This is a genomic window from Streptomyces sp. Z423-1, assembly GCF_013009255.1.
Classification (GTDB): Bacteria; Actinomycetota; Actinomycetes; order Streptomycetales; family Streptomycetaceae; genus Streptomyces; species Streptomyces gossypiisoli.
The window spans coordinates 4,987,501-5,212,440 of sequence record NZ_CP053109.1 but is presented as its reverse complement, the minus strand read 5'-3'; the positions used below and the strand labels follow the sequence as shown (position 1 = coordinate 5,212,440).

General features: G+C 70.6%; 218 protein-coding genes, 1 tRNA gene, 2 rRNA genes, 6 pseudogenes and 1 riboswitch (2 of these 228 cut by a window edge). Of the genes and pseudogenes, 119 read left to right on the top strand and 108 right to left on the bottom strand.

The features are described from left to right. Positions 1-863 carry the 3' portion of a phosphoserine transaminase gene (serC, locus tag HJD23_RS23380; protein WP_171114749.1) on the top strand. It extends 256 nt beyond the left edge of the window, so the window shows 863 of its 1,119 coding nt (coding positions 257-1,119); the start codon falls outside the window, past its left edge; it ends in the stop codon at positions 861-863. A 101-nt stretch (positions 864-964) separates the two neighbouring features. Here serC and HJD23_RS23375 read toward each other — a convergent pair whose 3' ends face one another. Beyond that, the gene (locus HJD23_RS23375) at positions 965-1,660 is read right to left on the bottom strand and encodes a hypothetical protein (RefSeq protein ID WP_171114751.1); all 696 of its coding nucleotides are present in this window, start codon (positions 1,658-1,660) and stop codon (positions 965-967) included. A 198-nt stretch (positions 1,661-1,858) separates the two neighbouring features. Here HJD23_RS23375 and HJD23_RS23370 point away from each other — a divergent pair, with 198 nt between their 5' ends. Further along, positions 1,859-2,371: a DUF2269 domain-containing protein gene (locus HJD23_RS23370; protein WP_171118861.1), complete on the top strand. Its 513-nt coding sequence runs from the start codon at positions 1,859-1,861 to the stop codon at positions 2,369-2,371. A gap of 51 nt (positions 2,372-2,422) precedes the next feature. Here HJD23_RS23370 and HJD23_RS23365 read toward each other — a convergent pair whose 3' ends face one another. Beyond that, positions 2,423-3,235: an ABC transporter permease gene (locus HJD23_RS23365; protein ID WP_171114753.1), complete on the bottom strand. Its 813-nt coding sequence runs from the start codon at positions 3,233-3,235 to the stop codon at positions 2,423-2,425. Then, a complete protein-coding gene (locus HJD23_RS23360) occupies positions 3,232-4,194 on the bottom strand; it encodes an ATP-binding cassette domain-containing protein (protein WP_171114755.1) in 963 nt (320 codons plus the stop codon). The genes HJD23_RS23365 and HJD23_RS23360 overlap by 4 nt, the downstream gene beginning before the upstream one ends. A gap of 91 nt (positions 4,195-4,285) precedes the next feature. Here HJD23_RS23360 and HJD23_RS23355 point away from each other — a divergent pair, with 91 nt between their 5' ends. Further along, complete coding sequence (locus HJD23_RS23355) at positions 4,286-5,059, top strand: TetR/AcrR family transcriptional regulator (protein ID WP_171114758.1); 774 nt, start codon at positions 4,286-4,288, stop codon at positions 5,057-5,059. Positions 5,060-5,077: 18 nt separating this feature from the next. Here HJD23_RS23355 and HJD23_RS23350 read toward each other — a convergent pair whose 3' ends face one another. Next, positions 5,078-6,082 (bottom strand): WD40 repeat domain-containing protein, encoded by a 1,005-nt coding sequence (locus HJD23_RS23350; RefSeq protein ID WP_171114760.1) that lies wholly within the window; start codon positions 6,080-6,082, stop codon positions 5,078-5,080. Positions 6,083-6,171: 89 nt separating this feature from the next. On the opposite strand from HJD23_RS23350, the gene HJD23_RS23345 reads away from it, so the two are divergent. From HJD23_RS23345 to HJD23_RS23330, 4 genes are all read left to right on the top strand, one after another. Next, positions 6,172-6,846 (top strand): SGNH/GDSL hydrolase family protein, encoded by a 675-nt coding sequence (locus tag HJD23_RS23345; RefSeq protein WP_171114762.1) that lies wholly within the window; start codon positions 6,172-6,174, stop codon positions 6,844-6,846. Positions 6,847-7,221: 375 nt separating this feature from the next. Next, entirely contained in the window at positions 7,222-7,950 is a 729-nt protein-coding gene (locus HJD23_RS23340; protein WP_171114764.1) for a DUF6193 family natural product biosynthesis protein, read from the top strand. Positions 7,951-8,136: 186 nt separating this feature from the next. Beyond that, on the top strand, positions 8,137-12,186 hold the full coding sequence (locus tag HJD23_RS23335; RefSeq protein ID WP_171134073.1) for a polymorphic toxin-type HINT domain-containing protein: 4,050 nt from the start codon (positions 8,137-8,139) through the stop codon (positions 12,184-12,186). Between the two features lie 98 nt (positions 12,187-12,284). Beyond that, complete coding sequence (locus tag HJD23_RS23330) at positions 12,285-13,280, top strand: aldo/keto reductase (RefSeq protein ID WP_171114767.1); 996 nt, start codon at positions 12,285-12,287, stop codon at positions 13,278-13,280. 390 nt (positions 13,281-13,670) lie between these two features. On the opposite strand, the gene thpR is transcribed toward HJD23_RS23330, so the two are convergent. Next, on the bottom strand, positions 13,671-14,243 hold the full coding sequence (thpR, locus tag HJD23_RS23325) for an RNA 2',3'-cyclic phosphodiesterase (RefSeq protein ID WP_171114769.1): 573 nt from the start codon (positions 14,241-14,243) through the stop codon (positions 13,671-13,673). Between the two features lie 112 nt (positions 14,244-14,355). Here thpR and HJD23_RS23320 point away from each other — a divergent pair, with 112 nt between their 5' ends. Next, a complete protein-coding gene (locus tag HJD23_RS23320) occupies positions 14,356-14,943 on the top strand; it encodes a Uma2 family endonuclease (RefSeq protein WP_171114771.1) in 588 nt (195 codons plus the stop codon). Between the two features lie 9 nt (positions 14,944-14,952). On the opposite strand, the gene HJD23_RS23315 is transcribed toward HJD23_RS23320, so the two are convergent. Together HJD23_RS23315 and HJD23_RS23310 are read right to left on the bottom strand one after the other, a co-directional pair. Further along, the gene (locus HJD23_RS23315; protein ID WP_171114773.1) at positions 14,953-16,311 is read right to left on the bottom strand and encodes an MFS transporter; all 1,359 of its coding nucleotides are present in this window, start codon (positions 16,309-16,311) and stop codon (positions 14,953-14,955) included. 27 nt (positions 16,312-16,338) lie between these two features. Next, the gene (locus HJD23_RS23310; RefSeq protein WP_171114776.1) at positions 16,339-16,776 is read right to left on the bottom strand and encodes a MarR family transcriptional regulator; all 438 of its coding nucleotides are present in this window, start codon (positions 16,774-16,776) and stop codon (positions 16,339-16,341) included. Positions 16,777-16,930: 154 nt separating this feature from the next. Here HJD23_RS23310 and HJD23_RS23305 point away from each other — a divergent pair, with 154 nt between their 5' ends. After that, the gene (locus HJD23_RS23305; RefSeq protein ID WP_171114778.1) at positions 16,931-17,116 is read left to right on the top strand and encodes a CopG family antitoxin; all 186 of its coding nucleotides are present in this window, start codon (positions 16,931-16,933) and stop codon (positions 17,114-17,116) included. Between the two features lie 25 nt (positions 17,117-17,141). On the opposite strand, the gene HJD23_RS23300 is transcribed toward HJD23_RS23305, so the two are convergent. Then, entirely contained in the window at positions 17,142-18,593 is a 1,452-nt protein-coding gene (locus tag HJD23_RS23300) for an NCS2 family permease (RefSeq protein ID WP_171114780.1), read from the bottom strand. A gap of 133 nt (positions 18,594-18,726) precedes the next feature. Between HJD23_RS23300 and HJD23_RS23295 the strand changes: the two genes are divergently transcribed. Next, positions 18,727-18,999, top strand: coding sequence for a DUF2530 domain-containing protein (locus HJD23_RS23295; RefSeq protein ID WP_171114782.1), 273 nt, complete (start codon positions 18,727-18,729; stop codon positions 18,997-18,999). A gap of 132 nt (positions 19,000-19,131) precedes the next feature. Further along, positions 19,132-21,525, top strand: coding sequence for a cation-translocating P-type ATPase (locus HJD23_RS23290; protein ID WP_171114785.1), 2,394 nt, complete (start codon positions 19,132-19,134; stop codon positions 21,523-21,525). 23 nt (positions 21,526-21,548) lie between these two features. Here HJD23_RS23290 and HJD23_RS23285 read toward each other — a convergent pair whose 3' ends face one another. Both HJD23_RS23285 and HJD23_RS44040 read right to left on the bottom strand, forming a co-directional pair. Further along, a complete protein-coding gene (locus HJD23_RS23285; protein WP_171114787.1) occupies positions 21,549-22,232 on the bottom strand; it encodes a hypothetical protein in 684 nt (227 codons plus the stop codon). Between the two features lie 47 nt (positions 22,233-22,279). Further along, positions 22,280-22,750 (bottom strand): hypothetical protein, encoded by a 471-nt coding sequence (locus HJD23_RS44040; RefSeq protein WP_232107703.1) that lies wholly within the window; start codon positions 22,748-22,750, stop codon positions 22,280-22,282. Between the two features lie 472 nt (positions 22,751-23,222). Here HJD23_RS44040 and HJD23_RS23275 point away from each other — a divergent pair, with 472 nt between their 5' ends. Together HJD23_RS23275 and HJD23_RS23270 are read left to right on the top strand one after the other, a co-directional pair. After that, positions 23,223-26,696, top strand: coding sequence for a colicin E3/pyocin S6 family cytotoxin (locus HJD23_RS23275; RefSeq protein WP_171134072.1), 3,474 nt, complete (start codon positions 23,223-23,225; stop codon positions 26,694-26,696). Then, positions 26,693-26,923 carry a hypothetical protein gene (locus tag HJD23_RS23270; protein ID WP_171110786.1) on the top strand — a complete coding sequence of 77 codons (231 nt, stop codon included), beginning with the start codon at positions 26,693-26,695 and terminating at the stop codon, positions 26,921-26,923. Before HJD23_RS23275 ends, HJD23_RS23270 begins: the two co-directional genes overlap by 4 nt. Before the next feature lie 40 nt (positions 26,924-26,963). Here HJD23_RS23270 and HJD23_RS23265 read toward each other — a convergent pair whose 3' ends face one another. After that, entirely contained in the window at positions 26,964-30,077 is a 3,114-nt protein-coding gene (locus HJD23_RS23265) for a molecular chaperone Hsp90 (RefSeq protein WP_171110785.1), read from the bottom strand. 197 nt (positions 30,078-30,274) lie between these two features. On the opposite strand from HJD23_RS23265, the gene HJD23_RS23260 reads away from it, so the two are divergent. From HJD23_RS23260 to HJD23_RS23250, 3 genes are all read left to right on the top strand, one after another. Further along, a complete protein-coding gene (locus HJD23_RS23260) occupies positions 30,275-30,574 on the top strand; it encodes a hypothetical protein (protein ID WP_269475757.1) in 300 nt (99 codons plus the stop codon). A 200-nt stretch (positions 30,575-30,774) separates the two neighbouring features. After that, a complete protein-coding gene (locus tag HJD23_RS23255; RefSeq protein ID WP_171110781.1) occupies positions 30,775-31,677 on the top strand; it encodes a hypothetical protein in 903 nt (300 codons plus the stop codon). Positions 31,678-31,760: 83 nt separating this feature from the next. Beyond that, complete coding sequence (locus tag HJD23_RS23250; RefSeq protein WP_240980792.1) at positions 31,761-31,994, top strand: hypothetical protein; 234 nt, start codon at positions 31,761-31,763, stop codon at positions 31,992-31,994. A 55-nt stretch (positions 31,995-32,049) separates the two neighbouring features. On the opposite strand, the gene HJD23_RS23245 is transcribed toward HJD23_RS23250, so the two are convergent. After that, the gene (locus HJD23_RS23245) at positions 32,050-32,976 is read right to left on the bottom strand and encodes a DUF3027 domain-containing protein (RefSeq protein WP_171110776.1); all 927 of its coding nucleotides are present in this window, start codon (positions 32,974-32,976) and stop codon (positions 32,050-32,052) included. A 301-nt stretch (positions 32,977-33,277) separates the two neighbouring features. On the opposite strand from HJD23_RS23245, the gene HJD23_RS23240 reads away from it, so the two are divergent. From HJD23_RS23240 to HJD23_RS23225, 4 genes are all read left to right on the top strand, one after another. Beyond that, positions 33,278-34,702: an MFS transporter gene (locus HJD23_RS23240; RefSeq protein WP_171110774.1), complete on the top strand. Its 1,425-nt coding sequence runs from the start codon at positions 33,278-33,280 to the stop codon at positions 34,700-34,702. Between the two features lie 204 nt (positions 34,703-34,906). Then, positions 34,907-35,377, top strand: a complete 471-nt coding sequence (locus HJD23_RS23235; protein ID WP_171110772.1) for a DUF2771 domain-containing protein — start codon at positions 34,907-34,909, stop codon at positions 35,375-35,377. Continuing rightward, positions 35,347-36,102, top strand: coding sequence for a futalosine hydrolase (locus HJD23_RS23230; protein ID WP_171134071.1), 756 nt, complete (start codon positions 35,347-35,349; stop codon positions 36,100-36,102). The genes HJD23_RS23235 and HJD23_RS23230 overlap by 31 nt, the downstream gene beginning before the upstream one ends. Further along, positions 36,086-36,940: a 1,4-dihydroxy-6-naphthoate synthase gene (locus HJD23_RS23225; protein WP_171110770.1), complete on the top strand. Its 855-nt coding sequence runs from the start codon at positions 36,086-36,088 to the stop codon at positions 36,938-36,940. The genes HJD23_RS23230 and HJD23_RS23225 overlap by 17 nt, the downstream gene beginning before the upstream one ends. A 46-nt stretch (positions 36,941-36,986) precedes the next feature. Here the strand turns inward: HJD23_RS23225 and HJD23_RS44760 are convergent, their stop codons facing one another. Then, positions 36,987-37,370: a cold-shock protein gene (locus HJD23_RS44760; protein WP_129798464.1), complete on the bottom strand. Its 384-nt coding sequence runs from the start codon at positions 37,368-37,370 to the stop codon at positions 36,987-36,989. Positions 37,371-37,534: 164 nt separating this feature from the next. Here HJD23_RS44760 and HJD23_RS44030 point away from each other — a divergent pair, with 164 nt between their 5' ends. After that, positions 37,535-37,786, top strand: coding sequence for a hypothetical protein (locus HJD23_RS44030; RefSeq protein WP_221750300.1), 252 nt, complete (start codon positions 37,535-37,537; stop codon positions 37,784-37,786). Here the strand turns inward: HJD23_RS44030 and HJD23_RS23215 are convergent. Together HJD23_RS23215 and HJD23_RS23210 are read right to left on the bottom strand one after the other, a co-directional pair. Beyond that, entirely contained in the window at positions 37,762-38,388 is a 627-nt protein-coding gene (locus tag HJD23_RS23215; RefSeq protein WP_232107690.1) for a haloacid dehalogenase-like hydrolase, read from the bottom strand. The genes HJD23_RS44030 and HJD23_RS23215 overlap by 25 nt on opposite strands. Positions 38,389-38,503: 115 nt before the next feature. Further along, positions 38,504-39,475: a hypothetical protein gene (locus HJD23_RS23210; RefSeq protein ID WP_171110766.1), complete on the bottom strand. Its 972-nt coding sequence runs from the start codon at positions 39,473-39,475 to the stop codon at positions 38,504-38,506. A gap of 158 nt (positions 39,476-39,633) precedes the next feature. Between HJD23_RS23210 and HJD23_RS23205 the strand changes: the two genes are divergently transcribed. The 3 genes from HJD23_RS23205 to HJD23_RS23200 all read left to right on the top strand — a co-directional run bounded on the left by HJD23_RS23205 (position 39,634) and on the right by HJD23_RS23200 (position 42,831). Beyond that, complete coding sequence (locus HJD23_RS23205) at positions 39,634-42,189, top strand: helicase C-terminal domain-containing protein (protein ID WP_171110764.1); 2,556 nt, start codon at positions 39,634-39,636, stop codon at positions 42,187-42,189. A 194-nt stretch (positions 42,190-42,383) separates the two neighbouring features. Beyond that, a complete protein-coding gene (locus HJD23_RS44755) occupies positions 42,384-42,506 on the top strand; it encodes a hypothetical protein (protein ID WP_260462746.1) in 123 nt (40 codons plus the stop codon). Positions 42,507-42,603: 97 nt separating this feature from the next. Beyond that, positions 42,604-42,831 carry a hypothetical protein gene (locus HJD23_RS23200; RefSeq protein WP_171110762.1) on the top strand — a complete coding sequence of 76 codons (228 nt, stop codon included), beginning with the start codon at positions 42,604-42,606 and terminating at the stop codon, positions 42,829-42,831. On the opposite strand, the gene istB is transcribed toward HJD23_RS23200, so the two are convergent. After that, a complete protein-coding gene (gene istB, locus HJD23_RS23195) occupies positions 42,809-44,050 on the bottom strand; it encodes an IS21-like element helper ATPase IstB (RefSeq protein ID WP_171110761.1) in 1,242 nt (413 codons plus the stop codon). The two genes, HJD23_RS23200 and istB, sit on opposite strands and share 23 nt — an antisense overlap. 132 nt (positions 44,051-44,182) lie before the next feature. Between istB and HJD23_RS23190 the strand changes: the two genes are divergently transcribed. Continuing rightward, positions 44,183-45,826, top strand: a complete 1,644-nt coding sequence (locus HJD23_RS23190; protein ID WP_171110759.1) for a DNA repair helicase XPB — start codon at positions 44,183-44,185, stop codon at positions 45,824-45,826. 20 nt (positions 45,827-45,846) lie between these two features. Here HJD23_RS23190 and HJD23_RS23185 read toward each other — a convergent pair. Next, positions 45,847-46,938 (bottom strand): annotated as a pseudogene (locus HJD23_RS23185) (glycosyltransferase 87 family protein); the annotation flags it as partial. A gap of 17 nt (positions 46,939-46,955) precedes the next feature. Next, entirely contained in the window at positions 46,956-47,141 is a 186-nt protein-coding gene (locus HJD23_RS23180) for a hypothetical protein (protein WP_171111818.1), read from the bottom strand. 639 nt (positions 47,142-47,780) lie between these two features. Between HJD23_RS23180 and HJD23_RS23175 the strand changes: the two genes are divergently transcribed. From HJD23_RS23175 to HJD23_RS23165, 3 genes are all read left to right on the top strand, one after another. Beyond that, positions 47,781-49,844, top strand: coding sequence for an ATP-binding domain-containing protein (locus tag HJD23_RS23175; RefSeq protein ID WP_171107108.1), 2,064 nt, complete (start codon positions 47,781-47,783; stop codon positions 49,842-49,844). Between the two features lie 146 nt (positions 49,845-49,990). Further along, entirely contained in the window at positions 49,991-50,362 is a 372-nt protein-coding gene (locus tag HJD23_RS23170; RefSeq protein WP_171107110.1) for a hypothetical protein, read from the top strand. Beyond that, on the top strand, positions 50,359-54,186 hold the full coding sequence (locus HJD23_RS23165) for a WD40 repeat domain-containing protein (protein WP_171107112.1): 3,828 nt from the start codon (positions 50,359-50,361) through the stop codon (positions 54,184-54,186). The genes HJD23_RS23170 and HJD23_RS23165 overlap by 4 nt, the downstream gene beginning before the upstream one ends. Positions 54,187-54,204: 18 nt before the next feature. Here HJD23_RS23165 and HJD23_RS23160 read toward each other — a convergent pair whose 3' ends face one another. Both HJD23_RS23160 and HJD23_RS23155 read right to left on the bottom strand, forming a co-directional pair. Next, entirely contained in the window at positions 54,205-54,897 is a 693-nt protein-coding gene (locus HJD23_RS23160) for a copper homeostasis protein CutC (RefSeq protein ID WP_171107113.1), read from the bottom strand. Between the two features lie 176 nt (positions 54,898-55,073). Further along, a complete protein-coding gene (locus HJD23_RS23155; protein ID WP_171107114.1) occupies positions 55,074-55,751 on the bottom strand; it encodes a maleylpyruvate isomerase family mycothiol-dependent enzyme in 678 nt (225 codons plus the stop codon). A 29-nt stretch (positions 55,752-55,780) separates the two neighbouring features. Between HJD23_RS23155 and HJD23_RS23150 the strand changes: the two genes are divergently transcribed. From HJD23_RS23150 to HJD23_RS23135, 4 genes and pseudogenes are all read left to right on the top strand, one after another. Then, on the top strand, positions 55,781-56,443 hold the full coding sequence (locus HJD23_RS23150) for a hypothetical protein (RefSeq protein WP_171107115.1): 663 nt from the start codon (positions 55,781-55,783) through the stop codon (positions 56,441-56,443). A gap of 56 nt (positions 56,444-56,499) precedes the next feature. Then, positions 56,500-56,796 carry a hypothetical protein gene (locus HJD23_RS23145; protein ID WP_171107116.1) on the top strand — a complete coding sequence of 99 codons (297 nt, stop codon included), beginning with the start codon at positions 56,500-56,502 and terminating at the stop codon, positions 56,794-56,796. Beyond that, entirely contained in the window at positions 56,793-57,092 is a 300-nt protein-coding gene (locus HJD23_RS23140) for a hypothetical protein (protein WP_171107117.1), read from the top strand. Before HJD23_RS23145 ends, HJD23_RS23140 begins: the two co-directional genes overlap by 4 nt. 34 nt (positions 57,093-57,126) lie before the next feature. Continuing rightward, positions 57,127-57,627, top strand: a pseudogene (locus tag HJD23_RS23135) (GNAT family N-acetyltransferase); the annotation flags it as partial. Here the strand turns inward: HJD23_RS23135 and HJD23_RS23130 are convergent. Both HJD23_RS23130 and HJD23_RS23125 read right to left on the bottom strand, forming a co-directional pair. After that, the gene (locus tag HJD23_RS23130) at positions 57,613-57,888 is read right to left on the bottom strand and encodes a DUF4031 domain-containing protein (protein WP_171107118.1); all 276 of its coding nucleotides are present in this window, start codon (positions 57,886-57,888) and stop codon (positions 57,613-57,615) included. The pseudogene HJD23_RS23135 and the gene HJD23_RS23130 sit on opposite strands and share 15 nt — an antisense overlap. After that, complete coding sequence (locus tag HJD23_RS23125) at positions 57,885-58,268, bottom strand: hypothetical protein (RefSeq protein WP_171107120.1); 384 nt, start codon at positions 58,266-58,268, stop codon at positions 57,885-57,887. The genes HJD23_RS23130 and HJD23_RS23125 overlap by 4 nt, the downstream gene beginning before the upstream one ends. 127 nt (positions 58,269-58,395) lie before the next feature. Between HJD23_RS23125 and HJD23_RS23120 the strand changes: the two genes are divergently transcribed. The 3 genes from HJD23_RS23120 to HJD23_RS23110 all read left to right on the top strand — a co-directional run bounded on the left by HJD23_RS23120 (position 58,396) and on the right by HJD23_RS23110 (position 60,958). Beyond that, positions 58,396-59,280 carry a MurR/RpiR family transcriptional regulator gene (locus tag HJD23_RS23120; protein ID WP_171111299.1) on the top strand — a complete coding sequence of 295 codons (885 nt, stop codon included), beginning with the start codon at positions 58,396-58,398 and terminating at the stop codon, positions 59,278-59,280. 91 nt (positions 59,281-59,371) lie between these two features. Continuing rightward, a complete protein-coding gene (gene murQ, locus HJD23_RS23115) occupies positions 59,372-60,307 on the top strand; it encodes an N-acetylmuramic acid 6-phosphate etherase (protein ID WP_171107122.1) in 936 nt (311 codons plus the stop codon). 120 nt (positions 60,308-60,427) lie between these two features. Further along, positions 60,428-60,958: a putative immunity protein gene (locus HJD23_RS23110; RefSeq protein ID WP_171107124.1), complete on the top strand. Its 531-nt coding sequence runs from the start codon at positions 60,428-60,430 to the stop codon at positions 60,956-60,958. Positions 60,959-61,136: 178 nt separating this feature from the next. On the opposite strand, the gene HJD23_RS23105 is transcribed toward HJD23_RS23110, so the two are convergent. After that, entirely contained in the window at positions 61,137-61,592 is a 456-nt protein-coding gene (locus HJD23_RS23105) for a PP2C family protein-serine/threonine phosphatase (protein WP_232107691.1), read from the bottom strand. A 92-nt stretch (positions 61,593-61,684) separates the two neighbouring features. On the opposite strand from HJD23_RS23105, the gene HJD23_RS23100 reads away from it, so the two are divergent. Further along, positions 61,685-61,954, top strand: a complete 270-nt coding sequence (locus HJD23_RS23100; RefSeq protein ID WP_171107126.1) for a hypothetical protein — start codon at positions 61,685-61,687, stop codon at positions 61,952-61,954. A 2-nt stretch (positions 61,955-61,956) separates the two neighbouring features. On the opposite strand, the gene HJD23_RS23095 is transcribed toward HJD23_RS23100, so the two are convergent. The 3 genes from HJD23_RS23095 to HJD23_RS23085 form a co-directional block, all read right to left on the bottom strand. Further along, positions 61,957-62,613: a class I SAM-dependent methyltransferase gene (locus tag HJD23_RS23095; RefSeq protein ID WP_171107128.1), complete on the bottom strand. Its 657-nt coding sequence runs from the start codon at positions 62,611-62,613 to the stop codon at positions 61,957-61,959. Between the two features lie 95 nt (positions 62,614-62,708). Continuing rightward, entirely contained in the window at positions 62,709-63,209 is a 501-nt protein-coding gene (locus HJD23_RS23090) for a hypothetical protein (RefSeq protein WP_171107130.1), read from the bottom strand. Positions 63,210-63,580: 371 nt separating this feature from the next. Next, positions 63,581-64,114 carry a hypothetical protein gene (locus HJD23_RS23085; RefSeq protein WP_197972534.1) on the bottom strand — a complete coding sequence of 178 codons (534 nt, stop codon included), beginning with the start codon at positions 64,112-64,114 and terminating at the stop codon, positions 63,581-63,583. A gap of 200 nt (positions 64,115-64,314) precedes the next feature. Here HJD23_RS23085 and HJD23_RS23080 point away from each other — a divergent pair, with 200 nt between their 5' ends. The 3 genes from HJD23_RS23080 to HJD23_RS23070 all read left to right on the top strand — a co-directional run bounded on the left by HJD23_RS23080 (position 64,315) and on the right by HJD23_RS23070 (position 66,840). Further along, positions 64,315-65,775 carry a helix-turn-helix domain-containing protein gene (locus HJD23_RS23080; RefSeq protein WP_171107131.1) on the top strand — a complete coding sequence of 487 codons (1,461 nt, stop codon included), beginning with the start codon at positions 64,315-64,317 and terminating at the stop codon, positions 65,773-65,775. A 9-nt stretch (positions 65,776-65,784) separates the two neighbouring features. Beyond that, entirely contained in the window at positions 65,785-66,273 is a 489-nt protein-coding gene (locus HJD23_RS23075; RefSeq protein WP_171107134.1) for a hypothetical protein, read from the top strand. Between the two features lie 330 nt (positions 66,274-66,603). Then, positions 66,604-66,840: a helix-turn-helix domain-containing protein gene (locus tag HJD23_RS23070; RefSeq protein ID WP_171107136.1), complete on the top strand. Its 237-nt coding sequence runs from the start codon at positions 66,604-66,606 to the stop codon at positions 66,838-66,840. 9 nt (positions 66,841-66,849) lie between these two features. On the opposite strand, the gene HJD23_RS23065 is transcribed toward HJD23_RS23070, so the two are convergent. Next, complete coding sequence (locus tag HJD23_RS23065) at positions 66,850-67,515, bottom strand: class I SAM-dependent methyltransferase (protein WP_171107137.1); 666 nt, start codon at positions 67,513-67,515, stop codon at positions 66,850-66,852. A 55-nt stretch (positions 67,516-67,570) separates the two neighbouring features. Between HJD23_RS23065 and HJD23_RS23060 the strand changes: the two genes are divergently transcribed. Beyond that, positions 67,571-68,140: a hypothetical protein gene (locus HJD23_RS23060; protein WP_171107138.1), complete on the top strand. Its 570-nt coding sequence runs from the start codon at positions 67,571-67,573 to the stop codon at positions 68,138-68,140. A gap of 117 nt (positions 68,141-68,257) precedes the next feature. Here the strand turns inward: HJD23_RS23060 and HJD23_RS23055 are convergent, their stop codons facing one another. The 5 genes from HJD23_RS23055 to thrC form a co-directional block, all read right to left on the bottom strand. Further along, the gene (locus tag HJD23_RS23055) at positions 68,258-69,385 is read right to left on the bottom strand and encodes an NADH:flavin oxidoreductase (protein WP_171107139.1); all 1,128 of its coding nucleotides are present in this window, start codon (positions 69,383-69,385) and stop codon (positions 68,258-68,260) included. Positions 69,386-69,605: 220 nt separating this feature from the next. Continuing rightward, positions 69,606-71,228, bottom strand: a complete 1,623-nt coding sequence (gene groL / locus HJD23_RS23050) for a chaperonin GroEL (RefSeq protein WP_171107140.1) — start codon at positions 71,226-71,228, stop codon at positions 69,606-69,608. Positions 71,229-71,589: 361 nt separating this feature from the next. After that, positions 71,590-71,796, bottom strand: coding sequence for a cold-shock protein (locus HJD23_RS23045; protein ID WP_019057200.1), 207 nt, complete (start codon positions 71,794-71,796; stop codon positions 71,590-71,592). Between the two features lie 439 nt (positions 71,797-72,235). Further along, positions 72,236-72,511, bottom strand: a complete 276-nt coding sequence (locus HJD23_RS23040) for a ubiquitin-like small modifier protein 1 (RefSeq protein ID WP_141312348.1) — start codon at positions 72,509-72,511, stop codon at positions 72,236-72,238. 72 nt (positions 72,512-72,583) lie between these two features. Next, the gene (gene thrC / locus HJD23_RS23035) at positions 72,584-73,873 is read right to left on the bottom strand and encodes a threonine synthase (protein ID WP_171107142.1); all 1,290 of its coding nucleotides are present in this window, start codon (positions 73,871-73,873) and stop codon (positions 72,584-72,586) included. Between the two features lie 18 nt (positions 73,874-73,891). Further along, positions 73,892-74,033, bottom strand: a riboswitch (SAM riboswitch). A 171-nt stretch (positions 74,034-74,204) separates the two neighbouring features. Here thrC and HJD23_RS23030 point away from each other — a divergent pair. Together HJD23_RS23030 and HJD23_RS23025 are read left to right on the top strand one after the other, a co-directional pair. Next, a complete protein-coding gene (locus tag HJD23_RS23030; RefSeq protein ID WP_171107144.1) occupies positions 74,205-75,149 on the top strand; it encodes a glucosyl-3-phosphoglycerate synthase in 945 nt (314 codons plus the stop codon). Between the two features lie 94 nt (positions 75,150-75,243). Then, positions 75,244-76,644, top strand: a complete 1,401-nt coding sequence (locus HJD23_RS23025) for a trehalose-6-phosphate synthase (protein WP_171107146.1) — start codon at positions 75,244-75,246, stop codon at positions 76,642-76,644. Positions 76,645-76,879: 235 nt separating this feature from the next. On the opposite strand, the gene otsB is transcribed toward HJD23_RS23025, so the two are convergent. The 3 genes from otsB to HJD23_RS23010 form a co-directional block, all read right to left on the bottom strand. Then, positions 76,880-77,740: a trehalose-phosphatase gene (otsB, locus tag HJD23_RS23020; RefSeq protein ID WP_171107148.1), complete on the bottom strand. Its 861-nt coding sequence runs from the start codon at positions 77,738-77,740 to the stop codon at positions 76,880-76,882. A 77-nt stretch (positions 77,741-77,817) separates the two neighbouring features. Then, positions 77,818-78,045, bottom strand: coding sequence for a DUF3263 domain-containing protein (locus tag HJD23_RS23015; RefSeq protein ID WP_171107149.1), 228 nt, complete (start codon positions 78,043-78,045; stop codon positions 77,818-77,820). Between the two features lie 36 nt (positions 78,046-78,081). Continuing rightward, complete coding sequence (locus HJD23_RS23010; RefSeq protein ID WP_171107152.1) at positions 78,082-79,320, bottom strand: extracellular solute-binding protein; 1,239 nt, start codon at positions 79,318-79,320, stop codon at positions 78,082-78,084. A gap of 160 nt (positions 79,321-79,480) precedes the next feature. On the opposite strand from HJD23_RS23010, the gene HJD23_RS23005 reads away from it, so the two are divergent. The 3 genes from HJD23_RS23005 to HJD23_RS22995 all read left to right on the top strand — a co-directional run bounded on the left by HJD23_RS23005 (position 79,481) and on the right by HJD23_RS22995 (position 82,717). Continuing rightward, positions 79,481-80,425 carry an ROK family protein gene (locus HJD23_RS23005; RefSeq protein ID WP_240980791.1) on the top strand — a complete coding sequence of 315 codons (945 nt, stop codon included), beginning with the start codon at positions 79,481-79,483 and terminating at the stop codon, positions 80,423-80,425. Between the two features lie 128 nt (positions 80,426-80,553). Beyond that, positions 80,554-81,660 (top strand): N-acetylglucosamine-6-phosphate deacetylase, encoded by a 1,107-nt coding sequence (nagA, locus tag HJD23_RS23000; protein WP_240980993.1) that lies wholly within the window; start codon positions 80,554-80,556, stop codon positions 81,658-81,660. 127 nt (positions 81,661-81,787) lie between these two features. After that, positions 81,788-82,717: a 1-phosphofructokinase family hexose kinase gene (locus HJD23_RS22995; protein ID WP_171107158.1), complete on the top strand. Its 930-nt coding sequence runs from the start codon at positions 81,788-81,790 to the stop codon at positions 82,715-82,717. Positions 82,718-82,720: 3 nt separating this feature from the next. Here HJD23_RS22995 and HJD23_RS22990 read toward each other — a convergent pair whose 3' ends face one another. Together HJD23_RS22990 and cdgB are read right to left on the bottom strand one after the other, a co-directional pair. After that, complete coding sequence (locus tag HJD23_RS22990; protein WP_171107160.1) at positions 82,721-83,671, bottom strand: carbohydrate-binding protein; 951 nt, start codon at positions 83,669-83,671, stop codon at positions 82,721-82,723. Between the two features lie 121 nt (positions 83,672-83,792). Then, positions 83,793-85,457, bottom strand: a complete 1,665-nt coding sequence (cdgB, locus tag HJD23_RS22985; protein ID WP_171107162.1) for a diguanylate cyclase CdgB — start codon at positions 85,455-85,457, stop codon at positions 83,793-83,795. 300 nt (positions 85,458-85,757) lie between these two features. Here cdgB and HJD23_RS22980 point away from each other — a divergent pair, with 300 nt between their 5' ends. Beyond that, positions 85,758-86,360 carry a flavin reductase family protein gene (locus tag HJD23_RS22980; RefSeq protein WP_171134070.1) on the top strand — a complete coding sequence of 201 codons (603 nt, stop codon included), beginning with the start codon at positions 85,758-85,760 and terminating at the stop codon, positions 86,358-86,360. Between the two features lie 15 nt (positions 86,361-86,375). On the opposite strand, the gene HJD23_RS22975 is transcribed toward HJD23_RS22980, so the two are convergent. Continuing rightward, positions 86,376-87,227, bottom strand: a complete 852-nt coding sequence (locus tag HJD23_RS22975; RefSeq protein WP_171107164.1) for a sigma-70 family RNA polymerase sigma factor — start codon at positions 87,225-87,227, stop codon at positions 86,376-86,378. Positions 87,228-87,352: 125 nt separating this feature from the next. Then, complete coding sequence (gene arfB / locus HJD23_RS22970) at positions 87,353-87,793, bottom strand: alternative ribosome rescue aminoacyl-tRNA hydrolase ArfB (protein WP_171107166.1); 441 nt, start codon at positions 87,791-87,793, stop codon at positions 87,353-87,355. Between the two features lie 171 nt (positions 87,794-87,964). Here arfB and HJD23_RS22965 point away from each other — a divergent pair, with 171 nt between their 5' ends. Then, on the top strand, positions 87,965-88,540 hold the full coding sequence (locus HJD23_RS22965) for a TerD family protein (RefSeq protein ID WP_171107168.1): 576 nt from the start codon (positions 87,965-87,967) through the stop codon (positions 88,538-88,540). 97 nt (positions 88,541-88,637) lie between these two features. Here HJD23_RS22965 and HJD23_RS22960 read toward each other — a convergent pair whose 3' ends face one another. Continuing rightward, entirely contained in the window at positions 88,638-90,047 is a 1,410-nt protein-coding gene (locus tag HJD23_RS22960; RefSeq protein ID WP_171107169.1) for a M1 family metallopeptidase, read from the bottom strand. A 38-nt stretch (positions 90,048-90,085) separates the two neighbouring features. Between HJD23_RS22960 and HJD23_RS22955 the strand changes: the two genes are divergently transcribed. Then, entirely contained in the window at positions 90,086-90,586 is a 501-nt protein-coding gene (locus HJD23_RS22955) for a hypothetical protein (protein ID WP_171107171.1), read from the top strand. 77 nt (positions 90,587-90,663) lie between these two features. Here HJD23_RS22955 and HJD23_RS22950 read toward each other — a convergent pair whose 3' ends face one another. Continuing rightward, a complete protein-coding gene (locus HJD23_RS22950) occupies positions 90,664-91,338 on the bottom strand; it encodes a pentapeptide repeat-containing protein (protein WP_171107174.1) in 675 nt (224 codons plus the stop codon). Positions 91,339-91,474: 136 nt separating this feature from the next. Between HJD23_RS22950 and HJD23_RS22945 the strand changes: the two genes are divergently transcribed. The 3 genes from HJD23_RS22945 to HJD23_RS22935 all read left to right on the top strand — a co-directional run bounded on the left by HJD23_RS22945 (position 91,475) and on the right by HJD23_RS22935 (position 95,247). Beyond that, positions 91,475-92,644, top strand: coding sequence for an FAD-dependent oxidoreductase (locus HJD23_RS22945; protein ID WP_171134069.1), 1,170 nt, complete (start codon positions 91,475-91,477; stop codon positions 92,642-92,644). A 56-nt stretch (positions 92,645-92,700) separates the two neighbouring features. Next, positions 92,701-93,672 carry a zinc-binding dehydrogenase gene (locus HJD23_RS22940; RefSeq protein WP_171107175.1) on the top strand — a complete coding sequence of 324 codons (972 nt, stop codon included), beginning with the start codon at positions 92,701-92,703 and terminating at the stop codon, positions 93,670-93,672. Positions 93,673-93,756: 84 nt separating this feature from the next. Next, on the top strand, positions 93,757-95,247 hold the full coding sequence (locus tag HJD23_RS22935; RefSeq protein ID WP_171107177.1) for an MFS transporter: 1,491 nt from the start codon (positions 93,757-93,759) through the stop codon (positions 95,245-95,247). A 122-nt stretch (positions 95,248-95,369) separates the two neighbouring features. On the opposite strand, the gene HJD23_RS22930 is transcribed toward HJD23_RS22935, so the two are convergent. Then, positions 95,370-96,260 carry an aminoglycoside phosphotransferase family protein gene (locus tag HJD23_RS22930; protein WP_240980790.1) on the bottom strand — a complete coding sequence of 297 codons (891 nt, stop codon included), beginning with the start codon at positions 96,258-96,260 and terminating at the stop codon, positions 95,370-95,372. Between the two features lie 65 nt (positions 96,261-96,325). Here HJD23_RS22930 and HJD23_RS22925 point away from each other — a divergent pair, with 65 nt between their 5' ends. After that, on the top strand, positions 96,326-97,732 hold the full coding sequence (locus HJD23_RS22925) for an FAD-dependent oxidoreductase (protein ID WP_171107179.1): 1,407 nt from the start codon (positions 96,326-96,328) through the stop codon (positions 97,730-97,732). A 27-nt stretch (positions 97,733-97,759) separates the two neighbouring features. Here the strand turns inward: HJD23_RS22925 and HJD23_RS22920 are convergent. Continuing rightward, a tRNA-Thr gene (locus HJD23_RS22920) sits at positions 97,760-97,833 on the bottom strand. Between the two features lie 217 nt (positions 97,834-98,050). Between HJD23_RS22920 and ugpC the strand changes: the two genes are divergently transcribed. The 3 genes from ugpC (at position 98,051) to HJD23_RS22905 (ending at position 100,703) form a co-directional block, all read left to right on the top strand. Continuing rightward, the gene (gene ugpC / locus HJD23_RS22915) at positions 98,051-99,139 is read left to right on the top strand and encodes a sn-glycerol-3-phosphate ABC transporter ATP-binding protein UgpC (RefSeq protein WP_171107181.1); all 1,089 of its coding nucleotides are present in this window, start codon (positions 98,051-98,053) and stop codon (positions 99,137-99,139) included. Between the two features lie 238 nt (positions 99,140-99,377). Continuing rightward, positions 99,378-99,833, top strand: coding sequence for a hypothetical protein (locus HJD23_RS22910; protein ID WP_171107183.1), 456 nt, complete (start codon positions 99,378-99,380; stop codon positions 99,831-99,833). Between the two features lie 138 nt (positions 99,834-99,971). Continuing rightward, the gene (locus HJD23_RS22905) at positions 99,972-100,703 is read left to right on the top strand and encodes a nucleotidyltransferase family protein (protein ID WP_171107185.1); all 732 of its coding nucleotides are present in this window, start codon (positions 99,972-99,974) and stop codon (positions 100,701-100,703) included. Between the two features lie 94 nt (positions 100,704-100,797). Here HJD23_RS22905 and HJD23_RS22900 read toward each other — a convergent pair whose 3' ends face one another. From HJD23_RS22900 to HJD23_RS22875, 6 genes are all read right to left on the bottom strand, one after another. Continuing rightward, a complete protein-coding gene (locus HJD23_RS22900; protein WP_171107187.1) occupies positions 100,798-102,525 on the bottom strand; it encodes a DoxX family protein in 1,728 nt (575 codons plus the stop codon). 117 nt (positions 102,526-102,642) lie between these two features. After that, the gene (rlmB, locus tag HJD23_RS22895; RefSeq protein ID WP_171107189.1) at positions 102,643-103,581 is read right to left on the bottom strand and encodes a 23S rRNA (guanosine(2251)-2'-O)-methyltransferase RlmB; all 939 of its coding nucleotides are present in this window, start codon (positions 103,579-103,581) and stop codon (positions 102,643-102,645) included. A gap of 105 nt (positions 103,582-103,686) precedes the next feature. Continuing rightward, complete coding sequence (gene cysS / locus HJD23_RS22890; protein WP_171107192.1) at positions 103,687-105,087, bottom strand: cysteine--tRNA ligase; 1,401 nt, start codon at positions 105,085-105,087, stop codon at positions 103,687-103,689. 109 nt (positions 105,088-105,196) lie between these two features. Further along, complete coding sequence (ispF, locus tag HJD23_RS22885) at positions 105,197-105,688, bottom strand: 2-C-methyl-D-erythritol 2,4-cyclodiphosphate synthase (RefSeq protein WP_171107194.1); 492 nt, start codon at positions 105,686-105,688, stop codon at positions 105,197-105,199. Beyond that, positions 105,678-106,430 (bottom strand): 2-C-methyl-D-erythritol 4-phosphate cytidylyltransferase, encoded by a 753-nt coding sequence (gene ispD, locus HJD23_RS22880; RefSeq protein WP_171107196.1) that lies wholly within the window; start codon positions 106,428-106,430, stop codon positions 105,678-105,680. Before ispD ends, ispF begins: the two co-directional genes overlap by 11 nt. Before the next feature lie 338 nt (positions 106,431-106,768). Further along, positions 106,769-107,251: a CarD family transcriptional regulator gene (locus tag HJD23_RS22875; RefSeq protein ID WP_003953493.1), complete on the bottom strand. Its 483-nt coding sequence runs from the start codon at positions 107,249-107,251 to the stop codon at positions 106,769-106,771. A gap of 583 nt (positions 107,252-107,834) precedes the next feature. Between HJD23_RS22875 and HJD23_RS22870 the strand changes: the two genes are divergently transcribed. After that, positions 107,835-108,557 (top strand): copper chaperone PCu(A)C, encoded by a 723-nt coding sequence (locus tag HJD23_RS22870; protein ID WP_171107198.1) that lies wholly within the window; start codon positions 107,835-107,837, stop codon positions 108,555-108,557. Between the two features lie 85 nt (positions 108,558-108,642). Here the strand turns inward: HJD23_RS22870 and HJD23_RS22865 are convergent, their stop codons facing one another. Continuing rightward, complete coding sequence (locus HJD23_RS22865) at positions 108,643-109,323, bottom strand: response regulator transcription factor (protein ID WP_043502011.1); 681 nt, start codon at positions 109,321-109,323, stop codon at positions 108,643-108,645. After that, positions 109,320-110,642 carry an ATP-binding protein gene (locus HJD23_RS22860; RefSeq protein ID WP_171107199.1) on the bottom strand — a complete coding sequence of 441 codons (1,323 nt, stop codon included), beginning with the start codon at positions 110,640-110,642 and terminating at the stop codon, positions 109,320-109,322. Before HJD23_RS22860 ends, HJD23_RS22865 begins: the two co-directional genes overlap by 4 nt. A 260-nt stretch (positions 110,643-110,902) precedes the next feature. On the opposite strand from HJD23_RS22860, the gene phoU reads away from it, so the two are divergent. The 3 genes from phoU to HJD23_RS22845 all read left to right on the top strand — a co-directional run bounded on the left by phoU (position 110,903) and on the right by HJD23_RS22845 (position 112,296). Continuing rightward, positions 110,903-111,586 (top strand): phosphate signaling complex protein PhoU, encoded by a 684-nt coding sequence (gene phoU, locus HJD23_RS22855; protein WP_171107201.1) that lies wholly within the window; start codon positions 110,903-110,905, stop codon positions 111,584-111,586. Between the two features lie 112 nt (positions 111,587-111,698). Further along, positions 111,699-111,866 (top strand): hypothetical protein, encoded by a 168-nt coding sequence (locus HJD23_RS22850; protein WP_171107204.1) that lies wholly within the window; start codon positions 111,699-111,701, stop codon positions 111,864-111,866. A gap of 181 nt (positions 111,867-112,047) precedes the next feature. Continuing rightward, complete coding sequence (locus tag HJD23_RS22845) at positions 112,048-112,296, top strand: SCO4226 family nickel-binding protein (protein ID WP_171107205.1); 249 nt, start codon at positions 112,048-112,050, stop codon at positions 112,294-112,296. A 1,919-nt stretch (positions 112,297-114,215) separates the two neighbouring features. Here the strand turns inward: HJD23_RS22845 and HJD23_RS22840 are convergent. Continuing rightward, positions 114,216-115,463 (bottom strand): XRE family transcriptional regulator, encoded by a 1,248-nt coding sequence (locus tag HJD23_RS22840; protein WP_171107207.1) that lies wholly within the window; start codon positions 115,461-115,463, stop codon positions 114,216-114,218. A gap of 159 nt (positions 115,464-115,622) precedes the next feature. Then, the gene (locus HJD23_RS22835; protein WP_206325982.1) at positions 115,623-115,958 is read right to left on the bottom strand and encodes a winged helix-turn-helix domain-containing protein; all 336 of its coding nucleotides are present in this window, start codon (positions 115,956-115,958) and stop codon (positions 115,623-115,625) included. Positions 115,959-116,169: 211 nt separating this feature from the next. On the opposite strand from HJD23_RS22835, the gene HJD23_RS22830 reads away from it, so the two are divergent. The 5 genes from HJD23_RS22830 to HJD23_RS22810 all read left to right on the top strand — a co-directional run bounded on the left by HJD23_RS22830 (position 116,170) and on the right by HJD23_RS22810 (position 119,689). Further along, positions 116,170-116,718 carry a hypothetical protein gene (locus HJD23_RS22830; RefSeq protein ID WP_240980789.1) on the top strand — a complete coding sequence of 183 codons (549 nt, stop codon included), beginning with the start codon at positions 116,170-116,172 and terminating at the stop codon, positions 116,716-116,718. Then, complete coding sequence (locus tag HJD23_RS22825) at positions 116,718-117,566, top strand: hypothetical protein (protein WP_240980788.1); 849 nt, start codon at positions 116,718-116,720, stop codon at positions 117,564-117,566. The genes HJD23_RS22830 and HJD23_RS22825 overlap by 1 nt, the downstream gene beginning before the upstream one ends. A gap of 2 nt (positions 117,567-117,568) precedes the next feature. Beyond that, positions 117,569-117,979, top strand: coding sequence for an HNH endonuclease signature motif containing protein (locus tag HJD23_RS22820; RefSeq protein ID WP_171107209.1), 411 nt, complete (start codon positions 117,569-117,571; stop codon positions 117,977-117,979). Continuing rightward, positions 117,976-118,218, top strand: coding sequence for a helix-turn-helix domain-containing protein (locus HJD23_RS22815; protein ID WP_171107212.1), 243 nt, complete (start codon positions 117,976-117,978; stop codon positions 118,216-118,218). The genes HJD23_RS22820 and HJD23_RS22815 overlap by 4 nt, the downstream gene beginning before the upstream one ends. A 235-nt stretch (positions 118,219-118,453) precedes the next feature. Further along, on the top strand, positions 118,454-119,689 hold the full coding sequence (locus tag HJD23_RS22810) for a site-specific integrase (protein ID WP_171107214.1): 1,236 nt from the start codon (positions 118,454-118,456) through the stop codon (positions 119,687-119,689). Positions 119,690-119,767: 78 nt separating this feature from the next. Here HJD23_RS22810 and HJD23_RS22805 read toward each other — a convergent pair whose 3' ends face one another. Next, positions 119,768-120,529 (bottom strand): phosphoglyceromutase, encoded by a 762-nt coding sequence (locus HJD23_RS22805; protein WP_171107216.1) that lies wholly within the window; start codon positions 120,527-120,529, stop codon positions 119,768-119,770. Positions 120,530-120,704: 175 nt separating this feature from the next. Between HJD23_RS22805 and HJD23_RS22800 the strand changes: the two genes are divergently transcribed. The 3 genes from HJD23_RS22800 to HJD23_RS22790 all read left to right on the top strand — a co-directional run bounded on the left by HJD23_RS22800 (position 120,705) and on the right by HJD23_RS22790 (position 125,569). Then, positions 120,705-122,456, top strand: a complete 1,752-nt coding sequence (locus HJD23_RS22800; RefSeq protein ID WP_171107217.1) for a stealth family protein — start codon at positions 120,705-120,707, stop codon at positions 122,454-122,456. Between the two features lie 13 nt (positions 122,457-122,469). After that, the gene (locus HJD23_RS22795; protein WP_171107219.1) at positions 122,470-124,239 is read left to right on the top strand and encodes a stealth family protein; all 1,770 of its coding nucleotides are present in this window, start codon (positions 122,470-122,472) and stop codon (positions 124,237-124,239) included. A 73-nt stretch (positions 124,240-124,312) separates the two neighbouring features. Continuing rightward, a complete protein-coding gene (locus HJD23_RS22790; RefSeq protein WP_171107221.1) occupies positions 124,313-125,569 on the top strand; it encodes an MFS transporter in 1,257 nt (418 codons plus the stop codon). Positions 125,570-125,577: 8 nt separating this feature from the next. Here the strand turns inward: HJD23_RS22790 and HJD23_RS22785 are convergent, their stop codons facing one another. Further along, a complete protein-coding gene (locus tag HJD23_RS22785; protein ID WP_171107223.1) occupies positions 125,578-126,024 on the bottom strand; it encodes a DUF2000 domain-containing protein in 447 nt (148 codons plus the stop codon). Between the two features lie 49 nt (positions 126,025-126,073). On the opposite strand from HJD23_RS22785, the gene HJD23_RS22780 reads away from it, so the two are divergent. Beyond that, positions 126,074-126,883, top strand: a complete 810-nt coding sequence (locus HJD23_RS22780; RefSeq protein WP_171107225.1) for an AraC family transcriptional regulator — start codon at positions 126,074-126,076, stop codon at positions 126,881-126,883. Here HJD23_RS22780 and HJD23_RS22775 read toward each other — a convergent pair. Together HJD23_RS22775 and mshA are read right to left on the bottom strand one after the other, a co-directional pair. Further along, positions 126,850-127,386, bottom strand: a complete 537-nt coding sequence (locus HJD23_RS22775) for a YbjN domain-containing protein (RefSeq protein ID WP_171107226.1) — start codon at positions 127,384-127,386, stop codon at positions 126,850-126,852. The genes HJD23_RS22780 and HJD23_RS22775 overlap by 34 nt on opposite strands. A gap of 14 nt (positions 127,387-127,400) precedes the next feature. After that, positions 127,401-128,741, bottom strand: a complete 1,341-nt coding sequence (gene mshA / locus HJD23_RS22770; protein ID WP_180685759.1) for a D-inositol-3-phosphate glycosyltransferase — start codon at positions 128,739-128,741, stop codon at positions 127,401-127,403. 212 nt (positions 128,742-128,953) lie between these two features. Here mshA and HJD23_RS22765 point away from each other — a divergent pair, with 212 nt between their 5' ends. The 3 genes from HJD23_RS22765 to HJD23_RS22755 all read left to right on the top strand — a co-directional run bounded on the left by HJD23_RS22765 (position 128,954) and on the right by HJD23_RS22755 (position 132,762). Beyond that, positions 128,954-129,772, top strand: coding sequence for a class I SAM-dependent methyltransferase (locus tag HJD23_RS22765; RefSeq protein ID WP_171107230.1), 819 nt, complete (start codon positions 128,954-128,956; stop codon positions 129,770-129,772). Between the two features lie 199 nt (positions 129,773-129,971). After that, positions 129,972-131,069: a C40 family peptidase gene (locus HJD23_RS22760; RefSeq protein ID WP_171107232.1), complete on the top strand. Its 1,098-nt coding sequence runs from the start codon at positions 129,972-129,974 to the stop codon at positions 131,067-131,069. A 331-nt stretch (positions 131,070-131,400) separates the two neighbouring features. After that, entirely contained in the window at positions 131,401-132,762 is a 1,362-nt protein-coding gene (locus tag HJD23_RS22755; RefSeq protein WP_171107234.1) for a fused response regulator/phosphatase, read from the top strand. Between the two features lie 167 nt (positions 132,763-132,929). Here HJD23_RS22755 and HJD23_RS22750 read toward each other — a convergent pair whose 3' ends face one another. The 3 genes from HJD23_RS22750 to HJD23_RS22740 form a co-directional block, all read right to left on the bottom strand. Next, positions 132,930-133,262: a DUF2516 family protein gene (locus tag HJD23_RS22750; RefSeq protein ID WP_171111313.1), complete on the bottom strand. Its 333-nt coding sequence runs from the start codon at positions 133,260-133,262 to the stop codon at positions 132,930-132,932. Positions 133,263-133,466: 204 nt separating this feature from the next. After that, on the bottom strand, positions 133,467-134,072 hold the full coding sequence (locus HJD23_RS22745) for a hypothetical protein (protein ID WP_171107236.1): 606 nt from the start codon (positions 134,070-134,072) through the stop codon (positions 133,467-133,469). 59 nt (positions 134,073-134,131) lie between these two features. Beyond that, positions 134,132-134,662 carry a helix-turn-helix transcriptional regulator gene (locus HJD23_RS22740; protein WP_171107238.1) on the bottom strand — a complete coding sequence of 177 codons (531 nt, stop codon included), beginning with the start codon at positions 134,660-134,662 and terminating at the stop codon, positions 134,132-134,134. A gap of 163 nt (positions 134,663-134,825) precedes the next feature. On the opposite strand from HJD23_RS22740, the gene HJD23_RS22735 reads away from it, so the two are divergent. From HJD23_RS22735 to HJD23_RS22715, 5 genes are all read left to right on the top strand, one after another. Then, positions 134,826-135,125 (top strand): transposase, encoded by a 300-nt coding sequence (locus HJD23_RS22735; protein WP_171134068.1) that lies wholly within the window; start codon positions 134,826-134,828, stop codon positions 135,123-135,125. Beyond that, complete coding sequence (locus tag HJD23_RS22730) at positions 135,122-135,568, top strand: IS3 family transposase (RefSeq protein ID WP_171134034.1); 447 nt, start codon at positions 135,122-135,124, stop codon at positions 135,566-135,568. Before HJD23_RS22735 ends, HJD23_RS22730 begins: the two co-directional genes overlap by 4 nt. 12 nt (positions 135,569-135,580) lie before the next feature. Then, positions 135,581-136,009, top strand: a complete 429-nt coding sequence (locus HJD23_RS22725) for a DDE-type integrase/transposase/recombinase (protein WP_346770340.1) — start codon at positions 135,581-135,583, stop codon at positions 136,007-136,009. 314 nt (positions 136,010-136,323) lie between these two features. After that, a complete protein-coding gene (locus HJD23_RS22720; RefSeq protein WP_171110545.1) occupies positions 136,324-137,220 on the top strand; it encodes a GNAT family N-acetyltransferase in 897 nt (298 codons plus the stop codon). Next, on the top strand, positions 137,217-137,810 hold the full coding sequence (locus HJD23_RS22715; protein ID WP_171110544.1) for a DinB family protein: 594 nt from the start codon (positions 137,217-137,219) through the stop codon (positions 137,808-137,810). Before HJD23_RS22720 ends, HJD23_RS22715 begins: the two co-directional genes overlap by 4 nt. A 52-nt stretch (positions 137,811-137,862) precedes the next feature. Here HJD23_RS22715 and HJD23_RS22710 read toward each other — a convergent pair whose 3' ends face one another. The 3 genes from HJD23_RS22710 to HJD23_RS22700 all read right to left on the bottom strand — a co-directional run bounded on the left by HJD23_RS22710 (position 137,863) and on the right by HJD23_RS22700 (position 139,863). Next, positions 137,863-138,432 carry a DinB family protein gene (locus tag HJD23_RS22710; protein WP_171111781.1) on the bottom strand — a complete coding sequence of 190 codons (570 nt, stop codon included), beginning with the start codon at positions 138,430-138,432 and terminating at the stop codon, positions 137,863-137,865. 116 nt (positions 138,433-138,548) lie between these two features. Continuing rightward, positions 138,549-139,418 carry a GNAT family N-acetyltransferase gene (locus HJD23_RS22705; protein ID WP_171110543.1) on the bottom strand — a complete coding sequence of 290 codons (870 nt, stop codon included), beginning with the start codon at positions 139,416-139,418 and terminating at the stop codon, positions 138,549-138,551. A 94-nt stretch (positions 139,419-139,512) separates the two neighbouring features. Continuing rightward, entirely contained in the window at positions 139,513-139,863 is a 351-nt protein-coding gene (locus HJD23_RS22700) for a helix-turn-helix domain-containing protein (RefSeq protein ID WP_171110542.1), read from the bottom strand. 81 nt (positions 139,864-139,944) lie between these two features. On the opposite strand from HJD23_RS22700, the gene HJD23_RS22695 reads away from it, so the two are divergent. Further along, the gene (locus tag HJD23_RS22695; RefSeq protein WP_171110541.1) at positions 139,945-140,838 is read left to right on the top strand and encodes an NAD(P)-binding domain-containing protein; all 894 of its coding nucleotides are present in this window, start codon (positions 139,945-139,947) and stop codon (positions 140,836-140,838) included. Here the strand turns inward: HJD23_RS22695 and HJD23_RS22690 are convergent. The 5 genes and pseudogenes from HJD23_RS22690 to HJD23_RS22675 form a co-directional block, all read right to left on the bottom strand. Beyond that, positions 140,807-141,310, bottom strand: coding sequence for an HAD domain-containing protein (locus HJD23_RS22690; RefSeq protein ID WP_171110540.1), 504 nt, complete (start codon positions 141,308-141,310; stop codon positions 140,807-140,809). The genes HJD23_RS22695 and HJD23_RS22690 overlap by 32 nt on opposite strands. Before the next feature lie 76 nt (positions 141,311-141,386). Then, a pseudogene (locus tag HJD23_RS22685) lies at positions 141,387-142,636 on the bottom strand (transposase). A gap of 100 nt (positions 142,637-142,736) precedes the next feature. Beyond that, positions 142,737-142,991, bottom strand: a pseudogene (locus tag HJD23_RS44025) (AAA family ATPase); the annotation flags it as partial. Between the two features lie 13 nt (positions 142,992-143,004). Continuing rightward, complete coding sequence (locus HJD23_RS22680) at positions 143,005-145,107, bottom strand: aminoglycoside phosphotransferase family protein (protein ID WP_171111779.1); 2,103 nt, start codon at positions 145,105-145,107, stop codon at positions 143,005-143,007. A gap of 305 nt (positions 145,108-145,412) precedes the next feature. After that, entirely contained in the window at positions 145,413-146,297 is an 885-nt protein-coding gene (locus tag HJD23_RS22675; RefSeq protein ID WP_240980787.1) for a winged helix-turn-helix domain-containing protein, read from the bottom strand. Positions 146,298-146,481: 184 nt separating this feature from the next. Here HJD23_RS22675 and HJD23_RS22670 point away from each other — a divergent pair, with 184 nt between their 5' ends. Continuing rightward, entirely contained in the window at positions 146,482-146,664 is a 183-nt protein-coding gene (locus tag HJD23_RS22670) for a hypothetical protein (protein WP_171110538.1), read from the top strand. On the opposite strand, the gene HJD23_RS22665 is transcribed toward HJD23_RS22670, so the two are convergent. Beyond that, positions 146,655-147,413: an HAD family hydrolase gene (locus HJD23_RS22665; RefSeq protein ID WP_240980786.1), complete on the bottom strand. Its 759-nt coding sequence runs from the start codon at positions 147,411-147,413 to the stop codon at positions 146,655-146,657. The two genes, HJD23_RS22670 and HJD23_RS22665, sit on opposite strands and share 10 nt — an antisense overlap. Further along, positions 147,413-148,291 (bottom strand): winged helix-turn-helix domain-containing protein, encoded by an 879-nt coding sequence (locus tag HJD23_RS22660; RefSeq protein WP_171110536.1) that lies wholly within the window; start codon positions 148,289-148,291, stop codon positions 147,413-147,415. Before HJD23_RS22660 ends, HJD23_RS22665 begins: the two co-directional genes overlap by 1 nt. 160 nt (positions 148,292-148,451) lie before the next feature. Here HJD23_RS22660 and HJD23_RS22655 point away from each other — a divergent pair, with 160 nt between their 5' ends. Then, positions 148,452-148,640, top strand: coding sequence for a hypothetical protein (locus HJD23_RS22655; RefSeq protein WP_171110535.1), 189 nt, complete (start codon positions 148,452-148,454; stop codon positions 148,638-148,640). Between the two features lie 22 nt (positions 148,641-148,662). Here HJD23_RS22655 and HJD23_RS22650 read toward each other — a convergent pair whose 3' ends face one another. The 3 genes from HJD23_RS22650 to HJD23_RS22640 form a co-directional block, all read right to left on the bottom strand. Continuing rightward, on the bottom strand, positions 148,663-149,571 hold the full coding sequence (locus HJD23_RS22650; protein WP_171110534.1) for a winged helix-turn-helix domain-containing protein: 909 nt from the start codon (positions 149,569-149,571) through the stop codon (positions 148,663-148,665). 341 nt (positions 149,572-149,912) lie between these two features. After that, positions 149,913-151,163, bottom strand: coding sequence for a GNAT family N-acetyltransferase (locus HJD23_RS22645; RefSeq protein ID WP_171110533.1), 1,251 nt, complete (start codon positions 151,161-151,163; stop codon positions 149,913-149,915). 132 nt (positions 151,164-151,295) lie between these two features. Then, entirely contained in the window at positions 151,296-151,919 is a 624-nt protein-coding gene (locus tag HJD23_RS22640) for an aerial mycelium formation protein (protein WP_171110532.1), read from the bottom strand. A 168-nt stretch (positions 151,920-152,087) separates the two neighbouring features. On the opposite strand from HJD23_RS22640, the gene dtd reads away from it, so the two are divergent. Then, positions 152,088-152,513, top strand: coding sequence for a D-aminoacyl-tRNA deacylase (dtd, locus tag HJD23_RS22635; protein WP_171110531.1), 426 nt, complete (start codon positions 152,088-152,090; stop codon positions 152,511-152,513). A gap of 99 nt (positions 152,514-152,612) precedes the next feature. Here dtd and HJD23_RS22630 read toward each other — a convergent pair whose 3' ends face one another. The 3 genes from HJD23_RS22630 to HJD23_RS22620 are packed head-to-tail and all read right to left on the bottom strand — an operon-like array spanning position 152,613 to position 154,686. Beyond that, on the bottom strand, positions 152,613-153,578 hold the full coding sequence (locus HJD23_RS22630; RefSeq protein ID WP_171110530.1) for a folate-binding protein YgfZ: 966 nt from the start codon (positions 153,576-153,578) through the stop codon (positions 152,613-152,615). 24 nt (positions 153,579-153,602) lie between these two features. Then, a complete protein-coding gene (locus HJD23_RS22625; RefSeq protein ID WP_171110529.1) occupies positions 153,603-154,094 on the bottom strand; it encodes a transcriptional repressor in 492 nt (163 codons plus the stop codon). A 16-nt stretch (positions 154,095-154,110) separates the two neighbouring features. Further along, on the bottom strand, positions 154,111-154,686 hold the full coding sequence (locus tag HJD23_RS22620) for an FABP family protein (RefSeq protein WP_171110528.1): 576 nt from the start codon (positions 154,684-154,686) through the stop codon (positions 154,111-154,113). Between the two features lie 294 nt (positions 154,687-154,980). Between HJD23_RS22620 and HJD23_RS22615 the strand changes: the two genes are divergently transcribed. Further along, the gene (locus HJD23_RS22615; RefSeq protein ID WP_171110527.1) at positions 154,981-155,343 is read left to right on the top strand and encodes a DsrE family protein; all 363 of its coding nucleotides are present in this window, start codon (positions 154,981-154,983) and stop codon (positions 155,341-155,343) included. 29 nt (positions 155,344-155,372) lie between these two features. On the opposite strand, the gene HJD23_RS22610 is transcribed toward HJD23_RS22615, so the two are convergent. The 8 genes from HJD23_RS22610 to HJD23_RS22575 all read right to left on the bottom strand — a co-directional run bounded on the left by HJD23_RS22610 (position 155,373) and on the right by HJD23_RS22575 (position 161,035). Next, positions 155,373-155,759, bottom strand: coding sequence for a VOC family protein (locus HJD23_RS22610; RefSeq protein ID WP_171110526.1), 387 nt, complete (start codon positions 155,757-155,759; stop codon positions 155,373-155,375). Between the two features lie 10 nt (positions 155,760-155,769). Then, positions 155,770-156,030 (bottom strand): DUF3099 domain-containing protein, encoded by a 261-nt coding sequence (locus tag HJD23_RS22605; protein WP_171110525.1) that lies wholly within the window; start codon positions 156,028-156,030, stop codon positions 155,770-155,772. Between the two features lie 95 nt (positions 156,031-156,125). Beyond that, positions 156,126-156,416, bottom strand: coding sequence for a DUF1416 domain-containing protein (locus tag HJD23_RS22600; protein ID WP_039654704.1), 291 nt, complete (start codon positions 156,414-156,416; stop codon positions 156,126-156,128). A gap of 62 nt (positions 156,417-156,478) precedes the next feature. Further along, positions 156,479-157,318: a sulfurtransferase gene (locus HJD23_RS22595; RefSeq protein ID WP_171110524.1), complete on the bottom strand. Its 840-nt coding sequence runs from the start codon at positions 157,316-157,318 to the stop codon at positions 156,479-156,481. Between the two features lie 492 nt (positions 157,319-157,810). Further along, positions 157,811-158,542 carry a DUF2993 domain-containing protein gene (locus HJD23_RS22590; RefSeq protein ID WP_171110523.1) on the bottom strand — a complete coding sequence of 244 codons (732 nt, stop codon included), beginning with the start codon at positions 158,540-158,542 and terminating at the stop codon, positions 157,811-157,813. A gap of 98 nt (positions 158,543-158,640) precedes the next feature. Next, complete coding sequence (locus HJD23_RS22585) at positions 158,641-159,834, bottom strand: hypothetical protein (RefSeq protein ID WP_171110522.1); 1,194 nt, start codon at positions 159,832-159,834, stop codon at positions 158,641-158,643. Positions 159,835-159,842: 8 nt separating this feature from the next. Then, positions 159,843-160,097: a MoaD/ThiS family protein gene (locus HJD23_RS22580; RefSeq protein ID WP_171110521.1), complete on the bottom strand. Its 255-nt coding sequence runs from the start codon at positions 160,095-160,097 to the stop codon at positions 159,843-159,845. Between the two features lie 86 nt (positions 160,098-160,183). Beyond that, the gene (locus HJD23_RS22575) at positions 160,184-161,035 is read right to left on the bottom strand and encodes an alpha/beta fold hydrolase (protein ID WP_171110520.1); all 852 of its coding nucleotides are present in this window, start codon (positions 161,033-161,035) and stop codon (positions 160,184-160,186) included. A gap of 180 nt (positions 161,036-161,215) precedes the next feature. Here HJD23_RS22575 and HJD23_RS22570 point away from each other — a divergent pair, with 180 nt between their 5' ends. The 8 genes from HJD23_RS22570 (at position 161,216) to HJD23_RS22535 (ending at position 170,145) form a co-directional block, all read left to right on the top strand. Continuing rightward, positions 161,216-161,995, top strand: a complete 780-nt coding sequence (locus tag HJD23_RS22570) for a response regulator transcription factor (RefSeq protein WP_141313909.1) — start codon at positions 161,216-161,218, stop codon at positions 161,993-161,995. Positions 161,996-162,099: 104 nt separating this feature from the next. After that, positions 162,100-163,122, top strand: coding sequence for a LacI family DNA-binding transcriptional regulator (locus HJD23_RS22565; protein ID WP_171110519.1), 1,023 nt, complete (start codon positions 162,100-162,102; stop codon positions 163,120-163,122). Between the two features lie 136 nt (positions 163,123-163,258). Then, positions 163,259-164,317 carry a trypsin-like peptidase domain-containing protein gene (locus HJD23_RS22560; RefSeq protein WP_171110518.1) on the top strand — a complete coding sequence of 353 codons (1,059 nt, stop codon included), beginning with the start codon at positions 163,259-163,261 and terminating at the stop codon, positions 164,315-164,317. A gap of 20 nt (positions 164,318-164,337) precedes the next feature. Further along, the gene (locus HJD23_RS22555; protein WP_171110517.1) at positions 164,338-164,517 is read left to right on the top strand and encodes a hypothetical protein; all 180 of its coding nucleotides are present in this window, start codon (positions 164,338-164,340) and stop codon (positions 164,515-164,517) included. A 94-nt stretch (positions 164,518-164,611) separates the two neighbouring features. Then, complete coding sequence (locus tag HJD23_RS22550) at positions 164,612-165,349, top strand: response regulator transcription factor (protein WP_141313912.1); 738 nt, start codon at positions 164,612-164,614, stop codon at positions 165,347-165,349. After that, positions 165,346-166,797, top strand: coding sequence for a HAMP domain-containing sensor histidine kinase (locus HJD23_RS22545; RefSeq protein WP_171110516.1), 1,452 nt, complete (start codon positions 165,346-165,348; stop codon positions 166,795-166,797). Before HJD23_RS22550 ends, HJD23_RS22545 begins: the two co-directional genes overlap by 4 nt. Before the next feature lie 306 nt (positions 166,798-167,103). Then, entirely contained in the window at positions 167,104-167,961 is an 858-nt protein-coding gene (locus HJD23_RS22540; protein ID WP_171110515.1) for a hypothetical protein, read from the top strand. Between the two features lie 102 nt (positions 167,962-168,063). After that, a complete protein-coding gene (locus tag HJD23_RS22535; RefSeq protein ID WP_171110514.1) occupies positions 168,064-170,145 on the top strand; it encodes a pectinesterase family protein in 2,082 nt (693 codons plus the stop codon). On the opposite strand, the gene HJD23_RS22530 is transcribed toward HJD23_RS22535, so the two are convergent. The 6 genes from HJD23_RS22530 to HJD23_RS22505 all read right to left on the bottom strand — a co-directional run bounded on the left by HJD23_RS22530 (position 170,132) and on the right by HJD23_RS22505 (position 176,413). Beyond that, positions 170,132-171,562 carry a DUF6177 family protein gene (locus tag HJD23_RS22530; protein ID WP_171110513.1) on the bottom strand — a complete coding sequence of 477 codons (1,431 nt, stop codon included), beginning with the start codon at positions 171,560-171,562 and terminating at the stop codon, positions 170,132-170,134. The two genes, HJD23_RS22535 and HJD23_RS22530, sit on opposite strands and share 14 nt — an antisense overlap. 25 nt (positions 171,563-171,587) lie before the next feature. Continuing rightward, positions 171,588-172,460 (bottom strand): immunity 49 family protein, encoded by an 873-nt coding sequence (locus tag HJD23_RS22525; protein ID WP_171110512.1) that lies wholly within the window; start codon positions 172,458-172,460, stop codon positions 171,588-171,590. 11 nt (positions 172,461-172,471) lie between these two features. Next, entirely contained in the window at positions 172,472-174,880 is a 2,409-nt protein-coding gene (locus HJD23_RS22520) for a hypothetical protein (protein WP_171110511.1), read from the bottom strand. Then, a complete protein-coding gene (locus HJD23_RS22515; RefSeq protein ID WP_232107943.1) occupies positions 174,877-175,269 on the bottom strand; it encodes a DUF6507 family protein in 393 nt (130 codons plus the stop codon). Before HJD23_RS22515 ends, HJD23_RS22520 begins: the two co-directional genes overlap by 4 nt. Positions 175,270-175,388: 119 nt before the next feature. Next, positions 175,389-175,589, bottom strand: a complete 201-nt coding sequence (locus HJD23_RS22510; RefSeq protein ID WP_171110510.1) for a DUF397 domain-containing protein — start codon at positions 175,587-175,589, stop codon at positions 175,389-175,391. Further along, positions 175,586-176,413: a helix-turn-helix transcriptional regulator gene (locus tag HJD23_RS22505; RefSeq protein ID WP_171110509.1), complete on the bottom strand. Its 828-nt coding sequence runs from the start codon at positions 176,411-176,413 to the stop codon at positions 175,586-175,588. Before HJD23_RS22505 ends, HJD23_RS22510 begins: the two co-directional genes overlap by 4 nt. A gap of 128 nt (positions 176,414-176,541) precedes the next feature. On the opposite strand from HJD23_RS22505, the gene HJD23_RS22500 reads away from it, so the two are divergent. From HJD23_RS22500 to HJD23_RS44015, 3 genes are all read left to right on the top strand, one after another. Continuing rightward, positions 176,542-176,856, top strand: coding sequence for a hypothetical protein (locus HJD23_RS22500; RefSeq protein ID WP_171110508.1), 315 nt, complete (start codon positions 176,542-176,544; stop codon positions 176,854-176,856). Continuing rightward, positions 176,853-176,996: a hypothetical protein gene (locus HJD23_RS44020; RefSeq protein ID WP_232107944.1), complete on the top strand. Its 144-nt coding sequence runs from the start codon at positions 176,853-176,855 to the stop codon at positions 176,994-176,996. Before HJD23_RS22500 ends, HJD23_RS44020 begins: the two co-directional genes overlap by 4 nt. 109 nt (positions 176,997-177,105) lie before the next feature. Beyond that, positions 177,106-177,270: a hypothetical protein gene (locus HJD23_RS44015; protein WP_240980785.1), complete on the top strand. Its 165-nt coding sequence runs from the start codon at positions 177,106-177,108 to the stop codon at positions 177,268-177,270. Positions 177,271-177,352: 82 nt separating this feature from the next. On the opposite strand, the gene HJD23_RS22490 is transcribed toward HJD23_RS44015, so the two are convergent. Continuing rightward, complete coding sequence (locus HJD23_RS22490; protein ID WP_171110507.1) at positions 177,353-179,158, bottom strand: bifunctional metallophosphatase/5'-nucleotidase; 1,806 nt, start codon at positions 179,156-179,158, stop codon at positions 177,353-177,355. A 190-nt stretch (positions 179,159-179,348) separates the two neighbouring features. Here HJD23_RS22490 and mshD point away from each other — a divergent pair, with 190 nt between their 5' ends. From mshD to HJD23_RS22445, 9 genes are all read left to right on the top strand, one after another. Then, entirely contained in the window at positions 179,349-180,281 is a 933-nt protein-coding gene (gene mshD / locus HJD23_RS22485; RefSeq protein WP_171110506.1) for a mycothiol synthase, read from the top strand. A 103-nt stretch (positions 180,282-180,384) separates the two neighbouring features. Beyond that, the gene (locus HJD23_RS22480) at positions 180,385-180,825 is read left to right on the top strand and encodes a GntR family transcriptional regulator (RefSeq protein WP_171110505.1); all 441 of its coding nucleotides are present in this window, start codon (positions 180,385-180,387) and stop codon (positions 180,823-180,825) included. Then, entirely contained in the window at positions 180,822-181,709 is an 888-nt protein-coding gene (locus tag HJD23_RS22475; protein ID WP_171110504.1) for an ABC transporter ATP-binding protein, read from the top strand. Before HJD23_RS22480 ends, HJD23_RS22475 begins: the two co-directional genes overlap by 4 nt. Further along, positions 181,706-182,668: an ABC transporter permease gene (locus HJD23_RS22470; protein WP_171110503.1), complete on the top strand. Its 963-nt coding sequence runs from the start codon at positions 181,706-181,708 to the stop codon at positions 182,666-182,668. The genes HJD23_RS22475 and HJD23_RS22470 overlap by 4 nt, the downstream gene beginning before the upstream one ends. Positions 182,669-182,917: 249 nt before the next feature. Beyond that, complete coding sequence (locus HJD23_RS22465) at positions 182,918-185,149, top strand: RNA degradosome polyphosphate kinase (protein ID WP_171110502.1); 2,232 nt, start codon at positions 182,918-182,920, stop codon at positions 185,147-185,149. Then, positions 185,130-186,245: a CHAD domain-containing protein gene (locus HJD23_RS22460; RefSeq protein WP_171110501.1), complete on the top strand. Its 1,116-nt coding sequence runs from the start codon at positions 185,130-185,132 to the stop codon at positions 186,243-186,245. The genes HJD23_RS22465 and HJD23_RS22460 overlap by 20 nt, the downstream gene beginning before the upstream one ends. A 26-nt stretch (positions 186,246-186,271) precedes the next feature. Next, on the top strand, positions 186,272-186,694 hold the full coding sequence (locus HJD23_RS22455; RefSeq protein ID WP_171110500.1) for an NUDIX hydrolase: 423 nt from the start codon (positions 186,272-186,274) through the stop codon (positions 186,692-186,694). A 436-nt stretch (positions 186,695-187,130) separates the two neighbouring features. Next, on the top strand, positions 187,131-187,967 hold the full coding sequence (locus tag HJD23_RS22450) for a hypothetical protein (RefSeq protein ID WP_171110499.1): 837 nt from the start codon (positions 187,131-187,133) through the stop codon (positions 187,965-187,967). An 85-nt stretch (positions 187,968-188,052) separates the two neighbouring features. Then, positions 188,053-188,235, top strand: coding sequence for a hypothetical protein (locus HJD23_RS22445; protein ID WP_171110498.1), 183 nt, complete (start codon positions 188,053-188,055; stop codon positions 188,233-188,235). Between the two features lie 9 nt (positions 188,236-188,244). Here HJD23_RS22445 and HJD23_RS22440 read toward each other — a convergent pair whose 3' ends face one another. Then, complete coding sequence (locus HJD23_RS22440) at positions 188,245-188,577, bottom strand: metal-sensitive transcriptional regulator (RefSeq protein ID WP_141313929.1); 333 nt, start codon at positions 188,575-188,577, stop codon at positions 188,245-188,247. Positions 188,578-188,791: 214 nt separating this feature from the next. Here HJD23_RS22440 and HJD23_RS22435 point away from each other — a divergent pair, with 214 nt between their 5' ends. Then, the gene (locus HJD23_RS22435) at positions 188,792-189,412 is read left to right on the top strand and encodes a DUF47 family protein (protein WP_171110497.1); all 621 of its coding nucleotides are present in this window, start codon (positions 188,792-188,794) and stop codon (positions 189,410-189,412) included. A gap of 7 nt (positions 189,413-189,419) precedes the next feature. Continuing rightward, the gene (locus HJD23_RS22430) at positions 189,420-190,418 is read left to right on the top strand and encodes an inorganic phosphate transporter (protein WP_171110496.1); all 999 of its coding nucleotides are present in this window, start codon (positions 189,420-189,422) and stop codon (positions 190,416-190,418) included. A 422-nt stretch (positions 190,419-190,840) separates the two neighbouring features. On the opposite strand, the gene pstB is transcribed toward HJD23_RS22430, so the two are convergent. From pstB to HJD23_RS22395, 7 genes are all read right to left on the bottom strand, one after another. Further along, complete coding sequence (pstB, locus tag HJD23_RS22425; RefSeq protein ID WP_141314808.1) at positions 190,841-191,617, bottom strand: phosphate ABC transporter ATP-binding protein PstB; 777 nt, start codon at positions 191,615-191,617, stop codon at positions 190,841-190,843. A 46-nt stretch (positions 191,618-191,663) separates the two neighbouring features. Next, a complete protein-coding gene (gene pstA / locus HJD23_RS22420; RefSeq protein ID WP_171110495.1) occupies positions 191,664-192,719 on the bottom strand; it encodes a phosphate ABC transporter permease PstA in 1,056 nt (351 codons plus the stop codon). Continuing rightward, a complete protein-coding gene (gene pstC, locus HJD23_RS22415; RefSeq protein ID WP_171110494.1) occupies positions 192,716-193,714 on the bottom strand; it encodes a phosphate ABC transporter permease subunit PstC in 999 nt (332 codons plus the stop codon). The genes pstA and pstC overlap by 4 nt, the downstream gene beginning before the upstream one ends. A 108-nt stretch (positions 193,715-193,822) precedes the next feature. Further along, entirely contained in the window at positions 193,823-194,956 is a 1,134-nt protein-coding gene (gene pstS / locus HJD23_RS22410; protein ID WP_171110493.1) for a phosphate ABC transporter substrate-binding protein PstS, read from the bottom strand. Between the two features lie 396 nt (positions 194,957-195,352). Next, positions 195,353-196,006 (bottom strand): dienelactone hydrolase family protein, encoded by a 654-nt coding sequence (locus HJD23_RS22405; protein ID WP_171110492.1) that lies wholly within the window; start codon positions 196,004-196,006, stop codon positions 195,353-195,355. Between the two features lie 184 nt (positions 196,007-196,190). Then, positions 196,191-197,789, bottom strand: coding sequence for a S8 family serine peptidase (locus HJD23_RS22400; protein WP_232107945.1), 1,599 nt, complete (start codon positions 197,787-197,789; stop codon positions 196,191-196,193). A 279-nt stretch (positions 197,790-198,068) separates the two neighbouring features. After that, positions 198,069-198,566, bottom strand: coding sequence for a hypothetical protein (locus tag HJD23_RS22395; protein ID WP_171110490.1), 498 nt, complete (start codon positions 198,564-198,566; stop codon positions 198,069-198,071). A gap of 241 nt (positions 198,567-198,807) precedes the next feature. Here HJD23_RS22395 and HJD23_RS22390 point away from each other — a divergent pair, with 241 nt between their 5' ends. Then, positions 198,808-200,376, top strand: a complete 1,569-nt coding sequence (locus tag HJD23_RS22390; RefSeq protein ID WP_171110489.1) for an FAD-binding oxidoreductase — start codon at positions 198,808-198,810, stop codon at positions 200,374-200,376. An 88-nt stretch (positions 200,377-200,464) separates the two neighbouring features. Here the strand turns inward: HJD23_RS22390 and HJD23_RS22385 are convergent, their stop codons facing one another. From HJD23_RS22385 to HJD23_RS22375, 3 genes are all read right to left on the bottom strand, one after another. Then, positions 200,465-201,190, bottom strand: a complete 726-nt coding sequence (locus tag HJD23_RS22385) for a phosphatase PAP2 family protein (protein ID WP_171110488.1) — start codon at positions 201,188-201,190, stop codon at positions 200,465-200,467. Between the two features lie 196 nt (positions 201,191-201,386). Further along, positions 201,387-202,415 (bottom strand): bifunctional lytic transglycosylase/C40 family peptidase, encoded by a 1,029-nt coding sequence (locus HJD23_RS22380; protein ID WP_197972947.1) that lies wholly within the window; start codon positions 202,413-202,415, stop codon positions 201,387-201,389. Between the two features lie 110 nt (positions 202,416-202,525). Next, positions 202,526-203,746 (bottom strand): RNA-guided endonuclease TnpB family protein, encoded by a 1,221-nt coding sequence (locus HJD23_RS22375; RefSeq protein WP_171134066.1) that lies wholly within the window; start codon positions 203,744-203,746, stop codon positions 202,526-202,528. Between the two features lie 80 nt (positions 203,747-203,826). Between HJD23_RS22375 and tnpA the strand changes: the two are divergent. Then, positions 203,827-204,132, top strand: a pseudogene (tnpA, locus tag HJD23_RS22370) (IS200/IS605 family transposase); the annotation flags it as partial. Between the two features lie 243 nt (positions 204,133-204,375). Here tnpA and HJD23_RS22365 read toward each other — a convergent pair. After that, complete coding sequence (locus HJD23_RS22365; RefSeq protein ID WP_171119204.1) at positions 204,376-204,969, bottom strand: Uma2 family endonuclease; 594 nt, start codon at positions 204,967-204,969, stop codon at positions 204,376-204,378. Positions 204,970-205,194: 225 nt separating this feature from the next. Then, positions 205,195-205,614 (bottom strand): ATP-binding protein, encoded by a 420-nt coding sequence (locus HJD23_RS22360; protein WP_171117965.1) that lies wholly within the window; start codon positions 205,612-205,614, stop codon positions 205,195-205,197. A gap of 202 nt (positions 205,615-205,816) precedes the next feature. Here HJD23_RS22360 and HJD23_RS22355 point away from each other — a divergent pair, with 202 nt between their 5' ends. The 6 genes from HJD23_RS22355 (at position 205,817) to HJD23_RS22330 (ending at position 212,310) form a co-directional block, all read left to right on the top strand. After that, a complete protein-coding gene (locus HJD23_RS22355) occupies positions 205,817-206,668 on the top strand; it encodes a helix-turn-helix transcriptional regulator (RefSeq protein WP_171117963.1) in 852 nt (283 codons plus the stop codon). 9 nt (positions 206,669-206,677) lie between these two features. After that, the gene (locus tag HJD23_RS22350; RefSeq protein WP_171117961.1) at positions 206,678-207,055 is read left to right on the top strand and encodes a DUF397 domain-containing protein; all 378 of its coding nucleotides are present in this window, start codon (positions 206,678-206,680) and stop codon (positions 207,053-207,055) included. 134 nt (positions 207,056-207,189) lie between these two features. Further along, positions 207,190-207,588 carry a DUF6507 family protein gene (locus HJD23_RS22345; protein WP_171117960.1) on the top strand — a complete coding sequence of 133 codons (399 nt, stop codon included), beginning with the start codon at positions 207,190-207,192 and terminating at the stop codon, positions 207,586-207,588. Between the two features lie 197 nt (positions 207,589-207,785). Beyond that, positions 207,786-209,873 carry a hypothetical protein gene (locus HJD23_RS22340; protein ID WP_171117958.1) on the top strand — a complete coding sequence of 696 codons (2,088 nt, stop codon included), beginning with the start codon at positions 207,786-207,788 and terminating at the stop codon, positions 209,871-209,873. Continuing rightward, positions 209,870-210,886, top strand: a complete 1,017-nt coding sequence (locus tag HJD23_RS22335) for a hypothetical protein (RefSeq protein WP_171117956.1) — start codon at positions 209,870-209,872, stop codon at positions 210,884-210,886. Before HJD23_RS22340 ends, HJD23_RS22335 begins: the two co-directional genes overlap by 4 nt. A 35-nt stretch (positions 210,887-210,921) precedes the next feature. Further along, a complete protein-coding gene (locus HJD23_RS22330) occupies positions 210,922-212,310 on the top strand; it encodes a DUF6177 family protein (protein ID WP_171117954.1) in 1,389 nt (462 codons plus the stop codon). Between the two features lie 82 nt (positions 212,311-212,392). On the opposite strand, the gene HJD23_RS22325 is transcribed toward HJD23_RS22330, so the two are convergent. Continuing rightward, the gene (locus tag HJD23_RS22325; RefSeq protein ID WP_171117953.1) at positions 212,393-213,325 is read right to left on the bottom strand and encodes an oxidoreductase; all 933 of its coding nucleotides are present in this window, start codon (positions 213,323-213,325) and stop codon (positions 212,393-212,395) included. A 90-nt stretch (positions 213,326-213,415) separates the two neighbouring features. Here HJD23_RS22325 and HJD23_RS22320 point away from each other — a divergent pair, with 90 nt between their 5' ends. The 7 genes from HJD23_RS22320 (at position 213,416) to HJD23_RS22290 (ending at position 221,465) form a co-directional block, all read left to right on the top strand. Continuing rightward, the gene (locus HJD23_RS22320; protein WP_171117951.1) at positions 213,416-214,018 is read left to right on the top strand and encodes a TetR/AcrR family transcriptional regulator; all 603 of its coding nucleotides are present in this window, start codon (positions 213,416-213,418) and stop codon (positions 214,016-214,018) included. 322 nt (positions 214,019-214,340) lie between these two features. Then, positions 214,341-214,649, top strand: coding sequence for a hypothetical protein (locus tag HJD23_RS22315; protein ID WP_006136301.1), 309 nt, complete (start codon positions 214,341-214,343; stop codon positions 214,647-214,649). Positions 214,650-214,856: 207 nt separating this feature from the next. Beyond that, entirely contained in the window at positions 214,857-215,675 is an 819-nt protein-coding gene (locus HJD23_RS22310) for a hypothetical protein (RefSeq protein WP_171117949.1), read from the top strand. Further along, positions 215,665-216,999: a hypothetical protein gene (locus HJD23_RS22305; protein WP_171117947.1), complete on the top strand. Its 1,335-nt coding sequence runs from the start codon at positions 215,665-215,667 to the stop codon at positions 216,997-216,999. Before HJD23_RS22310 ends, HJD23_RS22305 begins: the two co-directional genes overlap by 11 nt. Then, positions 216,996-218,552: an SCO6880 family protein gene (locus HJD23_RS22300; RefSeq protein WP_171117946.1), complete on the top strand. Its 1,557-nt coding sequence runs from the start codon at positions 216,996-216,998 to the stop codon at positions 218,550-218,552. The genes HJD23_RS22305 and HJD23_RS22300 overlap by 4 nt, the downstream gene beginning before the upstream one ends. 14 nt (positions 218,553-218,566) lie before the next feature. Continuing rightward, the gene (locus HJD23_RS22295) at positions 218,567-219,976 is read left to right on the top strand and encodes an ATP-binding protein (RefSeq protein WP_171117944.1); all 1,410 of its coding nucleotides are present in this window, start codon (positions 218,567-218,569) and stop codon (positions 219,974-219,976) included. A 22-nt stretch (positions 219,977-219,998) separates the two neighbouring features. Continuing rightward, entirely contained in the window at positions 219,999-221,465 is a 1,467-nt protein-coding gene (locus HJD23_RS22290) for a type VI secretion protein (protein ID WP_171117942.1), read from the top strand. A gap of 2 nt (positions 221,466-221,467) precedes the next feature. On the opposite strand, the gene HJD23_RS22285 is transcribed toward HJD23_RS22290, so the two are convergent. Beyond that, entirely contained in the window at positions 221,468-222,031 is a 564-nt protein-coding gene (locus tag HJD23_RS22285) for a GNAT family N-acetyltransferase (protein WP_171117939.1), read from the bottom strand. Positions 222,032-222,124: 93 nt separating this feature from the next. On the opposite strand from HJD23_RS22285, the pseudogene HJD23_RS44010 reads away from it, so the two are divergent. After that, positions 222,125-222,223: pseudogene (locus HJD23_RS44010) on the top strand (ABC transporter ATP-binding protein); the annotation flags it as partial. Between the two features lie 235 nt (positions 222,224-222,458). Here the strand turns inward: HJD23_RS44010 and rrf are convergent. Beyond that, positions 222,459-222,575: ribosomal RNA gene (gene rrf, locus HJD23_RS22280) — 5S ribosomal RNA — on the bottom strand. Positions 222,576-222,660: 85 nt separating this feature from the next. Next, positions 222,661-224,940, bottom strand: a 23S ribosomal RNA gene (locus tag HJD23_RS22275); it runs 819 nt beyond the window's last position.

Here is a 224,940-nt window from a genome sequence, read left to right as displayed (position 1 = left end):
CGACGCACGGCCTGATCGAGAACAAGTCGCAGCACCTCAGCTTCGGCGAGTTCAGCTCCAAGTTCGCCAAGGCCGCCAAGCTCGCCCCCTGGCTGGCCGAGCCCGACATCATCTCCGCCGACCCCGGCACGCACCCCGAGCCGGAGGCCGCGGCGGGCGTGGACGTCTACGCGTTCACCCACAACGAGACCTCGACCGGCGTCGCCATGCCCATCAAGCGGGTGGCCGGTGCCGACGAGGGCGCCTTGGTCCTCGTGGACGCGACGAGCGGCGCCGGCGGCCTGCCAGTCGACGTCGCCGAGACCGACGTCTACTACTTCGCCCCGCAGAAGTCCTTCGCCTCCGACGGCGGCCTGTGGATCGGCGTCTTCTCCCCCGCCGCGATCGAGCGCGCCGAGCGCGTCCACGCGTCCGGCCGCCACGTCCCGGAGTTCTTCTCGCTCCCCACGGCGATCGACAACTCCCGCAAGAACCAGACGTACAACACCCCGGCGCTCGCCACCCTCTTCCTGCTCAACCAGCAGCTGGAGTGGATCAACGGCCAGGGCGGCCTCGACTGGGCGGTGCGGCGTACGGCGACCTCCGCGCGCACCCTGTACGGCTGGGCCGAGGACATCAAGTACGCCAACCCGTTCGTCGCCGACCCGGCCAAGCGCTCGCAGGTCATCGGCACGATCGACTTCACCGACGAGGTGGACGCGGCCGCCGTCGCCAAGGTGCTGCGTGCCAACGGCATCGTCGACACCGAGCCGTACCGCAAGCTCGGCCGCAACCAGCTGCGCGTCGCGATGTTCCCGGCGATCGACCCGGCGGACATCGAGGCACTGACCAAGTGCGTGGACTACGTGATCGAGAAGCTCTGACGATCCGTGTACGTGAGTGGGGGCGCCCGGCGAGCACCGGGCGCCCTTTCTCGTGGAACAGGCCCGTCGGTCCTGCCCTGGAACAGGCCAGTCGGTCCGCGTCAGTTGCGGGTCACCATCGTCATGACGCCGTCCGCCCGCCCCGTGACGGTCAGCCGTATCCGGGTCCCGTCGCTCAGCCCGTCGCTGATCCGGGGGAACCTGGCCTCCAGAGCGGCGACGGGTGCGTCCTGTTCGGCCGGTGTGGTCGGATGGCGGAGCCCGCGCACAGCGTCCAGTACGGCGTCCACCACCGGCTGAATCCCGGCGGCCCGGCAGGCGAGCCCCAGCGAACGCGCATCGTTCGCGTGGGCCAGGTGCAGTTCGACCGCCTCGTTCCGATACGCGGCCGCGAGGAACTCCTGCACGTCGCCGTGCGCCAGCGTCAGCGGCGTCTCGAAGATCAGGTCGTACTCCGGCAGTTGCAGCACCGCCCGCACCATCCCGTACCGTCCGAGCCGGTGACCCTGGAGAAACAGGTCGGCGCCCTTGTCCCGGATCAGCTCGCCGAGGCCGTCGAGGTCCGCGCGCATCCGGCCGGACAGGCGCAGCAGAATGGCGGGCCTGCCGCTCACTCCGACGTAGAGCGGCGCGTCGTCCCTGTCCCGCAGCAGCTCGACGTAGGGGAAGACCCGAGTGGATGTCCAGTGCTCGTCCGCCGGCCGGTCCCGGCGTGCGTCCTGCGCGAACTGCTCCGTCTTGCTGGGCTGCTCGATCGGAGGCATCCGCGCCATCAGGTCCGAACCGGCGCCGGTCACGGGGCTTTTCCTGCGGAACCATGGCATGCACCGCACATTAGGGCGGGCGGCCCGGGACCCCTCCCGGCCCAGTCGGTACGACGCCCGAAGGCTCGTGGCGAGGCCTCGTACGCCGACGCCAGTACGCGCGGTTACTCCCGCCGTCAGACGCCCTCCCGACCCCCGCCCGGCACCGTTGTGCAGGTGAAAGCCAGCCGTCTGAAACTGAGCCGGCCCGCACGCCGGGCCACCCTCGTCGTCCATGTAGCCGCCTCCGCCGGCTGGCTCGGGCTCACGCTCGGGCTGCTCGCGCTCGGGATCACCGCGACCACCACCGGGTCCCCGGTGACGGTGGAGGCCTCCGTCCGGGCCATGAAGCTGTTCGCCGACTGGCTCCTGCTCCCCGTCGCGTTCCTCACGCTCCTCAGTGGGCTGCTGCTGTCCCTGGGCACCCCGTGGGGGCTGGCCAGGCACCGATGGGTCTGCACCAAGTTCTGGCTGACCCTGGCCACGACCACCGCCACGGCCTTCGCGCTGCGCCCCGGAGTGAACTCCGCGGTCACCGCCGTCACCGCGGGCGGACCGCTGCCCGACACCGGCGACGTCCTGTTCGGCCCGGTCGTCTCGCTGTCCGCCTACGTCTTCATGACGGTGATCTCGGTGCTCAAGCCCTGGGGGCCGACCCGGCGCGGCCGAAGGCTGCGTGCGCAGGAGGCCGGGGCACGTGCGTGAGGGCGCCCGGCGAGGACCGGGCGCCCCCCAGGGCCGGTAAGGACTACGGCGTCACCGGCTCAGCTTCTGGAACCGCCGTACCGCCAGCGGCAGGAAGATCACCGTCAGCACCACCGGCCACACCCCGGCCATCAGCAGCGCGTGCTGCTCGACCCAGGAGTCACTCCCGCCCACCGGCGTCCCGAACAGCTCGCGCGTGGCCGCCGCCGTGGACGAGATGGGGTTCCACGCGGCCACCCACCCCAGCCAGTCCGGCATCAGCTGCGGGGCGACGAAGATGCTGGAGATCATCGTCAGCGGGAAGGCCACCGCGAACAGCCCGCCCGCCGCCTCCGGGTTGGGCACGATCAGGCCGAGCCAGACGCCGATCCAGATCAGCGCGAACCGCAGCCACAGCAGCAGCCCGAACGCGGCGAGGAAGCCCCAGCCGCCGTCCGGCCGCCAGCCCATGGCCAGCGCGGTCAGCATCATGATCCCCAGCTCCGCGCAGGCGACGATCAGATCGGTCACCCCGCGCCCCGCGACCACGGCCGACGACGCCATGGGCATCGAGCGGAACCGGTCGATGACGCCCTTGGTGGAGTCGTACACCACCACGGTCGCGGTGTTGATGAAGCCGAAGGCCATCGTCATCACGAACATGCCCGGCATCAGGAAGTCCTTGTAGTCCCCGCCGCCGGGCACCTTCATGGCGCTGCCGAAGACATAGCCGTAGAGGAGGACGGAGAGGATCGGGAAGCCCAGCTGCCAGGCGATGTTGACGGGCTGGCGCTGGTAGTGGGTCAGGCCGCGGCGGACGATGTTCCAGCAGTCGGCGAGCAGCCAGTACGTGCGGCCGCGGGCCACGGGAGCCAGGGTGCTCATGCGGCGGTCTCCTTCTCCGTGCGGTGTCCGGTCAGGCGCAGGAAAACGTCGTCGAGGCTGGGCCTGCGCAGTCCGATGTCCTCGACCCGTACGCCCTCGTCCTGGAGGGTGCGGGCGACGTCCGTCAGCGCGGTCACCCGGTCGGCCACGGCCGCGTGCACCCGCAACTCGCCCTCGTCCGTCTCCGGTTCACCGTCGGAGACCCGGGCGACCACCTTCACCGCCCGCGCGATGTCCGCACGCTCGGCGACCACGACCTCGATCCGGTCGCCGCCGACCCGGTTCTTCAGCCCGTCGGGGGTGTCGTCGGCGATGGCCCGCCCCTGGTCGATGACGGTGATGTGGGAGGCGAGCTTGTCGGCCTCCTCCAGATACTGGGTGGTCAGCAGTACGGTCGTACCGCTCGCCACCAATTCCCGTACGGACTCCCAGACTTCGCCGCGGCTACGGGGGTCCAGTCCCGTCGTCGGCTCGTCGAGGAAGAGGACGGCCGGGGCCAGGATCATCGACGCGGCGAGGTCGAGGCGGCGCCGCATGCCGCCGCTGTAGCCGCCGACGCCCTTGTCGGCGGCGTCGGTCAGGTCGAACTGCGCCAGCAGCTCGGCGGCGCGCAGCTTCGCCCGCTTCCCGCCCAGATGGAACAACCGGCCGAACATCTCCAGGTTCTGCCGCCCGGTCAGCACCTCGTCCACCGCCGCGTACTGGCCGGTGAGCCCGATCCGGGCCCGCACCTCGCGCGACTGCCGGGCCACGTCCAGTCCGGCCACCGTGGCCCGTCCGCCGTCCAGCCGCACCAGCGTGGACAGGATGCGTACGGCGGTGGTCTTTCCCGCGCCGTTCGGCCCGAGCAGCCCGTGTACGGTGCCTTCGCGCACGGTGAGGTCGAAGCCGTCCAGGGCGCGCTTCTCGCCGTAGCGCTTCTGCAGACCCTCCGCCCGTACGGCGTATCCGTCGCTCATGGGTCCCCCCTTCTCTCCTTAACTGGGTACACCGTACCCGATTGCGCGTACGACGTACCCAGTTTTTCCGCGGGCACCTAGACTGAGCCGCATGACGAGCGGCAAGGGCGGCACCGAGACCAGCGGCAGCGGCGATATCCAGCGGACCCTCGAACTGCTGTGGGACACCGGCCGACGGCCCAGTCGCGGCCCCAAGCCGGGCCTGACACTCGACCGCATCGTGGAAGCCGCCGTCCGGGTCGCGGACGCCGAGGGCCTGGAGGCGGTGTCGATGCGACGCGTCGCCGCCGAGCTGGGCACCGGCGCGATGTCGCTGTACCGCTACGTCCCCGGCAAGGCCGAGCTGCTCGACCTGATGCTGGACCGCGTGCAGCGCCCGTCGGAGAACCCCGCCGACCTCGGCGACGGCACCTGGCGCTCGGCGCTGGAGGCCATGGGCCGCGCGACCCTCGCCCTCTACCGCCGCCACCCCTGGCTGCTCCGGGTCAACCAGTCCCGCCCGATCCTCGGCCCCAGCGCCATCGACGGCATGGAGAAGGTCCTCTCCCGCATCCGCCCGATGGGCCTGTCCGACCGCGAACTGGTCTCGGCGATCATCCTGGTCGACTCGTACGTCGTCGGCGCCGCGCGCACCCAGGTCCACCAGGAGGAGGCGGAGCGCCGGACGGGGCTGACGGACGCGGAGTTCTGGGAAGCCCAGGTCCCGGTCCTGGAGAAGGTCATGGCCAGCGGCCGCTACCCGATCATGGCTTCCCTGGACGAGAACACCTGGGGCCCGGACTTCGACCACTTCGAGTTCGGGCTGCAACGGATCCTGGACGGCCTGGAGGCCCTGGTGGCCCAGCGGCGGGAATCGGTCGGCTGATCCACGGCTGATCCACGGCTAATCCCGGCGCCGCAGCCGCCGCAGGCCGAGGAGGAGCGCGCAGGCGACGACCACGGCGACGGCTCCGGTTCCGGCCGAGAAGCCGCCGTCCTCCTTCTCCCCGGAGGCCGAACTGCCGTCGCCGGACGGCGACTTGGAGGATCCCTCGGACCCCCCGGACGCCCCGGACCCCCCGGACGCACCGGGCGCGTCCAGCGGCTCCACCGAACTCTGGGCGCCCTCGTTGCCGAACATGACCTTCGTCCCGTCGGCGGTGTACGTCACCGACTCACCCTGCCCCAGGGACGGCACGCCGAGCCGACCGGTGCGCTTGATCCGGCCGCCGTTCCAGTCGTAGACGAGCGAGCCGAAGTAACTGCGGATGACGAGCTGTTCGCCGTCCGGGGAGAACGCGGCGTCGGTGGCCTCCAGGTCGGCGACGGGGGCGATGGGCTTGAAGACGTTCGTGCCGGAGGCGGACAACTCCGCCGGGCCCTCGTACAGGTGCCCGCCCGCCTCGTTCTTGTCGATGATGTAGACGCGCCCGGTCTTCGGATGCACGACGAGCGACTCGGCGTCCCGCGCCCCGTCGGAGTACTGGACGACGTACTGCGTGGCCCGGACGGTCTCGTCCCTCAGCTCCTTGGGCTCGGGCAGCTGATAGATCCAGACGTGGTCCCAGGTGCCGCCGAGGTTGTCGCCGATGTCGCCGACGTAGATCTGGTTGCCGGGCCCGATGGAGATGGCCTCGACGTCGCGGGGGCGGCCGACGCCGGTGAGGGTGAGGGTGGCGACGGTCTCGCCGGTCGCGCTGTCCACGGCGTACAGGTAGGCACCGTCGTCGCTGTCGTTGTGGGTCCAGTAGACGCCGGGGTGCTGACGGGAGGCGGCGAGGCCGCTGGACTCGGTGATACGCGGATCCCTGATCGTGAACCCCTCGTCCCCGTCGGCGGCGGAGGCGGTCGGCACGGCGAGCGCGCCCGTGAGGAGGGCCGCGGCGAGGAATGCGAGAGGTCGGCGCATGCCGTCAAGACTGCCACCCCGCCCGGCGTTTCACCGAAGGTGGTGGGCCTCACACCCCGGCCTCCCCGCTGATCGTTCATGATGAGCGGATGCTCAGGTTCATGCCCGTAGGCGACTCCATGACCATCGGCAGCGCGGGCGAACACACATGGCGTTACCGGATGTGGCGGCACCTGTGCGAGACGTACGGCGGGCCCTTCGCGATCGTCGGCCCGCGCGAGACGCTGTACGACAAGACGGCGCAGGCGCCGGTGTCGTACGCCTACGCCGAACCGGACTTCCCGCGCGCCCACCTGGCCGGCTGGGGCGAGGGCTGGCTGCACATGGCTCCGCTGATCGGCGGGGCGGTACGCGACTGCCGCGCGGACGTGCTGCTGGTCTCCCTGGGCCTGATCGACCTCGGCTTCTACACGAACGCCGAGCAGACGGCGGAGAACGTCCGCGCCTTCATCGCCGGCGCGCGCGAGGGGAACCCGCGCATCCGCATGGCCGTACTCCCCGTGATACCGAACGTGCGCTGCATGTCCGACGCGCCCTTCGCCGAGCAGGTCGCCGCCTTCAACGAGCTCCTCGCGAAGACGGTCGCCGACCTGGACGAACCGCGCTCGCCGCTGCTGCTGGCGTCGCCGCCGGCGTCGTACGACATCCACACGGACACCTACGACGGCACCCACCCGAACGCGAACGGCGAGCACAGGATCGCGGAGGCGTTCGCGGCGGCGCTGTACCAGGGGTGGGGGCTGGGCGGGGACTACGAGGACTGATCGGCCACGGCGCGCACGAGGGCGTCGGCGCATGCACCGGAAGCCGTTCTCTCGTTCATAACGCCCTCGGTACCGATTGCCTCGCCCCGGCCGTTTGCCCTTCAGTTGACGGTGGACAAACATGCGATTATCGTATGGGAAATCCTTGGCGAAATTGTACTCAGGGGCAGACGCGGCTCTGAGCTCGAAATGCCGCACCCGGAAGGACGGTGCGGTAATGACTTTCCGCGCTCGCAGTCTTTTGTCGCCGCAGTCATCGGATTCCTGGGAACGGCGATAGGCGGAGCATCCACTGCACCGGCACCCACCGCTACGCCGGCATGCCCTACGGCCCGTCCGCCCACGGCACCCTGTACTCCCTGCCACACTGTCCAGGTGGATTCCGACTTCTATCCGGACGTGGTCGAAGCCGGCGGCTTGGCCGCCGCGCTGGAGCGGACGGCAGCCGACCTTCGTGTCCCTCTCGTTGTCGTTCCCAGCGGAGCAGGGACACCCGATTCGGTCGGTATCGCCTCCACGGCGCCCGGCCGGCTCCCGCTCGAGGTCATCGCGCGCCCCGACAGCCGGGCTTTCCAACTCGTCGGCCGGGCCGGGGACGTAGACATCGCCACCGGGGCGACACGGGAGCTCCGGGACGTCATCGCGGCGGGGGCGGCATGGGGGGCGGGCACGGCCGTGCCGCAGATGCGTGAGGCGCTGCCCTTCCTCTGGTTCGATCCGATCGCCGAGGCCCACGAACGCGGACCTGCCGCGGCGGTGGCGGCGCAGTGGGACCTGCTGCGGGAGAAGGCGGCCGGTACGCCGAGCTTCCCGGAGTTCGGCCTGCTGGTGGAGGCGGCGCACGCGGAAGCCCGGCTGCGGCGGCTCTTCCCGTTCACCAGCCACTGGACGGTCGCCTTCAGCTCCTGCACCGGGCGTCCCTACCGGGACGAGATCGCGATCAGGCCGCAGCCCGGCGGCGGGCAGTACATCGTCCTGCGGCATCCGAACACCGGAATGATCGGCGAAGCCGCCACCGCGAAGGAGGCGGTGGCGCTCGCCCTGGCGCACCTTCCGGAATCCGTCGGTCCGGTTGTCGCGGGGTTCACCGGCAGGCCCGACTGACCATTCCACCTTTTCCTCGCAATCCCATTTCCCGGGATGGCGGGGCGAGGGCCCGGCGCCCTATTTCCGTTCCTCTTCTCACGGCCGTCCGACTATTCTCCCGGGTGGCCATGTCCGGATTTCCCGAGGCCAAAAAGGGCGGGTGCCGGACGGAGCCGACCCGTCTCCGACGAACCGAGGACATTGATGAGAGGAATACGACCGGGGCGCCCCGGCCAACGAAGAGGCGCCCGCAGACGCACAGCCGGGGCCCTGGCCCTCGCCGTGCTGGCCGGCGTGCTCGCCGCGTATCCGGCCGCCGCGGACGAGACCGCCGACGACACCGTCGTACCGATATCCCGCACCGCCCGGCAGCAGGTGGTGGACCTCTGGGTGTCCGGAGGCACCGAGGTCCGCTCGGCCGCCGAGGCCGCCCTCGTCGGCACCGGCGACGACATCGTCACCTTCCTCATGACCTATGGGGACCAGCGGCTCCAGGACTTCCGGGTCGAGGCGGCCCAACTGGCCGACATGGGCGGAGAGAACACGCTCGAAGCCGTCCGCACCGCGCTGACCGGCAGCGAGGGCGACCTCGCCCGCTTCATGGAGTCGGGCTGGAAGGAACCCCTGGAGCAGGACCAGCGGGTGCTGGTTGCCCGGGCGATCGACGCGGGCGGCCCCGAGGTGCGGGAGCGCGGCCGGGCGGCGCTCGCCGGCACCGCCGAGGACGTCCAGACGTTCCTGGGCACGGGACTCGCGGCGGCCCAGGAGCAGGACGACCGGGTCCTGGTCGCCCAGATCATCGCCGCGGGCGGCACCAATGTGCGGGCCGCCGGGCGCCTCGCGCTGAGCGGCACCATCGACGACGTACGGGAGTTCCTGGACGTCGGACAGTTCGTCGCCCGCAGCCGCGACCAGGAGCACGCGACCATCGCGGAGCTGGCCGCACAGGCGGAGCGGGCGGGCAAGCTCGCCGCCGCGGAGACCGCGAAGGCCGAGGACGCCTCCGCCGCGGCCGTCGCGGCCGCCGCGCAGGCCAAGAAGGCCGCGCAGGAGGCGGCCGCGGAGGCCGAGGCCACGCAGGAGGACACCGAGGACGCGGCACGCGCCGCGAACCGGGCGGCGAGCGCGGCCTCGGGGGCCGCGAAGGCCGCCCAGCGGGCGATCTCCGCCGCCAACTCCGCCGAGCAGTCCGCCCGGGTGGCGGCGGCAGCGGCGGCCCAGGCGGCGGCAGCGGCGGTCGGCGCCGCCAACGCGGCCTCCAACGCGCGCAACGCGGCGGCCGCCGCCTCGACGGACGCCGCCAACGCGGACGCGGCGAGGAACGCCGCCACCAAAGCCAGTGACGCGGCCAAGGGCGCCGACCGGGCGGCGGACGCCGCCGACCAGGCGGTAAAGGCCGCCCATGCCGCCGGTGACGCCGCCAGGTCCGCCGCCAGCGCGGGCAGCAACGCCGCCGCGGCGGCCGACGCGGCGGTGCAGGCCAGTCAGTACGCCGGAGCGAGCAGCTCCGCGGCGGCGAACGCCCGTGCCGCGGCGGCCTCGGCGCACCGGCAGGCCGCAGAGGCCAATCGGGCCGCGGGTCAGGCCGAATCGCTCGCCCGCAAGGCGGCCACGGCCGCCGCGGACGCCCGGGACGCGGCACGCTCGGCCGCCCAGCACGCCAGGAACGCGGCGACTGCCGCGCGGCAGGCCGCGGACAGCGCGATCGACGCGGCCACCGCGGCCGCGAAGTCCACCGCCCACGCCCAGGCGGCCACCGAAGCGGCGAACGCCGCCTCCAAGGCCGCCCAGCAGGCCCAGACCGTCTACACGCTGGCCCGCGAGGTCGAGGCGGCGGAGTTGCTCGGCCGTACCAACGCCGGCATCGAGAACGCCCGCGACCTCAAGGCCCAGGAGGCAGCGGAGAAGGAGAAGCGCGCGCAAGAGGCCGCAGCGACCGCCGAACGGCAGCGCACCGCCGAGGAGTTGGCGCGGCAGGCCCAGAGCGGCACCGACGACGAGGAGATCGCCCGGCAGGGCCGGCAGCTCGCCCTGCTCGACATGAAGGACGGCAAGCCCTGGCTGCGCGCCGCCGCCCAGGAGGCGCTGGGCAGCGACACCGCCGGAGTCGTCGCGTATGTGCGCACCGGCCGGGCCGAGGCCCAGGCGCAGGACGACCGCTCGGACGTGGAACGCCTCGCCGAGGAGAGCTCCGTCAAGGAGGTCCGCGACGCGGCGGAGGCGGCGCTGGACGGCGACGCGGCCACAATCAGCGCGTTTCTGCGCGAGGGCCAGTACGAGGCCGGCCGGGAGTCGTTCCGGGTGGCCATCGCCCAGGCGGCCGACTCCGGGGGCCCCAACGTCCAGGACAAGGCGCGCCAGGCGCTCCAGACCGGCACCACCGAGGCCTACCGCACCTTCCTGACCAAGACTCTCGCCGAGGCCCAGGTCGAGGACGACCGGGTGACCGCCGCCCAGCTGGTCGACAGCGGTGCCCCGGAGGTCGCCTCCGCCGCGCGGATCGCCCTGGAGGGCCCCGCCGACCTGCTGCACCGGTTCGTGCAGGCCGGGCAGTACACCGCCCAGCGCAAGGACCTGCTGGCGGTGACCCACCAGTTGCAGGTCCAGCAGCTCGTGGCCGAGGCCGCCCAGGTGGCCGCGAAGGCACAGCACGACGCCGCCGACGCCCAGGCCCACGCGGCGACGGCCCGTAAGGCGTCGGCCGAGGCGCAGCAGTGGGCGACGAAGGCGCAGCAGTCCTCCGACCAGGCGGACCGGTACGCCACCCAGGCCGACCAGTACGCCAAGGATGCCGAGGCCTCCGCACAGCGGGCCGCGGAGTCGGCGCGGACGGCGCGTGCCGCGGCCGACCGGGCCGACACCGCCGCGCGCAACGCCGCCCGGTCGGCCAGCGACGCGACCGTGTCGGCGGAGCTCGCCCAGGCCTCCGCCGGTTCCGCGTGGGCCTCGGCCGCCCAGGCCCAGACCTCGGCGGAGCGGGCGGGCAAGAGCGCCGCCGAGGCGGCCCAGGCCGCGACCGAGGCATTCGTGGCCACGATTCAGAAGTACCGCGAGGAGGAGGAAACCCGCCGCCGCGCGGCCGTCGCCGCGAAGGAGGCGAAAGAGAAGGAGGGCGTCACGCCCGCCGAGCTCTACCGGTGCGGAATCCTGGGCTGCGAGGCGGTCGAGAACCCCGGAAGGTGGTGTCAGCACCACGAGGTCTACTGCGACGTGCTCTCCCAAGGGCCCGCCTTCGAGGCGAGCATGAAGCAGCTCAACGACGCCATCAACGCCGTCACCGGCCTCACCCAGCTGGAGAACTGCGCCCGCAAGGGCGATCTGGAAGCCTGCTGGGAGCTGAACCGCGACGTGGTCATGTCGGCGAAGTTCCGCATGCTGGGCGTCGCCTACAAGACGCTGCTGAACCTCCAACGCGGCTGCACCCAGTGCTTCCTGCCCGGCACCCGCGTCCTCATGGCGGACGGCGACACCGTACCCATCGAGAAGGTCCAGGCCGGCGACCTGGTCCGGGCAACCGACCCGGAGACCGGCGAGACCGCGGCCCGGCGGGTCGCACAGCGGATCGTCACCCCGGACGACGACAAGTACCTCGCCGCCCTCACCATCCGGGGACCGACCGGTGAGCGCGCCCACCTCTCGGCCACCCACGAGCACCCGTTCTGGAGCGGCAGCCTCCACGCCTGGGTGCCCGCGGAAGACCTGCGGCCCGGCGACAGCCTGCGCACCGACGACGGCACGACCGCCACGGTCCTCGCCAACCAGTCGTACCTCCGCAAGACAACGACCTACAGCCTCACCGTCGAGGGGCTGCACTCCTTCTACGTCCTGGCCGGAGACACCCCGGTCCTGGTCCACAACTCGGAGTGCAAGGTCCTGGTCCTCGGTGTGCGGGAGCATGTCGGGGAGGCGACCACGAACCTCAAGGGATACAACTTCATGGATCCCAAGTACGAGCGGGTGGAGGCCTACCTGCCCGGCGGCGTACCGTTCACCGGTTGGATGTCCGGTGTCACCAACGTGCTGCGGAGCAACGGCAAGATCGCGGTGAGCCTGAAGGGCTTCGACCCGCCCAGCGGCACCTACCAGCAGAAGTTCAACCAGGCCGTGGCGAACGGCCAGGGCAGCAACTGGCGCTCCACGGAATGGGAGATGGCCCAGATCGCGAAGTACCACGCCAGGGGCGACCTGGACTGGGACAACGTGACCTTCTACGACGACCTGGGCAACGTCGTGAAGATCGACCCGCCCAACTGACCCCGTGAGGGCAGCGCCCCGTCAGGGGTGCTGCCCTCACCGGCGCGGGCTCTCGACCGCTTGCCTTGAGCCCACTCCAAGCCGTTGGCTTGAGCACCATGAAGTACACGCAGCTCGGACGCACCGGACTCAAGGTCAGCCGCCTCGTCCTCGGCACGATGAACTTCGGCCCGCAGACCGAGGAGGCCGACAGTCACGCCATCATGGACGCGGCGCTGGACGCGGGCATCAACTTCTTCGACACCGCCAACGTGTACGGCTGGGGCGAGAACAAGGGCCGTACCGAACGCATCATCGGCAACTGGTTCGCCAAGGGCGGTGACCGGCGGGACAAGGTCGTCCTCGCCACCAAGGTGTACGGGTACATGGGCCTGGACGACATCGAGCCCTGGCCCAACCACAACAAGCTCTCCGCCCTCAACATCCGCCGCGCCGTCGACGCCAGCCTCAAGCGGCTGCAGACCGACTACATCGACGTCTACCAGTTCCACCACATCGACCGGGCCACACCCTTCGAGGAGATCTGGCAGGCGATCGACGTCCTGGTCCAGCAGGGCAAGATCCTCTACGTCGGTTCGTCCAACTTCCCCGGCTACAAGATCGCCCAGGCCAACGAGATCGCCGCCCGCCGGGGCGGCACCATCGGCCTCGTCAGCGAGCAGTGCCTCTACAACCTCTTCGAGCGCCGCGCCGAGATGGAGGTCATCCCGGCCGCGCAGGACTACGGCCTGGGGGTCATCCCCTGGTCGCCGCTGCACGGCGGACTGCTCGGCGGGGTCCTGAAGAAGGAGACCGAGGGCGGGCGCCGGGCCTCCGGTCGGGCCGCCGGCACCCTCGCGGAACCGGCTGCCCGTGCGCAGATCCAGGCGTACGAGGACCTGCTCGACAAGCACGGAGTGGAACCCGGCGAGGCCGCCCTCGCCTGGCTGCTCACCCGGCCCGGCGTGACCGGCCCGATCGTCGGTCCGCGCACCGCCGGGCAGCTGGAGTCCGCGCTGCGGGCGGTCGAGCTGGAGCTGTCGGAGGAGCTGCTGGCCGGGCTGGACGAGATCTTCCCGGGGCCGGGGCCGTCGCCGGAGGCGTTCGCCTGGTAGCACGCCTAGGGCCTGTCGTTTGGATCAGGTCGGCTGAGAGAGACCACGCCTTTCACCGACCCGAGCGGGGTCTGGTGCGTGCAGCTGCAAGGCGGAGGAGGGCGGCGACGCGATGGGGGTCCCCCCGCGCGAGCGCATTCGAGCGTGGGGGAGTCGGCAACCGACGACAACGCGGCTGGGGTCCCCCCACGCCTTTAAGGCAGTGGGGGAGCGCGTGCCAGGCCCCGCGACGCCGGCATGATCCAAACGACAGGCCCTAAGCGGATCGGGGTGGCGGGCGGCGGGCGGCGGCTAGTTTCCGAATGCCGCCGCCACCGCCACCACCACGAACATCAGCACAAGCGCACCGGCCATGATCCGGTTCCGGGTTTTCGGGTCCACGTATCGAGACTAACCCGCCCCGCCGAGCGGCCAGCGGGCGACCGCCTCATAACGGGGCTGCGCGCCCGGCACTCCGGACTTCGGCAGGTTGCTGCGCACCAGCGCCAGCTCGTCCACGATCCACGTGCGGCCCGTGAACCCGGCCAGCGCGTCGAGATACGGCCGTACGTTCCTGGCGTCCCGGCTGCGGGCCAGCGTCAGGTGGGCCTTGTACCGCCGGTGCTCCCCCATCGTCACGCCCGCCTTCCGCGCCGCCGCCTCCGCCCGCTCGGCCAGCAGCCGCATCGTCGCGAGGTCCCCCTCCGCCCCGGCCCACAACGCCCGCCCCTGCCCGAACTGCCCCCCGCCCCGCAGGGCCAGCTCGAACGCCCGCGTCCGGTGCGCGGCCCGCTCCAGCCGGACCGCCAGCTCGGGTGCGACGTCGTCGTCCACCTCCCCGTAGAACGCGAGCGTGAAGTGCCACCCGGGCAGCCCGGTCCAACGCAGCCCGTCCGCACCGGGCAGCTTCTTCAACTCGGCGATCTCGGTGGCGAGTTCGCGGGTGACGTCCTCGGGGGGCAGTACGGCGGCGAAGAGTCTCATGGGGCCAGTGTCCCTCTCGCGTCGCCGGGTCCGGGCGTGTCCTCGTCACCGTGCGTATCGTTGTACTGCGCGGCTGTGCGCGACCGAGCGGCAGCCGGGGAGGAGCGCCACGATGACCGTCCTTGAAGACAGGATCGACATGGCCGAGGAGTGCGGCGAGCTGACTCTGGACGTCTTGTTCGAGTGGCTCGAGAAGATGCCCATCCCCGAGGGAACGAAAGTCGAGATCGTCGGGGGGAACATCTTCATGTCACCGCAGCGGCAGAACCACTGGGAGATCATCTTCGGCATTGCGGAGCAGTTGCGCGCCAAGTACCCGCGCAAGCGGCTTGCATCGGACGTGCGGATCGACTTCCCCGGGCATCTGAACGGCTTCGCCTGCGACCTGGCGGCCATGGCCGAACGGTCAGTGAAGGACGGCAAGGGCCGCTGGCGCTATCAGGACGTCGAATTCGTGGCCGAGGTCATCTCCAAGGACACTTCGCTCAACGACTACGGCCCGAAGAAAGACGCCTACGCCGCGGCCGAAGTGCCGGTGTACCTGATCGTGGACCCGTACACCGGCGAGTGGCATCTGCACACCCTGCCGAAGGACGGCAAGTATCACAGTGACGTCAGCTTCTCCTTCGGCGAGGACATCGACCTGACCAGTACCCCGGTCGGCCTGGTACTCAAGACCGACGAGTTCCCCCGCGACTGACCCACCGGCTCACGCCGCCCTGGCCAGTTCCTCCCGCTCCTCCCGGGGAACGAACCGCACCCGCGGATGACCGGCGTTCCAGCCCACTGCCAGCCGCAGGCCCCCCACGCGGGCCAGGATCAGGCCGATGGTGAGGGCGGCCAGGGCCGCCACCGCGCCGCCGGTCGCGAGGCCGACGCGGGCGCCGTAGGTGTCCGTGATCCAGCCGACGATCGGGGCGCCGACCGGGGATCCGCCCAGGAAGACCATCATGTACAGGGCCATGACGCGGCCCCGCATCGCCGGGTCGGTGGCCATCTGGAGGCCGGTGTTGGCGGTGACGTTGACCGTCATGCCGAAGACGCCGAGCGGGATCATCAGCAGGGCGAAGAGCCACAGCGACGGGGTCACCGCGGCCACGATCTCCACCGCGCCGAACACCAGCGCCGCCGCGGCCAGCAGCCGCATCCGCGCCGTGCCCCGGCGGGCGGCGAGCAGCGCGCCCGTCACCGAGCCGACCGCCATCAGCGTGTTGAACAGGCTGTACGTGCCCGCGCCGACGTGGAAGACCTCGTCCGCGAAGGCCGAGAGGTAGACCGGGAAGTTGAACGCGAACGTGCCGATGAAGCCGACCAGCACGATCGGCCAGATCAGCTCCGGGCGCCCGGCGACGTACGACAGCCCCTCCCGCAGCTGCCCCTTGCCGCGCGGGGCGCGCTGGACGGGGTGCAGCTCACGCGCGCGCATCAGCAGCAGGCCCGCGATCGGGGCGACGTAGGACAGGCCGTTGAAGAGGAACGCCCAGCCGGTGCCCACGCCGGTGATCAGGAGGCCGGCGACGGCGGGGCCGATCATGCGGGCGGACTGGAAGTTCGCGGAGTTGAGGCTGACGGCGTTCTGGAGCTGGTCGGGGCCGACCATCTCGCTCACGAAGGACTGCCGGGCGGGGTTGTCGACGACCGTGGCGAGGCCGACCGCGAAGGCGGCGACGTACACGTGCCAGACCTCGACGCGGCCGGTCAGGGTGAGGGCGGCGAGGGCCAGTCCCGTGATCGCCATCGACGTCTGGGTGACCAGCAGCGTGGGGCGCTTGGGGAGGCGGTCGACCAGGACACCGCCGTAGAGGCCGAAGAGCAGCATCGGCAGGAACTGCAGCGCCGTCGTGACGCCGACGGCCGTGGCGGAGCCGGTGAGGCTGAGGACCAGCCAGTCCTGCGCGATGCGCTGCATCCAGGTGCCGGTGTTGGAGACGACCTGGCCGAGGAAGAACAGGCGGTAGTTGCGGACCTTCAGCGAGCGGAACATCGAGGACTTGCGCTCGATGCGGTCATCAGGGGTGTCGTGGGTGGTCGGTGCGGGGGCGGAGTCTGCTCCGGGTCCCGTACTCAAAGGGGTTCGCCTCCTCGGGTGGTGCGGTCACAGATGCGCGAGCTTCTCCAGCACGGGGGCGGCGGCGCGCAGTTTCGCCCACTCGTCCTCGTCGAGGTCCGCGGCCAGCGAGGCCAGGAACGCGTTCCGCTTGCGACGGCTCTCTTCGAGCATCGCCTCGGCCCGCTCCGTCTGCGTGACGACCTTCTGGCGCCGGTCCTCGGGGTGCGGCTCCAGCCGGACCAGCCCCTTGGCCTCCAGCAGCGCGACGATGCGGGTCATCGACGGCGGCTGTACGTGTTCCTTGCGGGCGAGTTCGCCCGGGGTGGCGGTGCCGCAGCGGGCCAGGGTGCCCAGGACCGACATCTCGGTCGGGCTCAGTGACTCGTCGACCCGCTGGTGCTTGAGCCGACGGGACAGCCGCATCACGGCCGATCGCAGAGAGTTCACGGCGGCAGCGTCGTCGCCATGGGTGAAGTCCGGCATGTTCTTTAGCTTATCTCATTACCCTCGCTAAAGAACACCCGCGACACGCCCGGATGCCCGTGAGACGTGCCACGAAAACTCACCTTCATCCATACGGGTGATCCGGTTGCAAAAGATGACCCGCCGCCCGCGAGCGCCCCCGACCCTCGTGTCCATGGGAACCACCAGCGTGCTCAGCCTGCGTATAGACGGTGACCTGCTCGAACGTCTGCGGCACCGAGCCGCGAAACGCGGCATGAGCGTCCAGGACTATGTCATCCAGACGCTCATGCGCGACGACTTCGACGAGCGATTCCAGGCCGCCGTCGAGGAGACGGAGCGGTTCTACGGGGTCACATGACCCTTCAGTCCGGGCTCGGCGTGGCTCAGGTCAGGCCCAGCGCCGGCATCAGGTAGTAGAAGGCGAACACCGCCGACACGGCGTACATCGCCGCCGGGACCTCCCGGCCCCGGCCCGCCGCCAGGCGCAGCACCACGAAGGTGATGAAGCCCATGCCGATGCCGTTGGTGATCGAGTAGGTGAACGGCATCATCAGCATGGTCACGAAGGCCGGGACGGCGATCGTGTAGTCCGCCCAGTCGATCTCCTTGATCGAACCGGCCAGAATCAGGAAGCCGACCGCGACCAGCGCGGGCGTGGCCGCCTGGGACGGGACCATCGTGGCGACGGGCGTGAGGAAGAGCGCCACGGCGAACAGCCCGCCCGTGACGACGTTCGCGAAGCCGGTACGGGCGCCCTCGCCGACGCCGGCCGTGGACTCCACGAAGGCGGTGGTGGCCGAGGAGGAGCTGGCGCCACCCGTGGCGACGGCGACGCCGTCGACGAACAGGACCTTGTTGATGCCCGGCATCTGACCCTGCGCGTCGGTCAGCTTGGCCTCTTCGCTGACGCCCATGATCGTGCCCATCGCGTCGAAGAAGGCCGACAGCAGGACCGTGAAGACGAACAGGACGCCGGTCAGCACACCGACCTTGGCGAAGCCGCCGAACAGGCTGACCTGGCCGATCAGGCCGAAGTCGGGGGTGGCGACGGGGTTGCCGGGCCACTTGGGGGTCGTCAGACCCCAGGACGGGATGTCGGCGACGGCGTTGACGATCACCGCGAGCACCGTCATCGTCACGATCGAGATCAGGATCGCGCCGGACACCTTCCGCACGATCAGCGCCAGCGTGAGCAGCGCGCCGAGAACGAAGATCAGCACCGGCCAGCCGGTGAGGTGCCCGGTGGTGCCGAGCTGGAGCGGCACGGTGGTCTGGGCGGCGTCCGGGATACGGGAGACGAAACCGGCGTCGACGAGACCGATCAGCATGATGAACAGGCCGATACCGATGGAGATGGCCTTGCGCAGGCCGTACGGCACGGCGTTCATCACGCGTTCGCGCAGACCGGTGGCGACCAGCACCATCACCACGAAACCGGCCAGCACCACCATGCCCATGGCGTCCGGCCAGGACATCCGCGGGGCGAGCTGGAGCGCGACGACCGAGTTGATCCCCAGACCGGCGGCCAGCGCGATCGGTACGTTGCCGATGACGCCCATCAGCAGGGTGGTGAACGCCGCGGTCAGCGCCGTCGCGGTGACCAGCTGACCGTTGTCGAGCTGGTGGCCGTACATGTCCTTGGCGCTGCCGAGGATGATCGGGTTCAGCACGATGATGTAGGCCATCGCGAAGAAGGTGGCGAAACCGCCTCGGACCTCACGGGCGAGCGTGCTGCCGCGTTCCGAGATCTTGAAGTAGCGGTCGAGGGCGCCGTACGCGGGCGCGCCGCCCGGCTGCTCGGGCGCGGGAGCCTTGGGGGAGGCCGAGGTGGGCATTTGGTCTTTCCTGCGAACAGAACCGGTCAAAGGCAAACTGTTTCAGTATGAACATATGAGGGAAGAAGTGCCATCTCCGCGCGTAGACCCATTCGGGGGACGGGCTCCCGGGCCCGCCTCGTAAGCTGTGCCCATGGCGAAGTGGACCCCCAAGCACGAGGCGCCGGAGCCCCTGGAGGGCCCCGTGGTCGGCACCATCATCGGCGGCACGATCGTCTGGTTCGTCCTCTTCCTGGTCCAGCTGCCCTTCTACGGCTGGTTCGACGAGCACGGCCACACCTGGTGGCTGTGGACCTGCCTGGCCGGCGGCGGCCTGGGCCTGATCGGCGTCTGGTACGTCCGCAGGCGCGACGCCGCCATCAAGCGCACGGCGGCGGCACGCGAGCAGACGACACCGGCGCCGTGACCCCCGTAGGACCAGGTGCGTACGGCCCACGGGAGCTCCCGTACACCCGAGGCACTACGGACGTCCTCCCGTAGTCGGATCTTCACCCCACTCGGGGGGTGAAGGCCCAAATCCGCCCGTACCGTCGAATGCATGACGCACATCGACGCGGGCGCCGGTCTCGATGCCGCGCACCCCTTGCGCGCGCCCTCTCCCACCACCGGGCTCACCGCAGCCGAGGTCGCCGAGCGGGTCGCGCGGGGCGAGGTCAACGACGTGCCGGTGCGCAGCAGCCGGTCGATGGCCGACATCATCCGCGCCAACGTCTTCACCCGGTTCAACGCGATCATCGGCGTGCTCTGGGCGATCATGCTGGTCGTCGCGCCGATCCAGGACAGCCTCTTCGGCTTCGTCATCCTCGCCAACACCGGCATCGGCATCCTCCAGGAGTGGCGGGCGAAGAAGACCCTGGACTCCCTGGCCCTGATCGGCGAGGTCCGGCCGACCGTGCGGCGGGACGGGGTGGCCGCCGAGGTCAGTACGGCGGAGATCGTGCTGGACGACCTGATCGAGATCGGGCCGGGTGACAAGGTCGTCGTCGACGGGGTGTGCGTCGAGGCCGACGGGCTGGAGATCGACGAGTCACTGCTCACCGGCGAGGCCGACCCGGTCGTCAAGCGGCCGGGGGACCAGGTCATGTCCGGCAGCTTCGTCGTCGCCGGGGTGGGGGCGTTCCAGGCCACCAAGGTGGGGCGGGAGGCGTACGCCGCACAGCTCGCCGAGGAGGCGTCGCGGTTCACGCTGGTCCACTCCGAGCTGCGCTCGGGCATCTCCACGATCCTCAAGTACGTGACGTGGATGATGATCCCGACCGCCATCGGCCTCATCATCAGCCAGCTGGTGGTGAAGCAGACCGACTTCAAGGGCTCCGTCGCCCGCACGGTCGGCGGCATCGTCCCCATGGTCCCCGAGGGCCTGGTGCTGCTCACCTCCGTCGCCTTCGCGATCGGCGTGATCCGGCTCGGCCGCAAGCAGTGCCTGGTCCAGGAGCTGCCCGCGATCGAGGGTCTGGCCCGCGTCGACACGGTCTGCCTGGACAAGACCGGCACCCTCACCGAGGGCGGCATGGACGTCACCGAGCTGCGCACGCTCAACGGCTACAACGAGGCGTACGTACGGCAGGTGCTGGGCGCCCTCGGCGAGTCCGACCCGCGCCCGAACTCCTCCCTCCAGGCGATCATCGACGCCTACCCCGACAACGACGACTGGCGCTGCGTCGAGGCGCTGCCCTTTTCCTCCGCCCGCAAGTACAGCGCCGCGTCCTTCAGCGAGGGCAACGGCGAGTCCAGCACGTGGCTCCTGGGCGCCCCCGACGTACTGCTCGACGAGGACGACCCGAACCTCGCCGAGACCGACCGGCTGAACGAGCAGGGCCTGCGCGTGCTGCTGCTCGCCCGCACCTCCGGCGACCTGGACTCCCCCGAGCTCGTCCGGGACGCCAAGCCCGCCGCACTCGTCGTACTCGAACAGCGGCTGCGTCCCGACGCCGCGGACACCCTGCGCTACTTCGCCGACCAGAACGTCGCCGCCAAGGTCATCTCCGGGGACAACGCGGTGTCGGTCGGCGCGGTGGCGAGCAAGCTGGGGCTGGCCGGTACGACGGTGGACGCGCGGCGGCTGCCCAGCGACCGGGACAGGATGGCCGAGGCCCTCAACGAGGGCACGGTGTTCGGGCGGGTCACCCCGCAGCAGAAGCGGGACATGGTGGGCGCGCTGCAGTCCCACGGGCACACGGTCGCGATGACCGGCGACGGCGTGAACGACGTGCTCGCCCTGAAGGACGCCGACATCGGGGTCGCGATGGGCTCGGGGTCGGAGGCGACGCGGGCGGTGGCGCAGATCGTGCTGCTGAACAACAGCTTCGCCACGCTGCCGTCGGTGGTGGCGGAGGGGCGCCGCGTCATCGGCAACATCACGCGCGTGGCGACCCTGTTCCTGGTCAAGACGGTGTACTCGGTGCTGCTGGCGATCCTGGTGGTGTGCTCGCAGGTCGAGTATCCGTTCCTGCCGCGCCATCTGACGCTGCTGTCCACGCTGACGATCGGCGTCCCGGCGTTCTTCCTCGCCCTGGCGCCCAACAAGGAACGGGCCAAGCCCCACTTCGTGCGGCGGGTGATGCGGTACTCGATCCCGGGTGGGGTGCTGGCCGCGGTGGCGACGTTCGCGACGTATCTGATCGCTCGGCAGTACTACACGGGGCCTGATGCGTTGGGCGCGGAGACGAGTGCGGCGACGCTGACGTTGTTCCTGATCGCGATGTGGGTGCTGGCGATCATTGCCCGGCCCTACACGTGGTGGCGGCTGGCGTTGGTGGCGGCGATGGGGGCGCTGTTCGTGGTGGTGCTGGTGGTGCCCTGGCTGCAGGACTTCTTCGCGCTGAAGCTGGTGGGGATGACGGTGCCGTGGATCGCGGTGGGGATCGCGGTAGGGGCGGCGGTCGTCCTGGAGGTTCTGTGGAAGTGGGTCGACCGCCGGTTCCCTGCGTAGCGCTCCCGTCGAGGGCGACGTACCTACCGCACGTCCACGAAGTCACCCGGCGCCGCGACCGCCGTGGCCGTCGTGCCCTTGTTGGTCTCGAGGGTCTTGACCTTGGTGTACGTCGTGGCGTTCTTCTTGCAGAACTGCAGCTCCACCGGCTGGGTCGAGTAACCGGCGTACGTGCCGGTCTCCCAGTCGGCGCGGGTCAGCCTGCCGGTGACGGTGAGGGTCTTGCCCTTCTTCACCGGCTCCGGCGAGGCGTTCACCGTCAGCTGCGCGGCACGCCGTACCAGCGTGGTGCCGAGGTCGCCCTTGTCGGCGTAGCCGACCTTGGTGATGTCGAACTCCTCGCCCGGGTAGATGTCGATCCTGCCGGTGCAGGTGGCGGTGGTCGCGGAGTTGACCGTGCAGGTGGCGGGCTTGAGGCCGGTGAGGGGGGCGCTGCTCGGGGTGGCGAGCGAGCCGCGGTGGAGCACGGGGTTGGTGACGAAGTCCTCGGCCTTGATGTCGACGTCCGCGCCGTGGGTCAGCTTGTACGTGACGGTGGTGGAGTAGTGACCGGTGGCGCCGACCTTGATCGCCTTGGTGGTCTTGAAGTGCGAGAAGGTGACGTTCAGGTCGTACGGCCGGCCGGGGGCGGCGTGCACGGCCGGTGCGGCGAGGGTGGAGAGGGCCAGGGCGCCGGTGACGGTGGCGACAGTGGCTCGTATGCGCATGCGTTCCACCGGCCCCGGACGGCTTCCGGGGCCGGCCGCTCGGCGAGTCAGCCGGTCACCCGGAGCTCGACGAGGACCGACGGCGCGCCCCCGGACCCCTCGCCGACGGACTCGAAGCCGCCCTTGGGGATGCTGATCGAGGTGGTCCTGCCGTTGCTGGTCAGGTCGGCGCGGATCGGGTGGTCCGCGCCTGCCTCCACCATGAAGACCTCGGGAAGCTCCAGAGTGAGGCGGCCGGTCTTCCCCATCGCCTTGAAGCAGTAGGTGCCGGCCCGGCCCACGGAGTCGTCCTTGCGGGTGAGCACCCGAATCTGCTGGGCGGCCGGGTCGCACTCGGCCAGCAGAATGCCGCCGTCGCCCTTCTTCAGCAGGATTCCCTTTTCGGCGAGTATCCGGTCGGCCCCGGGATAACCGTAGTCCTCGACCGCGAAAGGCGGAGCCGAATCGGCCGGGGATTGCGGCGGATCATCTGCTGAGGCAGCGGAAATACCGGCCAGCGTTGCACACGTGGCCGCCATTCCGAAAACGACCAGATTTCGGACACGGAAAGGCACCGAAGAGTCCCTTCCGGCGTGGATCCCCGCATCGAGAAACCCCCGCCAGGATGCGATGACAAAAGTAGAGATACGCGGGCCGCGACCGCCCTTGGCCACCAGATACGCCCAGACCAGCCGGTTGCGTACAGGCGCAACCGGTCCCCGTTTACCCCCTGCCGACAAGAAAAGTTCACGGTGTTCCCCGACTGGTCAGGCCGGTCACCGCAAAAGTAGAGCCGGGACACACCTTATGGACAGACCCACCCCGCGTCAACTCTCAGCCGCTCAACACCCATTCGAGCGCTCCCACCTATGCTTACCACCGACCATTCGGCGACTCGCATTCGGGGGTCGTCGCCGATTACCGAGACAGGTGCTCTCAGTGAATCGAAGAACCAACCAGTTCGATGCTGCTTGGAAAACGAAACACCTGATAGGCCGGGCGGCACTGACGGTGCTGCCCCTGACGATCGCCGCCGGACTGCTCGGCCCCGCTCCGGCCCTGGCCGCCGGTTCGCCCGCCGACGACACGGGTACCGCGAGCAGCGCGTACACGGACCGGGCCCGCGTCGTGGAGCTGTGGAAGGCGGGCGGGCCCGGGCTTCGGGCCGCCGCCGAGGTCGCCCTCACCGGCGGCGACAACGACGTACGGCACTTCCTCGACGACGTCGCGCCCGAGGCCGCCCACCAGGACGACCGCGTACAGACCGCGCAGCTCGCGAGCATCGGCGGGCGCGGTCTCCAGGAGGCCGCCCGCAAGGCGCTGACGGGGACCGAGGCCGACCTGAAGGCGTTCCTGAAGGACGGCTGGAAAGCGCCGCTGGAGCAGGACCAGCGCGTCCGCATCGCCCAGATCATCGACGCGGGCGGGCCTGGTGTGCAGAAGGCCGGCCGCGCCGCGCTCGCCGGCACGCCCGATGACATGGCCGCCTTCCTCAACGACGGCCAGTACACGCAGCGCGAGGAGGACGAGCGGGTCCAGCTCGTGCAGATCATGAGCACGGGCGGCCCCAACGTGCGGGCCTCGGGCCGTATCGCCCTGGACGGAACCGCCGCCGACGTCCGCGAGTTCCTGCAGGTCGGACAGTACGTCGCCCGGTCGCGCGACCAGGAACGCGCAACCGTCGCCCAGCTCGCCGCCCAGGCGAAGGCGGCCGGACGGCTGGCGGCGCAGGAGACGGAGGCGGCCAAGGACGCCTCGGCGCGGGCCATCGCGGCCTCCGCCCTGGCCAAGGAGGCCGCGCAGAAGGCCGCGACCGAGACGGAGGCGGCCCGCAAGGACTCGGTGCGCGCCGCGTCCGCCGCCTCCCGCGCGGCCACCGCCGCCAACCAGGCGGCCAGGGCGGCCCAGCAGGCCATCGACGCGGCCCGCGCCGCGAACAACTCGGCCCGCACCGCCGCCAACGCGGCCACCCAGGCGGCGTCCGCGGCCGCCGGCGCTGCCCAGGCCGCCAGCCGGGCCCGCGGGGCGGCCGCAGACGCGGCGGCGGACCACAGCAAGGCGACCGCGGCCCGCAAGGCCGCCGACGACGCCAACGCCGCGGCCAAGGGCGCCCGGCTCGCGGCCGACGCCGCCCACCAGGCCGGTATCGCCGCGACCGCGGCCGGGGACGCGGCCAGGGCCGCGGCGAGCGCCGGCAGCAACGCCAACGCGGCCGCCAGCGCCGCGACCGACGCCGGCCGTTACGCGGACCAGGCGGGCGCCAGCTCCGCCGAGGCCAGTGCCGCCGCCGCGGCAGCGCGCGCCCAGGCCGCGGAGGCCACCCGCGCCGCGAACGCCGCGGAGAGCCTGGCCCGGAAGGCGGCCACCGCCGCCAACGAGGCGCGCGACGCGGCCAACTCGGCTGCCACGCACGCCGAGAACGCGGCCAAGGCTGCCAAGGAGGCCGCCGACCACGCCACGGACGCCGCGAAGGCGGCGGCCCAGGCGACCGCTCACGCGAAGGCCGCCAAGGAGGCGGCCGACTCCGCGAGCACGGCCGTGACCAGGGCCCGGACGGTGCACACGCTGGCCCGGCAGATCGAGGCCGAGGAACTGACCGCCCGGACGAACGAGGCCGTCGCGCGGGCCAGGGAGCTCAAGGCGCAGGAGGAGCAGCGCGAGGCGGCGCAGGACCGAGTGGCGCAGGCCGCCGCGGATCTGGAGGCGGACGCCCTGCGGCTGAGCACGGCTGCCGCCGCGCCGGACGCCGATGTGCAGCGGGTGGCCGACGAGGGCCGTGACGTGGCGTTGCGCACGCTGAAGACCCGTGGCCCCTGGAGCCGCTCGGCGGCAGGGCAGGCGCTGTCCGGTGACGCCGACGACGTGGTGGCGTACGTCCGTTCGGGGCGGGCCGACGCCGCACGGCAGGACGAGCGGTCCCGCGTGGAGTCGCTGGCCCTGGACTCGCCGTCGGCCGGCATCCGCAGGGGGGCCGAGCAGGCCCTGGCCGGTGACTCGGCAGCGATCAGCACCTTCCTGAAGGACGGTCAGTACGAGACGGTGGCGCAGGACATGCGCCTCTATATCTCGCGGGTGATCGCGGACTCGGGTCCTGGCGTCAAGGAGGCGGGGCGCGCGGCGCTGAGCTCGAACTCCGTGGACCGGTTCCGCGCCTTCATCACCGACGGCCAGTACACGGCCCGTACCGAGGACGAGCGGGTGCGCGCGGCGCAGCTCATCGACAGCGGCGGCCCCGAGGTCAAGGCAGCGGCCCGGATCGCGCTGGAGGGCCCCGACCCGCTGCTGCACGCCTTCATCCAGCAGGGCCAGTACCAGGCGCAGCGCAAGGACCAGCTCGCGGCGAGCCATGTCGCCCTGGTGCAGCAGATGATCTCCGAGGCCGCCTCCGTGGCCGCCACCGCGCAGAAGAACGCGGCAGATGCGGGCAAGGTCGCCGCGACCGCGCGCAAGGCCGCCGCGGACGCCGCCGCGTACTCCAAGCAGGCGGACGCATCGGCGAAGGCCGCCAAGGGATACGCCGACGACGCCAGGAAGTCCGCCACCGAGGCGGAGACGTCCGCGGCGAACGCCGCCGCCTCCGCCCGCACGGCACGGGCCGCGGAGCGCGACGCCCACGCGGCGGCGGCCCGGGCCGTCACGTCGGCCACGCAGGCGCAGGCGTCCGCGAACTGGGCCCAGGGCTCCGCCGACGAGGCGTGGACCGCCGCCCGGGAGGCCCGCGCGTCGGCGACGGCCGCGGGCAAGGAGTCGGCCGCGGCCGACAAGGCCATGCTGGAGGCCTTCCGGACGGCGGTCGCCAAGCAGATCGAGGAGGAGGCCGAGTTCCGCAGGACCGAGGCAGCCTGGCGGCAGGCCCAGAGCGAGGAGGCCCCGGAGGAGGAGACCGACGACGGCTGGATCCCGGACTGGCTGGAGGACAAGGCGGACACCGTCCTCATCTACGGCGAGGCCATCCTCACCAACCCGGACGTCTGGGCCGGGCTCGCCGAGACGGGCACCGGTGTCCTGATGATGGGCGTGGGCGCGTCCGGTGACATCGCAGGCGGTGCGCTGTGCATCACCGGCATCGGCTGCCTCGCCGGCGCTCCGGCCATCGCCGCGAGCACGACCCTGGTCGTGGGCGGCGGGTTCACCGCCGCCGACGGTGTCGGCCGCTTCAGCGACGGCCTGGGCCAGGCGCTGCGCGAGGCGCAGAGCAAGAGCAGTGCCGTACAGAAGGCGCAGACCGGGCCGAAGCCCGCGCCGAAGGGCGGCCTGCCGGGGTTCCCCAACGCGGCGAAGGCCAAGCCGAAGACGCCGGTGCAGGGCGGCGGCGGTATGCGCAAGCGCTGGAAGGACCCCAAGTCCGGTGAGATCTACGAATGGGACTCGCAGCACGGCACGGTCGAGAAGTACAACAAGCGCGGCAAGCACCTCGGGGAGTTCGACCCGGACACTGGAGCCCGGACCAAGCCCGCAGACCCGACCCGGAAGGTAACACCGTGATCTTCCTTGTCACCCGTTATGCCAAGGACGAGGACTTCCCCGACTCGTCCACCGACGTCACCGCGGTCGGCGCGGAGGCCTTCGGCGAACTCCTGGGGATGCCGGCGGACCAGCTGGCCGACGTGTATCCCCTGAAGGAGGAGCACGCCGAGCGCTTCCAGCAGCTGACCGGTATCGCGCTCGACCTGGAGAAGTACGACTACTTCCTGGAGCCCGAGGCGGACTGACGAGACGAACAGGGGCCGTCCGAAGGACGGCCCCTGTGGCTCAGTCGAACCAGCGGTCGCGGGCCAGTTCCGCGGTCCTGGACGGGTCCTCCAGCAGCGCCGCCACCTCGAAGCGCCGCGGCCACTGCCCCGCCGCCCAGGCCAGCCCCGCCGCGACGCCCTCCAGGGTCGCGGCGTGCAGGACACCGTCGGAGGTGAGCCGCCAGTCGATCTCCACGCCGTCGACGACGAGTTCCTCGTGCTCGACGTACGCATCCGGCGTCCGCGCCCCCAGCAGCACCCGCACCGACTCCGGTACATCGTGCTCGGTGCCCTCGGAGTCGACCTCGCCGGTTACGGACTCGCTCAGCCGCCGCACCTGGAACAGCTCCGCCAGCTCGGCGGCGCGCGACGGCGGCACCGGCAGCAGCGGGACGCCCTCGGTGAACGGCAGCAGGTCGGGCGAGTCGACGACCACCGCGTCGGCCGCGTCCACGACCTCGACCCGCCCGTCGACCACGGCCCGCAGCTCGTCGGGCAGGGTCACCTGCTCGGGGTCCAGCTCGGCCAACGCACCGTAGAGGGCGTGCAGTTGGGCTCCGGTGACCGGCCGCTCGGGGTCGGCGAGCCGGTCCAGCAGCTCGGCCGCGCCGCCCGGCTCGTCGAGGAGGGCGGCCACCGAGGTGCGTACGCCGAGCGCCCAGAGCACCTGCTCGTCGTGGAAGCCGGTCGCGTCGGCCTCGTCGTACAGGCCGCGCAGCAACGGGTCGCCGCCGGAGGCGAGGAGACCGGCCGGGCGGCGGCCGTCCAGCACCGGGTGCCCCCGCAGCCACCAGGCCGTGTACGGCCGTACGACCTCATGGGTGCCGTCGGGCAGCAGGATCCGCACCGGCTGGGTGAGCGCGTCCCGCAGCGGCGGCCGGGCGAGCAGGGCCAGGGCCTGCGGCCACTTGTCGTCGTCCACGAGGTCCAGGTCCCGTACGGCGACCAGCTCGGTGGCGACCGGCGGCACCGGCGAGTCGGGGAAGCGGTCGAGGATGTCCTCGCACCAGACGTCCACCGCGTCCAGCAGACCGGGGTCGTCCGGCTCGGCGTAGTCGCCTTCGCGGGGCTCCAGTTCGTCGGGGTCGAGGACGACGTCGGTGGCGCGTACGAGGGCGAAGTTGGCCAGCACGCCGCAGGCGGCCAGCGACTGCTCGCCGAAGCGTTCGGCCAACTCGGCGTCGACAGCGACAAGTTCACTCTCACGCATGACCTGCGCGAAGGGACTGCCCGGGAGGACAAGCTCACCGGCGGGCGCCAGTTCTCCCTCCTCGTCGGGGAGGGCGAGGGCGCCGAGCCAGGGCTCGTCACCCGGTTCCAGACCGGCGTCGCGGACGAGGGAGAGGACCGTGTCCGCCAGTTCCTCGGCGTCCAGGGCGTCCTCCTCCCAGGACGGCCCGCCCTCCTCGTCGAGCGAGGCGGCGACGGCGGCGCGCACCTGCGGGGTGGTGAGGACCGCGCGGGGTGTCGCGGCCAGCGCGCCGAGCTTCTCCAGGAGCGGATGCGCGGCGTCCGGGTGGGCGACCTTCAGGCCGAGCCGGGCGAGGGTCTCGGGCTCGACACGGACGGCGTCGGGGGTGGGCAGCAGCACCTGCCGGGGCCCGATGGTGGTCCGGCCGTCGGCGAGCGGCACGGGCAGGCCGGTGAGCCGGTCGGGGTCGACGCCCGCCAGGCTGTCGTACAGCCGCCGCCACCAGCCGGGCTCCTTCTCCAGCCCGGCCAGCCGGTCGACGGCGTCGGTCAGCCGGACCCGGGCGACGCCCAGCGTCCGCAGCTCCACGCGCCGCTCCAGCCCGGCGGGCAGCAGGGTGGGCAGCACCTCGGCGAGCACGCGCACGGTCTCGGCGCCGGCCCCCTCCACCACCTCGGCGTCGCGCGGCCGCAGCGACTCGGGCAGGTCCTCGTCGGGCCCCGTACCGGCCGGGGGCAGGAAGGAGGTACGCGGCAACCGCTGCAGAATGGCCTGCCGCAGCGCCCCGTCCAGTTCGGCCTTGCCCAGCGGTCCGGGCACGAGGTCGATGATCCCCTCGGTCACCGGCCGCCACTCGGCGAGCAGTTCGGCGTACGCGTCGGCGGCCTTGCCGACCAGGAAGTCGGTCAGCGGGCCGGGCGCGGCGTGCCGCCGGGTGGTGTCCAGCGGGAAGGACGCGATGAGCAGGGCGGGCACGCCGAGGGGCTCGTCGCTGGGGGTGGGGGCGTGTACGACGGGGCTGGTGCGCGGGCGCGCGGGGGTGCCGTCGGCGTCCACGGGCACGGCCCAGGTGACCGACCAGTACGGGCGCAGCCGCTCCTCGACCGGCCGGTCGGCGAGCAGATCCGGGGTGAGCGGGCCGTGCGCGACGGCGGTACGCCACCGGGTGACGCCGTCCCGCGAGTCCTCGACGACGGTCAGGCCGCCCTCGCCCCGCCGCCGCAGCGTGCGAGGAGCATCGGCCCCGATCTCGACGACGACCTCCTCCAATCCCGGCAGGGTGAGCAGCAGGGCGTCGTCGACGGCGTGCAGGAGGCGCTCGGCGAGATCGGCGGCGGCCGCGTCGCGCAGGGGGAGGATGACGACGGTGTCGTACGGGTCGGGGGCGGTGCCCTCGGCGGCGAACGGGAGGCGGAGGAGAGGGACGTGCCCGTCCCGACGGCGGATCTCGTCCCCCAGGCCGGGGCTGTGCCGGGCGGTGCCGGCGGCCAGGTCGCGGGCCTCGGCGAGGGACCAGCGGACACCGCCGTGCCGGCCGACGACGGCGGGCTCGTCGGTGACGGAGAGGACGGCCGCGAAGCCGACGCCGAACCGGCCGATCGACGGGGTGTCCCGTTTGGCGGAGGCGCGCAGCGTGGCGAGCGACTCGACGCCGGCCGCGTCCAGCGGGGCGCCGGTGTTGGCGGCGAAGAGAACGCCGTCACGGAGGGTGAGCCGCAGCCGGCCGGGCACGCCGGCGCGGGCGGCCGCGTCGGCGGCGTTCTGGGCCAGCTCGACGACGAGCCGGTCCCGGTAGCCACCGAGGACGAGATCCTCCTCGGCGTTGGCGTCCTCCCGGAACCGGGCCGGACTGGTGGCCCACGCGTCCAGCACCCCGCGCCGCAGCCGGGCGGTCCCGAACGGATCGGCCCCCTCGGCCGCCGGCCGCACGAACTTGCTCACGTTCACTCTCCTCATCGGCGTGAGGAGAAGGTATCGCTCCCAGCCACCGGCGCGCCGCTTGCCCGGCCCCGTGGGTGCCAGGGAGGCGACCGGGACACTCGCACGATACCGAGCGCCCGAGTCGCTCGGTATCGGTGAGCGCCTTTGGCCAGAACTGCGTTGCGTGATCGTCGGCCTGGAGTCCTACCTGGCACGCCCTGCACATGGCGCTCACCGGCTGCGCGGACGACGCTCGTGAGCCACCCCTGGGTGACCCGGCGTGGGCCGCGGTTCTCGGCGGAGCGCGGATCACACCGGACGGTGGCCGCTCGTCCAGCGGATCGTTCGACGACCTCCTGCTGCTCACCACTCCCGAGGTGCGGGCCGTCGACCGATTTCTGCAGCGCATCGATTCCGACCTCGGCCTCGACCGTTATCCCGTGCCCCTCCGTCGTACCGCTGCCGGACAACCTCCGGACAGTCACCGCACGTACCCGCTGAGTCACTTCTCACAGTAGGCACGGATGACCACGCTGAGTGACGTGAACCAGAAATCCAACTCAGTTGAGTTCGACTCATGACCGCATTCACCCCCCGGGGTGAACATCGCCAACTTCGCTCTGCGCACCCGGAGTTGCAGCCATACGCTCGCGGCAGAACACACCGGCGCATATGCCACAGGCATATTGCTCGCCACTCCGCTCCCCCGAAGGAACCCATGGTCAGCTCGTCCCACGAGGCGATGCACCGCATCTTCCAGGACCACCCGGGACTCTTCTCCCGGGTCTCCGAGACGCTGGGCATCGACTTCGCACCGCCCACATCCGTCACCGTCCTGCCCAACGACCTCACCGAGATCAGTCCGGTCGAACGCCGTGTGGACACGCTGCTGCGGTTCGACACGGAGGACGACGAGTCGTTCCTCCTCGCGATCGAGTCCCAGAGCGCGAAGGACCCGAACAAGCCCGCCAGCTGGGCTTACTACGCGTCGTACCTGCTCACGAAGTACCGGCTGCAGCCGGTGCTGCTGGTCGTCTGCCAGGACCGCGCCACCGCGGAATGGGCCGCGCGCCCGGTCCGCTTCGGCCCCCGCCAGTGGCCCCTACTCACGCTGTGTCCGCTGGTCGCGGGACCGCACAACATGCCGGTGATCACCGACACGGCCGAGGTCCGCAAGGACCTCGCACTCGCCACGCTGTCCGCCATCACCCACGCCAAGGATCCGGACATCGGGGCCATACTGAAGGCAATGACGACCGTCCTGCGGGACACCCCCCACACCATCGCCGACCCGATCATCGAACTCATCGCCCGCGGCCTGGGCAAGCACCCGGCCGCAGAATTGTGGAGGAACCTGGTGGCCGTGGATCTCTCCTTCTACAAGTCATCCCTCTCGCAGGAACTCCGGGACGAGGGCCGGGCTGAGGGCCGAGCCGAAGGCGAAACGCGACGCGCCGCCGAAGACATCCTCGACGTCTTCGATGCCCGCGGCATCGACGTCCCCGACGCAGTGCGCACCCGCATCACCGACTGCACCGACCCCGAAACCCTGCGCCACTGGCTCCGGCGCGCCGTCACCGCACCCTCCGCCGACGCGATCTTCGCGGACGAGCAGCCCTGACATCCCCGCTGGCGCGCGCCCCGAGCCGACTCGGGGCGCCCCTGCGCAAACACCCAGCCGCAGAAATGTGGAGAACCTGGGCCGTGGATCTCTCCTTCTACAAGTCATCCCTCTCACAGGAACTCCGGGCCGAGGGCGAAACGCGCCGCGCCGCCGAAGACATCCTCGTCGTCTTCGATGCGCGCGGCATCGACGTCCCCGACGACGTTCGCGCACGCATCACCGACTGCACCGACCCCGAAACCCTCCGCCGCTGGCTCCGGCGCGCTGTCACCGCGCCCACCGCCGACGCGATCTTCGTCGATGAGCAGCCCTGACATCGGCCCGAGCCGGCCGCCTGAAGGAAACGCAGGCCGGGAAGCCCAAGAAGCCCTACGAGTGACCCAGCTCCGCCGTTTCCTCGTCGGAGACGTCCGGCACCGACCCCGAATCCCGCCCCGGCCGCAGCGGAAACGGGTCCACCCGTGTCTCGTCGATCACCGGCGGAGCCGGCTGCGGTGGCTTCGGCATGATCGCTGCCTCGGAGTGGCCCCCGCACCCGTACGCCAGTGACACCACCCGGCCGTCGGCCGGTGAGAACTCGTTCGCGCAGACGCCGAAGGCCTGCCCCAGGGACCCCCCGATCGGTACCAGGAAGCCGCACGTCACGCACGCCGCGGGGGCCGCCTGGGCCATCGGCGTCTTCGGGCCGTACGCCTCTTCCCAGCGGTCGGCGGCCACATGCAGCCCGTACCGGGAGAGCACCCGGGCGCGCCGCATGCCCAGTTCCTCCGCGACCGCCGCGATGGAGCCGCGCGTGGGCGCGGTCGGCAGCGCGGCCGGGGGCCCGGCGGTGACCTCGGCGTCCTCGGCCTCGACCAGTTCCGCCATGTCCGCGGAGACCGCGGAGTTCGGCGGCGGCTCCTCCTCGCCGGACCAGCCCGGCTCCAGCCGCAGATCCTCCGCGTCCGTGGGGAGGAGGTCGCCGGGGCCCATGTCGCCGGGCCGCAGACGCTCGCTCCACGGCACCCACTCCGGCGCCAGCAGCGCGTCCGGGCCGGGCAGCAGCACCACCTCGTCCAGCGTCACGATCTTCGCGCGCGACGCCCGCGCCACGGTCACGGCCCAGCGCCAGCCGCGGTACCCGAGTTCCTTGCACTCGAAGAAGTGCGTGACAACGCGGTCCCCCTCGGAGGCCAGACCGGCGTGCTCCCCGACGACGCCGGGCGCGGCGGCCTCCTCGGCCGCGGCGCGGGCTAGATCGACGGCCTCGGCGCACAGGCGGTCGGGGGTGCGGCTTCGCGTTGTCGCTGCGCTCACAGGTATCGCTTCTCTCCTACGCCGTCTCTCAGTGCGCCTGCCGGAAGGCGACGGGGCGGACGGAGCGGACCTGGGGACCGCGTCGACGTCCGCGCCCTGTCGCGCTCGGGCGCACCTGTGTCATCCATTCTGCGGGATGGCCGAGAGGCGCGCGGCCGAGAACGTTCGCCACGGCGCGCTACGCACGCTACCCCTTCACGGCCGCCGGGCCTACACCGACGGCTCATGATCGCCACGAAGCGCGCGTCCATACGCGCCGGAACCGCACTACCGAAGCCCATCTCAGGGCACTATGAACGTCGTGGCAACCGCAAGGTCGCCCCAGGGCACCTCCGGGACGGGTGGGGTCAAGGGGAACAACCGAGGCGGCGGAGAGGGCCGGACAGGCGGCCCGCTCCGCTCGATCGCCCGTGCCCTGCACTTCCCGGTGACCGGCACCGCCCGCGGCATCCGCAAGGCCACGCACGCGCACGGCGCCGGCGAGTCCGGTCTCGGCAAGCTGATCGAACTGCACGGCGTGAACGGCGCCGGCGACGTGATGATCACCATCGCCCTCGCCTCCACCGTCTTCTTCGCCGTCCCCACCGACGAGGCCCGCGGCCGCGTCGCCCTCTACCTCGCGATCACCATGGCGCCGTTCACCCTGCTCGCGCCCGTGATCGGCCCCCTCCTCGACCGCGTCCCGCACGGCCGCCGCGCGGCGATGGCGGGCGCGATGCTGGCCCGGGCGCTGCTCGCGCTGGTGCTGTCCGGCGCGGTGATCAACGGCAGCATCGAGATGTACCCGGCGGCGCTCGGCGTGCTGGTCGCGTCCAAGGCCTACGGGGTCGTACGCAGTGCCGTGGTGCCCCGGCTCCTGCCGCCCCGCTTCTCCCTGGTGAAGGCCAACTCCCGGGTCACCCTCGGCGGTCTGCTCGCCACCGGCGTGGCCGCGCCGATCGGTGCGGGGCTCCAGGCGCTCGGCCCGCGCTGGCCGCTGTACGGCGCCTTCGTGCTCTTCGTCGCCGGTACGTTTCTGTCGTTCTCCCTGCCGCACAAGGTCGACTCGGCCAAGGGCGAGGACACGGCGCTGCTCGCGGCGGACGAGGCGCATCTGCACGGCCCGCACCGCAAGCCGGTCAAGCGCCCGGGCCTGCGCACGGTCGGCATCGCGGTCACGCACGCCCTGGGCGTGAACGCGGCGATCCGCTGCCTGGCCGGGTTCCTGATCTTCTTCCTGGCGTTCCTGCTGCGTGAGCATCCGCTGACCGGGCAGAGCGCGGCGGTGTCGCTGGGCATGGTGGCGGTCGCGGCCGGGGTGGGCAACGCGCTCGGCACGGCGGTCGGGGCGTGGCTGAAGGCGCGGGCGCCGGAGCTGATCATCGTGACCGTCGTCGCGGTCGAGCTGGCGGTCGCGGTGACGGCGGCGCTGTTGTTCAGCGCGTTCCTGGTGGCGTGCCTGGCGGCGGTCGCCGGGTTCGCGCAGGCGCTGGCCAAGCTGTCGCTGGACGCGCTGATCCAGCGGGACGTACCGGAACTGGTGCGCACCTCGGCGTTCGCGCGCTCGGAGACGCTGCTGCAGATGTCCTGGGTGCTGGGCGGCGCGATCGGCATCGCCCTGCCGCTGAACGGCACCCTGGGCATGACGGTGGCCGCCGCCGTCCTGGCCGCCGGCTGGCTGACCACGGTCCGCGGCCTCCTCATCTCCGCCCGCCAGGGCGGCCGCGCCCACCCGCGAGTGGCCTGACCCAGGGCGGCCGCGCCCACCCGCGAGTGGCCTGACCCAGGGCGGCCGCGCCCACCCGCGAATGGCCTGACCCAGGGCGGGCCACACCCGCCCGCGCGCGGGCTGCCCCACGGCGGCCGCACCCGCCCACGAGTGGGCTGCCCCACGGCACGCCCCCGCACCCCACCTGGGCAGGCCACTGGACATGCCCGATAGCCTTCAACCATGACCATGCAATCCGCTGTGCGACGCCGCCGCGCCGTCGCCGCCGCCGGCGCCGTTTCCGCCGGACTGCTCGTCCTGTCGGCCTGCGACAAGCCGACGCCGATGTCGACGATCACCGTCGGCTCCAGCTCGGTCCACTCCGAGGCGACCTGCTACAGCCACGACGCCGCCCTGAAGACCGCTGAGCTGACCGAGTGCCTCAAGGACTCGGACATCAAGTCCATCTCGGTCGATCCCGAAGAAACCGTTCGCTTCGGCGTGGATCCGGGGATCGCGGACAAGGGCTGGACGATCCTGATGAACGGCCAGCCGCTCACCGACGCCAGCAACAAGACCTACCGCACCATCCCGGGCAGCGTGTTCTTCAACGCCCAGTACGGCGCCCAGGGCGACTCCACGCTGGTCTCCATCAGGGAGGGCGAGCAGGAGGTCACCGGTTTGTGGTCCTTCAAGCTGAAGAAGGACGCCTGACCACGTCCGCCGCACGGATCCTCGTAGCCACCGCGGTCCCCGCCGAGCGGGACGCGGTGGCACGGGCGTTCCCGGAGCCCGGCCGGGAGGTGTACGGGCCCGGTGTGGCTCTGCACCGCACCGGTGAGAGCTTCGACCTGCTCGCCGCCGGGGTCGGCCCGGCGGCCGCCGCCGCATCCGTCGCAGCCGCGCTGACCGCCGCCCGGCTCCAGGGGACGCCGTACGGCCTGGTCGTCTCGGCCGGGATCGGCGGCGGGTTCCTTCCCGAGGCCCCCCTCGGCTCGCTGGTCGTCTCCGACCGGATCACCGTCGCCGACCTGGGCGCGGAGACCCCCGACGGGTTCCTGCCGGTGACCGAGCTGGGCTTTGGCAGGGTCACCCACTTTCCGCCCAGGTCACTCGTACGGGGAGCCGCGGCCGCCACCGGGGCCCGCACCGGCACGGTCCTGACCGTCTCCACGGTCACCGGCACCGCCTCCCGGGGCGCCGTCCTGCGCGAGCGCCACCCTCGGGCCCTGGCGGAGGCCATGGAGGGCTTCGCGGTCGCCGAGGCGGCCGACGCGCACGGCGCGGCCTTCCTGGAGATCCGCGCCATCTCCAACCCGGTGGGCCCGCGTGACCGCGCCGCCTGGCGCATCGGCGACGCGCTGACCGCCCTGACGGAGGCCTTCGGGAAGCTCGCACCCGTCCTGGAGAGTTGGACCCCACATGACGACGACCGGTAAGACGCTGCACATCGCGTACTCCCCCTGCCCCAACGACACCTTCGTCTTCGACGCCCTCGCCCACGGCCGCGTCCCCGGCGCGCCCGCACTGGACGTGACGTTCGCGGACATCGACGTCACCAACGGCATGGCCGAGCGCGGCGAGCTGGATGTGCTGAAGGTGTCGTACGCCGTGCTGCCGTACGTCCTCGGCACCTACACCCTGCTGCCGTGCGGCGGCGCGCTGGGCCGGGGCTGCGGGCCGCTGGTGCTGACCCGGGAGCCGGGCACCGACCTGACCGGGCGCACCGTCGCGGTGCCGAGCGAGAGGTCGACGGCGTATCTGCTGTTCCGCCTGTGGGCCGCCGACACGCTGCCCGGCGGGGTCGGCGAGATCGTCGTGATGCCGTTCCACGAGATCATGCCCGCCGTGCGGGACGGGAAGGTCGACGCGGGCCTGGTCATCCACGAGGCGCGCTTCACATACCAGAACTACGGCCTGCACAAGCTCGCCGACATGGGCGAGCACTGGGAGCACACCACCGGACTGCCGATCCCGCTGGGCGCGATCGTCGCCAAGCGGACGCTGGGCGAGCAGACCCTGACGCGGCTCGCCGAGGCCATCCGCGCATCAGTCCACATGGCCTGGGAGGACCCCGAGGCCTCCCGCCCGTACGTCATGGCGCACGCCCAGGAGATGGACCCGGTCGTCGCCGACCAGCACATCGGGCTGTACGTCAACGAGTTCACCGCCGGCCTCGGCGAGGACGGCTACGCGGCCGTCCGCGGTCTGCTCACCCGTGCGGCGGCCGAGGGGCTGGTACCGCCCCTCGGCCCGGATGCGCTGGACTTCCCGTAGCGCACCAATAGCGCAGGTCCCGTAGCGCGGGTCCAGTAGCGCGGGTCTATACGTCGAGCTGGTCGGCGACCGCCCGGAGCAGACCGGCGATCTTCTTGCCGGAGGCCTTGTCGGGGTAGCGGCCCTTTTCGAGCATCGGGGTGATGTTCTCCAGAAGCGTGGTCAGGTCCTGGACGATGGAGGCCAGCTCGTCCGGCTTCTTGCGCTGGGCGGCCGCGACCGACGGGGTCGGGTCCAGGAGGGTGACGGAGAGGGCCTGGTCGCCGCGCTGCCCGGCGACGACCCCGAACTCCACGCGCTGTCCCGGCTTGAGCGTCTCGACTCCGGCGGGGAGAACCGAGGAATGGACGAAGACGTCACCGCCGTCGTCGCGGGAGAGAAAGCCGAAGCCCTTCTCGCTGTTGAACCACTTGACCTTGCCGGTAGGCACGTCTGTCCTCGTCCTCGTACTCGTCGGAAAACTGCTTCTGAAACGGCTCTTGATAGCACTGGGGCGGGTCGTCCGTGACCCGCCGGTACCAAGGCTAATGGTCTTCAGGCCGGTGACAAGACGTCACCCGGTTGTTCCTTCGCGCTGGGAACTACCCTGGTCCGGTGCGTGACAAAACCCAACCGAATTCCGCCGGGCCCGGTGATCGACTGATCCGTGCCGGTGCCGTCGTCTTCATCGTCGGGGCCGTGGCCACTCTGGTCACAGTGGCTCCGCTCTTCCTCGGTATGACGCCTTTTCCCACGTACATGTTCGGTTTGAGCATGCTCATGGGGGTCGGCTTCCTCATCGCCGGAGCGGGGCTGCTCCGGTCGATCGCGGCGGGGCGGCGTCAGGCGCGCGGCGCGTCGAGATAGGCCGAAAGCCACTCCGGGAACTCGCCCAGGCCGGTGAGTACGACGTCCGCGCCCGCCGCCTTCAGCTCCTCGGTGCCGAACGGGCCGGTCGCCACCGTCACCGACAGCGCCTCGGCCGCGCGGGCCCCGCGGATGTCGCCGGTGTGGTCGCCGACGTACACGGCCGCGCCGTGCTCGCGCAGCGCCGCCGCCTTCGCCTCCGCCCACAGGTCGCCGACCACCGCGTCCGGCTCGATGCCGAGGTGGGCGAGGTGCAGCTTGGCGTTGGGCTCGTACTTGGCGGTGACCACGAGCGTGCGCCCACCGGCCGCGCGCACCGCCGCTATCGCCTCGTGCGCGCCGGCCATGGCGGGCGTCGCGGCGATGGCGATCGTCGGGTACATCGCCCGGTAGGCGTCGGCCATCGCGGGGACCTCGTCCGCCGGGAACCAGTGCCGCAGCTCCTCCTCCAGCGGCGGCCCCAGCCGGGTGATCGCGAGATCGGCGTCGATGTACGTCCCCGTCCGCTCGGCCAGCGCCAGGTAGCAGGCGTGGATGCCGGGGCGGGAGTCGATGAGCGTCATGTCGAGATCGAAGCCGACGGTGAGCGGGCGCGAGGTCATGGGGGCCATTGTGCCGAGTGGGGGGAGGGTGCGAGGCGAACGGGTCCGGGGCCCGGACCCCGTGCCCCGGCAGGCAACGTTTGCCCCGTCGCGACGCCCGGCACGCACTGGGGCACTAGCTCTTCTTCTGGGAGCGCCACACCAGGAACAGCGCCGACGCCACGGCCGCGCCCCGCACCACCCAGGGCCAGGTCTCGGCGAGGGCGTCGTTCATGTGGCCGTCGGCGATGGGGGTGCCCCAGCGGCCGTCGAGCCTGCCCCACAGGAAGACGAAACCGGCGGCGACCGCGGCACCGGGCAGGATCAGCACCGCCAGCTTCGTCTCCCACCTGGTCAGACGGCGGGACGCGTACGCGATGAGCCAGCCGACGGCGAGCGGGAGCAGGTTGCCGAGCACGGCACCGGCGACGAGGAGGGCCGCGGCGAGCAGCAGGAGGGGGTTGGTCCAGGTGCCGGGGGACGGCAGGAGCCGGCGGCGCGGGGCGGGCTGGTCGGCACCGGGGTCCGGGGCGGGCTCCGGGGTCTTCTGAGCCGTCGGCTCGGGGTCGGCGTCCTTCTCCTCCTCCGGCGGCCTGAGCAGCTCCGGGATCTCCACGCCGCCGACGAACCCGGGCACGCTGTCGCCGACGCCGAAGGGGCTGCTGTCCACCCGCCACCAGTCGGGCTGGGTGGCGCTGTCCCCGAGTTCGTGCTCGCCCGCGCGGTGCGGCGGGGCGGGGGCGTCGGCGCGCGGGCGCGAGGTCTCCGGCTCGGCGGGCCGGGACAGCGGCACGACCCGGCGCACCCCCTTACCCCTCGGCCGAAGCTCCTTCTCCCGCTGTACGGGCACGGCGGCGGCCGGCGGCGCCACGCCACCGCCACCGTCCCCCGCCGCGGCGACCACCTCGTCCGGGCTGCCCATGCGGGCCAGGATGCGGCGGACGGCGGCGGGGCTGTCGACGACGGCCTTGGCGCGGCGCCGGTCGATCTCGTCGCGCAGCTGGGAGACCAGGCGCATGCGGGTGGCGGAGGGCAGCTGCCGCTGCTGAGCCACGTCACCGACGCGGCTCAGATACTCGTAGACGACCTTGTCGCTCTCGATCCCCACGCTGTCCCCTCCGGGGCGGGTGTGCCGGGTTCCCGTGCCACGACGTTAGCGCAGGGTGATCCGGCGGTTCGCCGTCCTGCCCAGCCTGTCGGCGCCGGGCCCCGCCCGGCATGTGGATGCTCCGCGCACCCCGGCGCCGACCCGCTACCGTTGACCGGATGAGCACCGAGGAGAAGCCGGCGGCCCCGCGGTCCCTCGCGGAGGCGCTTCGCGCGCGGGACGACGCCTCGCTGGCCGCGCTCCTGCGCAGCCGGCCCGATCTCATCACGCCCGTCCCCACCGACCTCACCCAGCTCGCGACCCGCGCCGGCACCCGCGCCTCGGTGGTCCGCGCCCTGGAGCGGCTGGACCGCTTCGCCCTGCAGACGGCCGAGGCACTGGCCGTGGCGGCCGATCCGGCGACGTACGAGGAACTGCTCGGGCTCATGGCCGGCGACGACGGCGACCCCCTCGTCGCCGCCGCTCTGCCGCGCGGCCTCGGCACGCTGCGCGAGCAGGCCCTCGTCTGGGGCGCCGACGACCGGCTGCGCCTGGTGCGCACCGCCCGTGAGCTGCTCGCCCCGACCCCGCAGCATCCGTCGCCGACCGGGCTGGGCCCGAGCGTCCAGGAGGCGACGGCGGGCATGTCGCCGGGCCGGATCCAGGAGCTCGTCACGGTCGTCGGGCTGCCCTCCACGCACGACTCCGTCTCCGCGACGGCCGCGCTCACCGCGCTGTTCACCGACCGCAAGCGGATGTCCGCGCTGCTCGACGAGGCCCCGGCCGAGTCGGTGGAGGTGCTGGAGCGGCTGGTGTGGGGGCCGCCGTACGGGCAGGTCACCGCCGACCCGGCGCCCCGGCTGCGCTGGCTGCTGGACCGCGGGCTGCTGCTGCCGACGGCGCCCGGCACGGTCGTACTCCCCCGCGAGGTGGCCCTGCACCTGCGCGGCGGCCGTGCGCACCGCACGCCGGAGCCGGTGCCGCCGCCCGTGGAGGCGGCGGCCGCGCACCGTCCACAGGTTGTGGACGCCACGGCGGCCGGGCAGGCGTACACCGCGCTGGCGACCGTCGAGGAGCTGCTGAAGGACTGGGACGAGGGCGGCCCGGCGGTGCTGCGGGCGGGTGGGCTGAGCGTCCGCGACCTGAAGCGGACCGCCGTCGCGCTCGACGTGTCCGAGCCGGTCGCCGCCTTCTGGGTCGAGCTGGCCTACGCGGCGGGCCTGGTCGCCTCCGACGGGGAGGCCGACGAGCGGTACGCGGCGACCCCGGCCTACGACGAGTGGCTGGAGCAGCCCGCCGCCCAGCGCTGGGCCCGGCTGGCGGAGGCATGGTTGACGGCGACCCGGACGGCCGGGCTGGTGGGCGGCCGGGACGCGAAGGACCGCGCGCTGGCCGCGCTGGGGCCGGGGCTCGACCGGTCGGCGGCTCCGGAGGTACGGCACCGGGTGCTGAGCCTGCTCGCGGAGTTGCCGGAGGGGGCGGCTGCGGCGGGTGAGTCGGTGCTGGCGCGGCTGCGCTGGGAGCGGCCGCTACGGCGGGACCCGCAGCGGGACATCCAGCGGGACACCGCCCCCGAGGCCGATCTGCGGGTCCGGCTCGCCCAGTGGGCGCTGTCCGAGGCCGAGTTGCTCGGGGTGACCGGGCGGGGGGCGCTCTCGGCGCACGGGCGGGCGCTACTGGGGGCGCACGCTCCGGCGCACGCGCCGGTGGAGGATCCCGAGGGCCCCGGAGACAAGCTCCCCGTGCACCATCGCCCCACCCCGCCCCTGGAACCCCTCACCCCCGCCGAGCAGTCCGTCGCCTCCGCCACGGCCGCCCGGCTGCTCGCCCCGCTGCTGCCCGAACCGCTGGACCACGTCCTGCTGCAGGCCGATCTGACGGCGGTGGCGCCGGGCCCGTTGCAGCGGCACCTCGCGGACCTGCTGGGCGTGCTCGCCGACGTGGAGTCCAAGGGCGGGGCGACCGTCTACCGCTTCACGCCCGCCTCCGTACGCCGCGCCCTGGACGCCGGCCGCAGCGCCTCCGACCTGCACGCCTTCCTCGCCAAGCACTCCCGTACGCCGGTTCCGCAGCCGCTGGCGTACCTGATCGACGACGTGGCCCGCAGGCACGGGCACCTCCGGGTGGGCGCGGCCTCGGCGTATGTGCGCTGCGACGACGACGCGCTGCTGAACGAGATCCTCGCCGACAAGCGGTCCGCCGGACTGCGGCTGCGCCGCCTCGCGCCGACGGTGCTGGCCGCGCAGGCCGACCCGGCGACCCTGCTGGAGGGGCTACGCACGATGGGCTTCGCGCCCGCCGCCGAGTCCGCCGAGGGCGACGTACTGATCACGCGGGCGCACGCCCACCGCAGCCCGCCGCGCACCCCGCCGGAGCCGGTGCCGGAGGGCCCGCCCGTGCCCGACGCCACGCTCCTCGGGGCCGCGATCCGCGCGATCCGGGCGGGCGACCTGGCCTCGACGGCGCCACGGAAGTCCGCCACGCCCACCGCGACCGGCGGCGGCCTGCCGCGCACCAGCTCCGCGGAGACCCTCGCCACCATGCAGGCCGCCGTCCTGACCGGCCAGGCCCTGTGGATCGGGTACGTCAACGCCGAGGGCGCCGCCAGTCAGCGGGTGATCGCGCCGGTACGGGTGGAGGGCGGCTTCGTGACGGCGTACGACCACACCGCGGACGAGGTCCGCACGTATCCGCTGCACCGGATCACGGGGGTGGCGGAGCTGGCGGACGAGTAGCCCCACCGGGGCCTCACCCGTGCGGGCGAACGCCGGGATTCATGCACGCCACGCCGGGGCCTTCCCACCCATGAGGGAGCTTGCGGCACATCCCGCATCGCTGCGCGGCGAGCCGGGCAGCCACCGGATGTCCTGATCAAGCCCGAGCCGACCTCCGGGGAGTTCGGGCGAGCACGTCCGAAAGGAAAACCCGCATGCGAGCTGCCCGTCGTGTCGCCGCCGTGCTGGCCGTCACCGCCGTGATGCTCGGCGCCCTCACCACCCAGGCCGCCGCCCTTGAGGTCGCCGGGATCATCATCGAGCTCCCGGCCGTCTGACGTCCCCCCGCACACCCGTCGGGCCGGTCCCTGCGTCCCGGGTCCGGCCCGCCCGACGAAACCCTGAGACGAACCACTGAAAGGCCCTGGCGTCCCCATGCGTTCCAAGCTCCCCCAGCGCGCCCACCGCGCCATCGCCGTCTCCGCCGCCGCGGTGGTGACCACGGCCGCCCTCGTCGTCGCGCTCGCGCCCGAGGCCTCGGCGGCGGCCACGCCGCTGCCGCTGCCGATCGCGGGTGCCGGAGGCGAGCCCCTCGTCAACGTCGACGGGCACATCTTCGCTCAGCCACTGGTCAACAACCTCACCCTGCCCACTCTGAAGTAGCCCGGCGCATCCGGTAGCTGTCCCCTTCGAGGCGGACGATCTCGGCGTGATGGGCCAGCCGGTCCACCATCGCCGGGGCGGCCGCACCGCCGAACACCTCGTCCCACCGCTCCAGCGGGCGGTCGCCGGTGACGATCAGCGAGCCGCGCTCGTAGCGGTGCGCGACCAGCCGGAAGAAGAGCTGCGAGGTGTCGGCGTCGAAGGGCAGATAGCCGACCTCGTCGACGATCAGCAGCGGGTAGGAGTCGAGGCGGTGCAGCTCCTCGCCGAGCCGGCCGTCGGCCTGCGCCTTCGCCAGCCGCGCCGCCCACTCACCGGCGGTCGCGAACAGCACCCGGTGACCGGCCTGGCAGGCGCGCACACCGAGGCCGACGGCGAGGTGCGTCTTGCCGGTGCCGGGCGGCCCCACGAACACGACGTTGCGCCGGGCGACCACGAAGTCCAGCTTGCCGAGCCGGGCCACGGCCTCCCGGTCGAAGGACCGCGGGTGCTCGGCGTCGAAGTCCTCCAGCAGCTTGCGGGCGGGGAACCCGGCCGCCCGCAGCCGCGTCTCGGCGCTCGGCGCCTCCTCCCGCTGGGCGGGGATCACGGCCCTCCCGGGCGGAGCGTCCTCGGCGGCGTGCGGCTGCTGGGGCTGGAGGGAGTACTGGTGGGGCTGATGGGTGGACTGGTGGGCCCGCTCGGCCTGCGCCGCCATCGGCCCCGACATGTACGCGAGGATCGCGGCCGAGACGATGAACGCCATGTGGATCACCGTGCCCCACAGCAGTGAGTGCCGTGAGGTGTGGTGCACATCCACGAACATCTGCAGCAGGTGGACGGACGAGATACCGACAATGGCGGTGGCCAGCTTGACCTTCAGCACGTTGGAGTTCACGTGCGACAGCCATTCCGGCTGGTCACGGTGGCCCTGGAGGCCGATGCGGGAGACGAACGTCTCGTAGCCGCCGACGATCACCATGATCAGCAGATTGGCGATCATGACGACGTCGACGAGTTTGAGCACGGCGAGCATGACGTAGTTCTCTGTCGCCTGCCCGGTGATGCAGCGGACGATTAACGACCAGAGTTCGTTGAAGAACTTGTAGACGTACACCCCCTGGGCTGCCACGAGACCGAAGTACAGCGGCGCCTGCAGCCAGCGCGTGGCGAACAGCGCGTAACCGAGGGTGGTGGTCGGCGGGGACGGGGCACGAGTGATGGCCTGCACGCCCTGCATTGTTCGCAGCCACCGCCGTCCAGGTGAAACCACGCCACTCACACGAATGAAAAGACATCCTGTAGGACTCCGAGAAGGATCAGGCACACTGGACGTTTGGCCCCCACCGAGCATCCGGAAAGGCAGCCACGCGTGAACGGACCACTGATCGTCCAGTCGGACAAGACCCTGCTCCTCGAAGTCGATCACGAGCAGGCCGACGAGTGCCGTCGGGCGATCGCGGCGTTCGCCGAGCTGGAGCGGGCGCCCGAGCACATCCACACCTACCGGGTGACGCCGCTCGGCCTGTGGAACGCGCGCGCGGCCGGGCACGACGCCGAGCAGGTCGTGGACGCGCTGGTGACGTACAGCCGCTATCCCGTGCCGCACGCGCTGCTCGTCGACATCGCCGACACGATGGACCGGTACGGCCGTCTGACCCTGAGCAAGCACCCGGCGCACGGGCTGGTGCTGACGACCACCGACCGGCCGGTGCTGGAGGAGGTGCTGCGCTCGAAGCGGATCGCGCCCCTCGTCGGTGCCCGGATCGACCCCGACACCGTCGCCGTGCATCCGTCCGAGCGGGGGCAGATCAAGCAGATGCTGCTGAAGCTGGGCTGGCCGGCCGAGGACCTCGCCGGGTACGTCGACGGCGAGGCGCACCCGATCGAGCTGAACGAGGACGGCTGGGCGCTGCGGCCGTACCAGAAGCAGGCCGTGGAGAACTTCTGGCACGGCGGGTCCGGAGTCGTCGTACTGCCCTGTGGGGCCGGTAAGACGCTGGTCGGTGCCGGGTCCATGGCCCAGGCGAAGTCGACGACCCTGATCCTCGTCACCAACACGGTCTCGGCGCGGCAGTGGAAGCACGAGCTGGTGAAGCGGACCTCGCTGACCGAGGACGAGATCGGCGAGTACAGCGGTACGAGGAAGGAGATCCGGCCGGTCACCATCGCGACGTACCAGGTGCTGACGACGAAGCGGAAGGGTGTCTACCCGCACCTGGAGCTGTTCGACTCCCGGGACTGGGGGCTGATCGTCTACGACGAGGTGCATCTGCTGCCCGCGCCGGTCTTCAAGTTCACCGCGGATCTTCAGGCGCGGCGGCGGCTGGGGCTGACGGCGACGCTGGTGCGGGAGGACGGCCGTGAGTCGGACGTGTTCTCGCTGATCGGGCCGAAGCGGTTCGACGCGCCGTGGAAGGAGATCGAGGCGCAGGGGTACATCGCGCCCGCCGACTGCGTGGAGGTCCGGGTGAACCTGACGGACTCCGAGCGGCTCGCGTACGCGACGGCGGAGCAGGAGGAGAAGTACCGCTTCTGCTCCACGACCGAGACCAAGCGGAAGGTGACGGAGGCGATCGTCCGGCGGTTCGCCGGGCAGCAGATCCTCGTCATCGGGCAGTACATCGACCAGCTCGACGAGCTGGGGGAGCATCTCGGGGCGCCGGTGATCAAGGGCGAGACGTCCAACGCCCAGCGCGAGAAGCTCTTCGACGCCTTCCGGGAGGGCGAGATCAGCGTCCTGGTCGTCTCCAAGGTCGCCAACTTCTCCATCGACCTGCCGGAGGCGACGGTCGCCGTCCAGGTGTCCGGGACCTTCGGCTCGCGTCAGGAGGAGGCGCAGCGGCTGGGGCGCGTGCTGCGCCCGAAGGCGGACGGCCACCAGGCGCACTTCTACTCGGTCGTCGCCCGCGACACGCTCGACCAGGACTTCGCGGCCCACCGCCAGCGGTTCCTGGCGGAGCAGGGGTACGCGTACCGGATCGTGGACGCGGACGAGTTGCTGGCGGGGAGCTGACGCCGTAACACCGTACGCAGGGCCCTCGACGCCAGCACCGCCAGGCCCACGAGGGGATAGGGCGAGGCCAGGGGCTGTTGCCACCACGGGAGGTGGAGGTCCAGGTCGGCCTGGTGGGGGACGAGCCACATGGTGCGGGCCGTGAAGAGGAACGTCACGGTGAGCGCGAGGTGGGTGCGGCCGTCTGCCAGGAGTACGGCGATCAGCGGGACGCACCAGACCCAGTGGTGGGACCAGCTGATCGGTGAGATCAGCAGCGCGGTGACCGCCGTCAGCAGCAGGGCGTGACGGTCGTCCGGCGTGCGGTGGATCAGCCACAGGGCGGTGGCCGCGATCAGGACGGCGGGCGCCACCCAGGCGAGGCCCGGCGCCGGGTCGCCCAGGGCGCGGGCGATCAGGCCCTGGAGCGACTGGTTGTCGATGATCCAGGGCTTGCCCACCCGGTCGGTCTCGTAGAGGCGGCGCAGCCAGAAGTCCGCGCTGGCGGCGGGGAGCGCCAGCGCGCCGAGGGCGACGGTCGCCGCGAAGGCGGTCGTGGCGGTGGCGGCCTCCCGGTGACGGCCGCGCAGCAGCAGGTACGCGATGAAGACGACCGGCGTGAGCTTGATGCCGGCCGCGATGCCGACGGCCACGCCCTTGCCGGGGGCGCCGGGCGGGCGCGTGAGGTCCCAGAGGACCAGGCAGGCGAGGGCGAGGTTGATCTGGCCGTAGAGGAGCGTCTGGAAGACCGGTTCCAGCCAGAGGACGAGGGCGGTGGCCGTGCAGAGGGCCGGGAGGCGCAGGGGGCGGCCGGCGAGTCGGGCCGAGAGGTGGACCAGGCAGGCGGTGAGCAGGGTGTTGGCCGCGAGGAAGCCGGCCTTCAGGACCGCTACGGGGATCCAGGCGGCGGGGGTGAAGACGAGCGCGGCGAAGGGGGGATAGGTGGCGGGGAGCCGCCACTCGGTGACGGTGAAGGCGTAGAGGTCACGGCCGTGCAGGACGGCTGCGCCCTCGGCCCGGTACACCAGGGCGTCGGCCATGGGCGGGTGTTGTACGACGCACAGGGCGGCGAAGGCCGCGACGGAGACGGCGAGGAGGGTCGCGGAAGCTGCCGAGCGTGATCGTCTCGTCACACCGTGACACTAGACGCTCACTTGCGGCGGACGCCCGCCTCCTCGCCGTACTCACCGAGGATGATCACATCGAACGCGGCGCCCGCGAACACCCGGACGGCACGCAGGGCTTCGCCGAGGCGGTGACGGTGGCTGCCGGTGAGGACTGAGGCGCCGGAGGGCCCGGCCGGGGCGGGGGCTGGGGTGAAGGTCGCTGCACTCATGTATCCATGGTGGATTTCGCACCGTAAAGGGGGCATCGGCCTGGGGGCCGAACCTGCCTGGCTCTTGGGTAGCCCTTCAGGGGGAGCCGTGGCCCTGAGGGAGGAGGACTGGGCCCCTAGGGGGTGTAGGGGGCGGGGCGTGGGGCGCGGGGGGGGGCGGGCGTGGGGAGCGCGGGGCGGGGCGAGGGGAGCGCGGGGCGGGGCGAGGGGAGCGCGGGGCGGAGGGAGAGGGCCTGAGGGGTGGGCCGCAGGGGGCCGTGGGGAGCGGGCCTGAGCGGCGAGCCGCGGGCGGCCGTGGGGAGCGGGGCCTGAGCGGCGGACCGCAGGCGGTCGTGGGGAGCGGGCCTGAGCGGCGGACCGCAGGCGGCCATGGCGACCAGCCTGAGGGCGGCGAGTTGGCGGTGGCCACGGGGGGCCGTAGGGCGGGCCTGAGGGGAGCCAGGCCGGTGGGCCGTGGGGGAGGCCAGTGAGGCGGGCCAAGGGGAGGTCGGTGTGGCCGGTGGGGAGATATTCGTTGGCCCGGTCTCTGCCGCTCACCTAGAATCTCCGCTCTTGCCCGCCTCCCTCGGGGAGTGCCGCCGCCCGGACGGAAACCGGGGGCATCCCTCACCGCACCCGTAGCTCTTCGGAGGCACCGCCTTGTCCACGCCCGCCGACGATCCGCTCGCCCGCGAGCGTTCCCACCTCACCGCGTCCCGCGCCGCCCTGCGGGCCATGCGGGCGGACGTCGAGTCGCTCGACATCAGCGACGTCACCGCCAACTGGGTCAACGCCCAGATCCTGGAACGCCAGATCGACGAGCGCATCAAGGCCCTCGCCGACCTCAGCGACACGCCGCTGTTCTTCGGCCGCCTCGACTACCTGCACGCACCCGGCGTCGAGCAGGCCGAGGGCGCGGAAGGCGAGTGCTTCTACATCGGGCGCCGACATGTGCACGACGCGGACGGCGACCCCATGGTCATCGACTGGCGTGCGCCGGTCTCGCAGCCGTTCTACCGGGCGTCCAAGAACGACCCGATGGACATCGCGCTGCGCCGCCGTTTCGGTTACATCGGCGGGGAGTTGACGGCGTACGAGGACGAGCATCTCTCCGACCCGGCCGAGGCGGCGCGGACCAGCAAGCTGCTCCAGCAGGAGATCGAGCGCCCGCGTGTCGGCCCGATGCGGGACATCGTCGCCACGATCCAGCCCGAGCAGGACGAGATCGTCCGCAGCGGGCTCGGCGGCACGGTGTGCGTGCAGGGCGGCCCCGGCACCGGAAAGACCGCGGTCGGCCTGCACCGCGTGGCCTACCTCCTCTACGCCCACCGCGACCGGCTGGCCCGCACGGGCACGCTGGTGATCGGCCCGAACCGCTCCTTCCTGCACTACATCGAACAAGTCCTCCCGGCACTGGGCGAGTTGACGGTCCGGCAGGCCACGGTCGACGACTTGGTGGCGCATGTTGAGGTGCGGGGCACGGACGACGCGGCGGCCGCGCTCGTCAAGGGGGACGCGAGGATGGCGGAGGTCGTCCGCCGGGCGCTGTACGCGCACGTGACCATGCCGACGGAGCCGGTCGTCGTGGTGCGCGGGTCGCGGCGGTGGCGGGTACCGGCGTACGAAGTCGAGGAGATCGTGCGGGAGTTGCTGGACCGGGGCATCCGGTACGGCGCCGCCCGCGAGGCGCTGCCGCAGCGGATCGCGCATGCCGTGCTGGTGCAGATGGAACGGTCGGGCGAGGCGCCGGACGACCGGGTGCAGGACGCGGTGGCACGCAACAGCGCCGTGAAGGCGGCCGTCAAGGCGATCTGGCCGGCCGTGGACCCGGCGAAGCTGGTGCTGCGGCTGCTGACGGACGCGGAGTTTCTCGCCGTACACGCGGAGGGCGTACTGAGCGAGGACGAGCAGAAGACGATCCTGTGGGCGAGACCGGCGCGGTCGGTGAAGTCGGCCAAGTGGTCGGCGGCGGACGCGGTGCTGATCGACGAGGCGCGGGACCTGATCGACCGCACGCCGTCCCTCGGCCATGTCGTCCTCGACGAGGCGCAGGACCTGTCGCCCATGCAGTACCGGGCGGTCGGCCGCCGCTGCACCACCGGCTCCGCAACGGTCCTCGGCGACCTGGCGCAGGGCACCACGCCGTGGGCGACGCGCAATTGGCAGGAGGCGCTCGCCCATCTGGGCAAGGACGACGCGGTGATCGAGGAACTGACGGCGGGTTTCCGCGTCCCGACGGACGTCATCACGTACGCCTCCCGGCTGCTGCCGCACATCGCGCCGGGCCTGACGCCGGTGGCGTCGGTGCGGGAGAACCCCGGTTCGTTCGAGGTACGGCAGGTCGCGGGCGACGCGGACGTGGTGGTGGCCTGCGCCGCATCGCTCACCCACGAGGGCTCGATCGGCCTGATCGCGGCGGACGCCCGGATCCCGGCGCTCGCGGAGGCGCTCACGTCGGCCGGGATCGGCTACCTGGCCCCCGGCGAGGAGACGTCGTACGACACCCGCCTGACGCTGGTCCCGGCCTCGCTGGCCAAGGGCCTGGAGTACGACTACGTGGTGCTGGACGAGCCGCAGGCGATCGTCGACGCCGAGCCGGACGAACAGACTGGCCTGCGGCGCCTATACGTGGGGCTGACCCGAGCTGTCTCGGGGCTGATCGTCACGCACATGGCGCCGCTGCCGCCACAACTCACCCAGGACGGCGGTCCCGGCCGCCCGTAGGGCGTGCTTTTTTCGGGATTCAACGAATTGCCGCAGACTACCCCAAAAGACCCCCACTGAGTACGTTGGTCACAGGGCACGACCGAGCGAGGTCGAGGACGATGGACGAACTCGCATCGTCGGCAGCCACGGCCTTGGTGGGGGCCATGACCACCGACGGATGGCAGCAGGTGAGGGCCACCCTCGTCGCTTGGTGGCGACGCGTACGTCCCCGCCAGGCGAACCGGGTGGACGCGGCCTTCGCCGAGTCCCGGGAACGTGTACTGACCGCCCGCCTGACGAACGACGAGGCCGAGGAGTCCCGGCTGGTGGCGGCCTGGGGCTCCCGGCTGACCGCGCTGCTGCGAGACGACCCCGCGCTGGGCGGCGAGCTGCGGCGGCTGATCAACGAGGAGATCGCCCCGCTGACGCGCCGCGACGACGGCCCCCGCACCGGATCACACGAGTTCCGGGCCGAGGCGTCCGGACATGGCCGGGTGTACCAGGCCGGGCGTGACCAGATCATCCACGAGTCATGAGTCCCGCCGGCGGACGGCCCGCGCACGGAGAGACCATCCGATGGGAGGCGCACGCCTCGGACCGGGCCAGGATCTATCAGGCGCGCCGGGATCTGTATCTCTCGGAGCGTGATCTGCACCTGCACTACGAGGACGGCGTGCGCACGGCCCGGCGCGTGCTCACCTCAGCGGAGTCCCAGGAGTGCCCGTATCCCGGTCTGGCCGCGTTCAGCGCGGAACAGGCGCAGTGGTTCTTCGGCAGGGACGCGCTGGTGGCCAAGCTGCTGGTCCAGCTGGACGCCTGCCTGGCGATGGGAGGGGCGCTGGTCGTCGTCGCGCCCTCCGGGGCCGGGAAGTCCTCGCTGCTCAGGGCGGGGCTCCTACCGGAGATCGCCCGGGGCGCCCTGCCGGGCTCGGCCCGCTGGCCCCGGCTGTGGCTGACGCCGACCGCGCATCCGATGGTGGCCCTGCGCACCTGCCTGTCGGAGGTGGTGAGCGCAGGAACGGGAGATTTGGATGACGAGCCGGTGTGGGCGCCTGCCGTCCTGCGGCGCGCACTCGCCGCGGGTGATGGCGAGGGCGGTGCGGAACGCCGTCTGGTGCTGGTCGTGGACCAGTTGGAGGAGCTGTTCACGCTGAGCGCCGACGAGCGGGAGCGACGGGACTTCCTGGACGCGGTGCTGCGCCTGGCGGAGCCGGGCCCCGGGGGCGAACCGGCTGTCGGCCTGGTCGTGTTCGGCCTGCGTTCGGACTTCTACACCCACTGCGCCGGTCATCCGGGCCTCCTCGAAGCCGTGGAACGCCACCAGGTGATCGTGGGCCCGCTGTCCCGGGACGGGGTGCGGGAGGCGATCCTGTATCCCGCCCGCGCGGTCGGGCTGGACGTCGAACCAGGCCTCGTGCAGGTTCTGTTGCGCGACCTCGGCGCGGCGGAGGCGGACCCGGCACGTCCGGGATCGGACGCGGAGGACGCCTACGAGATCGGGCGGCTTCCGCTGCTCGCCCACGCGTTGCGGGCCACCTGGCTGTGCCGGTCGGGCCATGTCCTGACCGTGGACAGCTACGAGTCGACGGGCGGCATCGCGCACAGCTTGACGGCCGCGGCGGACCACTGCTTCGAGCAGCTTGCCCCACCGGCGCGGCGGACGGCGCAGTCCGTGTTCCTGCGCCTGGTCAAGTTCGGCGACGGCACCCAGGACACCCGCCGCCCGGCGCGGTACGCCGAACTGCTGGACCGCTGCGGGCGCTCCCGTGAGACGGCCAAGGTCGTGGAGACGTTCACCCGGGGACGGCTGCTGACCCGGGAGCGGGACACCGTGACCATCACCCACGAGGTGCTGCTGCGGGCCTGGCCGCGCCTGCGGCAGTGGATCGAGGCCCACCGGGCCCGGTATGTCGTCCGCCAGCGGCTGGAGGAGGCTGCCGCGGCGTGGCAGGAGGCCGATCGCGACCCGGGGCTGCTGTATCGGGGCCACCGTCTGGAGGAAGCCCGCGCGTCGGCCGACGACGAGGGTACGGGCTGGCCCGGTCCGGTCGTGTCCGCGTTCCTGGCTGCCTCGCTCCGGCAGCGGCACCGCGCACGCCGGATCCGCCAAGGGGTCATCGCCGGGCTGACGGCGCTGGCCGTCCTCGCCGCGGTCTCCGCCGCACTCGCCTTCCACCAGCGCGACACCGCCCAGCAGGAACGGAACGCGGCGATCCTCGGGGAGATCAGGGCGCAGGCCGACCTGGTGCGCGCGACCGACACATCGCTGGCCGCCCAGCTGGATCTGGTCGCGCACCGGATGTCTCCGGCGGCTTCGACGAGGACCCGGCTGCTCAGCGTCCAGAACGTGCCGCTGGCCACCGTGCTGACCGGTCACTCGGACCGGGTGAACGCCGTGGGCTTCAGCCCGGACGGGGGCGTGCTGGCCAGCGCAGACGACGACGGCACGATCCGGTTGTGGAGTTCTGCCCGCGCGGGCGGCCCCGTGGCGCTGGGTGACCCGCTGACCGACCTCCGGGGGCCGGTGCGGGCGCTCGCGTTCAGCCCTCGGGGACAGCTGCTGGCCAGTGCGGGCGACGACGGCACGGTACGCCTTTGGAACCTCGCCGACCTCCGCCGCCCGAAAGTCCTGGGCTCCGCCGCCCGTGCAGGGACCGGGGCCCTGAAGGCGCTCGCCTTCAGCCCGGACGGGGAGGCCCTCGCTGCGGCTGGCGGCGACGGCCGCGTCCACCTGTGGGAGATCACCGACCCCGCGCGCCCGCGCGCCCTCTCCAAGCCCCTGCCTGCCTCCGCGGACGAAGTGAACGGGGTGGCCTTCAGTCCGGACGGTAAGCTGCTGGCGAGCGCCGGGAACGATGGGACGGTGCGGTTGTGGAAGGTGACGGACCATCGGAAGCCGACGCCCGTCGGGCGGACACCCGACATCGCCTTCCGGGCCGGGCTCCCGGGCTTCGCCCAGGCGGTCGCCTTCAGCCCGGACAGCCGCACGCTGGCCGCGGCAGGCAGCGACCAGGCGGCCCACCTGTGGGACGTCGGGAACCCCGCCAAGCCGGTCCCACGTGCTGCTCGGGAGAGCAACAACGTCGTCAACACCGTCGCCTTCTCCCGTAGGGGCCACCTCATGGCCTACGGCGGGGACGACAACACGATCTGGCTCGACAACGTGACGGATCCGGGCGACGTCAAGGATCTCACCCAGGCTCTGAACGGCCATTCCGGCCCTGTGCGGGCGCTGGCCTTCCACCCGAAGGGCACCATGCTGGCCAGCGCCGGCGCCGACCACGCCGTACGGCTGTGGACGATCCCGCGCACGATCCTGAGCGGACACACGAGTTACGTCGACACCGTGGACGTGAGTCCCGGCGGCCGGCTGCTCGCCTCGGGCTCCGAGGACAACACCGTCCGGCTCTGGGACATCGGCGACCCGACCGCCGCCCGCCCGGTCAGCGCGTCGATCCGCGGCAGCACACCGTTCGTCAACGCCGTCGCCTTCAGCCCGGATCGCAGGACCCTGGGCGTCGCGGCCGGCACGGACGTCCGACTGTGGGACGTCACCGAACCGGCCGCGCCCAGACCGCTCGGCAAGCCACTCCGCAACTCGCGGGGAAACTTTACGGACGTCCGGTTCACCCCCGACGGACGCACCATGGCAGGCAGCAACGGCGACGGCACGATCGCGCTGTGGGACGTATCAGATCCGTCCCGTCCGCTGCCCCTCGGACCACCGTTGAAGACCGCCGCAGGTGAGGTGTGGCGCGTGGCCGTCAGCCCGGACGGCCGCACGCTCGCCGCCGTGACCGAGGACGGCACCCTCCGCCTGTGGGACATCGCCGAGCCCGCACGCCCGGCTCCGCTGGGCGAACCTCTGCAGGCCAGTCCGGACCGAGTCGTGGGGCTCGCATTCAGCCCGGACGGCCGGACGCTCGCCACCTCCGGCAACGACGCCGCGATCCGCCTGTGGAACTTCGCCGACCGCACCCGCCCCGCACCGGCGGGCCCGCGCCTGACCGGCCACAAGGACACCGTCTACACCCTGGCCTTCAGCCCGGACGGGCGAACCCTGGTCAGCGGCAGTTTCGACAAGACGCTCCGGCTGTGGGACGTCGACAAGCAGGGTCACGCCCGGGCCCACGGTCTGCCGCTGACCGGTGTCACGGACTACGTCAACGACATCACGTTCTCCCCCGACGGCCGCTTCCTCTTCATCGGCGCCGGCGAGGCCACCGTGCACATCCTGCCACTGTCCGTCCGGAGCGCCACCGCCCATGTGTGCCGGGCCACCGGGAACCTGCTGACACCCGAGCTCTGGCAGCAGTACATCCCGCAACTGGACTACGACCCACCGTGCAATCACCGATGAGACGGACGGCCCCGCAGGTCAGGTCCCGCCGACCGCTCGCCGCCACTCCCCGACGGCCGACGCCGACACCGGCCCCGCCCAGCCGTCCGGCCGCGCCGCGCCGCCGATGTGAAACCCGTCGACGCCGGCGGCCCGCAGCGTCGGCACGTGGTCCAGCCGTAGCCCCCCGCCCACCAAGACGCACTGCTCGTACCCCGGCTCCCCGCACCGCGCCGCCTCCGCGAGCAGCGTGGGGAGCCCGTCGTCCACACCTGCCGCAGAGCCCGCCGTCAGATACGTGTCCAGCCCCGGCACCCCGTCCAGCGACTTCCGCAGCGCGTCCCGATCCGCCGCCCGGTCGATCGCGCGGTGGAACGTCCACCGGCACCCGTCCAGCACGCCGGCCACCCGCTCCACGGCATCCAGATCCACCCCGCCGTCGGCATCGAGGAACCCGAGCACGAACTCCTCGGCCCCGGCCTCCCGCATCCGCCCCGCCACCTCGACGAGCCGCGCCACGTCCCCCGCCGCGAACCCGTCCGCCAGCCGCAGCATCACGCGCAGCGGAATGTCGACGGCGGCCCGGATCGCGACGAAGGTCTCGACGGAGGGCGTCAGCCCGTCCGCCGCCATGTCGGTGACCAGTTCGAGGCGATCCGCGCCTCCGGCCTGGGCGGCGACCGCGTCCTCGGCGTCGAGGGCGATCACCTCCAGGACTGCACGCGTGCTCATGGCACCCCTTTCTTGGGCGTTCCCCTCTTGGGCATTCCCCGAAGCGGCTACAGGTCTAGTCCAATATCAGGGTACGCCCGCCGGGATCGAGCCCGCGAGACGGCGTCGTACCGGCACCGGGGCCGGAAGCGCATCGCTCAGCCGAAGATGTTCGGCGCACCTCGAAGAGCTTCAACTCACCCGAAGATGTTCAGCTCCCCCACCTGCACCCCCGCCAGCTCGAACCCCGCCGCGTCCACCGGCCGCCCCGCGTAGAGCCGTACGAGCGTCGGCGCGTCCCCGATGTACCGCCCCGGCGTCCGCTCCCCGCTCGCGTCCCCGAACCGCAGCGGCTCGTCGACGTCGTCGAGGTCGGCATGCAACGGCACATGCCCCCGCTCCCGCGTGATCCGGGCCAGCAGATCGAGCGCGTACGGCAGCCCCACCCCGGCGTACGCCCCCGGCGCCCCGAGCGCCTCGCGCACATCCCCCGCGTGCACCCACTCCCCCAGCGCCAGCCCGTCCAGCGCGCCGCCCGCCTTGGCGATCACCGGGCCGGCCTCGGTCATCCCCCGTTCCAGCTCGTCGACGACCTGCGCGTTCGTCCAGTCGGCGCGCTCGGCGATGTCCCGGTCGTTCGCCTCGGGCGAGAACACCCCCTCCTCGAACCGCCCTTCGACCGCCCGCATCAGCGCCGACGAACAGTGCGCCAGCACATCCCGCACCGTCCACCCCGGACACGCGTCCGTCGGCGTCGCGAAGTCCGCGTCCGTCCGCCCCCGCAACCAGGGGATCAGCTGATCCCGCTCCACCACCAGCAGCCGCCCCGGCAGCTCCGGGTCCCGTACCTCGCCGTGCACGTCAGCAGAAGTCATGCCCCCAAGCTAAGGCCAGAATTGACGACATGCCCGATCCCAACACCCTCAACGCCCTCAACGCCCTCCGCACCCGCTTCGTCCGGACGCTGGAAGCCGCCCGAGCCCCCGAGGGCGGCCCCGACCCGGCCCCGTACGCCGACAACCTGATCGCCCGCTGGCAGGAGCCGCAGCGGCACTACCACACGCTCGCCCACCTCACTGCGGTCCTCGACCACATCGACGTACTGGAGCAGTACGCCGACGACGCCGACCTCGTCCGCCTCGCCGCCTGGTTCCACGACGCGGTCTATCTCCCCGACCGCTCCGAGAACGAGGAACGCTCGGCCCGGCTCGCCGAACGCGCGCTCCCCGAGGCCGGGGTGTCCGCCACGAAGACCGCCGAGGTCGCCCGCCTCGTCCGGCTCACCGCGGGCCACGCCCCGGCCGACGACGACCGCAACGGCCAGGTCCTGTGCGACGCCGACCTCGCGATCCTCGCCTCGCCGCCGTCGAAGTACGCCGCCTACACGGCCGCCGTCCGCGAGGAATACGGCTTCGTCCCCAACGACGCCTTCCGCACGGGCCGCTCCACCGTCCTGCGCGACCTGCTCGCCCTGCCCCACCTGTTCCGCACCCCGTACGGCGCGGAGCACTGGGAGGCGACGGCCCGCTACAACATCACCTCCGAGCTGAACCTGCTGACGCAATGACCCCGGCCGGAGTAGCGTCATACGACGGCCGGGCCCCACAGGAAGGACCACGCTCCGTGAGTGAACAGACCCTCCAGGCGCAAGCGCCCGTCGAGCCACCGCCCATGCGGACGCTCGGCGAGGTACGGGCCGCCCTTGCCGCCGGACTGGGCTTCCCGGGCGACCTCGCCCGCCTCGAAGCCGAGCTGGCCGCCACGCTGAACCGCGTCGACTTCACGGACCTGCACGAGGTGTCCGAGCTGATCGCCACATACCGGGGGCACGTACTGACCCGCTGCGACCCCGACTTCGAGGCGTCCCTCCTCGAAGGCGTAGAACTGGCCCGGTCCCTCAAGCGGAAGGCCGGCAGTTGACCGAGCCCGTGGCCTTCGTGGAGATCACGCACACCGCCCGCAAACGACTGGACCTGCTCGGCCCTGCTGCCGCATCAGCCGTCGAGAGCCTGCGCGAAGAGCTGGAGCGGACGCCGGGCTTGGGGCGACGCGTCCGCGTCATGGGTCCGGGCGAGGAAGTCTGGGTGACACGCATCGAGGCCGGCGTCGACTGCCCGGCCCTGTCCGTGACCTACGTCTATGTGCCCCGCCCCGCACCGCCCACCGCCGCGATCGTGTCCGTCGTACCGGACGATGGCAGGAGCGAGAATGCCTAGGCCCCTCGTCAGCGACTCCGTGAACGCCCCTATTGTCCGCATACCCGCCGACCGCCTGACCCTGGAAGGCGTCACCCCCCGCGCGGCCGCCGACCTCGCGGCGGGCGGCGACGGCGGGTTCGTGTGGGTCGAGGGCGGCCCGTTCGAGGGCACCCGTGAGGCGGCGGGGATGGCGGTGAAGGCGTACGAGTCGGGCGTGCACCGCCCGGAGTTCGGCCTCTTCGTCCTGGTACGCCGGGAGGACGGCCGCGCGATCGGCGGTATGGGCTTCCACGGCGCCCCCGACGAGGACGGCCGCGCGGAGATCGGCTACGACCTCACCGAGCCGGCCCGCGGCCACGGCTACGCCACCGAGGCCCTGCGGGCGTTGGCGGACTGGGCCCTGGCCCGGGAGGACGTACGGTCCCTGTTCGCGACGGTGGAGCGGGACAACGTACCGTCGCAAAGGGTGGTGGAACGGGCCGGTTTCGTACGGGTGAGCGGGAACGACGACGGCGACGACGACCAGGTGGCCTACGAGCTACGGCGGTCCTGAGGCCCGCCCCTTCGGCCTGCGCAACCCCGCCCCCTGCAACAGCCGCACCACTTCCCGGCTGCTGACCTCCACCGCGCCGGCGGCGACCGCGTCGGCGTAGCGGTGGGACGGGATGTCGTAGTGGTCCCGTTCGAAGGCGCGGCGCGGGACGCCCAGCTCCTCGGCGAATGCGTGGAGTTCGTCGTACGAGGCATCGCTGACGAGATGCGACCACATGCGGCCGTGGCCGGGCCAGGTCGGCGGGTCGATGTAGATGGTCACGAGGAAGGCGGCCCGCCCGAGCACGTGCCCAGGGAGCCGACCGCCGCGACCTTCACGCCGGCCTTGTGGCACACCCAGTGCGGGTCGGAACCGAGTTCCGGTTCGACGTCCAGGGCATGCGGGTCGCCGGAGCCGCAGACGGGGCAGAGGGGCCAGCGGCCGTAGCGCTCCAGCAGGGCGTCCTGCACGTCCTGGGCGATCAGCCCGGCGACGTACTCCACGCCGTCCGGCCACTGTTCGACCCACCAGCGTCGCTGTACGACGGACTCCTCGACCAGCGAGACGACGTCCGCCTCGGCGACGCGGCCCGCGACGAGGTCGGCGAGCACGAGGGCGCGGGCCGCGTGCAGTGCCTGCTCCAGGGGGCTGATGGGGTCCATGCCCCTATTGTGCGCACTCTTGACCACACCGCCGAGCCGAAAATAGCTTTCACCTGTGACCGGTGACGTGAAGAAAACTTTCGGCAGTGTCTCGGGCAGGGCTTCGGGCAGTGCCGACGGGCCCCGCATCGCCCCGCCCGCGCCCGCCGCCCTCGCCGCCAAGGTGCGTACGCTCGCCCCGTCCATGACCCGCTCCATGCAGCGCGTCGCCGAGGCCGTGGCGCACGACCCGGCCGGCTGCGCGGCCCTCACGGTCACCGGCCTCGCCGAGCTCACCGGCACCAGCGAGGCGACCGTCGTCCGCACCGCCCGCCTCCTCGGCTACCCCGGCTACCGCGACCTGCGCCTCGCCCTCGCCGGCCTCGCCGCCCAGCAGCAGTCCGGGCGCGCCCCCGCCATCACGACGGACATCGCGGTCGACGACCCGATCGCCGACGTCGTCGCCAAGCTCGCCTACGACGAACAGCAGACCCTCGCCGACACTGCGGCCGGACTCGACACCGCGCAGCTCGGCGCGGCGGTCACGGCACTCGCCGCCGCCCGGCGCACCGACGTGTACGGCATCGGCGCGTCCGGTCTGGTCGCGCAGGATCTCACCCAGAAGCTGCTGCGCATAGGGCTCATAGCCCACGCGCACAGTGACCCCCACCTGGCCGTCACCAACGCCGTGCAACTGCGGGCGGGCGATGTCGCCGTCGCGATCACGCACTCGGGGTCGACGGGGGATGTCATCGAGCCGCTGCGAGTGGCCTTCGAGCACGGCGCCACGACCGTGGCGATCACCGGCCGCCCGGACGGGCCCGTCGCGCAGTACGCCGACCATGTGCTGACGACGTCCACGGCTCGGGAGAGCGAGCTGCGGCCCGCGGCGATGTCGTCGCGGACCAGTCAGTTGCTGGTGGTGGACTGTCTGTTCGTGGGGGTGGCGCAGCGGACGTACGAGACGGCGGCGCCCGCGCTGGCCGCTTCGTACGAGGCGTTGGCTCATCGGCATCGGAGTGGGCCCAGGTAGCGCGGGGCCGGATGCGCTGTACGTCCCTTCGGGCGCGATCCGACCCGCACAAAGAAGACGTTGAACAGACATCGAAAAGAGCCGCTTCTCCATGACCTCCACCTCCGACCCCCGTGAAGTGCAAGCCCAGTTGGAGTGCCTGACCACCGAGGCGTTCCGGCCCGAGCTGGCCGAGATCGACCGGCTGCCCACCCTGGAGATCGCGCAGCTGATGAACGGCGAGGACGCCCTCGTACCCGCCGCCGTCGCCCAGCGGCTGCCGCAGATCGCCGCGGCGATCGACGACATCGCCGCCCGGATGGCCCGCGGCGGCCGACTCGTCTACGCCGGCGCCGGTACCGCGGGCCGCCTGGGCGTGCTGGACGCCTCCGAGTGCCCGCCCACCTTCAACACCGACCCCACCCGGGTCGTGGGCCTGATCGCGGGCGGCCCGGAGGCCATGGTCACCTCGGTCGAGGGTGCCGAGGACTCGGGTGACCTCGCCCGGCAGGACCTCGACGCCCTGCGGCTGACCCCCGACGACACGGTGGTCGGCGTCTCCGCCTCCGGCCGCACCCCGTACGCCGTCGCCGCCGTCGAACACGCCCGCGCGCGCGGCGCCCTGACCGTCGGCCTGGCCTGCAACGCACACAGCGCCCTCGCGGCCGCCGCCGACCACGGCATCGAGATCGTCGTCGGCCCGGAGTTGCTCACCGGCTCCACCCGCCTGAAGGCGGGCACGGCTCAGAAGCTGGTCCTCAACATGCTCTCGACGATCACGATGATCCGGCTGGGCAAGACGTACGGGAACCTCATGGTCGACGTACGCGCCTCGAACGACAAGCTGCGCGCCCGGTCCCGCCGTATCGTCGCCCTGGCCACGGGCGCGTCCGACGAGGAGATCGAACGGGCCCTCGTCGCCACCGACGGCGAGGTCAAGGCGGCCATCCTGACGATCGTCGGCGGGGTGGACGGCGACACGGCCGCCCGCCTCCTGGAGGAGTCCGGCGGCCATCTGCGCGCGGCACTCGGGGCAGCGGCTCGCTGACCGGCAGCGTCGGGGCGTGCGCACGGACCCTGCTGATGAGCGGGTCATCACTGGGGGCTCGGCCCCATGGTGACGGAGCACGGAGCAACAACCGGTGTGTCCTGCGGCAGTATTGGGCCCATGCCCCCTGAGTCGGCCGAGATAGAGCTGAGCGAACACGAACTCCGACACATCGCGGGCTATGCCGCAGACTGCGCGCGCCGGGTGCTGTCGCTCTTTGAACGGAGTCACCCTGCGGACACGCGCCCTCGCGAGGCGATCGATGCCGCGGACGCGTTCGCAGGGGGCGGCCGACGCACGGCCGCCCTGCGGCAGCGCGCCTGGGCGGCGTACAAAGCGGCACAAGAGGCCACCGAACCCGCCGCGGTCGACGCGGCACGAGCGGCAAGTCATGCGGCCGCCGCTGCCTACCTCCATCCCAAGGCGAGCGCTCACCAGGTGAAACACCTTCTCGGCGCGGCGGCGCATGCGGCACGAGCGGAAGAGCTGTCCGGAGAGGACGAGCGCGTAGCCGCGGGGACCCTCGAATGGGCGGGTCAGCACGCACCGGCAGCGGTCACCGAGGTGCTCGGCCGCCTGCCCGCCGCACCTCCCGGAGGCGGGCGCGTGGGAGAGTTCGTCCGCGATCTCGACGCGGCTCTCCGTACCTGACCGAGGACGACGTACGGCCGCCACGGTGGGGTGGATCCGGAATCCTCAGCCCGGTCTTTGGGAGCGGTTGAGCGGCATAGGCGGTCACGTCGACGAGGATCTCGAAGACGTTGTCCCCTTCGCGGACCGCCGGCTGGACCAGCATGAGAGTCAGTGAGAATGACGCCGTGATCAGGTGTCATCTCGGCACGTGACGGGAACCGAACTCGGTGAGCAGCAGGGCGATGTCGTCGGCTCGGTACGGGGAGTCCTGGGCGTTGTGCAGCAGCCGGTCGGCGAGTTCGTCCAGTGAGTCCGCAAGGGCGTGGGCCAGGGATGCCCGCAGGCCGTCGATCCCCACGTCGATGTCAGCGCCGCGTTCTTCGACCAGTCCGTCGGTGTAGAGGGCGAGGACGGACCCTGGCGGGAGGTCGATCCGGGTTGCCGGATAGGCGCTTGCGCGATCCACACCGAGGAGCGGGCCGACGTCCAGTTCCAGGGTGTCGGTCGTCGCGTCGGGACGGCGGAGCAGGGGTGGGAGGTGGCCGGCGGTGACGGCGTAGGCGTGGTGGCCGTGGGGTTCGAGGTGGATGCAGCAGCAGCTGGCCAGCAGCCCGGGGTCGAGGTCGATGAGGGTCCGGTTGACGCCCGCCATCACATCGCCGGGCGTATGGCCTACTGCGGCGAAGGCCCGTACGGCGCTGCGCAGCCGTCGTACTGCGCGCCGGCGCTCGTGCCATCGCCGAGGTGGACTCCGACGGCGACGGCACCGAGCTGCCCCTCTACGAACTGCGCGCGATCAGCGTCAGAAACTCGCTGCGAGGCCCGGCACTACGGCTCGTCGGACCGAACAAGCAGCGCCTCACACTTCCCTTCGGACTGCTGGAGGCCAACCAGCAGTTGTGGGACCTGGTCTACAACGGCATACGTCACTCGGAGGCCGCCGGAGCCGAGATCGACGCCGACACTCGACAGGTACTTGGCCTTCCGTTACGTGCCCCCGAGACCAACCCGTAGTTCTAGTGGACCTCGGCCCGGACGATCAGCGTGCCAATGTGGTCCGGCTGCGGGGCGTCGAGGACCGTCGCGTGCGCTGAGGCGAATCCGGCGCGGATCAGGAGCCGTTCCCAGACGGCCGGGCGGTAGCTGTAGCGGTACGTGAACATGGCCTTGCCGGCGAATCCGCCCTTGTACATGCCCTGCGGGCCGTACGCACCGGGGATGGCCGGCGGGTGGGAGAAGACGAAGACGCCGCCGTCGTTCAGTCGCGCCCGCACGAGGGGGAAGAGGCGGTTCGGGTCGGTGAACCACGCCGCGCCGAAGATGGAGTAGATGGCGTCGAAGGAATCCGCACAGGCAGCGAGGTAGTCCAGGACCTCCCCGCGTACGAAGGCCGCGCCGGTGTCCGCCCACCGCTCGGTGCACTTCCCGACCATCACGGATGACAGATCCACACCCTGCGCCCGAATGCCCTGCCCGGCCAGGTACGCCAGGGCGCGCCCGGTGCCGCATCCGATCTCCAGCACGCTGCGCGGATCGCCGAGCAACTCGGGACCCGGGCCGTGTCCGGGGTACTGGGTCCAGCAGAAAGCGGGCTGAGCATCCTGCCGGAACGCGGATTCGGCGAAGGTGTCCCACAGTTCCGTCTCGGCGGCGATGTCGTGCGGTACTGGCACAGCGCGTTCCTTCTGGGTCGCGTCAGGATGCGGAGACTCCCGCCCTCCGGGGGAACTGAGGGCGGGAGCGAATGTAGCGGGGTGGCTGGGGTGGCTCAGTGGCTGTCGGGGACTTTGTTGTCGCACGGCGAGCAGTCGGCACCGTCGATTGCCCAGAGTTCCTCGTCGACGGCGAAGCCGATGGACTGCAGGAACTCGGCGGTGCGCAGGCACAGGCCGTCGCGGCGGCGCTCGATGAACGGGGCATGGTGCTTGTAGCGGCCGCCGTTGTAGAGGCGGCAGATACCGAACCAGACCGGTGTGTCGAGGATCAGTTGGTGGACACCGATATCAACGAGCTTCCCGACGCCCAAGTGCACTTCGGGATGCTCGATGCTGCCGATGGTGTACATGACTGCATTACCGAGGACACGCTCCGCCATGTCACGGACCATCGTGTGATCGCGCAGGAGCAGAGCGATCTCGCGGTCCCAGATGCTCATGCCGGCGTCGAAGACGTTCACGGTCAGCTCTGTGACGTGTGGAGCGACCGCGTTCAGGAGTTCCTTCGGGTCCCGCGTACGAGTACTCGCGGGTCGTTCGAGTGCAACCGTCATGAACCTTCCCTTCGGGGTTTCGTGCATACCGGTGATGCGCCCCAGGGCTCCATCTGTCCAGGTCGGGCCTTGGGGCGGGGGCTGGAATTCCGCCCGTCGGTGGCCGCGGGGCCGCCCGACGAAGCAGGCGTTCTGTGGGCGACTCTGACCCTGCGGTCGCCGATGCCCGTGTCGCTGGGAGCGGTATCAGACGTGGGGCGCGTTGTAGGCGTGACACGCGCAGCCGCAGCGGGGCTGGAGCAGGATGCCGGTGGCTCCGGGCAGCGGGATGTCCTCTGTCTGGCGGCAATGGCTGTGCAGCCCCTCGTATGCCGGGCGCTGCGCCAGCATGCATTCCGGTGACTTCGGCGGAGCGTCTGTCCTGGCCGCACTCACGACTCGTCGTCCTCAGACAGGCAGCCGCCCAGCATCACGAGGGTCACCACGTCGGCCGCCTGGCAGAGACGGCCCGGACGAGTCATGGGCACCAACCAGTACGCGCTGCGTGCCGAGTCGTCGAACTCAGTGCGGTCAGTGGACGGCACACCCAAGTACGTGCCGGCTCCCAGGCACTCAACGACCGGTGCTGGCCAGGCATCCGCAGTGCCCGGCGGCACAAGCGCGTAGTAGCGGCAGAAGCCGGGGTCGTGGATGACCGGGCCGCCGTGCAGGTACTGAGCGAGCCGACCGTGTACGACGTATGTGTCGTCGCTTTCTACGGCGGCGTGGACGATGCGGTACGGGAGGCGGACGGCCGCAAATGCGCTGCCGAGCGGGATCAACGCAAGTTTGGCGGCGCTTTCCCACTCGCGCCGCACCGCACTCGGCGACGGGTGTGCGGAGGCCAGCCACTCGGCAACCGCATCCCCGGCTGCCAGGTGAGACGGGGATGTGCGGGTCTCTCCGAGGGCCGTAATCTCTGCCATGTCGACGCTCCTTCCCAGTGTCGGCCATGCCCCGGGGCCGTTCGCGCGGTCGCCGGGGTTTGGTTTGCTCACTCATCGAGCGTCGCCGCCTGCTCACAACTGCGGTATGACCGACGGGGGTTACCGCAGCGGGAATACCCTCGTTACTGGTTCGGCACGGCGCGACGAAGTGCAGACGATCCTCTGGGAGTTGGTCCCCCATGGACTCCACCACCCCCGGTCCGCTCGCACCCGAGGTCCTCAGCAGAGACGACGTGAAGCGAGCTTTGGCAGAGCATGACTTCGCCGCAGCGTTCGCTCTGATCAAGAAGTGGGGAGGTCTGTCACAGAACCGGATCGCATCGGCCTGTCAGCTCACCCCCGGCAAGGTGAGCACGATCATCAGCGGGCAGCAGCAGGTGACCAGCTTCGACGTGATCTGCCGCATCGCGGACGGGCTGCGCATTCCTGGGCGTATGGTCGGGCTCGCCGACCGTCCCTGGGAAGGACAGCCCAACGCTCCAGACGCGGTGACGCCCCCGGCCGTACAGCCCTCAGCCGTACAGTCCTCAAGTGACGCGTCCTGGCGTCCCGAGACGACCGTGCACTTGACCGCAGAGCTGACCAGGAGCGACCTCGTGATGGACCGCCGTGCCGCTACGCGCGCCCTCGCCGGAGCCGCACTGTCCGGCGCTGCACTGCTCGACGACCTGGAGGGCTGGCTCCAGTCGGCTCCAGCGGTGGCACCGGCGCAACGCCGAGGCCGCATTGGTCATCGCGAGGTCCAGGAACTGGAGTCCACGGCACGCGCCTTCCGAGCATGGGACCATCGCTTCGGAGGGGGCCTGCGCCGCAAGGCGGTTGTCGGGCAGCTCAATGAGGTCGCCGAACACCTCGAAGAACACCAGGCACCAGAAGTCGAGCAAGGCTTGTTCCGGGTGATGGCGCAACTAGCGGGTACGGCCGCAACAATGGCCTGGGATTCGGGACTTCAGAAGCGGGCTCAGAGCTACTACATGCTCGCGCTACGAGCGGCCCACGCAGGCGGCGACGCGGCATTCGGCGCAAACGTACTCGCCGGCATGGCGCGGCAGATGCTGTACCGGGACCAGCCGCAAGACGCGCTTGAACTCGTCCATCTCGCGCAGAAAGGCGCGGGCAAGTCGTCGGGGCCACGGGTGCGGGCGATGCTCCACACTCGAGCGGCCTGGGCGTACGCGGCGATGGGCCGCTCAGCCGCGTTCCGGCGTGCCACTAATGAGGCAACCGAGGCCCTGGCGGAGGCCAAAGCAGATGAAGGACCGTACTGGATCGCGTACTTCGACGAAGCCGAGCTGGCTGGCGTCACGGGCGGCCGCCTGCTGGACATGGCTCGCCACGACCCACAGCAGCATGCCGACGCCGCCGCTGAACACATCCGGAGCGCACTCGCGACCCGCGGCGCAGAAGCCGGCCGCAGCTACGCACTGGACCTGATCGGGCTCGCCGAGTGCCACTTTCTGATGGGTGACGTGTCCGATGCGGTTGCCTACACACATCTCGCCGTCGATGCCGCTGCTCGTACCCAGTCCACGCGTGTACGGGCTCAGCTCAACCAGCTCTATCCCTACACCGTGGGCCGGTCGTCATCGCGTACGGTCGGCGAGGCGCGGAGTCGGATCCGCGAAGTCCTGTCGAGTTGAGGGAGCAACGTGACCACCATCGCCGTTACCGGGCACATGGATCTGACCGAGGCCAGCGTTGCGCTGGTGCGCGATGCCCTGCGTGAGACGCTCAAGCCGTACGCCGGTGGCGGGCTGACCGGTGTCTCTTGCCTCGCCAAGGGCTCGGACTCGTTGTTCGCCGAGGTTGTGCTGGAGCTTGGCGGGCGCCTCGTGGGCGTCATTCCCTCGCAGGACTATCGGCAGAACAAGGTCAAGCCCGATCACGCCGAGACGTTCGATCGGCTCGTCGAGGCCGCGGACGAGGTGCTGGTGCTTCCCCACGAGGCCGCGAACCGGGCGGCGTACGAGGACGCCAACCGCACGCTTCTCCGGCGCGCCGATCGTCTGGTCGCCGTCTGGAACGGCGAGCCGCCGAGCGGCAAGGGGGGTGGCACGGCGGACACCGTCATCGAAGCTCGGGACGCGGGGCTGCCGGTCGACGTGGTGTGGCCGGAGGGTGCGTCTCGGGTGGGGTGAGCGCAGGCTTCGGCGCGGTCGAGGTGCGTGGTCGAGACCCCTCATCTTCCAAGTGGCCGTGGGGCCGCCCGCTTCCTTGGCAGTGTCGTGCTTCCCCGGCCCGCCTCAAGGGCGCTTCGCTGTCGCTGCGCGTCGCCTGGCGGCGATCGGCCTGCGGCCGACCCTTGACCCGGGCCGCGGAAGCACGGGGAAGAAGCGAGCGGGCGGCCCGGAAACGCGGGTGGCCGACGGTGACGGCCGTACGGGTGGGCCGGGTGGTCGGCCGGGGCTGGGGGTGCGCGTCAGCGTCTCGCATGCACGCCGGGTGGGCTGAGCGGCTTGCGGTTGTGGATGGGGGCGCGGTTTCGGGTGAGGCGGGCCGGATTGGCGAGTGGCTGTTCTTCCCAGGCGCAGCTCGCCGAGCGGGCCGGGCTCACTCAGGCGAAGATCTCCCGCCTCGAAGGCGCCGACACCGTACCGACTCTGCCGCTGCTGCGGCGCCTGGCCCTGGCCATGGACTCGACCCTGAACATCGCCTTGGACGACGACCGCGAGGAAGTGGCGTTCGTCGCGCATACGGCCGCCTGAATCCAAGTCTCACTCCAGCGGCACCCGCTGTGTCACCCGCCACAGGCGGCGCGGCAGCTCGCCTTCCTCGAAAGCATGGACCTCGTCCAGTTCCCACCCCTCCGCGAGGGCGTTCACCAGTTCGCGTGAGAAGAAGTGGACCGCGAAGCCGCCGTGTTCCCAGATGTCGTCTCCGTGGGGGATTCCGGTGCCGTAGTGGGCGTCGCCGGTGTGGCGGACGGTGTAGACGAGGGTGCCGCCCGGGCGCAGGACCCGGTGGATCTCGGCGAGCAGGGTGTGGAGTTCCTGCGTGGTCAGCGCCATGCACAGCAGCATGTGGGCGAAGACCCCGTCCACCGAGGCGTCCGGCAGAGCCAACGGCTGTCGCACGTCCTGGACTTCGCAGGTCACCCGGTCCTGTATGCCCTGCTCGCCCGCGGCCTTCCGGAGCTGGTCAAGGGCCGTCGCGCTGAAGTCCGTCGCGTGGACCGTGAGGCCCTCGCGGGCGAAGTACAGGGCGTCGCGGCCGTGGCCCGCGCCCAGTTCGAGGACGTTCCGGGCTCCGGCGGTGCGGAAGACTGCCGCCGCGTGGAGTGCCGCCGTGGACGGTTGTTCGCCGTACATACCGGGGTGGGCTGTGTACACCTCCTGCCAGTGCGCACGCTGTTCGTCCCCCAGCTCGTGTTCGTCCACCATTGCTCCGTACGATCGCAGGCTGTCGTCAGTAAGGAAGGGCCATAGGCAACTCATCATGAATCATGCCCAGCTCACCGCCCTGGGGCGGGCCCTCCGGCTGCTCGGCGAGCACGGTGATGCCCTCACCGGCGACACCCCGGACGCCCGGCTGCACGAGGTCAAGGCCGATCTGCGGCGGGCGCTCGACCTGCTGGAGGAGAGCGTCACCACCGCCGCGCCCAGCACCCGCTGCGCCGAGCATCCGACGGGGCCCGTCGACGAGAGCGCGCCCGACCTGTGTCTGCTGTGCGAGACCCGGCGACGCGCCGCCCGGCGTGCCGAGTTCAACGGACCGGCCGCGCCCGGCCCGCCCACCGAGTCCGCGCCGTCCCGGTACGGCGTGCGCGGTGACCGGCCGCAGCCCCAGCAGCGGTGGCTGCCGGAGCTGTGGAACGGGCAGGAGTGGCAGTTGTGCGGCACCCCGCGCCGGGACCGGCGGGAGGCCGAGCTGTATCTGGCGGCCCAGCGGCGCGGTTCGCGGCCTGCGATGGCGTATCGGCTCGTGCACGAGTTCACCGACTACGAGGTGCTGCGGGTGTGGGGGACGCCGGTGCGGATCGACATCGAACCGATGGGGAATCTTTGATCGGCGGCCAGGCCGGCTGTGCCTGCTGCGCCTGCTGTTGCCTGCTGTTCCTTGTGCGCACCCGGGTCATCCGGATACCGCCCCTCGTACGACGCTCAGCTCAGCCGCGTACGACGCTCAGCTCAGCGACCCGAGCGACGCCGCGTCGTACGGCGCCAGCTCGTCGAACCGGCCCGCGAGCACCTTCGCCGCCCACTGCGGGTCCTGCAGCAGCGCCCGCCCCACGGCCACCAGGTCGAACTCGTCGCGCTCCAGCCGGTCGAGCAGGTCGTCGATGCTGCCCACCCCGGCGCCCTCGCCCTGGAACGCCTTGAGGAACTCCCCGTCCAGGCCCACGGACCCGACCGTGATGGCGGTCTTGCCGGTGAGCTTCTTGGTCCAGCCCGCGAGGTTGAGGTCCGAGCCCTCGAACTCCGGCAGCCAGTAGCGGCGCGTGGAGGCGTGGAAGGCGTCGACGCCGGCCGCCGCGAGCGGGGCGAGGATCGCCTCCAGCTCCTCCGGGGTCTCGGCGAGCTTCGCGTCGTAAGCCTCCTGCTTCCACTGCGAGTAGCGGAAGATCACGGGGAAGTCCGGCGAGACCGCCGCGCGTACGGCGGCCACGATCTCCGCCGCGAACTTGGCACGGGCGACCGGGTCACCGCCGTAGGCGTCCGTACGGCGGTTGGTGCCGGCCCACAGGAACTGGTCGATGAGGTAGCCGTGGGCGCCGTGCAGCTCGACCCCGTCGAAGCCGATCCGCTCGGCCGCGGCGGCCGCCTCGGCGAAGGCCGCGACGACATCGTCCAGGTCCTGCTGGGTCATCGCCCTGCCGGTGCCCTCGGTGCCGTCCAGCCGCAGCCCGGACGGACCGACCGCCGGGGCCTCGGGAACGGGCGGGGCGCCCTGCTTGCGCACCATGCCGATGTGCCACAGCTGGGGGACGATCTTCCCGCCGGCCGCGTGCACCTCCTCGGCGACCTTCGCCCACCCGGCCAGCTGCTCCTGGCCGTGGAAGCGCGGAACGGCGTCACTCTCCCCGGCGGACTCGTGGCCGATGTAGGTGCCCTCGGTGACGATCAGACCGACGCCCGCTCCGGCACGACGGGAGTAGTACGACGCCACATCCGCACCCGGGATGCCGCCCGGGGAGAACTTGCGGGTCATCGGCGCCATCACGATGCGGTTCGGGACGGTCAGACCGCCGACGGTGAAGGGGCGGGCGAGGACCTGGGTCGCTCGGGAGACGGAGGACGCGGTGACGGTCACGTGGGGGCTCCTCGGGATGGCCGACGATGGGCGGAACAGCCGATGATGGGGACAATGAATGCGTGTGCATACTTGCACAGCATTAACTGCCTCGTCGGGCCACCGCATTCCGCCCCCTCCCGGCCTCCTGTGTGATCCCGGACACGCCCGAGGGCGGCACCCCCTGTCTCCAGGGAGTGCCGCCCTCGGTACTGACGGACGGGTCCGATCCTCGGAAGGATCAGAAGTCCATGTCACCGCCCGGCATGCCGCCACCGGCAGGCGCGGCGGCCTTCTCCGGCTTGTCGGCGATGACGGCCTCGGTGGTGAGGAAGAGCGCGGCGATGGAGGCGGCGTTCTGCAGGGCGGAACGGGTCACCTTCGCCGGGTCGATGATCCCTTCCTTGACCAGGTCGACGTACTCGCCGGTCGCGGCGTTCAGGCCGTGGCCCGGGGTCAGGTTGCGCACCTTCTCCACCACGACGCCGCCCTCGAGGCCGGCGTTGACGGCGATCTGCTTCAGCGGGGCCTCCAGGGCGAGCTTCACGGCCTGGGCGCCGGTCGCCTCGTCACCCTCCAGCTCCAGCTTCTCGAACACCTGGGAGGCCTGGAGCAGGGCCACGCCACCACCGGCGACGATGCCCTCCTCGACGGCCGCCTTCGCGTTGCGAACGGCGTCCTCGATGCGGTGCTTGCGCTCCTTGAGCTCGACCTCGGTGGCGGCACCGGCCTTGATGACGGCCACGCCGCCGGCCAGCTTCGCCAGACGCTCCTGGAGCTTCTCGCGGTCGTAGTCCGAGTCGCTGTTCTCGATCTCGGCGCGGATCTGGTTGACCCGGCCGGCGACCTGGTCGGCGGAGCCGGCGCCGTCGACGATGGTGGTCTCGTCCTTGGTGATGACGACCTTGCGGGCGCGGCCCAGGAGGTCCAGGGTCGCGTTCTCCAGCTTGAGGCCGACCTCCTCGGAGATGACCTCGCCGCCCGTGAGGATGGCGATGTCGCCGAGCATGGCCTTGCGGCGGTCACCGAAGCCCGGGGCCTTGACGGCGACGGACTTGAAGGTGCCGCGGATCTTGTTGACGACCAGGGTCGACAGGGCCTCGCCCTCGACGTCCTCGGCGATGATCAGCAGCGGCTTGCCCGACTGCATGACCTTCTCCAGCAGCGGGAGCAGGTCCTTGACGTTGGAGACCTTGGAGTTGGCGATGAGGATGTACGGGTCCTCGAGGACCGCCTCCATGCGCTCCATGTCGGTGGCGAAGTACGCCGAGATGTAGCCCTTGTCGAAGCGCATACCCTCGGTGAGCTCCAGCTCCAGACCGAAGGTCTGGGACTCCTCGACGGTGATGACGCCTTCCTTGCCGACCTTGTCCATGGCCTCGGCGATCAGCTCGCCGATCTGGGTGTCGGCGGCGGAGATGGAGGCCGTGGAGGCGATCTGCTCCTTGGTCTCGACCTCCTTGGCCTGGTCGAGCAGCGCACCGGAGACGGCCTCGACGGCCTTCTCGATACCGCGCTTCAGGGCCATCGGGTTGGCACCGGCGGCTACGTTGCGCAGACCCTCCTTGACCAGGGCCTGGGCGAGGACGGTCGCGGTGGTCGTACCGTCACCGGCGACGTCGTCCGTCTTCTTGGCGACTTCCTTGACCAGCTCGGCGCCGATCTTCTCGTACGGGTCCTCCAGCTCGATCTCCTTGGCGATGGAGACACCGTCGTTGGTGATCGTGGGGGCGCCCCACTTCTTCTCAAGGACGACGTTGCGGCCCTTGGGGCCGAGGGTCACCTTGACGGCGTCCGCGAGCTGGTTCATGCCGCGCTCGAGGCCCCGCCGCGCCTCCTCGTCGAACGCGATGATCTTGGCCATGTGAAGTGGTCCTCCCGGACTGGGGTGGATTGCTCCGGACCGCGCTGGCGCCCGCGACGGACGGCTCGCACGCCTCGTGGTTCCTTGCCCCACCCGGCTTGCGGCCTCACCGACCCGGTCCTTCTTTGTCACTCTCACCTTCAGAGTGCTAACGCCAATGATTAGCACTCGGGCATGCTGAGTGCAAGGTGCGCCCGCGAAGCGGGCCCGTCGAGGGGTGGTGGTCGGGCGACGGGTGGGCGCAAGCGGGTCCTACGGACTGAGGCCGACCGACCTCCGGGCAGACCGAAGGGCTCGCACCCCGGGAGGTGCGAGCCCTTCGAAGATGAACAGAAGAACGTCGCTGCAGTCGGCGCGTGCTTCAGCTGGTCGCGAGCCGGACCATGTCCGCCTGCGGCCCCTTCTGGCCCTGCGAGATCTCGAAATCGACCCGCTGGCCCTCTTCCAGGGTGCGGTATCCGTCCATCTGGATCGCGCTGTAGTGGACGAAAACATCCGCACCACCGTCGACCGCGATGAAGCCGTACCCCTTCTCCGCGTTGAACCACTTGACGGTGCCCTGAGCCATGCCTAACTCCCCTATTACTGGCCCTTGCACAGATCCACACTTCGCGGATCCGGGTCAGACCTCACCCCCCATTGATTGGGGGCGTGCGCCGGAACGCGTCGACCGCGGCTGAATGTATCTGTCCAACTGCCGTCTGCAACAGGTCAATCGGACGAGAAATCTGGGCGCGGACGGTCGGGAATTTAGGGAGAATTCACCCGGATTCAGGGCAAGTCGGGCCCCACAAAAGGAATGAACGGCGCAAAACAGCCACACACTTTGGCTACTTCTCATCGCAGCGGAGCCGGTACTCATATGCGTCCGGCATGTCGATCCGCGACGCGTTCCCCAACTCTACCGCGCTCAACCACACTGAATTGCCCCCTCCGCTTCTCTCACGGAGGGGGCAATTCGATGCACATGGAGTAACCGACGTTACTCAAGGTAACGCACGAGCGTTTCAGCCGCCGGCCACGGCCGGAATGATCGACACGCCGGCACCGTCCGGGGTGGCCGTCTCCAGCCCCTGCTCGAAGCGGACGTCGTCGTCATTGACGTACACATTGACGAACCGCCGCAGCTTGCCCTGGTCGTCCAGGACCCGGGCGGCGATCCCGGTGTGGTTCTTCTCCAGATCGGCGATCACCTCACCGAGGGTCGCCCCCTCGGCGGAGACCTCGGCCTGGCCGCCGGTGTAGGTACGCAGGATGGTGGGGATGCGAACGGTGACGCTCATATGTCTGTGACCTCCGGTCAGGTTTGCAGCTTGCGGTGGGGCAGCGCCGCCAGGGGCGCGGGGCGGTGACGACTAGGCGAGGCCGGCTTCCCGGAACGAATCCAGGCTGGGACGAATGGTCGCAGTGAGCCCCGTACCCGCCACCGCATCCAGCGTCTTGAGACCATCCCCGGTGTTCAGCACCACGGTCGTCAGCGACGGATCCAGCACACCGTTCTCGATCAGCTTGCGCGCGACCCCCACGGTCACCCCGCCCGCGGTCTCCGCGAAGATGCCCTCGGTCCGGGCGAGAACCTTGATCGCGTCGACGACCTGCTCGTCCGTCACGTCCTCCACGAAGCCGCCCGTGCGGCGCGCGATGTCGAGCACGTACGGCCCGTCCGCCGGGTTGCCGATGGCCAGCGACTTGGCGATCGTGTTCGGCTTCTGCGGCCGCACCACGTCGTGCCCCGCCTTGAACGCGGTCGACACCGGCGAGCACCCCTCGGCCTGCGCCCCGAAGATCTTGTACGGCCTGTCCTCGACGAGCCCGAGCCTGATCAGCTCCTGCAGCCCCTTGTCGATCTTCGTCAGCTGGGAGCCGGACGCGATCGGCACCACGATCTGGTCGGGCAGCCGCCAGCCGAGCTGCTCGCAGATCTCGTACGCCAGGGTCTTGGACCCCTCCGCGTAGTACGGCCGCAGGTTGACGTTGACGAAGCCCCAGCCCTCACCCGCCGGGTCGCCGATCAGCTCGGAGCAGAAGCGGTTCACGTCGTCGTAGTTGCCCTCGATGCCGACGAGTTCACCGCCGTAGACCGCGGCCATGACGACCTTGCCCTGCTCCAGGTCGTGCGGGATGAACACGCAGGAGCGGAAGCCGGCCCGGGCGGCGGCGGCGCCGACGGCGCCGGCGAGGTTGCCGGTGGAGGAGCAGGAGAGCGTGGTGAAGCCGAAGGCCCGCGCGGCCTCCAGGGCCTGGGCGACCACACGGTCCTTGAAGGAGTGGGTCGGGTTGCCGGAGTCGTCCTTCACGAACAGCTTGCCGGGCTCGACGCCGAGTTCACGGGCGAGGTGGTCGGCCTTGACCAGCTTGGTCCAGCCGGGGTTCAGGTTCGGCTTGTCGGCCACGTCGGCGGGGACGGGCAGCAGGGGCGCGTAACGCCAGATGTTCGACGGGCCCGCCTCGATGCGCTGACGGAGCTCCTCGGCGTCGTACGCGGAGAAGTCGTACGCGATCTCCAGCGGGCCGAAACACTCCTCGCACGCGAAGACCGGGCCGAGCGGGACGCGGTGGCCGCACTCGCGACAGGACAGCGCCGCGGCGGGACCGAGGTCGACGGTGGGATTGCTGGTGCTGCTTTCGACAGTCTGCACAGCCATGTGAGGCGAGGCCCTTTCTCCTCATCTTCCTCACGACGCATCTCGCCGTGAGACGGAATTGGCACCTTCCCTGGCCGGGAGCCTCGCGTGAACGAGTCCGGAATCAGGGGGGTTGCCGGGGCTTCATCGGGCCGTGTCCCTCTGCCCCTCTGGATGAGCTGTATGCGGTTGTTGTGCGGTGGTGAACGCGGACGGCCCCCGACATGCGATGGTCATCAGCGTTGTTCAAGACTGTAACCGAAGGCCAGGACAGTTGAGATAGTCGTCCGAACCGCGAGATGGATCACAGACCTCGTCCGCTCGCCGAGAGAACGCGAAGGAGCAGCAGACTGTGCTGGAAGAAGTCGAGCGCTGGCTCAGCACCCGCTCCTGGTCGCTGACCGATCGCCCGCTGCACAAGATCCTGGCCGCGAAGCGCCACACGGGCCAGTCGGTCAGTGTCGTGCTGCCCGCGCTCAACGAGGAGGAGACCGTCGGCGACATCGTCGCCGTGATCCGGCAGGACCTCGTCGAGCAGGTCCCGCTGGTCGACGAGATCGTCGTGGTCGACTCCGGGTCCACCGACCGCACCTCCGAGGTGGCCGCCGCGGCGGGCGCCCGGGTGGTGCACCGCGACGAGATACTCCCGCGCATCCCGGCCGTCCCCGGCAAGGGCGAGGTGCTGTGGCGCTCGCTGCTCGTCACGCGCGGCGACATCGTCTGCTTCATCGACGCGGATCTGAAGGAGTTCTCCTCGGACTTCGTCACGGGCATCGTCGGCCCGCTGCTGACCGACCCGGGGGTCGACCTCGTCAAGGGCATGTACGACCGTCCCCTGGGCGGCGCGGCCGGGCAGGGCGGCCGGGTGACCGAGCTGATGGCCCGCCCGCTGCTGAACATGCACTGGCCGCAGCTGGCCGGTTTCGTCCAGCCGCTCGGCGGGGAGTACGCGGCCCGGCGCTCGCTGCTGGAGCAGCTGCCGTTCCCGGTCGGGTACGGCGTGGAGCTGGGCATGCTGGTGGATTCCCTGCATCTGGTCGGGCTCGACGCGCTCGCGCAGGTGGACATCGGGGTGCGCAAGCACCGGCACCAGGACGGGCAGGCGCTGGGCCGGATGGCGGCGGCGATCTACCGCACGGCCCAGCTGCGGCTGGCCCGGGGCCACCTCATCCGCCCCTGCCTCACCCAGTTCGAGCGGGTGGAGGACGGGTTCGAGGCACGGACGTTCTCCGTGGACACGGAGGAGCGACCGCCGATGGTGGAGATCGCGGAGTACGCGGCCCGGAAGGTGGCCTGACCGTTGTATACGGTCCCCTTCTCGGTCCTTTCCGGTCCCTTCAGGGCTCGAACCGTACGTTTGAGCGGTTCGGGAGAGGGCTAGGTTGAGGCGTATGGCTTCGACGTACGGTCCTGCGCAGGTACTGGTGGCCTCCAACCGTGGCCCGGTGTCGTACGAGGTGCGCGACGACGGCTCGCTGCACGCCAAACGCGGTGGTGGCGGGCTCGTCTCGGGCCTGTCCGCGATCGGTCCGGACGCCGGTGCGCTGTGGGTGTGCTCGGCGCTCGGTGACGGCGACCGCGAGGCGGTGCGGCGCGGGGCCGGCGAGGCCGGGGTGCGGATGCTGGACATTCCGGCCGACGTGCACGCGGACGCGTACAACGGGATCGCCAACTCGGTGCTGTGGTTTGTGCACCACATGCTGTACCAGACGCCGGTGGAGCCGGTCTTCGACGCGGAGTTCCGGCGGCAGTGGGCGTCGTACGAGGCGTACAACCGGGCGTTCGCCGAGGCGCTGGCCCAGGAGGCGGCCGAGGGGGCGGCGGTGCTGGTGCAGGACTACCACCTGACGCTGGTGCCGGGGATGCTGCGCGAGCTGCGGCCGGACGTGCGGATCAGTCACTTCTCGCACACGCCGTGGGCGCCGCCGGAGTACTTCCGGATGCTGCCCGACGATGTCGCCGGGCAGGTGCTGCGGGGGATGCTGGGCGCGGACCGGCTGGGGTTCCTCACGCATCGGTGGGCGGATGCCTTCACCGCGTGCTGCGAGGCGTTCGCCGACGGCCTCGGGGACACGCGGGTCGGCGTGCACGGGCTCGGTGCCGACGCCGACTTCCTGCGGAAGCGGTCGCGCGAGGCCGACGTCGAGGAGCGGATGGCCGCGCTGCGGGCGGAGATCGGCGAGGGGCGGAAGGCGATCGTCCGCGTCGACCGGACCGAGCTGTCCAAGAACATCGTGCGCGGGCTGCTGGCGTACCGGCAGCTCCTGGACGACCACCCCGACTGGCGGGAGCGGGTCGTGCACGTCGCCTTCGCGTACCCCTCGCGGCAGGACCTCGCCGTGTACCGCGACTACACGGCCGAGGTGCGGCGGGTGGCCCAGGAGATCAACGAGCGGTACGGGACGCTGGGCTGGGTGCCGGTCGTGCTGCATGTGAAGGACGACTTCGCCCGCTCCCTCGCCGCCTACCGGCTCGCGGACGTGGCGCTGGTGAACCCGATCCGGGACGGCATGAACCTGGTCGCCAAGGAGGTGCCGGTCGTGTCCGACGAGGGGTGCGCGCTGGTGCTGTCCCGGGAGGCGGGGGCGTACGAGGAGCTGCACGAGGACGCCATCGGGGTGAACCCGTACGACATCGGCGGCACCGCCGACGCGCTCTACGAGGCACTGACGATGCGGCCCGGTGAACGCGCCGAACGGACGAAGCGCCTGACGGCGTCCGCGACGACGCTGCCCCCGGCCCAGTGGTTCCTGGACCAGCTGAACGCGCTGCGCGATCAGCCCGCCGACTGACCGCACCGCGCGAGCAGACCACTGGCCGCTGGCCGAGCCGCGAGCCCCACGGCCAGCGAACCGAATGAGCCCCGAGCCCCACGCTCAGCCCACCAGCTGCACGGAGCCCCGCAGACACCCCAGCAGCCGACCGCACCCCGCGACCAGCCCACCAGCTGGGGCCGCACCCCACGACCAGCCCACCAGCCGAGCCGCGAGCCCCACGACCAGCCCACCAGCTGAACGCCTGGCGCGATCAGCTCTCCAGCCGGGCCGCGAGCCCCGCGAGCAGTGCTACGACCCCCTTCGGGCCGTCGACCACCACGTCCGCGCGTTGCCGTAGCTCGGTCACCTCGTCGCTGCCGCTGCATACCAGCAGGCCCGGCGTGCCGTCGGAGCGGAGTTGGTCGACCGCCGCGTACGCGGGGAGGTCGCCGAGGTCGTCGCCGGCGTAGAGGACGGACTCGGCGCCGAGTTCCCGGACGTATTCGAGGAGGGCGACGCCCTTGTCCATGCCGGGCGGGCGCAGCTCCAGGACCATGCGGCCCGGCTCGACGATCAGGCCGTGGCGGGTGGCGAGGTCCGAGAGGGGTTCGCGCAGGGCCTCGAACGCGGCCTGCGGGTCGGTGGCGCGGCGGGTGTGGACGGCGATCGCGCGGCTCTTGTCCTCGATCCACGTGCCCGCCCCGGCGCCGACCCGGTCGAGCAGTCCGGGCAGTTCCTCCCGGACGGCGGCGACGCCGGGGTGCGGGGCGGGGGCGCTGACCTCGCCGCTGACGGCGTCCCAGCGTTCGGCGCCGTAGTGGCCGAGGACGACGAGGTGCTCCAGGCCGTCGACGCCCGCGAAGCCGCCGTGGCGTACGGCGACGTCGGCCGGTCGGCCGGTGATCACCGCGACGGCGGCCACCTTCGGGGCGAGGGCGGCGAGCGCGGGTACGGCGTCCGGGTGGGCGCGGGCCTGCTCGGGGTCGGGCACGATCGGCGCGAGGGTCCCGTCGAAGTCGAGCGCGATCACCGCCTTGCCGGGCCGCGCGAGGATCGCGTCGAGCCCGGCCCGCCCGGCGGAGGTGGCGGGCGTCGGGAGGGTCTTGCCGGTTCCGGTCTCGTGGCTGCCCATACGGCGACCCTATCGACCCAGGCCCTGACCGTTCCTACCCTTCCTACCGTTCCACCGTTCCTGCCGTTCCACCGTTCCTACCGCTCCGCCCGCCGCCGCTCCCGTATCCGCCGCAGTCGATTCACCGTCACCGGGTCGTGCGCCAGCGCGCGCGGGTCGTCGAGCAGGGCGTTGAGCAGCTGGTAGTAGCGGACGGGGGCCAAGCCCAGCTCCTCGCGTATCGCACGCTCCTTGGCGCCGGGGCCCGAGAAGCCGCGGCGCTCCAGAGCGAGAATGTCCTGTTCCCGTCGGGCGAGCTGGTCCATGCTCCGCACGGTAGCCGCCACCACCGACAACGGCCCCTACCCGGCCGCCGAGCTCTCCGCCGTCGTGGCCGTCGACTGCAACTGGCTCAGGATCGCCTCCGGGCTGCCGCCCGGTGCCACGGCGGAGCCGATCCGCTTCTTGACCTCCGCGCTGACCGCCGCCCAGGACGTCTTGCCGACCGGGTACAGCTCGGAGAGCGCGAGTTCGTCCAGGAAGGGCTTCAGGTCCCGGTCGTCCGCCGCCGCGCTCATCACGTCGGAGGCGGGGCTGGTGACCGGCAGCAGGTCGTACTCGCGGGAGAAGTCGAGGACGTTCTCCTCGCTGTAGACGAAGTCGAGGAACTCGCCGACCTGCTCCTTGTGGCCGTTCTGCTTGAAGGCGAGCATCCAGTCGGCGACGCCCATGGTGGCCTTGGACTCGCCGTCCACGCCGGGCATCGGCACCATGCCGAACTTCACGCCCTGCTTCTGGGCCGTCTTCATCAGGGACGGATGCCCGTTCAGCATGCCGACCTCGCCCTTGGCGAACGCGGCGAAGGCGTCGGCCCGGTTGAGCTTGCCGGGGGCGACCGGCCCGGTGAGCTTCTTGCCGACCAGTTCGTCGCGCAGCCAGGTGAGGGTCTCGACGTTCTCCGCCGAGTCGATGGTGTACGTGCCGACCCCGTCGGTGTAGCCGCCGCCCCCGCTGAGCAGCCACTGCATGGTCTCGGCCTGCGCCTCCTCCGAGCCGAGCGGCAGCGCGTAGGGGTACGTCACGCCCTCCGCCTTCAGCGCCTCGGCGGCGTCGGCCAGTTCCTTCCAGGTGGTCGGCGGGGTGAGGTCGGCCTCCTCGAAGAGCTTCTTGTTGTAGAAGAGCAGCCGGGTGGAGGCGGCGAACGGCATGCCGTACTGCGCCCCGTTGACCTGCCCCGCCTGCGCGAGCGCGGAGGAGAAGCCGGCCTGGACGGGGATGGAGAGCAGGTCGTCGGCGGTGTAGAGCAGATCGTCGGCCGCGTAGTCGGCGTACGCCCCGATCTGCGCCATGTCGGGCGCCTTCCCGGCGTCGACCATCTCCTTGACCTCGCGGTCGACGTCGTTCCAGGAGTACACGGTGACCTCGACCTGGACGCCGGGGTGGTCGGCCTCGTACGCGTCGACGAGCTTCGCCCAGTACTTCTCGGAGCTGTTCGCCGCGCTGTCGCCGTAGTCCGCGGCGACCAGTCTGAGCGTCACGTCGTCGGAGTCTCCGGTGAGGCCGCAGCCACCGAGGACCGCTGTCATGCCCAGTGCGGACATCACCGCGATCATTCCTGTCCTGCCCCGCCGCTGCACGCTGTTGCCCACCCTGTCCATACGTCGATCACGTGGTCGTTCATGTAGTCCGAATACCGGATTAAGGTCTACACCACGCGAATGGACTAGACCTCTTCCGGGTCCACGGGCCACACTGTCCCCCGTGAGACACGTCATCGCCCTCGATGTGGGCGGCACCGGGATGAAGGCCGCCCTGGTCGGGGCGGACGGCGCCCTGCTGCACCAGGCCCGCCGCGCGACCGGCCGCGAGCGCGGGCCGGAGGCGGTGGTCGACGCCATCCTCGACTTCGCCGCCGAGCTTCGCACGTACGGCGACCAGCACCTCGGCACCCCCGCGAGCGCCGCCGGAGTCGCCGTCCCCGGCATCGTCGACGAGCAGCACGGCATCGCCGCCTACGCGGCCAACCTCGGCTGGCGGGACGTACCGCTGCGCACGCTGCTCACCGAGCGGCTCGGCGGCCTCCCGGTCGCCCTCGGCCACGATGTGCGCACCGGCGGCCTGGCCGAGGGCCGGATCGGCGCGGGCCGGGGAGCGGACCGCTTCCTGTTCGTGGCGCTGGGCACCGGCATAGCGGGCGCGATCGGCATCGACGGAAGGGTGGAGTCGGGCGCGCACGGCTTCGCGGGCGAGATCGGCCATGTCGTCGTACGCCCCGGCGGGACTCCCTGTCCCTGCGGCCAGCACGGCTGCCTGGAGCGGTTCGCGTCGGCGTCGGCGATCAGCGAGGCATGGGCGACGGCAACCGGCGACGCCCAGGCGGACGCGGCGGACTGCGCGAAGGCGGTCGAGTCCGGCGACCCGCGGGCCGTACGGGTCTGGCAGGAGGCCGTCGACGCCCTGGCCGACGGCCTGGTCACCGCGCTCACCCTGCTGGACCCGCGCACACTCGTCATCGGTGGCGGGCTGGCCGAGGCGGGGGAAACCTTGTTCACACCACTGCGGGACGCCGTCCAGCGGCGGGTCACCTTCCAAAAGCTGCCGTCGATCGTCCCGGCGGCCCTGGGCGACACGGCCGGCTGCCTCGGTGCGGGTCTGCTGGCCTGGGATCTCCTCGACCACACCGACCGCAAGGAGGAAACGCCCTGATGGCAACCCCCCCAGGGGCGCGGGACAGCGTCGACATGCGGCTCCGCCGCGGGGCGCGACCAGCCACACACCACCCGCAGCCCGCGACGGCCGGAACCCCCACGGTGCTCGCCGGCGCCAACGTCGTCATGCCCACAGGAACAGTCAAAGACGGCCAAGTGACCGTCGACGGCACCCGCATCGCCTCCACCGCCCCGGAGAACGCCCAGGTCATCGACCTCACCGGCCACTACGTGGTCCCCGGCTTCGTGGACATCCACAACCACGGCGGCGGCGGAGCCTCCTTCACCTCAGGCACCGTCGACGACGTCCTCAAGGGCATCCACACCCACCGCCTGCACGGCACGACCACCCTGGTCGCCTCCACGGTCACCGGCGACATGGACTCCCTCAGCCACCGCGCAGGCATGCTCTCCGAGCTGGCCGAGCAGGGCGAGATCGCCGGCATCCACTTCGAGGGCCCGTTCATCTCCCCGTGCCGCAAGGGCGCCCACGCGGAGGACCTGCTGCGCGACCCGGAACCGGCCCAGGTGCGCAAACTGATCGACGCGGCGCGCGGCCGGGCGAAGATGCTGACGCTGGCCACCGAACTGCCGGGCGGCATCGACTCCGTACGCCTGCTGGTGGAGCACGGCGTGATCGCGGCGGTGGGCCACACGGACGCCACCTACGAGCAGACGGTCGAGGCGATCGACGCGGGCGCGACGGTCGCCACGCACCTCTTCAACGCGATGCCCGCGCTCGGCCACCGCGCCCCCGGCCCGATCGCCGCCCTGCTTCAGGACGACCGCGTCACGGTCGAGCTGATCAACGACGGTACGCATCTGCATCCGGCCGCGCTGGAGCTGGCGTTCTGTCACGCGGGCGCGGACCGGGTCGCGTTCATCACGGACGCGATGGACGCGGCCGGTTTCGGCGACGGCCGCTACATGCTGGGCCCGCTGGAGGTCGAGGTCAGTGAGGGTGTGGCCCGGCTGGTGGAGGGCGGGTCGATCGCGGGCTCCACGCTCACCCTGGACCGCGCCTTCAAGCGGGCGGTGACCATCGACCGGCTCCCGGTCGAGGACGTCGTCAGGGCCCTGTCCGCCAACCCGGCGCGGCTGCTCGGGATGGACGACCGGATCGGCTCCCTGGAACCCGGCAAGGACGCCGACCTGGTGGTCCTGGACGCGGACTTCGACCTCAAGGGCGTGATGCGCCGGGGCGAATGGGTGGTCGATCCCCAACTGGACTGAAATATCCGCCAGTAGAGACCCTGTCGAGAGACGGTGGCCGACCCGGGGACTGGGCGGTCCGCCGTCTCTTTGGCATGATCGACCCTCCGGAATTCGAGAAACGCACCCTCGGGGGAGGTCGGCCCAGGTGATCCTCACGGTCACGCTGAACACCGCTCTCGACATCACGTACCGCGTACGGTCCCTGCGGCCCCACGCCACCCATCGGATCTCCGAGGTCACCGAACGCCCCGGCGGCAAGGGCATCAACGTGGCCCGGGTGCTGGCCGCGCTCGGCCACGAGGTGGCGGTCACCGGGTTCGCCGGCGGCGGCACCGGACGGATCGTCCAGGACCGGCTGACGGCCACGCCCGGCGTGGTCGACGCGCTGGTCCCGATCGGCGGCGCGACCCGGCGCACGATAGCCGTGGTCGACGAGCGCACCGGCGACACGACCCAGCTCAACGAACCCGGCCCGGCGATCGCGCCGCCCGAGTGGTCCGCCTTCCAGGAGGTCTACGAGGATCTGCTCGCGTCGGCCTCGGCGGTCGCCCTGTGCGGCAGCCTGCCGCCGGGGGTGCCGGTGGGCGCGTACGCGGGCCTGATACGCACCGCCCGCGCGGCCGGCGTACCGGTGCTGCTGGACACCAGCGGCGAGCCGCTGCGCCGCGGGGTCGCCGCGCGCCCCGACATCGTCAAGCCCAACAGCGACGAACTGGCCGAACTCACCGGCTCCCACGAGCCGTTGCGCGCCACCCACGCCGCCCGCCGCCGGGGCGCCCACGCGGTCGTCGCCTCGCTGGGCCCTGAGGGTCTGCTGGCGGCCACCCCGGAGGGCACCTGGCGCGCCGCCCCGCCCGGCCGTGTGCACGGCAACCCCACCGGCGCCGGCGACTCCGCGACGGCGGGCCTGCTGGCCGCGCTGGTGGAGCACCGGCCGTGGCCGGAGCGTCTGGCCCGCGCGGTCGCACTGGCGACCGCGACGGTGCACGCGCCGGTCGCGGGCGAGTTCGACCGGCGGACGTACGAGGAGTTGCTGGGGCGGGTCGCGGTGACCGGGGAGGTCAGCGCGGCCTGAGCATCAGCCGCCGGACTTGACCCAGCCCTTGACCAGCCACATCTGGTCGAGGTTGGCGTCACACTGGTTGCCCTGCTCGCAGGAGACCTTGATGGTGTTGGTGCCCTTGTTGAGCTGGATGTAGTTGTAGGTGCGCGTCCAGCCCTTGGCGTAGTCGCCCTCTGGGGCGTTGGCCCAGTTCTTCAGGTCAACGCCCGTGGTGGAGGGCGTGCCGTTGACCGTGAGGGTGGCGTTGGCGTCCTTGCCGGGCACGCCGTAGCCGACGTACAGGGTGTACTTGCCGGACTCGGGGATGCCGTTGACGGTCCAGGTGACCGAGGCGCCGACGGCGTTGAAGCCGGTCACGTAGACGCCGCCGTCCGCCTGGGCGCCCTGGATGTCGGACGCGGTGGTGGCGCCGCCGCCGAGCTGGAGGGCCTTGGCGTCGATCTTCGGCAGCTCCACCTCGCTCTCCGCGCTGCTCTCCCCCGACGGGGTCGACTCCGCGCTCTGCGAGACGGACGGGGTGGGGGAGGCCTGGTCGCCGCCCGCGTTCTTGTCGTCGTCGCCGCCCAGCATGGCCACGCTGATGCCGATGACGACCGCGGCGACCACCGCGATCGCGCCGATCAGCAGGCCCTTGGTGTTGGGCCCGCGGCCCCGGCCACCGCCCCCGCCGGAGGCGTGTCCGGGCATGGGCTGCTGGGTGGTCGGCGCGCTGCCCGGGAACGTCTCGGGGGCGGCGTAGGAGGCGTTCGGCCTGCCGTACGCGCCCTGCTGCTGCGGCACGCCCGGCTGGCCGTACGCCTGCTGACCGTACGGCCGCTCGCCGACCGCGCGCACCCTGCTGACCGAGTTCGGGTAGCCGTAGCCGCCGGACGGCGGCTGGGCGCCGTTGGCCTGACCGTCGGCGTACAGGTAGCCGAACGGGTCGTCGTCCTCGGGCGTGCTCGCGCCGTTGTTGCCGGGCGTCATCCCTTGGTACTCCTCAACAGGTGCGGAACGAATGCGGTACGTGTGATGAGAATGGCGAGCCTACCCGCTTCCGATGGCCCAAACGGGTGACCCCGGTCGCATCATCCCGCCGACCCGCGGATCATCCAGCCCGCCGGTGCTGTTTGGGACGGGACCGTTTCTCGACGTACATCCGTTCGTCAGCGGATTTCAGCACCTCGTCCGCCGTCATGCCGCAGTGCGCCCAGCCGATGCCGAAACTGGCCCCGACCCTGACGGCCCGGCCCTCGGCCCGGATCGGCTGGATGATCTCGTTGCGCAGCCGCACGGCGAGGTCCTGGGCGTCGGCCCGGCCGAGCCCGTCGGCGAGGATCACGAACTCGTCGCCGCCGAGCCGGGCGACCGTGTCGCCGTCGCGGACGCCGTTGCCGAGCCGCCGGGCGACCTCGATGAGCACGGCGTCGCCCGCGTTGTGCCCGAACCGGTCGTTGATCGACTTGAAGCCGTCGAGGTCGCAGAAGAGCACCGCGAGCCCCTTGGTGCCGTCGTCACGATCGCCCTCGGGGGCGACCGTGTGCACATGGTGGTCGTAGACGTCGTAGTTGTCCTGGCCGCCCGGCACGAAGTCGAAGCCGTGCCCGCCGGCGTCGTACACGGGGTGGCCGTAGGCCGCGTCGTGGGAGTCGTGGGCGCCGGGATGGCCGGTCTGCGGGCGCTGGCAGAGCCGGGCCGAGAGGCGGGAGCGCAGCTCGGCGGAGTTCGGCAGGCCGGTGAGGGAGTCGTGGGAGGCGCGGTGGGCGAGCTGGAGCTCGCGGCGCTTGCGTTCCTCGATGTCCTCGACGTGGGTGAGCAGGAAGCGGGGGCCGTCGGCGGCGTCGGCGACGACGGAGTTGCGCAGGCTGACCCAGACGTAGCTGCCGTCGCGGCGCCCGAGGCGCAGCTCGGCCCGGCCGCCCTCGGCGGAGGTGCGCAGGAGCGTGCCTATGTCCTCGGGGTGGACGAGGTCGGAGAAGGAGTAGCGGCGCATCGCGGAGGCGGGGCGGCCGAGCAGGCGGCACAGGGCGTCGTTGGTGCGGAGTATGCGGCCGTGCTGGTCGCCGCCCATCTCGGCGATGGCCATGCCGGAGGGGGCGTACTCGAACGCCTGCCGGAAGCTTTCCTCGCTGGCGCGCAGGGCCTGCTGCTCGCGCTCCAGGCGGACCAGTGCCCGCTGCATATTCGCGCGTAGACGTGCGTTGCTGATGGCGATGGCCGCCTGGAACGCGTACATCTGGAGCGCCTCGCGCCCCCACGCGCCCGGCCGCCGCCCGTTGCGCGGCCGGTCCACGGACAGGACGCCGATCAGCTCGCCGGAGGAGGCACCGCCCTGCGCTCCGGGGGCGTACATCGGCGCGAAGAGGCGGTCGGAGGGGTGCCACTCGTCCTCGAAGCGCGGCGCGGGCCCCTCGGTGTACCACTGCGGGACGTCGTCGTCGTCGAGGACCCAGCCCTCGGTGTGCGGGATGAAGACGAGACCGCCCCACTGCTCGCCCATGCTCAGGCGCCGCTCCCAGGACTCGCGGGAGCCGACCCGGCCGGTGATCAGCGCCTCGGCGGCGGGGTTGCCGGAGAAGGCGGCGACGACGAGGTCGCCGTCCGGGCGTACGAGGTTGACACACGCCAGCTCGTAGTTGAGGGCGGTGACGACCCCGTCCGCGACCGTCTGCAGTGTGTCCGCCAGGCTGCGGGCCGTGTTCATGTCGGCCATGACCTGGTGCAGCTGTCGCAGGGACGCAAGGCGGACATACGGCTCCGACTCGGTCTCCATGCTCGCCCTCCCCCCGAGACTTCGTAGCGAATCAAGTGCCCTTACGTATTGCCTTACACCTCCCCGCCACTGAATCACAGCGCGCTGCCCACTCGGTACACAGGGTCAACAATTAGTGCCCCTTGTGACTCAAGTCACAGCTAAACGTGAACAATTGAGTGGGGTTTCTGCGGTTTTCCCGTGCGGTTACCGAACGCAAGATTTGTGCGGATGCCCATCCGTGTCCATCGCAGGACCTAGGACCGTCTTCGGGCCGAGGTCCGATGCGGGCGCGCACGCACGGAGATTAGCGTTCCGTACGTGCCGAACACACACGCATCCGCACCGCCCGTCACCGTGCCCGCCCAGCCGTCCACGGCAGCGCCCTTTGGGCATGCTGTGGGGGTGACCAACGACGAGTTCCGTGCCGCGATGTCCCGGCTGGCCGCGGGGGTGGTCCTGGTGACCGCGCGCGAGCCGGCACTCGACCCGGACGACCCGCAGGCGCCGGCCGGCGAGGACGTCGGCATGACGGCGACGGCGTTCATGTCCGTCTCCCTCGACCCGCCGCTGGTCCTGGTCAGCCTGCGCGAGGGCGCCCGCATGGACGACCTGCTCGCCGAACAGCCCGTGTGGGCGGTCTCGGTGCTCTCCGAGAGCCAGCGGCACATCGCCGGCCGGTTCGCCATGAAGGGCCGCATCAGCGACCGCCTGCTCTTCGAGGACATTCCCTACGTCCGCGGCGAGGCGAGCGGCGCGCCGCTCGTGGGCGGCGCGCTCGCGACCCTGGAGTGCCGGACCGAGCAGCGGGTGACGGCCGGGGACCACACGCTGGTGATCGGGCGGGTGCTGACGGCTCGGGTGCCGAGCGCGGACGGGGGGCCGTTGCTGTACTTCAAGGGGCGGTACCGGCACCTGGCGTGAGGCCCCGCGCTGTTTCTACGACATCGTGACGTCCAGCCGGGACAGGTGTGCCGCGTCGGTGACGAACTCGATGACGGCGATGCGCTCCCGTACGACGGTGAACCGCATGGCCCGCAGCAGCCGCCGCCCGTCGGCGGAGAACGTCACCACCCCCGGAACCCCGTCGAGCAGGGCAGTCCGGGAGACCCGGGCAAGATGCGCGAAGCGCGCCGCGTTGGCGGCGACCGCGGCCGCGCCGGTGGTCACGCCGGCCTCCGACCGGGCGACGACATCCGGGTCGAGCACCTTCAGCAGCCCCTCGAAGTCACCGGCCCGCGCGGCGGCCAGGAAGGCGTCGACCACCGCCCGCTGCCGCGCGAGATCCGCGTCCGGCGCCGGAGCGCCCCGCACCCGCCGCCGCGCCCGGCTGGCCAGCTGCCGCGCCGCCGTCGGCGTCCGCCCGACGATGCCGGCGACCTCGTCGTAGGGCACCGCGAACATGTCGTGCAGCACGAAGGCGAGCCGTTCGGCGGGCGTGAGCGTGTCGAGTACGACGAGCAGGGCGACGCCGACGGAATCGGCGAGGAGGGCGTCGTGCTCGGGGTCGGGGCCGGGGCCTGTGGTGGCGGCGTCCAGGGACTGGTCCAGCGGCTCCTCGGCACGGGACTTGCGAGAGCGCAGCATGTCGAGGCAGACCCGCCCGACGACGGTGGTGAGCCACCCGGCGAGGTTGTCGACCTCGCGGGTGTCGCCGCGACTCAGCCGGAACCAGGCCTCCTGCACGGCGTCGTCGGCCTCGGCGAGGGAGCCGAGCATGCGGTAGGCGACGGCACGCAGGTGCGTGCGCTGCGCCTCGAAGCGCTCGGCAAGGAAGTCCTGGTCGCTCATGTGTCCCGTCACCAGCCCTCGTCGTGGGTACCCGTCGCGATGCCGTCAGGACTGTGACGAACGGGGGACGGCCGATGTGACAGGAGCCGCCGCGTTCGGGCGGGCCGCTACCGCCGGTCGCGCCGCTACCCCCAGTCGCGACCGGACCGCCCCCGCTTGGTCTGCGACCGCTGCTTCTTCTCCCGCAGCCGGCGTTCGTTGATGCCGCGTGGGATGCGGGTCGGCCTGCGGGGCTTGGGCGGCGGCGCGGTGGCCTCGGCGAGGAGCGCGGCGAGGCGTACGGCGGCGGCCTCGCGGTTGCGCCACTGGGAACGGTGCTCGGAGGAACGCACGGTGACGACGCCGTCGACGAGGCGGCCCGCCAGCCGCTCCAGGGCGCGCCGCTTCCACACCTCGGGCAGGGCCTCGGTGGCGGCGAGGTCGAACCGCAGCTCCACGCTGGTGTCGCTGGTGTTGACGTGCTGGCCGCCCGGCCCGGAGGAGCGGGAGAAACGCCACTGGAGCTCGGCCTCGGGGAGCGAGACGGAGCCGCGGATGACGTGCGGGTGACCGGACATGGCTGACATGTTCCCGCTTGGACGGGGTGGGAGTCACCCGAATATCGCCGGACCGGGCCGCTGAGTAAAGAAAGTAAAGCGCGGGGAACCCGTGGCACCGCCCTCGACGTTCATAGGGGTAGCTGTAGCTTCAGTACCGCACACGCATAGCGCACGCATCGAGGGAAGGAACTCCCGACCATGGCTGTAAGCCTGTCCAAGGGTGGCAACGTCTCGCTCACCAAGGAGGCTCCGGGCCTGACCGCCGTCACCGTGGGCCTCGGCTGGGACGTCCGCACCACCACCGGCACCGACTTCGACCTCGACGCGTCGGCGATCGCGGTCAACACGCAGGGCAAGGTCTACTCGGACGGCCACTTCGTCTTCTTCAACAACAAGCAGACGCCGGACAACACGATCGTCCACACCGGTGACAACCGCACGGGCGAGGGCGAGGGCGACGACGAGCAGATCAACGTCAACCTGGCCGGGCTCCCCGCCGACATCGACAAGATCGTCTTCCCGGTCTCGATCTACGACGCGGAGAACCGCTCGCAGAACTTCGGCCAGGTCCGCAACGCCTACATCCGCATCATCAACCAGGCCGGCGGCACCGAGATCGCCCGCTACGACCTGTCGGAGGACGCCGCCACCGAGACCGCGATGGTCTTCGGCGAGCTCTACCGCAACGGCGCCGAGTGGAAGTTCCGAGCCGTCGGCCAGGGCTACGCCTCGGGCCTGGTCGGCATCGCCCAGGACTTCGGCGTGAACGTCTGAGCGACATCGCGGACGGCCACTCCAGCGGCCTGACTCCGGGCCCCCAGCCCTCGCGGCTGGGGGCCCGGCGCTGCACCGGCCCACCCACTCCCCGTCGTCACCGCCGCTCGGGCCTGCCCTCCCCGTACAGCCACTCCTCCCAGACACCGTCGAAGTCCTTGTCCGGCGCTCGCTGTTCGACGTAGGTCGTGAAGTCCGCGGTGCTCGCGTTGGCGTGGCGGTATGTGGTGGACCAGCCGCGCAGGAGGGCGCGGAAGGCGGTGTCGTCGGCGAGGGTCTGGCGGATCTTGTGCAGGACCATCGCGCCGCGGTCGTAGACGGGGTCGCCGGAGAGGTGGGCGGCGTCCGGGGGATGCGCGGGCGGGAAGGACCAGACGGCCTTGTTGTCCTCGGGGACGGCGTAGTGGGTGCCGTCGTAGAGCTCGTCGAAGATGCGCTGGGCGGTGTCGCCGCCGTGGTCCTCCTGCCAGAGCCACTCCGCGTACGTCGCGAAGCCCTCGTTGAGCCACATGTCCCGCCAGGACTTGGGCGTGACCGAGTTGCCGTACCACTCGTGGGCGAGTTCGTGGACGAGGAGCTCGATGTCCGGGGCGCCGGGGAAGACGGGGCGGGTCTGGGTCTCCAGGGCGTAGGAGGCGTCACCGGGGCGGTCGACGATCGCGCCGGTGGAGGTGAAGGGGTACGGGCCGAAGAGGTCCTCCGCCCAGGCGAGGACCTCGGGGATACGGGCCAGCACCTTGCGACTGGCGGCGGCCTCGGTCGGGTCGACGGCGGTGTACACGGGCAGGCGGTCCGGGGTCACCGTGCGGCTGATCTCGTAGCGGCCGACGGCGAGGGTGGTGAGATAGCTCGCCATGGGTTGGGCGGTGTGCCAGGTGGTGGTGGTGCGGCCGCCGGTGGTTCTCTCGGTCCTCAACTCCCCGTTCGACACGGCCCGCAGGCCCTCCGGCACGGTGACCGTGAGGGCGTACGTCGCCTTGTCGGACGGGTGGTGGTTGCCGGGGTACCAGGCCATGGAGCCGACCGGCTGGCCCAGGGCGAGCGCGCCGTCGTCGGTGGGCAGCCAGCCCTCCTCGGAGCCGTCCGGGTCGGTGATGGTGGCCGGGGTGCCGGAGTAGCGGACCGTCACGCGGAAGGTGCGGTCCTCGGCGAGGTCGTCGCGGGGGCGGACGGTCAGTTCCTGGCCGGCGCGGTTCCAGCGGGCGGTGGTGCCGTCGACGGTGACCGTCTCGACGTTCAGTCCCTGGAGGTCGAGGTTGAAGGCGGAGAGGTCCTGGGTGGCGCGGGCGGTGATCGTCGTGCGGGCGGTGACGTGGCGGGTGTCGGGGGTGTAGGACAGGTTCAGGTCGTAGTGGGTGACGTCGTAGCCGCCGTTGCCCGCCTTCGGGAAGTACGGGTCGCGAAGGCCGGAGCCGCCCGGGGCGCGCTCGACGCCGGTGCTCGAACATGCGGTGAGGGCGAGGGCGAGCAGGGCGGCGATGGGGACAACCGGTGTGAAACGGGACACATCCAAGATCTTACGGGGGGCATGACACCATCGCCTACGTGCTCGACATCGGCTACGCCCTCTCCAACCGCTTCCCGGACCCGCCCCAGACCGACTACCGCCGCGCGGATGTGCACGCCCTGCGGCACGACCTGTTCTGCGGTGACGTCTATCTCGCCGACCCCGAGACGGACCGGGAGCTGTCCACAGCCTGGGGATGGGTGCCGGTGCTCGACTTCGCGTGGGCGCTGTGCGACATCGTCGAGCAGCTGGACCGCGACCCGGCGGGCTCCCGTGCCGCCCGTCCCCAGCACGCGGAGCTGGACTTCACCGAGTCCACCGACCGTCTGCTCTTCGAGCGCCGCTTCGGCTGGGTCGACATCGAGTCCGACTGGCAGCCGGCCGAGGAACCCCCGCTCACCTTCTCCCACACCGAACTCCGCCGCGAGGCCCGGGACTTCCTGCACGACCTGATCGCCGACCTGTGCGACCTGCACGAGGACCTGGCGGAGAACCCGGCGATCTGGTCGCTCCAGGCGCGGTTTCCGCGGGTGCCGTGACGCGGTGGGGATGCCGTGACGCTGTGACGGACGGTGACCAAGCAACCGGCGTGCGCTCCAAGGCCGGTTGAGACGAGTCACCCGCCTTCCACCCTGATCCCCAACGCCCCCGCCAACACCGGCGCCAGCTCCACCAACTGCCCCGCGCTGATCACCGCCCCCGCCAACCGGTCGACCCCCCGCGCGATCTCCAGTGGCACCGCCCCCCGCAGGTCCACGTCCGCCAGCGTCGCCCCGCTGAAGTCCGCCCCCTTCAGCGCGCAGTCCGTGAACTCGACGCGCTCCAGCGAGGCGCCCCCGAAGTCCGGTTCCACCAGGACGCAGCCGTCGAAGACCACGTCCTTCAGCCGGGCCCCCCGAAGGTTCAGGAAGTCGAGCTTGCCGCCCCGGATCAGGACGCGTTCCAGTGCGGCACCGTGCAGTTGCGTACCGCCCAGGCGGGCGTCGCGCAGCTCGACGTCGCGCAGGGTGGCCTCGGCCAGGTTCGTGCCGACGCCGCGCGGGGCGGTGAGGACCGAGTCCAGGAAACGCGCCCGGTGCAGTCGCGTCTCGTCCAGCGCGCACCCCGTCAACGCGCAGTCCATGAAGCGGGCGCCCCCGCCGTCCTGCCCACCCAGCTCCGCGTCCCTGAACTCCAGCCCGTCGTAGTCCCCGTCCGGCTCCAGATCACCCCCTCCGTACGCCTCCAACTCCGGCAGCCGCACCTCCGGTCGCCGTGCCGCCCTCACGCCGCCCGCCGCTCGCTTCACCATGCCCTCATCCTGCACCCCACCACTGACAATCCATCCGACCTGCGGAAACGCCCGTATCCACCCCCGGATGTCACATTCGGCGCGCGCAGCGAGTCGTACTCCCAGAAGGCGAACCCGAGCCAAGGGAGACCGACCCATGCCCCACCTCACCGTCATCGGCGGCGGCTTCGCCGGCCTCACCGCCGCCATCACCGCCGCCGAAGCGGGCGCCAAGGTCACCGTCCACGAAGCCCACCACACCCTCGGCGGCCGGGCGCGCACCGCCGAGGGCCCGTACCGGACGAACGAGGGCCCCCACGCCCTCTACAACGGCGGCCCGCACTGGACCTGGCTCAGGCAGCGCGACCTGATCGGCCCCCTCGCCCCCGTCCCGCCCCTGGAAGCCGCCCGGCTGCGGCTGCGCCACCAGGGCGTCCTGCGCCGCACCCCGCCCTTCGCCATGCTCAAGCTGCTGCGCCGCACCGCCCGGCAGGCCCCCGTCGACGCCGACTTCCTGACCTGGGCCACCGAACAGGCGGGCGAGCAGGGCGCACGGGCGGCAGCGCACTACTCCGCCGTGGCCCTCTTCCACCACGACCCCGGCGCCCTGTCCGCCGCGTTCGTGCAGGAACGGCTGCGCCGGGCCACCAAGGTGCCGCCCGAGGCGCACTATCCGCGCGGCGGCTGGGCGAGCGTCATCGACCGGATGGCCGCCCGCGCCTGGAATCTGGGCGTCCGTATCGAGACCGTGTCCCGCGTCGACACCCTCCCCACGGACACGCCCGTCATCGTCGCCACCTCCCTCGACGCCGCCCGGCGCCTCCTCGGCGACGACTCGCTGACCTGGCCGAGCGGTCGTACGGCCCTCATCGACCTGGCCGTACGCACCCGGCGCGGCGACCCCTTCATCGTCTCCGACCTGGACGCGCCCGGCTGGCTCGAACGCTTCACCGCGCAGGACCGCACCCTCGCCCCGGCCGGCGAGCAGCTCATCCAGGGCCAGATCCCCATCGCCCCGCACGAGTCCCGAGCCGACGGCATCGCCCGCGCGGAGCAACTGCTCGATCTCGGGTTCGACGGCTGGCGCGACCGCGTCACCTGGCGGCGCGAGGCGATCGCGGGCGGCCGTACCGGCGCCGTCGACCTGCCCGGCACCACCTGGCGCGACCGGCCCGCCGTGGACCGCGGCGACGGCGTGTACCTGGCCGGCGACCAGGTCGCCGCGCCCGGTGTCCTGTCGGAGGTGTCCTTCAACAGCGCGCTGACCGCCGTATCGCTGGCGCTCGGGCAGCACGGCCCGCACACGCTTGACCTCAAGCATGCTTGAGGTTGAAGAGTGGAGAAGTCAGTCAGACGGACAACCACCAGTCACGGGGGGACCTCATGCTCGCCATCCGCCTCCACGCCTTCGGCCCCGCCGAGAACCTCACCCCGGAGGAGGTCGACGACCCCGTACCCGCCCCGGGCCAGGTCCGTATCGCCGTCGCGGCCGCCGGCGTGCACCTGCTCGACGCGGCCATCCGCGCCGGTCACCAGGGCCCCGGCCCCGCGCCCACGCTGCCCACGATCCCCGGCCGCGAGGTCGCGGGAGTCGTCGAGTCGCTCGGCGAGGGGACCGACGAGACGTGGCTCGGCAAGCGGGTCGTCGCGCACCTCGGTTTCGTCCCCGGCGGCTACGCCGAACGCGCCGTCACCGACGCCGACCGTCTGCACGAGATCCCCGCGGGCCTCGACTTCGCCCAGGCCGTCGCCATGATCGGCACGGGGCGTACCGCGCTGGGGATCGTGCAGTTCGCCGAGCCGGGCCCGGGTGACGTGGTCCTGATCCCGGCCGCGGCCGGCGGTATCGGCACCCTCCTCGTGCAGTACGCCAAGAACGCGGGCGCCACCGTGATCGGCCTGGCCGGCGGCCCCCGGAAGACGGAGCGGGTCGCCGCGAACGGCGCCGACCTCGCCGTCGACTACCGGGACCCCGCCTGGCCGGAGCAGGTCCGGGCGTACGACGGCAAGGTCACGATCGTGTACGACGGGGTCGGCGGCGACACCGCCCGTACGGCCGTCGGCCTGCTCGCCCCCGCCGGCAGGCACGTCGTCTTCGGCTGGTCCGAGGAGGGCATCCAGGGCGGCGGGCCGCTGGTCGTCGAGGGCGTCACCGTGCAGGTGCTGGGCCCGGTGATGCTGGAGAAGGCGGGCGGCCCGAACCCCATCCGCACCCTGGAACTCCGCGCCCTCGCCGAGGCCGCCGCGGGCCGGCTGGCTCCGGCCGTCCACCGCTTCCCGCTCACCGAGGCCGCGGCCGCCCACCGCGCGCTGGAGAACCGCGGCACGACCGGCAAGGTGGTCCTGGAGCCCTGACCGGGGGAACCCGACCGCAAAGACCTGACCAGGTGGGGCGTGGCATCACGGGCAGTACGCCCTGATTCATGTTCTTCTGTCCCGATGAACGCGCCCAGGACTGGTGACCCCGCGGCTCCCGTGAACGCCGACCCCCACCGCTGGTGGGGGCTGGTGGTGATCGCCCTCGCCCAGCTGATGGTCGTCCTCGACTCGACGATCGTGAACGTCGCCCTCCCGTCCGCCCAGGAAGAACTGGGGATGACCGACGGCGACCGACCATGGGTGATCACCGCCTACACCCTCGCCTTCGGCGGTCTGCTGCTGCTCGGCGGCCGGATCGCCGACCTGGTGGGCCGTAAACGCACCTTCGTCATCGGGCTGATCGGCTTCGCCGCCGCCTCCGCGCTGGGCGGCGCCGCCGTCAGCCCGGGCATGCTGTTCGGCGCCCGCGCGCTCCAGGGCGCCTTCGCCGCCGTGCTCGCCCCGACCGCGCTGAGCCTGCTCGCCACCACGTTCACCGACCCCAGGGAGCGCGGCAAGGCCTTCGGCATCTTCGGCGCCCTCGCCGGGAGCGGCTCCGTCATGGGCTTCATCGTCGGCGGGCTGCTCACCGAATACCTCAACTGGCGCTGGTGCCTGTACGTCAACACCCCCATCGCGGTCCTCGCGCTGCTCGGCGCCTTCGCCGTCCTGCGCGACCGTCCCGGCCGGGCGCGCGCCCGCCTCGACGTGCCCGGCGTGCTGCTCGGCTGCAGCGGCCTGGTCGCGATCGTCTACGGCTTCAACGAGGCCGAGTCCCACGGCTGGACCGACGTGTTCGTCCTCGGACTGCTCGCGGGAGGTGTCGTGCTGCTGGCGGCCTTCGTGTGGTGGCAGGCCAGGGCGCCCCTGCCGCTGCTCCCGCTGCACATCGTCAAGGACCGCGACCGCGCGGGCTGCTTCCTGACGATGATGCTGGCCATCATGGGCATGTTCGGCCTGTTCCTCTTCATGACCTACTACTTCCAGGTCGTCCTGGGCTACTCGCCGGCGCGCACCGGCCTGGCCTTCGTCCCGATCACCCTCGCGACCGTCACCGTTTCCACCCAGTTCGCGGCCCGTCTGCTGCACCACGTCCCGCCGCGCGCCCTGATGGCCCCCGGCATGCTCCTGGGCGCGTGCGGAATGGCGGTCCTCACCCGGCTCGCCGCCGACTCCTCGTACGCCGCCGACATCCTGCCCGGCCTGCTGCTGGTGGGCGTCGGTATGGGCCTGACCTACATGCCGGTGTTCGCCACGGTGACGGCCGGCGTCGCCCCGCGGGACTCGGGCGTCACCTCGGCGACCCTCAACACCTCGCAGCAGGTGGGCGGTTCCATCGGTACGGCCCTGCTGAACACCCTCGCCACCACCAGCACCGCCGCCTACCTCACCCGCTCCGCCCAGCCCGCCGAGGTGACCCGCGAGGCCGTCGTCCACGGCTACACGGTCGCCCTCTGGTGCGCCGCCGGCCTCATGCTCCTGGCCGGCCTGGCCACGGCCCTGCTGGTCACGGCACGGGCCCCGAAACACGCGGCGCCGACGAAGGCACCGGTGACGGAGTCGGTCGCCTAGAGGCGCCTGGAGGCCGCGTGCGGCCACGGGCCGGTTCCAGTTCGGCACCGACCACTCCAGGCGCTCATAACGCGCTCCACACAGATCCGCGCCAGGGATGTCGTCGGGCGTGGCGGTACGGATCATGCCCGCAGGTTGGTCCGCAACCGCCGCGCCATCTCCAGCTGCTCGTCGTCCAGGGGTCGGCCGTCCTCGATGTCCCACAGGGCGTTCTGCAGCAGTCGCCCGAGCGTCCACGCCCGCGCCCGCTCCCGGTCCAGACCCATGACGTCGGTCATCGCGTCGAACCGCCACCGGACCTCCGCCGCGTCGAAGCGGTTGTCGAGGGCGGGCCACAGCTCGAACCCGGGGTCACCGGCGAGCGGCTTGGGGTCGATGGCGAGCCAGGGGGCGCGGTCGGCGGCGAGGACGTTCTCGAAGTGCAGGTCCCAGTGCAGGAGCCGGTCCCCCGGCTCGGCCACGACCTCCCGTACGGCGGCGGCGCAGTCGGCGAGCAGACGGCGGGCCTCGGGGTCCGCGACCCGCTCCAGCGCCCACGGCGCCCGCTGAAGCATCGCCCGCGCGATGTCACCGAGCCGGCGCAGGCCCGCAGGGGCCGGTACGGACGTCAGATGAGCCAGCAGACGGGCGATGACCAGCACGGCCTCGCGCGAGTCGGGCACGTGGGACAGCATCCGCGCGGGATCGAGGCGTTCGAGGAGCATCGTGCCGGTGTCCGGGTCGTGGTCCAGCAGCCGTACCGCCCCGTCGCCGTCCCACACGCGCAGGGCGACCGGCTCGCCCTCGCTCTCGTCGTCGAGCAGCTGCAGCTTCAGCACCGCGCGCGTGCCGTCCGCCCGGACGACCGGCAGGACCAGCGCGCACATGCCGAACATCGACGGCCCGTCGGTCCGCAGCCCCCAGCGGTCCAGGAAACCGTCCACCAGCCGCGGCAGTCCGGCGATGAAGGCGCGGCCCTGCTCGCCGTTGTACATCGCCTGGGACTCCGCCAGTTCCCTCGGAATCTCGATCACACAAGGGACCCTAACGACGAAATCCGAAGGAGACAGCCCCCGTGGCCACGGGTAACGTCCCGGCCATGAGCAGCTCGGCAAGCAGCGCCGTGAACGGCGGCGTCTCCTTCTGGTACGCCCAGGAAGGCTTCCCCGCCCCCAGGGAGCCCCTGCCGGGTGACGCGTCCGCGGACGTCGTGATCGTGGGCGGCGGCTACACGGGACTGTGGACGGCGTACTACCTGAAGAAGGCCGCGCCCTTCCTCCGCGTCACCGTCCTGGAGCAGAAGTTCTGCGGCTACGGCGCGTCCGGCCGCAACGGCGGCTGGCTGTACAACGGCATCGCGGGCCGCGACCGGTACGCGCGCGTGCACGGCCACGAGGCCGCCGTACGGCTCCAGCAGGCCATGAACGACACCGTCGACGAGGTCATCAGGGCCGCCCGGGAGGAGGGCATCGAGGCCGACGTCCACAAGGGTGGCGTCCTCGAAGTCGCCTGCACCCCGGCACAGCTGGCCCGCCTGAAGGCCTTCCACGAGCACGAGCTGTCGTACGGCGAGAAGGACCGCGAGCTGTACGGCGCCCGCGAGACCGCCGAGCGGATCAGGGTGGCCCACGCGGTCGGCTCCTCCTGGACCCCGCACGGAGCCCGGATCCACCCGGTGAAGCTGGTGACGGGCCTCGCGCGGGCCGTGGAGGCCCTGGGCGTGACCATCCACGAGTCGACGCCGGTGACGGAGATCCGCCCGAAGCACGCGGTCACCCCGTACGGCACGGTCCGCGCGCCCTACGTGCTGCGCTGCACCGAGGGCTTCACGGCGTCCCTGAAGGGCTTCAAGCGCACCTGGCTGCCCATGAACTCCTCCATGATCGCGACCGAGCCGCTCACCGAGGAGCAGTGGGAGTCGGTGGGCTGGGCGGGCCGCGAGACGCTCGGCGACATGGCCCACGCCTACATGTACGCCCAGCGCACCGCCGACGGCCGGATCGCGCTCGGCGGGCGCGGGGTGCCGTACCGCTTCGGCTCCCGCACCGACAACGACGGCCGCACCCAGCAGACGACGATCGAGGCGCTGCGGGAGATCCTGGAGCGTTTCTTCCCGTCCCTGACCGGCGTCCGCATCGCACACGCCTGGTCCGGCGTCCTCGGCGTGCCCCGCGACTGGTGCGCCACGGTCACCCTGGACCGCGCCACGGGCCTCGGCTGGGCGGGTGGCTACGTCGGCTCCGGCGTCGCCACCGCCAACCTCGCCGCCCGCACCCTGCGCGACCTGGTCCGGCTCGACTCCGGCCAGGGCACCCGCACGGACCTGACGGACCTGCCCTGGGTCGGCCACAAGGTCCGCAAGTGGGAGCCGGAGCCACTGCGCTGGCTGGGCGTCCACGGCATGTACGCCACGTACCGCACCGCCGACCGCCGCGAACTCACCACGCACAGCGCCGAGTCCTCCCGGCTGGCGCGATTGGCGGACCGGGTGGCCGGACGGCACTGAACCGGGCCGGGACCCCGGAGAACTGAGAGCCCCCTGTCGGATTCGAACCGACGACCTTCGCTTTACAAGAGCGGCGCTCTGACCAGCTGAGCTAAGGAGGCCTGCACGCGCGTGTGACTGCGTGCCCGTGCAGTGTACCCAGGTCCCACCCCTGCCCTGTCGAAAATTTCCGCGAAGTTCACAGAGGCCGGGGTACTGACAGAACACGTGAACGCGGGGTACCGTCCTGACCCAGTTCGCACGTGTGGACTAAACCAACCACCTTCCTACAACGGATCGTCCGGCACGTTCCTGCCGGTAGAAGGGGGCCCATTCACCATGGCCACTGTCTCGTTCGACAAGGCGACCCGGATCTACCCGGGTTCCGCCAAGCCCGCCGTCGACGCACTCGACATCGAGATCGAGGACGGGGAGTTCCTCGTCCTGGTCGGCCCGTCCGGCTGCGGCAAGTCCACCTCCCTGCGGATGCTGGCCGGCCTGGAGGACGTGAACTCCGGCTCCATCCGCATCGGCGACCGCGATGTGACGCACCTGCCGCCGAAGGACCGGGACATCGCCATGGTGTTCCAGAACTACGCCCTCTACCCGCACATGACCGTCGCCGACAACATGGGCTTCGCGCTCAAGATCGCCGGCGTCAACAAGGCGGAGATCCGGCAGAAGGTCGAGGAGGCCGCGAAGATCCTCGACCTCACGGAGTACCTGGACCGCAAGCCGAAGGCGCTCTCCGGCGGTCAGCGCCAGCGTGTCGCCATGGGCCGCGCGATCGTGCGTGAGCCGCAGGTCTTCCTCATGGACGAGCCGCTGTCCAACCTGGACGCCAAGCTCCGCGTCTCCACCCGTACGCAGATCGCCTCGCTGCAGCGCCGCCTCGGCATCACCACGGTCTACGTCACCCACGACCAGGTCGAGGCCATGACCATGGGCGACCGGGTGGCGGTGCTCAAGGACGGTCTGCTTCAGCAGATCGACAGCCCGCGCAACATGTACGACCGCCCGGCGAACCTCTTCGTCGCCGGCTTCATCGGCTCCCCGGCCATGAACCTGGTCGAGGTGCCGATCACCGACGGCGGTGTGAAGTTCGGCAACAGCGTCGTGCCGATCGACCGGGACGCGCTCTCCGCCACCACCGACAAGACGGTCACCGTCGGCGTCCGCCCCGAGCACTTCGACGTGGCCACGGACTCCGACCAGGGCCTCGCGGTCACCGTGAACGTCGTCGAGGAGCTCGGCGCCGACGCGTACGTCTACGGCACCGCCAAGCTCGGCGGCGACAACACCAAGGACCTGGTGGTCCGGGTCAGCGGCCGCGACGTCCCGGAGAAGGGCAGCACGCTGCACGTCGTCCCGCGCCCCGGCGAGAGCCACGTCTTCTCGACGTCGACGGGCGAGCGCCTCTCGGACTGAGAACCACCCGACAGCCGATCAGCCTCACGAAACACACAACCGGGGTAATTCACCCAGGTTGACGAAAAGGGCCCCGCAGCCTTGCCGCGGGGCCCTTTCCTTGTCGACAAATACCCCGGCACACTGGGCCATTTCGAGCAACGTACGTCAACCCCGCACCCAGAAAATGCCGCCACTCCATCACCCGAACCGGTGACCAAATGTCGCCAAATCATTACCGGGCGCTACCCTCAACCGCGTGAAGCACTCCACCACCTCTCAGACGCGACGCGGCCAGGGCCCCGCCCGCCGGATCGGCCGCTCCCTCGCCCTCGTTCTGCCCGTCGTCCTGGTGCTCTCCGGGACTCTCGCGGTCACGCGGGTCAACTGGTCGGGAGACCCCGAGAACTCGGTGCTCACCGCAGCGGACGTCTCGACCTCCGGCACCAACGCCCACACGGCACCCCGCGCCCCGCACGTGGTGCTGCTCGACCAGCTGATGGCCGAGCTCCAGGCAACCAACCCGGGCGTCGCCCTCACCCACCTCCAGGAGGCGGTGAACGAGCGCCCCTCCCTGGCTCGCCACTGCTCCTCCATCGCCCGCGCCCTGGGCCGCGCCGCGGTCCGCGTCTACGGCCCCACCCGTGCCCAGTCCTACGCCCGCCCCGTCTGCGACACCTCGTTCGCCTCGGGCGTCCTGGCAGCCCACGGCTGACCCGGGCAACAGAACCACGCGCGGGGCCCCGTCAGGCCGAAGGCCGAGGCGGGGCCCCGCGCATCCACCCACCACAGCAGGCCCCCACCACAGCAGGCCCCCGGCACCGCCCGGACCGGCGCCGCGTACAGTGCCGCCATGACCGATCCGAACGCCGCCTCGCGCCCCGTCCAGGCCGTCATCCTGGCCGGAGGCCAGGGCTCCCGGCTGCGCCCCTACACCGACGACCGTCCCAAGCCGATGGTCGAGATCCCCGGCACGGGCACACCGATCATCGGCCACCAGCTCGCCTGGCTCGCCGAGGAGGGCGTCACCGACGTCGTCATCAGCTGCGGCCACCTCGCCGAGGTCCTGCAGGAGTGGCTGGACTCCGTCGACCTGCCGGTCCGCGTCACCACCGTCGTCGAGAAGGAACCCCTCGGCCGCGGCGGCGGCCTGAAGTACGCCGCCGCCCACCTCCCGCACCCCGACCGCGCCTGGTACGCCACCAACGGCGACATCTGGACCCGCTTCTCGCTGCGCGACATGGCGGACTTCCACACCGAGCGCGACGCCATAGCGACCCTCGCCCTCGCCCGCCCCCGCATCCCGTGGGGCGCCGTCCAGACGGACGGCTTCGGCCACATCACGGACTTCATCGAGGCCCCGCCGTCCACCTTCGAGATCAACGCGGGCGTCTACGTCTTCTCCCGAGAGTTCGCCGCGATGCTCCCTGAACGCGGCGACCACGAACGCACTACGTTCCCGCACCTGGCCCGCGAACGCCGCCTGGCCGGCTTCCCGATCCCCCAGGGCGCGTACTGGCGCGCCATCGACACCGCGAAGGACCTCACGGAGGCCGCGAAGGAACTGGCCGCGCTGGGCCGTTGACACCCCGCTCCAGCAACCGGCCCGGACGACGGTACGACAACGGGGTCCCGCGTCTCACCGAGCGGGACCCCGTCGTCGTACCGGAAAGGACGGCCTAGCCCAGCAGGCCCCCGACCAGCCCGGGCTCCGACTCCCCGTCGCCGGACTCCGTGCCGCCCGTGGAGCCCTCACCGCCGCCCGTCGAGCCGCTTCCGCCGCCGGACGTGGGGCCGGAGCTGGTGCTCGGGGCCTCTTCCACCGGCGACGACGGCGGCGCCTGGCCCGCCGTCGTGCCCTGCGTCTGGCTCGGCGAGCCGCCGGTGACCGCGCCGGTGTCGCTGGTCGCACCCGGCGTGGTCGCGGTACCGGCGCTCGGTGCGGCCGAGGTCGCGCCCTGCGTCGGCGAGTTGACCGCGGCCGACGGCGTGGTGCTGCTCCCGCGATCGTCACCGGGCTTGGACGGCAGCGGCGAGCCGGGCAGTTCGTTGCGCGGCGCCTCGCCGGGTCCGGGGACGACCACGCGGTCGGAGTCCCGCACCGCACCGCCGAGCAGCGAGCCGACCAGCAGCGTGAGCCCGGTGACGATCGCCGTGACGAGGGCGCCCCGGCGCAGGACGTAGCGCCGCAACTCCCAGATGTCGGAGCGCGGGCCGAGTCGCCGCCAGGCGAGCCCGGCCAGCCGCCCGTCGATGGAGTAGACGGGCGCCCCGGCGATGATCAGCGGCGACCAGGCGGCGAGGTAGATGATGTCGGGGGTCTCGTACGCGGGAACGCTCTTCCAGCTGACGGTGACGAGCAGCGCGGCGGAGAGCAGCGCACCGCCCACCGCGACGACCCGCTGCCAGCAGCCCAGGACCGTGAGCACGCCCACGATGACCTGCGCGAAGGCGATCACGAGCCCGGAGCCGACGGGGTGCTGGAGCGCGAACTGGCGCAGCGGCTCGGCGACTTCCCAGGGGTGCAGGGTGTTGAGCCACTTGACCATGGAGCCGCGGTCGCCGCCGTCGAAGTAGACGGGGTCGCAGAGCTTGCCCATGCCGGCGTAGATGGAGATGGCGCCGAGGAAGACGCGCAGCGGGAGCAGGACGACGCCGAGGTTCATCCGGCGGCCGGGGTAGTAGGCGTGCCGCGCGGGGTCGTCGCTCTGCCGCCGGGAGCGCGGCTCGGTGTCCTCGTCCTCCGGGTAGGCCTCCCGGTCGTCGGGGTAACCGTCGTCGGCGTACCCGTCGTCGAACCGCTCCCCGGCGTAGGCCGGTTCGTCGTACGCGCCCTCGACGGTCCGCATCGCCGGCAGCAGCCGGGTGCCGGCGCGCTCGTGGGTTCGCTGGGCGCCGACGACGGGCGTCTCGACGGTCTGGTCGAGGTCGTCGTAGCCGTCGTAGGCCTCATAGCCGTCGTAGCCGTCATGGCCGCCGTACCCGGCGTCGACGTCGACGCGCGGGATGACCTGGGTGGCTCCGGCGTCGGCGGACGGTTCCTCCGGATGGCGGATGCCCGCACCGCGCACGGCCTGGAGCAGGCGGTGGGCGCCGGTGTCGTCGGGGGCGGACCGGCCGCTCCACACCACCGGGCGGCGGCGGGCTTCGCCGGCCTGGGCCGCTCTGCCCGCCGTACCGACGACCGGCACGCGGGGGGTGTCCTCGGTGGCGCTCAAGTGCCGTGCGACCCGCGGCGACTGGGCGCGGCGCGAGGACGCGCCCAACTGCACGCGGAAACTCGCGTGATTGACGATGATCTGCGCCGGGTCGCTCGGCACCTTCACCATGCTCAGCGCGGGAGCGTCGTCGAATCCCGACGAGCGGTCCCCCGTGGGTGTGCGGGGTGTTCTGGTGTCCACACGCATCTAACCGAGTGACGTGTGTTTAGGACACTGCCTCGACCCGCCGGATCTGTCCGGACCGCGTCAAGCTTGCCCGAACCGCCCGGAATAACCCGAGCGGGTGACCTGCCGAACGGCTGTTCAGGCCCGCCGTCGTGCCGCCTCGTACAGCACGATCCCCGCCGCCACACCGGCGTTGAGCGACTCCGCCCCGCCCGGCATCGGGATCCGCACCCGGAAGTCACACGTCTCCCCGACCAGCCGCGAAAGGCCCTTGCCCTCGCTGCCGACCACGACGACGACCGGCCCTTCCAGGGCCTGAAGTTCCCCGAGTTCGACCTCGCCGTCGGCGGCGAGCCCGACCACGACGATCCCGGCCTTCTTGTACGCCTCCAGCGCGCGCGTGAGGTTGGTGGCACGCGCGACCGGCGTACGGGCGGCCGTACCGGCGGACGTCTTCCACGCACCGGCGGTCATCCCGGCCGCGCGCCGCTCGGGTACGACGACACCGTGACCGCCGAACGCGGACACGGACCGCACGACCGCGCCCAGGTTGCGCGGGTCGGTCACCCCGTCCAGGGCGACGATCAGCGGGTCCTCGCCCTCGTCCGCGGCGGCGTCGGCGAGGTCCTCGGGGTGCGCGTACTCGTACGGCGGCACCTGAAGGACCAGGCCCTGGTGGTTCAGCCCGTTGGTCATCCGGTCCAGCTCGGGGCGCGGCGCCTCCATGAGGTTGATGCCGCCGCGCTCGGCCGCGAGCTGCAGCGCCTCGCGGACCCGCTCGTCGTTGTCGATGAACTGCTGGACGTACAGCGTGGACGCGGGCACGCCCTCGCGCAGCGCCTCGACGACCGGGTTGCGCCCGACGACCAGCTCGGACGTCCCCTTGCCGCCACGGCGCTGGGGCGTACGCCCCTGCCCGCGCCGCGCCTTCGCGGCGGCGGCACGCTGCTTGGCGTGGCCCTTGCGCATCTCGGCGGGGGGCGTCGGCCCCTTGCCCTCAAGGGACCGGCGCCGCTTGCCGCCGCTGCCGACCTGCGCGCCCTTCTTGCCGGACATGCGGCGGTTGTTCGCGGCCATGACCTACCTGTCTGTGGTGAGTACGTACGTCTATTACGTCTATGAAGTGTGCCGCCCGGTCTCCTATGGGCGGCACACCGAATGTGCCGTTGCCTCGGCTGCCGCTCAGCGCGGGCCGAGGCTCCATCGCGGACCGTGCGGGCTGTCCTCGATGACGAGCCCCGACTGCTTGAGCCGGTCGCGGATGGCGTCCGCGGTGGCCCAGTCCTTCCGGGCGCGGGCCGCCTCACGCTGGTCCAGCACGAGGCGTACGAGGCTGTCGACCACGCCGTGCAGATCGTCGCTGCGGTCGCCCTCACCGGCCCAGTGCGCGTCCAGCGGGTCCAGGCCGAGGACGCCGAGCATGGCCCGCACCTCGGCGAGGCGGGCGACCGCGCTCTCCTTGTCGTCGGCGGCCAGGGCGCTGTTGCCCTGCCGGACGGTGTTGTGCACGACCGCCAGGGCCTGCGGCACGCCCAGGTCGTCGTCCATCGCCTCGGCGAAGGCGGGCGGCACCTCGGCGGCGGGCTCGACCGGACCGCCGGCCAGCTCCACCACGCGCTGCACGAACCCCTCGATCCGCGCGAACGCCGACTCGGCCTCGCGCAGGGCCTCCTCGCTGTACTCGATGGTCGAGCGGTAGTGCGGCGTACCGAGGTAGTAGCGCAGCACGATCGGGCGCCACCGCTTGACCATCTCGGACACCAGCACCGAGTTGCCCAGCGACTTGGACATCTTCTCGCCGCTCATGGTCACCCAGGCGTTGTGCAGCCAGTACTGGGCGAAGTCGTCGCCGTAGGCCTTGGCCTGGGCGATCTCGTTCTCGTGGTGCGGGAAGACCAGGTCCAGGCCGCCGCCGTGGATGTCGAAGGCGCTGCCCAGGTACTTGTGCGCCATGGCCGAGCACTCCAGGTGCCAGCCGGGGCGCCCGCGGCCCCACGGGGTCTCCCAGTCGGGCTCGCCGGGCTTGGTGGCCTTCCACATGGCGAAGTCGCGCGGGTCCCGCTTGCCGGTGATGCCCTCCTCGGCGGGCTGGCGCATCTCCTCCAGGTCCTGCCGGGACAGCTCCAGGTAGGCGGGCCAGGACCGTACGTCGAAGTAGACGCTGCCGTCGGCCTCGTAGGCGTGTCCGCGCTCGATGAGGCCGCGCATCATCTCGACCATCTCGGTGATGTGGCCGGTGGCGCGCGGCTCGTACGTCGGCGGCAGGCAGCCGAGGGCGCGGTAACCGTCGTCGAAGGCGCGCTCGTTGTCGTACCCGATGGACCACCAGGGGCGGTGCTGTTCGCCCGCCTTCTGGATGATCTTGTCGTCGATGTCGGTGACGTTCCGGACGAACGTCACCTCGTAGCCGCGGTACGCGAACCAGCGGCGCAGGATGTCGAAGTTGAGCCCGGAGCGGATGTGCCCGATGTGCGGGGCCGCCTGCACGGTGGCACCACACAGGTAGATCGAGACGCAACCCGGCTTGAGCGGGGTGAAGTCACGGATCTGCCGGGCGCTGGTGTCGTACAGGCGAATGGTCACCACTCCAGGGTAGTGGGCCGGGGGCCATGCCTCGTGCCCCCTGTGGACAACGCGCGCCCAAAGGTGCACCTGGGGCGCACCCCTTCGTGACGCCTCCTGTGGGACGGCGTCAGCTCGCGCGCACCACCAGTGCCGTCGCCACCGCCATCAGCCCTTCCTCGCGCCCCGGAAATCCCAGCCCGTCCGTGGTGGCCCCGGACACGGACACCGGTGCCCCGGCCGCCTCCGACAGGACCTTCTGGGCCTCGTCCCGGCGCTTGCCGATCTTCGGGCGGGGCCCGACGACCTGCACCGCGATGTTGCCGATCCGGAAGCCCGCCTCGCGTACGATCCGCGCGGCCTCGGTCAGCAGCGCCACGCCCGACGCGCCGGACCACTCCGGCCGCCCGGTGCCGAAGTGCCGGCCCAGGTCACCGAGCCCGGCGGCGGAGAACAGCGCGTTGCACGCGGCGTGCGCCACGACGTCCGCGTCGGAGTGCCCGGCCAGGCCCGGCCCCTCGCCCTCCCACTTCAGGCCGGCGCACCACAGCTCGCGGCCCGCCTCGAAGGCGTGGATGTCGGTGCCGATGCCGACCTGCGGAAGCGGCGTCTCAGAAGCCATCGTTCAGCCTCCTGCGGGCGAGCACGGCCTCGGCGAGCACCAGGTCCAGCGGCCGGGTGACCTTGAAGGCCTCCTCGTGCCCGGGGACGACGACCACCGTGAGACCGAGCTGCTCGACCATGCCGGCGTCGTCCGTGACGTTGCCGGTGACGGTCTCGTGCGCGCGTACGAGGGTCTCGCGGTCGAAACCCTGCGGGGTCTGCACGGCGCGCAGCCGCGCCCGCTCCGGCGTGGCCAGCACGGGCTCCGGCTCGCCCGGCGTCCGCGCGGGCTCGACCTCCTTGACGGTGTCCGCCAGCGGCAGCGCCGGCACCACGGCGGGCGCGCCCGCGCGGACCGTGTCGATCACCGCGTCCACGGTGTCGACGGGGACGAGCGGCCGGGCGGCGTCGTGCACCAGCACGATGTCGTAGCCGGGGGGCAGCGCGTCGAGGCCCCGCTTGACCGACTCCTGCCTCGACTCACCGCCGGGGACGACCAGGAAGTCGGTGCGTTCGGGCAGGGCGTGTGCGTCGAGCAGGGACTTGACCTCGGCGGTTCCGTCGGGCGGGGCCACGACGACCACGAGGGAGACGGCACGGGACGCGGCCAGCGCGCGGACGGCATGGATGAGCATGGGCGTGCCGTTCAGCGCGCGAAGCGCCTTGGGCGCGCCCGGACCGAGGCGCACGCCCCGGCCGGCGGCCGGGATGACCGCGGCGGTACGGACTCCTGCGGGCGAAGGGCGCGTAACGTCAGACATCGGTTCCTGTCAGGTTTGTGTGCTCGGCCTACGTGGGTATGGCCTCAGCGTGCATACGTGCGGGCGCGCACCGCTCAGACCGGACCCTTCCGTGACCCCGGTCGAGCCGGCCGCCCGGGCACGGCACGCACAGTACCGGGGGGAGATTTCCTCGGCGCACGGCGGACGTACGGACGGCCATCCGCTGGACGCGTGGATGGCTGAAAGACGACCCTGCACGTTCGGGTACGAGCATGCCGCAGCGCCCGGCGACTGGTAACTGTCATCGGGCACCGCGGCATTTCGGTGTGAGCTTCTCGGTGTGAGTTTCGATGTGAGCGGAGCGGGCCTGCCTCACGTCAGGAGGCGAGCACCTCGTCGAGCAGAGCCTCGGCCTTGTCCTCGTTGGTGTTCTCCGCGAGGGCGAGCTCGCTCACCAGGATCTGGCGGGCCTTGGCGAGCATGCGCTTCTCACCGGCGGAGAGTCCGCGCTCGCGCTCACGACGCCACAGGTCACGCACGACTTCCGCGACCTTGATGACATCGCCGGAGGCGAGCTTCTCCAGGTTTGCCTTGTAACGACGCGACCAGTTCGTGGGCTCCTCGGCGTACGGCGCGCGCAGCACCTCGAAGACCCGGTCCAGCCCGTCCTGACCGACCACATCACGCACGCCGACGAACTCCGCATTGTCCGCTGGCACACGTACCGTCAGATCACCCTGGGCGACCTTCAGCACCAAGTAGGTCTTGTCCACGCCTTTGATCTGGCGAGTTTCGATGGCCTCGATCAGCGCGGCCCCGTGATGGGGATAGACCACGGTGTCGCCAACCTTGAACGTCATGTGACAGGTACCCCTTCCGTGGCTATCCAGGGTAACACGGAAACGGCGGGTTCTGAATGGCGTTTTCGCAGGTCAGGGCATATCTCGGGGCTTGACAACAGCAACAGGAACGTGCTTCGGCCAACCCTCGGAACAAGGTATTCGCAGGTCGGAGCGGCTCTCCGGGCCGGGTGAAACGTGCGCGTTACGCACATCCGGCGACCCCGCCGGACGGCTGAACGTCCCTAAATGTCCGGTTCCAAACGCTCGACTTCCGCTACTCCGTTCGGCGCCTGGCGGTCGGTACGAGACGTTTCCGGAATTGATCACGACACCCGCGGCCGGCCCTCCCGTGATCAAATTCCGGGTCGGCCGCGCATTCCTTCACCTAAATTTCGCGAAGGCTTATGTGAATGCCGTACGAGCGCCGGACGCGCCTGAACAGGGAGGCCCTCCCTACCGCCTGCTGAGCGAAGCCGGGCGGCCGCGGGGGAGGGTCGGATGCGGCCGTCCGGGGACGGCTCGGTAACCTAGGGCCGCTGACAGCCATTCAGGGCGGCTTTACCACGACAGCTGCCCCTGCGTTCAAGGAGTTGCCGCCGCCGTGAGCAGCAGCCTTCGACGCGGCGCCCTCGCCGCCGCCGCCATCGCGTTCTCGATCGCCTCGCTCGCCGCGTGCGGCGCCGGCAACAACTCGCAGACGCTGGAGATCAGGCCGGACAACGCGGCCACCAGCGTCGGCGACATCAAGATCCAGAACGCCCTGATCATCACCCAGGCCGACCCGGAGGCGACCGGCCCGGCCGTCGTCTCCGCCACCGTCTTCAACTCCAGTGACCGCGCCCAGACGCTGGAGTCGATCAGCCTCGACGGCGCCCCGCAGGTCAAGCTCTCCCCCGCGTCGGGCAAGGGCGAGCTGACCATCCCGGCCGGCGGCTCGGTCGTCATCGGCGGCAAGGGGAACGCGTCGGCGGTGCTGGAGAACGCCGAGTCCCTCACCGACGGCGACGCCCACAAGGTCACCTTCTCGTTCAGCGAGACCGGGGACGTGAGCCTGCGGGCGTTCATCGTTCCGGCCGAGGGCTACTACGCCCCGTGGGGCCCGAGCGGCAGCCCGGCGGCGAGCCCCTCCCCCACCGCTACGGCGACCGGCGCGGCGGGCGCGGCCGGGGAGACCGGTGAGGCCGGGGAGACCGGTGAGGCCGGCGGTGAGCACGGCGAGGGCGACGCGACGGGCACCGAGACCGGGGCCGCCTCCGGCACGCCGACCGACCCGGCGTCCGCGTCGGCCACGGAGTCGGCGGCGGGCGACACCGCCGGGCACTGAGCGCCGTACAGTCGCAAAGGTCATCCATGAAGGGCGGGACCTCACCAGGAGGTCCCGCCCTTCAGTGCTTGCCGGTGATCGCGGTTTACGGCTCGAACTTGTAGCCGAGACCGCGGACCGTCACCAGGTAGCGCGGCGCACCCGGGTCCGGCTCGATCTTGGCGCGCAGGCGCTTGACGTGGACGTCGAGGGTCTTGGTGTCACCGACGTAGTCGGCGCCCCAGACGCGGTCGATGAGCTGCATACGGGTCAGGACGCGGCCGGCGTTGCGCAGCAGCATCTCCAGCAGGTCGAACTCCTTCAGCGGCAGGTCGACCTTGGAGCCGCCGACGGTGACCACGTGCCGGTCGACGTCCATGCGGACCGGGCCGGCCTCCAGGGCCGCCGGGGCCACCTCCTCCGGCTCGCCGCGGCGGCGCAGGACGGCCCGGATACGGGCGACCAGCTCGCGCGAGGAGAAGGGCTTGGTGACGTAGTCGTCGGCTCCTATTTCGAGCCCGACCACCTTGTCGATCTCGCTGTCCTTGGCGGTCACCATGATGACGGGGACGTTGGAGCGGCCGCGCAGCTGGCGGCAGACCTCGGTGCCCGGCAGGCCGGGCAGCATCAGGTCGAGGAGGACGAGGTCGGCGCCGTTGCGCTCGAACTCGTCGAGTCCGTCGGGCCCGGTGGTCGCGACGGCGACCTCGAAGCCCTCCTTGCGGAGCATGTACGACAGGGCGTCGGAGAAGGACTCCTCGTCCTCGACGACGAGCACACGGGTCACGGAAGGACCTCCGGGGCGGGAAGCGATTCGTACGGGGGTGTTGCGCGGGACGGGTCGGAGGACTGCCCGGCCTCGGCCTCGTCGTCGAGGGCGGGGTGCTGGTGCGCCCGGTCGCGGGCCGGGCCCGCCTCCGGCAGCCGCAGCGTGAAGGTGGAGCCCTGTCCCTCGGAGCTCCACACCGTGACCTCCCCGCCGTGCGAGGCGGCCACGTGCTTGACGATGGCGAGCCCGAGGCCCGTACCACCGGTGGCACGGGAGCGGGCGGGGTCGACGCGGTAGAAGCGCTCGAAAATGCGCTCCTTGTCCTTGTCGGAGATGCCGATGCCCTGGTCGGTCACGGCGATCTCGATGGTGTCCCCGCCGGAGCCGCTGACCCGGCGGGCGGCGATGCCGACGCGGGTGCGGGCGGGGGAGTAGTTGACGGCGTTCTCGACCAGGTTGCCCAGGGCCGCGGCCAGCTGGCTGCGGTTGCCCCAGACGCGCAGATCGGCAGTGCCGCCCTCCCGCCGCCCACCACCACCCTGATCGGGCCCTTCGGGCGCCCATACATTCGAGGCCATGGTGATCTGCTTGGTGCCCGCCTGGTGGCGGCAGCGGTCGACGGCCTCGGCGACCAGTTCGTCCACCCGGACCGGCTCGGCGTCCTCCAGCGGGTCGTCGTTCTGCACCCTGGAGAGGTCGATGAGCTCCTGCACCAGGTTGGTCAGCCGGGTCGCCTCGATCTGCATCCGCCCGGCGAAGCGCTCCACGGCCTCCGGGTCGTCCGAGGCGTCCATGACGGCCTCGGAGAGGAGGGAGAGCGCGCCGACGGGGGTCTTCAGCTCGTGGCTGACGTTGGCGACGAAGTCGCGTCGTACCGCTTCTATCCGGCGCGCCTCGGTGAGGTCCTCGACCAGCAGCAGCACCAGCCGGGAGCCCAGCGGGGCGACCCGGGCGGAGACCGCGAGGGCCTCGCCGCGGCCGGAGCCGCGCCGGGGCAGGTCCAGCTCGACCTGGCGTATCTCGCCGTCGCGCCGGGTGTCGCGGGCCATCTGGAGCATGGGGTCGACGGCGAGCTTGCCGCCACGGACCAGTCCGAGGGCGTAGGCGGCGGAGCTGGCCTTGACGACGGCATCGGCCTCGTCGAGGACGACGGCCGAGGAGCGCAGTACGGACAGCACGGTGTCCACGCCCGGTGGCAGCACCGGGTCGGTGTGCAGGGAGGTGCGGGTGGGCCGCTTCAGGTCGCGTTCGCTCCAGCGGAACGCCAGCATGGCGATGACACCGGTGAGCACACCGGCGATCGCTGCCGCTGCGGCGACCGCCGCGTTCACGTCCATGCGTCCAGGTTAGGCATGCACTACCCGTTGCCCACAGCCGTCCGAGTGCCAGCTCGAACAGTCGTCGCTCAGAGTTCACCTTGGAGCCAGTATTGATTCATTTGGGGTGGCCGAAACGGACGCGTGCGGCCCGGAACGTGGGAGCGTGGGGTTCGTAACACCGGTTCACGACGGGGTCCGGCGGACACGCTCGGCACTCCGGCAGGCTCCCCATGAATCCACCCTGAATCCCCCAAGAAATCGCACGAGAGGGAACCCTGATGCGGGACGCGTACCACGAGGAACTTGACTCGATCGGCGACGGCCTGGTCGAGATGGCCCGGCTGGTCGGGTCGGCGATCGGACGCGCCACGACGGCCATGCTCGACGCCGACCTGAAGCTGGCCGAGAGCGTGATCGAGGCCGACAAGAAGGTCGACGACCTGCAGCACGACCTGGAGGCCCGGGCGATAGCCCTGCTGGCCCGGCAGCAGCCGGTGGCGACGGACCTGCGGATCGTGGTCACGTCGCTGCGGATGAGCGCCGACCTGGAACGGTCCGGCGACCTCGCCCAGCATGTCGCCAAGCTCGCCCGGCTGCGCTTCCCCGCGCGCGCGGTCCCGCACGACCTGCACGCGACGATCCTGGAGATGGGCCAGCTCGCGCAGCGCCTGATGGCGAAGACGGCCGAGGTCATCGTGACCAAGGACATCGACCTGGCGATGCAGCTGGAGCAGGACGACGACGAGATGGACCTGCTGCACCGCACCCTCTTCCAGCACCTGATCGACGAGCGCTGGAAGCACGGCATCGAGACGGCCGTGGACGTGACGCTGCTCGGCCGCTACTACGAGCGGTTCGCCGACCACGCGGTGGCGGTGGCCAAGCGCGTGGTGTTCCTGGTGACCGGCGAGCACGCGGACGATCTGCAGGCGGACATGGTGCCGGGGGTGGACGGGGCCTGAGCGGGCACCCCTGGGTACCGGTAGGGGCGCGTTTCCGCCTCCGTGCGCCGTTGATGCGCCCGGCGAACCGGGCATGAAATGGGCACAGGCACAGTGCCTTGAGGAGGGACCCATGGCCGAATCCCCCAGCACGCCCAGCACGACGACGCCCGACCCCGCCCAGGAACGCCCCACCGAGCAGCCCGCCGACATCAGGAGCCTGACGCTGATCGGCGCGTGCGGCTGCGGCTCGGGGTGCACGTGCGGGTGCCAGCAGGGAAATCCCTGTCAGTGCGGCTGACCGGTTTTCTTTTGTTCTGCTGACCGGTTTTCTCGCGTTGTTACGACGGTGAAGGGCCCCCGGCGCGATGGCCGGGGGCCCTTCGCGTCGCCGCGGGGGGCGTCGGGGCGCAGCATGGAGATGGAAGAAGGAGGAGGAAGCGACCGACCGACCGGGCAGCACGGGAAGGAGGTGCGAGGCCATGACCCAGTTCATGGACGTCCACCGCGGCATGCTGGGCATCACCGCGGACCAGCTCCACGAGGCCCACCAGGCCGACCTCGCCATAGAGAAGGAAGAGGGCGTGCACTTCAAGCAGGCCTGGGCGGACCCGGACTCCGGAATCGTCTACTGCCTCTCCGAGGCACCTTCGGCGGAGGCGGTCCAGCGCATCCACGAACGCGCGGGGCACAAGGCGGACGAGATCCACCCGGTGCCGTTGACGGTCTGACGCGGGTCAGCAGTCGCGCACCTGCGCATACAGAAGCCCCCTACCGGCGGAGAACCCGCAGGCAGGGGGCTTGATCAGCTCAGGTTACTTCTTCTTGCCCTGAGTCTGGCGGGCCCGTTTTTCGGGCCTGGTCAGCGATGTGTGCACCCCAACTGACCTGCGGTTGACCGGTTGTTGTTGGTCGTCGTTGGTCGTTGTCGGCCGTCGTCGGAGGTTCCACAGAGGTCCCGGCTCGGGAGCCAGCGGCAAGCGCGTCGGCCCAGACGAAGAGCGAGAAGGACCGCCCTACGGGCGGGCGACCTTCAGACACCTCTGCACTCCGGACGGTCCGGCTGGACGGCGGCTGCGGCCGGTACCTAGGGGCATTCCGCTTGCACAGTCAGACCGAGGGAGGCGAGCCGCTTCCGGCCAGGGAGGCAGGGAGAACTCCCTGACGCCCTCCCTTGTACGCCTCCCTCGGCCTGACCTGCATAGATCAACGATCAGGGAGGCAGGGAGTCGCGCAGGTCAGACCCCTTCACACCCCCTTCCGGAGACACCCGGCAGGGGGTGTCTCTGCCTCCCTGAGTCGCCGGACTCCAGATTCCGCTTCTGCTTGAAGGGCAATGAGGACCGCCCTTCGGGCGGGCGACCTTCGGGCGCCTCAGCGTTCGGGAGCTCCCGCCGTGTCCGCGTCTGCGGGCCTCTTCTCCAGGGGCCGCTACTTCCGCTACTCCCGCTACCGTGCAGGTCAGAGCCGTGATCGAGGTAGCGGGAACGGGTAGCGGTAGCGGCTACGCCCGGGAGGCTCTTAGGGGCGGAAGGTTCCACCCACATTCCGCTGAGTCGCGACTCATCGGCACTCAACGCATCTCAGCGCAGGTCAGAAGGGATGCGGCTGAGACGCGGACTGCGACTCAAGGCGAACGAAGACACCACCCCGGCGGGCGCGGGTGGTGTCTTCCCTACAGCGCCGCCGGGCGCTCGGACGGCCTTCCAAGGGGGGGTCCCTCTCGCCCCCGCCTTGGAAGGCGCACGTACGGCCTTTACCTGGGGGGCGGCGGAGGCACGCCCCCCAGGTAAAGGCCGTCCCTCGGTCACCACAGCTCTTCAGAGGGGGGGCACGAGCGGGGTGCCGGCCGGACCGCCCCCTCTGAAGAGCGGCCTTTACCTTGCGGCGAGCCCCGGGGCAAAAGCCGTCCGCACGCCCGGCTGGAACGGCGTGCAAGCAAGAAGAGCACCACGGCCCGGGTGCTCTTCTTGCTGTTCGGCGGCAACCGCCGCCCTGCGATGGTCGCGCCGCGAAGCGGCTCGTTCTTCACGCGCTGAGCCGCACTGGACCACTACAGACACCCCCTCTTTTTTTCCTAAGTAGGGAAGCTCTGCGTCACCGCGTCACCGGATCATGAAAAACGCCCCGTGACCTGCACATACAGCGGTGACGCAGACGGCGATTTCTGCGTCACCGCTGCGTCACCTGCGACACCGTTGACGGACGCCCGCGTCACCGTTGACGCACACCCAACGCTCTGCGTCACCCGAAACGTGCAGGTCAGAGGGGCTGGGTGTCGCAGGTGACGCGGTGACGCAGAAATCCGCACCTCGGACAGGTGCGCGCTCCCGACAAGCCCAATGGAGGTGAGGGGAAGACGCCACCGCTCCCCGCCGGAGTGATGTCTTCGTGCGTCTTGAGTCGCGATGTGCGTCTCAGGCGCACCCCCTCTGACCTGCACTGAGATGCGTTGAGTGCCGATGAGTCGCGACTCACGGGAATGTGGGACGAACGCGCGCCTCCCCCTAAGAGCCAAGGCGGATGCATCCGCTACCGCTACCCGTTCCCGCTACCTCGATCACGGCTCTGACCTGCACGGTAGCGGGAGTAGCGGAAGTAGCGGCCCCTGGAGGAGAGGGGGCGCGGCCCACAGCGTTGTGGACCGAACTCACTGAGGCAGGAAGCCCGGCGTTGTCTGCCCAAGCTCGTGCAGGTGCGCAAGGTAGTCCTGAGCGGCAGGCTCGGACGCGTATCGGCGCCGCATCTCCGCCGCCAGTTCGCGGCTGGTCATGATGAGCGACGGGACCGACTTCCGCTCTCCTTCAAGGGCGCGCTCCCCCATGATGAGCGCCTGGTCGAGGTCGCCCTCCCGTGCGGCCGTCACGCCGAGCGTGACGCGCGCTTCCGCGTTGCGCATGGGCGAGCGCTCCGAGCCGTCGAAGTCCGTGCCTGCCCGGAGGACTTCCTCTGCGAGCGTCCGAGCCAGCTTGTCCTCTCCCACCAGGCGGTAGCAGTCCATGGCATAGAAATCGAACTTCGCCGGGTCCACCACGAAGTGGTTGTCAAGGTTCTCCGGGTAGGGCATTCCTTCGAGCAGACTGCGCCCCCTGTCGAGGGCGACCTCTACCCGTCGTCGATCCCCAAGCCGGGCCCACGCCTTGGCTTCCTGTGCCGCAAGCTGCACAGCTACGCCCTGGTGGGCAGCTACCTCGGTTCCGGCCTGAGCCGCCGCGATGACCCCGCGATAGTCCCCCGTGGTGAGCGCGAACCAGGCCCGCATCTCGTGTGCCCATCCAGCGACTTCCGCGTGATCCGACTCGGTCGCGAGCGACAGTGCGGCACGGCGCGTCGACTCAGCCGCGTGACGGTCGCCGGTGTCGTACTCCACGCAGCCCACGAGGAGAGCGAGCCAGCCAGACAGGGCAAGTACCTCGCGGTGTTGCGAGAGGGTGAGGCTCTTCGAGTGGAGTTCCACCACGCGGCGGAGCCACTGCCGCCCCTCGATGAGGAGCTGCTCGCTCGGCATGAACGGGTACTCCGAGCACAGCCTGTCTGTGGTGATCCGCAACGCGTCAAGGGTCGCCGTGTCCACGTCGGACCGATTGAGGCGACTCACGATTTCCAGCGTCTCCATGCCGCTCGCCGCCAAGATCTCCTTGTCCCCATCCCGACGCGCCGGCGCGGGGAAGAGCGCGTGCGTCACAGTCCCGAACACGGCCGCGATGAGCGGTCGGTAGAACTCGTTGGGGATCTGCCCGGACTCCCACCTCTTCCACTGCCGAATCAGGCTGTCGTCTGCGGGAAGCTCATCCCGGGAGTGGGCCCGAAGAGCCCTCACCGCGTCTCGCTGGGACCAGTCGCGAGCGGCCCGCTCGGCCGCGATGCGCCGCGCCCATGCGGGCCTGTCGTCGCTCATACGTCCTCCTCCGAGTGCCTACCCGCTGAGTCTTGCGCCTCGCCCCCGGGGACAGGGAAGGGGACACCGAGGTGACACCGGACATGTCCCCAGCTCACGCGCCTGCCCCCTCAATGTCACTTACGCCACACGTTCCGTTCCTCGCATGCTGGTTGCAGATCACGCGCCACTCAAGGTGGAGCGCTCTTCGAGTGCTTCCACCCGTTCAGACAACGCCTGAATCAGGGAGCGGATTTCATTGATCTCGCCGCGCACGTCGCTCTGTGGAGCGGCTCCGTCGCCGACGAAGTTACCGAGGTTTCCCGCCGACACGACCAGCCCCTCAGATCGGAGCATGGCCAGCCCGTTTTGGATGGTCTGGCTAGCAAACCCGAAGCGGTCGATCAGCTCCCGCTGTGAGGGGAGCTTGTCACCGGGCTTCATCCGCTTGATGTCCTCGCGGAGCGCGTCCGCTACCTGCACCGCCTTGGGCTTGGGCCCTCCTGTGACAGTCATGCCCTGAGCGTACCCACCACAGCGAACTAGTGCACACCACTCCACAGGGCTTGTGCACCACAGCAGACTAGTGCAAGCTAGTCAGCAAGCGGGGTCCCCGAACGGGGCGCAATCCTCGCGAAAAAGTCCTGGTCAACGCCAGGAAATAGCAAGGAGCGGCTCCCTACCGCCAAGCAGATAGCCGCTCCCTGACCCTCGAAGGGGCAACTCCATGATGCCTGGAACCATCGCGGAACGGCGTGCCGAAACGGTCACGGTCGAGGCCGCCACGCCCATTGACGTCCGCGACCTGACCGGTGCCGAGCGGGCCGTGGCGCTGTACGCGTCGGACATGCCGAACGCGCGGCGCCATCACACCGGTGAGCAGGTCCGCGACTGGATCGTGCAGGGTGTCGAGCGGCTCGGACTGGAAGAGCTGCGTACCCGTGCCGAGTACTTCCACGGATGGCGGCTGCTGAATGTCAACCGGCTGGTGACGGCCCAGATCCAAGCCCGCCACGAGCAGCGTTTCCCGAAGGCCCGCCGTCTGCTGCTGGCCGACCAGGCAGGCTCCGGAAGCGTCTGCTGCCACGACGGGATGAGCGACACGGCGCGGGCCCGCAACGGCGCCGCCACCGTCGACGGCGATTGCCCGTGCGCAGGCACGGGCGGCATCGCGGTGTGGGGCGCCGACCCGGACGCGTCGTACGAGATCATGTGCCCGGTCCACCGCCGCGCCCAGATCGACGCGTTCCACCGCGCCCGCCGGGCGGCCCGCTGATGACCGCGCCGGGACCGCTCAACGCGCTGTACGCCCGTGTGGCGGCCCCGGCTGCTCCCGCCGTGCCTTTGGCATGGCGGGAGCGCCGCCGGGCCTCTGAGGACCTCCCCACTATCCCCATCCGGGGTCTGGAGCTGACCACGGGGGAGGCTGCCGCCGCACTATTCGAGACGGGTGCCGACGAACTCGCCCTTCCGGTGCCCGACACCGACACCCTGTACGACGCCCTCAACGGCGCCGTGCGCACCCTCGGCCCAGCCGGGATCGCCGAAGTCCTCGGCATCTTCCCCGAGTTGGACGCAGAGGAGTTCCCCGAGGTAGGCGCCTGCCGCCACTTCGCCTACCGGCTCGCCCTGTCGTTCTGGTACGAGGACGCCCGCTCCCGCCCCATGACCGTGGGGGAAGCGGCCGTGGCGCTGTACCTCTCGGACGCCTACCGGCACCACCAGATCGACGCGCACACCGTGCGGCGGGCCCCGTTGCTCGTCTCCCGCGCGATCCGGCAGGGCGCCGCCCTGGTCCCCATCGAGACCCTCGTGCGCCTCGGAGAGACCATGAGGCGGGAGTTCACGGCCCCCGTGACGCCCCTCGTCACGCAGGTCAGCCCGTCCGACGCGGACGCGTCCCACGAGGGCGTGACGGTCGTGACGCCGGGCCGTGACTGGCTGTACCGGCAGGCCCTGCCGAACTGGCACCGCCGTCGCTTCTGCTTCGACCTGATGCGCGCTGACGTCCGCCAGCCCTCCCCGCTCGTCGTGCGGCTGGACGGCGGTGGCTACGCGCTCGGAGCGACCCCGCCGGCCGGACCGGACGGCACCTGGCGCCGCCCCCTGCGTGCGGAGTGGTGAGCGTGCCGAACAACAAGCCCCACGGGGACGTGCGCCGCCGCCGCAAGCGGCAGGTGGCCTACGTCTTCCGGCACCGATGTGCCTACTGCCGCTGTCGGTTCCGCTCGCTCGATCGGGCCACCCTCGATCACATCGCGCCCCGGTCTGTGTGGCAGACATGGTCGGCAACCGCGCTCGCCCTTGCCTGCCTCGACTGCAACCACCGCAAGGCCGACCGATTCCCCCTCTCGATCGCCCTCCTGCTGCTGCGGTCGGTCGACCCGACTCGGCCCGTCATCCGTCCGGCCGATCTGCCGTTGCTCGCTCAACTCGCGCAAGCCAACCAGTCGACCCGCCGCCGCGCGCCACGGTCTACCGCTCACCTGCCCGAATCGACCCCCACTTGCCCGACCCTCGAAAGGACGGCGGCATGACCGCACCCCGGAACCAGTCGACCGACTCAACCGCCGTCCTGCGGGGCGGACTTCCTGACCGCTACCTGACCCCGGAAGACCTGGTCACCATGTTCAGCCTGCCGAGCGTCGAGACGGTCTACGCCTGGCGCCGCAAGCGCATCGGACCGTCCGCGATCCGCATCGGCAAGTACCTGCGCTACGACCCCGCCGTCGTCCACGCGTGGGCCCAGGAACAGACCGAGCAGGACGCCGCCTGAGCCCCGCCGCCCCGGGGAGGCGATAACCGCCCGGGTGGGGAGGCGGGGAGAACTCCCCACCCGCCTCCCCACACCGCCTCCCCTGCGCTGATCAGCACAGATGCCCATTCGGGGAGGCGGGGAGGCGCCCCGCGAAGGGCCCGAAAACCCCTCTGCGGCGCCTCACCGAGCCCCCCCCTTGCCGCCTCCCCAGGCGGCTCGCCTGACGCTGCTACCGAGAAGGGAGTCAGCCCGCATGGCTGGCCACATCTTCGACCGCTGGATCAAGACCACCACCGACGCCGACGGCAAGACCATCCGCGTCAAGACCGACCGCTACGGCGTCGGTCTGCGCTACCAGGCCCGTTACTTCACACCCGACGGCAAGCGAAAGAACAAGTCCTTTCCCGACGGACAGAAGCGCCTCGCCGAGCAGTGGCTGAGCGCCATGCAGGCTGATGTGGCGCGCGGCGATTTCATCGACCCCAACGCCTCCCGTACGACGTTCCAAGAGTTCGCGGAGAAGTGGCTCGCGAGCCAGAGCGGCGACCCGAACACCCGAGCGTCGATGGAGTCTCAGCTCAGGCTGCACGCCTTCCCGCGCATCGGGTCGCAGCGGCTCGGGACGTTCCAGCCGAGTCACATCCGGGAGTTCGTGACGCAGCTCGAAGAGTCGGGCATGTCCGGTGCGTACGCTCGCGTCATCTTCTCCAACGTCCGCGCCGTGCTCTCCGCCGCTGTGGAGGACGGATGCCTACGCCGGAACCCCTGCAACTCGCGCACGGTGACCCTGCCAGCCATGGGTGCGCGCCGCGTCGTCCCGTGGGAGCCTGAGCGCGTCTTCGCCGTACGCGCCGCCATGGTCGAACGCTTCCGCCCCATGGTCGACGTGGGCGCAGGCTGCGGCTTGCGGCAAGGGGAGATTCTCGGTCTGTCCGTCGATGACATCGACTTCGACAACGGCACCGTGCACGTGGTGCAGCAACTCAAGCTGAGCCTGAGCAAGGCCGTGTTCGCGCCCCCGAAGGGCGGCAAGCTCCGTGACGTGCCGCTGCCCGATCCCGTGGCAGAGGCGCTACAGGAGCACATCAAGCGGTTCCCGCCAGTGGAGATCAAACTCCCGTGGATGCGGGCGAACGGCCAGCCGGTGACCCGGCGGCTCATCTTCACGGGCCCCAACGGTGGGCACGTCTGGCGCACGTCGCTGAACGAAGACCACTGGAAGCCCTCGCTTGCCAAGGCCGGTGTCATCCCCAAGGCCAAGAGTCGCGAGCACGCTGCCGCGCGCGAGCACGGAATGCACGCGCTCCGGCACTTCTACGCGTCCGTGCTTCTGGACGCAGGGGAGAGCATCAAGGCCCTCGCGGAGTACCTCGGGCACTCCGATCCGGGCCTGACGCTGAAGGTGTACGCGCACCTCATGCCGAGCAGCCGGGACCGGGCCCGCAAGGCTCTCGGCAAGGCACTCAGGCCCCAAGATCACACGGGCTGAGGTTCCAGAGAAGTTCCGGATCATGAAAATGCCTCCCATCCGCGCCGTATGCGCAGGTGGGAGGCATGATCACCAACCCTACTTCTTCTTGCCCTGATTCTTGACCGCCTCGATGGCCGCCGCAGCCGCCTCCGGGTCGAGGTACGTGCCGCCCGGGACGACCGGCTTGAAGTCGGCGTCCAGTTCGTAGGACAGCGGGATGCCCGTCGGGATGTTCAGGCCCGCGATCTCGGCGTCGGAGATGCCGTCGAGGTGCTTGACCAGGGCGCGCAGGCTGTTGCCGTGGGCGGCGATCAGGACCGTGCGGCCGGTCAGGAGGTCGGGGACGATGGCGTCGAACCAGTACGGGAGCATCCGGACGACAACGTCCTTCAGGCACTCCGTCTGCGGGCGCAGCTCCGGCGGGAGGGTCGCGTAGCGCGGGTCGGAGAACTGGGAGTACTCGGCGTCGCGGTCCAGCGGCGGCGGCGGGGTGTCGTAGGACCGGCGCCACAGCATGAACTGCTCCTCGCCGAACTCGGCGAGGGTCTGCGCCTTGTCCTTGCCCTGCAGGGCGCCGTAGTGGCGCTCGTTCAGGCGCCAGGAACGGTGGACCGGGATCCAGAGGCGGTCGGCGGCCTCCAGAGCGAGCTGCGCGGTGCGGATCGCACGCTTCTGCAGTGAGGTGTGGACCACATCGGGCAGCAGGCCGGCGTCCTTCAGCAGCTCGCCGCCGCGCGTCGCCTCCTTCTCGCCCTTCGGGGTGAGGTTGACGTCCACCCAGCCGGTGAACAGGTTCTTCTCGTTCCACTCGCTCTCGCCGTGGCGGAGGAGGATCAGCTTGTACGGTGCGTCGGCCATGGCTTCGAGCCTACCTAAGCCCGAGCGGCGTGAGCGGACTGCCGGAGCATGCCCATGCCACGGGTTCCCCCGCTTCTTTAAATTCAAGTAGATTCCCCCCCAACCTTCGACCACGTTGGTGTGTCTGGCTGCCCCAGACCTGTGTAGGCGCCCAGGAGGAAGAGGAGCTCAGAACGTGACGGTGCGTTCCTTTGCACGGCGGATACGACCGCGAGTCGAGCGGAAGGCCGCCGAGCGGGTCTGGCAGCTGCGGACGATGCGGCGCCGCCGCAGAGCAGCGGTCGGCGACCCGGTCCTGCGCCCGGTGACGGTGCGCGGCCAGCAGCTCTACGGCCGCATCGTGACCCGGTTCACCGCCGCCGAGGCCGCCGCCGCCAACCTCGATCTGGTGGTCGCCGCGCTGGAGCAGGAAGGCATCTCCTACTTCCTCGTACCGACCTCCCGCACCCGTCACACCGTGGGTGTGAACGCCGTCGACCGGCAGCGGTTCCTCGCCGCGCTGGAGGCGCGGAACGCCGGGAAGGCCGTGTTCATCGGGCGGCCGCTGCCCGGTGGACAGCTCGAGAGCCCCGCGATGTTCATGGACGGCTCGCTGCCGAACGCGCTGCGCACGGCCCCCGTGCTGCGGATCGGCGAGAACCACCTCGGCCCCGCCGGCCAGCTGCTCGCCGGCCCCGAGCTGGCCTGCGACGTGGAGTTCTGGGAGGACGGGGCCGAGGTGCTCGCCTCCCAGGACGGGGAGCAGCGGCTGGCGAAGGTGCAGCCGCAGGCGTCCGAGGACGTCTTCCGCGAGTCCCTCGTCGCGCCCCGTAACAACGGCGTCACCGATGTCCTGCCCGTCGCCGAGCAGAAGCCCGCCACCGTGCGGGTCGGCGACCGGGAACTGCCGAGCTTCGCCCCGCTCACCCTGCCGACCGTGAACCGCGTCACCTTCCCCGTGGACGTCGTCTACACCTGGGTCGACGGCGAGGAGCCCGAGATGCGGGCCAAGCGGGCCCGGTACCAGGAACGCGGCACGGCCGAGATCCTGGACAAGGAGATCAACGCCTCCCGCTACACCAGCCATGACGAGCTGAAGTACTCGCTGCGCTCGCTGGCCATGTACGCCGACTTCGTCCGGCACATCTACCTCGTCACGGACGGCCAGAAGCCGCACTGGCTGGATGACGAGGCCGAGGGGATCACGGTCGTCGACCACCGCGACATCTTCCCCGAGGGTGTCCTGCCCGTCTTCAACTCGCACGCGATCGAGACCCGGCTGCACCACATCCCCGGCCTGTCCGAGCACTACCTGTACTTCAACGACGACGTGTTCGTCGGCCGCCGGATCACCCCCGAGCACTTCTTCCACGGCAGCGGCCTGATGAGGGTCCCGGTCTCCCCGCTGAAGATCGGCGTGGGCAAGCCGCACGCCGAGGAGACGGCCACCAACTCCGCCAGCAAGAACGTCCGCCGACTGCTGCTGGAGAAGTTCGGGCGGATGACGACGAACAACTTCATGCACACCCCGCTGCCGCAGCAGCGCGAGACGCTGCTGGCGCTGGAGGAGCTGTTCGCGGAGGACATCGCCCGCACCACGGCGTCCCGCTTCCGCTCGCCGACGGACATCGCCCTGACGGCCCCGCTGCTCTACCAGTACGCGCTGATGACCGGCCGGGGCGTGCCGGGCAAGTTCGGCTTCCGGTACGTGAACATCAGCCGCCCGGACGCCGAGGACCGCCTGGCCGACCTTCGCGACAACCGCCGCTTCGATTTCTTCTGCCTCAACGACGTCGACGTGCCGCCGGAGGAGCGCGAGCGGGTCAGCGTCCGGATGCACGAGTTCCTGGAGAACTACTTCCCGTTCCCCAGCCCGTACGAGAAGCAGCCGGAGCACGCACAGAGGCGCACGGAGAAGCAGCCCGTCCCCTCCGAGCAGCAGAGCTGACAGGGCCCCGGCCATGGACATCCGTCACCACCTCACGGCGGTCCCCGGCCTGCGCGCCGCCCGGGACCTCGTGCTGCGCCTCGGGCTCTGGCTGTCGGCCCGGCTCTGGGCGCTGCGCGCCGCCCGGGCCCGGCGCCGTATGCGGGCCGTCGTCCCCGGGCTGCGCCGGGTCGCCTGCGGACCGACGCGGCTGTACGGGCGTACCGTCACCGGCTACACCGCCGCGGACGCCGCCGCCACCGACCTGGATCAGGTGTGCGCCCTGCTGGACGCGGCCGACGTCCCGTACTTCCTGGTCCCGGCCGACCCCCGGCACGGCGGTGCGCGGCAGGTGATCGGCGTCATGGAGACGTACCGCGACACGGTCCTGGCGCAGGCGGCGCGGCACTTCGCCCGCACCCCCGCGTATGTCGGTGCCGTCGGTCCGGACGGCGGCGTGACCAGGGCGGTGCTGTGGGCCGACGGGCGGCTGCCGCGGGGGCTGCGGCGGGCGGCGGTGCTGCGGACCGGCGTGGTGCGCCTCGGCCCGGCGGGGCAGGTGCTCGGCGGTCTGGAGACGGGGTGCGACATCGAGTTCTGGCGGCGCGGCCAGGACCTGGGCAGCGAACCCGGCCATCTCACCGTGCCCGGCGTCCAGCTGCCGGACGTGTTCGAGTCGGCGCTCGTCGCGCCGCGCCGCAACCCGGTGTCCGAGGTGCTTCCGGCGTCGGCGCAGCGTCCGGCCGTGGTGGACGGCCCGCGCCGCTCGGTGCCGACGTTCGCCCCGTTCGCCGAGCCGGACATCGGCGAGGTGCGCTTCCCCGTCGACGCCGTGTACACCTGGGTCGACGGGGACGACCCGGCGCTGGCCGCGAAGCGCCGCGCCCACCAGGCCGGCTCCGGCAACGACATCGCCCCGCGCGAGACCGGTGCCTCCCGCTACACCAGCCATGACGAACTGAAGTACGCGCTGCGCTCGCTGGAGATGTACGCCGGTTTCATCCGGCATGTCTACCTTGTCACCGACGCGCAGATCCCCGGCTGGCTGGATCCGGACGCGGAGGGCCTGACGGTGGTCGACCACCGGGACATCCTCCCGGCCGACGCGCTCCCCGTCTTCAACTCGCACGCCATCGAGAGCCGGCTGCACCACATCCCGGGCCTGTCGGAGCGCTACCTCTACTTCAACGACGACGTCTTCATCAACCGCCCGGTAGCGGCCGAGCACTTCTTCCACGGCAACGGCATCGCCCGCATCCCGCTCTCCCCGATGAAGCTGGGAGTGGGCGACCCGCACCCGATGGAACCGGCCCCGAACTCCGCCGGGAAGAACACCCGCGAGGTGATCCGGCGCTTCCACGGCCGGCAGATCTCGCACAAGTCGCTGCACACCCCGCATCCGCAGCTGCTGTCGGTGATGCGGGAGATGGAGAGCCGGGGCATCGAGGAGCTGGAGCGGACCTCGTACTCGCGCTTCCGCTCCACCACCGACCTCGCCCCGGCGTCCACGCTGCACCACCACTGGGCGATCGCGACCGGCCGGGCCGTCCCGGCCGACTACCGCTTCCGCTACGTGCAGTTGGGCACCCCGGACATGCGGCGGCGGCTGGCCCGCCTGGAGGCCGGCGAGGACGTCGACTTCTTCTGCCTCAACGACGTGGACACCGCACCGGCGGACCGGGCGGCGGCCCAGGCGGCCATCCACGCCTTCCTGGAGCGGAAGTATCCGTTCCCGAGCCGCTTCGAACGGATGCCACGGGTCATCCCCTCACAGCCGTCACGATTGACGCTCCCTGTTAATTGAGTGGCGGGTCCGCCGAACCCGTTCGTAAGTTGTGAGTGCCGCTTGAGCCGCTTACAGCTGTGGGGGATCCGCGATGTCACCAGCCACCCTGAGACGTGCCGTCCGGGAGAGCGTCTCCGGGCTCCCCCGCGAGTTCTGGTGGCTGTGGACCAGCACGCTCATCAACCGGCTCGGCGGGTTCGTGGCCACCTTCATGGCCATATACCTGACCATGGACCGCGGCCACTCCGCCACGTACGCCGGCCTGGTCGCGGCGCTGTACGGCCTCGGCGGCGTCGTCCTCTCCATCGGCGGCGGCGTGATGGCCGACCGGCTCGGGCGGCGGCCGACGCTGCTCATCGCCCAGGCGTCCACCGCGGTGTCCGTCGCGCTGCTCGGGTTCGTGCAGCACCCGGTGGCCATTGCCGCCGTCGCCTTCCTGGTGGGCGCCGCCTCCAGCGCCTCCCGGCCCGCTGTGCAGGCGATGATGGCCGACATCATCCGGCCCGAGGACCGCGTCCGCGCCTTCTCCCTGAACTACTGGGCGATCAACCTCGGCTTCGCGATCTCCTCCACGGCCGCCGGTTTCATCGCCGAGGTCAGCTACCGCGCCGGTTTCCTGATCGAGGCCGGTATGACGATGGCCTGCGCGATCGTCGTGTTCGTGAAGCTGCCGGAGTCGAGGCCCGTACGGGCGGCCACGGCGAAGGAGGCGGACGCGGTCTCCCTCGGCACCGTCCTGCGGGACGGGCGCTTCATGGGCGTCGTCGGGCTGTCCTTCCTGTGCGCGCTGATCTTCCAGCAGGGCTCCGTCGGACTGCCGATCGCCATGGGCGAGGCCGGGTTCACGCCCGCCGACTACGGCATGGCCATCGCCGTCAACGGCGTACTGATCGTCGCGCTCCAGATCCCGGTCACCCGCTTCATCGAGCACCGCGATCCCCGACGGCTGCTGATCATCTCGTCGCTGCTCGCCGGGTACGGCTTCGGCCTCACCGCCTTCGCCGGCTCGGTCGGCCTCTTCGCCCTCACCGTCTGCGTCTGGACCCTCGCCGAGATCGTCCAGGCGCCCACCCAGACCGGTCTCGTCGTCGCCCTCTCCCCGGAGCACGGCCGCGGCCGCTACCAGGGCATGCACACCATGTCCTGGTCCGTCGCGGGCCTGGTCGCGCCCCTGATGTCCGGCTTCGTCATCGACCGGTTCGGCGCGCACTGGCTGTGGGGGCTGTGCGCGGTGGTCGGCACGGGGGCGGCGATCGGGTACGGCGTCCTGATGCGCCGTCTGCCGAAGCCGGAGCCGCCGGCCGCCGCGTCGCCGACCCCGGCGAAGCCCGAGGTCAGTGCCGCCTGACGGAAGTCCTAGGGGTGCATCCGCGCACCCTTGAGGGCCTTGTCCACGGCATTGCGCGGGCCGTGGACGGCGAGCCCCACCAGGCCCAGCTCCGCCGTCCGCACGGCCCGCACGGCCGCCCGGTTGTCATGGTCGTTGCCCGTCGTGAACAGGTCCGAGGTGAACACCGCGCGCGGGAGGGCACGTGCGAGCACGCGCGCGTGGGCCGCGGTCAGCGTCTCCTTCGTGCCCTCGAAGACCAGCACCGGCTGGCGGAACATCGGCAGATAGGGCACGCCGTCGGCGTCCTCGTACGGCTCGCCGATCACCTCGGGGACCTGGCTGCCGAGGCCGCTGACCAGGAAGGCGGTGACGTTCAGACGCTGCCAGCTCTCCAGGTCCGCACGGAGCAGGACGGCGATCTTGGTGTCGAAGCGGTCGGTGCGGACGGCGCGGGCAGGTGCGGAATCGTTCATGGGACCAGCGTGCCGACCGTCGTACGACCCGGTCTTGTACGTTTTTTGCATGGCCCAGCAGCGGGAGGTCTCCGCCTGGCGGCCGCCCGTCCCGGGCGTCGTCGAGGTCTTTCACGCCCATTTCACCGAGTACGCCTATCCGATGCACGTCCACGAGGCGTGGACGCTGCTCATCGTGGACGACGGCGCCGTACGGTACGACCTCGACCGGCACGAGCACGGCACCCCGCACGACACGGTGACCCTGCTGCCGCCGCACGTCCCCCACAACGGCTCCGCCGCCACCCCGCACGGCTTCCGCAAGCGGGTGCTGTACCTGGACGGTTCGCTGCTCACCGACGACCTGATCGGGCCTGCGGTCGACGCCCCCGACCTGCGCGATCCGGTGCTGCGGCGGCGCGTGGGGCAGTTGCACGGCGCGCTCGCCGCCCCCGGCGACGAGCTGGAGGCGGAGAGCCGGCTGACGCTCGTCGGGGACCGGCTGCGCGCCCATCTGCGGCCACGGCTCGCCACCACCGGCCCGCGCACCGACCCCGCCCTGGCCCGCCAACTGCGTGAACTCCTCGACGAGCGGGTGGTCCTCGGCCTGTCGCTGGAGGAGGCGGGCTCGCTCCTGCAGGCTCATCCGGCCCATCTGGTACGGGCGTTCAGCGGGGCGTACGGCATCGCGCCGCACCAGTACCTGAACTCACGGCGCGTCGAACGCGCCCGGCGGCTGCTGCTGGCCGGTGTCCGCCCGGCCGAGGCGGCGGCCGCGACCGGGTTCTACGACCAGGCTCATCTCACCCGGCACTTCCGGCGGTTGGTGGGGGTGACCCCGGGACGCTACCGGGACGGCGCGCCGCCCTCGGGTCCCTGACTCGGCCCGTCCCGCTCGATCAGGTGCGCGAACGCCTCCAGGTTGCGGGTCGACTCGCCGCGCGAGACGCGCCACGCGTACTCCTTGCGGATCGCGGAGGCGAAACCCATCTCCAGCAGGGTGTTGAAGGCGCCGTCCGCGGCCTCCAGGATCTGCCCGAGCAGCCGGTCCAGCTCGTCCGGGGTGACGGCGGCGAGCGGCAGCTTGCCGGTGACGTAGATGTCGCCGAGCGGGTCGACGGCGTAACTCACGCCGTACAGCTTGAGGTTGCGCTCCAGCAGCCAGCGGTGGACGCCGGGCTCGTTCTCGTCGGGGTGGCGGATCACGAAGGCGTTCAACGACAGGGAGTGGCGGCCGACGATCAGCGAGACCGTCGTCGACAGCTTGCGGGTGCCGGGGAGCTTGACGACGTAGTGGCCGGGCGTGGGACTCTCCCACTCCAGCTCCGCGTCCTTGAACACGTCCTCGATGGTCTGCGCCGCCCGCTGCTCTGCATCGCCCATGGCGGCAGCGTACGTCAGCCGTGGTGGGCCCGAGAGCGGCGGCGATGGGACTGCAGGGCGGCCGTGTAGACCTCCGCCGTGGCGGCGGCCGAGGCGTCCCAGCCGAAGGAGCGGGCGTGGTGGGCGGCGGCCGTGCCCAGCCGGGCGGACAGCTGCGGGTCGTCGGCGAACTCGCCGAGTACGCGCGCGTACGCCGCCGGATCGTGCCCCTGGACGAGGAAACCGGTCCGTGCGTCCCGTACGGCGACCGGCAGACCGCCGACCGCGGCGGCCAGCACCGGCGTACCGGACGCCTGCGCCTCTATGGCGACCAGGCCGAACGACTCGCTGTACGACGGCATGACCAGCACGGACGCGGCCCGGAACCAGTCCGCGAGCTGGTCCTGGCCGACGGGCGGGCGGAACCGTACGACATCGGCGATGCCCAGCCGCGCGGCCAGCTTCTGCAGCCCCTCCGGCTTGGCGAGGCCGCTGCCGCTGGGGCCGCCGACGACCGGGACGACCAGGCGGGAGCGCAGGTCGGGCCGCTCGTCGAGCAGGACGGCGACCGCGCGCAGCAGCACGTCGGGGGCCTTCAGGGGCTGGATGCGGCCCGCGAAGAGGGGGATCAGCGCGTCCTGCGGCAGGCCCAGGCGGGCGCGGGCGGCGGCGCGGCCGTCGGCCGGGTGGAAGCGGTCGAGGTTGACGCCCGGGTGGACCACGGCGACCTTGGCGCGGTGGGCGGCGTAGTGCCGTACCAGCTCGTCGGCCTCCTCCGCGGTGTTGGCGATCAGCCGGTCCGCCGCGGCCACGATCTGCGTCTCACCGATGACCCGGGCGGCGGGCTCGGGGGTGTCACCGTCGGCGAGGTTGGCGTTCTTGACCTTGGCCATCGTGTGCATGGCGTGCACCAGGGGGACGCCCCAGCGCTGGGCGGCGAGCCAGCCGACGTGGCCGGAGAGCCAGTAGTGCGAGTGCACGAGGTCGTAGTGGCCGGGGCGGTGGCCGGCCCAGGCCTGCATCACGCCGTGCGTGAAGGCGCACAGCTGCGCCGGGAGGTCCTCCTTGGCGAGGCCCTCGTAGGGGCCCGCGTCGACGTGCCGGACGAGGACACCGGGGGCGAGTTCCACGGCGGGCGGGAGGGCGGCCGTGGTGGCGCGCGTGAAGATCTCGACCTCGATGTTGATCGCGGCGAGGCGCTGCGCGAGCTCCACGATGTAGACGTTCATGCCGCCGGCGTCGCCGGTGCCGGGCTGGTGGAGCGGGGAGGTGTGCACGGAGAGCATGGCGACGCGGCGCGGGCGGCGGTGGCCCAGGCGGAGCCGCGAGGGGGCCGCCGGGGAGCGGCGACCGAGCCTGCTGACGTATTGGCTCACGTGCCGTTCCTCCCTGCCGCGGGCATGCCTGTTCGAGGACGTCCGCGCCCTCAACGGGGTGCAACACCGGAAGGGGGTGCTCCATTTCCGGCGGATGGTTTTTTGCTGAATCATTACCGTTGATCGCTCAACCGTTCGAGGGTTGGGGTGTATGGGGGGTGGGGCGGGCGTTCGGTCGGGAGCATGCCCCGGGCGCCCATACCCTCGTATGTGTGACAGCCCGCGCAGCGACCCGCCCCGTAGGCACGGTGACGCGCGGGACGACCAATCCGAACCGGCTGCGGCGCATGGACCGCTGGATCGCCGCCGTCCACGGCCGCGAACTGCGCCGCGCCGCCGAGCCGGTCGCCGTCGACCTCGGCTACGGCGCCGCCCCTTGGACCGCCGTCGAACTCCTCACCCGCCTGCGCGCGACCGCACCGCACGCGCGCGTGGTCGGCGTCGAGATCGAACCCGCGCGCGTGGCCGCCGCCCAGCCGTACGCGCGCGAGGGGCTCGCCTTCCGGCACGGCGGCTTCGAGATCCCGCTCCCCCGGCGGCCGCATCTCATCCGCGCCGCCAACGTCCTGCGGCAGTACGACGAGGCGGAGGTCGCCGGTGTGTGGGAACGGCTCTGCGCGCGACTCGCGCCGGCCGATCCGGCGCGGGGTTCGCGGGGCGGGCTGCTGGTCGAGGGGACCTGCGACGAGATCGGACGGCGGCACGTGTGGGTCGCGCTCGGCCCGGAGGGCCCGCGCACGGTGACCTTCGCGACCCGGCTGGGCTCCCTGGAACGCCCCTCGGACCTGGCGGAACGTCTGCCCAAGGCGCTGATCCACCGCAACGTCCCCGGCGAACCGGTGCACGCCTTCCTGCGCGACTTCGACCGCGCCTGGGCCGCCGCCGCGCCCTACGCGTCGTACGGCGCCCGCCAGCGCTGGATCCGGACCGTACGGGACCTTACGGCGGACTGGCCGGTGACGGACGGTCCGGGGCGGTGGCGGCAGGGCGAAGTGACCGTGCGGTGGGAGGCGTTGGCGCCGCGCGCGTGAACGTCGTCCCCCAACGGCGCCGAAGTGCCGAAGTGCGCGGAACGATCTCTGCGGGTCGTTCGTCACAAAGGCGGGGGGATCGTCGTACGACGGCCGGAATGGGGGAAGGAGTCACTGCCTCTGTCGTTTTGCGCCTCGGCATGGCACGATCACCCGGGCGTTGAATGTTACTGACGGGCAATCAGTTTGGGGCAGGGGTATGACTAGGGGAAAGCACGGCCTGATCGCGGCGGCCGTGACCGTGGTCTGCGCGGTCACCGTGCTGGCGGCACCCGGCACGGCGTTCGCGGCACCCGCACCGAACCCCACCCCGTCCGTGACCCCTGGCACGAATGACGGCTCGGCTCCCGGCTCGACTCCCGCCACGAACGAGGAACTCGAAGCCGTCCGCAAGCAGCTCGACACCCTCTACCGCGAGGCCGCCTCCGCCACCGACGCCTACAACGCGGCGGAGGAGAGGGCCGAGCACCAGTCCACCGAGATCGTCGCGCTGGCCAAGCGGATCGTCGAAGGCCAGGAGAAGCTCGACGAGTTGAAGAGGCGCGCCGGCGCCGCGGCCGCCGCCCAGTACCGCACTGGCGGCCTCCCGCCCGAGGCTCATCTGATGCTCAGCGACGACCCGGGCGAGTTCCTCGACGGCACCGGCCGCGTCCTTCAGGGCGAGCGCGCCACCAATCATCTGCTGGCGGAAATGACCCGCACCCAGCAGGACTTGAAGCTGTACGCCAAGGACGCCTCCGCCCAGTGGGAGAAGCTGGAGGCCAACCGCAAGGCGAAGGCCGCCGCCCAGAAGAAGATCGAGCAGCGGATCGCGGCGGCGGAGAAACTGGAGTCCCAGCTGGAGAAGGAGGAGAAGGAGCGCCTGGCCAAGCTGGAGGAGGAGGCCGCCTACCAGGCGCAGACCGCCTGGCTGGACTCCGGCGTCCTCGACGAGATCGACGGCACGGCCACCGAGCAGGGCAGGACGGCCGTGAAGTTCGCGACCGAGCAGATCGGCAAGCCGTACGAGTGGGGCGCCGAGGGCCCGAAGACGTACGACTGCTCCGGCCTGACCTCCCAGGCCTGGGCGGCGGCGGGCAGCGCCATCCCGCGCACCTCGCAGGAACAGTGGAAGCAGCTGACGCGCGTCGACATCAAGGACATGCGCCCCGGCGACCTGATCATCTACTTCGACGACGCCTCCCACGTCGGGATGTACGTGGGCGACGGCGCGATGGTGCACGCCCCGCGGCCGGGGCGGACGATCACGATCGCGGGTGCGGGTTCGATGCCGATCCTGGGGGTCGTACGGCCCTGAGGACTCCGGCGATACGGCTCTGCGGACGCCGGTGATACGGGCCTGAGAACGCCGGTGATACGGCCCAGAGGACGCCGGTGACGTGGGCCACGTGACCCACCCCACGCTCCCCCGCCGCCAAACCCCCCGCAGACGTGACCTTCGTCATCCCGCACCCGGCGGCATCCTGTCCAACTGCGGTATGGAACGCGGCATATGACACTGGCCGATCGCCGAGCGGCGTGCCTCACACCATTCCGTTGCGGCGCCGACACCCGCTATGGTCCCGGTCGGTGGGGCGAGGTCCCTCGCACCCACCATGCCCTCGGGGGGAGGGAAGGAACCCAGGACAATGCCCGTACCCGTACCGCGGCAGAGAGCGATCCCGGCCGTGGAGAGTGGTCAGGCGCAGGCCGCGCCCGCAGTCCGCGGCCTCTCCGGTGCATCCGGTGGTCCCGGTACTGAGGCTCCGCGCAACGAAGCGCACAAGGAGACCAAGGAAGAGAAGGCCGAGAAGACCACCACCAGCACCACCACTGACACCAACCTCACGCTGCTGCTGATCGAGGACGACCCCGGCGGCTCCCCGATCGTGCCCGAACTGCTCGACCAGGCCGGCAAGCCGATCCGGATCCGCACCGCCCGCAACCTCACCGAGGCCGAGCGGCTGCTGACCGACGACGTCCACTGCATCCTGCTGGACCTCGCGCTGCCCGCGCCCGGCCGGGCCGACGACAGCGGCGACGAGCTGTCCGTCCTGCGGCACGTACTGGAGCTCGCGCCCCGGCACGCCGTCCTCGCCCTCACCGCGTCCGGCGACGCCGAGCGCGGCGCCGAGGCGGTCCGCGTGGGCGCCCAGGACTACCTGTTCCGCGACGAGCTGGACGGGCGGCTGCTGAGCCGCGCGATCCGCTACGCCGTGGAGCGGAAACGTTCCGACACGGCCGAGCGGCGGCTCGCCGAGGGCCGGCTGCGCGCCCAGGAGAACCGCCGGCTGGAGCGCGGGCTGCTGCCCACGCCGCTCCTGCACGGCTCCCCGCTGCGCTTCGCCGCCCGCTACCGCCCCGGCCGCTCCCGCGCGCTGCTCGGCGGCGACTTCTACGACGTGGTCCGCACCCCGGACGGCACCGTGCACGCCATGATCGGCGACGTCTGCGGGCACGGTCCCGACGAGGCGGCGCTCGGCGTGGAGCTGCGCATCGCGTGGCGCGCGCTGACGCTGGCGGGCCTGTGCGGCGACGAGCTGCTCAACACGCTGCAGCAGGTGCTGGAGCACGAACGCTCGGACGACGAGATCTTCGCGACCCTGTGCACGGTCGACATCGCGCCGGACGGCCGTCGCGCGGGCCTGTGCCTGGCCGGTCACCCGGCCCCGCTGGTCGCCGGCCCCGGCCGTACGCCGCGGCTGCTGCCGTACGACAACAACGGCCCCGCCCTCGGCCTGCTGCCGGGCGCCCGCTGGCCGCGGATGCAGGTGGAGCTGGGCCGGGAGTGGAGCCTGATGCTCTACACCGACGGCCTGATCGAGGGCCACATCGGCGAGGGCCGCGAGCGGCTCGGCCAGGACGGCATGGTCGAGATGATCAGCCGCCAGCTGGCCCAGGGGCTGCGCGGCGAACAGCTGCTGCGGGCGGCGGTCAACGAGGTCCGGGAGCTCAATGGGGGCGAGCTGACGGACGACGTGGCGGTGCTGCTGCTGGATCGGGTGCCGTAGCGGCGCCGGATCGGATGGCCGTAGCGGCGCCGGATTGGGTGGCCGTAGCGGCGCCCGGATCGGATGCCGTAGCGGCGCTGGATCGGGTCCCTGGCGGCGGATCGGGTCCCTGGCGGGCGCCCGAGGCTTGAGCGGCCGGCGCGCGGCTGCGGTCGCTGTGGTGCTGCCTACCGCCCGCCGTTGTACGGCCCGTACGGGCCGTCGCTGCTCGAACCCCGGCGGGCGCGGCCGCCGCCCGGGAGGCTGCGCAGGGCGGGCCGCACGTCGACCATGTACACGATCGTCGCGATGAGGCCGATGATCGGCAGGAACGACAGGATGTTGAAGAGCAGGTTCACCACGAAGGCGAGCCCGAGGATGATCAGCCAGAAAGGCTTGGTCCGCTTGTCGGCCGCGCGGTAGGCGTCCTCGCGGCGGGTGGCTGCGTCGATCAGCGCGAAGCCGCTGAAAAGGATCAGAGCCATGCTCAGCAGCCACATGAACCCGACGAACCCCTGCATCAGCACAACGTCCACCACCCGTATCGCCGTATCGGCCAGTTCCTAGGCGGACACCGTACCCGCAACCGCCTGCCCGCTACCCGAAGAACGGGCCGGGCACCCAAGGAGTGCCCGACCCGTTACTGATCACCCGTTCGTGTTACTCAGCGTGACCGCGGACGGGTGGCCGCGGTCGGTGCGCGCGGCCGGTGTCCGCGGACAGTGTCACTTGCCCGAAGGCGTCGTCTTCTTCGCCGTGGTCGCCTTGCGAGCGGCCGGGGCCTTCTTGGCCGCGGGCTTCTTCGCCGGGGCGGCCTCCGACTTGGCCTCGGTCGTAGCCGTGGCGGGCTTGTCCTCCTTGGTGTCGGCCGACTTGGTGTCCGGCTCGACGGCGATGGCCAGTTCCTCGATCCCCTCGGCCGTCTCGCCCCGCCAGCCGCGCACGGCCTGCTCACCGTGCTCGGCGACCTTCTCGTAGGTCTCCCGGGCCTTCACGGCGTACTCGGCGGCCACGCCGACACCGCGCAGGGCCAGGTCCTGGGCGGTCTCACCGAGCTTCTTGAGGTCGGAGTCGAGGGAGCCGAGGAACTCGTTGACCTTGGTCTGGACGGTCTCCTGCGTCTCCTTGACGCGGGCGGTGGCCTTCTCCTGGACGGCCTTGGGGTCGGTGTTGCGAACGGCCTCGATACGGGCCGGCGCCTCGGCGCGCAGCTGCTCCACCAGGCCCGGCACCTTCTTGGCCTGCTGGAAAGCCAGGTCGGCGGTGCCGGCGGCGAAGTAGAGCGGCCGCGGGTCGGTGAGGGTCTTGCGCAGGTCGTCGGTGATGGCCATGGTGCTGGTCCTCCCGGTGGCTTTCTGTGAGGGTTCTGGGTCCGCCGCGTCCGCCCGGCTCAACCGGCGGATCGCTGCTGCGGGTCGGCGTCGCTGTCGTCGGCAGCACGGGGGTCGCGTACGGCGCTGTCGCCGCCACCGCTGCTGCCGTCGCCGTCTGTCATCCCGCTGAGATCGCTGATGTCACTGATGTCGCTGCTGTCACTCCGGTCCCCGTCCTGCACCGCGCTCACCTTGGCGGCCTCGAAGCCGTTCTCCTTGCGGAACGACTCGTAGACCTGGAGCAGCACCTGCTTCTGCCGCTCGTTCAGCGTGGGATCGGCGAGGATGACGGCACGCGTCTCCACCTCGTCCCGGTCCCGCTCGTCGAGGATCCCGGCCCGCACGTACAGCGTCTCGGCGGAGATCCGCAGCGCCTTGGCGACCTGCTGCAACACCTCCGCGCTCGGCTTGCGCAGCCCGCGCTCGATCTGGCTCAGATACGGATTGGACACCCCGGCGGCGTCGGCGAGCTGCCTGAGCGACAGCTGCGCGTTGCGCCGCTGTTCGCGCAGATACTCACCGAGGTTGCCGACGTTGAGCGATGCCATACGTCCACCATGCCGCGCCCCGCTAACTATTGCAAGCACCTGCTTGCAATAGTGCGCCACACCACCCGGACGGCGGCATGTGACTCGTCACGCCAGTGAAGCTTCCCCTTGATCGTGGACACCTGGAGACTGGGACCTGAGGTTCCAGAGGAAGTAGCACCAGGTGGGAAGCAAGTACACGAAGCGGTACACCGAGGAGTTCAAGCGGGACGCGATCGCGCTCGTCGACTCCTCGGGCAAGACGGTCACTGCGGTGGCCCGGGAACTCGGCATCAGCTCGGAGTCCCTGCGTGGCTGGTACCGCCGGGCCAAGGCGGACCGGGGCGAGGGCGAGCCCGGTGAGCTGACCAGCGCCGAGCGCGAGGAACTCAAGCGGCTGCGCAAGGAGGTCCGCGAACAACAGCAGACGATCGAGATCCTGAAAAAAGCGACCGCCTTCTTCGTGAAGGAGAACGACCGGTGAGCGAGCTGTACCGGTTCATCCACACGGAGAAGGCGAACTACCCGGTCGTTCTGCTGTGCCGGGTGCTGAAGGTCGCCCGCTCGTCGTACTACGCGTGGTGTGATGGCGAGGCGGCCCGCCGCGCCCGGGAGGCCGCGAACGACGCGCTCGGGCATGAGATCACGGTGCTGCACATCGCCTCCCGCCATACCTACGGTGTCCCGCGCATTCACGCTGAACTGCGACGCCTGGGGCAGCGGGTGAACCGCAAGCGTGTCGCCCGCGTGATGCGCGAGCGCGACATACGCGGCGTCACACGGCGCAAGCGCCGCTCGCTGACCCGGCCGGATGCGAAGGCGAAGCCGGCCCCGGACCTGATCGGCCGTGACTTCCACGCCGAGCGTCCCGGGATCAAGCTGGTCGGCGACATCACCTACCTGCCCACCGCCGAGGGCTGGCTCTAACTCGCCTGCTGGCTGGTCCTGGCCACCCGCGAGGTCGTCGGCTATGCCATGGCCGATCACCACCGAGCCGACCTCGTCGTCGACGCCCTGGACATGGCACATGGCCGGGGGAACCTGGAGCCGGGATGTGTGATCCACAGCGATCGCGGCAGCGAGTATACCTCGTCCCAATTCCGTTACCGGATAGAGGAGTTGGGACTCCGGCAGAGTTGCGGGCGGACTGGGTCATGTTTCGGCAATGCCGCCGCGGAGAGCTTCTGGGCCCTCCTGAAGGAGGAGATCGGCACCCGGACCTGGCCCGACCGGGCGACCGCCCGCGCCGAGGTCTTCACCTTCATCGAGACCTTCTACAACCGCCGCCGTCTGCGCAAGCACAAAATCTTCGGCTACCTCACCCCGGCCGAGACCAGGCAGCGACACCAGCACGCCCTTGCGGCGTAACGATCACGTGTCCGAGATCACGGGGAAACTTCACGCTCGATGGTCGTCGAAAGCTGGACAATCCCGAGGACGGGAACGCCACCCGGGGCCCGACCAGCCGCCCCGTGCCCCAGTGGACCCGCCCCGGCGCGACCCCCGTGGAGACCCTCGGCCGACACGGTCACCACCGCTGACGCGCGTTCGCCGACGGGGCCGTGATCGTCCCGAGCGGCGGCTGGCCGGACTCCACCCCGGTTCGACGATGGCTGACCGTCTGCTTCCTCGCCCTGGCGGAAAACCGTGGGGCACTTCAACAGCGTGGGGAATCATGAAGCATGCGACCGGATGGCTGGTACCTCACCGAAGACGTCGACGACTTCCTCGCCCGGGCCGGAGACTTCCTGCGCTCGCGGCCCGGCCTGCACGTCATGCCGCTGACGTGGGCCGAGAGAGTGCGAACGCGGGGGGCGGCCGCGTTCGGCGCCGAGGCCCCCGTCTTCGGCGTGCTGGAGCGTGCGGGCGAGGTCCACGCCGCCTTCTACCGCCTCCCACCCCGCGCTCTGGCTCCCACCCCGCTCACGCCTGAGCAGGCCGACTCCCTCGCCGCCCATCTGGCCGCCCTCGGCCACTCCCTTCCCTCCGTCAGCGCGGACCACAGCACCGCCACCGCTTTCGCCGAGGCCTGGCAGCGGCACACCGGCGCGACGCCGAAACTCCGCGACACCCGGCTCCGGCTGTACCGCCTCGGCACGCTCACCCCGCCGGAGCCGATGCCGGCGGGCCGGGGCCGCGTCCTGGGCGAGGAGGACCTTGAGCAAGTCATGTTCTGGTGCGGCGAGTTCGCCAAGGCCGTCGGGGAAACCGTCTCCATTGACGCCGCCTCCTGGGCCGGCACCCGCTTCGCCGACAAGCGCTACACGCTCTGGGAGACCCCGGACGGCACCCCCGTCTCCATCGCGGGCATGAACCCGATGATCGGCGGCCAGATCCAGGTGGACATCGTCTACACCCCGGCCCACCTGCGCGGTCGCGGCTACGCGGGCGCCGTGACGGCCGCGGTGAGCCGGGGCGCGCTGACCGCGGGCGCGCGGGAGGTCGTGCTGTTCGCGGACCGGTCCAACCCCACCAGCAACGCCCTCTACCAGCGCCTCGGCTATCGCCCGCTCACCGACTGGGCGGCGTACGACTTCTCGTCCGCCGCACCGGAAGTGGGCGGCAGACTGACCCCATGACAGCACCGGACACCAAAGCCGATCTCCACTTCTACCTGCAGTCCGCCCGCGATGCCCTGCTGTGGAAGCTGGAAGGGCTCTCCGAGTACGACGTCCGGCGTCCGCTGACGCCGACCGGTACCAACCTCCTGGGACTGGTGAAACACGTGGCCAGTGTGGAGTTGGGGTATCTCGGCGACACCTTCCGGCGGCCGTCGAGTGTGCCGCTGCCCTGGCTCGACGAGGGCGCCGAGATCAACGCGGACATGTGGGCCACCGCCGACGAGTCACGCGAGTTCATCGTGGATCTCTACCGCCGGGCGTGGGCACACGCGGACGCGACGATCGACGCGCTGCCGCTGGACACCGTCGGCAGGGTGCCGTGGTGGCCCGACGGCAAGGACGAGGTGACGTTGCATCACGCCGTGGTGCGGGTGATCGCCGACACACAGCGGCACGCCGGGCACGCCGACATCCTCCGTGAGCTCATCGACGGTGCCGTGGGGATGCGGGAGGACAACACCGCCATGCCGCCGGGTGACTCGGCCTGGTGGGAGGACTACCGCGCCCGGCTGGAGCGGGCGGCTCGGGAGGCCGACGAACGCGCGTGATACGTGGCACCGGGCGGCGTGCGGCCGCGCCGCCCGGTTCCGGCTCACCGTGTCAGGTGGACGTCTGCCCGTCGAGCGCCTCGCGCAGGATGTCCGCGTGCCCGGCGTGCTGGGTGGTCTCGGCGACGATGTGCAGCAGCACCCCGCGCACACTGCGTACCGCTCCCGGCTCGTGCCACGGCGCCTCCGGCAGCGGATGCGTCGCCGACAGGTCGGGGACGGAGGCGAGGATCTTCTCAGTGTCGGCGGCGACCTGCTCGTAGCGCTGCAGGATCCCGGCCAGGGTGTCGCCGGGCAGCATCCCGAACTCCCTCTGGTGGTCGATCACCCACTGCGGCACCTCGGGCGCGGTACCGGCCGCGAGGTCGGCCCAGGTGACGCCCACGGGCAGGTCGTAGTGCATCGCCGAGGGGCCCTCGACCGCGAAACGCATCCACACCTCCTCCATGGAGGCGACGTGCTTGATCAGCCCGCCCAGGCACAGCGCGCTGACCGTCGGACGTTCGCCGGCCTGCTCGTCGCTGAGCTCGCGTGTCGTCCTGATGAGGGCGGCTCGCGCGGTCGCGAGCGCGGTGAGCAGGTCGGCGCGCTCGGCGTCGAGCGGCGGGGCGATCGGGGTCATGGCAGTCACGGTGATCGGGCCCTTCCGGTCGTTCTCGGTGTTCGGCACGGAACTACCGTCGCAAGGAAAGCGGTCAGATTCTGACCGCTGTTCAGGGGGCACTTGTCCCCGCCGCATCACACCCGCCGTACGTACGCGCGCGTGCAGGTGTACGCCGCGAAGCCCAGGGACTCGTAAAGGCGCCTCGGGACGGGACGGGCCGCGTCGCCGCGCGCGTACACAACGGCGCGATGGGCGCCCGCGAGGGCGAAGGCGTGCAGTACGGCCGTGCAGGCCGCGCGGGCCAGGCCGAGGCGGCGGTGGGCAGGGTGGGTGCCGACGGGTTCGAACTCGCCGACGCCGTTGGTCTCGTCGTACCAGCCCTGGCAGTAGGCGACGGCCTCACCGGCGGGGGAGATCACCACGAGGTCGAGTTCGGGGCGGTAGGGCCAGGTGTCCCGCACGCGCGCGTGCCGTTCGGTGGTGATGCGGGTGGAGCCGAAGGCGGCGCGATGTGCCGCCGCCCGGCCTGCCACGTCGGCCGGGTCGCGCTGGGCGCGGATCGCGTAGCCGGGCGGGAGCGGGGGGACAGCGGGCAGGTCGGTGAGTGTGCGGCCGAGGAGCGTCATGAACGGGCCGTCGGGCACGCGCGCGTACCCGCGTGCTTCCAGCGCCTCGGCCAGGTGGGGTTCGGTCTCGGCGATGTCGACGGTCAGCGGGCCGGGAGCGGTGCGCTCGGCCCAGGCGAGCACCTCGTCGGCCAGTGCCGGGTGGTCCGGGTCGACCTGGAGCATGAGGGTGTCGGGCAGCTCCAGCCAGCCCCAGGGCCTGTTGCGGTCGTCCTGCGCCCAGATCGCCGTCGGGCACTCGTCGGCGCGGTCGAGGGCCAGGCACCAGTTCCAGGCGAGGTCGCCGATGTGCCGGTAGCCGGTCGCGGGGAACGTCCGGGCAGCGAGCTGCTGCATGGCGCGCAGCGCCACGGGTCCGGCGTACTCATGGCGTCGCATGCCCCCAATGCTGCACGGCCGTCGCCCCGCCATAGCCACTTTTTTGTGGGTACTTGGCACCGCACGCCCCCGGCGAGAGGGTGGAAGCAGGTGGTCAGGAGGCCGACGAGGTCGCGGTGAGGCGCTCCAGACGGCGGTGGCCCCAGTCGGAAAGGGGGGCCAGTGCCTCGGAGAGTTCGCGGCCGAAGTCGGTCAGGGAGTAGACGGTCTTCAGGGGCAGTACGTCGTGCACCTCGCGGTGTACGAGGCCGTCCGTCTCCATCTCGCGCAGCGCCTGGGTCAGCACCTTCTCGGTGAGGCCGGGCAGCTTCCGGCGCAGTTCGCCGGGGCGGTGCGGGCCTGACTCCAGGAGCCACAGCAGGGACGTCTTCCACTTGCCGTCGATCACCGCGATCGCGGCGGTCACTCCGCAGACGTTCGGGTCCTGGGCCTGCCTGCGCGTCATCGTCGCCCCTTTTGCGATGAATTGTTGTGATGCATTTCTGTGCTGAATTGTTCGTGTCGTTCTCAAGGGAGCTGAACAAGCATGTCCACGTACGACGACCAGTCTGCCGTCACTGTGCTCGGTCTGGGGCCGATGGGCCGCGCCCTGGCGGGTGCCTTCCTGGACGCCGGTCTGGGCATCACCGTCTGGAACCGCACCCCCGGCCGGGGCGCCGAATTGGTCGCCCGCGGAGCGACGGCGGCCGGGACGGCGGAGGAGGCGGTCGCGGCGAGCGACCTCGTCGTGGTCTGCGTGGTGAACTACGACGCCTCCGACGCGATCCTCCGGCAGCCCGCCGTCGCCGACGCCCTCCAGGACCGCACCCTCGTGAACCTCACCGCCGACACCCCGGCCCGGGCCCGCGACACCGCCGACTGGGCGGCCGCGCACGGCATCCGCTACCTGGACGGCGCGATCATGACGCCGACCACCAGCATCGGCACGCCCGAGGCGGTGTTCCTGCACAGCGGCCCCGAGGAGGTGTACCGCGCGCACCAGCCCGTCCTGGACACCCTCGGCGGCACGCACACCCACCTCGGCGAGGACGTCGGCCGGGCGGCGGCGTACGACATCGCGCTGCTCGACATCTTCTGGACGGCGATGGCGGGCTACGCGCACGCCCTGGCCGTCGCCCGCGCGGAGGGCATCACCGGACGCGAGCTGGCGCCCTTCGCGCAGGGCATCGGCGCGATCCTGCCGCCGCTGTTCGAGGAGTTCGCGGGCGACGCCGACGCCGGCCACTACTCCGGCGAGCTCAACCCGATCACCTCGGCGGCCTCCTCCATGTCCCACATCATCGAGGCCTCCGAGGCACACGGCATCGAGGCGAGCGTGATGCGCGCGGTGGAGGGCCAGGCCCGCCGGGTGATCGCCCTCGGCCACGGCACGGACGGCTTCATCCGCGTCACGGACCTGCTGAGCCGCCACGGCCACTGACCGACGCCGTCAGCCACCCCGCCACCGATGCGAAGTCCGCATCCGTGAGCCCCACCCGGTGGTCCACGCGATGCAGGAGCGCCCGTCCGGGATGATGGGCGGCCACCCAGTCCCGGTCGGCCGCGGTGATCTCGTCGTCGAGCCATACGAAGGGCCGGCCCGCCGCCCAGGCCACGAGCGGCCGGGTCTTCCAGTGCAACATACCGGGCTGCCCCGCCTCCTCGGGCCAGTCCACGACCGGCAGCGAGGGCAGGCCGAGCCATGGCGCCATGACATCGTTCGCCTCGTCCAGCCAGGAGGTGGCCCACACCAACTCGCAGCCCAGTGCCAGCAGTCGGCGGCCGAGGCCCGGATCGACCCTGCTCAGCAGCGGGTGCGCGGCGCCCCGCTCGAAGGGTGTCTCGTACGCAGGGTACGGCTCCGCCGCCCCGTACGGGAGCAGGGTCCCGTCGATATCCAGGAAGAGGAGCATCGCTCCTAGGCTACTGTGGCGCCATGACTGCCGGGTTTGCGGCCAAGTGCCGCGAGCGAGTTGGGTGCCCGGCCTGTCAACGACCCGGGAGTCCCGGGCTTGCACAACGGGCGCCACTGGCTGTGGTGCTGCGTTTGCGTCCTGTCCCACGCCCCGGTTCGGGAAGTGGGTCTGGGGCGGTTGACTGCGCCCCGCGTCGCCACAACTCCCACGCTCTGGCGCGGATGTTGCGGGAGCCGTTCCGGTCTGCGTGATCAACGAATCCGCAGGACCGGCACGCGAACCAGGCCTGGGAGACCCGGTTCGCCTGGTCGATGTGCCCGCATTGGGCGCAGGTGCGCGAGGTGTACGCCGGATCGACGTACACCACCGGCACTCCCGCCCGGCAGGCCTTGTACGCGATGAACTGCCCCAGCTGCTGGAAGGACCAGCTGGAGTGGGTGGCCCGTTGGGGCTTGCGGAGCCGTACCCGTTCACGGATGCCCGTCAAATCTTCCAGGGCGATCCCGCGACCGGTGCGTTCAGCCTCGGCCACCACATGTTTCGCGATCTTGTGGTTGATGTCCTTCGCCCGCCGCGCCTCCTTGCGCCGCCGCTTCTTCAGCCGGCGTTTCGCGGACGGGGTGTTCTTCTTCTGCAGCTTGGTGCGCAGCTCGCGTTCCCGCGCCCGGACCCGGTTCAGCTCACGTCCGGCCATGACCTCGCCGTCGGACGTGGTGGCGATGTTCACGATCCCCAGGTCAACACCCAGGAAGTCATGCGGATCCATGTTCGACTCGGCTTCGGGGACCTCGCAGGTGGCATTCAGGAACCACATGCCGTCCCGCGCCACCAGGTCGGACACTCCCCCTTGCGGTACAGGGCCAGGGTGGCCATCTGCTCCGGCGAGGCCGTGAACGCCACGTCCTTGACCCGGCCGCTCACGGTCCAGACCGAGACCCGCCGCTCGGCCGTCTTCCAGGACAGCATCCGGTCGTCATACGGCTGAGCACCGTCCGGCCGGAAGACGATCGGCTTCTCCACCGCCTTCCGGTAACGCTTCGAGCCCGGCCTGCCCAGATTTCCGGCTTTCAGATTCGCCGCCAGGGTCGCGTACGCGTCACACGTCCGTTTGATCACATGCTGGGCGGCCTGCGCCCCCAGCCCCCACCGCGCCCTGATCTCACCGTAGGCGTGCTTGCGCAGCGCGAAGTTACGGCGCACGTTCTTCTCGAAAGCCACACCGCTGGCCCAGGTGGCGGCCTCGTTGCAGGCGCGCACGGTCGCTTCAAGTGCCGCCGCCTGCACGGGCGTCGGCAGCAACCGGATCTGCACCACCAGCTTCACGATCACCCAACGTACACACACATACGACCACCCACCGCATGTTCAATATCGACCACTCGAACGGGTGAATCTGCCGCCGGGCGCCATCCCTCCGGCTCTACCGGAGACGACACCCGGCGTCCGCGTCCGCCGCGACGACCCCCACCGACCCTCCCGCCCCAGCGCGTCCCGCACGGCCGCCACGACCGCGCCGCGCAGGTCACCCGCCGCCTCGCGCAGCCGCAACTTCCACGTCCGCGCGCAGCGACCGCGCCTCCGGAACGTCCACATCCAGCCGCCGCAGCAGCCGGTTCGCGAGCCCCACCACCGCCGCCGGTACCTGGAATCCGGTCGTCAGCGGCACCACCACCGCGTCCGCTGCGGCGGCCCTACGGGCCGGCCCCCGGGCGTCGGCGCCGTCCGGGACCCGCCAGCGCACTGACGAGAAGCGGGTTGGCTTTCGGCAGCCCGAGCGAACCCGTCGCCGCCTCCAGGGTCATCGCGTACGAGTCCACCGCACGGCGGACGTTCGGGGCGTCCAGGCTCGCGCCGGTCACCAGGCGGTCCAGATCCACGTACGCCGACCGCACGATCTCGATCCACCGGTAGACCTGCCAGTCGTTGCGCCAGCCACGGGTGTACTTGGGGTCCAGCCTGCTCTCCCAGCGGCGGAACATGCGGTCCCGGATCTCCGGTCGGGTGCGGGTGAGGTGCATGTGCCGGACCAGGTCGTACAGGGGGTCGCCGACCAGGGCCATCTCCCAGTCGATGATCGTCAGCGCCAGCCGGTCGGGGCGGCGTACGAGGTTCCACGGGTTCAGGTCGCCGTGCAGCAGCGCGGGCGCCCGGTGGGTCACCTGGTTCCGGGCGAGGATCTCGCGCAGGCGGGAGGCCTCGGGCAGGCCCAGCTCCCTGGCGAGCCGCCGCAGCTCCTGCGGCAGGTCGCGCACCAGCGCGACGAGCGACTCGCACAGCCAGGCGTGGAATCCGCCCTCGCCGGCCAGCGGGTCGACCCGCTTGTAGTCCACCCTGGTCAGCTCGCAGAGCTGGTCGACGAGCCCGTCCGCCTCGTGCGGCAGCAGGCCGTGCTCCGGGTGCCGGGGCGGCTCGTCGATGTCGTGCGAACCGACGTAGGTGTGGAGGGTGAAACGCTCCCCCTGGTGGTCCCGGCCCAGCGCGAGGGCTCTGGGGGCCGCCACCTGGAGCCGTGACTCCTCGATGGCCCTCAGCACGGCGTGCTCGCTGAGGTAGCGGGGCTCGCGCGGGCACACGTTCGCCACCTTGCGGCGCACCACCACGGGGAAGTCGACGCCGTCCACCAGGACCACGGAGTTGAGGTGCGCGGTGCCCTTGAACACCCGCCCGGCCGGGGCCGCGCCCTCCTCGCGCAGGGCCTCCGCCACCGCCTCGCGAGGGAAGTCGGGGCGCTCCGGCACCCGCTCGTCCGGCTCCCACCGGACGGCCCGCGGCACCCGCCCCCGGCCGCGGCGGGAGGCGCACCACCGGTAGAGGATCGACTCGATCTCGGAGACGCCCGGCGGGTTCATCAGCCGCAGCGGTTCGGCCGCCGCCGTCAGGGCCCGGTGCACCGCCGCCGTCGCATCGTCCAGGCTCTTCTGGTCGAACGAACCCTCGAGCCCGTTCACGGCACGCATCACGTCGGGATAGACGGACTGCGCCCGTTCGAAGTCGACGTAGTGGCGCAGGTCCCTGGCCAGGCCGTTGACGGCCGACGGGCGCACCGCCGCCATGGCCTCGGCCCACGCATCGATCACCTCGTCCCACTGGAAGGACGGGTACCGCATGCGCACGAGATGGGTCGCGAGGTCGTGCAGGGGGTCGCCGTACGTGGCCAGCTCCCAGTCGACGCAGATGAGCGGCGGGTCCCCGTCGTACGACACGATCAGGTTGTCGCGGTGCAGGTCCGCGTGGAGCAGGCTGTAGGGCCGCCGCGCCATGGCCGGCACCCGCTCGCTCAGCCGGACCAGCGCGTCCTCCGGGATGCCGAGGGCCTTGAACAGTCCACCGAAGGCAGTCCAATTGGGCTGCCGGATCTGCCGGTCCGCGAGGTGGACGAGGGTCTGGAGGAAGGCCTGGCTGTCCGTGTCGTTGCCGGGCCAGTGCCCCGGCAGCGGCGGCAGCGCTCCGCGCCGCACCTGAGCCGTCTGCGCGACCAGCCGGGCCAGCTCTCTTATGAGCAGCGCGTCGACCGGCTTGTCGTTTCCGCAGACGCTGGAGAGCGGCACACCCTCCACAAAGCTGTGGATCGCGAAGCCGTTCCCCTGGGCCAGGCACTGCGGCACATGGGGCAGGACCCCGCGGATGGCACCGAGAATCTGCGCCTCGTCCTGCCAGGTCCTGATCACCACGGGCAGCGCGTCGCGGCGCCGGACGCGCACGGTCACGGGCGTACCGGCCGCCCGGTTCAGCAGCGCCGCGAGCTTCTCCGGCAGCGGCACCAGGTAGTTGCGGTTGTGGTGCCCGCTGATCATCTGCCCGTGCGCCTCGGCATACGCCACGAGCTCCGTGACGGCGGCGTCGGGTGAGCGCTCCCCCCGAGCGGTACGAGGATGAGGAGGTGCGCCCACTGGCCGCTCCGGGGATCATTCACAGGATGGATGGGTACGGCAAACGCTAGAGGTCAGCAGACATCCTTACGACCTGGGCCGCGCGTCGAGTGGGCACAACGGGTGGTGTGCCGCTCGTCTGCGGGAGGCCGCCTGGCGGGCCGGTTCGCCATGCCATACGGATGTACGAGAGCGATTGCTCATACGGTGCGGGCATGCTAGCGCACCGGTCAGCCCCGCTCGGTGAGGTGGTCCCACACCGAGTCGAACCACGCCTGCATGCTGCCCACGAACACCGATCCCGGCGAGCCCGGATCCGCGTCCTTGACGTGATGCGTCAGTGTGGCGCCGAGGCCCAGGACATCCAGGGCGGTGACCTTCCGGCCGTCGCCCAGATCCAGCTGACGTTCCATCACCTCGTACGGGCCGTGCAGTGCCTCGGCGCCGTTGAAGAGATAGAGCTTGAACACCGGTGTCAGCGGTACGTGGCGGATCTGCACGTCGACGGCCGGCACCAGACCCTCCGTCTGCAGGTCCGCCAGCACGCCCCGCAGTGACGCGGTGTGGTGCTTCGTGATGGCGTTCAGACGTGCCCGCATGCGCGGATCGTCCGTGTCGCCCTTGACCCGCGGATAGGGCAGCGGCAGCGCCCTGGAGGGCAGGAGCATGCGCAGGGCGATGCGCTGGGGTGCGATGAAGCCGCCGCGGATCCGCTCCGCCTGGAGCCGGATGTGCGCGTCCAGGGTCTCGGACGTCAAGGTGTAGACGTCCATCGACACCTGCGGCTGCTCGAAGGCCTCGCTGATGAGCGGGCCGAGGGTGACGCCCCGGCGCGATCTGGTCGCCCTGGCTGTCGAGGACTGTATGCGCTGGGTCTTCACGACCCGCGACCCGCTGCCCTGCTTGGACTCGATCCAGCCCTCGTCGGACAACTCCCGCAGGGCCCGCTGGACGGTGTCCCGCGAGACCCCGAACTCGTCCGCGAGGTGGCGCTGCGAGGGCAGGAAGGAGCGCAGGGGGTACGTCCCGTCGGTCATCCGGGCCCGCAGCTCGTCGGAGACCCGCTGGAACTCCCTGCCACTGCCGTCGCCCGCTCGGGGCTGCCGAACGCTCACGCGTCGACCGTACCGCCTACCGCATCCCGTCCACCAGCCCACCAATTTCGGTCAACTGGTCGGCTGGAGCGATGGGTTGGTTAAGCGATCAGACGGGCCGGGGAGACCCACATCAGGCAACCAGTCCAATTGGACTGCCAGTTGATCGCTTGACTGGAAGCGGAGGGGGGTGAAGGGGATGTGGATGCTTCTGTTCCAGACACTGCGGGGACTCCTGGAAGTCGTCGTCGGTCTGTTGACGCAGGCACGGCTCGGCGTGGTGGGTGTGGCGCTCCTGTTCGTGATCGGCGTGGGCATACGCGCGCGCCACAGCGGACTGGCCGTGGGCGCCGCCGTGGTGCTGGCGCTGCTGATGACTCAGGCCTGACGCCGGACCGCCTTCAGCACCGTCTCCAGCGAGCCGACGACTTCCGTGGCACCGGCGTCGCGCAGCTGTGTCTCCTTGGCCTGGTTACGCGCGTAGCCGAGAAACGGAACACCGGCCTTCCGCGCGGCTTCCAGGTCGGAGGGTGTGTCGCCGATCATCAGCGCGGCCGAGGGAGCCGCTCCGAGGGCGTGCAGGGCGCGGTGGAGGCAGTGCGGGTGGGGCTTGAGGTGGTGGAGGTCCTGGGTGCGGCCGTAGATGTGCGGCGCGAAGCAAGCCAGGAGGCCGCGGCTCGTCAGGTACTCGCGGACCACGCGGGGGGAGTTGTTGGTGGTGATCGCCAGCCGGGATCCCACGGCCGTCCAGGTGCGTATCAGCGGGTCGGCGTACGCGGTGGGCATCGCCAGGGGCGCGGCCTTCAGCTCCTCTTTGGTGAGACGTTCCTCCAGCTCGGCCACCAGGTCACTGCCGCGCTGCCGCCGGTCGACGGCGCGCAGCACGGCGTGCGGATCCAGGGACTGGCGCTCCCGCTCCGTCAGCAGCCCCCGCAAGCCTCTGCCCTCCAGCCACTCCACGAGGTCGCTCGCCACGCCCTCCGCCGAGTGGCCGGCGAAAAGCCGGCAGATCGGACCGTCGAAGTCCCACAGGACTACGCGCGCGTCCGCGATGAGGGCCCGCAGTCCTTCCGTGTCGTCGCGGGTCTGTGAGGTCGCCGATGTCACCTGATCAGTCTGGGTCGTATCAGAAGTCACTAGGAGAGTGTCAGGTCCGTCGTGATGGTTTCCCAGAGGGCGTCGAACCACAGCTGCGATTGCTCCACGAACGCCGCGTCCCGCCGGCCCGCCTGCCGCTCGAAGGAGAACAGGAGGGACTCGGTACCCAGGACGTCGTACATGTCCAGGGGGCCGCTCGGGTCGTCCTCCGCGCGGCGCGTGACCATGTAGTACGCCATCAGCGCCTCCACGCCGTTGAGCAGGTAGAGCTTCACCGGCGGGGTGAACGGCAGCGCGCGGAAGGTGACGCGTACGTCGATGCCGTGCGAGGTGCGCAGGGCGCGCAGGTTGTGCTGGAGGACCTGGCCCTGGGCGTTGCGCTGCGCGAGCCAGCGCTGGTGGACCGGGTCCTCGTCGCCGCCGCCCTCGACCGAGATCGGAAAGGCGAGGTTGATCTCCCGGGAGGGCAGCAGGATGCGTACGTCGATCGACTGGGGGTGGACGCGGCCCTCGTGGATCGCGCGGACCGGCTCGCTCAGGGCCAGCATCAGGGTCTCGGCGGTGAGGCAGGCGGCGTCGATACGGACGTGGGGGACGGCGAAGGCCGCCGTCAGGCGGGGCGCGAGGCCGACCATCGTGGGCTGGGGCTCGCCGCTCGTCACGGCGGGTTCCGCGATGCGTGGCGGGCTGCCCTTGCTGACGTTGCTGAGCAGGCCGTCCTCCTGGAGGACGCGCAGGGCCTGGCGGACGGTGCCGCGCTCCACGCCGAACTCCTCGGCGAGCTCGGCCTGGGTGGGCAGGCGGTCGCCCGCCTTCAGGTCGCCGCTGCGGATGCGGTCCCGCAGGGTGTCGGCGATCTCCCGGGGCGAGAGCCTTCTGCCGCCGTTCACTGCCACGTTCTCCTGGGTCACGACCAAACGCTACAACTCAAAACCATCTGACGGAAGTTGCTCACGAGTTGTTTATGGGCACCTGCCAAGTGGGGACAACTCAATCAAAGTTGGTTGCCAACTTCCATATAACTCGCCCCAGTTGGCGGAAGCTTTGCCTCCCCGGCAGCCCGAAGGGGGAATCACCATGCCAGCCCTCGCTCTCCTCTCCGCGGTCTTCGTCATCGGCTTCGAGCAGATCGTCGCATGGCAGTACGGCGCGACCGGCGTGGTCGGCCTGCTCCTGCTCACCATCGGAATCAAGGCGAAGAGCCCGGTCGTCAGCTCCATCGGGGCGGTCGTGCTCGCACTCCTGGTCACCGGCCCCGTCAGGTGACCGACCCGCACCCCGGGAGGCGTCAGTTCGTGAGCACCAGCTCCGAACTGATCGTCTCCCACAGCGCGTTGAACCACAGGTGGGACTGCTCCACGAACGCCGCGTCGCGCAGCCCGGCGCCCTGCTCGAAGGCGAAGAGCATCGACCGGGTGCCCTCGGCGTCGTACAGCTGGAGCTGTTCGTGGTCGATCTCCTGCTCGCGGCGCCTGAGCGTGTAGTACGCGAACAGTGCCTCCGCGCCGTTGAGCAGGTACAGCTTCACCGGCGGCGTGAACGGCAGGGCCCGAAAGGAGACCTGCACGTCGATCCCGTGCGTGGAGCGCAGCGCCAGCAGATTGTGCTGAAGCACGTGCCCCTGCGCGTTGCGCATCGCGAGCCACCGCTCGTGCAGCCGGTCGGCGTCCGCCGGGTCCACCGGCACCGGGAAGGCGAGGTCGATCTCCCGGCTGGGCAGCAGGACACGCACGTCGACCTTGGCCGGTTTCAGCTCACCCGCGTGGATCCGGCGCAGCGGCTCGCCCATCGAGAGCGTGAGCGATATCGAGGTCAGGCAGATGGCGTCGATCGCCACGTGCGGGGCCGCGAAGGCGGCCGCTATCCGCGGGGCGAGCGCCACGGTGGTGGGCTGGGGCGGGGCTCCCGGGCCGGCCGGCACCCGGTCCGGGTCGGGGGCCACCGTCGCCGGGCTCCCTTTGGACACGTTGGTGAGCAGCCGCTCCTCCTGCAGGATGCGCAGGGCCTGCCGGACCGTCCCGCGATCGACGCCGAACTCCTCGGCCAGCCGGGCCTGGGTGGGCATGCGCTGGCCCGGCTGCAGGACCCGGTCCCTGATCCGGGCGCGCAGCTCGTCGGCCACCTGGCGGTGTGACATCTGTGGCGGCTGTGACCTCTTCCGTCCATTGACGGAGACGTGTTCCCGGTCCACGACCAAACACTACAACTTCCCGCCATCTTTCGGCAGTTCAGAAGTAGGTGGTTATGAGACGCTTCCAAGTGGAGATAAGCACAGTGAAGTTGGTCGCCAACTTCAGCAAGCTGGTCAAGCGTCCCGAGGGTTGGCTCGGACCGATCGGGCTCCCTTCCGGAGGGGAGCCGGGAGTTCGGTCGGTCGGCACAGCCACAACTGCACAGCGACAACTCAACATCGACAACTGAACAACTCAACATCGCCAACTGCACAGCGACAACTGAACAAGCAGAGGGATCAGCCACAACTGAACAGCACGCTACGGATAGCGGAAACACCCACCCGTCACCGGCAGGAGGGAGCACTCAGAACAGGTCCGGGCACCAAGGCCGCCTGGACGTGCGCAGCAGGGCGTCGGCCGAACGGGCGGCGCCCGCTCGTTCTTCCCGCACCCGGCCCAGCGCCGCCAGCCGCACCGCCGACTCGTCGCCCAGCCACAGCGCCGCCAGATCAGCGACGTCCAGCGTGAGGTCGGCGCTCTCGGTGCTCGGCGCGCAGGACGCGCCCTGCGCCGACGCCTCCAACCGGTACCGCCCGCCCGCGAGCCCGGCCGCGTCGACGACCTCCAGCACCAGCGAGCCCTCCCCCTCGTACGTCCGCGCCTGAAGCGCCCGTACGACGTCCAGGATCCGCACCCACAGCCAGTCGGCCTGCGTGGTGACTCGGGCGGCACGCGGGTCCGGCAGGTAGAGCGGCAGCAGGTCGTCCGGGGCCCGCCAGCCGGTCTTCACCTGGGTGATCCAGTCGATCGAGCAGAGGTAGTGCCACAGAGCGCGCTCGGCGGCCGGGGTCACCGCGATCAGCCAGTTCACGTCGGCGGTGTCGTGCGGCTGCTTGCCGTGCCAGTTGTCGTCGGCCTCGTAGGACACCATGCCCTCGACCTCGCCGGTGGCCGAGCGGTGGACGGCGTAGAAGGGCTCGGTCCAGGACCCGTTGTAGCGCAGGGCGCCGGTGTTGTACCGCCACCACAGCTCGTTGCGGCTGACCGCGCCGGGCTGGGCGCGGCGCAGCCGTTCGTGCAGTTCGGGGCCGAGCTTGCGGATGTCCTCGCCGTCCACGATGTCGATCCGGCCGCCGTCCTCCGGGCCCGACCAGCGGGCGTCGAGGCCCGTGCGGGGCACGTCGATGGTCCACTCGGTCGTCCAGGTGGCCGGTCCGAAGCCGTAGCGGCCGTAGATCGGGTACTCGGCGGCGATCAGGGTCGCGACGACGTCCCCGCGTTCCTTCGCGGCCGCCAGGTCCTGGGTCATCATGCGGCTGAGGAGGCCGCGGCGACGGTGCGTGGGGGTGACGGTGACATTGGATATGGCGTCGGCCGGCACGGCGGCGCCGCCCACGGCCGTGAGCTCCTGCGCGAAGGAACGGAACGTCGCGACACACCGCTCGCCGTCGAACGCACCGAGCAGCCTGCCCGGCACGAACTGGTGACGGCGGGCCTGAAGCTGCTCTTCCGTCGGCGTCGGCTCCCGCAGGAAGCCGACGTTCAGGGCGCGATGCCAGTCCTCGAAGTCGGCTTCGGTGATCGGGCGTACGGGCAGCTCGTCGCGACGCGTCATACGTGCACGGTAGGCGTACGACGGGGCCGGTGTCGCGGGGTTTTCACCGGCACCGACACCGCCACATCAACGACTGGCGCCACATCGACGGGCCGCCGTCACGCAACAGGTCCCCGCCCCAGCACCACCGCGTCACAGCAGCAGGTCGTCGACCTGCGCCTCCCCCTCCCGGTACCGGCGCGCGATCTCCGCGCTGCACTCGTCGGCGGTGCGCTGCAGCCGCTGCCGTCGCCGGGACACCTGCTGCTCGTACTGCACGAGCCGTCCCATCGCGGTGGTCAGTTCCAGGTCGGTGCGCGCGTCCAGCGCGGACAGTTCGACCTCGGCCAGCATGTCCGCGGCCAGCCGCCGGTACTCCTCGTTGTGCGGGGTGCCCAGCGTCACATGGCGCGCGGAGGAGCGGTACCGCGCCGGGGCGTCCGTGAGGATCTCCGGCAGCCGCTCCACCACCGAGGCCTCGGCCGTGTCCGTGTCCACCGGGGAGGCCTGTCCCCGGCGCGCCAGCTCCGCCCGCAGGATGTCGATCCGTCCCTGGAGCAGCCGCCGTACATAACTGAGATCCGCCTCGTCGCGCTGGGCGTCCCGGCGCAGGGTGCGCAGTTCGGCCAGGCTCAGCGCGGTCAGATCGGGCGCGGGCGGATCGGGCGGCAGCTGTGGGCTGTCGGTGCGCTGCACGGGCGGCCGGAGTGAGTCCTGGGCTCCCGCATGGGTCAACGAGACAGCCCCAGGCGGCTGCCCGGTACTCGGTGTTCTCATGTGCCTCTACCGTCCCCTCGACCGACTGTTGCAACATCGTGCCACCCCAAGTGGCCGCTATGTGACCGAGTGCCCCCGAACAGCCCCAGATGGGGGGTTAGGGATCAAAAAGAGTGCTGGTCCGGACCACCCCCGAAGCCCGGTGACAGCGCCCGGCATGATGGTCGTATGCGTGCAGTGGTGCAGAGGGTGGACGGCGCGAGCGTCGTCGTTGACGGCGAGACCGTCGGGGAGATCATCGGCGAGGGGCTGTGCGTCCTGGTCGGCGTGACGCACGAGGACACCAAGGAGAAGGCGGCCCAGCTCGCCCGCAAGCTCTGGTCGCTGCGGATGCTGCACGACGAGAAGTCGTGCAGCGACATCGACGCCCCGCTCCTCGTGATCAGCCAGTTCACCCTTTACGGCGACGCCCGCAAGGGCCGCCGCCCCACCTGGAACGCGGCCGCGCCCGGCGACGTGGCCGAGCCGCTGGTCGACGAGGTGGTCGCGCAGCTGCGCGCACTGGGCGCGACGGTGCAGACGGGCCGGTTCGGCGCGAGGATGCGGGTGTCACTGACGAACGACGGCCCGTTCACGGTCCTCATCGAGGTTTAGGGCCTGTTGCGAAAGTCCCGCCTGCCCCGCGACGCCCGGCACGCACTCTCGCCGCAGGGCCCGCCCTCCGGGCGGACGACGGGACTTTCGCAACAGGCCCTAGGGCGCTACGACGACTTCCTGGGCAGCGGCCGTGTCCCCCGCCACCAGTCGCGCGTCCACCGGCACGTTCCGCTTCACCAGCGCGAGCGCGACCGGGCCCAGCTCGTGGTGCCGTACGGACGTCGTCACAAAGCCGATCTTGCGGCCGTCGGGGCCCTCGTCCGCGAGCCGGATCTCCGTGCCGTGCGTCGGCAGATGCACCTCGCTGCCGTCGAGGTGGAGGAAGACCAGCCGGCGCGGCGGCTTGCCCAGGTTCTGCACCCGGGCGACCGTCTCCTGCCCCCGGTAGCAGCCCTTCTGCAGATGCACGGCGGTGCCGATCCAGCCCAGCTCGTGCGGGATGGTGCGGTGGTCGGTCTCGAAGCCGAGCCGGGGCCGGTGCTGCTCGACGCGCAGCGCCTCGTACGCCAGGATCCCGGCCGCGGGCCCCGCCTTCGCGGCGTACGACTCCAGGTCGGCGCGCGGGAGGAACAGATCACGGCCGTACGCCGTCTCCCGTACGACGACCCCCTCCGGCACCTCGGCGATGGAACCGGCCGGCAGGTGCACCACCCCGTAGTCGGCGGTGCGGTCGGTGACCTCGACCTTGTAGAAGAACTTCATCGACTCCAGGTACGCGAGCAGCGCGTCCTGGGTGCCGGGTTCGACGTGGGCCCAGACGGTCGTGCCGTCGTCCACGAGGTAGAGCGCGTGTTCGATGTGGCCGTGCGCGGAGAGGATCAGCGCCTCGGTGGCCTCGCCCGCGGGCAGGTCGCTGACGTGCTGGGTGAGCAGCAGATGCAGCCAGCTCAGCCGGTCCTCGCCGGAGACGGTGACGACGCCGCGGTGCGACAGGTCGACGAAACCGGTCCCGTCGGCGAGGGCGCGTTGCTCGCGGAACAGGTCGCCGTAGTGGGCGGCGACGCCTTCGTCGACCCCTTCGGCGGGGACGGCGCCGGGCAGGGACAGCAGGGGGCTCTTCATACGCACAAGCCTACGACTCGGTAGCTAACCCCCGGCCGCCGAACCCTTGTTGCCCTGGTTGCCCTCGTTGCCCGTGCTGCCCGTGCTGGTCGAACCCTTGGCAGCCGTACAGTCCTTGCACCGGCCGAAGATCGCGAAGTGCTTCATGTCGGTGTCGAAGTCGAACGTCTCGCGCAGCTTGGCGGTGAACTCGGCGGCGACGGAGACATCCGCCTCGATGACGTTCGTGCAGTCGCGGCAGACCAGATGGAGATGGTGGTGCCGGTCGGCGAGGTGGTACGTCGGCGCCCCGTGCCCGAGGTGCGCGTGGCTGACCAGCCCGAGCTCCTCCAGAAGCTCCAGCGTCCGGTACACCGTCGAAATGTTGACCCCCGACGCCGTCTTCCGCACTTCCGCGAGGATGTCGTCGGGGGTCGCGTGCTCCAGGGTGTCCACGGCTTCGAGCACGAGTTGCCGCTGCGGCGTCAGCCGGTAGCCGCGCTGCCGCAGATCGCTCTTCCAGTCGGTGCTCACCACACCGGCCAGTCTAGGACTACCTGAAGAAAGCGATCCCGTCGTCCGGCATGTCGTCCGGCAGGGCCTTGGCCCAGCGCTCGACGTCCTCGGGGGTGACGACCTTCTTCAGCTGGGCCGACATGTACGGCCGCAGCTCGACCTCGGGGGTCTGCTTCTCGCCGACCCACATCAGGTCGCCCTTGACGTAGCCGTACAGCCGCTTGCCCCCGCTGTACGGGCGAGAGGCGGCCGTGCGCGCGACCGCGTCCGTGGCCAGGTCGATCTGCGGCTTCTGGTCGGCCAGCTCGCCGTACCAGATCTCGATGACACCGTCGTCGCGGGTCATCGTGACCTCGACCTTGCGGCCGGCGTCGATGCGCCAGAAGGCGTGCTCGGACTCCAGGGGCCTGACCTTGTTGCCGTCCTTGTCGAGCACCCAGGTCTGGGAGTGGTACTCCAGGAAGTCCCGGCCGTCGTGCGTGAAGGTGACCTCCTGCCCGAAGTTGCACTTCTCGGCGCCGGGGAAGTCGTGCACGCCCGCGCCCGCCCAGTTGCCGAGCAGGAAGGCGAGGGGGACGAGGTCCTTGTGGAGGTCGGACGGGATCTCGATCATGAGCAGCTCAGAAGTCTCGTACGTGGGTGGGGGAGGTCAGCGCTGGCCCTGGTACAGCTTCTTCACGGCCAGACCGGTGAAGGCGAGGACGCCGACGCAGACCAGGACCAGCAGAATTTCGAAGAAGAGGATCACGGGGTGCTCCTTGGTGAGCGGGGTGCGTGGTGCACAAGGCCGTGCTCAAGCTTACGCGGCTGGGGCACGGCCCTCTTTGTGAGGTACGCCCTCAGCGCAGCAGCCGGCTCTGCAGCACAGGTGCCGGCCACCCCCAGGTGACGTGATTACGATTCAGCCATGGCGAAGAAGCTGGTGATCAAGGTGACGGCGGGGGCGGACGCCCCCGAACGCTGCTCGCAGGCGTTCACGGTCGCGGCGGTGGCCGTGGCCAGCGGCGTGGACGTCTCCGTGTGGCTGACCGGCGAGTCCGCCTGGTTCGCCCTCCCGGGCCGGGCGGCCGAGTTCGAACTGCCGCACGCGGCCCCGCTGCCCGATCTGATCGACTCCATCCTGACCGCCGGCCGCCTCACCCTGTGCACCCAGTGCGCGGCCCGCCGCGACATCACGGAGAAGGACGTCATCGAGGGCGTGCGGATCGCGGGGGCGCAGGTGTTCGTCCAGGAGACGCTCGCGGAGGACACGCAGGCGCTCGTCTACTGAGGCCACCGAGGCTGCTGAGGCCACCGAGGCTACTGAGGCGTCTTCGTCCAGAGGCAGAACGGGTGCCCGGACGGGTCGAACAGCACGCGTACGTCGTCCTGGGGCTGGTACTCGGCGAGCGTGGCGCCCTCGGCGACCGCCCGCGCCGTCTCCGCCTGAAGATCGTCGACCTCGATGTCGAGGTGGAGCATCATCTGCTGGTCGCCGGGGTACCGGGTGGGCCAGACCGGTCGTACGTACTCGGGCTCCGTCTCGAAGGCGAGGGACGTGCCCGCGTGGCCCGGCGGAGGGCCGATGAGCACCCAGTGGGGCTCCTCGCTCCGCACCTCGTAGCCGAGCAGGCGCAGGTAGAAGCCGGCCAGTTCATGCGCGTCGTGCGCGTCGAGCACCACCGTGGACAGCCTCGCAGGCGACATGCCCGCCTTCCTACCGCGGCTTCTTCTTGCCGTCCAGCTCGTCCCACCACTCGTCCGACTGGGGGTCGCCCGACGGATCGTCCCACCAGCGGTCCTCCGGCCCCCGCCGGTTGGCGACCATCGCGGCGACGGGTGGGATCACCATGGCGACCACGCACATGGCCACGGCCGCCGGCGTCGACCACAGGCGTACGACTCCCCAGGCCAGGACGAACAGCCCGATGCAGGTGCCCATCATGGCGAAGTAGACGTGCCGACGCCGCGCGTACATACCTCCAGCCTAGGTCCGCACACGCGGAAGGGCCGCGCCCCAGGTGTCCAACCCGCGGGACGCGGCCCTTCTGCTCAGCTGCTCGCGCCGGGTCGTCAGACCGCGATCGCGACCTCCGCCAAGCCGCCCTTCTGGGCGACGACCGTGCGGTCGGCGGTGGCGCCACCGGGGACGAGGGCGCGGACGGTCCAGGTGCCCTCGGCCGCGTAGAAGCGGAACTGGCCCGTCGCGGAGGTCGGCACCTCCGCCGTGAACTCGCCGGTCGAGTCCAGCAGACGGACGTAGCCCGTCACCGGCTCGCCGTCGCGGGTCACCTGACCCTGGATCGTGGTCTCACCGGGCTTGATCGTCGAGGCGTCGGGGCCGCCGGCCTTCGCTCCACACATGTCTTTCTCCAGAAGGGGTCTGACCGGAAGGAAGGCCGGTCGGTTTCTGCGGGTGGGGTTGATTACTTGTTGGCGCCGAGCTCGATCGGGACGCCGACCAGGGAGCCGTACTCGGTCCAGGAGCCGTCGTAGTTCTTGACGTTCGGCACGCCGAGCAGCTCGTGCAGCACGAACCAGGTCAGCGCCGAGCGCTCACCGATACGGCAGTAGGCGATGGTGTCCTTGGCCAGGTCCACGTTCTCCTCGGCGTAGAGCTCCTTCAGCTCCTCGTCCGACTTGAACGTGCCGTCGTCGTTGGCGTTCTTCGACCACGGGATGTTGCGGGCGGTCGGGACGTGACCCGGACGCTGCGACTGCTCCTGCGGCAGGTGCGCCGGGGCGAGCAGCTTGCCGGAGAACTCGTCGGGGGACCGGACGTCGACCAGGTTCTGCGCGCCGATCGCGGCGACCACGTCGTCCCGGAAGGCACGGATCGAGGTGTCCTGCGGCTTGGCCTTGTAGTCGGTCGCGGCGCGCTCCGGCACCTCCTCGACCAGCTCGCGGGCGTCCAGCTCCCACTTCTTGCGGCCACCGTCGAGCAGCTTGACGTTCTCGTGGCCGTAGAGCTTGAAGTACCAGTAGGCGTACGAGGCGAACCAGTTGTTGTTGCCGCCGTAGAGGATCACCAGCGTGTCGTTGGCGATGCCCTTCTCCGACAGCAGCTTCTCGAAGCCGGCCTGGTCGATGAAGTCGCGGCGGACCGGGTCCTGGAGGTCCTTGGTCCAGTCGATGCGGATCGCGTTCTTGATGTGGTTCTTCTCGTAGGCGGTGGTGTCCTCGTCGACCTCGACAATGGCGATGCTCGGGTCGTCCAGGTGCTCCTGCAGCCAGTCGGCGTCGACCAGGACGTCGCTGCGGCTCATGCTCTTTCTCCTCCGGGGCAGTTGCGGCGGGGCGTGCGAGTGCGAGGGTGCGCTGGCGCCGGGACGGCCGACGCGGCGCACGAGTGCCCTCAGCAGGGCAGGGGTGAATGCGGAAGTCGAGGGCTTCCGCTCAGAAGGTGCGACAGAGCATGGCGGCAACGCGGCACAGGTCTACTGCCCGCCGCTTCGTGAGATCCGCCTGTCGCTTCATGCGGTCGAGCTTAGGGACGGTTGGGTGGGCGTGTCACCGGTGTGTCGAATCGTGAGACACGATCGTCCGGCATGCGGGAATGCAGAAGCGCCCGGTACGCCGCGACACGGCCTCCGGGCGCTTGCGTACGCCGTCACATCTGCGGTACGGACGGGGGTGTCTCGCCTGTCGGACAGCTGGCGCAGCTCGGACAGCTCGGACAGCTGGCACAGCTCGGACAGCTCGCAACAGCACGGACAGCTCGGAAAGCTTGGACGGCCGGATGCCGCTCCGGCCCGGTCCTACCCGGCCAGCTGCACGTTCGAACCCTTCACCGAGATCTCCACCCCGTTCTGCGCCGCCTCGACCTTGTCGAGCTTGACGCCGCCCGGGAGGTCGTCGATGGCCTGCTGGAAGTCGGTGATCTCACGGAGCGAGCCCTCGGCGAGATCCAGGCCCGCCAGGTCCGGCAGGGAGTCGGTGCGCACCTCGACGGTGTCGCCCTTGACGCTGACCGTGCTGAGCACGGACAGCTGCCGGGTGCCGATGACGGGGGCCTCCACCTCCAGCCCGACCTTGATCTTGCCGTTGCCGCCGTCGGAGAGGCTCACCACGTGGGCGGTGATGCCGGGGGCGACCTCCGTGGGCTCGGACTTCGCGGCCTTGAGCAGCTCGCCGTACGCGATGGTCGCCGTGCCGGTCGCGGAGGCGGCGGTGGCGGAGCTGAAGTCGCCGGAGAAGTCGACGCCCTTCATGTTCGCCCGCAGGTCGTCGATCCGGACCTGCTCGCCGTCGGCCGCGGCCGCCTCGTAGTCCTGGATGCCCACCTCGACGTCGTCCAGCGTGCCGCCGGCGACCTGGGTGAGGAACGGGAAGCCGTTGATGGACACCTCGGGCGTGGTGGACAGGCCCTCGGTGGTGCGCAGCCGGTCCGCGACCTCGCCCTCGGCGAAGTTGACCGCGAGCCGGTCGGCGGCCACGAACAGCCCGCCCAGGATCGCGAGGACGATCAGAAGTATTCGCAGCGCGCGCATGTTTTCCCACCCAGGCGGTCAGTCATGGACGACGGCCACCGTAACCCCAAAGGGAACAGCCGCCGCGAAATTGTCGATCACCTGTGACAGGCGCTACGTCAGACCAGCGCGCGTCCCAGCACCCACAGCACCGGCGCCGCCGCGCTCAACGGCAGGGCCACACCGGCCGTGAAGTGGACGAACCGGGAGGGGTAGTCGTAGCTCGCCACCCGGTGCCCGATCAGCGCACACGCCCCGGCCGCCGCGCCGAGCAGCGCACCGCCGTTCCCGATGCCGGTCATGCCGCCCACCGCGATGCCCGCCCCGGCCGCCGCGAGCAGCGCGACGACCACGGAGGCCGGCGTGGGCAGCGGCAGCGCACGGGCCAGGACCGCCACGGCCACGGCCGCGGCGCCGACGGTGACCGCGTCCGGCTCGGCGGCCAGATAGCCGGTGGCGACGATCGCCAGCGCGGCCGAGACGACCGTCGCCATCAGGCCGTACATCCGCGTGTCCGGGTCGGCGTGCGAACGCAGTTGCAGCACGAGCGTCAGCAGCACCCACACCCCGAGCGTGCCGAGGATCGCGGCGGGCGCCTGCTCGCGGCCCGCGACCAGCAGCGCCACATCGGCGGTCAGCGCGCCCGCGAACGCCAGCGCGATGCCCTGCCGGGCCGGCCACATCCCGTTCAGCCGGAACCAGCCCGCGGCCGTGACGGCCTGCAGCAGGACCAGCGGGACGAGCAGGGCGTACTCGCCGAGCGCCGCGCCACCGGCCAGCAGCAGGCCGAGCACCGCGGTGAGCGCGGCGGGCTGCAGCCCGGGCTCGATGATCGGCGACCGCCCTTCGAGCCGGGCCCGCTGAGCGGCCGTGAGCGGCGCTTCCGGGGCGGCGGGGGCGGCCGGGGCCTCGGGGGCCGGCTGGGGCCGCTCGTAGGACTGCTGCGCCCGCTGCCCGCTCTCCGGGGGCTGCTGCGGGACGTACGCCGGGGTCGGCTGGGCCTGGGTGTCCCAGGTCCGGCCCTCCCACTGCTGGGTGTACTGGGGGGCGCGGGCGCCGTGCGGCTGCTGGTACTGGGCCTGCTGGTAGTGCGGGGTCTGCTGGTACTGGGGTTGCCCCTGCTGGCTGTACGGGGATTGCGGCTGCTGGGGGTCAGGGGCTTGCCCGTGCTGCTGGGGGTACGGCGGTTGTCTCTGCTGGTACGGCGCCTGTCCCTGCTGGTACGGGGCCTGTCCCTGCTGGTACGGGGGTTGTCCCTGCTGGTACGGGTCGTACCCGCCGTCGTACATGCCCTCGTACGGCTGGTTGCTCATCGGTGTGGTCACCCTCCTGCGAACGGCGGGAGCACCTCGACCGTGCCGCCCTCGGCCAGCCGTACCGTCTCATGCCCGCGGGTGCCCACGGGGTCACCGTCGACGAGGAACGAGCATCGCTGCAGGACGCGCGCCAGTTCACCGGGGTGTCGCGCGCGCACGGCGGCGAGCGCCTCGGCGAGCGTGGCCGCGTCGAACGACTCCTCGGCGACCCCGGCCGCGGCCTTCGCGGCCGCCCAGTAGCGCACCGTGACCTTTGCCATCTCGTCCTCTAGTCCATTAGTTCATCTGGTTCATCTGGTTCATCACTCTGGTCAGTCGGCAGAACCCGGCTGTGATGAACGTCAGGCTAGCCCGCCGCACCGACAGCCCAGTCCCCGATCCGGGCCAGGAGTTCGTCGGTGGCCGCGTGTTCGGCGTGGCCCATGCCGGGCTCCAGCCAGAGTTCGCCGTGGTCACCGGCGGCCGCGGCCAGCATGTGGGGGTGATCGACCGGGAAGTAGCCGTCGCGGTCGCCGTGGACGATGAGCAGCGGCGTCGGCGCGATCCGGGGGACCGCCTCCACCGGCGAGAGCGGGACGGGGTTCCAGCCCCGGTGATGGATCCGGGTGCGCAGGCCGTAGCGGCCGAGCAGGCGGCCCTCGGGGCGGGTCACCAGCCAGTGGACGCGGCGCATGGGGGCCGTACCCCGGTAGTACCAGCGGGCCGGGGCGCTCACCGACACCACCGCCTCGGTCTGCCGGCCGTGCAGCGCCGCGTGCCGCAGCACCACCGAGCCGCCCATGGAGAAGCCGACGGTCGCCACGCGCGCGTGCCCCAGTTCCCGCGCCCACGCCACCGCCGCCGCCAGGTCGAGCACCTCACGATCACCGACGGTCGAGCGCCCGCCGGACGCCCCGTGCCCCCGGAAGGAGAACGTGACCACGGCGCCGTACCGCGCGAACGCCCCGGCGACCCGGCGCACGTGCGGCTTGTCCGCATCGCCGGTGAAACCGTGCGCCACGACGAACACCGGATGGCCGGAGGGTGGCGTCAGGGTTTCGTATACGGCCGCGCCCGGTTCGTATACGGCGTCGATCCGCACACCGTCTGCGGTGTGCAGAAACGTCCGCAATGGTGCGGGTCTGCTCGCCCCGGTCGTCTCATACTTCGGACGAACGGTGGTGGATCGTGCCACTTGGCCTGCCGGACCGTTGCTCATGTGGGCTATTCTGCTGGGCAGAGGACTCGGGCAGCGTAGCCCCCGGGTCCTTTTGTGCTTTCGGAAGCGTTGTATACGAGGCGGAGAACCGCAGGTGACCGCAGGTGTACGGGCCCCGGGATCGCAGAGCAGTGCCGCACCGCACAACGTCCTCGCAGGGACCGAGGAGGAACCAGACGTATGAGTTCTCTGCTGCTCCTGACCAACGCCCTCCAGCCGTCGACGGAGGTGCTCCCCGCCCTCGGCCTGCTGCTGCACAACGTGCGCGTGGCCCCGGCGGAGGGGCCCGCCCTCGTCGACACCCCGGGCGCCGACGTCATCCTCGTCGACGGCCGGCGCGACCTCCCCCAGGTGCGCAGCCTCTGCCAGCTGCTCCGCTCCACTGGCCCCGGCTGCCCCCTCATCCTCGTGGTGACCGAGGGCGGCCTCGCCGCCGTCACCGCCGACTGGGGCATCGACGACGTACTCCTCGACACCGCCGGACCCGCCGAGGTCGAGGCACGCCTGCGCCTCGCCATGGGCCGGCAGCAGATCGTCAACGACGACTCCCCGATGGAGATCCGCAACGGCGACCTGTCCGTGGACGAGGCGACGTACAGCGCCAAGCTCAAGGGGCGCGTCCTCGACCTCACATTCAAGGAGTTCGAGCTCCTGAAGTACCTCGCGCAGCACCCGGGCCGCGTCTTCACCCGCGCCCAGCTGCTCCAGGAGGTCTGGGGCTACGACTACTTCGGCGGCACCCGCACGGTCGACGTCCACGTACGACGGCTGCGCGCCAAGCTCGGCCCCGAGCACGAGTCGCTGATCGGGACCGTCCGGAACGTCGGTTATCGATTCGTTACGCCGGAGAAGGTGGACCGCGCCGCGGACGAGGCCAAGGCCAAGGCCGCCCGGCCAAAGCCGGAGGATGCGGACGAGAAGGCCCCGCTGGGCGCCGCCGAGGTCGCGGCCGACGCGTAACGGGCGCGCGGGCGCGCCCCCAGGGGAGCGCCCGCTTGCGCCGAGGTGCGCACAAGGCACCGTACGCCCTGCCCAGAGCGGGTCCATCCGCGTAGACTCCGCGCGTGGCCAAGGTGACTCGGGATGATGTGGCGCGGCTGGCGGGGACCTCCACCGCCGTGGTCAGCTACGTCATCAACAACGGACCCCGGCCGGTCGCCCCGGCCACGCGCGAGCGTGTCCTCGCCGCCATCAAGGAGCTGGGCTACCGGCCCGACCGGGTGGCCCAGGCGATGGCCTCCCGGCGCACCGACCTCATAGGCCTGATCGTCCCCGACGCCCGCCAGCCGTTCTTCGGCGAGATGGCGCACGCGGTGGAATGGGCCGCGTCCGAGCGCGGAAAGATGGTGCTCGTCGGCAACTCCGACTACGTCGGCGAGCGCGAGGTGCACTACCTGCGGGCGTTCCTCGGGATGCGGGTCTCCGGGCTGATCCTGGTCAGCCACGCGCTGAACGACCTGGCCGCCGCCGAGATCGAGGCCTGGGACGCCCGGGTCGTCCTGCTGCACGAGCGCCCCGAGGCCATCGACGACGTCGCCGTCGTGACGGACGACCTGGGCGGCGCTCGGCTCGCCGTACAGCATCTGCTCGAACACGGCTACGAGTACGTCGCCTGTATGGGCGGCACCGCCGAGACCCCGGCCGTCGGTGACCCGGTCTCCGACCACGTCGAGGGCTGGCGGCGCGCCATGGCCGAGGCCGGGCTGCCGACCGAGGGACGGCTCTTCGAAGCGCCGTACAACCGCTACGACGCCTACCGGGTGGCCCTGGAGATCCTCTCCGGTCCGCATCGCCCGCCCGCGATCTTCTGCTCCACCGACGACCAGGCCATCGGCCTGCTGCGCGCGGCACGCGAGCTGCGGATCGACGTGCCCGGGGAGCTGGCGGTGGCCGGCTTCGACGACATCAAGGAGGCCGCCCTGGCGGACCCGCCGCTGACCACGGTCGCGTCCGACCGGTCCGCGATGGCGCGCGCCGCGGTGGACCTCGTCCTCGACGACGGGCTGCGGGTGGCGGGGTCGCGGCGGGAGCGGCTGAAGGTGTTTCCGTCGCGGTTGGTGCCGCGGCGGTCGTGCGGGTGTGCGTGAGCAGGCCTTTGTGAAGGCTTGCTGAGAGACCTCGGCGACCTGCGAGAAGCGGCTTTATATCGGGCATACGAGGTTCTGCCGGGCTTCTCAGGCCGCCCTCAGGGAGCTCTCATGGTCGGGCGACAAGCTCATGGACATGACCGAGAGCCTCCGCCGCGACGGCGCGTACGAGAATCCCGAGAACCACCAGAGCCACCAGAGCCACCAGAACCCGTACCAGGGCGGGCAGCAGCAGCACGCCCCCTCTCCCGTGAACCCCGAGTGGCCGCCCCCGCCCCAGTACCAGCCGACGGCGCTCCTCGCGGAGCCCGTGGCCGCGCCTCCGCATGCGAAGAAGCGGCGCCGGGGACCGGTGGCGCTGCTCGCCGCCGTGGCGATCGTCGCCGCGGCCGTCGGCGGTGGCACGGCGTACGGCATCCAGGAGCTGGCCGGCACCGACACCGTGGCCTCCTCCAGCACCAGCACGAACGTCGTGCCGTCCAGCCAGAAGGGCACGGTCGCGGGAGTCGCCAAGGCGGTCAGCCCGAGCATCGTCGAGATCAACGCCACCTCGAACGCCGGTTCGTCCACCGGCTCCGGCGTGATCATCACCAGTGACGGCGAGATCGTCACCAACAACCACGTGATCTCCGGCGCCTCCCGGATCAAGGTGACGACCAGCGACGGCAAGTCCTACACCGCGCAGGTCGTCGGCACCGACAGCAACAAGGACCTCGCCCTGATCAAGCTGGAGAACGCCTCCGGCCTGAAGGCGGCCACCCTCGGCAACTCCGACGGCGTGCAGGTCGGCGACGAGGTCGTGGCGATCGGCTCGCCCGAGGGGCTGTCCGGCACGGTGACGAGCGGCATCGTCTCCGCGCTCGACCGCGACGTGACCGTCGCCACGGACGGGGGTCAGCAGCAACAGCAGCCGGGCGGCGGCTGGCCGTTCGAGTTCGGCGGCCAGCAGTTCAACGGCGACACCGGGTCGTCCACGACGACGTACAAGGCGATCCAGACCGACGCATCCCTCAACCCCGGCAACTCCGGCGGCGCGCTGATCGACATGAACGGCAACATCATCGGGATCAACTCCGCCATGTACTCGGCGGCGGGCTCGTCGTCCGACGCGGGCAGCGTGGGCCTCGGCTTCGCGATCCCGATCAACACCGTCAAGGCCGATCTGGCGAAGCTGCGGGCGGGTTCGAGCGACTAGGACTACGGGAGTACAGCGTGATGATCAAGCAGGTTTCCCACGATGTGCCCGGCGCGGCCGCGACGGATCTCGATCTGGCGCTGGAGGTGGCGTACGAACTGCACGCGCCGACGGTGGGAAGGCGGGCGCCCGAGGTCGCGACGCCCGCCGCGCGCCCGGGCACGGCCCGCCGCCGTACCGTACGGGCCGTACGGGCCTGAGCCCCGATTCTTCCGGTCTTTCTGGCACCGCCCGTAGACATGCGAGGCTGAGAGCGTCAGCCCCTGCCTCCCACCGCACCCGAGGAACCCGAGCATGAGCCCCGCCGAAGGCGACCGTGACCCCCAGCGCATCCTCATCGTCGACGACGAGCCGGCGGTGCGCGAAGCACTCCAGCGCAGCCTCGCCTTCGAGGGCTACGACACGGAGGTCGCGGTCGACGGCGCGGACGCCCTGGAGAAGGCGACCGCGTACCAGCCCGACCTGGTCGTCCTCGACATTCAGATGCCCCGCATGGACGGCCTGACCGCCGCCCGCCGCATCCGCGGGGCCGGCGACACGACGCCCATCCTGATGCTGACGGCCCGCGACACGGTCGGCGACCGGGTGACGGGACTGGATGCCGGGGCGGACGACTACCTGGTCAAGCCGTTCGAGCTGGACGAGCTGTTCGCCCGGATCCGCGCGCTGCTGCGGCGCAGCTCGTACGCGGCGGCGGTGGCGGCGGCCGAGGCGCAGGAGGACGAGGCGCTGGTCTTCGCCGACCTGCGCATGGACCTCGCGACGCGGGAGGTGACGCGGGGCGGGCGGCCGGTGGAACTGACGCGCACGGAGTTCACGCTGCTGGAGATGTTCATGGCCCACCCGCGCCAGGTGCTCACCCGGGAGCAGATCCTGAAGGCGGTGTGGGGCTTCGACTTCGAGCCGTCGTCGAACTCGCTGGACGTGTACGTGATGTACCTGCGCCGCAAGACGGAGGCGGGCGGCGAGCCTCGTCTCGTCCACACGGTGCGGGGTGTGGGGTACGTGTTGCGGCAGGGCGGCGCGGAGTGAACAGGCTTTCCCGCCGCTTCCGTGCGCTTCCCATCCGCTCCCGACTGGCGTTGCTGGTGGCGGCGGCGGTGGCGTTCGCGGTGGCCGCGGTTTCGGTGACGTGCTGGTTCATTGTGCAGGGGAAGCTGTACGGCCAGGTGGACGAGCAGCTCGACTCCGTCAGCTTCCGGCTGGGCGAAGACCAGCTCGCGGCGCTCCTGGCGACCTGCCCGCAGGACGTGACCGAGTCGCCCACCGACCTGCGGCCCAGGGACTACTACATGCAGGTCGTGAAGTCGGACGGCACCGCCTGCGTCTTCTCCAATTCCGCGGGTGTCCTGAAGGTCACCTCCCATGACAGGGACGTGGCGCAGGACCCCGACCTGAGCGACCGCGCCATCCACAACAGCACCGACACGGAAGGCAATGACGTACGGGTCCGGACCTCCCCCATCATGCTGGGCATCGGCCCTGCCGCTCAGGCCTACCCCGACGTCGCGCTGGAAGTCGGCGTACCCCTCAAGGAGACCCACAAGACCCTCAACGAGCTGGCCCTGCTCCTCCTCATCGTCTCCGGCATCGGAGTCGTGGGCGCCGGAGCCGCCGGTCTCGCAGTGGCCCGAGCCGGTCTTCGCCCCGTGGACAAACTCACCGAAGCCGTCGAGCACGTGGCCCGCACCGAGGATCTGACCATACGCATCCCGGTGGACGACGACAGCGAGGACGAGGTCGCCCGCCTCTCCCACTCCTTCAACTCGATGACATCGGCGTTGGCCAGCTCCCGCGAACTGCAACAGCAACTCATCGCGGACGCGGGTCACGAACTCCGCACGCCGCTCACCTCCTTGAGAACCAACATCGAACTCCTCACCCGCAGCGAGGAAACCGGCCGCCCCCTCCCCGAGGCCGACCGCAAGGCACTGCTCGCCTCGGTCAAGGCCCAGATGACGGAACTGGCGGCGCTGATCGGCGACTTGCAGGAGCTGTCCCGCTCGGAGGGGCAGCGGGGTGAGCGCGTCCAGGTGATCTCGCTGGAGGACACCGTGGAGACCGCCCTGCGCAGGGCCCGCCTCCGCGGTCCCGAACTGACCATCACCGCCGACCTCCAGCCCTGGTACGTCCGGGCGGAGCCGGCGGCGTTGGAGCGCGCGGTGGTCAACGTCCTGGACAACGCGGTGAAGTTCAGCCCGGAGGGCGGCACGATCGAGGTGCGGCTCGACGGCGGTGTCCTGACGGTCCGCGATCATGGCCCCGGCATTCCGGAGGACGAACTCCCGTACGTCTTCGACCGCTTCTGGCGCTCACCGAGCGCCCGCGCGCTGCCGGGCTCGGGCCTGGGCCTGTCGATCGTGGCGCGTACGGTCCAGCAGGCCGGCGGGCAGGTCACGCTGGCTCAAGCTGAGGACGGGGGCACGGTGGCGACAGTGCGGTTGCCGGGGGCGCCTACTCCTCCGCCGGAGGGTCCGTAGGAGGCGTCTGGGAGGAGGAGCTGGACAGGGACGCCGGGGAGTTGGGCCACTCTCCCTCGCCCACCGGGTGCGGATGACCGGATCGCGAACGCGTCCGGCGCTGGGCGGAGTTGCTCACGTAAGCACACCGCAGAGACATAGGTAACCAAAGAGCGGCAGACGCCCCCACCGAGCTGTCAATGTCCTGTCATCCTCACCTGATCCCGAGCCTACCCGCGAGTTCTCTGAAATCTTCCTGGCTGTCAGACAGGTGCCGACCGGACCCGTCGGCGCCTGTGCACAGCACACAGGAGTGAGCCAACCCCCATGCGACTCATTCGCAAATCGACGCTCAGGAAAAGCGCCCTGAGCATCGCCTCCGCGGCCCTCGCCATATCCGGCGTACTGGCCGGCGCCGGTTCAGCCCAGGCGGCCGGCCCCGGTGGCGCGCAGAACGTCCGGGGCGTCGACCCCGGCAACACCGACCTGATGATCGAGCGGCTCTGCAGCCAGGAGACGAGCCTGACGGGCGTGTACGGCGCCCTCAACGTCGACACCGGCGAGTTCAAGACCCGCGACGAGTATCTGCGGGACGTCTTCGGGCTGTGGAAGCCCGCCGGGCCATGGGAGCTCTTCCGCGGCTGGTGCGGGTATGCCGAGGCATCGACGTGGTCCATCAAGGGCGAGCCGGTCCGCACCTCCCGGTGGATCGGCAACCGGGGATCGGCGGACGACAAGGAGACCTTCGTCAGCAGCTACAGCACCAAGACGTTCGCCAAGAAGAGCGTCGGCGGCACCATCAGCCTCTCTCTCGCCAAGAGCATCTTCTCGGGCGGCGTGGGCGGCAGCGCCGGTTACGAATGGGGCTGGGAGAAGGAGTCCCGGTTCGAGACCCGCAGCGAGAAGACCATCCCGCCGTGCCGGCAGGTGGCCGTGACCTGGACGCCGTACCAGCGCGTGGTGCGCGTGAACCCGGTCTTCTACGTCGAGGACTACGAGTGGAACAAGGGTGACGGCGACGTCACCACGCACACCTGGCGCGGCCGGGACGCGAGCTGGAAGACGATCTACTCGTACGGCTACTACATCGACGGCGTCTCCGACAAGCTCCTGCCCAACGGCCAGCCCGACGGCCGCGAGGACAAGATCGAGGAGAAGCTCGACCCCAGCACCTGCACGAAGTAGGCCTGTAGGGTACCGCGGCTCCATGGCTCTGCGGGCGGCAACCTTTCCGCTCCGTGCGGCGACCGGTCGACAGACCATCACCCGCACGGAACGGATCGCCGCATGAGTGAGCAGCACAGCAAGGCCCGTCACCGCAGAGGCCGGAAGGCCCTGGCGGCCGGGGTCCCGCTCGCCCTGACCGCCGCCGGCACCCTCGCCTACGGCACGGACCTCGGCCTCCTCGGCTCCGGCGCCCAGCAGAAGGCGTCCGCCGCGACCGCCGCCCCCTCCTGGGCCACCGACACCGCCGACGGCTTCGCGTCCGTCAGCTCCCTCGGCCAGAACGGCACCTATGGCGGGCGCGGCGGTCAGATCGTGACCGTGAAGACGCAGGCCGACCTGGAGAAGTACGCCACGGCCGCGGAGCCGTACGTCATCGTCGTAGCCGGGACCATCACCATGAACCCGGTCGGGAAAGAGATCAAGGTCCAGTCGGACAAGACCATCGTCGGGGCAGGGACCTCCGGGCACATCGTCGGCGGCGGCTTCTTCCTCGGCCAAGGGGTCCACAACGTCGTCATCCGCAACCTGACCATCCGCGACTCGTACCAGGGCGTCTGGAACGACAAGGACCACGACTTCGACGCCATCCAGATGGACGGCGCCCACCACGTCTGGATCGATCACAACGACCTGCGGCACATGGCCGACGGGCTCATCGACGTCCGCAAGGACAGCACCAACATCACCGTCTCCTGGAACAAACTGAGCGACAACAACAAGGCCTTCGGCATCGGCTGGACCGAGAACGTCGTCACCGACATCACGATCCACCACAACTGGATCCGCGAGACCGAGCAGCGCAACCCGTCCACCGACAACGCCGCCCACGCCCACCTCTACAACAACTTCCTGGAGGACACGGCAGGCACCACCATCAGCTCCTCCTACGGCAACTACGCCCGCGGGAAGACCAGCATGGTCCTGGAGAACTCCTACTTCCAGGGCTTCAGGAACCCCGTCATCAGGGACACCACCGCCACCCTCGTCCAGCGCGGCAACGTCTTCTCCGGTACCAGCGGCCGCAACGAGAGCGGCGGCGGGAGCGGCTTCGATCCGAAGAGGTACTACGGCTACAGCCTCGACAAGGCCGCAGACGTCCCCGCGCTTCTCAGGTCCGGCGCGGGCCCTCGTACGTCCATCGGTACTCGTACGTCCATCGGTACGGCCACCAGGGCAGCTGCCGCCACCACCCTCACCGTCGCCAAGGACGGCTCCGGCCAGTACTCCACCGTCCAGGCCGCCGTCAACGCCGTCCCGGCGAACAACCCCTCGCGCGTCGTCATCGCCGTCAAGCCGGGCACGTACCGCGAGACCGTCAAGGTGCCGTCCAACAAGCCGCACGTCACCATCCAGGGCACCGGCGGCAGCCGTAAGGACACCGTCATCGTCTACAACAACGCCGCCGGGACGCCCAAGCCCGACGGTTCGGGTACGTACGGCACCAGCGGCAGCGCCACCGTCGCCGTCGAGGCCGACGACTTCCAGGCCCGCAACCTGACCATCACCAACGACTTCGACGAGAGGGCGAACCAGGGCCTCAGCGGGCATCAGGCCGTCGCGCTGCGCACCGCCGCCGACAAGGTGTTCCTGGACAGCATCATCGTCAACGGCGACCAGGACACGCTCCTGCTGGACACGGCCGCCAAGGACAGGCTCGGCCGCGTCTACATGACCAACTCCTACGTCGTCGGCAACGTCGACTTCATCTTCGGCCGGGCGACCGCCGTGATCGACCGGTCCGTCATCACCCTGAAGAAGCGGTGGGACGGGACCTCCGCCGGGTACATCACCGCGCCGAGCACCACGGCCGACCGCAAGGGCTTCCTCATCAACCGTTCGACCGTGAACGGCGACGTCTCCGCCGCGAGCTTCTTCCTCGGCCGCAACTGGCACGCCGGCGGCGACGCGTCGCTGCGCCCGCAGGCCACGGTCCGCAACAGCACCCTGAGCGCCGCCATCAAGTCCACCCCGTGGTCCGACATGGGCGGCTTCTCCTGGAAGAACGACCGGTTCGCCGAGTACCGCAACACCGGCCCCGGCGCCGGATCCGCGAGCCCCGACCGCCCGCAGCTGACCGACGCCCAGGCGGCACAGCAGGAGGTCGCGGACTGGCTGGGCGACTGGACCCCTACGGCGTCCTGACGGACCCGTCCGCCGGGCGCAGATGATCGACGAGTGCCCGGAACCGGCCCCACGCCTGCGGGAGCGTCCCGTCGCCCAACCGGTAGTGCAGGGCGGGTTCGGCGGCGTGACCGAGCGGCATGGGCGTGGGGCCGTGGGGCGGACTCTCGGCATACGACCGGCCGACGCGCCGGGCCTCGTCACGGCCGAGCGTGAAGGTGACGGGCACCGGCGGCGCCTCGGCGTGCGCGGGGACGGTGAGGTCGCGGCGGCCGGCGCGCAGGGCGGTGAGCAGGGTGACGAGACCGTGGTCTGCGTCGAGTTCGGCGGCGAGCCCGTCCAGGGCGTGCAGGGGCGGCGGCTCGTCCTCGCCGTAGCCGAGCGCGACGGCGATGTCCTCCTCGACGCCCGCCGGTGTGCGCCGCACCCGAACCGTGGCCAGGGCCGGGCGGTCGGGGTGCCCGACGGCGATCAGCCAGGTGGGCCGGGGTGCCCGGGACCGGGCCAGGTCCGCCAACCCCCTTGTCGACCACGGCACGTTGACCGGCTCGGCGGTGCTCCACCCGGCGGGCGCGGTGCCCGTCAGATGCCGGAAACAGGTCTCCAGCGCGCGGCCGAGGACGAGATCCGGGTCGGCGGGGTGACGGGTGCGAAGGGTCAGCAGCAGCTGGCGCTCACCCGTGCCGGCACCGGCCGAGAAGGCCCCGGCGACCGGCGTGGTGCCCTGCTCGTCGCGTACGGGGGTGAAGGTGCCGCCCTTCCAGTGCAGCACTGCACCGGACAACCCGTCGTAGTAGCCGTGGTCGGGGTCCTGGACGACCCAGCGGTTGGGCAGGCCGCGCAGCGCGGTGCGGGTGGGCATCGTGAGACGTGCGGTGGGCGGGGTGACGATCTGCAGGGCGCGGTCGCCCTCGGTCGCCGTGCGCAGGGCGTCGGAGAGCCAGCTGGTCAGGGGGGCCAGGGGACGGTCCTGGATGACCACGGCGGTGCTCGGGGTGAGGACGTCGATGGCGGGGCCGCCGGTGGCGGGCGCCGCGACGGCGGAGACGTCCGTGGTCAGGGAAACGACCTCGGTGGTCGCGGCCTCGGCCGGCCACACCGCGCCGCCCAGGACGGTGACCAGGCGCCCGGCGAAGGAGCCCGCGAGGCGTCCGGCCTCCGCGACGGCCGTGGAGGCACGAGCCTCGGTCCACCACACCGGCCCGGCCTGCCCGGCACCGTCCACACCGTCCAGCAGGCGGGACGTCTCGCCCGGAACCTGGACCAGGATGGGGGCCTCCACGGAGACGAGGGGACGGCCGTCGGGGCCGCATAGCTGGACGACGGCGCCGTCGGCGAGGCTGTGCACGCCGAGGTCGGGGCCGCCGGCGTACAGGCCCGCCAGCAGCGTACGCAGGTCCGGCATCTTGGGGGTGAGGGCGATGACGTCCTTGGTCACTGGGCCTCTTCGGCGGTTTCGGTCCTCATGTCGGGAATTCGCCCAACCAGCTCCGCTTCAGCAAGTGCTCGGGCAGATACTCCGAATCGACCTCGATGGGACGACCGGCGTCGTAGGCGAGGCAGGCGAGGGCGAGAGGGGCGAGGGCGACATCGCCGTCACTCGTCTCCTGGCGCTCCTCGACATCCGCCGTCCAGTACTCCTTGTGCAGTTGTACGGCCTGCACGAGGGCCTCGTTGAATTTCTCCGGATCCCGGCTGATGAAGCGGTAGAACATGTTGATCGGCGGATAAAGGATTTTGAGCATCAGCTCCCGGTCGACGAAGCGAAGCCGGTCGGGATCCGTCTTGTCGAAAGTGGCGACCAGCTTCTCGCCCAGCCCGGGACGCTCCAGCCAGTACGTCTGGAGGGCATCGACCCAGTCGTAGATGTACTCCTCGAACACCGCACCCGAGGCACGCAGCGTCTCGATGGGCACCTGGCACAGCTGGGTCAGCCGAGCCTGATCACGACAGATCACCGCAAGCCAGAAGGCGTCCAGCCAGGTCCCCGCGTCCACGAAGTGCCGGATCCCCACGGCCGGGATGGCGCGCACCTTGTGAGCGATCATGCACTCTACGGTCGCCCCTTCGGGAGCGGTCGCCGAGGCGAAGAGGGCGGAGCCGACCTGCATGGCGGTGGTCCAGGCTTCCCAGGTCTCCAGCAACTCGGCGGTGGGGTCGAGGGAGCACTGGAGTTTGGCGGTGTGCAGAGCACCGCTGAAGGTCATGCCGAAGCTGTCGGGCCACTCCTCGAGCTCATCGATGTCCTTGACGACTCTGTCGTTGAACTCTTGCCGAAGCCGGTCTGGATCCGGGTGGCCAACCGCTTCGGTGGGCCGGGGAATCCTCGTCGCCATGAACCGTTTCCTCATTTTGTGATGTCGAAGTGCTTCATCTGGTAGCCAGCGTACTGAGCGCCGTCAGCATTGGCCTTGACGAGGACATAGTCGACTCTGCCCTCCTTGAGTGCGGTCCTGAGTTCGTTTGCCAGGGCCAGCTCCGCGTCTGCCTGTTTGGTCAGGCCGTTCTTCTGGTACCTCCCGGCCCTGTGTCGCATCTCTTGCAGAATGGTCTGGAAGTACTCCCGCGTGCCCTGAGTGACCAACCGCCCGCTGATCCCTTTGCGTACCCCCAGCTGAGCCCTGAGGGACCCCTTCGCCTCCACGACCACATACCGACCGTCCGGCGTCCGGTACACCTGATCAAACCGGTTGTTTCCGAACGCCCCGTCGTCCACGCGTACCGCGCCGGGGTAATGCTCCGGTACCGCATGCTTCTCGGCGACCTCCTCGCCGAACAGCTCGCTCTGCCGGTTCGCGTCGCCGTGCAGCGGGGAGTGCTCCGCGTCGGCCTGGTGCATGGCGTCGGCCAGCTCCTGGGTGCGGTGTTCCGCGTAGGCCTTCTCGGCCGCGCTGAGCCTGCGCTCCGCAGCCTTGTCGAGCGCGATGGCCTCGTCCCGCTTGGCCGCCTGCTCGTCCAGGTGGCGCAGATTCTCGGCGTCGACCGCCGAACGCGTCCCGTGAATCGGGTCCTTGTAGACGTAGCGCTCCCTGAGCGCCGGCGGCATGTCGCTCTTCGCGATCCAGTTCCCTGGGTGATACGGGTCGGGCACGATCTGCGGAACAGGTCGGCCATAGTCGCTGTAGGCCGATGCGGAGCGCCGGTAGCCGTTGGATCTGTAGTGGTCCTTGAACCACTGCGGGTCGCTGTTGGCCCGCTCAACCTGCTTCCGCATGATCTCGCGCTCGACATCGAGCGGGTTCCGACCGCCGGGGGCCTGGCCGTCGTGACCACCGCTGCCGCCGATTCCTCCGCTGCTGGGTGGTGGCGCTTGGCCTGTGCCGGTACCGGACACTTCGGCGCCCCCCGACCCGGCGCCGGGGGAATCGGCGTGATGTGAGGCGCCTGCATGAGCAGCCATATCCGGCGTCCGTGACCCCGCACCGACTGCCGCCAGCTCCCTCTCCCGCCCCGCGGTGGCCTCTGCCGTGACGGATCGTTCCTGCATCGGAGCGTCAGTGACGGCCTTGCCGTCCTTGAGGACGATGAACCTGCCGTCCTCGACGACAAGCACGGTACGCCCGGCGTCGTCGGAGAATTCGAGGACACTGTGCGGAGCACGCGCGTCGGCGATGCGGTCCATGCCGCGCAGGTTCGCCGTCACTTCGGCGATCTTCGGCATGGCATGCCCCGTCACCTTGGCCGCCGCGCTGAACGGGTCGATGGCGTCGCCGACCTTCGCGACCGTTGCCGCGGCCTTGGCCGCGCTCCCCGCCCGCCCCGCCGACGCCGCCTTCAGCGGGCCCGCGCCCAGCGTGAGGCCGTTGAAGACGACCGTCGCCGCGGCGCGGGCCGGGTTCTCGCCCCACTGGTCCCAGGCGACGAAGCCCTTGGCGAACTCCTTCGCGTACTCCTTGCTGCCCTGAGCGAAGTCCGTCGCGAAGACACCCGTGGGCTCCTTGCCGCCGGACTCCATCAGGTAGGTCTCCGCGCCCACCACCACCCGGGCCAGGCCCGACCAGGAGTCCTTGAACTCCTGCGACCCGTTGATCCCGGCCAGGGAGAACATCCCGTCGACGGTGCCCCAGACGTTGTCGACGATCAGCCCGTCCCAGACGAAGCTTTTGAAGTAGTAGTCGAAGTCCTCCGGGTCCCACCAGTCATGGGACTGGGTCACCGGCGTGCCCCAGGGCAGCTCCTCGGCCTGGTCGAGCACCTCGGCGCTGTAGCCGTACAGCTCCGCGCCGAGCGGCTTGAACTGCTTGGCCCCGGTGTTCATCACGTACTGGGTGCCGCCGACCAGGGCGGTGATCCTGTTGTGGCAGGCGATCTCGGCCGCCGTGAACGCCTCCTGCGCCACCGCGACCTCGTGCATCAGCGCCTGATGCTCCTGGACCTTGTCCGCGTCATCGGTCCAGTTCTCGTCAAACTCCCCGCTGCTGGTCCTCAGCCCCGCCACGAACGCCGTGGCCTCGCTCTGCAGCTGCTCCAACCGCTTGGCGATCGGCGCGACTTCAGCCGCGTACGTCCGCAGGGCGTCGGCAACCGTGGCGACCTTGTCCGCGAAGCTGTCGGCGGCGGCGCGTGCCGGTGCGGTGGTGGAGAACAGTTGTTCCGCTTCCGGGGCCTGATAGAAGGCCGACAGCCCCTGGAACTGCCGATGCGCCTCCCCGCCGGCCTGGCGGATTCCGTCCGCGTCGACCCGCAGGGCATCGATGTGCTGCTCCAACTGACCCAGATCGCCGGTGAAAAGTGGAATCGACTCCGGCTTGATCACAGGCGGCCGGCCTTCCACCCGTCCGGCATGTCGGGTACGACCAGCCCGGCCGCCCTCTGCTGGGCCTCAGCCGCCATCTCCAGGTCGCCGTCCCGGTAGGCAACGGTGGCCTCGACCGCACCGTTGACCGACCGGCCGACGCGCACACCGACGAACTGCAACTCGTCAGCCGTGCCCGCCATGAACTCCGCGAGCGCGGCCGCCACCAGCCCGCCCTGACTCCCGTACTCACCGCTCGCCCCACCCGGAGCAAGCGTCCCGGCCGACGTGGCCGCACCTTCCATGTCGTCCGCGTACGCCTGGGCGATCTCCTCCAGGACCGTCATGACGTCCCCCACATGGGAGACCACGCTCGCGACGCCGGACGGACTGACGTCCCAACCGGTCAATGCAACCCCCCGTGCATCATCAACCCCCGAAATCTCGAACATACTGTCGTACAAGGGGTTGCAAACGCAATGCGGTACAAGGGGAGTTGGCCGGATCCAGCCGCTCGGAGGGGTAAGGCTCAGTCGATCCTCATGCCCGTCACGAACGCCGTCCACGAGGCTGTCCCGAACACGATCAACGGGCCGTCCGGGGCCTTGCTATCGCGGACGGGGACTATGCCGGGGTGACCGTCGGCGACCTCGACGCAGTCGTTGTCTCCCCCCTCGCTGTAGCTCGACTTGCGCCAGGTGGCGGTGGTGAGGTCAGGGGTGTGCGTCATGGGTGTCGATGCTCCTTCAGTACGGCCCTGATGAGCGCAAGTGAGTCCGGCGGGGACAGCGCAAGATCGCGAAGTCGATCGTAGGACAGTCGCTGTGACAGCACCTCGTCCGGATCCTCGATCAAGCGACTGCAACCGTTGCCTTCCTTGTAGGCAACTGCGCTTCCGTCCTTCTGCCAGAGCAATGTCAGCGATCCGTTCATATGGTGGTGCGCTCCCGCCGAGAACGGCAGCACCTGGAACGCCATATTGGGCCACATGGCGGCGGTCTCAAGATGGAGCAGCTGGTCGTGCCAGGTCTCGCCGTTGACTGCGGGTCGCCGGAGCGCGAACTCGTCCATGATGACGCGGACTTCGGGCTCCGGCTTCTGCCGCAGCAAATACTGACGCCCGAGCCGGGCCGCCACCTGCTCCTCGACGGCCTCATCGCCGTCGGCCGTTGTCAGAGCCCCGGACAACACCCTCCGCGCGAAGTCCTCGGTCTGCAGAAGTCCGGGAATTCCCAGGGTGAACTTCTGCATGACCCGAGCCGTCGTCTCCAGCTCCATGAACGCCTTGTACTGGTCCTTGAAGGCATCCAACCGCGCCGCCTGCCAGTGCCGGACCAGCAGATCCCCCGCACCGTAATACCCATCGAGATCCTCCATGACCGTCACCTTGGACAGCCGCGTGCCCGACTCCAGCCGACTCAGATAGCTCTTGTCGTACCCGGTCTCCTCGGCTAACTGGCCCAGCGACTTCCCGGCCTTCTCCCGGAGGAACTTCAGCGTCCGACCCAGCACGACCCGCCCCGACACCCGTTCCCCGTCAGCCACTTCGGCCACGTCACCCCTCCTCGTTGCCCAGGGTCAGCAGTCAACGCTCGCCCCCTTCCGAAGCGTACGCACGAGCAGTGACGATCGGGACGCGAACGGTAATCAACGCCTGTCAAAGCCTGCCCCGAAGGACTCCCATGCCCCACCCCCTCCGCCTCCTCCCCTGGACCACCCCCGAAGGCAAGCCCTGCTACCTCAGCCCCGACCGCGGCCGCGGACTCCTCTCCCGGCTCGCCGATGACATCGAGGAGGCTCAGATCAGCTCCGGTGAGCAGGTGTTGGCCGGTGCCAGGGCCGTCCTCTCCGACCAGAAGGCGGGCGAGCGCGCGGTGCGGTTCGCGCTCACGCGGGCCACCGAGTCCCTGGAGGACGTACTACGGGTCGCGGTCAGCCGGGGTGCGCGCATCGAGGTGGGCGAACAGCGACCCCGTCACGACACCCTGATCGAGTGATCCCGAGGCCATCGCCCCTGGTCAACCTGGACGAGGTCCTGTGGCAGGCGTGGAAGGCCATGGAACTCCCCGAGGGCTACCGCGCCGAGATCATCGAGGGAGCCATCGAGGTCTCGCCCACCGGATTCCTGATGTCCTGATCGCCCCCGAGGGCCTGGAGCCGCACGACGACGACGAGGAGCTGGGCGTGGCCGCTTCCGCTGTCCGTGATCGTCGAGGTGGTCTCACCCGGCAAGCGCAACCAGGACCGTGACCGCATCCGCAAGCGCCACCGTTCTCACCGAACCTGAGCCCGACAAGGCCGACTGGGTCGGAGTCCACCGCGTCCCCTACGGCACCGAGGTCACGATCTCCGAAGGCCCCGCCAAGGGATTCGTGATCGATGAGGCGATCACCGGGCCGAAGCGGAGTTAGGGAAATCGCAGTCAGAAGGAAGAAGAAAAGCGGGGCCCCGGGATTCGCTCCGGAGCCCCGCTTCGGGTCAGGAAGGCAACCGTCAGCGCACGACCGTGATCCGGTCCGCCTTCGGCGGTGCGATCGGGTTCGTGGCCGAGGAGTTGGCCGTCAGGTACTTCTCCAGCGCCGCCAGGTCGTCCCCGCCGACGAGGTCGTTCGTGCCCTGACCCAGCGTCGGGAAGCCGTCGCCGCCGCCCGCGAGGAAACTGTTGGTCGCGACGCGGTACACCGCCGACGGGTCGATCGGCGCGCCGTTCAGCCTCACCGAGTCCGCGAGCACCCGGTCCGCGCCCGTCTTCGTCAGGTCCAGCGTGTACGTCAGGCCCGAGGAGACCTGAAGGATCTTCGGCGACTCCGTGTTCGCGCCGCTCACCTGCTCCTTGAGCACCTGGATCAGCTGCTCGCCCGTGAAGTTCTGCAGGTTGACCGTGTTGGCGAACGGCTGGACCGTGAAGCCCTCCGCGTACGTCACCACACCGTCGCCCTCACCGGCCTTGGCCGCGTAGGTGAGCGGAGCCCGGATGCCGCCCGGGTTCATCAGCGCGAGGTCGGTCTCCGGGTCCAGCTCCTTGCCGTACGCGAGCTGCGCGTCGGCGATGAGGTCGCCGAGCGGGGACTCCGTGCCGGTGTTGGTGATGTCGGCGGAGATGTGGCCGATGGCGCGGTTGCCGATGGGGGCGGCGAGGGTGTTCCACTTGCTGATCAGCTCGGTCATGTCGGGCGCCTTGGGGACGTCCCGGGTGACCACGTGGTTCGCCGACTTCACGGCCGTACGGGCGATGTCACCCGTCCACCGGTCGTACGTCAGGGTCGTGTCGGTGTAGAGGCGGCCGAAGGAGGCCGCGGAGGTGACCATACGGGGCTTGCCCGACGGGTCGTTGATGGTGCACACGTACGCCGTGTGGGTGTGGCCGGTGACCAGCGCGTCGACCTGCGGGGTGACGTTCTTGGCGATGTCGACGATCGGGCCGGAGATGCCGTCGCCCGCGCCCGGCGAGTCGCAGTCGTAGTTGTACGCCGAGGAGGCCGGGAAGCCGCCCTCGTGGACCAGGGCGACGATCGACTTCACGCCCTGCCGCTGGAGGACCTTGGCGTACTTGTTGATCGTCTCGACCTCGTCCTTGAACACCAGACCCTTCACGCCCTCGGCGGAGACGATGTCGGGGGTGCCCTCCAGGGTCACGCCGATGAAGCCGACCTTGACGCCGTTCTTCTTCCACACCCAGTAGGGCTTGAGGATGGGCTTCTTGGTCTTCTCGTCGAGGACGTTGGCGGCGAGGTAGGGGAAGTCGGCGCCCTTGAACTTCTTGTCCGTGTAGCAGCCGTCGGTGGGGTGGCAGCCGCCGTACTGGAGGCGGGCCAGTTCCCTGGCGCCCTCGTCGAACTCGTGGTTGCCGACCGCCGTGACATCGAGGTCGAGCTTGTTCAGCGCCTCGATGGTGGGCTCGTCGTGGAACAGGCCCGAGATCAGCGGGGAGGCGCCGACCATGTCGCCGCCGGCCGCGGTGATCGAGTACTTGTTGCCCTTGCGCGCCTCACGCAGGTGCGTGGCCAGGTACTCGACGCCGCCCGCGTCGATCGTCTCGGTCGTGCCGTCCTCGTGCACATGCGTGACCCGGCCGGATGACCCGGCCGGCGGTTCGAGGTTGCCGTGCAGGTCGTTGAAGGACAGCAGCTGCACGTCCTGGTAGCGGCTCGGCCGGTGGCCATCGCGGCGGTCGTCGGCGCTCGCGGTCGACGGCAGCGCGGCCGCCAGCGCACCGACGGTGGCGAGTCCGGCGGCTGCGGCGAGCAGCCGGGTGGTACGGCGTCTGCGGTGCGGGTGCGGCTGTGGTGTGGCCGGCATGTGCCCCCCTGGTGGGTCAGCTGAGGTTCGTGGGACGTGGCTCCCGTCCGGCCGCAGCCTAGAGTCAACGCGCGTAGCGCGACAGGGGGTTCATGGTTACATCCTGGTATCCGCACGGGTTTTCGTACCGGTTTCCGCCCGTGCTCCCCGTACCGCCACTTTGCCGCCCCCGCCCCGTACCCTCATAGGCATGACCAGCGACGACAGCGCACGGCCCGGCGGCCCCCTCGCCCGCTCCATCGAGACCCACGCCGCGCTCGCCCCGGAGCAGACCGAGGCCGTACTCGACCTGCTCGCGACGGCCGCGCACGCCGACGGCCAGCAGGCGGTGTCCGAGCAGGGCCGCCTCCAGATCCGCGGCGGCGCCCGTGAGGGCGTGTCCCATCTGCTGCTCACCGTCGGCGGCCAACTCGTCGGCTACGCCCAGCTGGAGGACACCGACCCGGTGGAGGCGCCGGCCGCCGAACTGGTCGTCCACCCCTCGCACCGCGGCCACGGACACGGCCGCGCCCTCGGCTCCGCCCTGCTCGCCGCGTCCGGCAAGCGGCTGCGGGTGTGGGCGCACGGCGGCCACGCTGCCGCCCGGCACCTGGCCCAGGTGCTGGGCCTCACCCTGTTCCGCGAACTGCGCCAGATGCGGCGCCCGTTGGCCGACCTGGACCTGCCCGAGCCAGCCCTGCCGCAGGGCGTGACCGTGCGCACCTTCGTGCCGGGGCGGGACGACGCGGCCTGGCTGGCCGTCAACGCCGCTGCCTTCGCCCACCATCCCGAGCAGGGCTCGCTCACCCAGCGGGACCTCGACGACCGCAAGGCCGAGCCGTGGTTCGACCCGGAGGGCTTCTTCCTCGCCTTCCGCGGCGACGAACTCGTCGGCTTCCACTGGACGAAGGTGCACGCCGAGGAACAGCTCGGCGAGGTGTACGTGCTCGGGGTCGCGCCGGGCGCGCAGGGGACCGGGCTGGGCAAGGCGCTCACCTCGATCGGCCTGCGGCATCTGGCGGCGCAGGCGCTGCCGACGGCGATGCTGTACGTCGACGCCGACAACAAGGCGGCGGTGAGCGTGTACGAGCGGATGGGCTTCACGACGTACGAGACGGATCTGATGTACCGCACCGAGACGTGAGACATATCCGCACATGAGCGGGCGATGAGGGCGGCTGCCTTGACGCCGCCCCTCTCCTTGCACCACCCTTTCACTACTCAATTAGTGAAAGGGTGGTGTCCGAGTGGTCGAGTACCGCATCGACCGGCGCAGCGGCGTCGCCACCTACGTCCAGATCGTCCAGCAGACCAAGCAGGCCCTGCGGCTGGGCCTGCTGCAGCCCGGCGACAAGCTGCCCACGGCCCGCGAGGTCGTCGAGGCCACCGCCATCAACCCGAACACCGTCCTCAAGGCCTACCGCGAGCTGGAACGCGAGGGCCTGGTCGAGGCGCGGCGCGGCCTCGGCACGTTCGTCCGGCGGTCGCTGGGCGCCGCCCCGGCCGACTCCCCGTTGCGGGCGGAGCTGGTGGCGTGGGCGGCGCGGGCGCGCGGGGCGGGGCTGGAGCGGGAGGACGTGGCGGCGCTGTTCACCGCAGTACTCGATGAGCAGTTCACGCTCGATGAGCAGTTCACGCCCGATGAGCAGGTCACGCAGCACCAGGGACACGAGGGGGACCGGGCATGACCGACACCGCCATCGAGGCGGCCGCGCTGGGCAAGAGGTTCCGCAGGCGTGGACGGCAGGCGCTGGACTCCTGCACCTTCCGCCTGCCCACCGGCGTCATCTGCGCCGTTGTCGGCCCCAACGGCGCCGGCAAGTCGACCCTCCTCGCCCTCGCCGCCGGGCTGACCACCCCCACCGAGGGCACGCTGACCGTCCTCGGCGGCACCCCCTCCGCGGCCCGCGAGCGCCTGGCGTACGTCGCCCAGGACAAGCCCCTGCACCCGCAGCTCACCGTCGGCGAGACCCTGCGCCTGGGCCGCGAGCTCAACCCCCGGGTCTGGGACGCGGCCGTCGCCGAGCGGGTCGTCGCGGGCGGCGAGCTGGACCCGGACGCCAGGATCCGCACCCTGTCCGGCGGCCAGCGCAGCCGGGTCGCGCTCGCCCTCGCGCTGGGCAAGCGGCCCGCACTGCTGCTGCTCGACGAGCCGATGGCCGACCTCGACCCGCTCGCCCGGCACCAGCTGATGGGCACGCTGCTGGCCGACGCCGCCGAGCGCGGCACCACGGTCGTGATGTCCTCGCACGTCGTCGCCGAGCTGGAGGGTTCCTGCGACCACCTGCTTCTGCTCGGTGCGGGCCGGGTCCGCCTGTCCGGCCCGCTGGACGACCTGCTCGCCGCGCACACCCTCCTCACCGGCCCGGCGACCGGCGACCTCGGCCCGCACACCGTCGTCGAGTCCCGCACGACCGGCCGCCAGCTCACCGCCCTGGTCCGGCCGCGGGGCCCGGTCGGCGGCGACTGGGAGACGGCCGAGCCGTCCCTGGAGGAGCTGGTGCTGTCCCATCTGCGTTCCCCCGAGGCGCCGGAGCTCCGCCTCGACGCCCCAGAGGAGGCCGCCGTATGACCGCCGTGACCGTCCCCGCGCGCAGCGGCCGGCTGCACGGGCTGACCTGGGCGATGTTCCGTCTGCACCGCTCGGCGCTGTGGTTCTGGGTGATGCTGGTGGCCGTCGCCGCGGGCGCCCTGCTGTGGGCGTACGGGCCCGGCGTGGCCGCGGCCGAGGAGGCGTACCGGAAGCTGGACTGCGGCCTCGGGCAGTGCGACACGAGCGTGTCCGCCTTCCAGCGCTACGAACTCGCCGCCACCGTCGGCAGCGGCCTGCTCACCGTGGCGCCGGTCCTCATCGCCGCCTGGGCGGGCGGCTCACTGATCGGCCGCGAGCTGGAGCAGGGCACCGCCCGGCTGGCCTGGACCCAGTCCGTGACGCCGGTCCGCTGGCTGGCGGCGAAGCTCGCCGTGCCCGCCGCCCTGATCACCGCGGGCACTCTGCTCCTGACCCTGCTGCACCGGCTGCTGTGGTCGGCCGACGGGACACTGCGCTCGGCGACCGGCACGCGCGACTGGTACGGCAGCGGCACCTTCACCGCCAACGGCACCCTCGCCACCGCCTACGCCCTGCTCGCGCTGGCCGTCGGCGCGCTCGCCGGCCTGCTCACGCGCCGCACCACGGCCGGACTCGGCGTCGGCGTGCTGGGCCTGCTGACCCTGACGGTGGCCGTGTCCGAGCTGCGCCCGCGGCTGTGGCCGACCGAGACGGTGACCGGCACCACCGGCTACCCCGCGTTCGGCGGGGCACTCGTCGACGAGGGCGCCCTCACCTCCACCGGTGCCCGCGTCCAGGACCCGCTGTGCATCGACGACGCCCAGTGCCTCGCCGACCACGACATCGTCGGCTACTACCGTGACTACCACCCCACGTCCCACTTCTGGCCACTGCAGCTGGTGGAGACCGGCATCGTCCTCGCCGTGACCGCCCTCGCGGTCCTGGCCGCCTTCCAGCTGCTGCGCCGCCGCACCACCTGAGCGGCACCGAGGACGGGCGGCGTACTGGGTACGCCGCCGCCGCGGACGCCGGGGGGCCGCCCCCCGCTATCCCGCACGTCATGTCCCCGTAACCATTGATTCAGCCAAGCTTGCGACGCTCGGCCAATGACGCCCGTTGTGCCACAGCCTTCGCCGCCCCCCGAGGGCCATGCGGGGAACGGGGCCGTGACGATCCCGCCCGCTCGGTCCGACGCGCCCGTTTCGCCCCAGGCGCGGAACAATGGGGCCATGAGCCAGCAGAACGCCCCGGCAGAGGTCCAGCACGTACAGCCCTCCGTGGGCTCCATCGCCGCGCACCGCCCCCACACGGTCTCGGCCACGGTCTCCGACCTGGAACCCGACATCGACGCCGACCTCGACGTGTACGAGGACGCGCAGGTGGACGGCGTCCAGCTGCCGCAGGGCCGGTTCCTCGACCGGGAGCGCAGCTGGCTGGCGTTCAACGAGCGTGTCCTTGAGCTCGCCGAGGACCCGAACACGCCGCTGCTGGAGCGCGCCAACTTCCTGGCGATCTTCGCCAGCAACCTGGACGAGTTCTTCATGGTCCGGGTCGCGGGACTGAAGCGCCGTATCGCCACCGGCGTGGCCACCCGCTCCGCCTCCGGACTGCAGCCGATGCAGGTGCTGGAGATGATCTGGGCCCGCTCCCGCGAGCTGATGGCCCGGCACGCCGCCTGCTACCACGAGGACGTCGCCCCCGCGCTCGCGGAGGAGGGCATCCACCTGGTCCGCTGGAGCGAGCTGACCGAGAAGGAACAGGCCCGCCTGTTCACGCTCTTCCGGCACCAGATCTTCCCGGTGCTGACCCCGCTGGCCGTGGACCCCGCGCACCCGTTCCCGTACATCTCCGGCCTGTCCCTGAACCTGGCCGTCGTGGTCCGCAACCCGGTCAGCGGTCACAAGCACTTCGCCCGCGTCAAGGTGCCCCCGCTGCTCTCCCGCTTCCTGGAGGCCGCCCCCGGCCGGTACGTCCCGCTGGAGGACGTCATCGCCGCGCACCTGGAAGAGCTCTTCCCCGGCATGGAGGTGCTGGAGCACCACGCCTTCCGGCTGACCAGGAACGAGGACCTGGAGGTCGAGGAGGACGACGCCGAGAACCTGCTCCAGGCGCTGGAGAAGGAGCTCATGCGGCGCCGGTTCGGCCCGCCGGTCCGCCTGGAGGTCGAGGAGTCCATCGACCGCGAGGTGCTGGACCTGCTGGTGCGCGAGCTGAAGATCAGCGAGGCCGAGGTCTATCCGCTGCCCGGCCCGCTCGACCTCACCGGCCTGTTCCGCATCCACAGCCTGGACCGGCCCGAGCTGAAGTACCCGAAGTTCGTCGCCGGCACCCACCGCGACCTGGCCGAGGTCGAGTCCGCGTCCGCGCCCGACATCTTCGCCGCGCTGCGCGCCCGGGACGTCCTGCTGCACCACCCGTACGACTCCTTCTCCACCTCCGTGCAGGCGTTCCTGGAGCAGGCCGCGTCCGACCCGGACGTCCTCGCCATCAAGCAGACCCTGTACCGGACCTCCGGCGACTCGCCCATCGTGGACGCGCTGATAGACGCCGCCGAGTCCGGCAAGCAGGTCCTCGTCCTGGTCGAGATCAAGGCCCGCTTCGACGAGCACGCCAACATCAAGTGGGCGCGCAAGCTGGAGGAGGCCGGCTGCCACGTGGTCTACGGCCTGGTCGGCCTGAAGACCCACTCCAAGCTGTCGCTGGTGGTCCGTCAGGAGGGCGACACGCTGCGGCGGTACAGCCATGTCGGCACCGGCAACTACCACCCGAAGACGGCCCGCCTCTACGAGGACCTCGGCCTGCTCACCGCCGACCCGCAGGTCGGCGCGGACCTGTCCGACCTGTTCAACCGGCTGTCCGGCTACTCCCGCCGGGAGACCTACCGCCGGCTGCTGGTCGCCCCCAAGTCCCTGCGCGACGGCCTGATAGCGCGGATCAACAAGGAGGCCCAGCACCACCGTGCCGGACGTCCCGCCTACGTCCGCATCAAGGTCAACTCGATGGTCGACGAGGCCGTCATCGACGCCCTGTACCGCGCGTCCATGGCGGGCGTACCGGTCGACGTCTGGGTGCGCGGCATCTGCGCGATCCGGCCGGGTGTGACGGGCCTGTCGGAGAACGTCCGGGTCCGCTCGGTGCTCGGCCGCTTCCTCGAACACTCCCGGATCTTCGCCTTCGGCAACGGCGGCGAGCCCGAGGTGTGGATCGGCAGCGCCGACATGATGCACCGCAACCTCGACCGCCGTATCGAGGCCCTGGTCCGCGTCGTCGACCCGGCGCACCGCGCCGCGCTCAACCGGCTCCTGGAGACGGGCATGGCCGACTCCACCGCCTCCTGGCACCTGGGCCCGGAAGGCGAGTGGACCCGGCACGCGATGGACGCGGACGGCCAACCCCTGCGGAACATCCAGGAGATGCTCATAGACGCCCGGAGGCGCCGGCGTGGCACAGCAACACCTTGACCCGACGGACCCGGTGGCCGGGCCGGCGACAGGAGACTCCCTCGCGGGCTACCTGCGCGCCCAGGCCACGGAGTTCCTCCGTGCGCTCCGGCAGCACCGGGAGACCGGTGCCGGGGCCAACCACCACAACGGCACGGAGGAGACCGTCGACGCGGCGCGCGCCCTGCGCCGCTCGGCCCGCCGCATCAGCGGCAGCCTGCACACGTTCCGTCCGCTGCTGGACACCGACTGGTCGGAGGGCATGCGCCCGGAACTGGCCTGGCTGTCGGGGACCCTGGCCCTGGAACACTCCTACGCGGCCCGCCTGGAACGGCTGCTCCAGGCCCTGCACCGGCTGTCGGGGGCGACGTTCCCGGTCCAGTCGGTGAACACGCCGACGGCCGGCGTGACCGCGGGCAGCCGGACCGCCGACGCGGCACGGGCGGAACCGGCGGCGCCTCCCACCGCCGGTCCCCCGGCGGCCCCGGAGCGCGGCAACCTCACCGTGGGCGCGGCCAAAGCGGGCGCGCTGCTCGAACGCCAGCTCACCCTCGCCCGGACCCGGGCCCACTCCAGCGCCCTGCAGGCGCTCGGCTCCTCCCGCTTCCACGCGGTCGCCGACAAGGTCGCCGTACTGGCCAGCGAGGTCCCGCTCACCCCGGCGGCGGCCGGCGCCGACCTGCGTCCGCACGCGGCGGCGGCCGAGGAACGCCTCACGGACGCGGTGGCCGCCCTGCCCCTGGTCACCGCGGGCCACCCGTACAACGCGGAGGCCCTGATCCACGGCCTCTCCCCGGACCCCGCCCCGCACCCGCAGGACGCCCCCTGGCACCAGGTCCGCCTGCTGCTGCGGCTGCACCGCTACGCCCGCGAGGTCCTCCACGGCCAGAACGCCCCGGTCGACGTCCGTCTGCTGGGCGCGGGACAGGCCCTCAACCGGCACCGCGACGCCTCCGAGGCGGCGGCGGCAGCGGCGGCCGCGGCCCGTACGCCGCGTATCGCACCGGCGACGGCGTACGCGCTCGGCGTGCTGCACGCCGACCAGCGGCACGAGGTGGAGGCGGCGCGCTTCGAGTTCCAGCAGTCCTGGCAGAAGCAGACGGTAGGGACGTCCTGAGCGCACGAGGGGGCGGTGAACAACCGTTGACCGGTACGAAGGACACCCCGGTCCAGGCGGCCGGCTGCGTCCTGTGGCGCCGCTCCCCCGTCGACGGGGGACTGGAGATCTGTCTGGTCCACCGTCCGAAGTACGACGACTGGTCCCACCCCAAGGGCAAGCTGAAGCGCGATGAGACCCCGCTGGCGGGCGCGCTGCGGGAGGTCGAGGAGGAGACCGGCTACACCGCGACGCCCGGCGCCGAGCTGCCCACGCTGCACTACCTGGCGAACGGCCGCCCCAAGCAGGTCCGTTACTGGGCGGCCGAGGCCACCTCGGGCGGCTTCACCCCGAGCACCGAGGTCGACCGAATCCTGTGGCTGCCGCCCACGGCGGCCCGGCCGCGCCTGACCCACCCCCGCGACCGCGAACTGGTGGACGAACTACTGGCGACCATGCGCCACGCCTGAAAGCGGGCGGGACTGTCAGGATTGCGGCACACCGGAGAACGCGCAAGACCGTCAGGATCCGGCCATATGCCCCGCCGCGTCCGTCCGGGCCAGACTCCGCGCCCGGCGCGCGGGCCCACGCCAGCCGCAGACGCAGCGGGCCACGCAGAAGGGCCCCTGCTCGACGGTGCTGGTGTGATGCTCCGGACGGTCCTGCCCTCGGACGAACCGATCCTGCTCTGTCACCCCGACGACGCTACCCGGGCCGGGTAAACAGCCGGCCAGCCGGGAGTAAGCGCCTTCTGTACGCCGGCCCGGCCACATCCGAGAACCGCCATCGAACACTCCCCGCGCACCCCTCCACCACCCCGGGCCCCGCGTGACGGCGCAACCTACCCGTCGTTAACCGGAACAACAGGGGGCCCGAGACGAACGTACGGCTGGGGGTAGGCAGGCGATGGCGGAGCAGTACGGCAGGACGGGTGGAACGATCGCGGCGGCGGGACTGACGGCCTGCGTCTGCCTGCTCGCCTCAGGATGCGGAGGCAGCGGCGCCGCCGCCGAGGACGCCCGCCCCGCCGACCCGGTCCGTACGCTGCGCCAAGCCGCCGACACCCTGGTCGACGCGGGCACGTCCAAGGCCCGGACGTCGATGGAGATGGCGACCGGCGGCACCCGCGTCACCATCCGCGGCGAGGGCGTCTACGACTACACCCGCCAGCGCGGCCGGCTGAAGGTCATGCTCCCCCAGGACCCGTCCGGCCAGACCGAGCACCGCCCGATCACCGAACTCCTCGCGCCGGGCGCCCTCTACATGAAGAACCGAGGCGCCGGAGTCCCCGCGGACAAATGGGTGCGCGTCGACACCTCGACCCTCTCGGACGGCAACCTGGTCACCGGCGGGGCCACGGACCCCTACGCCGCCGCCGAGGTGCTGCGCGGCACCCGCACCGCGCAGTACGTCGGCCGCACCGAGATCGCCGGCACCGAGGTGCACCACTACCGGGGCACCGCCGACCTCACCGCGGCCGCCAGAACCGCGTCCCCCGAGGGCCGGGCCTCGCTCGCGGCGGCGGCGAAAGGGTTCGCCAAGGCCGAGGTCCCGTTCGACGTGTACCTCGACGACGAGGGCCGCATCCGCAAGATCAGGCACCGCTTCAGCTTCGTCAACGGGCGGCAGCAAGCCACCGTGGCCGTCGCGTCGACGACGCTGCTCTACGACTTCGGCGCCCCCGTCGACGTACGCCTGCCGCCCGAGGAGGACATCTACGCGGGCCGGATCGCCGAGGAGTGACCGGCGCGAACTAGCCCGTCCGTGCCATGCGCGTTGTGTAGGCCACTCCCTACTCTAGGAAGCCGGTGACGGCAGAGAAGAGGTGATGCACGTGGCTCCGGTCGGCGGTACGGCAGTTCAGGACCACGTGGCCCTCGCCGAGATCGAGCTGTGCGGAGAGCTGATCATCGCGGCCTCCGCGGCGGGCGAGGACCGGCTGAGCCTGGAGAGCATCGACGAGGTCCTGAGGGTGGCCGAGGAACGCGGGGACGACTCCCCCCGCACGTGAAGCGAAAGCTCACGTCCGCAGCAACCGCCCAATGGCCTTGGTGGCCTCCTCGACCTTGGCGTCGACCTCGTCCCCGCCCTTCAGCGCGGCATCGGCGACGCAGTGCCGCAGATGCTCCTCCAGCAACTGCAGGGCAAAGGACTGCAGAGCCTTCGTGGAAGCAGAGACCTGCGTGAGTATGTCGATGCAGTACACATCCTCATCGACCATCCTCTGCAACCCACGGATCTGCCCCTCGATCCTCCGCAGCCGCTTCAGATGCTCGTCCTTCTGCTTGTGGTACCCGTGGATGCCCCGGTCATGGTCGGTCACCACGCCCTCGCCGGCCTCGGTGGTCGTCATCGCGCACCCTCCATCCACATACCCCTACTGGGTATATCGTACCGAACTTTGCTGGGTATAGGCCCCTTGGCCCCTGCCCGGAGCCGGCCGCCGAACCGCCCCCGTACAGATGCACGGAGTTCATGGGCGACACTGGGGGACGGCCCATTAGCCGTGGCCGGATGATGCGCCTAGCATCAGCCTGTCCGAAACCGAAGCACCCCGAGGACCCCACGTGCGCTTTCGTCTGACCCCCAGGGAGACGAGCTTTTACGACATGTTTGCCGCGTCCGCGGACAACATCGTCACCGGCTCGAAACTCCTGATGGAACTGCTCGGGGCGGACGCTTCCGCCCGGGCCGAGATCGCGGAGCGTATGCGGGCAGCGGAACACGCCGGTGACGACGCCACACACGCGATCTTCCACCAGCTGAACTCCTCGTTCATCACGCCCTTCGACCGCGAGGACATCTACTCCCTCGCATCGTCCCTCGACGACATCATGGACTTCATGGAGGAGGCCGTCGACCTGGTCGTCCTCTACAACATCGAGGAACTCCCCAAGGGCGTCGAGCAGCAGATCGAAGTCCTCGCCCGCGCCGCCGAACTGACGGCCGAGGCAATGCCGCACCTGCGCACCCTCGACAACCTCACCGAGTACTGGATCGAGGTCAACCGCCTGGAGAACCAGGCCGACCAGATCCACCGCAAGCTGCTCGCCCACCTCTTCAACGGCAAGTACGACGCGATCGAGGTCCTGAAGCTCAAGCAGATCGTGGACGTACTGGAGGAAGCGGCGGACGCCTTCGAGCACGTGGCGAACACGGTGGAGACCATCGCCGTCAAGGAGTCCTGACCCGTTCATGGACACCTTCGCCCTGGTCGTGACCATCCTGGTCGCCCTCTTCTTCACCTACACCAACGGCTTCCACGACTCGGCGAACGCGATCGCCACATCCGTGTCGACGCGCGCTCTGACGCCGAAGGCCGCCCTCACCATGGCCGCGGTCATGAACCTGGCCGGCGCGTTCCTCGGCAGCGGGGTGGCCAAGACGGTCAGCGAGGGCCTGATCGAAACGCCCCAGGGCTCCACGGGGATGGGCATCCTCTTCGCCGCCCTCCTCGGCGCGATCACCTGGAACCTGGTCACCTGGTACTTCGGCCTCCCGTCCTCCTCCTCCCACGCCCTCTTCGGCGGCATGGTCGGCGCGGCCCTGGCCGGCGGCACGCAGGTCTACTGGGACGGCGTCCTCGACAAGATCATCATCCCCATGTTCGTCTCCCCCGTCGTCGGCCTGATCGTCGGCTACCTGGTGATGACGGCGATCATGTGGATCTTCCGCCGCGCCAACCCGCACAAGGCCAAGCGCGGCTTCCGCATAGCGCAAACCGTCTCCGCGGCCGGCATGGCACTGGGCCACGGCCTCCAGGACGCCCAGAAGACGATGGGCGTCGTCGTCATGGCCCTGGTCATCGCCGACGTGGAGGACTACGGCGACCCGATCCCGCTCTGGGTCAAGATCGCTTCCGCCCTCATGCTCTCCCTCGGCACCTACGCCGGCGGCTGGCGCATCATGCGCACCCTGGGCCGCCGCATCATCGAACTCGACCCCCCGCAGGGCTTCGCCGCCGAAACCACCGGCGCGTCGATCATGTTCACCACGGCCTTCCTCTTCAAGGCCCCCATCTCCACGACCCACGCCATCACCTCGGCCATCATGGGCGTCGGCGCAACGAAGCGCGTGAACGCGGTCCGCTGGGGCGTGGCCAAGAACATCGTCCTGGGCTGGTTCATCACCATGCCCGCAGCAGCAGCGGTAGCGGCCTGCGCCTTCGGTCTCGTACACCTGGCGTTCCTCTAGAACCCCCGGCGCTGCGCAACCCGACGCAACGGGGTGCCGCCGCGCCCGAGCCGGGGACGCCCCGCAGCCCGGCGTCGCGGGCGGGGGCCACCACGCACGCCACGGCGATAGCCGCACTCGCGGACGCACGGAAGGGGCCGTGTCGGGGGGTGTCCGCCCGCAGCGGTTGGCGCGTCAACACGGGTGAGTTGGTAAGTGACCGATTTCGCGCCGTTCCGAGGACGGACACCCCCCGGCGCGGCCCCGACCCACACCCCGCACCGTAGGCGCTACCGCAACCACGCACACCACCCGCGCAGGCCGCCGCAGGCATCCGCACCCGCAGCACCCACAAACAAGCGGGGGCCCGCCCCCGGGAGCCAGGGGCGGGCCCTTGGTCCTCGCGGTGGCACCGCCATGCAGCACCGCGAGGAGTCGATACGTCAGCCGAAGCGACCGGAGATGTAGTCCTCCGTCGCCTGCACCGACGGGTTGGAGAAGATCCGCTCCGTGTCGTCGATCTCGATCAGCTTCCCCGGCTGCCCCACCGCAGACAGGTTGAAGAACGCGGTCCGGTCGGACACACGCGCAGCCTGCTGCATGTTGTGGGTCACGATGACGATCGTGAAGCGCTCCTTCAGCTCCCCGATCAGATCCTCGATCGCCAGCGTGGAAATCGGGTCGAGCGCGGAACACGGCTCGTCCATCAGCAGCACATTCGGCTCAACCGCGATCGCCCGAGCAATGCACAGCCGCTGCTGCTGACCACCGGACAGCCCCGACCCCGGCTTGTTCAGCCGGTCCTTGACCTCGTTCCAGAGGTTCGCCCCCTTGAGCGACTTCTCCACGATGTCGTCCAGCTGGGACTTCTTGTACGACCCCAGCAGCTTCAGCCCCGCCGCCACGTTGTCGTACACCGACATCGTCGGGAACGGGTTCGGCCGCTGGAACACCATGCCGACCTCACGCCGCACGGACACGGGGTCGACCCCCGCCCCGTACAGGTTCTCGTCGTCGAGCATGACCTTGCCCTCGACCCGCCCGCCCGGAGTCACCTCGTGCATCCGGTTGAGCGTACGCAGGAAGGTGGACTTGCCGCATCCGGACGGCCCGATGAAGGCCGTGACCGAACGAGGCTCAATGGTCATCGAGATGTCCTCGATGGCACGGAACGAACCGTAGTAGGCGCTGAGGCCGCTGACATCAATGCGCTTGGCCATATGGAAATCACTGCTTCTTTCAGAAATCGGTCGCTGAGTGGCCGCGTCAGCGACCGGTCTTCGGGGCCTTCCAGCGGGCAACGCCGCGGGCCGCCAGGTTCAGGATCATCACGAAGGCGATCAGCGTCAGGGACGCCGCCCAGGCACGGTCGTACGCCGCCCCGGAGCCCGCGCTGTTCGCGTACTGCTGGTAGATGTACAGCGGCAGTGCCTGCTGCGGGCCCTCGAAGGGGTTGTTGTTGATGAACGAGGAGCCCCACACCAGCAGCAGCACCGGCGCCGTCTCACCCGCGATACGGGCGATCGCCAGCATGACGCCGGTGGTGATGCCGCCGAGGGAGGTCGGCAGGACCACCTTGAGGATCGTGCGCCACTTGGGCACACCGAGCGCCAGGGACGCCTCGCGCAGCTCGTTCGGAACGAGCTTGAGCATCTCCTCCGTCGAGCGCACGACGACCGGCATCATCAGGATCGCCAGCGCGCACGAGCCCGCGAAACCGAAGGGCTGCATCTCGAAGATCAGCATCAGGCTGAGGATGAACAGACCGGCGACGATCGACGGGATACCCGTCATGACGTCGACGAAGAAGGTGACGGCCCGCGCCAGCGCGCCGCGCCCGTACTCCACGAGGTAGATCGCGGTGAGCACACCGATCGGCGCCGCGATGAGCGTGGCGAGACCGACCTGCTCAAGGCTGCCGATGATCGCGTGGTAGATACCGCCGCCCGGCTCGGAGTCGGCGACCAGGCCCATCGAGTGGGTCAGGAAGTAGCCGTCGAGGACCTTCACGCCACGCTTCACGGTCTCGTAGACCAGGGAGGCGAGCGGGATCACCGCGAGCAGGAACGCGACCCAGACGAAGGAGGTCGCGAGGCGGTTCTTGGCCTGCCGCTTGCCCTCGACGCTCGTCGCGATGACGAACGTGGCGAGGACGTAGAGGATCGCGGCGATCAGGCCCCACTGGACCCTGCTGTCGAGGCCACCGACGATGCCGATGCCCACCGCGAGGACGGCGGAGCCGCCGGCGATCGCCCACGGGGCCCACTTGGGCAGGCTGGCGCCGCGCAGGGTGCTGGTGCGCGCTTCGGTAAGGGTGCTCATGCGTTGGCCCCCGAGTACTCCTTGCGGCGGGCGATGATCGCCCGGGCCGCGCCGTTGACCAGCAGGGTGATGACGAACAGGACCAGACCGGAGGCGATCAGCGCGTCACGGCCGAACTCGGTCGCCTCGCCGAACTTGCTGGCGATGTTCTGGGCGAACGTACCGCCGCCCGGGTCGAGGAGGCTCAGCTGGATGACGTAGGTCGGGGAGAGCACGGTCGCGACGGCCATCGTCTCGCCGAGCGCGCGGCCGAGGCCGAGCATCGAGGCGGAGATCACGCCGGAGCGGCCGAACGGCAGCACGGCCATCCGGATGACCTCCCAGCGCGTGGCACCGAGGGCCAGGGCCGCCTCTTCGTGCATCTGCGGAACCTGGCGGAAGACCTCGCGGCTCACGTTGGTGATGATCGGCAGGATCATGATCGCGAGCAGGATGCCCACGGTGAGCATCGACCGGGGGGCGCCGCCCTCCCAGGAGAAGATGCCGGTCCAGCCCAGGTACGTGTCGAGCCAGCCGAAGAGGCCGTTCATGTGCGGTACGAGGATCAGGGCACCCCACAGGCCGTACACGATGGACGGCACGGCGGCGAGCAGGTCGATCACATAGGCGATGGGACCGCTCAGCCGGCGCGGGGCGTAGTGGGTGAGGAAGAGGGCGATGGCGACCGCGACCGGAACCGCGATGACCATGGCGATGATCGAGGACACCACGGTGCCGAACGCCAGGACGGCGATACCGAAGACCGGCGGGTTCGCGTTGGTGTTCCACTCGAAGGTGGTCAGGAAGTTGCCCTCGTCCTTGCTGATGGCGAGGGCGGCACGCCAGGTGAGGAAGACGGCGATCGCGCCCATGATCGACAGCAGCAGGATGCCCGACCCGCGGGACAGACCGAGGAAGATCCGGTCTCCGGGCCGGGTGGCGCCCCGCGCCGCGCGCTTCTGCTCGGTCACGGTGGGCGGGGGTGATGCGTCAGTGCTCTTGGTTGTTATGTCCATCGAGTTCTCCGGTCTGCGGAGCCCTACACGGCGTACGGCTCCTGGCGGCGGTGCACCGGACGGTGCGGTCCGGGTCCCGCGCGGGGCGGGACCCGGACCGCACTCGGGTCAGCTCAGGCCCGCGATGGTCTCGCGGATCTTGGTGATGATGTCATCGGGCATCGGGGCGTAGTCGTTGTCAGCGAGGATCTGCTGACCCTCCTCGCTGGCGATGTAGGTCAGGAACGCCTTGGTGGCGGGCAGGGTGTCCGCCTTGTTGCCCTTGTCGCAGACGATCTCGTACGTGACCAGGGTGATCGGGTAGGCACCCTCGGCCTTGGTCGCGTAGTCCAGCTCCATGGCCATGTCCTTGCCGGTGCCGACGACCTTGCCGGCGGCGATGGCCTTGGTGGCGTTCTCGACGGTGGCCTCGACCGGCGTGCCGGAGCCGTTGTCGATGGCGACCGTCTTGATGCCGTCCTTGGCGTACGACAGCTCGAAGTAGCCGATGGCGCCGTTGGTCTGCTTCACCTGCTGAGCGACGCCGGAGGACTGCGCGGCGGCCTGGCCGCCCTCGGCCTGCCAGGTCTTGCCGCCCTCGTACTTCCAGTCGCTCGGGGCGGCGGCCTTCAGGTACGCGGTGAAGTTGTCGGTGGTGCCGGAGTCGTCCGAGCGGTGGAAGGCCTGGATCTTGAGGTCCGGCAGCTCGACGTCCGGGTTCAGCTTCTTGATCGCCGGGTCGTTCCAGTTGGTGATCTTGCTGTCGAAGATCTTGGCGATGGTCGGCGCGTCGAGGACGAGGCTTTCGACACCGGCGATGTTGAATCCGACGGCGACCGGGCCGCCGACCATCGGGAGGTTGATGCCCTGACCACCGTCGGTGCAGGCCGTCCCCTTGGTGGTCGCGACCTCCTCGGCGTCCAGCGCGGAGTCCGAACCGGCGAAGGGAACCTGGCCCTGCGTGAACGCGGTGACACCGGCGCCGGAGCCGCCGGCCTTGTAGTTGATCTGGATGTCCGGGCAGGCAGCCGTGAAGTTCTTGACCCAGGCGTCGATCGCGTTCTTCTGCGCGGACGAGCCGTCGGAGAGAATCTGGCCCTTGGCGTCCATACAGTCGATGGAGCCGGTGGCAGCCGTGGTCGCGCCGCCCGAGTCGCCACCGTTTCCGGTGTCGTCGGAGCCGCACGCCGTGAGGGCCAGGGCGCCGGAGACGGCGAGAGCACCGAGGGTGAGGGCCCGCCGGTTCATGCGCTGAAGCTTCACTTTCGGGAATTCCTTCCAGGAGCCGCCGTCCTGATCGGCGGCGTGCGAAGTCTGCTGGTCGGCGCGGACGCGTATTCGAGCACGCCCGTTCACCGGTAAGGCCGAAATTAGGCAGATCAGGTGAAGCCGCCTATGGCCGTAAGTGAACGGAGGGTGAACCCCTGCGGTCGGTGTGGTTAGGTCACGGAATGCTTACGGGGAGAGCACGCACAGGTCCCGGCGGAGCCCCTACCAGCGCGTGCACTGTCAGCCACTCTCCGCAACCCCACCAGACACGAAAATATGCGACATGCCGCACCAAGCTACACGGACCGCAACTGTACGGGTCATCCCGGACGGGCGACAGGGGTGACTGCGGGTAACCGAAGCGGACCGCAGGACGCCATGGCCGAGCGGTCAGGCTGATCGGTGTCCGCTCCCCAGGTGGGAGTCGAACCACTGCCGAGCCGCAGCGGCGATCTCCTCAAAGGCACCCGGCTCATGGAACAGATGCGTGGCACCACGCACGACGTGGACCTCGCTCGGCGCGCCGAGCTGTGCGGCCGCTTCCTGGTTGGTTCGCGGGTCCGTCTCGTCATCGCCGCCGATGATGAAGAGCACGGGGGCCCGGACGCCCTGCAGCGCGTCGTACGTCAGGTCCGCACGCCCGCCCCGGACGACCACGGCCGAGACTCGTTGAGGCCGCTCCGCCGCTGCCAGGAGAGCCGACGTGTCGGCGCCGAACAGACATACCGGGACGTCAGCGGTTTCCGGCCGCTGATCCAGCCAGTCGATGGCGGCCACCAGCCGCTGAGCCAGGAACGGCACGTCGAAGAGATGCCCGGCCGAGCGTGCGTCTGCCCGCTTCTCCAGTTCGGTGAGGAGATCGAGGAGGAGCGTGCCCATCCCTGCCCGGTGGAACGTGTCGGCGAGCGCGCGGTCGCGCGAGCTGCCCCGGGAGCTGCTGCTGCCCTCGGCGATGACAACCACCGACCGCACCGGGCCGGGAACGACCAGATCGCCTGCGAGCGGGGCCCCGCTCGCGGGCACCAGTACCAGGTCGGAGATCATCTGCTTCTCCCAACGTGGGGGGTCGCTGGGCTCTTCGTGCCCCGACTACCCGAGGACAGAGCCGGTACGCGTCGCCGGCACAAGCCGACACAGCCGCCCGCACAAACGGGCGGTCCCCGGTGTTCCTCGCGCTGACGCGGGACGAACACCGGGGATGCCGAAGGTATTCGGGGCTCAGGCGGGCCTATCCGGTCAGGGTCGGCACGTAGGGGGACAGGGCGGGTGCGAGTTGCACGCCAGGGGCCAGGTGGAAGGCGACGAGGGCGTCCGGCAGGCCACGGCCGACGCGGGCCGCGTCCATGGTGCCCGGGGCGGCCAGTGGGCGGCAGCTGGCGGAGATGATGTCGAAGAGGTGCTGCACCCGGCCGGGTCCGCGGGGCAGCAGCTGACCGTGGAAGTCCTCGTGGTGGGCGAGCACGAGAGCGGCGAGTCCGGCGACGTGGGCCGAGGCCGTCCCGGTGCCGTCGAAGGCCGTGTAACCGCCCTGCGGCGAGCACGAGAGGACCGCGACGCCGGGAGCGGCGGCGTCGACACCTGGGCCGTAGCAGCTGAACGGCGCGGCGAACAGCCCTTCCGGTGTCAGCTGGGGGCCGACATGGGTGGCCTGGGAGGTGTCCGGCGGGAAGGATCCGAAGACTCCGAGCGCGCCCACGGTGTATACGGTGGGCAGCGAGCCGGGGAAACAGACAGGTCCGCCCGAGTCGCCCGCCGGCGCGACGCAGGCGATGCCTGCCGCGAGGGCGTCGGCGAGTTTGCGGGAGACCAGCGCCGACGCGTACGGGGTCGCCACCGCGATGTGGGCGATGTCGACCTCGTGGTCGATGCAGTGGTCCAGCGCGGCGATCAGGTCGCTGAAGCAGCCGCCGGGCTGCACCTGGCAGATCTCCAGCTCGGCGTCGACCGCGATGCCGATGACGCCCTTGCCGGTGTCCGCCCCGGCGATGACGCCCGCCGCGTGGGTGCCGGTGCCCACCGCGTCCTGGGCCCAGCCCTCTTCCGTGCCGCAGACGAAGTCGGCTCCGGAGCGCGCTCGCTGCTTCAGGTCGGGGTGCTCGGAGGCGACACCGGAGCCGATGACCGCGACCTTGATGCCGAAGGCACGGAACGTGGGAGGCAGCCGGTCCAGCCGCATGGCCTGCTGGCCCCAGCCGTACTGCTGCCTCTCGTCCAGCCCCGGGTACGCCTTGTCCAGCGGTGTGAGGGTGACCGTGTTCTCGCCGGTCAGTGACAGGTCGGGACGGTGGATCCAGCGGTCCACGTAGCCGCCGGCCGGCCGTACATACAGGGACTGAACGGACTCCTGGGTGTCCGTGGCCAGGGTGACGGTGACCGTCCCGTCGGCACCGGTGATGCCCTGCGCCGGCCAGGACGCCCCGATCAGGTACACCGCCGCACCGGCCAGCGGTTCGCCCTCCGGGCCGCAGACGCGCAGCGAGATGTCCGCGGGTTGTACGAGCGGCGCGACCAGTGCGGGATCGTGCAGCGGCACGATCCCCGTGGCCGGCGTGGCCGGCGAGGGCGCCGGACCGGTGCCGGACAGCGGCAGGTCCGGCTCGATGTGCAGGTGCAGCGACCGCATCGCCGGCAGCTGGGCCTCGGCCGCCTCGACCACCGCGATCTCCGGGCAGGAGGGGGGCGCCCCGCCCGACCGGAGCTTCTCCGACGGCTGGAGCTTGCGGATCACCTTGACCTCGGGCATGCGCTCCAGCCGATCGCACATCGCGTCAAAGCCGAGTTCGGGTACTCCCGGCGGGAGCAGGTGCTGCGGCAGCGGTGTCGCCATGTACCGCTCGCGACGCGGTTGCACCGGGCGCGCCGACTGCGCGCCTTTCTCACGCGGCCCTGCTCGCCTGCCCTCGGGTTCGGATCCTGCGGCGTCGCCGCCCTCCGACCCGCTCGCGCGGCTGTTTCCGGGCCTTTCCTTGACCATCACGTCCCACCTTCACCACGCCTACGTCGTAACTTGTGCTTCTGATCCGGCGACGGGGCGGCTCGCGCTCGCACGCTGATGCGGTGTGCCCGGGAGCAGTTCCGGGGCACACCGCATCGCGCCGCCCTCAGGTCAGCCGATATTGAACGGCTGACTCATCTGACCGAAGCCGAAGCCGGGCTGCTGGTACTGCTGGCCGAACGGCTGCTGCTGGCCGAACTGCTGCTGCTGCCCGTAGGGCTGCTGGCCGAACCCACCGCCGCCCCACGGCTGCTGACCCTGCTGACCCTGCTGACCCTGCTGGCTCTGCTGAAGCAGCGTCACGATCGCGGTCGGCAGCGCCTGCTGCACGGACTGCTCCACCGCGTGCCGGATGCCCGAGTGCAGCGAGCGGTGCAGCGCGAGAGCCAGGTACGGGTGCGCCTGCTGGGCCATGCCCGGCTGCATCTGGAGCTGCTGCTGGATCTGCTGGATCTGCTGGAACGTCTGCTGCACCTGCTGCGCGACCTGCTGGGCCGTCTGCTGGCACGCCTGCTGGATGGCCTGCTGGACCATCTGCGCGATCTGCTGCGGGCCGCCGGCCTGCGAGCCGACCTGCTGCAGGGGCTGGGTACCGGTCATCACCGACATGAATGCTCCATTCGAGCGTCTTCGCGGAAGCGGACACACGGACAGTGTCCGCTTTGTCGCATAATGTGACGTTCTTGACGTTAAGTCGGTGCTGGCTCCACGGCAATTCGAACGACCCGCTCGGGAGAAGCCGTGGCACGCGGGGCCGATGAGTCAGGGCGGGGCAGCAGCGGGGATCCGCGGAACCCGGGCGCCCGAGGAGCCGTCTCGTCTCACGTAAGCGTGGGAGCGGGAGGGACTCATGGAACGGCGTACGTTCATCGGGGGCGGGGCCGCCGCGGTCGTCGGGATCGCGTCGGCGGTGGCGTGCAGCGGCGGTTCCGGCACCGCCACGGCCACCCCCGCCACGGGCCGGGCCACCTCCCCGACGGGCCCCGGCATCCGTACGACCGCCGCCACGGCCGCCGCCGACTGGTCGGCGCTCGCCCGCGATCTCGACGGCCCCCTGGTCCGCCCCGGCGACGCATCCTGGCCGACGGCCCGCCGGCTGTACAACACCCGCTTCGACACACTGAAGCCCGCCGCCGTCGCCTACGTCGCCCACCCGGACGACATCAGCACCACCCTCGCCTACGCCCGCGCCCGCGGCCTCCGCGTGGCGATCCGCAACGGCGGCCACTCCTACGCCGGCTGGTCGTCCGGAAACGGCCGCCTGATCATCGACGTCTCAAAGCTCAACCGCGTCCGCGCCAGCGGCAATACCGCCGTGGTGGGCGCGGGCGCCAAGCTGATCGACGTCTACCGTGCCCTCGCCGCCAAGGGCGTCACCATCCCCGCCGGCTCCTGCCCGACGGTCGGCGTCTCCGGCCTGGTGCTCGGCGGCGGCCACGGGGTCGTCTCCCGGGCGTACGGCCTGACCTGCGACAGCCTCACCCAGGCCACCCTGGTCACGGCGAACGGCAAGCGGGTCACCGCCGACGCCACCACGCACAAGGACCTCTTCTGGGCCCTGCGCGGCGCGGGCAACGGCAACTTCGGCGTCGTCACCGAACTGCACTTCCGTACCCACCCGGCGCCGCAGGCGGTCTCGGCGTATCTGACCTGGCCGTGGCGCAAGGCCGCCGCGGTCGTGCAGGCCTGGCAGGAGTGGGGACCGGACCAGCCCGACGAGATCTGGTCGTCCCTCCACCTGGCGAGCACGCCCGGCCGCACCCCCACCGTCTCCGTCGCCGCCTTCTCCCTCGGCACCTACCGCGAACTGCAGAACGCCGTGGACCGCCTCGCCGCCCGCGTCGGCGCCTCGGCCTCCCACGTCTCGCTCAAGCGGCGCTCGTACGAGGAGTCGATGGAGGTCTACGCCGGGTGCTCCTCCTTCACCACCGACGCCCAGTGCCATCTCCCCGGCACGACCCCCGGCCGCTCGCCCCAGGGCGCGCTGGGCCGCGAGACGTACGCCGCCCGCTCCGACTTCTTCGACCGCTCACTGTCGGCGGCCGGCATCCGCACCCTGCTGGCCCAGCTGACGTCGGTGCGCGGCGGCGCGGGCAGCATCGCCTTCACGGCCCTGGGCGGCGCGATCAACCGCGTCTCCCCCACGTCGACGGCCTTCGTCCACCGCCGCTCGCGCATGCTGGCCCAGTACATCGCGTCCTGGCGTGCGGGCACGTCCGGCAGCACGGCCCAGTCCTGGCTGACCTCGGCGCACGGCGCGATGCGTCCGTACGCGTCGGGAGCGGCGTACCAGAACTACACGGACCCGACGCTGAGGAACTGGCGGAAGGCGTACTACGGGGACGCGGCACCACGCCTGACCCAGCTGAAGCGGATCTACGACCCGAACCGGGTGTTCACGTACCCCCAGGCGCTGTGAGAGGCAGGCACTGTGAGAGACAGCGCTGTGAGAGACAGCGCTGTGAGAGACAGCGCTGTGAGAGATACGCGCCCCAGGCTTTGTGAGGCTACGCCGCCAGATCCCGCTCCTCAGCCCCCGATGATTCCCCCGAAGATTCCCTCCGAGCCCCCGGAATCACGGCCTCCCGCTCCTCCCCCAGGGACCGCCGCCGCACCAGCCACCCCGCCCGGGGCGACCGCTCCACCGCCTTCGTCACCGGCGTCAGCAGGGCCATGGCCACCGGCGACAGCAACAACGCGACAGCCGTACCGAGCGCGAACCCGCCCACGACGTCCGTCGGGTAGTGCACCCCCATGTACACCCGGCAGAAGCCCTCGACCAGCGCCAGCCCGATCCCCACCAGCCCAAAGGTCCGATGCGCGATGAACAACCCCACCCCGAGGGCCATCGCGATGGTCGCGTGATCGCTCACGAACGAGAAGTCGGTCTTGCCGGAGACCAGTACCTCCAGCCCCTCGTGCTGAAGGAAGGGCCGGGGCCGCTCCACGAACCCTCGTATCGGCACGTTCACCAGCACCGCGATGCCCGCGGCCAGCGGCGCCCACACCAGCGCGGCGACGGACCCCGCCGCCTCCTCGCCGGAGACACCGCCGCGCCGCCGCACAGTCCACCAGCACCACACCACCAGCAGCACCAGGGCGAGCAGCAGCCCGTACTCCCCGACGAACTCCACGCCCCGGTCGAACCACCCCGGTGCGTCCTTGGCCAGGCCATTGATGTCGTAGAGCAGCTCGACGTCGGGGTTCGACCCGGATTGCGCGAGTCCAGCCATGGTGCAGCGGCCCCTTCGTCGTCGTCCGTCGGGCGCATCCGTGCATGCGCCGCTCTGCCACCCCCGTGGTCTGTAGATCCGCGTCGGGCTACGTCAACAGGAACGCACGGCCCCCGTCACTACGTTCCACATTCCACTGAATGATCACGCAGACGTTATCGAAGAGAGATACATCGCCGCAGCTCAGGGGTAGGGTTCACACTCTGTCCCGACCCTTTCGGGCCGCCGGAGGCAGCGCTTTCGCGCCATCTTCCGTGACCCGCGTGGCACCGAAGTAGTCGGGGGTGTCAATCGGGTCGAACCGGATCACGGCACCCGGCCGAGGCGCGTCGATCATGTACCCGCCGCCGACATAAATGCCCACATGCCGGATGGCCCGGGAGTTGGTGAGGTCGTCCGAAAAGAACACCAGATCCCCGGGCAGCAGCTCGTCCCGATCCGGATGCGGCCCGGCGTTGTACTGATCATTGGCGACCCGGGGCAGCGTGATCCCCACACTCTCGTACGCCGCCTTGGTCAGCCCCGAACAGTCGAACCGCCCGCCCTCCGCGGCCGTCCCGTCCCCGCCCCACAGATACGGCGTCCCGAGCTTCTCCTGCGCGTAGTGGATGGCCCCGGCGGCCTGCTCGGACGGATCGACCCGCCCGACGGGCGCGGCGAAGCTCTCCTGAAGGCTCGTGATGACCCGGACGTAGTTCTGGGTCTCCTTGTACGGCGGCACGCCCCTGTACTTGATGACGGCGTACGCCCCCGCGTTGTACGCGGCGAGCATGTTCTTCGTCGCGTCCCCCGGCACGTCCTTCACGTACTTGGCGAGCGTGCAGTCGTACGAAGCGGCCGACGGAATCGCGTCGTTGGGATCCCACACATCCCGGTCCCCGTCCCCGTCCCCGTCGATGCCGTGCGTGGCCCAGGTGCCCGGGATGAACTGCGCTATCCCCTGCGCCCGCGCCGGACTCTGCGCACGCGGATTGAACCCGCTCTCCTGGTACAACTGCGCGGCGAGCAACGCCGGATTGATGGCGGGACAGAGATTCCCCCACTCCTGCACGAGCGACTGATAGGCGGCGGGCACGGAGCCCTTGGCCAGCTTCCGTCCCGCTCCGCCGACGCCGTTGACCAGATTCCCCGCCACCACATACACCCCGACGACGAGCAGCATCACGAACGCGACCCCGGCACCCGTGGCGGCGACCGCCACGATCCACGCCTTACGCACCGTCAACCACCCATCATTGCCTGGGAGTACGCCCAGGTCAGTTTGACATCCTCTGCCCGTGAACGGGGCAGAATCCCATCCGTTTCACAGTGCGGCCCGGTGGGTGGTTGACGCTTCTAAGACCGGGTAACCCCGAGGTCTCCACGTCCTGACACCGCATGTCCTGCGGCGTGTTCGATGTTCCGGGCCGCATTGGTATCCGCGTTCTCAACGAATCCGCAGCCGTCTGCCTTGCAGACGAATCGGGACTGCGATTCACGGCTGCCGGGGGCGATGAACCCGCAGGCCGAGCAGCGCCAGGAGGTATTCGGGGCGGGGACCTTGACCAGGACTCCGCCCCGGTCGGCCAGCTTGTATTCGAGGAAGGTGACGGTTCGTCCCCATGCCTCGCCGCTGATCGACCGGTTCAGCCCGGCTTTCTGCCGGACGTTCGTGCCGGGGGCTTCCACGGTGCCCTTGGCGGACTTGACCATGTTCGTGATGGCCAGGTCTTCCACCCCGATGACGCCGAAGGTCCCGGCAAGCTCAGTGGTGGTCTTGTGCTGCCAGTCAAGGGCGCGGCGCGTGGCTCTTGCGCGGAGCTGCTTGATCTGGTCGTACGTGTGCTTGAGGCGGCTGCTGTTGCGCTCACCCGGCTTGCGGTGGGCGCGCCTGCGTTCCCGCTGCTGTTCCAGCCGCTTGAGCCGCTTGGCCTCACCAGGGGTGAGCCACGGCTCGTGTTCGCGGAAGGTGCCGTCTGAGAGCGCGAGGGGCTTGGCGATGCCCCGGTCGATGCCGGTGATCGGCCCCTCGTGCGGCTTGGGCTCGTCCACCTCGGTCTGGACGCGGAAGACGATGTACCAGCCGTTCGCTTCCTTCACCAGCCGCGCCCCGGTGACCTTGTTGTGCTTGTCCGCGCGTTTGCCGTACGGCAGGGCTTTGGTCCACCGGAACTTCACCAAACCGACCATGGGTACCCAGCACTGGCCCCAGTGCCGGGACAGGCGGGCGATCCGAAGGTCACGGCCCTGGGGGATGTCGATGGCGCGGCGTACGGTGCGTTTCTTGAAGGCCGGCGCTTCGGCGCGGCCTTCCCAGCAGTTCACCCACGCCCGGTGACACGTCTTGAGGACCTGCTGGGCTGCCTGCGGGGACGGCCCCAGCCAGGGAATGTCCTTGCGGGCCTGGCGTATCGCCTGGTCCATACGGCCGAGGGAACGCTGACACTTCGGCGTCATCTGCCACAGCTCGTGCAGCAGATTCCACATGGCGCGGGCGCCGTGGCCCTGGCCATCGACCTGGGCGAGCTGATCGGGGGTGAGGTAAAGCCGGGCCTTGTGGCCACGCTGACGCTTCAACTTCCCTCCCCAGTCACCTCGTTGGCCGATTCGCTGAACATACTGGCATTGGTGCATGTCACCGCGATAGGAAGCAGCAGTTGACGCGCTGCGAAGAGATCATGCGCGACGTGTGCACGGACTTCGAAGCCGAGTTGAAGCAGTTCAACGGCGAACGCGATCACGTACGTCTCCTGATGCACTACCCGCCGAAAGTCGCTCTCTCGAAGCTGGTCAACAGCCTCAAGGGCGTCTCCTCACGGCGGCTCCGCTTCGAGTACACGGGCGAGGTGAACCGGGCGATCATGCATGGGCGGTTCTCGTCCCGCTCGTACTTCGCAGGGAGCTGCGGCGGGGCACTGACCGTCGTACGCCAGTACATCGAGAACCGACGGCGCCCCGTCTGACCCGGCTGAGGTGGACAGCGCAGACCCGTGCCTCAAGACGAGGTCAGAGCAATCTTGGGATGGCCTACCCCCCCATGTGAACGCCAGGGCACTAGCCAAGATCATCGGTAGAGGCGACGTCCGCGGCTCGGGGTGATCACGCGGAGAGAACCTGTACGAGGCACCGCTCACGAGCCAGGGAAAGATCACCAATCGGGACGCTTTTGGCCCTCTGTCAGAGTGTCAGCGTTCCGTCGTCGCCTCTCAGACACACGGCGAAGGACCGTACACCGGGAACTCATTTGTCGTGACTTCGAACCCGAGCGGCGCCGGAAGGGGCACGGATTCGCCGAATTTGCCGGGCAGTGTGTCCCGGTAGGCACCGTTGTCGGGGCGGGTGTGCAGCGCCCAGATTCCCTTCCGGGGGTCGATGACCAGAAGGACGGCCACACCGGCGACCGCGTACCAGTCCGCCGTGTCCCTGATCTCCCTGGACTTCTCGGACTGGGAGACCACCTCGACGGCGACCTCGATGTCGCGCGGGTCGAGCAGCCAGTCGCCCGAATCCAGGAACTCCGACGGGCACACCAGGAGACCGGGCGTCACATAGTCGTCCGGGTCGTCCGGCATCTCAATGGACGACATCGCCACCGCGACGAGGTCCGGCGGCAGCTCGGGCCTGATCATCTTCTCCAGGAGATAGATCACCTTCGCGTGCTTGCCGCGCGGCGTCGGGGACATCACGAGCGTTCCTCCCGGAATCTGCACGCGCAGACCTGTCGCTTCCACGAGCTTCTCGGCGACTTCGCGCAGGTTGCCGGGGCGAGGCTTGGGGTGGATCCGCGGCAGGGACGACATCGGCACGGCGCCCGTCCTCCGTCCTTTCCGGTCCGGCTCCGGCACACAAGCGGGGGCGGTGGGAGGTCCGACATCCCGCTCGGTGTTGAGTCCACCGTACTGCGCGACCCGCTCCTTCCCGTCACGCTCCGCGCACGTATACGCGGCCTTCCCAAGCCGCTGCTCGACCTTGGCCACAGACCCCCTCCTTCGCGCTCCGAGCACACCCCATTACGCTAGGTCATCTCACTGACACTCGGCCCACAGCAACTTCCCGCCCTTCGACGCACCCAACTCGCACAGCACGGAGGCGCCCACAGAGTCGGCGCAGGCCCGGACGAGGTGCAGGCCGCGCCCGTTCTCGGCGTCGCCCGGCGGCACGACGGGTTCGGCACGGAAGCCGGGCGGAATCCTCGGGTAGGTGTCCCACACGCCGATCCGAAGACGGCCGGGTTCCATCGGCCGGACGCGGAGGGCGTAGGGGCCAGCGGTGTGGAGGTGGGCGTTGGTGAGGAGTTCGGCGGCCAGCAATTCGGCGGTGGGGGTGAGGTCGGCGAGGTCATGGGCGGCGAGGACGGTTCGGAGGGTTGCGCGGGCGATGCGTGGGGCGCGTGGATCGTGCGGGAGGTGAAGGGTGTAGGCCCAGGGCGGGGATACGGTGGCCATGGAAGTGTCCGATCCGTCAGGGGAGTTGGAGGGTGCGGGTGGTTGTTGCCCAGTGGCCTGCCGATCCGTCGAGCGGTGCGCTTCTGGGCGAAGTGGCGCCGAACTCAAACTAGCGGGACGCCATATATTCTTCATCCCATTCGGAGCGAGAACTACTGCAACCACCTATGTGGGTGACGAGCAGTACGGAGGAGCGACGGGCATGCCCGTGAGGACCAACCCAACGGCGCGACAACTCCGTTTCGGCGCCGAGTTGCGCAAACTGCGTGAGCGGGCAGGACTGTCGTCAACGGAGGCCGCTCGACTCCTCGGCATCAAGCAAGCCCAGGTCAGCAACATGGAGACCGGCCGCCTCGCGGTGAGCGCCGAGCGCGTGCGCACCATGGCCTGTCAGTACGACTGCCCCGACAAGGCGCTCGTCGAAGCCATTGCCGGCATGACAGGCGAACGCAGACGCGGATGGTGGGAGGAGTACCGGGAGATCCTGCCGTCGGGGCTGCTGGACCTGGCCGAACTCGAGTCCCACGGCACAGCGCTGCGGACCGCTCATACCTCGGGCATCCCTGGCCTACTCCAGACCCTGGAGCACGCTCGCGAGGTGTTCCGTCAGGTCGTGCCCGAGCTCTCACCTCCCGAGGTGGAGCACCGTGCCTCCTTCCGCATCAAACGCCAAGCGGTGCTCTTCCGGAAGGACCCGATCCCGTACCGGGCGATCATCCACGAGGCCGCCCTGCACATGAGATTCGGCGGACGGGATGTCGCCAAGCAGCAGCTCAAGCACCTGCTCAAGATGAGCGAACACCCCAACATCTCGATCCACGTCATCCCGTTCGACGCCGGCGGTTACCCCGGAGCGGGCCAGCCCATCTACTACGTCCACGGACCCGTACCGCAGCTCGACACCGTCCAGTTGGACCAGTCGCACGGCATCGTCCTGCTGGACGCCGAGACCCAACTCGACAAGTACCGCAAGGTGCTGGACCGCCTGATGGCCCTCAGCCTGATCGAACTGGAATCACGAGCCCTCATTCACAGCATCATCCAGCCCCTCTGAGAGGCCCACATGTCCACCACCCCCTGGCAGAAGTCCTCGTACTGCGGCGAGGGCGAATCCTGCGTCCACGTCGCGACCACCACCGAATCGATCCTCCTCACCGAAAGCAGCGACCTCACCCACGCGATACTCAAGGCCACCCCGGCCGCCTTCAGAACTCTGCTCACCGCCCTCAAAAGGGAACCCCACACCACCGGCCCCAGCCACCGGATCGAAATCACCTTCGACGAGGGCGACGACGCCAACACCCCTGTGCACCTCCGCGAAACCAGCGCACCGGACATCGTCGTCACAACCGACCGTCGCAAGTGGGACGCCTTCGTACTCGGCGTACAGGCCGGCGAGTTCGACCACTTCGCGGAGGGGATGGCGACTCCGACCGAATGAACGCACCTTGGCCGGAACTGCGTTGCTGCTGCAACGAGCGGGCTGGTACAGATGAACAGCCTGTTGTCAGTGGCGTGTGTGATGCTGAGACGGACTGAGGAAACGTATCAGCATGGGGAGTAACGGGGGTTGACGTGACGGGGTGGGACATCTCCCCCAGTGGCGTGGAGTCGATCCTGTCGCTGGTGGGCCTTGCGGCTGAAGACCTGAGCAAGGACATCAAGGGCTACGGCGAGAGCGCGGCGGAGGCCGCACGGTTCGCGGGCACGATCAGCGGGCCGTACTGCGGTGACGCGCCCGTCGGGCCGGTGGGCCTCGCGGTGGCGAACTTCGTGTCCGACAACGAACGCAGCATCAGGTTCATGGCCGCGCGCACCAAGAAGACGATGGACGGCACGGTCAAGGCCACTACCGAGTACGTCGAGGGAGACCTGGCCATGGCCGCCGAGGCCCAGCGGCAGGCGGCCAAGGCGCCCACTCCGGCCGAGCTCCGCGCCGTCGGGGAGAAGACCGACGGCAAGGGCGGGAAGTAGCCGACGTGATCAATCCGGGCGGGATACCGCAGTACACCGGTGACTTCGAGCAGTTGGGGACGGCCGCAGCCGACCTGCGCAAGCACGCCTCAGGCATTCGGGACGGAGGCAAGGGCATCCATTCCCGCTTCCAGGCGACGGCCGCGTACTACCAGGCCCCGGAGGCCGACCAGCTGTTCTCCTCCACCCAGCCGGTGATGGACACGGCGGACAACTTCGCTGCCGACATCGAGACTCTCGCCGACGCCCTGGACACCTTCGTCGCCGAGGCCAAGCCCCACGCCGACCGCCTGCAGCAGCTGAAGCAGGACGCCATTTCCTTCGTCGACAGTGTCGAGGGCGATGACGACTGGACCGAGGACCAGGACAAGGTCGACAGGCACCAAGCCCTGATGGACGACGTGGCGGCGGCGGTCGAGGGTTTCCAGGAGGCCGAGCGCAACGCCGCCAACAAGATCAACGCGATCAGCAAGACCGTGTGCCGGCCCGCCTGGGTCCCGGACGACGGCACGCACGCCCCAGGCATGTACGGCCTGGACGCCGACGTGCTCAAGGGCGTGCAGGACCTGCCGTGGGGGAGCCCCGAGGGGCTCACCTATGAGCGGTGGAGCCTGGACTGGTGGGGGCACGGAGTCAAGAGCTGGGCGTGGGACGGCATCGCCAAGGACAGCGTCTGGGGTGGCATCGACGGGCTCGGGACGCTCATGGGCTACCACGGCGCGGAGGCCCGTGACGAAGCCTGGGACGGACTGCGGCGCACCTTCGTGGGCGCCTACGCCTACGGCATGGACCTCGTCGGGCAAGAGGAGCATCTGTCCGACTGGCAGGCGGAGAGCAAGGCGTACGCGAAGGAGTTCGGCAAGCAGTTCATCGCGTACGACATGTGGGAGGAGGACCCGGCCCGCGCCCACGCCGTGGTCACCTTCAACCTCCTCACGCTGGGCGCCGGACCCGCCGCCGGCGTCGCGAAGCTCAGCAAGGGCGGCACGCTGGGTAAAACGGCCGGCACCCTGGCGAAGGTCGGCGACGCGCTCGATCCGATCTCCGGCAGCCTGAAGGCGGCCAACGCGCTCTCGACCCTTCCCAAGGTCTCCCAGGTGCTGGCCAACATCAGCGACCACCTTCAGTTCCCGAGGACCAGGTTCCCCGACGGCGCCCTCGACCTCAGCGACCGCTACCGGGTCGACAAGAACGGCAACCTCATCCCCCTGAACCCGGACGGCACCTCCAACACGACACCAGCGCCACACGAACCCGCCGCAGCCGACCGAGCGATCGGCACCCGGCCCGACGACCGTGAACTGGTCGGCGCCGGTGCCCGCACGGCGGAGAGCACGGCCCGTACCGGCGACGAACTGTCACCTCAGGCACGGCAGGACGCTGGTGGCGCGAGCGGCCAGGGGGCCGCGTCAGCGCAGGGAGGGTCTGGTCACACCAGTGAGCCTGGAGGCGGACACGCTGCTCATCAGCCGGGTGCGGACCACGGCGGCAGTGCCGACGGCACCGATGGAGGTGCGGCGGACGGCGCAGGCACTGGACACGGACCTGGCAGCAGCGATGGTGGGACGGACGGCATTCCACCCGCTGCGCCCAACGGGTCCTCGCCAGATGGTGAGGGTCAGCCCATGGTGCGCGGGGGTGAGACGGAACAACGCGTCCGTGATGCGCTAAAGGGCGTCCCAGGCAACAAGCGGCCGAAGCCTGACGTTCTCGAGAGGGCGCTCGACCGGCTCGCTTCGGAACGCGACGGCCAGCGTGTCGCCGAGGTCATAGCCTCGGGTCAGTTCAACAAGAGTGACGAGTACGGGCAGGTGGTGTCGACTTTGGGAGCGAAGAAGGAGCAAATGTTCCAACCTGCCGCCGACCAACTCATCCTCGCCGATGACCTGGCCAGGAGTGGCGTGCCCGCTCACGCCATCGACTTCGAGCAGAAATTTCCCCCCGGTGCGGACATGGACATCCGCCTCGCGGACGAGAACGGTGACGTCTACGCCTACCAGATGAAACGCCTGAACAATCCCCAGGATCCGATCAGTGAAATAACCCGGGGGAAATACTTGCTTCAGCTGGCACGAGCCGATGCCAATCACCAAATTTTGCTCGTGGACGGAGCCCGAGGAACTCGCGCGGACTGGATATCCAACGGGTCCTACGATGCCCTCATGGACATCCACCAGGGCGGCCGCGGCCCGAAGGGCCGAGGCATTACATTCTGCATACGTCTTGAGGACGGGAATCTCGTGATTCCGCCTGGCAGTAAGATCGATCCCAAGGACATGCTGTGATCACCTCGAATCCCGTTGGCGACTGGAATTGGGAAGTCACGTCGAATACCGGTGGTGCACGGCCTGTCCGCGCCGCCGAGATCGCGGTCGCCACATGGAACGTACTAGCCCGGCATGACCTGGCACTTCCTGTGGGAATGGTCGACGTTTCGGTACGCCCCAGGGACAACATGCGGGACTTCCGTATCCACGTCAGCGGTCTGCCCCTGGAACAGGATCCGCTGGCCCCGGAAACGGCGCTGTCACGCGTGATGGCCGATGCCGAATCACTTGAGGGCGACTTCCTCGTCACCGTGCGGGTCGATTGCCCCGGCTTCTGGCTGGAGTCGGGAGCCCAGCACCGCGTGGAGAAGTTTTTCGTTGTCCATGTCGACATATGGGAGGGCAGCCTCCTCGCGGTGACGCTGGAGACGTACTCCGACGTGTGGTTGACGATGGACACGCGCGACCGGGAGCAGCCCGAGGTGTACGCGGAGAACGCGCCCCGACTCGCCGCCGCTCTGGAGGGCATCTCGGCCTTGCTCGGCTGTTCCCCGACACCGGGCGACGAGAATCGCTTCGCGGCACCCACGGAAACGGGTTTCGAGGATCCCCGGATCGAGGGCACTGCCTTCGATGATTCTTGGGGGACATTCGAGATTCCCGCTCGGTCGACGCTGCTCCACTCCGGAATTCCGGATTCCGAGGACGAGTACGAAGAAGTAACCGACCAGCCCGTGCGCTATTTCACGATCCAGCGCAATGGTCGGACGCTGGGCTACATCTGGGCCGCGGTCGGCGAGCAGGCCGCCGGGTATGAACCCCGCACCGCCGCCGGGAATGACGCGTTCGCCGCAGGAGCCGAATGGCTGCTGCGGCTGCGCGCTGCCTACAAGCACGGGCTCACGGCGGTGGCCGCGCTGGACTGGGTGGCGCGGCAACCACCGCGACCCGAAATCGGCTTGATCGCCGAAGACGCCCCCCAAGAGAGTCCGTCCTTGGACGCTCTGCAAGAGCTGTCGGGCCGGTACTGAGCCACGACACAGCTCTTCACCTCAGGAGCCACCACATGACCCAGGACGTCATCGCCCTCACCCCGCAGATGCCGGACATCAAGACCCTGCTGGCCGCACTGCACGCCGGAGGCCCCGACCTGCGTGTGAACCAGGCAGGCGGCGGTGCCGTCGCACAGCTGTGCACGGACGACGGGCAACCCCTGGTGTCGGTCGAGGCACCTCGCTACCTCCAGGTCCCCGGTGAGGCGGAGCGGTTGCTGGGGCCGACTGCCCGGGCGAACGGGCCGGTGTGGTGGACCGAGGCGAGGGCGATCACAGGGACCGAGGAGGCCGGACGGCTGGCCGGGTCCATAGCCGGGCGGCTGGCGACCGTACTCGGCGGCACCACGTGGCCACGCGAGGCCGCCCACACCGATGTCGTAACCGTCCCCGCCGGCGGTGACGCGGCCGCCGCTCCGGCTGGCGTAGACGTGCTCACCGAAAAGGCCGCCGTCGTACTCCAGGACCGCCCGCTCGTGGCCGCCACGACCTGGCTGACCGACGTCGTGCGCACCACCCTCCAGACCGGGCGTGAACTGCACATCGTCACCCCGCCCGGCACCCGGCTCACCCTGCCCGCACGCACCGTTCTGGAGCGCATTCCCGCACGCTGGGTCATGCGCGACCTCGACTGCGGCTACTACGACGGACTCACCGGAGCCGTACTGCACTGGCACGACGGGCACTTCACCCCCGTGGGTGGCAACACACCCCGGATCGCGAACGCCTTCCAGCCACCGCCCGCTCCCAGCGGCGAACGGCAGCTCCACCTGTCCCTCCGCACCATCCACCGCACCGACGAGCACCTCCTCCTCGGCGGTGCACTGGGACACGCGTGGCAGACCCTCACCGGAGCGCCACCCGCAGGATGGGCCAGTGCGGAACCCGTCAATGTCCCCTGGTCACCAAGACAGCTGACCGAGCTCGCCCGCACACGCGCCCGCCAGTCCATGCCCACCTGGCTGGTCGTCGTAGGCGCCCCCGACCGCGCGGCGATCGCCACCCTGCGCGTCGTCCGCACCCGCCTCGGCGTCGAAGAGCACATCTCCATGGCCCTCGGCTACACCCCCGGCGAAACGATCCCGGTGGATTCCCTGCCTGAGGTCGCGGAGACACTCGCGGCCGACCACAACCTGGCCACCATGATCACCGAACTGCGCACCGCCCGAGCCGACCTGACGGTGCCCGCCCACCACGAACCGCCGCCGATCCCTCTCTCCCTCACCCTCGGCGCCGACGCCGTGGCCGACCTCGGCACAGTCCACGCCCGCAACGCCCTACCCGATGCCGCGCCCCTCCAGCTCGGCCCAGCCGCCCGCCCTGCCCTGCACTACCCACTCGGCACCGGCGACGATCCAGCCGCGTGGCAGCGCCTGCGGGAGCTCGACGCCCGACTGAAATAAACGAGCGCCAAAGAGTGACGGGGCGCCCTTCAAACAGCGGCGCGGATGCCGCTCGCCCGATGTGACGTGGCCGTCTCCTTCCTCACGCCCGCGTGGCGTCCGTCAGCGGAAGCGGAAGCGGAAAACTCACGCCCGTCAGTTCCTCGGAAGCCGCCCAAAGCCGACGAGCCGCCGCCGGATCGCTCGCCGCTGCCGAGCGGCCCACCAGCGTGGGGGCGCCGCGCATTTCGCCGAGGCCGTCCGGGCCCACGAAGCTCGCGCCCGGTAGGTCCATGACCGCCGCGTACAGGGTCGGCAGCGCGCCGGCCTTGTCGTCCTGGGCGTAGAACTTGTTGCCGAGCTGCATCACGGCACGGGACACAGGGTTGGCCGCGTGGCTCTGCAGGTTGGTGGCCGCGTAGCCGGGGTGGGCGGCGAGGGCGCGGACCCGTGAGCCGGTCTCGGTCAGCCGGCGCTGGAGTTCCAGGGTGAACAGGAGGTTCGCCAGCTTGGACTGGGCGTAGGCGCGGACCGGGGTGTACCCCTTCGTCAGGTTCAGGTCGTCGAAGTCGATGACACCGGCGCCGAAGCGATGGGCGCCCGACGACACGGTCACGACGCGGTCGGTGACGTACGGCAGCAGCAGGTTCGTCAGCGCGAAGTGGCCGAGATGGTTGGTGCCGAACTGCATCTCGAAGCCGTCCTTGGTCCGCCGCTCGGGCAGCATCATCACGCCCGCGTTGTTGATCAGCAGGTCCAGCGGACGGTCACCCCACTCCTGCGCGAACTCCCGCACCGACGCCAGGTCCGCGAGGTCGAGCCGCCGGACCTCCGTACTGCCGCGCACGGTCGCGGCCGCCGTCCGCCCGCGCTGCGGGTCCCGTACCGCGAAGACGACATGCGCCCCCGCACCCGCCAGCGCATCCGCGGCGGCGAGGCCGATACCGCTGTTGGCGCCGGTGACGACCGCCGTCCGACCGGTGAGGTCGGGAAGACGGCTCACGTTCCACTTGCTCGCGTTCCTCTTGGTAGCCATGAGCCCCAATGTAGGCATCGACAACAATGCTGTCAATGACAACAAAGGTGCCAACGCCAACAAAGCTGACGTCGTCAACATCGCGATACGATGATGCGCATGCCCGAGACCCGCCCCTACCACCACGGAGACCTGCGCGCCGCCCTGCTCGCCGGAGCGGAACGCACCCTGCGGGCGAAGGGCGCCACCGCACTGTCCCTGCGGGAACTCGCCCGCGAGACCGGGGTCAGCCATGCCGCCCCCGGCCGGCACTTCAAGGACAAGCAGGCCCTGCTCGACGCCCTCGCCCTCGCCGGCTTCGAGCGCCTGACCCAGACCCTGGACACCGCGGACGACCCCGCCCTGCCCTTCGAGGAGCGGCTCACCGCGCTCGCACGCGCCTACCTCGGCTTCGCCATCGACAACGCCGCGCTCCTGGAGCTCATGTACGCCCGCAAGCACGACCCGGACGTCTCCGAGCAGCTCGTCGCCGCCGTGGAACGCACGACCACGCCCTTCCTCCGCCTGATCGCGGACGCCCAGCAGCGCGGCGAGATCGTCGAGGGCGACCCGGAGCGCATCACCCTCGTCGCGGGCGCCAGCCTGCACGGCATCGCGGCCTTCACCGCCAACGGCACGTTCCCGCCCCAGGTCGCCCTCGACAGCATCGGCGAACTCGTCCACCACCTGCTCCACGGCCTGCGCCCCCGCTGACCCCTCGTCACCACCCCGCGTCACTACGGCGATAGCCTTCACCCCGGAGAACCGAGACCCGGAAAACCCGGAGACCCCGGAGAACATGGGTCAGGCCGTAATGCGGCTCAACGACGGCACCACACCACAGGTTCCGCTCCCACTTCGTTGCCCGGCGTGACCTGCCGTGATACACACAGTGACGGTACGAGGTATTCGCACGAAACTCGCCAAGCAATGACGCCAAGTCGACATACGACGGCGCCGTTGTCGGCGAGAATGAGGCCTGACCTCTGCGCACCGCAGGGGACTGCGGAACTACCCAACAGGGGCGGTGACTTACATGCTCTTTGCGGCCGACGAAGGAGACATCAACACCATCATCGGCGGGATCGCTCCGGACTGGGGCCCCTTCGGCAGCCTGGGCAACGAGGCCAAGGTGATGATCGAGGTGGTCATGGCGGTCGCCATCCTCATCTGCCTCGGCATCGCCATCTGGGGCGCGGCCAAGCAGCGCATCGGCGCGACGGCCCTGAGGGACACCTTCAGCGCGGAACAGGGCAAGGGCCTCATCATCGCGGGCCTCACCGGAGTCTTCATCATCGGCTCCCTCGGCACGCTGTTCACCATCGTGTACGGCATGGCGGTGTAAGACCGCACCACGTCCTCTCCGGGCGCGCCCGGTCCCCCTACCCCACCCGCCCGTCGTGCCCACCGGCTGAGGTTGCGTTTCCCCCATGTCCCTGATGTCGAGTCATCACACCGCGCCCGCGCGGGAACCATCGCGGCTACCGTCGTACATCTACACGGTCGTTCGGTTCGACGGTCTCCGCTACGACATCGAGGGGGCGGGCGCGGCATGAGTCCCGGGGACGAACACGAGGCCTCCGGCGGTTACGCCGGCACCGGGCACACGCGTACCCGGCTGCCGGACGTTGAACCGTACGGCGCCCGTCGCACCCGCAGCTCCTCCCGGAGCCTGGTCACCGTGGTCGGCGTGGTGGTCCTCCTGATCGCCGCGATCGCATTCGCCAACCGCGGCGGAGACGACTCCACGTCAACGGAGGGGAACGGTTCGGCACCCCAGGCGGCCCCCACGGCGGCGAGCGGCGAACGGCCGGTGGAGACCAAGTCGGCGGGGATTCCCTCGGGGTTCGCCCATGACCGGCAAGGAGTGGAGAGTGCGGCGGCGAACTATGCGGTGGTGCTGGTTTCTGCCGACTTCCTCAAACCCGTCCGGCGTACCGAAATCGTCCAGCAGGTCTTCGTCGCCGACAAGCGGGCCGCCCTGCAGGCCAGGTTCAACCAGACGTATTCCAAGGAGTTCCTGAAGAGCGTCGGGCTGGACCAGAAAGGCAACGCGACCGCGGGCAGCACCTACGTCTCGCGCACCATGCCGGTCGGTACCAAGGTCACGGACTACTCGGACACCGACGCAACGGTCGAGGTCTGGTGCACGGGAGTGTTCGGCACCACAGGTGAGCGCTCGACCAACCCGGTCACCAGCGACTGGTTCACCATGACCCTTCAGCTGCGCTGGACGGACGGTGACTGGAAGATCGAGAGCTTCTCCCAGAAGGACGGCCCCGCGCCCGTTCCCGGTGACGACAAGGCGTCCAGCGCCGACGAGATGGCGAAGGCCGTCGAGGAGTACGGAGGCTTCACTTATGCCCGGTAGTCAGCGCCGCGCGCTCAAGGTCGCCGCCACCGTCACCGCCGTACAGACCGCCGTTGTCCTGCTGGCCACACGGGCCGTCGCGGCACCCACCCCCACGCCCACGCCCACACCGTCCAACGACAACTGCGACCTCCTGTCGGGCCAGGCCCGGGAGTTGTGCGAAAGCGATACGGGCGCCGACAACAGCGGCCCCGGTCCCTCCCTCGACCCCACCACCCCCCTCGACCCCCTCTCCTCCCTCGCCAAGGGCTGCGCAGACGCCGCCTCCTGGACCATCGACAAGCTCAGCGCGGCCGTGCAGGACACCGCGAACGTCGACTTCACCAACGACAGGTTCCTCCAGCAGTACGCAGTCGTCTTCGCCGCGTCCACGATCCTCACCCTCCTCCTCTGGCTCCTGGCCGTGGCCAAGCGAGCCGTCAGAGGCGTCCCCCTCACCACCGCCATCGGCGAAGCCATCGGCTTCCTCTGGCTCACCGTCCTGGCCTCCGCCTTCACCCCCCTGATCCTCTACACGGTCGTCTCCGCCACCGACGGCGTCTCCGACGTCCTCGCGAAGGCCACCGGCGACCAGACGGACGCATTCTTCGGCAACTTCTCCGGCGCCCTGGCGAAGGGCGAGGACATCGGCGGCGGCCCGATCATGCTGATCGTCGTCTCCCTGGTCTCCATCCTCGCCGCCGGTGTGCTGTGGCTGGAGCTGGTCATCAGGGCCGCGCTGCTCTACGTCGGCGCACTGCTCGGCACCGTCGTCTACGCCGGCCTGGTCGACAAGAACCTGTGGGGCCACGTCCGCCGCTGGGCCGGCATCATGATCGCGGTGATCCTGGTCAAGCCGGTCATCGTCATCGTCCTCGGACTCGCCGGTGCGCTCAGCGCCGACGACGGCCCCGACGCCTTCTCCGCCGTCGTCTCCGGCCTCGCGATCATCCTGCTCGCCATCTTCGCGTCCGCGATGATCTACCGCTTCGTCCCCGGCTTCGGCGACGAGATCGCCGGCTCCCGCAACAACCGCATCATGCAGAGCGCCGAGGGCAAGGCCGCCGCGGTCATCAGCTCCCCCGCCACCCTGGTCGCGCAGGGCATCAAGACCCACAGCACCCGCGCGGACAGCAACGGCGGCCAGTCCGCGAACACGGCACCCCGCCCCGCCAACCAGGCCTCCGGCGGCGTCGCCGCGCACAGCTCCCGCCCCTCAACCGGTGGCGGCGGATCTGTCCCCTCCGCCGCACCCGCGCCCCGCTCGTCCAGCCCGGTCAACTCGCCGCACGCCAGTAACACACGCAACAGCAGTAGCCATCGCTCAGGAGGTGACGGGCGTTGACGACCGAGTCCCATCTGTCCCATCCGGTCACGCCCCGCCGTACATATCTGATCGGCCGCGCCCGGCCGAACGCGATCGTCGGCCGCAACCGCGAGACCGGTGAGATCGCGTTGATCATCGCGGGCGCGTTCCTCGGCATGATGTGCGGTCTCCTCGTCCCCGTGCTGTCCCTGCGGATCGTCCTGCTCATGGGCTTCCCGCTGCTCGCGCTGGCCGCGGTCTACGTGCCGTACAAGCACCGCACGATCTACAAGTGGTTCGAGATCAACCGCAGCTACAAGCGCACCGTCCGCCGCAACGCCACCTACCGTTCCGTCGCCATGGAGGCGGGCACGCGGCTGGACGGGCGCGAGGTCGAGATCGGCCCGCCCCCCGGCATCGGCCGCATCACCTGGCTCGCCGCCCCCTTCGGCCCCGACGAGATCGCCGTACTGCTGCACGCGGACCGCAAGACCGTCACCGCCGCCATCGAGATCGAGGGCCCCGGCGTCGGCCTGCGCGACAGCGAGGACCAGGAAGCCCTCGTCGACCGCTTCGGCACCCTCCTCAAGCACGTGGCGAACGGCGACGGCTTCGTCACCCGGCTGCAGATGCTCGCCCGCACCCTCCCCGCCGACCCGGACGCGCACGCCAAGGACGTCGCCGTACGCGGCGACGACCGCGCACCGGCGTGGCTGCAGCAGTCGTACGACCAGCTCCAGTCGATGGTGTCGACGAGCAGCGAACAGCACCGCGCGTACCTCGTCGCCTGCATGCACTACAACCGCGAACTCGCCGCCGAGGCCCACGCCATGGCCCGCGCGGCCCGACCGCACGGCGGCAAGGTGGACCGCGACGCCGGTCTCGCGGTCGTCATGGCCCGCGAGCTGACCGACATCTGCTCCCGGCTGCAGGAGGCCGACATCCGCGTACGCCAGCCCCTCGGCCAGGGCCGGCTCGCCTCGCTCATCCACTCCATGTACGACCCGGACCACCCGATCGACCACATCCAGGCGATGACGAAACGCAACGCCTGGCCGGCCGAGCTGGACGCCACGGAGCCCACGTTCCTCCAGGCGAAGACCCGGGAGTCCTCGACCCGCGCGCCGTGGTGCCACGCCACCGCCTGGGTCAAGGAGTGGCCGATGACCCCCGTCGGCGTCAACTTCCTGGCTCCCCTCCTCGTCCACACCCCGGACGTCATCCGAACGGTCGCCGTCACGATGGATCTCGAACCCACCGAGGTAGCCATCGAACGTATGTTGACCGAGAAGACGAACGACGAGGCCGAGGCCTCCCGCGCCGCCAAGATGAACCGCACCGTCGACCCCCGCGACATCGCCGCCCACAACCGCCTCGACCAGCGCGGCGAGGACCTCGCGAGCGGCGCCGCCGGCGTCAACCTGGTCGGCTACATCACCGTCTCCTCCCGCTCCCCGGAGGCACTGGCCCGCGACAAGCGCACGATAAGGGCGTCGGCCGGAAAGTCGTATCTGAAGCTGGAGTGGTGCGACCGCGAGCACCACCGGGCCTTCGTGAACACGCTCCCGTTCGCCACCGGAATCCGAAGGTAGGGGTTGATGCCCTGATGCGGGACCCGCTCTCCGCCATCACCGAAGCCTTCACGTCCTTCCTGTTCGGGAAGGTGGAGACCACCCGGCTGCCGGTGCGCACCTCCACGGGCCAGGCCCAGGCCGTCTACCTGCCCACCGCCGCCCCCGGCCTCGGCGACTCCGGCGTCATCATCGGCCGCGAGGTGTACTCCGGCAAGGGCTACATCTACGACCCCTTCCAGCTGTACGGCCAGCAGCTCCCGGCCCCGCACTGGCTGGTCCTCGGCGAGTCCGGCAACGGCAAGTCGGCTCTCGAGAAGACGTACGTCCTGCGCCAGCTCCGCTTCCGCGACCGCCAGGTCGTCGTCCTCGACGCCCAGGGCGAGGACGGCGTCGGCGAGTGGAACCTCATCGCCCAGGAGCTGGGGATAACACCCATCCGCCTGGACCCGATGGCCGCCCTGGACCACGGCATCCGCCTGAACCCGCTGGACCCCGCGATCACGACCACCGGCCAGCTGGCCCTCCTGCGGACCATCATCGAGGTCGCGATGGGGCACGGGCTGGACGAGCGTTCCGGCTTCGCCCTGAAGGTCGCGCACGCCTACGTCAACGAGACGATCGTCGAGCGGCAACCGGTCCTTTCGGACATCGTGGAGCAGCTACGGCACCCCGAGCCGGAGTCGGCCGAGTCGATGAACGTCGACCTGGACGACGTACGGGCCTGGGGCCTGGACGTGGCGCTGGTCCTGGACCGTCTGGTCGACGGTGACCTGAGGGGCATGTTCGACGGCCCCACGACGGTCGGCATCGACCTCGACGCCCCGCTCATCGTCTTCGACCTCTCCCACATCGACCGCAACTCCATCGCCATGCCGATCCTGATGGCGATCGTCGGCGTCTGGCTGGAACACACCTGGATCCGCCCCGACCGGAAGAAGCGCATCTTCCTGGTCGAGGAGGCCTGGCACATCATCAACAGCCCGTTCGTGGCACAGCTGTTCCAGCGGCTGCTGAAGTTCGGCCGACGGCTGGGTCTGTCGTTCGTGGCCGTGGTCCACCACCTGTCCGACGTCGTCGACGGCGCGGCGGCGAAGGAGGCCGCGGCGATCCTGAAGATGGCGTCGACCAGGACGATCTACGCCCAGAAGGCGGACGAGGCGCGGGCCACCGGCCGGGTGCTGGGTTTGCCGAGGTGGGCGGTGGAAATCATCCCCACGCTGACACCGGGCATCGCGGTGTGGGACGTCAACGGCAACGTCCAGGTCGTCAAACACCTGGTCACGGAGACGGAACGCCCCCTGGTCTTCACCGACCGCGCGATGACCGAGTCCGCCTCCGACCTCACCGACGACGCCCTGCGCGCCGCCGAGTTGGAGGCGGAGGAACGGGCGGCGGCGTTCATGGAACAGCACCTCGGCGACTCCGAGTCGACGGTGGCGTAAGACGGTGGCGTAAGGGGACGGCGTGAGAGCGGACGACCACCGGCGGGACGCCCAGGGCGGCATCCCCGACGGCCTGCTGATCGGCATACTCGCGTTTCTGCTCGGCATGACCCTGCTGGTCTGGTCGGCCACGGGCCTGGCGGGCTGGTTCGCGCACGGGGCATGGCCGCAGGGCGTGACGTTCACCCGTACGCCCCTGGCCATGCGCCACCTCATCGCCGAGCCGCACGACATCACCGGCGCCTGGCCGCACACCCCGGGAGCACAGCTCTCGGGGTACGGGCTGTTCTGGGGGCTGTTCATCGGCCAGTTGATGGTGCTGTTCGTGCTGACCATGTTCGTGATGGGGACGGTGGCGCGGTGGAGGGCGGGGCGGGTGAACCGCCGGGCGGCCGCGAAGCAGGCACCGGCTCCTGAGCCGGCCGCCTCCCACGAGGTCCCGACGCGGAGGAGCCCGCAGCCCACGGAGGCGAAGCCCGGAGAACCGGAAACGGAACCACTCCGCGCGAGCGAACCGGAGCAGGAGCCCCCCGCCTCCCTGTTCGGCGGTGAACGGGTGGGCGGTTGGGAAAAAGTCCTCATCACGACCAGGGAAAGCCGCCGAACAACCGCAGCCGAGGCAATCCGAGACGCGGACGGCCCCACCCTCATCGTCACCTCGAACCCCACCCTCTGGCAGGAGACAAAAGACGCCCGATCAAAGCTGGGCCCAGTCCTCCTCTACGACCCCACCCACACCTGCGACACCCCCGCCCGCCTCCACTGGTCCCCCACCACCCACTGCGAGGACAAACAAACGGCGACAGCAAGAGCCGCCGCTCTCCTCACCCCGGTCCGCCCCACCTCCCGGCTCGACCAAGCGGTCAGCGACACCGCCGAAACCCTCCTGCGCAGCTACCTCCACGCCGCGGCCCTGGACAACCGCACCATCCGCCACGTCCACCGCTGGTCCCAGGGCACCCAGATCCAGGAAGCGGTACGAGTCCTGCGCACCCACCCCAAGGCAGCCCCCGGCGCCGCGGGCGAACTCGAAGCGGCCCTCACGGCACACCCCGACCGCCGCGACATGGCCCACGAGCTGACCGCCCGCGCCCTGTCCGCGTTGTTCACGGTCAACATCCGCGAGTCCTGCACCGCCAACCGACCCGACACCCTCGCCCTGGATTCCTTCATCGACGAAGGGGGCACGCTTTATGTGGTAGGTGAATCCATCGAGGACCCCCGGACCAACCCGGGCGCGATGCCCCTGCTCACCGCGCTCGTGTCCAGCGTGGTCGAGCGCGGCCGGCGCATGGCCGAACGGTCATCCTCCGGTCGCCTCGACCCACCACTCACCCTCGTCCTCGACGACGTCGCGGCAGTGGCCCCCATCCCCCAACTCCCCTGGCTGCTGGCCTCCGGAGCCGACCACGGCCTGCCCACGCTGGCCCTGCTCCGCTCCCGCGAACAGGCCCGCACCCGCTGGCCGCACGACGAACTGCCGGTCTGACGTCACCCTCGTTCGACGACGAACTCCCGCTCAAGGACGCCCGGTTGCCCGGCCAGCGGCACAGTCACCCCACTCGCCTCGAACCCCACCTTCCGGTAGAAGGCCTGCGCCCGCCCGTTCTCCTCGTGCACGATGAGCCGCACCCGCTCCAGCCCCCGCGCCCAGCACCACTCCAGCGCCTCGTCGAAGAGCAGCTCGGTCAGCCCGCACCCCCGATGCTCGGGCCGCATGTACACACCCACCACATGCCCCTGCCGCCGCTCGACGGGCAACCCGGCCCAGTCCGTCGTACCCGGCTCCTCGACCAGCACGGTCAGCGTCCCGACCAACGCCCCGTCCGGCCCCTCGGCGACAACTTGCTGAGCCCCGGCCGCCCCCTCCGCGGCCCGCTCCGCCCGCTCCCGCCAGTACGACTCCGGCCGGGCCACGGCCTCCTCGTACGTCTCGAAAAAGGCAATTCGCGCCACCGGATCCCGCAACGCGGCAAGCCGCAGCTCCCGCGCCGCCGACCACTCCTCGGCACGCAGAGACCGTACGACGTACCGCTCTTCGGCACTGATGCTCATGGTCCCCACCGTAGTACCCGAGTACTACGCCCCTCCCCCGAATGCTGCCCACGGTCCGACGCCCCGGGCCCCCGCACGGCCGACGATCGAACCATGATTACGGCCCAGCACCTCACCAAACGCTACGGCGACAAAACCGCCGTCACCGACCTGTCCTTCACCGCCTGCCCATGCACCGTCACGGGCTTCCTCCTTGACGAGTACGCCCAGCCCGAGGAACTCCCTCGCCGGCATCCGCGCGGTCGCCACGGGCGACGCGGTGGTGGCCACGAGCCTCACCCGGCGCCCCTGGACGCATACCCCCACCACCTCCGGCCCCACGAAACCCGTAGGGGCCGGACCCTCGCCTCGCTCCCCTCACGGACCGAAGGGCCTTGAAACGCAGAAAGCCCCCGCATCATCCGATGCGGGGGCTTTCCCAAAAATTGTTCGGCGGCGTCCTACTCTCCCACAGGGTCCCCCCTGCAGTACCATCGGCGCTGTAAGGCTTAGCTTCCGGGTTCGGAATGTAACCGGGCGTTTCCCTCACGCTATGACCACCGAAACACTATGAAACTGTCCAGCCGGACCACCCTCACGGGGCGGGACTGTTCGTGGTTTCAGAACCAACACAGTGGACGCGAGCAACTGAGGACAAGCCCTCGGCCTATTAGTACCGGTCAACTCCACACGTTACCGTGCTTCCATATCCGGCCTATCAACCCAGTCGTCTACTGGGAGCCTTACCCTCTTAAAGAGGTGGGAGTCCTCATCTCGAAGCAGGCTTCCCGCTTAGATGCTTTCAGCGGTTATCCCTCCCGAACGTAGCCAACCAGCCATGCCCTTGGCAGAACAACTGGCACACCAGAGGTTCGTCCGTCCCGGTCCTCTCGTACTAGGGACAGCCCTTCTCAAGACTCCTACGCGCACAGCGGATAGGGACCGAACTGTCTCACGACGTTCTAAACCCAGCTCGCGTACCGCTTTAATGGGCGAACAGCCCAACCCTTGGGACCGACTCCAGCCCCAGGATGCGACGAGCCGACATCGAGGTGCCAAACCATCCCGTCGATATGGACTCTTGGGGAAGATCAGCCTGTTATCCCCGGGGTACCTTTTATCCGTTGAGCGACGGCGCTTCCACAAGCCACCGCCGGATCACTAGTCCCGACTTTCGTCCCTGCTCGACCCGTCGGTCTCACAGTCAAGCTCCCTTGTGCACTTACACTCAACACCTGATTGCCAACCAGGCTGAGGGAACCTTTGGGCGCCTCCGTTACCCTTTAGGAGGCAACCGCCCCAGTTAAACTACCCATCAGACACTGTCCCTGATCCGGATCACGGACCCAGGTTAGACATCCAGCACGACCAGACTGGTATTTCAACGACGACTCCCACCATACTGGCGTATGGCTTTCACAGTCTCCCAGCTATCCTACACAAGCCGAACCGAACACCAATATCAAACTGTAGTAAAGGTCCGGGTCTTTCCGTCCTGCTGCGCGAAACGAGCATCTTTACTCGTAGTGCAATTTCACCGGGCCTATGGTTGAGACAGTCGAGAAGTCGTTACGCCATTCGTGCAGGTCGGAACTTACCCGACAAGGAATTTCGCTACCTTAGGATGGTTATAGTTACCACCGCCGTTTACTGGCGCTTAAGTTCTCAGCTTCGCCCCACCGAAATGGAGCTAACCGGTCCCCTTAACGTTCCAGCACCGGGCAGGCGTCAGTCCGTATACATCGCCTTACGGCTTCGCACGGACCTGTGTTTTTAGTAAACAGTCGCTTCTCGCTGGTCTCTGCGGCCACCCCAGCTCAAGCAGCAAGTGCTCTCACCGGATGTGGCCCCCTTCTCCCGAAGTTACGGGGCATTTTGCCGAGTTCCTTAACCATAGTTCACCCGAACGCCTCGGTATTCTCTACCTGACCACCTGAGTCGGTTTAGGGTACGGGCCGCCATGAAACTCGCTAGAGGCTTTTCTCGACAGCATAGGATCATCCACTTCACCACAATCGGCTCGGCATCAGGTCTCAGCCACAAGTGCGACGGATTTACCTATCGCACGGCCTACACCCTTACCCCGGGACAACCACCGCCCGGGATGGACTACCTTCCTGCGTCACCCCATCACTCACCTACTACCAGCTCGGGTCACCGGCTCCACCACTCCCACCCACAGCAAAGCTGACGGCTTCACGGGCTTAGCATCACTGGATTCGATGTTTGACGCTTCACAGCGGGTACCGGAATATCAACCGGTTATCCATCGACTACGCCTGTCGGCCTCGCCTTAGGTCCCGACTTACCCTGGGCAGATCAGCTTGACCCAGGAACCCTTAGTCAATCGGCGCAAACGTTTCTCACGTTTGTATCGCTACTCATGCCTGCATTCTCACTCGTCAACCGTCCACAACTACCTTCCGGTGCTGCTTCACCCGGCAGACGACGCTCCCTACCCATCACAGCGGGCGTTGGCCTCATGCTGCAATGACACGACTTCGGCGGTACGCTTGAGCCCCGCTACATTGTCGGCGCGGAATCACTTGACCAGTGAGCTATTACGCACTCTTTCAAGGGTGGCTGCTTCTAAGCCAACCTCCTGGTTGTCTGTGCGACTCCACATCCTTTCCCACTTAGCGTACGCTTAGGGGCCTTAGTCGATGCTCTGGGCTGTTTCCCTCTCGACCATGGAGCTTATCCCCCACAGTCTCACTGCCGCGCTCTCACTTACCGGCATTCGGAGTTTGGCTAAGGTCAGTAACCCGGTAGGGCCCATCGCCTATCCAGTGCTCTACCTCCGGCAAGAAACACACGACGCTGCACCTAAATGCATTTCGGGGAGAACCAGCTATCACGGAGTTTGATTGGCCTTTCACCCCTAACCACAGGTCATCCCCCAGGTTTTCAACCCTGGTGGGTTCGGTCCT

Bases quoted from the DNA above. Each gene is read 5' to 3' on its own strand.
- HJD23_RS23365 (WP_171114753.1), bottom strand. From the start codon at position 3,235: ATGAGCACCCTGGCTCCCGTGGCCCGCGGCCGCACGTACTGGCTGCTC.
- HJD23_RS23360 (WP_171114755.1), bottom strand. From the start codon at position 4,194: ATGAGCGACGGATACGCCGTACGGGCGGAGGGTCTGCAGAAGCGCTAC.
- HJD23_RS23355 (WP_171114758.1), top strand. From the start codon at position 4,286: ATGACGAGCGGCAAGGGCGGCACCGAGACCAGCGGCAGCGGCGATATC.
- HJD23_RS23350 (WP_171114760.1), bottom strand. From the start codon at position 6,082: ATGCGCCGACCTCTCGCATTCCTCGCCGCGGCCCTCCTCACGGGCGCG.
- HJD23_RS23345 (WP_171114762.1), top strand. From the start codon at position 6,172: ATGCTCAGGTTCATGCCCGTAGGCGACTCCATGACCATCGGCAGCGCG.
- HJD23_RS23335 (WP_171134073.1), top strand. From the start codon at position 8,137: ATGAGAGGAATACGACCGGGGCGCCCCGGCCAACGAAGAGGCGCCCGC.
- HJD23_RS23330 (WP_171114767.1), top strand. From the start codon at position 12,285: ATGAAGTACACGCAGCTCGGACGCACCGGACTCAAGGTCAGCCGCCTC.
- thpR (WP_171114769.1), bottom strand. From the start codon at position 14,243: ATGAGACTCTTCGCCGCCGTACTGCCCCCCGAGGACGTCACCCGCGAA.
- HJD23_RS23320 (WP_171114771.1), top strand. From the start codon at position 14,356: ATGACCGTCCTTGAAGACAGGATCGACATGGCCGAGGAGTGCGGCGAG.
- HJD23_RS23310 (WP_171114776.1), bottom strand. From the start codon at position 16,776: ATGCCGGACTTCACCCATGGCGACGACGCTGCCGCCGTGAACTCTCTG.
- HJD23_RS23305 (WP_171114778.1), top strand. From the start codon at position 16,931: ATGGGAACCACCAGCGTGCTCAGCCTGCGTATAGACGGTGACCTGCTC.
- HJD23_RS23300 (WP_171114780.1), bottom strand. From the start codon at position 18,593: ATGCCCACCTCGGCCTCCCCCAAGGCTCCCGCGCCCGAGCAGCCGGGC.
- HJD23_RS23295 (WP_171114782.1), top strand. From the start codon at position 18,727: ATGGCGAAGTGGACCCCCAAGCACGAGGCGCCGGAGCCCCTGGAGGGC.
- HJD23_RS23290 (WP_171114785.1), top strand. From the start codon at position 19,132: ATGACGCACATCGACGCGGGCGCCGGTCTCGATGCCGCGCACCCCTTG.
- HJD23_RS23285 (WP_171114787.1), bottom strand. From the start codon at position 22,232: ATGCGCATACGAGCCACTGTCGCCACCGTCACCGGCGCCCTGGCCCTC.
- HJD23_RS44040 (WP_232107703.1), bottom strand. From the start codon at position 22,750: ATGGCGGCCACGTGTGCAACGCTGGCCGGTATTTCCGCTGCCTCAGCA.
- HJD23_RS23255 (WP_171110781.1), top strand. From the start codon at position 30,775: ATGGTCAGCTCGTCCCACGAGGCGATGCACCGCATCTTCCAGGACCAC.
- HJD23_RS23235 (WP_171110772.1), top strand. From the start codon at position 34,907: ATGACCATGCAATCCGCTGTGCGACGCCGCCGCGCCGTCGCCGCCGCC.
- HJD23_RS23225 (WP_171110770.1), top strand. From the start codon at position 36,086: ATGACGACGACCGGTAAGACGCTGCACATCGCGTACTCCCCCTGCCCC.
- HJD23_RS23215 (WP_232107690.1), bottom strand. From the start codon at position 38,388: ATGACCTCGCGCCCGCTCACCGTCGGCTTCGATCTCGACATGACGCTC.
- HJD23_RS23205 (WP_171110764.1), top strand. From the start codon at position 39,634: ATGAGCACCGAGGAGAAGCCGGCGGCCCCGCGGTCCCTCGCGGAGGCG.
- HJD23_RS44755 (WP_260462746.1), top strand. From the start codon at position 42,384: ATGCGAGCTGCCCGTCGTGTCGCCGCCGTGCTGGCCGTCACCGCCGTG.
- HJD23_RS23200 (WP_171110762.1), top strand. From the start codon at position 42,604: ATGCGTTCCAAGCTCCCCCAGCGCGCCCACCGCGCCATCGCCGTCTCC.
- istB (WP_171110761.1), bottom strand. From the start codon at position 44,050: ATGCAGGGCGTGCAGGCCATCACTCGTGCCCCGTCCCCGCCGACCACC.
- HJD23_RS23180 (WP_171111818.1), bottom strand. From the start codon at position 47,141: ATGAGTGCAGCGACCTTCACCCCAGCCCCCGCCCCGGCCGGGCCCTCC.
- HJD23_RS23170 (WP_171107110.1), top strand. From the start codon at position 49,991: ATGACCACCGACGGATGGCAGCAGGTGAGGGCCACCCTCGTCGCTTGG.
- HJD23_RS23165 (WP_171107112.1), top strand. From the start codon at position 50,359: ATGAGTCCCGCCGGCGGACGGCCCGCGCACGGAGAGACCATCCGATGG.
- HJD23_RS23160 (WP_171107113.1), bottom strand. From the start codon at position 54,897: ATGAGCACGCGTGCAGTCCTGGAGGTGATCGCCCTCGACGCCGAGGAC.
- HJD23_RS23155 (WP_171107114.1), bottom strand. From the start codon at position 55,751: ATGACTTCTGCTGACGTGCACGGCGAGGTACGGGACCCGGAGCTGCCG.
- HJD23_RS23150 (WP_171107115.1), top strand. From the start codon at position 55,781: ATGCCCGATCCCAACACCCTCAACGCCCTCAACGCCCTCCGCACCCGC.
- HJD23_RS23125 (WP_171107120.1), bottom strand. From the start codon at position 58,268: ATGGACCCCATCAGCCCCCTGGAGCAGGCACTGCACGCGGCCCGCGCC.
- murQ (WP_171107122.1), top strand. From the start codon at position 59,372: ATGACCTCCACCTCCGACCCCCGTGAAGTGCAAGCCCAGTTGGAGTGC.
- HJD23_RS23110 (WP_171107124.1), top strand. From the start codon at position 60,428: ATGCCCCCTGAGTCGGCCGAGATAGAGCTGAGCGAACACGAACTCCGA.
- HJD23_RS23105 (WP_232107691.1), bottom strand. From the start codon at position 61,592: ATGGCGGGCGTCAACCGGACCCTCATCGACCTCGACCCCGGGCTGCTG.
- HJD23_RS23090 (WP_171107130.1), bottom strand. From the start codon at position 63,209: ATGACGGTTGCACTCGAACGACCCGCGAGTACTCGTACGCGGGACCCG.
- HJD23_RS23085 (WP_197972534.1), bottom strand. From the start codon at position 64,114: ATGGCAGAGATTACGGCCCTCGGAGAGACCCGCACATCCCCGTCTCAC.
- HJD23_RS23080 (WP_171107131.1), top strand. From the start codon at position 64,315: ATGGACTCCACCACCCCCGGTCCGCTCGCACCCGAGGTCCTCAGCAGA.
- HJD23_RS23070 (WP_171107136.1), top strand. From the start codon at position 66,604: ATGGGGGCGCGGTTTCGGGTGAGGCGGGCCGGATTGGCGAGTGGCTGT.
- HJD23_RS23065 (WP_171107137.1), bottom strand. From the start codon at position 67,515: ATGGTGGACGAACACGAGCTGGGGGACGAACAGCGTGCGCACTGGCAG.
- HJD23_RS23060 (WP_171107138.1), top strand. From the start codon at position 67,571: ATGAATCATGCCCAGCTCACCGCCCTGGGGCGGGCCCTCCGGCTGCTC.
- groL (WP_171107140.1), bottom strand. From the start codon at position 71,228: ATGGCCAAGATCATCGCGTTCGACGAGGAGGCGCGGCGGGGCCTCGAG.
- HJD23_RS23045 (WP_019057200.1), bottom strand. From the start codon at position 71,796: ATGGCTCAGGGCACCGTCAAGTGGTTCAACGCGGAGAAGGGGTACGGC.
- HJD23_RS23040 (WP_141312348.1), bottom strand. From the start codon at position 72,511: ATGAGCGTCACCGTTCGCATCCCCACCATCCTGCGTACCTACACCGGC.
- thrC (WP_171107142.1), bottom strand. From the start codon at position 73,873: ATGGCTGTGCAGACTGTCGAAAGCAGCACCAGCAATCCCACCGTCGAC.
- HJD23_RS23025 (WP_171107146.1), top strand. From the start codon at position 75,244: ATGGCTTCGACGTACGGTCCTGCGCAGGTACTGGTGGCCTCCAACCGT.
- otsB (WP_171107148.1), bottom strand. From the start codon at position 77,740: ATGGGCAGCCACGAGACCGGAACCGGCAAGACCCTCCCGACGCCCGCC.
- HJD23_RS23015 (WP_171107149.1), bottom strand. From the start codon at position 78,045: ATGGACCAGCTCGCCCGACGGGAACAGGACATTCTCGCTCTGGAGCGC.
- HJD23_RS23010 (WP_171107152.1), bottom strand. From the start codon at position 79,320: ATGTCCGCACTGGGCATGACAGCGGTCCTCGGTGGCTGCGGCCTCACC.
- nagA (WP_240980993.1), top strand. From the start codon at position 80,554: ATGCCCACAGGAACAGTCAAAGACGGCCAAGTGACCGTCGACGGCACC.
- HJD23_RS22990 (WP_171107160.1), bottom strand. From the start codon at position 83,671: ATGACGCCCGGCAACAACGGCGCGAGCACGCCCGAGGACGACGACCCG.
- cdgB (WP_171107162.1), bottom strand. From the start codon at position 85,457: ATGGAGACCGAGTCGGAGCCGTATGTCCGCCTTGCGTCCCTGCGACAG.
- HJD23_RS22975 (WP_171107164.1), bottom strand. From the start codon at position 87,227: ATGAGCGACCAGGACTTCCTTGCCGAGCGCTTCGAGGCGCAGCGCACG.
- arfB (WP_171107166.1), bottom strand. From the start codon at position 87,793: ATGTCAGCCATGTCCGGTCACCCGCACGTCATCCGCGGCTCCGTCTCG.
- HJD23_RS22965 (WP_171107168.1), top strand. From the start codon at position 87,965: ATGGCTGTAAGCCTGTCCAAGGGTGGCAACGTCTCGCTCACCAAGGAG.
- HJD23_RS22950 (WP_171107174.1), bottom strand. From the start codon at position 91,338: ATGGTGAAGCGAGCGGCGGGCGGCGTGAGGGCGGCACGGCGACCGGAG.
- HJD23_RS22945 (WP_171134069.1), top strand. From the start codon at position 91,475: ATGCCCCACCTCACCGTCATCGGCGGCGGCTTCGCCGGCCTCACCGCC.
- HJD23_RS22940 (WP_171107175.1), top strand. From the start codon at position 92,701: ATGCTCGCCATCCGCCTCCACGCCTTCGGCCCCGCCGAGAACCTCACC.
- HJD23_RS22935 (WP_171107177.1), top strand. From the start codon at position 93,757: ATGAACGCGCCCAGGACTGGTGACCCCGCGGCTCCCGTGAACGCCGAC.
- HJD23_RS22925 (WP_171107179.1), top strand. From the start codon at position 96,326: ATGAGCAGCTCGGCAAGCAGCGCCGTGAACGGCGGCGTCTCCTTCTGG.
- ugpC (WP_171107181.1), top strand. From the start codon at position 98,051: ATGGCCACTGTCTCGTTCGACAAGGCGACCCGGATCTACCCGGGTTCC.
- HJD23_RS22905 (WP_171107185.1), top strand. From the start codon at position 99,972: ATGACCGATCCGAACGCCGCCTCGCGCCCCGTCCAGGCCGTCATCCTG.
- HJD23_RS22900 (WP_171107187.1), bottom strand. From the start codon at position 102,525: ATGCGTGTGGACACCAGAACACCCCGCACACCCACGGGGGACCGCTCG.
- rlmB (WP_171107189.1), bottom strand. From the start codon at position 103,581: ATGGCCGCGAACAACCGCCGCATGTCCGGCAAGAAGGGCGCGCAGGTC.
- ispF (WP_171107194.1), bottom strand. From the start codon at position 105,688: ATGGCTTCTGAGACGCCGCTTCCGCAGGTCGGCATCGGCACCGACATC.
- ispD (WP_171107196.1), bottom strand. From the start codon at position 106,430: ATGTCTGACGTTACGCGCCCTTCGCCCGCAGGAGTCCGTACCGCCGCG.
- HJD23_RS22875 (WP_003953493.1), bottom strand. From the start codon at position 107,251: ATGACGTTCAAGGTTGGCGACACCGTGGTCTATCCCCATCACGGGGCC.
- HJD23_RS22860 (WP_171107199.1), bottom strand. From the start codon at position 110,642: ATGGACGTGAACGCGGCGGTCGCCGCAGCGGCAGCGATCGCCGGTGTG.
- phoU (WP_171107201.1), top strand. From the start codon at position 110,903: ATGCGGGACGCGTACCACGAGGAACTTGACTCGATCGGCGACGGCCTG.
- HJD23_RS22850 (WP_171107204.1), top strand. From the start codon at position 111,699: ATGGCCGAATCCCCCAGCACGCCCAGCACGACGACGCCCGACCCCGCC.
- HJD23_RS22845 (WP_171107205.1), top strand. From the start codon at position 112,048: ATGACCCAGTTCATGGACGTCCACCGCGGCATGCTGGGCATCACCGCG.
- HJD23_RS22840 (WP_171107207.1), bottom strand. From the start codon at position 115,463: ATGAGCGACGACAGGCCCGCATGGGCGCGGCGCATCGCGGCCGAGCGG.
- HJD23_RS22835 (WP_206325982.1), bottom strand. From the start codon at position 115,958: ATGACTGTCACAGGAGGGCCCAAGCCCAAGGCGGTGCAGGTAGCGGAC.
- HJD23_RS22830 (WP_240980789.1), top strand. From the start codon at position 116,170: ATGATGCCTGGAACCATCGCGGAACGGCGTGCCGAAACGGTCACGGTC.
- HJD23_RS22825 (WP_240980788.1), top strand. From the start codon at position 116,718: ATGACCGCGCCGGGACCGCTCAACGCGCTGTACGCCCGTGTGGCGGCC.
- HJD23_RS22815 (WP_171107212.1), top strand. From the start codon at position 117,976: ATGACCGCACCCCGGAACCAGTCGACCGACTCAACCGCCGTCCTGCGG.
- HJD23_RS22810 (WP_171107214.1), top strand. From the start codon at position 118,454: ATGGCTGGCCACATCTTCGACCGCTGGATCAAGACCACCACCGACGCC.
- HJD23_RS22805 (WP_171107216.1), bottom strand. From the start codon at position 120,529: ATGGCCGACGCACCGTACAAGCTGATCCTCCTCCGCCACGGCGAGAGC.
- HJD23_RS22795 (WP_171107219.1), top strand. From the start codon at position 122,470: ATGGACATCCGTCACCACCTCACGGCGGTCCCCGGCCTGCGCGCCGCC.
- HJD23_RS22790 (WP_171107221.1), top strand. From the start codon at position 124,313: ATGTCACCAGCCACCCTGAGACGTGCCGTCCGGGAGAGCGTCTCCGGG.
- HJD23_RS22785 (WP_171107223.1), bottom strand. From the start codon at position 126,024: ATGAACGATTCCGCACCTGCCCGCGCCGTCCGCACCGACCGCTTCGAC.
- HJD23_RS22780 (WP_171107225.1), top strand. From the start codon at position 126,074: ATGGCCCAGCAGCGGGAGGTCTCCGCCTGGCGGCCGCCCGTCCCGGGC.
- HJD23_RS22775 (WP_171107226.1), bottom strand. From the start codon at position 127,386: ATGGGCGATGCAGAGCAGCGGGCGGCGCAGACCATCGAGGACGTGTTC.
- HJD23_RS22760 (WP_171107232.1), top strand. From the start codon at position 129,972: ATGACTAGGGGAAAGCACGGCCTGATCGCGGCGGCCGTGACCGTGGTC.
- HJD23_RS22755 (WP_171107234.1), top strand. From the start codon at position 131,401: ATGCCCGTACCCGTACCGCGGCAGAGAGCGATCCCGGCCGTGGAGAGT.
- HJD23_RS22750 (WP_171111313.1), bottom strand. From the start codon at position 133,262: ATGCAGGGGTTCGTCGGGTTCATGTGGCTGCTGAGCATGGCTCTGATC.
- HJD23_RS22745 (WP_171107236.1), bottom strand. From the start codon at position 134,072: ATGGCCATCACCGACGACCTGCGCAAGACCCTCACCGACCCGCGGCCG.
- HJD23_RS22740 (WP_171107238.1), bottom strand. From the start codon at position 134,662: ATGGCATCGCTCAACGTCGGCAACCTCGGTGAGTATCTGCGCGAACAG.
- HJD23_RS22720 (WP_171110545.1), top strand. From the start codon at position 136,324: ATGCGACCGGATGGCTGGTACCTCACCGAAGACGTCGACGACTTCCTC.
- HJD23_RS22715 (WP_171110544.1), top strand. From the start codon at position 137,217: ATGACAGCACCGGACACCAAAGCCGATCTCCACTTCTACCTGCAGTCC.
- HJD23_RS22710 (WP_171111781.1), bottom strand. From the start codon at position 138,432: ATGACCCCGATCGCCCCGCCGCTCGACGCCGAGCGCGCCGACCTGCTC.
- HJD23_RS22705 (WP_171110543.1), bottom strand. From the start codon at position 139,418: ATGCGACGCCATGAGTACGCCGGACCCGTGGCGCTGCGCGCCATGCAG.
- HJD23_RS22700 (WP_171110542.1), bottom strand. From the start codon at position 139,863: ATGACGCGCAGGCAGGCCCAGGACCCGAACGTCTGCGGAGTGACCGCC.
- HJD23_RS22695 (WP_171110541.1), top strand. From the start codon at position 139,945: ATGTCCACGTACGACGACCAGTCTGCCGTCACTGTGCTCGGTCTGGGG.
- HJD23_RS22690 (WP_171110540.1), bottom strand. From the start codon at position 141,310: ATGCTCCTCTTCCTGGATATCGACGGGACCCTGCTCCCGTACGGGGCG.
- HJD23_RS22680 (WP_171111779.1), bottom strand. From the start codon at position 145,107: ATGATCAGCGGGCACCACAACCGCAACTACCTGGTGCCGCTGCCGGAG.
- HJD23_RS22670 (WP_171110538.1), top strand. From the start codon at position 146,482: ATGCTTCTGTTCCAGACACTGCGGGGACTCCTGGAAGTCGTCGTCGGT.
- HJD23_RS22655 (WP_171110535.1), top strand. From the start codon at position 148,452: ATGCCAGCCCTCGCTCTCCTCTCCGCGGTCTTCGTCATCGGCTTCGAG.
- HJD23_RS22645 (WP_171110533.1), bottom strand. From the start codon at position 151,163: ATGACGCGTCGCGACGAGCTGCCCGTACGCCCGATCACCGAAGCCGAC.
- HJD23_RS22640 (WP_171110532.1), bottom strand. From the start codon at position 151,919: ATGAGAACACCGAGTACCGGGCAGCCGCCTGGGGCTGTCTCGTTGACC.
- dtd (WP_171110531.1), top strand. From the start codon at position 152,088: ATGCGTGCAGTGGTGCAGAGGGTGGACGGCGCGAGCGTCGTCGTTGAC.
- HJD23_RS22630 (WP_171110530.1), bottom strand. From the start codon at position 153,578: ATGAAGAGCCCCCTGCTGTCCCTGCCCGGCGCCGTCCCCGCCGAAGGG.
- HJD23_RS22620 (WP_171110528.1), bottom strand. From the start codon at position 154,686: ATGATCGAGATCCCGTCCGACCTCCACAAGGACCTCGTCCCCCTCGCC.
- HJD23_RS22615 (WP_171110527.1), top strand. From the start codon at position 154,981: ATGGCGAAGAAGCTGGTGATCAAGGTGACGGCGGGGGCGGACGCCCCC.
- HJD23_RS22610 (WP_171110526.1), bottom strand. From the start codon at position 155,759: ATGTCGCCTGCGAGGCTGTCCACGGTGGTGCTCGACGCGCACGACGCG.
- HJD23_RS22605 (WP_171110525.1), bottom strand. From the start codon at position 156,030: ATGTACGCGCGGCGTCGGCACGTCTACTTCGCCATGATGGGCACCTGC.
- HJD23_RS22600 (WP_039654704.1), bottom strand. From the start codon at position 156,416: ATGTGTGGAGCGAAGGCCGGCGGCCCCGACGCCTCGACGATCAAGCCC.
- HJD23_RS22595 (WP_171110524.1), bottom strand. From the start codon at position 157,318: ATGAGCCGCAGCGACGTCCTGGTCGACGCCGACTGGCTGCAGGAGCAC.
- HJD23_RS22590 (WP_171110523.1), bottom strand. From the start codon at position 158,542: ATGCGCGCGCTGCGAATACTTCTGATCGTCCTCGCGATCCTGGGCGGG.
- HJD23_RS22585 (WP_171110522.1), bottom strand. From the start codon at position 159,834: ATGAGCAACCAGCCGTACGAGGGCATGTACGACGGCGGGTACGACCCG.
- HJD23_RS22580 (WP_171110521.1), bottom strand. From the start codon at position 160,097: ATGGCAAAGGTCACGGTGCGCTACTGGGCGGCCGCGAAGGCCGCGGCC.
- HJD23_RS22575 (WP_171110520.1), bottom strand. From the start codon at position 161,035: ATGAGCAACGGTCCGGCAGGCCAAGTGGCACGATCCACCACCGTTCGT.
- HJD23_RS22570 (WP_141313909.1), top strand. From the start codon at position 161,216: ATGAGTTCTCTGCTGCTCCTGACCAACGCCCTCCAGCCGTCGACGGAG.
- HJD23_RS22560 (WP_171110518.1), top strand. From the start codon at position 163,259: ATGACCGAGAGCCTCCGCCGCGACGGCGCGTACGAGAATCCCGAGAAC.
- HJD23_RS22555 (WP_171110517.1), top strand. From the start codon at position 164,338: ATGATCAAGCAGGTTTCCCACGATGTGCCCGGCGCGGCCGCGACGGAT.
- HJD23_RS22550 (WP_141313912.1), top strand. From the start codon at position 164,612: ATGAGCCCCGCCGAAGGCGACCGTGACCCCCAGCGCATCCTCATCGTC.
- HJD23_RS22540 (WP_171110515.1), top strand. From the start codon at position 167,104: ATGCGACTCATTCGCAAATCGACGCTCAGGAAAAGCGCCCTGAGCATC.
- HJD23_RS22535 (WP_171110514.1), top strand. From the start codon at position 168,064: ATGAGTGAGCAGCACAGCAAGGCCCGTCACCGCAGAGGCCGGAAGGCC.
- HJD23_RS22525 (WP_171110512.1), bottom strand. From the start codon at position 172,460: ATGGCGACGAGGATTCCCCGGCCCACCGAAGCGGTTGGCCACCCGGAT.
- HJD23_RS22510 (WP_171110510.1), bottom strand. From the start codon at position 175,589: ATGACGCACACCCCTGACCTCACCACCGCCACCTGGCGCAAGTCGAGC.
- HJD23_RS22500 (WP_171110508.1), top strand. From the start codon at position 176,542: ATGCCCCACCCCCTCCGCCTCCTCCCCTGGACCACCCCCGAAGGCAAG.
- HJD23_RS22490 (WP_171110507.1), bottom strand. From the start codon at position 179,158: ATGCCGGCCACACCACAGCCGCACCCGCACCGCAGACGCCGTACCACC.
- mshD (WP_171110506.1), top strand. From the start codon at position 179,349: ATGACCAGCGACGACAGCGCACGGCCCGGCGGCCCCCTCGCCCGCTCC.
- HJD23_RS22475 (WP_171110504.1), top strand. From the start codon at position 180,822: ATGACCGACACCGCCATCGAGGCGGCCGCGCTGGGCAAGAGGTTCCGC.
- HJD23_RS22470 (WP_171110503.1), top strand. From the start codon at position 181,706: ATGACCGCCGTGACCGTCCCCGCGCGCAGCGGCCGGCTGCACGGGCTG.
- HJD23_RS22465 (WP_171110502.1), top strand. From the start codon at position 182,918: ATGAGCCAGCAGAACGCCCCGGCAGAGGTCCAGCACGTACAGCCCTCC.
- HJD23_RS22450 (WP_171110499.1), top strand. From the start codon at position 187,131: ATGGCGGAGCAGTACGGCAGGACGGGTGGAACGATCGCGGCGGCGGGA.
- HJD23_RS22445 (WP_171110498.1), top strand. From the start codon at position 188,053: ATGCACGTGGCTCCGGTCGGCGGTACGGCAGTTCAGGACCACGTGGCC.
- HJD23_RS22440 (WP_141313929.1), bottom strand. From the start codon at position 188,577: ATGACGACCACCGAGGCCGGCGAGGGCGTGGTGACCGACCATGACCGG.
- HJD23_RS22430 (WP_171110496.1), top strand. From the start codon at position 189,420: ATGGACACCTTCGCCCTGGTCGTGACCATCCTGGTCGCCCTCTTCTTC.
- pstB (WP_141314808.1), bottom strand. From the start codon at position 191,617: ATGGCCAAGCGCATTGATGTCAGCGGCCTCAGCGCCTACTACGGTTCG.
- pstA (WP_171110495.1), bottom strand. From the start codon at position 192,719: ATGAGCACCCTTACCGAAGCGCGCACCAGCACCCTGCGCGGCGCCAGC.
- pstC (WP_171110494.1), bottom strand. From the start codon at position 193,714: ATGGACATAACAACCAAGAGCACTGACGCATCACCCCCGCCCACCGTG.
- HJD23_RS22405 (WP_171110492.1), bottom strand. From the start codon at position 196,006: ATGATCTCCGACCTGGTACTGGTGCCCGCGAGCGGGGCCCCGCTCGCA.
- HJD23_RS22400 (WP_232107945.1), bottom strand. From the start codon at position 197,789: ATGGCGACACCGCTGCCGCAGCACCTGCTCCCGCCGGGAGTACCCGAA.
- HJD23_RS22395 (WP_171110490.1), bottom strand. From the start codon at position 198,566: ATGTCGGTGATGACCGGTACCCAGCCCCTGCAGCAGGTCGGCTCGCAG.
- HJD23_RS22390 (WP_171110489.1), top strand. From the start codon at position 198,808: ATGGAACGGCGTACGTTCATCGGGGGCGGGGCCGCCGCGGTCGTCGGG.
- HJD23_RS22385 (WP_171110488.1), bottom strand. From the start codon at position 201,190: ATGGCTGGACTCGCGCAATCCGGGTCGAACCCCGACGTCGAGCTGCTC.
- HJD23_RS22365 (WP_171119204.1), bottom strand. From the start codon at position 204,969: ATGTCGTCCCTGCCGCGGATCCACCCCAAGCCTCGCCCCGGCAACCTG.
- HJD23_RS22360 (WP_171117965.1), bottom strand. From the start codon at position 205,614: ATGGCCACCGTATCCCCGCCCTGGGCCTACACCCTTCACCTCCCGCAC.
- HJD23_RS22355 (WP_171117963.1), top strand. From the start codon at position 205,817: ATGCCCGTGAGGACCAACCCAACGGCGCGACAACTCCGTTTCGGCGCC.
- HJD23_RS22350 (WP_171117961.1), top strand. From the start codon at position 206,678: ATGTCCACCACCCCCTGGCAGAAGTCCTCGTACTGCGGCGAGGGCGAA.
- HJD23_RS22340 (WP_171117958.1), top strand. From the start codon at position 207,786: ATGGACACGGCGGACAACTTCGCTGCCGACATCGAGACTCTCGCCGAC.
- HJD23_RS22330 (WP_171117954.1), top strand. From the start codon at position 210,922: ATGACCCAGGACGTCATCGCCCTCACCCCGCAGATGCCGGACATCAAG.
- HJD23_RS22325 (WP_171117953.1), bottom strand. From the start codon at position 213,325: ATGGCTACCAAGAGGAACGCGAGCAAGTGGAACGTGAGCCGTCTTCCC.
- HJD23_RS22320 (WP_171117951.1), top strand. From the start codon at position 213,416: ATGATGCGCATGCCCGAGACCCGCCCCTACCACCACGGAGACCTGCGC.
- HJD23_RS22315 (WP_006136301.1), top strand. From the start codon at position 214,341: ATGCTCTTTGCGGCCGACGAAGGAGACATCAACACCATCATCGGCGGG.
- HJD23_RS22310 (WP_171117949.1), top strand. From the start codon at position 214,857: ATGAGTCCCGGGGACGAACACGAGGCCTCCGGCGGTTACGCCGGCACC.
- HJD23_RS22305 (WP_171117947.1), top strand. From the start codon at position 215,665: ATGCCCGGTAGTCAGCGCCGCGCGCTCAAGGTCGCCGCCACCGTCACC.
- HJD23_RS22295 (WP_171117944.1), top strand. From the start codon at position 218,567: ATGCGGGACCCGCTCTCCGCCATCACCGAAGCCTTCACGTCCTTCCTG.
- HJD23_RS22285 (WP_171117939.1), bottom strand. From the start codon at position 222,031: ATGAGCATCAGTGCCGAAGAGCGGTACGTCGTACGGTCTCTGCGTGCC.